This window comes from Aequorivita aurantiaca (genome assembly GCF_030410135.1).
Lineage (GTDB): Bacteria > Bacteroidota > Bacteroidia > Flavobacteriales > Flavobacteriaceae > Aequorivita > Aequorivita aurantiaca.
The window spans coordinates 113,875-344,560 of the sequence record NZ_JAUGQQ010000001.1; the positions used below are offsets into that span (position 1 = coordinate 113,875).

209 protein-coding genes, 2 tRNA genes and 1 pseudogene (2 of these 212 running past the window's edge) are annotated in these 230,686 nt (G+C 40.0%); 123 read left to right on the forward strand and 89 right to left on the reverse strand.

Features of this window, described 5'->3' with window-relative positions:
- From glmS to QRD02_RS00620, 7 genes are all read left to right on the forward strand, one after another.
- On the forward strand, nt 1-1,064 hold the 3' portion of the coding sequence (gene glmS / locus QRD02_RS00590; RefSeq protein WP_290252951.1) for a glutamine--fructose-6-phosphate transaminase (isomerizing). Its footprint begins 784 nt before the window's first position; only the last 1,064 of its 1,848 coding nucleotides appear in the window; the start codon falls outside the window, past its left edge; it ends in the stop codon at nt 1,062-1,064.
- 250 nt (nt 1,065-1,314) lie between these two features.
- Nucleotides 1,315-2,043: a sulfotransferase-like domain-containing protein gene (locus tag QRD02_RS00595; protein WP_290252952.1), complete on the forward strand. Its 729-nt coding sequence runs from the start codon at nt 1,315-1,317 to the stop codon at nt 2,041-2,043.
- Nucleotides 2,044-2,124: 81 nt separating this feature from the next.
- A complete protein-coding gene (locus tag QRD02_RS00600) occupies nt 2,125-3,018 on the forward strand; it encodes an aminotransferase class IV (RefSeq protein WP_290252953.1) in 894 nt (297 codons plus the stop codon).
- A gap of 295 nt (nt 3,019-3,313) precedes the next feature.
- Entirely contained in the window at nt 3,314-4,819 is a 1,506-nt protein-coding gene (gene atpD, locus QRD02_RS00605) for a F0F1 ATP synthase subunit beta (RefSeq protein ID WP_290252954.1), read from the forward strand.
- Nucleotides 4,820-4,895: 76 nt separating this feature from the next.
- Nucleotides 4,896-5,171, forward strand: a complete 276-nt coding sequence (locus QRD02_RS00610) for a FoF1 ATP synthase subunit delta/epsilon (protein WP_290252955.1) — start codon at nt 4,896-4,898, stop codon at nt 5,169-5,171.
- A 138-nt stretch (nt 5,172-5,309) separates the two neighbouring features.
- Nucleotides 5,310-6,164, forward strand: a complete 855-nt coding sequence (locus QRD02_RS00615; RefSeq protein WP_435373013.1) for a cupin-like domain-containing protein — start codon at nt 5,310-5,312, stop codon at nt 6,162-6,164.
- A 103-nt stretch (nt 6,165-6,267) separates the two neighbouring features.
- Nucleotides 6,268-6,783 (forward strand): DUF6646 family protein, encoded by a 516-nt coding sequence (locus QRD02_RS00620; protein WP_290252957.1) that lies wholly within the window; start codon nt 6,268-6,270, stop codon nt 6,781-6,783.
- Nucleotides 6,784-6,860: 77 nt separating this feature from the next.
- Here QRD02_RS00620 and QRD02_RS00625 read toward each other — a convergent pair whose 3' ends face one another.
- The 3 genes from QRD02_RS00625 to QRD02_RS00635 all read right to left on the reverse strand — a co-directional run bounded on the left by QRD02_RS00625 (nt 6,861) and on the right by QRD02_RS00635 (nt 9,750).
- Nucleotides 6,861-7,331 (reverse strand): regulatory protein RecX, encoded by a 471-nt coding sequence (locus QRD02_RS00625; RefSeq protein WP_290252958.1) that lies wholly within the window; start codon nt 7,329-7,331, stop codon nt 6,861-6,863.
- Between the two features lie 202 nt (nt 7,332-7,533).
- Entirely contained in the window at nt 7,534-9,093 is a 1,560-nt protein-coding gene (locus QRD02_RS00630) for an Rne/Rng family ribonuclease (protein WP_290252959.1), read from the reverse strand.
- A gap of 366 nt (nt 9,094-9,459) precedes the next feature.
- Nucleotides 9,460-9,750, reverse strand: coding sequence for an HU family DNA-binding protein (locus tag QRD02_RS00635; protein WP_290252960.1), 291 nt, complete (start codon nt 9,748-9,750; stop codon nt 9,460-9,462).
- A 129-nt stretch (nt 9,751-9,879) separates the two neighbouring features.
- On the opposite strand from QRD02_RS00635, the gene mutY reads away from it, so the two are divergent.
- From mutY to rpmA, 7 genes are all read left to right on the forward strand, one after another.
- Complete coding sequence (gene mutY, locus QRD02_RS00640) at nt 9,880-10,944, forward strand: A/G-specific adenine glycosylase (protein ID WP_290252961.1); 1,065 nt, start codon at nt 9,880-9,882, stop codon at nt 10,942-10,944.
- 106 nt (nt 10,945-11,050) lie between these two features.
- Nucleotides 11,051-11,491 (forward strand): single-stranded DNA-binding protein, encoded by a 441-nt coding sequence (locus QRD02_RS00645; RefSeq protein ID WP_290252962.1) that lies wholly within the window; start codon nt 11,051-11,053, stop codon nt 11,489-11,491.
- A 21-nt stretch (nt 11,492-11,512) separates the two neighbouring features.
- Nucleotides 11,513-12,832: a gliding motility-associated protein GldE gene (locus tag QRD02_RS00650; protein WP_290252963.1), complete on the forward strand. Its 1,320-nt coding sequence runs from the start codon at nt 11,513-11,515 to the stop codon at nt 12,830-12,832.
- Complete coding sequence (gene gldD / locus QRD02_RS00655; protein ID WP_290252964.1) at nt 12,819-13,382, forward strand: gliding motility lipoprotein GldD; 564 nt, start codon at nt 12,819-12,821, stop codon at nt 13,380-13,382. Before QRD02_RS00650 ends, gldD begins: the two co-directional genes overlap by 14 nt.
- Nucleotides 13,383-13,472: 90 nt before the next feature.
- Complete coding sequence (locus QRD02_RS00660; RefSeq protein ID WP_290252965.1) at nt 13,473-13,928, forward strand: DUF4199 domain-containing protein; 456 nt, start codon at nt 13,473-13,475, stop codon at nt 13,926-13,928.
- A 106-nt stretch (nt 13,929-14,034) separates the two neighbouring features.
- Nucleotides 14,035-14,778, forward strand: coding sequence for a 50S ribosomal protein L21 (gene rplU, locus QRD02_RS00665; RefSeq protein WP_290252966.1), 744 nt, complete (start codon nt 14,035-14,037; stop codon nt 14,776-14,778).
- A 31-nt stretch (nt 14,779-14,809) separates the two neighbouring features.
- Nucleotides 14,810-15,073 carry a 50S ribosomal protein L27 gene (gene rpmA, locus QRD02_RS00670; protein ID WP_290252967.1) on the forward strand — a complete coding sequence of 88 codons (264 nt, stop codon included), beginning with the start codon at nt 14,810-14,812 and terminating at the stop codon, nt 15,071-15,073.
- A 51-nt stretch (nt 15,074-15,124) separates the two neighbouring features.
- Here rpmA and QRD02_RS00675 read toward each other — a convergent pair whose 3' ends face one another.
- The 7 genes from QRD02_RS00675 to QRD02_RS00705 form a co-directional block, all read right to left on the reverse strand.
- The gene (locus tag QRD02_RS00675; protein WP_290252968.1) at nt 15,125-15,778 is read right to left on the reverse strand and encodes a transglutaminase domain-containing protein; all 654 of its coding nucleotides are present in this window, start codon (nt 15,776-15,778) and stop codon (nt 15,125-15,127) included.
- A 67-nt stretch (nt 15,779-15,845) separates the two neighbouring features.
- On the reverse strand, nt 15,846-16,826 hold the full coding sequence (locus QRD02_RS00680; RefSeq protein WP_290252969.1) for a DUF1028 domain-containing protein: 981 nt from the start codon (nt 16,824-16,826) through the stop codon (nt 15,846-15,848).
- A gap of 116 nt (nt 16,827-16,942) precedes the next feature.
- Entirely contained in the window at nt 16,943-17,689 is a 747-nt protein-coding gene (locus tag QRD02_RS00685; protein ID WP_290252970.1) for a succinate dehydrogenase/fumarate reductase iron-sulfur subunit, read from the reverse strand.
- A 64-nt stretch (nt 17,690-17,753) separates the two neighbouring features.
- Nucleotides 17,754-18,131 (reverse strand): four helix bundle protein, encoded by a 378-nt coding sequence (locus tag QRD02_RS00690; protein WP_290252971.1) that lies wholly within the window; start codon nt 18,129-18,131, stop codon nt 17,754-17,756.
- A gap of 41 nt (nt 18,132-18,172) precedes the next feature.
- Nucleotides 18,173-20,176 (reverse strand): fumarate reductase/succinate dehydrogenase flavoprotein subunit, encoded by a 2,004-nt coding sequence (locus tag QRD02_RS00695; protein ID WP_290252972.1) that lies wholly within the window; start codon nt 20,174-20,176, stop codon nt 18,173-18,175.
- 11 nt (nt 20,177-20,187) lie between these two features.
- Nucleotides 20,188-20,850, reverse strand: a complete 663-nt coding sequence (locus tag QRD02_RS00700; protein WP_290252973.1) for a succinate dehydrogenase cytochrome b subunit — start codon at nt 20,848-20,850, stop codon at nt 20,188-20,190.
- Nucleotides 20,851-20,958: 108 nt separating this feature from the next.
- The gene (locus QRD02_RS00705; protein ID WP_290252974.1) at nt 20,959-23,799 is read right to left on the reverse strand and encodes a WD40/YVTN/BNR-like repeat-containing protein; all 2,841 of its coding nucleotides are present in this window, start codon (nt 23,797-23,799) and stop codon (nt 20,959-20,961) included.
- Between the two features lie 558 nt (nt 23,800-24,357).
- On the opposite strand from QRD02_RS00705, the gene QRD02_RS00710 reads away from it, so the two are divergent.
- The 3 genes from QRD02_RS00710 to QRD02_RS00720 all read left to right on the forward strand — a co-directional run bounded on the left by QRD02_RS00710 (nt 24,358) and on the right by QRD02_RS00720 (nt 25,693).
- Entirely contained in the window at nt 24,358-24,768 is a 411-nt protein-coding gene (locus tag QRD02_RS00710) for a DUF1801 domain-containing protein (RefSeq protein ID WP_290252975.1), read from the forward strand.
- A 9-nt stretch (nt 24,769-24,777) separates the two neighbouring features.
- Nucleotides 24,778-25,224, forward strand: coding sequence for a cupin domain-containing protein (locus QRD02_RS00715; protein WP_290252976.1), 447 nt, complete (start codon nt 24,778-24,780; stop codon nt 25,222-25,224).
- 79 nt (nt 25,225-25,303) lie between these two features.
- Nucleotides 25,304-25,693: a DUF1398 domain-containing protein gene (locus QRD02_RS00720; protein WP_290252977.1), complete on the forward strand. Its 390-nt coding sequence runs from the start codon at nt 25,304-25,306 to the stop codon at nt 25,691-25,693.
- A 135-nt stretch (nt 25,694-25,828) separates the two neighbouring features.
- Here the strand turns inward: QRD02_RS00720 and QRD02_RS00725 are convergent, their stop codons facing one another.
- Nucleotides 25,829-28,108, reverse strand: coding sequence for a two-component regulator propeller domain-containing protein (locus tag QRD02_RS00725; RefSeq protein ID WP_290252978.1), 2,280 nt, complete (start codon nt 28,106-28,108; stop codon nt 25,829-25,831).
- Between the two features lie 264 nt (nt 28,109-28,372).
- On the opposite strand from QRD02_RS00725, the gene QRD02_RS00730 reads away from it, so the two are divergent.
- The 3 genes from QRD02_RS00730 (at nt 28,373) to QRD02_RS00740 (ending at nt 30,820) form a co-directional block, all read left to right on the forward strand.
- The gene (locus QRD02_RS00730) at nt 28,373-29,665 is read left to right on the forward strand and encodes an aminopeptidase P family protein (protein ID WP_290252979.1); all 1,293 of its coding nucleotides are present in this window, start codon (nt 28,373-28,375) and stop codon (nt 29,663-29,665) included.
- A 75-nt stretch (nt 29,666-29,740) separates the two neighbouring features.
- The gene (locus QRD02_RS00735) at nt 29,741-30,511 is read left to right on the forward strand and encodes an alpha/beta fold hydrolase (protein ID WP_290252980.1); all 771 of its coding nucleotides are present in this window, start codon (nt 29,741-29,743) and stop codon (nt 30,509-30,511) included.
- A 63-nt stretch (nt 30,512-30,574) separates the two neighbouring features.
- On the forward strand, nt 30,575-30,820 hold the full coding sequence (locus QRD02_RS00740) for a DUF1660 family phage protein (protein WP_290252981.1): 246 nt from the start codon (nt 30,575-30,577) through the stop codon (nt 30,818-30,820).
- A gap of 71 nt (nt 30,821-30,891) precedes the next feature.
- Here the strand turns inward: QRD02_RS00740 and thiL are convergent, their stop codons facing one another.
- Complete coding sequence (gene thiL / locus QRD02_RS00745; RefSeq protein WP_290252982.1) at nt 30,892-31,947, reverse strand: thiamine-phosphate kinase; 1,056 nt, start codon at nt 31,945-31,947, stop codon at nt 30,892-30,894.
- A gap of 182 nt (nt 31,948-32,129) precedes the next feature.
- On the opposite strand from thiL, the gene QRD02_RS00750 reads away from it, so the two are divergent.
- From QRD02_RS00750 to QRD02_RS00820, 15 genes are all read left to right on the forward strand, one after another.
- Nucleotides 32,130-33,539: a choice-of-anchor B family protein gene (locus QRD02_RS00750; protein ID WP_290252983.1), complete on the forward strand. Its 1,410-nt coding sequence runs from the start codon at nt 32,130-32,132 to the stop codon at nt 33,537-33,539.
- A 31-nt stretch (nt 33,540-33,570) separates the two neighbouring features.
- Entirely contained in the window at nt 33,571-34,944 is a 1,374-nt protein-coding gene (locus QRD02_RS00755; RefSeq protein WP_290252984.1) for a hypothetical protein, read from the forward strand.
- Nucleotides 34,945-34,966: 22 nt separating this feature from the next.
- Nucleotides 34,967-35,803 carry an MbnP family protein gene (locus tag QRD02_RS00760; RefSeq protein WP_290252985.1) on the forward strand — a complete coding sequence of 279 codons (837 nt, stop codon included), beginning with the start codon at nt 34,967-34,969 and terminating at the stop codon, nt 35,801-35,803.
- Between the two features lie 10 nt (nt 35,804-35,813).
- The gene (locus QRD02_RS00765) at nt 35,814-36,926 is read left to right on the forward strand and encodes a cytochrome-c peroxidase (protein WP_290252986.1); all 1,113 of its coding nucleotides are present in this window, start codon (nt 35,814-35,816) and stop codon (nt 36,924-36,926) included.
- Nucleotides 36,927-37,083: 157 nt separating this feature from the next.
- The gene (locus QRD02_RS00770; RefSeq protein WP_290252987.1) at nt 37,084-37,413 is read left to right on the forward strand and encodes a HesB/IscA family protein; all 330 of its coding nucleotides are present in this window, start codon (nt 37,084-37,086) and stop codon (nt 37,411-37,413) included.
- Nucleotides 37,414-37,425: 12 nt separating this feature from the next.
- Entirely contained in the window at nt 37,426-38,874 is a 1,449-nt protein-coding gene (gene sufB, locus QRD02_RS00775) for a Fe-S cluster assembly protein SufB (RefSeq protein ID WP_290252988.1), read from the forward strand.
- A 45-nt stretch (nt 38,875-38,919) separates the two neighbouring features.
- Nucleotides 38,920-39,327 carry a hypothetical protein gene (locus QRD02_RS00780; protein ID WP_290252989.1) on the forward strand — a complete coding sequence of 136 codons (408 nt, stop codon included), beginning with the start codon at nt 38,920-38,922 and terminating at the stop codon, nt 39,325-39,327.
- A 1-nt stretch (nt 39,328) separates the two neighbouring features.
- Nucleotides 39,329-40,078 (forward strand): Fe-S cluster assembly ATPase SufC, encoded by a 750-nt coding sequence (sufC, locus tag QRD02_RS00785; protein ID WP_290252990.1) that lies wholly within the window; start codon nt 39,329-39,331, stop codon nt 40,076-40,078.
- 79 nt (nt 40,079-40,157) lie between these two features.
- Nucleotides 40,158-41,471 carry a Fe-S cluster assembly protein SufD gene (sufD, locus tag QRD02_RS00790; RefSeq protein ID WP_290252991.1) on the forward strand — a complete coding sequence of 438 codons (1,314 nt, stop codon included), beginning with the start codon at nt 40,158-40,160 and terminating at the stop codon, nt 41,469-41,471.
- Between the two features lie 79 nt (nt 41,472-41,550).
- Nucleotides 41,551-42,768 (forward strand): aminotransferase class V-fold PLP-dependent enzyme, encoded by a 1,218-nt coding sequence (locus QRD02_RS00795; protein WP_290252992.1) that lies wholly within the window; start codon nt 41,551-41,553, stop codon nt 42,766-42,768.
- 57 nt (nt 42,769-42,825) lie between these two features.
- A complete protein-coding gene (locus tag QRD02_RS00800) occupies nt 42,826-43,266 on the forward strand; it encodes an META domain-containing protein (protein ID WP_290252993.1) in 441 nt (146 codons plus the stop codon).
- 10 nt (nt 43,267-43,276) lie between these two features.
- Nucleotides 43,277-43,696 (forward strand): SufE family protein, encoded by a 420-nt coding sequence (locus tag QRD02_RS00805; RefSeq protein WP_290252994.1) that lies wholly within the window; start codon nt 43,277-43,279, stop codon nt 43,694-43,696.
- Nucleotides 43,697-43,708: 12 nt separating this feature from the next.
- Nucleotides 43,709-44,038 carry an SUF system Fe-S cluster assembly protein gene (locus QRD02_RS00810; RefSeq protein ID WP_290252995.1) on the forward strand — a complete coding sequence of 110 codons (330 nt, stop codon included), beginning with the start codon at nt 43,709-43,711 and terminating at the stop codon, nt 44,036-44,038.
- A 103-nt stretch (nt 44,039-44,141) separates the two neighbouring features.
- Nucleotides 44,142-44,648, forward strand: a complete 507-nt coding sequence (locus tag QRD02_RS00815; protein WP_290252996.1) for a DUF2480 family protein — start codon at nt 44,142-44,144, stop codon at nt 44,646-44,648.
- 96 nt (nt 44,649-44,744) lie between these two features.
- The gene (locus QRD02_RS00820) at nt 44,745-45,671 is read left to right on the forward strand and encodes a DUF3078 domain-containing protein (RefSeq protein ID WP_290252997.1); all 927 of its coding nucleotides are present in this window, start codon (nt 44,745-44,747) and stop codon (nt 45,669-45,671) included.
- Between the two features lie 221 nt (nt 45,672-45,892).
- On the opposite strand, the gene hflX is transcribed toward QRD02_RS00820, so the two are convergent.
- Nucleotides 45,893-47,104 (reverse strand): GTPase HflX, encoded by a 1,212-nt coding sequence (gene hflX, locus QRD02_RS00825; RefSeq protein WP_290252998.1) that lies wholly within the window; start codon nt 47,102-47,104, stop codon nt 45,893-45,895.
- 297 nt (nt 47,105-47,401) lie between these two features.
- Here hflX and QRD02_RS00830 point away from each other — a divergent pair, with 297 nt between their 5' ends.
- The 3 genes from QRD02_RS00830 (at nt 47,402) to QRD02_RS00840 (ending at nt 53,067) form a co-directional block, all read left to right on the forward strand.
- Nucleotides 47,402-50,122, forward strand: a complete 2,721-nt coding sequence (locus tag QRD02_RS00830) for a T9SS type B sorting domain-containing protein (RefSeq protein WP_290252999.1) — start codon at nt 47,402-47,404, stop codon at nt 50,120-50,122.
- 111 nt (nt 50,123-50,233) lie between these two features.
- Entirely contained in the window at nt 50,234-51,151 is a 918-nt protein-coding gene (locus tag QRD02_RS00835; protein ID WP_290253000.1) for a PorP/SprF family type IX secretion system membrane protein, read from the forward strand.
- A 23-nt stretch (nt 51,152-51,174) separates the two neighbouring features.
- Nucleotides 51,175-53,067 (forward strand): OmpA family protein, encoded by a 1,893-nt coding sequence (locus QRD02_RS00840; protein ID WP_290253001.1) that lies wholly within the window; start codon nt 51,175-51,177, stop codon nt 53,065-53,067.
- An 80-nt stretch (nt 53,068-53,147) separates the two neighbouring features.
- Here QRD02_RS00840 and QRD02_RS00845 read toward each other — a convergent pair whose 3' ends face one another.
- From QRD02_RS00845 to QRD02_RS00855, 3 genes are all read right to left on the reverse strand, one after another.
- Complete coding sequence (locus QRD02_RS00845; protein WP_290253002.1) at nt 53,148-53,636, reverse strand: GNAT family N-acetyltransferase; 489 nt, start codon at nt 53,634-53,636, stop codon at nt 53,148-53,150.
- Nucleotides 53,637-53,732: 96 nt separating this feature from the next.
- Nucleotides 53,733-55,106 (reverse strand): DUF5689 domain-containing protein, encoded by a 1,374-nt coding sequence (locus QRD02_RS00850; protein ID WP_290253003.1) that lies wholly within the window; start codon nt 55,104-55,106, stop codon nt 53,733-53,735.
- Nucleotides 55,107-55,135: 29 nt separating this feature from the next.
- Nucleotides 55,136-57,934 (reverse strand): TonB-dependent receptor, encoded by a 2,799-nt coding sequence (locus QRD02_RS00855; RefSeq protein WP_290253004.1) that lies wholly within the window; start codon nt 57,932-57,934, stop codon nt 55,136-55,138.
- 130 nt (nt 57,935-58,064) lie between these two features.
- On the opposite strand from QRD02_RS00855, the gene QRD02_RS00860 reads away from it, so the two are divergent.
- Entirely contained in the window at nt 58,065-59,123 is a 1,059-nt protein-coding gene (locus tag QRD02_RS00860; RefSeq protein WP_290253005.1) for an endonuclease/exonuclease/phosphatase family protein, read from the forward strand.
- Nucleotides 59,124-59,194: 71 nt separating this feature from the next.
- Here the strand turns inward: QRD02_RS00860 and QRD02_RS00865 are convergent, their stop codons facing one another.
- The 8 genes from QRD02_RS00865 to uvrC form a co-directional block, all read right to left on the reverse strand.
- A complete protein-coding gene (locus tag QRD02_RS00865) occupies nt 59,195-59,635 on the reverse strand; it encodes a hypothetical protein (RefSeq protein WP_290253006.1) in 441 nt (146 codons plus the stop codon).
- A 92-nt stretch (nt 59,636-59,727) separates the two neighbouring features.
- Nucleotides 59,728-62,361 carry a TonB-dependent receptor gene (locus QRD02_RS00870; RefSeq protein ID WP_290253007.1) on the reverse strand — a complete coding sequence of 878 codons (2,634 nt, stop codon included), beginning with the start codon at nt 62,359-62,361 and terminating at the stop codon, nt 59,728-59,730.
- A 188-nt stretch (nt 62,362-62,549) separates the two neighbouring features.
- Nucleotides 62,550-63,773 (reverse strand): M23 family metallopeptidase, encoded by a 1,224-nt coding sequence (locus QRD02_RS00875; protein WP_290253008.1) that lies wholly within the window; start codon nt 63,771-63,773, stop codon nt 62,550-62,552.
- A gap of 25 nt (nt 63,774-63,798) precedes the next feature.
- The gene (locus tag QRD02_RS00880; RefSeq protein ID WP_290253009.1) at nt 63,799-64,575 is read right to left on the reverse strand and encodes a DUF3108 domain-containing protein; all 777 of its coding nucleotides are present in this window, start codon (nt 64,573-64,575) and stop codon (nt 63,799-63,801) included.
- A gap of 105 nt (nt 64,576-64,680) precedes the next feature.
- Nucleotides 64,681-65,841 carry a 4-hydroxyphenylpyruvate dioxygenase gene (gene hppD / locus QRD02_RS00885; protein WP_290253010.1) on the reverse strand — a complete coding sequence of 387 codons (1,161 nt, stop codon included), beginning with the start codon at nt 65,839-65,841 and terminating at the stop codon, nt 64,681-64,683.
- A gap of 18 nt (nt 65,842-65,859) precedes the next feature.
- Nucleotides 65,860-67,020, reverse strand: a complete 1,161-nt coding sequence (locus QRD02_RS00890; protein ID WP_290253011.1) for a homogentisate 1,2-dioxygenase — start codon at nt 67,018-67,020, stop codon at nt 65,860-65,862.
- A gap of 111 nt (nt 67,021-67,131) precedes the next feature.
- Nucleotides 67,132-69,366, reverse strand: coding sequence for a patatin-like phospholipase family protein (locus QRD02_RS00895; protein WP_290253012.1), 2,235 nt, complete (start codon nt 69,364-69,366; stop codon nt 67,132-67,134).
- Nucleotides 69,367-69,430: 64 nt separating this feature from the next.
- On the reverse strand, nt 69,431-71,227 hold the full coding sequence (uvrC, locus tag QRD02_RS00900; RefSeq protein WP_290253013.1) for an excinuclease ABC subunit UvrC: 1,797 nt from the start codon (nt 71,225-71,227) through the stop codon (nt 69,431-69,433).
- Between the two features lie 165 nt (nt 71,228-71,392).
- On the opposite strand from uvrC, the gene QRD02_RS00905 reads away from it, so the two are divergent.
- From QRD02_RS00905 to QRD02_RS14385, 8 genes are all read left to right on the forward strand, one after another.
- Nucleotides 71,393-73,615 (forward strand): TonB-dependent receptor, encoded by a 2,223-nt coding sequence (locus QRD02_RS00905; RefSeq protein ID WP_290253014.1) that lies wholly within the window; start codon nt 71,393-71,395, stop codon nt 73,613-73,615.
- A 57-nt stretch (nt 73,616-73,672) separates the two neighbouring features.
- Nucleotides 73,673-74,548: an ATP-grasp domain-containing protein gene (locus tag QRD02_RS00910; RefSeq protein ID WP_290253015.1), complete on the forward strand. Its 876-nt coding sequence runs from the start codon at nt 73,673-73,675 to the stop codon at nt 74,546-74,548.
- A gap of 120 nt (nt 74,549-74,668) precedes the next feature.
- Entirely contained in the window at nt 74,669-75,094 is a 426-nt protein-coding gene (locus QRD02_RS00915) for an ATP-dependent zinc protease family protein (protein ID WP_290253016.1), read from the forward strand.
- Nucleotides 75,091-75,963 (forward strand): 30S ribosomal protein S6--L-glutamate ligase, encoded by an 873-nt coding sequence (gene rimK / locus QRD02_RS00920; RefSeq protein ID WP_290253017.1) that lies wholly within the window; start codon nt 75,091-75,093, stop codon nt 75,961-75,963. Before QRD02_RS00915 ends, rimK begins: the two co-directional genes overlap by 4 nt.
- Before the next feature lie 2 nt (nt 75,964-75,965).
- Entirely contained in the window at nt 75,966-76,964 is a 999-nt protein-coding gene (locus tag QRD02_RS00925) for a succinylglutamate desuccinylase/aspartoacylase family protein (RefSeq protein WP_290253018.1), read from the forward strand.
- 49 nt (nt 76,965-77,013) lie between these two features.
- Nucleotides 77,014-77,598 (forward strand): 5-formyltetrahydrofolate cyclo-ligase, encoded by a 585-nt coding sequence (locus tag QRD02_RS00930; protein ID WP_290253019.1) that lies wholly within the window; start codon nt 77,014-77,016, stop codon nt 77,596-77,598.
- 33 nt (nt 77,599-77,631) lie between these two features.
- Nucleotides 77,632-77,916, forward strand: coding sequence for a CD225/dispanin family protein (locus QRD02_RS00935; RefSeq protein ID WP_290253020.1), 285 nt, complete (start codon nt 77,632-77,634; stop codon nt 77,914-77,916).
- The gene (locus tag QRD02_RS14385) at nt 77,894-78,316 is read left to right on the forward strand and encodes a DUF2752 domain-containing protein (protein ID WP_353959560.1); all 423 of its coding nucleotides are present in this window, start codon (nt 77,894-77,896) and stop codon (nt 78,314-78,316) included. Before QRD02_RS00935 ends, QRD02_RS14385 begins: the two co-directional genes overlap by 23 nt.
- Before the next feature lie 3 nt (nt 78,317-78,319).
- Here the strand turns inward: QRD02_RS14385 and QRD02_RS00940 are convergent, their stop codons facing one another.
- The 5 genes from QRD02_RS00940 to QRD02_RS00960 all read right to left on the reverse strand — a co-directional run bounded on the left by QRD02_RS00940 (nt 78,320) and on the right by QRD02_RS00960 (nt 84,243).
- Nucleotides 78,320-78,931 (reverse strand): lipoprotein signal peptidase, encoded by a 612-nt coding sequence (locus QRD02_RS00940; RefSeq protein ID WP_290253021.1) that lies wholly within the window; start codon nt 78,929-78,931, stop codon nt 78,320-78,322.
- A gap of 84 nt (nt 78,932-79,015) precedes the next feature.
- Nucleotides 79,016-79,648: a DUF4097 family beta strand repeat-containing protein gene (locus tag QRD02_RS00945; protein ID WP_290253022.1), complete on the reverse strand. Its 633-nt coding sequence runs from the start codon at nt 79,646-79,648 to the stop codon at nt 79,016-79,018.
- Nucleotides 79,649-79,769: 121 nt separating this feature from the next.
- On the reverse strand, nt 79,770-80,153 hold the full coding sequence (locus QRD02_RS00950) for a TraR/DksA family transcriptional regulator (RefSeq protein WP_202337357.1): 384 nt from the start codon (nt 80,151-80,153) through the stop codon (nt 79,770-79,772).
- A 2-nt stretch (nt 80,154-80,155) separates the two neighbouring features.
- Entirely contained in the window at nt 80,156-83,560 is a 3,405-nt protein-coding gene (gene ileS, locus QRD02_RS00955) for an isoleucine--tRNA ligase (RefSeq protein ID WP_290253023.1), read from the reverse strand.
- Nucleotides 83,561-83,724: 164 nt separating this feature from the next.
- Entirely contained in the window at nt 83,725-84,243 is a 519-nt protein-coding gene (locus tag QRD02_RS00960; protein WP_290253024.1) for a hypothetical protein, read from the reverse strand.
- Between the two features lie 297 nt (nt 84,244-84,540).
- On the opposite strand from QRD02_RS00960, the gene QRD02_RS00965 reads away from it, so the two are divergent.
- From QRD02_RS00965 to QRD02_RS01035, 15 genes are all read left to right on the forward strand, one after another.
- The gene (locus QRD02_RS00965; protein ID WP_290253025.1) at nt 84,541-86,625 is read left to right on the forward strand and encodes a protein-disulfide reductase DsbD family protein; all 2,085 of its coding nucleotides are present in this window, start codon (nt 84,541-84,543) and stop codon (nt 86,623-86,625) included.
- Between the two features lie 34 nt (nt 86,626-86,659).
- Complete coding sequence (locus QRD02_RS00970; protein ID WP_290253026.1) at nt 86,660-87,562, forward strand: DUF6268 family outer membrane beta-barrel protein; 903 nt, start codon at nt 86,660-86,662, stop codon at nt 87,560-87,562.
- 93 nt (nt 87,563-87,655) lie between these two features.
- Nucleotides 87,656-88,009 carry a DNA gyrase inhibitor YacG gene (locus tag QRD02_RS00975; protein WP_290253027.1) on the forward strand — a complete coding sequence of 118 codons (354 nt, stop codon included), beginning with the start codon at nt 87,656-87,658 and terminating at the stop codon, nt 88,007-88,009.
- Between the two features lie 144 nt (nt 88,010-88,153).
- Nucleotides 88,154-88,687 (forward strand): lipid-binding SYLF domain-containing protein, encoded by a 534-nt coding sequence (locus QRD02_RS00980; protein ID WP_290253028.1) that lies wholly within the window; start codon nt 88,154-88,156, stop codon nt 88,685-88,687.
- A 170-nt stretch (nt 88,688-88,857) separates the two neighbouring features.
- Complete coding sequence (locus QRD02_RS00985; protein WP_290253029.1) at nt 88,858-89,946, forward strand: sensor histidine kinase; 1,089 nt, start codon at nt 88,858-88,860, stop codon at nt 89,944-89,946.
- Between the two features lie 5 nt (nt 89,947-89,951).
- A complete protein-coding gene (locus QRD02_RS00990; protein WP_290253477.1) occupies nt 89,952-91,268 on the forward strand; it encodes a sigma-54-dependent transcriptional regulator in 1,317 nt (438 codons plus the stop codon).
- Nucleotides 91,269-91,562: 294 nt separating this feature from the next.
- Complete coding sequence (locus QRD02_RS00995; protein ID WP_290253030.1) at nt 91,563-91,736, forward strand: hypothetical protein; 174 nt, start codon at nt 91,563-91,565, stop codon at nt 91,734-91,736.
- 13 nt (nt 91,737-91,749) lie between these two features.
- Entirely contained in the window at nt 91,750-93,045 is a 1,296-nt protein-coding gene (locus tag QRD02_RS01000) for a Glu/Leu/Phe/Val family dehydrogenase (RefSeq protein WP_290253031.1), read from the forward strand.
- Nucleotides 93,046-93,134: 89 nt separating this feature from the next.
- Nucleotides 93,135-93,551 carry a GreA/GreB family elongation factor gene (locus tag QRD02_RS01005; protein WP_290253032.1) on the forward strand — a complete coding sequence of 139 codons (417 nt, stop codon included), beginning with the start codon at nt 93,135-93,137 and terminating at the stop codon, nt 93,549-93,551.
- A gap of 29 nt (nt 93,552-93,580) precedes the next feature.
- Complete coding sequence (locus tag QRD02_RS01010; protein WP_290253033.1) at nt 93,581-93,961, forward strand: hypothetical protein; 381 nt, start codon at nt 93,581-93,583, stop codon at nt 93,959-93,961.
- Nucleotides 93,962-93,992: 31 nt separating this feature from the next.
- Complete coding sequence (locus tag QRD02_RS01015) at nt 93,993-95,126, forward strand: NAD(P) transhydrogenase subunit alpha (protein ID WP_290253034.1); 1,134 nt, start codon at nt 93,993-93,995, stop codon at nt 95,124-95,126.
- Between the two features lie 3 nt (nt 95,127-95,129).
- Nucleotides 95,130-95,426: an NAD(P) transhydrogenase subunit alpha part 2 gene (locus QRD02_RS01020; RefSeq protein ID WP_290253035.1), complete on the forward strand. Its 297-nt coding sequence runs from the start codon at nt 95,130-95,132 to the stop codon at nt 95,424-95,426.
- Between the two features lie 126 nt (nt 95,427-95,552).
- Nucleotides 95,553-96,941: an NAD(P)(+) transhydrogenase (Re/Si-specific) subunit beta gene (locus QRD02_RS01025; protein WP_290253036.1), complete on the forward strand. Its 1,389-nt coding sequence runs from the start codon at nt 95,553-95,555 to the stop codon at nt 96,939-96,941.
- Nucleotides 96,942-97,209: 268 nt separating this feature from the next.
- Nucleotides 97,210-99,231: a cation:proton antiporter gene (locus QRD02_RS01030; RefSeq protein ID WP_290253037.1), complete on the forward strand. Its 2,022-nt coding sequence runs from the start codon at nt 97,210-97,212 to the stop codon at nt 99,229-99,231.
- A 94-nt stretch (nt 99,232-99,325) separates the two neighbouring features.
- Nucleotides 99,326-100,894 carry a serine hydrolase gene (locus QRD02_RS01035; RefSeq protein WP_290253038.1) on the forward strand — a complete coding sequence of 523 codons (1,569 nt, stop codon included), beginning with the start codon at nt 99,326-99,328 and terminating at the stop codon, nt 100,892-100,894.
- 83 nt (nt 100,895-100,977) lie between these two features.
- On the opposite strand, the gene QRD02_RS01040 is transcribed toward QRD02_RS01035, so the two are convergent.
- A complete protein-coding gene (locus tag QRD02_RS01040; protein ID WP_290253039.1) occupies nt 100,978-101,478 on the reverse strand; it encodes a pyridoxamine 5'-phosphate oxidase family protein in 501 nt (166 codons plus the stop codon).
- A 161-nt stretch (nt 101,479-101,639) separates the two neighbouring features.
- Between QRD02_RS01040 and QRD02_RS01045 the strand changes: the two genes are divergently transcribed.
- Nucleotides 101,640-102,218, forward strand: a complete 579-nt coding sequence (locus QRD02_RS01045; RefSeq protein WP_290253040.1) for a GNAT family N-acetyltransferase — start codon at nt 101,640-101,642, stop codon at nt 102,216-102,218.
- 14 nt (nt 102,219-102,232) lie between these two features.
- Here QRD02_RS01045 and recO read toward each other — a convergent pair whose 3' ends face one another.
- From recO to gdhA, 3 genes are all read right to left on the reverse strand, one after another.
- On the reverse strand, nt 102,233-102,952 hold the full coding sequence (recO, locus tag QRD02_RS01050) for a DNA repair protein RecO (RefSeq protein ID WP_290253041.1): 720 nt from the start codon (nt 102,950-102,952) through the stop codon (nt 102,233-102,235).
- The gene (porZ, locus tag QRD02_RS01055) at nt 102,952-105,249 is read right to left on the reverse strand and encodes a type IX secretion system anionic LPS delivery protein PorZ (protein WP_290253042.1); all 2,298 of its coding nucleotides are present in this window, start codon (nt 105,247-105,249) and stop codon (nt 102,952-102,954) included. The genes recO and porZ overlap by 1 nt, the downstream gene beginning before the upstream one ends.
- Before the next feature lie 182 nt (nt 105,250-105,431).
- Nucleotides 105,432-106,775 (reverse strand): NADP-specific glutamate dehydrogenase, encoded by a 1,344-nt coding sequence (gene gdhA / locus QRD02_RS01060; RefSeq protein WP_290253043.1) that lies wholly within the window; start codon nt 106,773-106,775, stop codon nt 105,432-105,434.
- Nucleotides 106,776-107,033: 258 nt separating this feature from the next.
- Between gdhA and QRD02_RS01065 the strand changes: the two genes are divergently transcribed.
- Nucleotides 107,034-107,834 carry a THC0290_0291 family protein gene (locus QRD02_RS01065; RefSeq protein WP_290253044.1) on the forward strand — a complete coding sequence of 267 codons (801 nt, stop codon included), beginning with the start codon at nt 107,034-107,036 and terminating at the stop codon, nt 107,832-107,834.
- Nucleotides 107,835-107,903: 69 nt separating this feature from the next.
- Here QRD02_RS01065 and QRD02_RS01070 read toward each other — a convergent pair whose 3' ends face one another.
- Nucleotides 107,904-109,046, reverse strand: coding sequence for a cystathionine gamma-synthase (locus QRD02_RS01070; protein WP_290253045.1), 1,143 nt, complete (start codon nt 109,044-109,046; stop codon nt 107,904-107,906).
- A 156-nt stretch (nt 109,047-109,202) separates the two neighbouring features.
- Between QRD02_RS01070 and QRD02_RS01075 the strand changes: the two genes are divergently transcribed.
- Genes QRD02_RS01075 through QRD02_RS01085 form a run of 3 tightly spaced genes read left to right on the forward strand, consistent with a single transcriptional unit; the run spans nt 109,203 to nt 111,235 of the window.
- Complete coding sequence (locus tag QRD02_RS01075) at nt 109,203-109,961, forward strand: DUF3298 and DUF4163 domain-containing protein (protein WP_290253046.1); 759 nt, start codon at nt 109,203-109,205, stop codon at nt 109,959-109,961.
- Between the two features lie 9 nt (nt 109,962-109,970).
- Nucleotides 109,971-110,327, forward strand: coding sequence for an arsenate reductase family protein (locus QRD02_RS01080; protein WP_290253047.1), 357 nt, complete (start codon nt 109,971-109,973; stop codon nt 110,325-110,327).
- Nucleotides 110,327-111,235, forward strand: coding sequence for a DMT family transporter (locus QRD02_RS01085; RefSeq protein WP_290253048.1), 909 nt, complete (start codon nt 110,327-110,329; stop codon nt 111,233-111,235). Before QRD02_RS01080 ends, QRD02_RS01085 begins: the two co-directional genes overlap by 1 nt.
- Here QRD02_RS01085 and QRD02_RS01090 read toward each other — a convergent pair whose 3' ends face one another.
- Complete coding sequence (locus tag QRD02_RS01090; protein ID WP_290253049.1) at nt 111,236-111,709, reverse strand: acyl-CoA thioesterase; 474 nt, start codon at nt 111,707-111,709, stop codon at nt 111,236-111,238.
- Between the two features lie 87 nt (nt 111,710-111,796).
- Between QRD02_RS01090 and QRD02_RS01095 the strand changes: the two genes are divergently transcribed.
- The 5 genes from QRD02_RS01095 to QRD02_RS01115 all read left to right on the forward strand — a co-directional run bounded on the left by QRD02_RS01095 (nt 111,797) and on the right by QRD02_RS01115 (nt 116,102).
- Nucleotides 111,797-112,753: a YheT family hydrolase gene (locus tag QRD02_RS01095; protein ID WP_290253050.1), complete on the forward strand. Its 957-nt coding sequence runs from the start codon at nt 111,797-111,799 to the stop codon at nt 112,751-112,753.
- 80 nt (nt 112,754-112,833) lie between these two features.
- The gene (locus QRD02_RS01100; RefSeq protein ID WP_290253051.1) at nt 112,834-113,691 is read left to right on the forward strand and encodes a YicC/YloC family endoribonuclease; all 858 of its coding nucleotides are present in this window, start codon (nt 112,834-112,836) and stop codon (nt 113,689-113,691) included.
- Nucleotides 113,692-114,267, forward strand: coding sequence for a guanylate kinase (gmk, locus tag QRD02_RS01105; protein ID WP_290253052.1), 576 nt, complete (start codon nt 113,692-113,694; stop codon nt 114,265-114,267).
- 21 nt (nt 114,268-114,288) lie between these two features.
- Nucleotides 114,289-114,885: a nicotinate (nicotinamide) nucleotide adenylyltransferase gene (gene nadD, locus QRD02_RS01110; protein WP_290253478.1), complete on the forward strand. Its 597-nt coding sequence runs from the start codon at nt 114,289-114,291 to the stop codon at nt 114,883-114,885.
- Nucleotides 114,886-115,097: 212 nt separating this feature from the next.
- The gene (locus QRD02_RS01115) at nt 115,098-116,102 is read left to right on the forward strand and encodes an NAD(P)H-dependent glycerol-3-phosphate dehydrogenase (RefSeq protein WP_290253053.1); all 1,005 of its coding nucleotides are present in this window, start codon (nt 115,098-115,100) and stop codon (nt 116,100-116,102) included.
- 36 nt (nt 116,103-116,138) lie between these two features.
- Here the strand turns inward: QRD02_RS01115 and QRD02_RS01120 are convergent, their stop codons facing one another.
- From QRD02_RS01120 to QRD02_RS01145, 6 genes are all read right to left on the reverse strand, one after another.
- Nucleotides 116,139-118,265, reverse strand: coding sequence for a prolyl oligopeptidase family serine peptidase (locus tag QRD02_RS01120; RefSeq protein WP_435373014.1), 2,127 nt, complete (start codon nt 118,263-118,265; stop codon nt 116,139-116,141).
- 149 nt (nt 118,266-118,414) lie between these two features.
- A complete protein-coding gene (locus QRD02_RS01125; RefSeq protein WP_290253055.1) occupies nt 118,415-118,795 on the reverse strand; it encodes a DoxX protein in 381 nt (126 codons plus the stop codon).
- Between the two features lie 112 nt (nt 118,796-118,907).
- Nucleotides 118,908-119,897 (reverse strand): aspartate-semialdehyde dehydrogenase, encoded by a 990-nt coding sequence (locus QRD02_RS01130; RefSeq protein ID WP_290253056.1) that lies wholly within the window; start codon nt 119,895-119,897, stop codon nt 118,908-118,910.
- Nucleotides 119,898-120,017: 120 nt separating this feature from the next.
- A complete protein-coding gene (gene mscL, locus QRD02_RS01135) occupies nt 120,018-120,428 on the reverse strand; it encodes a large conductance mechanosensitive channel protein MscL (RefSeq protein WP_290253057.1) in 411 nt (136 codons plus the stop codon).
- Between the two features lie 75 nt (nt 120,429-120,503).
- The gene (alr, locus tag QRD02_RS01140; protein ID WP_290253058.1) at nt 120,504-121,613 is read right to left on the reverse strand and encodes an alanine racemase; all 1,110 of its coding nucleotides are present in this window, start codon (nt 121,611-121,613) and stop codon (nt 120,504-120,506) included.
- Nucleotides 121,613-122,251: a thymidine kinase gene (locus tag QRD02_RS01145; protein ID WP_290253059.1), complete on the reverse strand. Its 639-nt coding sequence runs from the start codon at nt 122,249-122,251 to the stop codon at nt 121,613-121,615. The genes alr and QRD02_RS01145 overlap by 1 nt, the downstream gene beginning before the upstream one ends.
- A 171-nt stretch (nt 122,252-122,422) precedes the next feature.
- Here QRD02_RS01145 and QRD02_RS01150 point away from each other — a divergent pair, with 171 nt between their 5' ends.
- From QRD02_RS01150 to recJ, 5 genes are all read left to right on the forward strand, one after another.
- Nucleotides 122,423-123,214: a DUF8457 domain-containing protein gene (locus QRD02_RS01150; RefSeq protein ID WP_290253060.1), complete on the forward strand. Its 792-nt coding sequence runs from the start codon at nt 122,423-122,425 to the stop codon at nt 123,212-123,214.
- Between the two features lie 10 nt (nt 123,215-123,224).
- The gene (locus tag QRD02_RS01155) at nt 123,225-123,581 is read left to right on the forward strand and encodes a DoxX family protein (RefSeq protein WP_290253061.1); all 357 of its coding nucleotides are present in this window, start codon (nt 123,225-123,227) and stop codon (nt 123,579-123,581) included.
- Nucleotides 123,582-123,584: 3 nt separating this feature from the next.
- Complete coding sequence (gene rsmI / locus QRD02_RS01160) at nt 123,585-124,256, forward strand: 16S rRNA (cytidine(1402)-2'-O)-methyltransferase (RefSeq protein WP_290253062.1); 672 nt, start codon at nt 123,585-123,587, stop codon at nt 124,254-124,256.
- Between the two features lie 16 nt (nt 124,257-124,272).
- On the forward strand, nt 124,273-125,028 hold the full coding sequence (locus tag QRD02_RS01165; protein WP_290253063.1) for a hypothetical protein: 756 nt from the start codon (nt 124,273-124,275) through the stop codon (nt 125,026-125,028).
- A 176-nt stretch (nt 125,029-125,204) separates the two neighbouring features.
- Nucleotides 125,205-126,896 carry a single-stranded-DNA-specific exonuclease RecJ gene (recJ, locus tag QRD02_RS01170; RefSeq protein WP_290253479.1) on the forward strand — a complete coding sequence of 564 codons (1,692 nt, stop codon included), beginning with the start codon at nt 125,205-125,207 and terminating at the stop codon, nt 126,894-126,896.
- Between the two features lie 49 nt (nt 126,897-126,945).
- Here recJ and QRD02_RS01175 read toward each other — a convergent pair whose 3' ends face one another.
- A complete protein-coding gene (locus QRD02_RS01175) occupies nt 126,946-127,704 on the reverse strand; it encodes a UDP-2,3-diacylglucosamine diphosphatase (RefSeq protein WP_290253064.1) in 759 nt (252 codons plus the stop codon).
- 26 nt (nt 127,705-127,730) lie between these two features.
- Complete coding sequence (locus QRD02_RS01180; protein WP_290253065.1) at nt 127,731-128,180, reverse strand: 6-pyruvoyl trahydropterin synthase family protein; 450 nt, start codon at nt 128,178-128,180, stop codon at nt 127,731-127,733.
- A gap of 146 nt (nt 128,181-128,326) precedes the next feature.
- Here QRD02_RS01180 and QRD02_RS01185 point away from each other — a divergent pair, with 146 nt between their 5' ends.
- Together QRD02_RS01185 and QRD02_RS01190 are read left to right on the forward strand one after the other, a co-directional pair.
- Nucleotides 128,327-128,962, forward strand: a complete 636-nt coding sequence (locus QRD02_RS01185) for a 2OG-Fe(II) oxygenase (RefSeq protein ID WP_290253066.1) — start codon at nt 128,327-128,329, stop codon at nt 128,960-128,962.
- Between the two features lie 285 nt (nt 128,963-129,247).
- Nucleotides 129,248-129,321, forward strand: a tRNA-Ala gene (locus tag QRD02_RS01190).
- A gap of 32 nt (nt 129,322-129,353) precedes the next feature.
- Here QRD02_RS01190 and QRD02_RS01195 read toward each other — a convergent pair.
- The 5 genes from QRD02_RS01195 to QRD02_RS01215 all read right to left on the reverse strand — a co-directional run bounded on the left by QRD02_RS01195 (nt 129,354) and on the right by QRD02_RS01215 (nt 138,861).
- A complete protein-coding gene (locus QRD02_RS01195) occupies nt 129,354-130,193 on the reverse strand; it encodes an alpha/beta hydrolase family protein (protein ID WP_290253067.1) in 840 nt (279 codons plus the stop codon).
- The gene (locus tag QRD02_RS01200; RefSeq protein ID WP_290253068.1) at nt 130,190-132,922 is read right to left on the reverse strand and encodes a PD-(D/E)XK nuclease family protein; all 2,733 of its coding nucleotides are present in this window, start codon (nt 132,920-132,922) and stop codon (nt 130,190-130,192) included. The genes QRD02_RS01195 and QRD02_RS01200 overlap by 4 nt, the downstream gene beginning before the upstream one ends.
- Before the next feature lie 75 nt (nt 132,923-132,997).
- Nucleotides 132,998-134,389 (reverse strand): OmpA family protein, encoded by a 1,392-nt coding sequence (locus tag QRD02_RS01205; protein WP_290253069.1) that lies wholly within the window; start codon nt 134,387-134,389, stop codon nt 132,998-133,000.
- A 125-nt stretch (nt 134,390-134,514) separates the two neighbouring features.
- Complete coding sequence (kbl, locus tag QRD02_RS01210) at nt 134,515-135,711, reverse strand: glycine C-acetyltransferase (protein WP_290253070.1); 1,197 nt, start codon at nt 135,709-135,711, stop codon at nt 134,515-134,517.
- A gap of 27 nt (nt 135,712-135,738) precedes the next feature.
- A complete protein-coding gene (locus QRD02_RS01215; RefSeq protein WP_290253071.1) occupies nt 135,739-138,861 on the reverse strand; it encodes a UvrD-helicase domain-containing protein in 3,123 nt (1,040 codons plus the stop codon).
- Nucleotides 138,862-139,027: 166 nt separating this feature from the next.
- Here QRD02_RS01215 and QRD02_RS01220 point away from each other — a divergent pair, with 166 nt between their 5' ends.
- Nucleotides 139,028-139,636 carry a superoxide dismutase gene (locus QRD02_RS01220; RefSeq protein WP_290253072.1) on the forward strand — a complete coding sequence of 203 codons (609 nt, stop codon included), beginning with the start codon at nt 139,028-139,030 and terminating at the stop codon, nt 139,634-139,636.
- Between the two features lie 761 nt (nt 139,637-140,397).
- On the opposite strand, the gene QRD02_RS01225 is transcribed toward QRD02_RS01220, so the two are convergent.
- The 4 genes from QRD02_RS01225 to purN form a co-directional block, all read right to left on the reverse strand.
- Nucleotides 140,398-142,296, reverse strand: coding sequence for an amidophosphoribosyltransferase (locus QRD02_RS01225; protein ID WP_290253073.1), 1,899 nt, complete (start codon nt 142,294-142,296; stop codon nt 140,398-140,400).
- Between the two features lie 57 nt (nt 142,297-142,353).
- On the reverse strand, nt 142,354-143,277 hold the full coding sequence (locus QRD02_RS01230; RefSeq protein WP_290253074.1) for a PfkB family carbohydrate kinase: 924 nt from the start codon (nt 143,275-143,277) through the stop codon (nt 142,354-142,356).
- 88 nt (nt 143,278-143,365) lie between these two features.
- Nucleotides 143,366-143,998 (reverse strand): ribonuclease H1 domain-containing protein, encoded by a 633-nt coding sequence (locus QRD02_RS01235; RefSeq protein WP_290253480.1) that lies wholly within the window; start codon nt 143,996-143,998, stop codon nt 143,366-143,368.
- The gene (gene purN, locus QRD02_RS01240; RefSeq protein ID WP_290253075.1) at nt 143,991-144,563 is read right to left on the reverse strand and encodes a phosphoribosylglycinamide formyltransferase; all 573 of its coding nucleotides are present in this window, start codon (nt 144,561-144,563) and stop codon (nt 143,991-143,993) included. Before purN ends, QRD02_RS01235 begins: the two co-directional genes overlap by 8 nt.
- A 225-nt stretch (nt 144,564-144,788) precedes the next feature.
- Between purN and QRD02_RS01245 the strand changes: the two genes are divergently transcribed.
- From QRD02_RS01245 to pyk, 5 genes are all read left to right on the forward strand, one after another.
- Nucleotides 144,789-145,022, forward strand: coding sequence for an acyl carrier protein (locus tag QRD02_RS01245; protein WP_014781833.1), 234 nt, complete (start codon nt 144,789-144,791; stop codon nt 145,020-145,022).
- A gap of 10 nt (nt 145,023-145,032) precedes the next feature.
- The gene (fabF, locus tag QRD02_RS01250; RefSeq protein WP_290253076.1) at nt 145,033-146,286 is read left to right on the forward strand and encodes a beta-ketoacyl-ACP synthase II; all 1,254 of its coding nucleotides are present in this window, start codon (nt 145,033-145,035) and stop codon (nt 146,284-146,286) included.
- Nucleotides 146,287-146,294: 8 nt separating this feature from the next.
- Nucleotides 146,295-147,038 carry a ribonuclease III gene (rnc, locus tag QRD02_RS01255; RefSeq protein ID WP_290253077.1) on the forward strand — a complete coding sequence of 248 codons (744 nt, stop codon included), beginning with the start codon at nt 146,295-146,297 and terminating at the stop codon, nt 147,036-147,038.
- Nucleotides 147,039-147,184: 146 nt separating this feature from the next.
- Nucleotides 147,185-147,670, forward strand: a complete 486-nt coding sequence (locus QRD02_RS01260; protein WP_290253078.1) for an IPExxxVDY family protein — start codon at nt 147,185-147,187, stop codon at nt 147,668-147,670.
- Nucleotide 147,671: 1 nt separating this feature from the next.
- Entirely contained in the window at nt 147,672-149,102 is a 1,431-nt protein-coding gene (gene pyk, locus QRD02_RS01265) for a pyruvate kinase (protein ID WP_290253079.1), read from the forward strand.
- A 53-nt stretch (nt 149,103-149,155) separates the two neighbouring features.
- Here the strand turns inward: pyk and QRD02_RS01270 are convergent, their stop codons facing one another.
- Nucleotides 149,156-150,469, reverse strand: a complete 1,314-nt coding sequence (locus QRD02_RS01270; protein ID WP_290253080.1) for a T9SS type A sorting domain-containing protein — start codon at nt 150,467-150,469, stop codon at nt 149,156-149,158.
- A 105-nt stretch (nt 150,470-150,574) separates the two neighbouring features.
- Nucleotides 150,575-151,966: a zinc metalloprotease gene (locus QRD02_RS01275; protein WP_290253081.1), complete on the reverse strand. Its 1,392-nt coding sequence runs from the start codon at nt 151,964-151,966 to the stop codon at nt 150,575-150,577.
- A gap of 155 nt (nt 151,967-152,121) precedes the next feature.
- Between QRD02_RS01275 and QRD02_RS01280 the strand changes: the two genes are divergently transcribed.
- The gene (locus tag QRD02_RS01280; RefSeq protein WP_290253082.1) at nt 152,122-152,346 is read left to right on the forward strand and encodes a helix-turn-helix domain-containing protein; all 225 of its coding nucleotides are present in this window, start codon (nt 152,122-152,124) and stop codon (nt 152,344-152,346) included.
- 4 nt (nt 152,347-152,350) lie between these two features.
- Here the strand turns inward: QRD02_RS01280 and QRD02_RS01285 are convergent, their stop codons facing one another.
- Together QRD02_RS01285 and dinB are read right to left on the reverse strand one after the other, a co-directional pair.
- Nucleotides 152,351-153,112 (reverse strand): hypothetical protein, encoded by a 762-nt coding sequence (locus tag QRD02_RS01285; RefSeq protein WP_290253083.1) that lies wholly within the window; start codon nt 153,110-153,112, stop codon nt 152,351-152,353.
- Nucleotides 153,113-153,194: 82 nt separating this feature from the next.
- On the reverse strand, nt 153,195-154,298 hold the full coding sequence (gene dinB / locus QRD02_RS01290) for a DNA polymerase IV (RefSeq protein WP_290253084.1): 1,104 nt from the start codon (nt 154,296-154,298) through the stop codon (nt 153,195-153,197).
- A 115-nt stretch (nt 154,299-154,413) separates the two neighbouring features.
- Here dinB and QRD02_RS01295 point away from each other — a divergent pair, with 115 nt between their 5' ends.
- Genes QRD02_RS01295 through QRD02_RS01305 form a run of 3 tightly spaced genes read left to right on the forward strand, consistent with a single transcriptional unit; the run spans nt 154,414 to nt 156,035 of the window.
- Complete coding sequence (locus QRD02_RS01295; protein ID WP_290253085.1) at nt 154,414-155,058, forward strand: NAD(P)H-binding protein; 645 nt, start codon at nt 154,414-154,416, stop codon at nt 155,056-155,058.
- Nucleotides 155,059-155,071: 13 nt separating this feature from the next.
- Nucleotides 155,072-155,551 (forward strand): CYTH domain-containing protein, encoded by a 480-nt coding sequence (locus tag QRD02_RS01300; RefSeq protein WP_290253481.1) that lies wholly within the window; start codon nt 155,072-155,074, stop codon nt 155,549-155,551.
- Nucleotides 155,541-156,035: a YciI family protein gene (locus QRD02_RS01305; RefSeq protein ID WP_290253086.1), complete on the forward strand. Its 495-nt coding sequence runs from the start codon at nt 155,541-155,543 to the stop codon at nt 156,033-156,035. The genes QRD02_RS01300 and QRD02_RS01305 overlap by 11 nt, the downstream gene beginning before the upstream one ends.
- An 81-nt stretch (nt 156,036-156,116) precedes the next feature.
- Here the strand turns inward: QRD02_RS01305 and QRD02_RS01310 are convergent, their stop codons facing one another.
- The 4 genes from QRD02_RS01310 to QRD02_RS01325 are packed head-to-tail and all read right to left on the reverse strand — an operon-like array spanning nt 156,117 to nt 162,327.
- On the reverse strand, nt 156,117-157,505 hold the full coding sequence (locus tag QRD02_RS01310; RefSeq protein ID WP_290253087.1) for an efflux transporter outer membrane subunit: 1,389 nt from the start codon (nt 157,503-157,505) through the stop codon (nt 156,117-156,119).
- A 14-nt stretch (nt 157,506-157,519) separates the two neighbouring features.
- The gene (locus QRD02_RS01315) at nt 157,520-160,669 is read right to left on the reverse strand and encodes an efflux RND transporter permease subunit (RefSeq protein ID WP_290253088.1); all 3,150 of its coding nucleotides are present in this window, start codon (nt 160,667-160,669) and stop codon (nt 157,520-157,522) included.
- Between the two features lie 21 nt (nt 160,670-160,690).
- Entirely contained in the window at nt 160,691-161,827 is a 1,137-nt protein-coding gene (locus QRD02_RS01320; protein WP_290253089.1) for an efflux RND transporter periplasmic adaptor subunit, read from the reverse strand.
- Between the two features lie 11 nt (nt 161,828-161,838).
- Nucleotides 161,839-162,327, reverse strand: coding sequence for a GbsR/MarR family transcriptional regulator (locus QRD02_RS01325; protein WP_290253090.1), 489 nt, complete (start codon nt 162,325-162,327; stop codon nt 161,839-161,841).
- Nucleotides 162,328-162,577: 250 nt separating this feature from the next.
- Here QRD02_RS01325 and QRD02_RS01330 point away from each other — a divergent pair, with 250 nt between their 5' ends.
- On the forward strand, nt 162,578-164,098 hold the full coding sequence (locus QRD02_RS01330; protein WP_290253091.1) for a T9SS type A sorting domain-containing protein: 1,521 nt from the start codon (nt 162,578-162,580) through the stop codon (nt 164,096-164,098).
- A 63-nt stretch (nt 164,099-164,161) separates the two neighbouring features.
- Here QRD02_RS01330 and pbpC read toward each other — a convergent pair whose 3' ends face one another.
- The 4 genes from pbpC to QRD02_RS01350 form a co-directional block, all read right to left on the reverse strand.
- Nucleotides 164,162-166,465, reverse strand: a complete 2,304-nt coding sequence (gene pbpC, locus QRD02_RS01335) for a penicillin-binding protein 1C (protein ID WP_290253092.1) — start codon at nt 166,463-166,465, stop codon at nt 164,162-164,164.
- 183 nt (nt 166,466-166,648) lie between these two features.
- Entirely contained in the window at nt 166,649-166,981 is a 333-nt protein-coding gene (locus QRD02_RS01340; RefSeq protein ID WP_290253093.1) for a GIY-YIG nuclease family protein, read from the reverse strand.
- Between the two features lie 123 nt (nt 166,982-167,104).
- Nucleotides 167,105-172,723: an alpha-2-macroglobulin family protein gene (locus QRD02_RS01345; protein ID WP_290253094.1), complete on the reverse strand. Its 5,619-nt coding sequence runs from the start codon at nt 172,721-172,723 to the stop codon at nt 167,105-167,107.
- 63 nt (nt 172,724-172,786) lie between these two features.
- Complete coding sequence (locus tag QRD02_RS01350; RefSeq protein ID WP_290253095.1) at nt 172,787-173,851, reverse strand: isoaspartyl peptidase/L-asparaginase family protein; 1,065 nt, start codon at nt 173,849-173,851, stop codon at nt 172,787-172,789.
- 202 nt (nt 173,852-174,053) lie between these two features.
- Between QRD02_RS01350 and QRD02_RS01355 the strand changes: the two genes are divergently transcribed.
- From QRD02_RS01355 to amaB, 3 genes are all read left to right on the forward strand, one after another.
- Nucleotides 174,054-174,563, forward strand: coding sequence for a CAP domain-containing protein (locus tag QRD02_RS01355; RefSeq protein WP_290253096.1), 510 nt, complete (start codon nt 174,054-174,056; stop codon nt 174,561-174,563).
- Nucleotides 174,564-174,632: 69 nt separating this feature from the next.
- Complete coding sequence (locus QRD02_RS01360) at nt 174,633-175,169, forward strand: 3-hydroxyanthranilate 3,4-dioxygenase (RefSeq protein ID WP_290253097.1); 537 nt, start codon at nt 174,633-174,635, stop codon at nt 175,167-175,169.
- Between the two features lie 203 nt (nt 175,170-175,372).
- A complete protein-coding gene (amaB, locus tag QRD02_RS01365) occupies nt 175,373-176,926 on the forward strand; it encodes an L-piperidine-6-carboxylate dehydrogenase (protein ID WP_290253098.1) in 1,554 nt (517 codons plus the stop codon).
- Between the two features lie 120 nt (nt 176,927-177,046).
- Here the strand turns inward: amaB and QRD02_RS01370 are convergent, their stop codons facing one another.
- The 4 genes from QRD02_RS01370 to QRD02_RS01385 all read right to left on the reverse strand — a co-directional run bounded on the left by QRD02_RS01370 (nt 177,047) and on the right by QRD02_RS01385 (nt 180,848).
- Entirely contained in the window at nt 177,047-178,036 is a 990-nt protein-coding gene (locus tag QRD02_RS01370) for an acyl-ACP desaturase (RefSeq protein WP_290253099.1), read from the reverse strand.
- Between the two features lie 64 nt (nt 178,037-178,100).
- Nucleotides 178,101-178,826, reverse strand: coding sequence for a metallophosphoesterase family protein (locus QRD02_RS01375; RefSeq protein WP_290253100.1), 726 nt, complete (start codon nt 178,824-178,826; stop codon nt 178,101-178,103).
- Nucleotides 178,827-178,829: 3 nt separating this feature from the next.
- Nucleotides 178,830-179,966 (reverse strand): ATP-binding protein, encoded by a 1,137-nt coding sequence (locus QRD02_RS01380; RefSeq protein ID WP_290253101.1) that lies wholly within the window; start codon nt 179,964-179,966, stop codon nt 178,830-178,832.
- A 129-nt stretch (nt 179,967-180,095) separates the two neighbouring features.
- On the reverse strand, nt 180,096-180,848 hold the full coding sequence (locus tag QRD02_RS01385; protein ID WP_290253482.1) for an SDR family NAD(P)-dependent oxidoreductase: 753 nt from the start codon (nt 180,846-180,848) through the stop codon (nt 180,096-180,098).
- Between the two features lie 238 nt (nt 180,849-181,086).
- On the opposite strand from QRD02_RS01385, the gene QRD02_RS01390 reads away from it, so the two are divergent.
- The 11 genes and pseudogenes from QRD02_RS01390 (at nt 181,087) to QRD02_RS01440 (ending at nt 193,667) form a co-directional block, all read left to right on the forward strand.
- Nucleotides 181,087-182,091, forward strand: a complete 1,005-nt coding sequence (locus tag QRD02_RS01390; RefSeq protein WP_290253102.1) for an AAA family ATPase — start codon at nt 181,087-181,089, stop codon at nt 182,089-182,091.
- An 83-nt stretch (nt 182,092-182,174) separates the two neighbouring features.
- Entirely contained in the window at nt 182,175-183,038 is an 864-nt protein-coding gene (locus QRD02_RS01395) for a DUF58 domain-containing protein (protein WP_290253103.1), read from the forward strand.
- 19 nt (nt 183,039-183,057) lie between these two features.
- A complete protein-coding gene (locus QRD02_RS01400) occupies nt 183,058-184,728 on the forward strand; it encodes a DUF4381 domain-containing protein (RefSeq protein ID WP_290253104.1) in 1,671 nt (556 codons plus the stop codon).
- On the forward strand, nt 184,718-185,722 hold the full coding sequence (locus tag QRD02_RS01405; RefSeq protein ID WP_290253105.1) for a vWA domain-containing protein: 1,005 nt from the start codon (nt 184,718-184,720) through the stop codon (nt 185,720-185,722). Before QRD02_RS01400 ends, QRD02_RS01405 begins: the two co-directional genes overlap by 11 nt.
- 18 nt (nt 185,723-185,740) lie before the next feature.
- Nucleotides 185,741-186,175, forward strand: a complete 435-nt coding sequence (locus QRD02_RS01410) for a hypothetical protein (protein ID WP_290253106.1) — start codon at nt 185,741-185,743, stop codon at nt 186,173-186,175.
- A 4-nt stretch (nt 186,176-186,179) separates the two neighbouring features.
- Complete coding sequence (locus QRD02_RS01415) at nt 186,180-187,223, forward strand: vWA domain-containing protein (protein WP_290253107.1); 1,044 nt, start codon at nt 186,180-186,182, stop codon at nt 187,221-187,223.
- A gap of 52 nt (nt 187,224-187,275) precedes the next feature.
- Complete coding sequence (locus QRD02_RS01420) at nt 187,276-188,103, forward strand: tetratricopeptide repeat protein (RefSeq protein ID WP_435373015.1); 828 nt, start codon at nt 187,276-187,278, stop codon at nt 188,101-188,103.
- 3 nt (nt 188,104-188,106) lie between these two features.
- Entirely contained in the window at nt 188,107-189,879 is a 1,773-nt protein-coding gene (locus tag QRD02_RS01425; protein ID WP_290253109.1) for a BatD family protein, read from the forward strand.
- Nucleotides 189,880-189,888: 9 nt separating this feature from the next.
- Nucleotides 189,889-190,641: a tetratricopeptide repeat protein gene (locus QRD02_RS01430; RefSeq protein ID WP_290253110.1), complete on the forward strand. Its 753-nt coding sequence runs from the start codon at nt 189,889-189,891 to the stop codon at nt 190,639-190,641.
- A 494-nt stretch (nt 190,642-191,135) separates the two neighbouring features.
- A pseudogene (can, locus tag QRD02_RS01435) lies at nt 191,136-191,769 on the forward strand (carbonate dehydratase).
- A 47-nt stretch (nt 191,770-191,816) separates the two neighbouring features.
- A complete protein-coding gene (locus QRD02_RS01440; RefSeq protein ID WP_290253111.1) occupies nt 191,817-193,667 on the forward strand; it encodes a SulP family inorganic anion transporter in 1,851 nt (616 codons plus the stop codon).
- A gap of 5 nt (nt 193,668-193,672) precedes the next feature.
- On the opposite strand, the gene QRD02_RS01445 is transcribed toward QRD02_RS01440, so the two are convergent.
- The gene (locus tag QRD02_RS01445; protein WP_290253112.1) at nt 193,673-194,233 is read right to left on the reverse strand and encodes a CvpA family protein; all 561 of its coding nucleotides are present in this window, start codon (nt 194,231-194,233) and stop codon (nt 193,673-193,675) included.
- Between the two features lie 147 nt (nt 194,234-194,380).
- Between QRD02_RS01445 and QRD02_RS01450 the strand changes: the two genes are divergently transcribed.
- The 5 genes from QRD02_RS01450 to QRD02_RS01470 are packed head-to-tail and all read left to right on the forward strand — an operon-like array spanning nt 194,381 to nt 197,342.
- Nucleotides 194,381-194,737, forward strand: a complete 357-nt coding sequence (locus QRD02_RS01450) for a hypothetical protein (RefSeq protein ID WP_290253113.1) — start codon at nt 194,381-194,383, stop codon at nt 194,735-194,737.
- 25 nt (nt 194,738-194,762) lie between these two features.
- On the forward strand, nt 194,763-195,782 hold the full coding sequence (pheS, locus tag QRD02_RS01455; protein ID WP_290253114.1) for a phenylalanine--tRNA ligase subunit alpha: 1,020 nt from the start codon (nt 194,763-194,765) through the stop codon (nt 195,780-195,782).
- A gap of 36 nt (nt 195,783-195,818) precedes the next feature.
- Nucleotides 195,819-195,983 (forward strand): hypothetical protein, encoded by a 165-nt coding sequence (locus tag QRD02_RS01460; RefSeq protein WP_290253115.1) that lies wholly within the window; start codon nt 195,819-195,821, stop codon nt 195,981-195,983.
- A gap of 2 nt (nt 195,984-195,985) precedes the next feature.
- Nucleotides 195,986-196,381: a hypothetical protein gene (locus QRD02_RS01465; protein ID WP_290253116.1), complete on the forward strand. Its 396-nt coding sequence runs from the start codon at nt 195,986-195,988 to the stop codon at nt 196,379-196,381.
- A 4-nt stretch (nt 196,382-196,385) separates the two neighbouring features.
- Nucleotides 196,386-197,342 (forward strand): ABC transporter ATP-binding protein, encoded by a 957-nt coding sequence (locus tag QRD02_RS01470; protein WP_290253117.1) that lies wholly within the window; start codon nt 196,386-196,388, stop codon nt 197,340-197,342.
- Here the strand turns inward: QRD02_RS01470 and QRD02_RS01475 are convergent.
- The gene (locus QRD02_RS01475; RefSeq protein ID WP_290253118.1) at nt 197,339-198,334 is read right to left on the reverse strand and encodes an NADP-dependent oxidoreductase; all 996 of its coding nucleotides are present in this window, start codon (nt 198,332-198,334) and stop codon (nt 197,339-197,341) included. The genes QRD02_RS01470 and QRD02_RS01475 overlap by 4 nt on opposite strands.
- Nucleotides 198,335-198,496: 162 nt before the next feature.
- Here QRD02_RS01475 and QRD02_RS01480 point away from each other — a divergent pair, with 162 nt between their 5' ends.
- Nucleotides 198,497-200,728 carry an FUSC family protein gene (locus tag QRD02_RS01480; protein ID WP_290253119.1) on the forward strand — a complete coding sequence of 744 codons (2,232 nt, stop codon included), beginning with the start codon at nt 198,497-198,499 and terminating at the stop codon, nt 200,726-200,728.
- 41 nt (nt 200,729-200,769) lie between these two features.
- Nucleotides 200,770-201,267: a hypothetical protein gene (locus QRD02_RS01485; protein WP_290253120.1), complete on the forward strand. Its 498-nt coding sequence runs from the start codon at nt 200,770-200,772 to the stop codon at nt 201,265-201,267.
- Here QRD02_RS01485 and QRD02_RS01490 read toward each other — a convergent pair.
- From QRD02_RS01490 to pdxA, 9 genes are all read right to left on the reverse strand, one after another.
- Nucleotides 201,251-201,709 carry a 3-oxoacyl-ACP synthase gene (locus QRD02_RS01490; RefSeq protein ID WP_290253121.1) on the reverse strand — a complete coding sequence of 153 codons (459 nt, stop codon included), beginning with the start codon at nt 201,707-201,709 and terminating at the stop codon, nt 201,251-201,253. The two genes, QRD02_RS01485 and QRD02_RS01490, sit on opposite strands and share 17 nt — an antisense overlap.
- Nucleotides 201,706-202,419 carry a monofunctional biosynthetic peptidoglycan transglycosylase gene (mtgA, locus tag QRD02_RS01495; RefSeq protein ID WP_290253122.1) on the reverse strand — a complete coding sequence of 238 codons (714 nt, stop codon included), beginning with the start codon at nt 202,417-202,419 and terminating at the stop codon, nt 201,706-201,708. The genes QRD02_RS01490 and mtgA overlap by 4 nt, the downstream gene beginning before the upstream one ends.
- 46 nt (nt 202,420-202,465) lie before the next feature.
- Nucleotides 202,466-203,584 (reverse strand): NAD(P)/FAD-dependent oxidoreductase, encoded by a 1,119-nt coding sequence (locus QRD02_RS01500; RefSeq protein ID WP_290253123.1) that lies wholly within the window; start codon nt 203,582-203,584, stop codon nt 202,466-202,468.
- Nucleotides 203,585-203,715: 131 nt separating this feature from the next.
- Nucleotides 203,716-205,068 (reverse strand): acetyl-CoA carboxylase biotin carboxylase subunit, encoded by a 1,353-nt coding sequence (gene accC / locus QRD02_RS01505; protein WP_290253124.1) that lies wholly within the window; start codon nt 205,066-205,068, stop codon nt 203,716-203,718.
- Nucleotides 205,069-205,149: 81 nt separating this feature from the next.
- Nucleotides 205,150-205,635, reverse strand: coding sequence for an acetyl-CoA carboxylase biotin carboxyl carrier protein (gene accB, locus QRD02_RS01510; RefSeq protein WP_290253125.1), 486 nt, complete (start codon nt 205,633-205,635; stop codon nt 205,150-205,152).
- A 33-nt stretch (nt 205,636-205,668) separates the two neighbouring features.
- The gene (locus QRD02_RS01515; protein ID WP_290253126.1) at nt 205,669-206,667 is read right to left on the reverse strand and encodes a beta-ketoacyl-ACP synthase III; all 999 of its coding nucleotides are present in this window, start codon (nt 206,665-206,667) and stop codon (nt 205,669-205,671) included.
- Nucleotides 206,668-206,837: 170 nt separating this feature from the next.
- Entirely contained in the window at nt 206,838-207,035 is a 198-nt protein-coding gene (gene rpmF / locus QRD02_RS01520; protein WP_111815263.1) for a 50S ribosomal protein L32, read from the reverse strand.
- Between the two features lie 9 nt (nt 207,036-207,044).
- Nucleotides 207,045-207,590 carry a YceD family protein gene (locus QRD02_RS01525; RefSeq protein WP_290253127.1) on the reverse strand — a complete coding sequence of 182 codons (546 nt, stop codon included), beginning with the start codon at nt 207,588-207,590 and terminating at the stop codon, nt 207,045-207,047.
- Between the two features lie 81 nt (nt 207,591-207,671).
- A complete protein-coding gene (gene pdxA / locus QRD02_RS01530) occupies nt 207,672-208,733 on the reverse strand; it encodes a 4-hydroxythreonine-4-phosphate dehydrogenase PdxA (protein ID WP_290253128.1) in 1,062 nt (353 codons plus the stop codon).
- A 57-nt stretch (nt 208,734-208,790) separates the two neighbouring features.
- Here pdxA and QRD02_RS01535 point away from each other — a divergent pair, with 57 nt between their 5' ends.
- Nucleotides 208,791-209,378, forward strand: a complete 588-nt coding sequence (locus QRD02_RS01535) for a riboflavin synthase (RefSeq protein WP_290253129.1) — start codon at nt 208,791-208,793, stop codon at nt 209,376-209,378.
- Between the two features lie 439 nt (nt 209,379-209,817).
- Here QRD02_RS01535 and QRD02_RS01540 read toward each other — a convergent pair.
- Both QRD02_RS01540 and mce read right to left on the reverse strand, forming a co-directional pair.
- Nucleotides 209,818-209,891, reverse strand: a tRNA-Ile gene (locus QRD02_RS01540).
- 114 nt (nt 209,892-210,005) lie between these two features.
- Nucleotides 210,006-210,413 (reverse strand): methylmalonyl-CoA epimerase, encoded by a 408-nt coding sequence (mce, locus tag QRD02_RS01545; protein ID WP_290253130.1) that lies wholly within the window; start codon nt 210,411-210,413, stop codon nt 210,006-210,008.
- A gap of 105 nt (nt 210,414-210,518) precedes the next feature.
- Between mce and rbfA the strand changes: the two genes are divergently transcribed.
- The gene (gene rbfA / locus QRD02_RS01550) at nt 210,519-210,914 is read left to right on the forward strand and encodes a 30S ribosome-binding factor RbfA (RefSeq protein WP_290253131.1); all 396 of its coding nucleotides are present in this window, start codon (nt 210,519-210,521) and stop codon (nt 210,912-210,914) included.
- Between the two features lies 1 nt (nt 210,915).
- Entirely contained in the window at nt 210,916-212,121 is a 1,206-nt protein-coding gene (locus tag QRD02_RS01555) for an ABC transporter permease (protein WP_290253132.1), read from the forward strand.
- On the opposite strand, the gene dusB is transcribed toward QRD02_RS01555, so the two are convergent.
- Together dusB and QRD02_RS01565 are read right to left on the reverse strand one after the other, a co-directional pair.
- On the reverse strand, nt 212,118-213,110 hold the full coding sequence (gene dusB / locus QRD02_RS01560; RefSeq protein ID WP_290253133.1) for a tRNA dihydrouridine synthase DusB: 993 nt from the start codon (nt 213,108-213,110) through the stop codon (nt 212,118-212,120). The genes QRD02_RS01555 and dusB overlap by 4 nt on opposite strands.
- An 81-nt stretch (nt 213,111-213,191) precedes the next feature.
- On the reverse strand, nt 213,192-215,606 hold the full coding sequence (locus QRD02_RS01565) for an outer membrane beta-barrel protein (protein ID WP_290253134.1): 2,415 nt from the start codon (nt 215,604-215,606) through the stop codon (nt 213,192-213,194).
- A gap of 219 nt (nt 215,607-215,825) precedes the next feature.
- Here QRD02_RS01565 and lepA point away from each other — a divergent pair, with 219 nt between their 5' ends.
- Nucleotides 215,826-217,622, forward strand: a complete 1,797-nt coding sequence (lepA, locus tag QRD02_RS01570; RefSeq protein ID WP_290253135.1) for a translation elongation factor 4 — start codon at nt 215,826-215,828, stop codon at nt 217,620-217,622.
- A gap of 9 nt (nt 217,623-217,631) precedes the next feature.
- Here the strand turns inward: lepA and QRD02_RS01575 are convergent, their stop codons facing one another.
- The gene (locus QRD02_RS01575) at nt 217,632-217,859 is read right to left on the reverse strand and encodes a hypothetical protein (protein ID WP_290253136.1); all 228 of its coding nucleotides are present in this window, start codon (nt 217,857-217,859) and stop codon (nt 217,632-217,634) included.
- 38 nt (nt 217,860-217,897) lie between these two features.
- Nucleotides 217,898-219,766: a cation:proton antiporter gene (locus QRD02_RS01580; RefSeq protein ID WP_290253137.1), complete on the reverse strand. Its 1,869-nt coding sequence runs from the start codon at nt 219,764-219,766 to the stop codon at nt 217,898-217,900.
- A 136-nt stretch (nt 219,767-219,902) separates the two neighbouring features.
- Between QRD02_RS01580 and QRD02_RS01585 the strand changes: the two genes are divergently transcribed.
- From QRD02_RS01585 to QRD02_RS01615, 7 genes are all read left to right on the forward strand, one after another.
- Nucleotides 219,903-220,763: an MBL fold metallo-hydrolase gene (locus QRD02_RS01585; RefSeq protein ID WP_290253138.1), complete on the forward strand. Its 861-nt coding sequence runs from the start codon at nt 219,903-219,905 to the stop codon at nt 220,761-220,763.
- A gap of 16 nt (nt 220,764-220,779) precedes the next feature.
- Nucleotides 220,780-222,447, forward strand: coding sequence for a S8 family peptidase (locus tag QRD02_RS01590; protein ID WP_290253139.1), 1,668 nt, complete (start codon nt 220,780-220,782; stop codon nt 222,445-222,447).
- Complete coding sequence (locus QRD02_RS01595) at nt 222,447-224,279, forward strand: M1 family metallopeptidase (RefSeq protein WP_290253140.1); 1,833 nt, start codon at nt 222,447-222,449, stop codon at nt 224,277-224,279. The genes QRD02_RS01590 and QRD02_RS01595 overlap by 1 nt, the downstream gene beginning before the upstream one ends.
- A 76-nt stretch (nt 224,280-224,355) precedes the next feature.
- Nucleotides 224,356-224,733, forward strand: coding sequence for a ribonuclease P protein component (gene rnpA, locus QRD02_RS01600; RefSeq protein ID WP_290253141.1), 378 nt, complete (start codon nt 224,356-224,358; stop codon nt 224,731-224,733).
- A gap of 62 nt (nt 224,734-224,795) precedes the next feature.
- Entirely contained in the window at nt 224,796-225,611 is an 816-nt protein-coding gene (locus QRD02_RS01605) for a DUF4349 domain-containing protein (RefSeq protein ID WP_290253142.1), read from the forward strand.
- An 84-nt stretch (nt 225,612-225,695) separates the two neighbouring features.
- On the forward strand, nt 225,696-227,318 hold the full coding sequence (locus QRD02_RS01610; RefSeq protein ID WP_290253143.1) for a S41 family peptidase: 1,623 nt from the start codon (nt 225,696-225,698) through the stop codon (nt 227,316-227,318).
- Nucleotides 227,319-227,399: 81 nt separating this feature from the next.
- Nucleotides 227,400-227,771 (forward strand): hypothetical protein, encoded by a 372-nt coding sequence (locus QRD02_RS01615; RefSeq protein ID WP_290253145.1) that lies wholly within the window; start codon nt 227,400-227,402, stop codon nt 227,769-227,771.
- Here QRD02_RS01615 and QRD02_RS01620 read toward each other — a convergent pair.
- From QRD02_RS01620 to QRD02_RS01635, 4 genes are all read right to left on the reverse strand, one after another.
- A complete protein-coding gene (locus tag QRD02_RS01620) occupies nt 227,761-228,201 on the reverse strand; it encodes a GNAT family N-acetyltransferase (protein WP_290253483.1) in 441 nt (146 codons plus the stop codon). The two genes, QRD02_RS01615 and QRD02_RS01620, sit on opposite strands and share 11 nt — an antisense overlap.
- Before the next feature lie 16 nt (nt 228,202-228,217).
- Nucleotides 228,218-229,147 (reverse strand): cation diffusion facilitator family transporter, encoded by a 930-nt coding sequence (locus tag QRD02_RS01625; protein WP_290253146.1) that lies wholly within the window; start codon nt 229,145-229,147, stop codon nt 228,218-228,220.
- An 8-nt stretch (nt 229,148-229,155) separates the two neighbouring features.
- On the reverse strand, nt 229,156-229,587 hold the full coding sequence (gene rpiB / locus QRD02_RS01630; protein ID WP_290253147.1) for a ribose 5-phosphate isomerase B: 432 nt from the start codon (nt 229,585-229,587) through the stop codon (nt 229,156-229,158).
- Nucleotides 229,588-230,185: 598 nt separating this feature from the next.
- On the reverse strand, nt 230,186-230,425 hold the full coding sequence (locus QRD02_RS01635; protein ID WP_290253148.1) for a DUF2007 domain-containing protein: 240 nt from the start codon (nt 230,423-230,425) through the stop codon (nt 230,186-230,188).
- Between the two features lie 116 nt (nt 230,426-230,541).
- On the opposite strand from QRD02_RS01635, the gene rnr reads away from it, so the two are divergent.
- On the forward strand, nt 230,542-230,686 hold the beginning of the coding sequence (rnr, locus tag QRD02_RS01640; protein ID WP_290253149.1) for a ribonuclease R. The gene runs 2,063 nt beyond the window's last position; the window shows 145 of its 2,208 coding nt (coding positions 1-145); it begins with the start codon at nt 230,542-230,544; its stop codon lies beyond the right edge, outside the window.

The window sequence follows — 230,686 nt, forward strand, 5'->3', positions numbered from 1 at the left end:
TCCATGAACAGCCAGCAGTTATAAAAGACACCTATCGCGGACGTCTTCTCGCAGAAAAAGGCATCGTAAAACTAGGTGGGCTTGAAGATTATATTGAAAAATTTATCAATGCAGATCGCATTATCATTGTGGCCTGCGGCACCTCATGGCACGCCGGTTTGGTGGCTGAATATATTTTCGAGGATTTGGTTCGAATTCCCGTTGAGGTGGAATACGCTTCCGAATTCCGATATCGAAACCCAATAATTTCCGAAAAAGATGTTGTAATCGCTATTTCACAGAGCGGCGAAACTGCAGATACACTTGCGGCAATTAAACTTGCCAAATCTAAGGGTGCCTTTGTTTATGGCGTTTGTAATGTTGTGGGTTCCACAATTTCCCGCGAAACCCATAGCGGCACTTATACCCACGCCGGACCGGAAATTGGCGTAGCTTCCACAAAAGCCTTTACTACGCAAATTACTGTGTTAGCAATGATTGCCCTTCGTTTGGCGAAAGCCAAAGGAACGATAAGCCAAAGAGATTTTATGCTGTATTTGCGCGAATTGGAACTTATTCCAAGCCACGTAGAAGAAGCTCTTAAAACGGAGGAGAAAATAAAAGAAATTGCTTCAGTCTTCAAGGATGTTCGCAATTTTCTTTATTTGGGAAGAGGCTACAATTTCCCTGTAGCCCTGGAAGGGGCGTTGAAATTAAAAGAAATCTCATACATCCACGCAGAAGGTTATCCCGCCGCCGAAATGAAACACGGCCCAATAGCGCTAATTGATGAACAGATGCCCGTAGTGGTAATCGCCATTAAAAGCGACCATTACGATAAAGTAGTAAGCAATATTCAAGAAATTAAGGCACGAAAAGGTAAGATTATAGCCGTAGTTTCCGAAGGCGATACAGCCGTTCGCGAAATGGCAGATTATGTTATGGAAGTTCCGCACACACCGGAGACCCTATCGCCATTGGTAACCACTATTCCGCTACAACTACTTTCATACCACATTGCCGTTATGCTCGGCAGAAATGTGGACCAACCGCGTAATTTGGCAAAATCTGTAACCGTAGAATAAATTCTATCGTATACAGTTTTTCTTGTTTCTTTTGGCAAAATCAGTCAGAAAACAATGTATAATTGTGTGAGCTAAAATAATTCCGAAGAACAGATAGTTGAAATTAGTGTGTCCGCTAAACAATGCCGCAGAACCAATTAACATTCCAGCCCACACCAGGGCATTAATGATGATTATTTTTTTCATAAGCTATAAGTAAATCTTTTAATTCAATTGTTACAAATTCTTTCAAGTAGTTTAAATTTAAACTATGAAAGTAATTAACCTCATTTCCGGCCCGCGAAATCTTTCCACGGCCCTAATGTATTCCTTCGCGCAGCGCAGTGATGTTACAGTTTTGGATGAACCATTTTATGGTTACTATCTTCAAAATGCCTCTTTGGAAAATGAGCATCCTTCCCAAAAGGAAATTCTCAAATCCATGGAATTGAAAGAAGAAAAGATAATCGAGAACATTAATTCTCTTTCGGAAAAAAAACTCATTTTTATAAAAGGAATGGCGCACCATTATTTGACCGAGACACCCGAATTTATTTTGAATTGGGAAAATGTGATTTTAATCCGCCATCCAAAAAAGTTGATCGCTTCCTTTTCAAAAGTTATCCACTCGCCCACATTAAACGATATCGGCATCAAAAAAGCTTCGGAACTTTTTCTTTTTCTGAAAAAAAACGGAAAAACGCCCATTGTCATTGACAGTGACGAACTTTTGAAAAACCCCAAAATTTATCTCAATAAACTTTGTGATTTACTAAACATTCCTTTTTCTGAAAAAATGCTTCAATGGAAAAAAGGTGGAATTCCCGAAGATGGCATTTGGGCAAAACATTGGTATAAAAACGTACATAATTCAGAAGGGTTTGCAGTACAAAAAAGTAGCTCGGCGCCATTGCCAAAACATTTAGAGCCATTACTAAATGAGGCGCTGCCTTATTATGAAACTTTAAAAAATAATATTCTCAAAAATAATTCCGATTGAATAATAGATTTTCTGTCTGTTCACGAACCATCCAAAAACAATAAACTTTTAGCCTTAAGCTTTTAACTTTAAACTCAAAAAATGCTTCAAAAATCCAATCCAAAAAACGACAACATCCAAGTTTTTATAAAAGATAGACTATTCGCGCGCAGCGAAGCAAAAGTTTCGGTTTTCGACAGTTCCGTGCAAGGCGGAGATGCGGTATGGGAAGGGTTGCGGGTGTATCCCGAAGGGGTGGTTTGTTTGGATAAACACTTAACCCGTTTACAGGAATCGGCTAAAACCTTGATGTTCGCAGATATTCCTTCCAAAGAATTCATCAAAAACGCAATAAAACAAACCCTCGATGCCAACGGAATGACGGACGACACGCACATCCGTTTAACATTGACGCGAGGCGAAAAAATAACCAGCGGCATGGACCCGCGGTTAAACCAAAACGGGTCATGCCTAATTGTTTTGTCAGAATGGAAACCATTGGTTTACGATAACAATCAGGGTATAAAAGTGATAAGCACCAGCCAACGCCGTAACTCACCACAATTTTTGGACAGTAAAATACACCACAACAATCTGCTTAATAATATTATCGCAAAAATACAGGCGAATGTCGCAGGAAAAGATGCCGGATTAATGCTGGACGATCGCGGTTTTGTTGCAGAATTGAATGGCAGCAATCTCTTTATGGTGAAAAATGGAAAAGTTTTTACGCCTTTCGGTCACGCATGTTTGCCTGGAATTACACGCAATTCAGTGATTAAAATGTGTCTAAAAAATGATATTGAAATTTCTGAAGAAGACATCACACTTTCACAATTTTATAATGCTGACGGGGTTTTTGCCACAGGCACGATGGGTGAGCTCACGCCAATTGTTGAAATTGACGGGCGCAGTATTTCCAAAAACAATTCACTTCAGATAAAAATAATCGAGCTGTTCAAAACAGAAGTTCGAAACTTATGTGAAAAAATTTGATTTAAATGGAATCTCAAACATAGAGGAAAAAGGCTATATGTTTCAACAAATAAGGTCAATTCAGCTCTACAAGTAAGTCTGAACTTGTCAAAGATCTAGCTGCACTTGGACAAGCTAAAGTGTGACAAATCCCTTTCAAATAGAAATCGGAAAATTATTAAATTCAACAAGGCAAAAAACTCCATTTTTTTAAAGTTTGAGGTTGCAAATTTCATTCAGAAAAAACTATCTTTGCACCGTTCAAAACAGGGGTGGTTTTTTCGCCCTTAGTTAACTATAAAATAAACAGTTACTCATGTCACAAGTTACAGGAAAAGTTGCACAGATTATTGGCCCGGTGGTTGACGTTGCGTTTGATAGCGGCGCTGAACTTCCAAAAATATACGATTCGTTAGAGGTAAACAACAACGGAAACCTTTTGGTTCTTGAAGTTCAATCGCATATTGGCGAAAATATGGTTCGTACCATATCAATGGACTCAACTGACGGTCTTAGCCGCGGTGTAGATGCAGTTGCAACCGGAGCACCAATCCAAATGCCTATTGGGGATGCTGTATACGGCCGACTTTTCAACGTAATTGGTGATGCTATTGACGGAATCGGAAATCTTCCAAAAGAAGGCAACAACGGTCTTCCTATTCACCGGGAGGCTCCAAAATTTGAAGATCTTTCAACATCTACCGAAGTTCTTTTCACAGGTATTAAAGTAATTGATCTTATTGAGCCTTATGCAAAAGGTGGTAAAATTGGTCTTTTCGGTGGTGCTGGTGTTGGAAAAACGGTACTTATACAAGAGTTGATTAATAATATCGCTAAAGGTCACGGTGGACTTTCAGTATTTGCAGGTGTAGGTGAACGTACTCGTGAAGGGAACGATTTGCTTCGCGAAATGCTTGAATCTGGAATTATAAAATACGGTGAAGACTTTATGCACTCTATGGAAAATGGTGGATGGGATCTTTCAAAAGTTGACAAAACTGCAATGAAAGAATCAAAAGCTACTTTCGTTTTCGGACAAATGAATGAGCCACCTGGAGCACGTGCACGTGTTGCGCTTTCAGGTTTGACTATTGCTGAGTATTTCCGTGATGGAGCTGGCGATGGACAAGGAAAGGATGTACTTTTCTTCGTAGATAATATTTTCCGTTTTACGCAAGCGGGTTCTGAGGTTTCTGCACTTCTTGGGCGTATGCCTTCAGCGGTGGGTTACCAACCAACTTTGGCAACAGAGATGGGGGCGATGCAGGAGCGTATTACTTCAACAAAAAGAGGTTCCATTACTTCAGTTCAAGCGGTTTACGTACCTGCGGATGACTTAACGGATCCAGCACCGGCAACAACGTTTGCCCACTTGGATGCTACAACCGTACTTTCACGTAAAATTGCTGAGCTTGGTATTTACCCAGCGGTGGATCCATTGGATTCTACTTCACGTATTCTTTCTGAAGCTATTCTTGGGAAAGAGCATTATGGTTGCGCACAACGAGTAAAAGAGCTTTTACAGCGTTATAAGGAATTACAGGATATTATCGCGATTCTTGGGATGGAAGAACTTTCCGAAGATGATAAATTGGCAGTAGGTCGCGCGCGTCGTGTACAGCGTTTCCTTTCACAGCCTTTCCATGTAGCCGAGCAGTTTACAGGGATTCCGGGAGTTTTGGTTGACATTAAAGAAACTATCAAAGGTTTCAATATGATTATGGATGGCGAATTGGATCACCTTCCAGAAGCGGCCTTCAACCTAAAGGGAACTATCGAGGAAGCAATTGCCGCAGGCGAGAAAATGCTTGCTGAAGCATAAATACGTTCAGAGTTATGAGTTATGAGTTCAGAGTGGCTCATAACTCATAACCCCTAACTCCTAACTATCAAAAAAAATGTACTTAGAAATAGTAACCCCAGAAGCATCCTTAGTTTCCGGTCAAGTGGAAAGCGTAACTGTTCCAGGTGTTGAAGGCGAATTCCAAATGCTGAATAACCACGCGCCTATTGTTTCCGTTTTGCAGGAAGGAAAGGTAAAATTCAAAGGCAACCCTACTATTGCGGAAGCTTTTAAGAATAAATTCACCCAAGAAAATGGAAGTTGGGTTTTGCATATTTCCGGCGGGACCGTTGAGTGCAATAACAATCGGGTAATGGTTTTGGCAGACTAATTGTTGAAAAGAGATATAAAATCAAATCCCAAATTCCACATGGAGTTTGGGATTTTTCCATTTTAAAAGCTTAAAGTTATATTAATAGGATTACAACTTTCGCAGGCAGATTTGTAAATTTGCCCGTTGATGAAAACTATGCAACTACAGCAAATAGATAGGGTAAAAACCATTACCAAAGAAGATTTTCTAGAAAAATATTTCAAACCCCAAAAACCTGTTGTTATTGAAAGGTTTATTGAGGATTGGCCTGCATTTACCAAGTGGAATCTCGATTATATGGCGGATGTGGCTGGCGATAAAATGGTGCCCCTTTACGACAATCGCCCCGTTAGCCATAAGGACGGTTTCAATGAACCGCACGCCAAAATGAAAATGCGGGATTACATCGAGCTACTTAAAAAAGAACCCACTAAATACCGCATTTTTCTTTGGAATATTTTAAAGGAAGTGCCTCAACTGCAAAAGGATTTTTCATACCCTGATTTTGGCCTTAAACTAATGAAAGGCCTGCCAATGCTTTTTTTCGGAGGAAAGGACTCGTACACGTTTATGCACTACGATATTGATTTGGCAAATATCTTCCATTTTCATTTTGAAGGTAAAAAGGAAGTAATTCTTTTTGACCAGAAACAGAACGATTACCTCTACAAAATTCCTCATTCGCTGATTACGCGAGAGGATATTGATTTTCATAATCCAGATTTCGACAAATGGCCAGCCCTTAAAAAAGCAAATGGTTATATTGCAAATTTGGAACACGGGAACGTTTTGTACATGCCAGAGGGCTATTGGCATTATATGCGCTACATCACTCCCGGATTTTCCATGAGCCTCCGCGCCATTGCCCGGAACCCAAAAAATTTGGCGAAAGCCGTTTACAATATTGTGATTATGCGCTATTTTGACCAAATGATGCGAAAGTTGAAAGGCCAAAAATGGATTGATTGGAAAAACGAACAAGCAATCGTCCGCACAAACAAAGTGCTGTAATTCCCCGCGAAGGCGGTAATCTGTCGAACTTTGTTACGCATTAGTTCTTATGACATTCAATTTAATTATCTTTCCCTATTATTTTTTTTAAATTTTAAAAAGAATGAAGACATTCCTAACATTTATAGCCCTCCTTTGTTTTCAGCTAACTTTTGCGCAAGCCTTTTCTGGGCAGGGCGATGTGAAATTCCAGATTGGCGCCAATTTCCAAAACAACGGCACCGGAATTATGGGAAGTCTGGATTTTGGAATTGGCGAAAATATTTCGCTTGGCGTGGCCTCTGCCTATTTATTGGGAATTGACAAAATAACAAACGAAGAGGGCGACGAGGAGCCATTCGCCGCATTCGAGGACCGGTTCGATTTTCGCGCGCGGTTCAATGCCAACCTTGGCAATGTGATAAACGTAGATGAAAACTTTGATGTTTATCCCGGACTTTACGCCAGTTTGAAAAACTTCGGCGGCCATTTGGGGGCGCGGTACTTTTTTACCAGCGGTTTTGGTGTGTTTACAGAAGTGAATATCCCAATTTCAAAATACAATACTGACGTTCTGAGTCCTGCGGAAAAACTTCATAATCAGGTTTCGGTTAATGTTGGGGCTTCTTTTAATATTTAAAAATTTCAAAAATATTTTTGAACAGGTATTTAAATAATCTCGAAATTTTTAAAGGCAAGTTGCAAACTGAAATCGAATTAAATTCCATTCACTTTTTCATAAACCAACTCACTCTCCCATCCCCGATAAAAAAGATAATCGGCAAGTTTCTTCCTCTTTTTCTGAAGATTTTTTTCTGAAGCCAATTGCTGCATTCGCTTTTCAGCCAAAGCTTCAAAAGTTTTAAAATATTCCGAATCGGGTATTTCCTTTAATGCAATTTGAATATTGTATTTAGAGATTTCGCGCTGTTTTAGCTCATTCACTATTCTATTTTTGCCCCATTTTTTCGTTCTAAATTTTCCTCGTGCAAAAGCCTGGGCAAAACGAGTTTCATTTAAAAAATTGTGCCGCAGCAAATGATCAATTATTTGGTCAACTGCCACGGGAATCATCCGCATTTCATACAATTTTTGGTGCACTTCCTTGTGGCAACGCTCTTGGTATGCACAATAGCGTTCCATGCGTTTTTTGGCTTCATCAACTGTGTATATTTTGTAAGTATTCAAAGTGCGGATTTAATTGTTCGGTGAAGATAAAACATTTTATTTCCGCATAAAAGAACCACGAACCACGACCGCTGTGCTAAAAGAATCAAAACTTCAAATTAAAAACCAAGACAAGAGTAAAAAAATTCGTTCCTTTTACGAGGGTCTGGGGGTGGGCCATAAAAAAACCCCTTTCGAAGTAATCCTTCAAAAGGGGTTTAGGTTATTTTATCAATCCACCATCTTTGTCGTGGAAGTGATATTCGAGATATGTATAAGCATCCCGAGGTTGAATTTTGACCCATTTTTTGTGCTCCAAAAACCATTTGGTACGCACGCTTGGGAATCCTTTTGTGAGAAACGCGGCTATAAAAGGATGCGTGTTCAGCGTTATCTTTTTATAGTCCTTTGTGAAAAGGCGTTTCACCTCTTCATTAATCCTATTGATTACGATAATGGGCGCTTCAATTTCGCCATTTTCATCGCCTCCACTTCCATTGGAGTTTGGATCTTCTTCCCTCGTTTTGATGTTCATTTCAGGCCTAACTCGCTGGCGGGTAATCTGGATCAACCCAAATTTACTTGGGGGCAGTATTTTGTGTTTTGCCCTATCGTCCTTCATTTCATCGCGAAGGTGATTGTAGAGCTGTTTCCGATGATTGGCGTTTGCCAAATCAATAAAATCGATTACAATAATTCCGCCCATATCGCGCAACCTTAGTTGCCTTGCCACCTCGGTGGCTGCAATCATGTTCACTTCCAGCGCTGTGCCTTCCTGTGTTTTTTGCTTATTGCTACGGTTACCGCTGTTCACGTCTATCACGTGCATGGCTTCTGTGTGTTCAATTACTAAATAAGCGCCTTTGCTACCTGATACTGTCTTTCCGAAGGAAGTTTTAATCTGCCGTTCAATCCCGAATTTTTCAAAAATCGGAACATTGGAATCATAGAACTTTACGATATTTTCCTTTTTCGGTGCAATTTCCTGCACATAGTCTTTTATTTGCAAATAAAGGGTTTCATCGTCAATATGTATTGCAGAGAAAGAATCATTGAACATATCACGGATGATGGATGCACCCCGGTTTAATTCGCTAAGCACCTTTGATGGGTGATGCGCCCCTTGTAGCTTCTTACACATCGCCGTCCAGCGTTCGGTAAGGTTCTGTAAATCTTTGTCCAGTTCTGCTACTTTTTTGCCCTCGGCTACGGTTCTGATTATTACGCCAAATCCTTTAGGCTTTATGCTCGTTATCAAGCGTTTTAGCCTATCTTTTTCTTCGTTGCTTTCAATTTTTTGCGAAACTGAAACGCGGTCAGAAAATGGTACCAGCACAATATATCTTCCGGCTATTGAAAGCTCGGAACTGATGCGCGGTCCCTTGGTGGATATGGGTTCTTTTACAATTTGAACCAAGATGGATTGATTGGTTTTCAGGGCATCATTTAAGTTGCCGTGTTTATCAATCTCCTTTTCGAATGGAAAATTATTCAACGAATAATCCTTTAACTTACCTGAGGCCACATTTTTCACAAATTTTAATTGCGAAAGTACTTTTGGTCCGAGATCGTGATAGTGTAAAAAACCATCTTTCTCATAACCTACATTTACGAAGGCGGCGTTTAGACCTGGCACTGTTTTACGTATTTTGGCGAGAAAAATGTCGCCTACAGTAAAATTGTTGCCTTCCTCCTCTTTATGGAGCTCTATAAGTTTTCCATCCTTTAAAAGGGCAAAATCAACTTCTTGTGAACCGGACCTAATAAATAATTCGTAGTTCACTTTACATTTATTTTGTGGTCCCGGTTTAAAAACCGGAACTAATTAAACAATATTTTTTGACAGGTTTTGTGAAAAACCCGGTGAAATTGCAACTACACCATAGACCGGTGTCGCAATTTCAATTTCAAAGAACGAAATTTCCTTTGTGTGGAAAAGATGCCAGAAAAGCAACCATTCCGAAACACTTTTAAAACAGAAAAAGTAGTTTAGAAAACTACTTTTTCTTTTTGTGGCGGTTTGCGCGACGTCTCTTTTTTCGCTTATGGGTCGCTACCTTATGTCTTTTTCTTTTTTTACCGCTTGGCATACTGATGATTTTTATTAATGCTCCCTCCTTAAAAGTTGCGGAATGGAACTGGGTTATTATTATTTTATATCCACGTTTGTTTTTACGCCTTCAACAAAAACTTTTGCGGGTTTGAAAGCCGGAATATTGTGGGCAGGTATTTTAATGGTTGTGTTTTTAGAAATGTTTCTACCTGTTTTCTCAGCTCTTGTTTTGATAATAAAGCTTCCAAAACCTCTTAAATAAACGTTGTCACCACTTTCCAAGGAATTCTTCACTTCATCCATAAAGGTTTCAACTGTAGCTTGTACTTCATTCTTTTCCATTCCTAATTTTTCTGAAATCTTCGCTACGATATCTGCTTTCGTCATTACTTTTAAATTTAATTAATTATTCTTTTACTAGATTTTTTTTAGAGACCGCAAATATACGTATTTTAAAATCAATAAATCAAAGCATAATCCTTTAAAATTTAAAGGTATATAGATTAATTTTGCCCAATGCCGAAAAACTCCCCTAGCTTTTCCAACAAACTCATTACGTGGTATTTACAAAACACGCGCGATTTGCCGTGGCGAACAACCAATAATCCATATTATATATGGCTGTCTGAAATAATACTGCAGCAAACACGGGTTTTGCAAGGTTTGCCCTACTATTTAAAATTCGTGGAAACCTATCCCAAGGTGGAAGATTTGGCCAATGCCCATGAGGACGAAATTATGAAACTTTGGCAAGGATTGGGCTACTATTCCCGCGCGCGAAATTTGCACGCTACGGCAAAAATCGTTTCTGAAGAAATGAATGGTGCCTTTCCAAATAATTACAAAGATTTATTAAAGTTGAAAGGCGTGGGCGATTATACCGCAAGTGCCATTGCCAGCATCTGCTTCAATCAACCTGAAGCAGTTGTGGACGGCAATGTGTACCGCACACTTTCACGCGTTTTCGGAATTTCCACTCCTATTAATACACCTGCAGGGCAAAAGGAATTTAAACAAATGGCACAGCTGCTCATTGATAAAACCCAGCCCGGAACTTTCAATCAAGCCATCATGGAATTTGGAGCAAGATATTGCGTACCACAAAACCCCGATTGCCCAAATTGCATTTTTAATGAAAACTGTAAAGCCTTTCAGCACAACAAAGTTTCGGAACTGCCGGTAAAAATTAAGGCCAAACCCATAAAAAAAAGATATTTCAACTATTTGGTGGTGCTATCCGTAAAAGAAAAAACCGTACTGCGGCAACGCACCGGCAAAGGAATTTGGCACAGATTATATGAATTTCCAATGATTGAAACTTCCGAGGATATAAATCTGCCAACCCTGGAAAAACTGCCGAAGTTTCAAAGTTTTTCAGAAGAATTTCAAATTGAAAACATTTCGCTCTACAATGAAAAACCTGTTATCCACAAGCTTTCGCATCAACATTTAATCACCCGCTTTTGGATAGTTGAAAGTCGGGAAAATTCCGAAGTTGCAATTCCCGTTTCCGAAATTGGCAACTATGCGGTGCCCGTACTGATCGAGAATTTTGTTTCAGATTTTTTTGGCAATTACTAATTGCACCTTACCTCCTTCCCCGTAAATGGATTCATATAAAAATTTAAAAAATCATTATATTTAAAATGCAAAATTTACCTTTGCACAAATTGAAAAAGAAACTATTATGAGCGGAACATTGAATAAGGTAATGCTTATTGGGCATACGGGTGATGATGTAAAAATGCATTATTTTGAAGGCGGTAGCAGCTTGGGTCGCTTTCCGATGGCCACCAATGAAACCTATACAAACAAAACCACTGGCGAGCGCGTCACAAATACCGAATGGCACAATATTGTGGTTCGGAACAAAGCTGCCGAAATCTGCGAAAAATACTTAAAAAAGGGCGATATGGTTTATATTGAAGGGCGCCTGAAAACCCGCAAATGGCAGGATGACAAAGGGTTGGATAGATATAGCACCGAAATACATTGTACAGATTTTACCTTTTTGTCCCCCAAAGGCGAAAGTGGTAATTCGGGACAAAATATGTCCAGTCAACAAGCAACGTCTGCACCTCAAAATAGCAACATAAATTCTGGCGAAGAGGACGACTTACCTTTTTAATTGTAAATTAAACCCATCACCTTGGACACGGAGCCCCCTGGTTTACTATTTTTTTCTGTTTTGGATTTTACCCAAATAACAAGTGGTGTTATGCTATTTGTTTTGTTAGCATGCTCTGCACTAATTTCTGGCGCCGAAGTGGCTTTCTTTTCGTTAACCCCAACCGATTTTGAAACAAACCAAGAAAAAGCTATTGCTAAAAAATTGGGTATTGCCCAACGATTACTAGCCAAGCCGAAAAAATTGCTGGCAACCATTTTGGTATCCAACAATTTCATAAACATCGCGATAGTCCTGCTTTTTGATTCCATGAGCGAAACACTTTTTTCCGGAATCCAATCCAATTTCTATGGAATTGATGTGCGCTTTATCGTGGAAGTGGGCGTGGTCACATTCCTGATTTTGCTTTTCGGGGAAATTCTTCCTAAAATCTATGCCAACCGCAACCGCATTTCTTTCGCCGTTTTTATGGCCCAACCGCTAAACATTTTGGACACGCTATTATCCCCCATCAGTTTGCCCATGCGTTCTGCCACCACCTATCTTAACAACCGTTACGGCAAACAGAAGTCCAACATTAGTGTGGACCATCTTTCACAAGCGCTGGAACTTTCTAACAAGGATACAACTCACGAAGAGCAGAAGATTCTTCAAGGCATCGTTACCTTCGGCAACACCGATACCAAACAAGTAATGAAAAACCGAATGGATATTTTTGCCCTGAATGAGGAATTAACTTTTAAGGAAATTTTGCCCGAAATTATTGAGCATGGATATTCGCGAATTCCCGTTTACAAAGACAGTATGGATAACATTACTGGCATTCTGTACGTAAAGGATTTAATTCCGTACACAGACCGTAAAACTCTGGATTGGAAAACCTTGAAACGAGAGGCCTATTTTGTTCCCGAAAACAAAAAGCTGGATGATTTGCTGAACGAATTCAAGGAAATGAAAATGCACCTTGCAATCGTAGTTGACGAATACGGCGGTACGAGTGGGCTTATTTCCTTGGAAGATATTATTGAGGAAATTGTGGGCGAGATCAGTGATGAGTTTGACGATGAGGATTTGATTTTCTCGAAACTGGACGACAATACTTTTATTTTTGAAGGAAAAACACCTTTGAAAGATTTCTATAAAGTAATAAAAGCAGAGGATCCGGAAATTTTTGAGGATGAAAAAGGCGAAGCGGAAACAGTGGCCGGCTTTTTGCTGGAAATCTCAAGAGGTTTTCCGAAGAAAAATGAAGTAATATCTTTTCACAAATATGCGTTTACCATTGAAGCGTTTGAGGGCAAGCGCATCAAACAAATAAAACTTACCATTGAAAATCAATAAATTTTTTCTCCTTATTTTCTCAAGCCTTTTCGTGCTTATTTCTTGCGAAGATGACGTTTTGGTAAAACCTTCGGCTATGCTTCGTCTGGAATATCCATCTCCGGAATATAAAAGCATATCTACGGATTGTCCCTATTCATTCGAAATGAACGAAATCGCAAACTTGATAAAAAAGAAAAATTGCGGAATAAATATAAATTACCCCAATATGAAGGCTACTTTATATTTGACGTATCAAAATGTGAGAAACAACAATCTGGACTCCCTATTGCAGGATGCGCAAAAACTTGCTTACGATCACACTATAAAGGCAAACAGCATTCCGGAACAGCCATACATAAATCCTGACAAAAAAGTATATGGCATGTTTTATATGATTAATGGCAATGCCGCCAGTCAAACCCAATTTTACGTCACGGATAGCATTAACCATTTTGTGAACGGCGCACTCTATTTTGATGCAAAGCCAAACTTCGATTCCATATATCCAGCCGTTGTTTATCTCCGCGAAGACATGCGGAGATTGATGGAAACTATCACTTGGGAATAAACAGGTTAAGGTGCGGGGAAAAAAAGTTAACAATCCCTTTGCAATTGGTTCGGCAAGTTTTTGTAACTTTTGGCTGTAAAACTAACAACTATGTTTAAAGTATATTCTCGCTACGGTATTGGGATTGCAGTAGTTTTGATTGTTTATTTTCTTCTTCTGAAATTAATGGGCCTTCACCAATATCCAGTGTTAAGCGCTGTAAATGGCTTGATATACGGTGCCGGAATGTATCTGGGAATTAAACATTACAACTCCAGAAAAAATAAGCTGAAATATGAAAAAGGGTTTGAGGTCGGCCTTTTTTGCGGTGGTATAGCTACCGTAATTTTTGGCGCTTTCATGGCCCTTTATATGTACCAAATTGATACGGAATTTTCAGCAAATATTCTGGAATCATGGAATTTGGAATACGCCATGGGAACCTTAACCCTGCTAATTTCCATTTTGCTAATGGGTTTTGCCACTACCATTGTTTTGACCCTAACCTTCATGCAACTCCTCAAGAAATCTTGGAACACCCAAGACGGAAACCGAAATACGCTGTAAATTAACTTCAAAAGCCTTTGCGTTTTACATTTTAAAAATTATATTTGCACCCGCTTTTACCGGACGGTGAAAGCATTTTGTTTAACTAATTTATAAACGATTCGCTATGTACGCAATTGTAGAGATAGCAGGGCAGCAAGTAAAAGTTGCGAAAGACCAGAAGGTTTTTGTTCATCGTTTGCCAGTTGAAGAAGGTAAATCAGTGTCTTTTGACAATGTACTTCTTATTGGTGACGGAGACAATATAACCATCGGCGCCCCGGCTATAGACGGCGCTCTAATAGGAGCTAAAGTCGTAAAACACCTAAAAGGTGACAAGGTTATTGTTTTCAAAAAGAAAAGAAGAAAAGGTTTCCGTAAGAAAAACGGTCACCGTCAGTATCTTTCTGAAATCGTAATTGAAAGTATTGTTGCCTCAGGAGGCAAGAAAGAAAAGGAAGAAGCCAAAACAGCTGCTCCAAAAAAAGAAACTAAGCCAGCCGCAAAAGCTGAAACCCCAAAGGCAGAGCCAAAAGCTAAAGCCAAAAAAGAGGTTGAAGTTAGCGAAAACTTAATTTCACGTGCTGAAAACAGAGCTGCGGAAGCAAACATCGATATCAATATCGAAAAAGTACTTCACAGTATTGGAACTGCTCCAAAAGCAGATGCCGATGATCTTAAATTGATCAACGGGATTGGTCCTTCAAATGAGGAAAAACTGAATGAATTGGGTATTTATACCTATGAGCAAATCAGCAAACTTAAAGCTGCAGATCGCGAAGAGCTTTCAAAAATTGCAGGTTTTACCCGTGAAAAGATTGAAGCTGACGAATGGGTAAAGCAAGCTAAGGAATTGTTGAAAAACAAATAAACCGAAATCATTAATTAAAAAATTATAAACCATGGCTCACAAAAAAGGAGTTGGTAGTTCCAAAAACGGTCGCGAATCAGAATCGAAACGTCTTGGCGTTAAGATTTTCGGTGGACAGGCTGCCATTGCAGGAAATATCATCGTAAGACAAAGAGGATATACGCATCACCCAGGTGAGAACGTATACGGTGGTAAAGATCACACTTTGCACGCGCAAGTGGACGGTGTGGTAAAATTTACCAAAAAGAGAGATAACAAGAGCTACGTTTCCATCGTTCCAAACGCTGAGGCATAGTCTAAACTTGTTATATAAAAGCAAAACCTTCACAACAATGTGAAGGTTTTTTTATTTTTTGGCGTGTTGTTGAAATTCTAAAAACGAAGTTGGATTTTTCAAAAGTGTCCATTTTTCATTTTCAGGGTAATGCGAAAGAATAAATTCCGCAGGTTTTACCAAATACCAAAAGCTGTCCGGATTCTTTGCAGTGCCGTGGCTAATGGCCCAAGTAATATCCAGCAAATGCCATTTTCCATTCAGTTTTACGGCATTCCACGTATGTTCCGGCACTATTCGATTCTGTACTTTTCCTGAATATTTTTTTGTGAATCCGTGAATCACTTCCGAAGAAATGCTAACATCCGCGCACAATTTCTTAAAGAGAAAAGCAAAACCACCGCAGAGTGCCATTCTTCGTTCCAAAACTTTTTTAATCACATTTTCTTCGGAAGTATAAAATTGCTTTTGAAGTTTTTTATTACGCATCAATTCGTGGTCGTATGAAATATTTTGGGTAATCCATTTGAAAATTTCCGCAGCCTTTTCAGCATCAGAAGTTGCATTTCTTGTAATTGAAAATGCCAATTTGGAAGTTGAAAAGCGCTCTGTTTTTGTTGAATGATTCTTTTGTGGATAATTGTCATTCCCAATTACAGCCCCTATCTGCGCAACACAATTTATTCCGAAGCCTAAAAAAAGTAATAAAATAAAACACGTTCGCATAAACCTAATTCGATTTATGCCAAAACGTATTTAATAAATTTATATTGAAAGGAAAGGTGTTAAAACTTTATTTGGTGAGCTCCTTTAGGCTCTCTTCCGAAACATTCAACAAACCTACTTTTGGAAGTCGCTTCGTGAGCTCCCGCCAATTTCCATCTGCCTCATAAATTGTTTGCAGCATTTCTGAAGCACCCTCCACTTGGCTTCCATTTGCCAATGTAATTGCCGTCCAATACTGCATTTCCAGATTTTCCGGAAACATTTTCATGGCAGCGTTATACTCATTCATTGCGCTTTCCATTTCATTCCTTTCAACATATAAATCTCCTTGGTTCATATGCTCGTAAGCTCGAAATACTTTTAAAAGCCTATCGATTTCCATTATCGGATTTTCCGAATCATCAACCCGCAAATCCAAAACTTTATCATTCCACGGTTCCGAAGAAGCTTTCGCAGCATAAACCAGCAACGCAGCGGATTGTTTTCCGCGGATATCGCCTCCCGCATTTTCCGCAGCTTGCAGTACTGCAACCATTCTTTCTGCTAATGGCATCCCAGAATTATCGTTCCACGTTTTTTCCATTGCCGGCACAACTTTATCATTTAACATCATATTTGCCTGTACCGAAAAATTATCTCCGTTGGCGTGGCCAGCAAAGTCAATACAACTTTGGCCCGTATGTGTTGCCACCCTGCCCTGTTTATCCAAAATTGCCACTTGACGGAAATCGCGGCCTTCATCGTCACTTAGCAAAATATCCATTGCTTCCTGCGGCGATTTTCCCTGTTTCAGCAAGGCGAGGCCGCGGAGGCCGAATGATTTATTGGTGAATGATTGCGTAGCCACAACGCCAACCCCAGCTTCTCCCCAAGAAACTGCTGTTCCCACACTAAACCAATGGCTCTGTACCGCCACGGCCATTTCGCCTGTTTTGGCATCGCGCGCAACAATGGAATAAGTGTGCGCTAATGGATCATTTGGTTTTTGGGATTGGGACATAATTTGAAAAGTTGTGAATATTCCTATTAAAAAAAGGATTGGCTTCATAAGTAATTGTTTTATCCACTAAAGATAGAATTAATTTTAGCGGAATATAGCAATGTAAATTTTCATAAAACAAAAAACCCTGCAAATGCAGGGTTTTTTAAAATGTAAAATATAATTTATCCTTTAATGCTAGCCTTCAAATATTCGCGATTCATTCGGGCGATGTTTTCAAGTGAAATACCTTTTGGACACTCAATTTCGCAGGCGCCGGTGTTACTACAGTTTCCGAAACCTTCTTTGTCCATTTGAGCTACCATATTTAAAACTCGTTCTGTAGCCTCGATTCTTCCCTGGGGAAGCAAGGCAAATTGGCTAACCTTCGCGGAAGTGAACAACATTGCGCTAGCATTTTTGCACGCTGCCACGCACGCGCCGCATCCAATACATGTTGCGGAATTGAAAGATTCATCGGCATCATGTTTGTTTACGGGAATCGCGTTTGCATCAATCGTATTTCCGGAAGTATTCACCGAAATAAACCCACCCGCTTGCTGAATTCTATCAAAAGAACTTCTGTCAACAACCAAATCCTTTATTACCGGAAATGCCTTCGCACGGAATGGCTCAATAACAATGGTGTCGCCATCGTTGAACATTCGCATATGTAATTGACATGTTGTGATTAGTCTATCGGGGCCGTGAGGTTCACCGTTGATTTGCAGTGAGCAAGTACCGCAAATTCCCTCGCGGCAATCGTGGTCAAAAACTACGGGTTCCTCGCCTTTGTTTATTAAACCTTCGTTCAATACGTCAAGCATTTCCAAGAAAGACATATCTCCCTCTACTCCCTCAAGTGGATAGGTTTTAAATTCTCCCTTTGCTTTGCTATCTTTCTGTCTCCAGATTTTAAGTGTTAACTTCATTATTTAAAAGTTACTTAGTTATTGTGTTACTGAGTTATTCAGTTATTTTTATTCCTGCAAATAATTATTGAATCTTCGCAGTTTGTAAATATTTAATATATCCATTCAAAATTAACAATGTTCTATCATGGATTTTTCTTAATTCATTTAACAGCTCTTCAGAAATATACTTTTCATCAAAAGCTATTATTCCATGATCCAACGTTTCATTCAAAGATCCTCTCGCCATTCTACAGAACTGAATATTTTCTTGAAAATGAAATCTTCCAAATCCTTCTGCAATGTTATTTCCTACAGACCTTGAGGCTCTCCTTATCTGGGATGCCAAAGCAAATTTTTCAATCACTGGCAATTTTGAAATTATTTCATTCGCTACAAAGTTTCTAAGTACTCGGGCTTGTTTCCAGCATTCCAATTCTTCAAAAGACTGAAAACTTCCCATAATCGCTTAAATAATAACCAATAACTCAGTAACCCAATAACTTATTTATAACTCCTCGATTTAACCTCAATATTCTCATACTCCAATTCTTCCTTGTGAAGTATCGAATTTCCGGGATCTCCGGTGTATTCCCATGCAGCTACGTACATAAAGTTTTCATCGTCGCGTAACGCTTCCCCTTCCTCGGTTTGGTATTCCTCACGGAAATGGCCACCGCAACTTTCGTTTCTGTGAAGTGCATCTTTTGCAAACAATTCACCCAATTCAAGGAAATCTGCAACGCGCGTTGCTTTTTCAAGCTCTGCGTTCATTTCGTACATTGTGCCGGGAATTTTTACGTCTTTCCAAAATTCTTCGCGAAGCGCTTTTATTTCTGACATTGCCGATTTTAAATCCTCGGCATTACGCGCCATACCGCATTTGTCCCACATTATATGTCCCAATTTTTTGTGGAAATAATCTACGGAATGCTTCCCGTTATTGTTCACTAATTTCTCCAAAAGTTGGCGGACGTTGTTCTCGGCTTCGTCAAATTCTTTTGAATCCGTTGGAATTTTCCCTGTTTTGATGTCTTTTGAAAGATAATCACCGATAGTGTATGGCAATACGAAATACCCATCTGCCAACCCTTGCATCAATGCCGAAGCCCCCAAACGGTTGGCGCCGTGGTCACTGAAATTGGCTTCTCCCGTAACGTAACACCCCGGAATTGTGGACTCCAAATTATAATCCACCCAAACACCGCCCATAGTGTAATGAACCGCGGGGTAAATCATCATCGGGGTTTCGTATGGATTTTCATCCACAATTTTTTCATACATCTGGAACAGGTTTCCGTATTTGTTTTCGATTACCTGTGTCCCCAATTTTTTTATTTCTTCAGCACTCGGATTGTGATTTCCGTGAATTGCCGCCTGTTCTTTTCCATAGCGCTGTATTGCCGAAGCAAAATCCAAGTACACGGCTTGGCCTGTTTTATTCACTCCAAAACCGGCATCGCATCTTTCCTTTGCGGCACGAGAGGCCACATCACGCGGAACCAGATTTCCGTAGGATGGATACCTTCTTTCCAAATAGTAATCACGCTCGTCCGCCGAAAGGTCGTTCGGTTTTTTCTTTCCATTCCGAATTGCCTCCGCATCTTCCTTTTTCTTCGGAACCCAAATTCTTCCATCGTTTCTTAGCGATTCAGACATCAAAGTCAATTTACTTTGGTGATCGCCGGAAACGGGAATACAGGTTGGGTGAATCTGTGTGTAGCAAGGATTTGCAAAATATGCGCCTCTTTTATGAATTTTCCATGACGCGGTAACGTTGCTTCCCATAGCGTTTGTGGAAAGGAAGAAAACATTTCCATAACCGCCCGAAGCAATAACCACGGCGTGTGCGGAATGTCTTTCCAATTTTCCGGTAACCATATCGCGGGCAATAATTCCTCTTGCTTTTCCGTCAACGATTACCAAATCCAACATTTCGTGGCGGTTGTAAGGGGTTATTTTTCCACGGTTAATCTGTCGATTCATTGCGGAATATGCACCTAAAAGCAATTGTTGCCCCGTTTGTCCCTTTGCATAAAATGTACGCGAAACCAAAACCCCACCAAAAGAACGGTTATCCAAATAACCGCCGTATTCCCGGGCAAAGGGAACGCCCTGCGCCACGCATTGATCTATAATATTTGCGGAAACCTCAGCGAGACGGTACACATTCGCTTCGCGCGAACGATAATCGCCACCTTTTATGGTATCGTAAAATAATCTGTAGTTTGAATCGCCATCGCCTTGGTAGTTTTTCGCGGCGTTGATACCTCCCTGCGCGGCAATGGAGTGCGCGCGGCGTGGAGAATCTTGATAACAAAAAGTTTTTACGTTGTAACCTAACTCGGCAAGGGTTGCGGCGGCACTTCCGCCGGCAAGGCCCGTACCCACCATAATAACATCAATGTTACGTTTGTTGGCCGGGTTAACGAGGTTAATCTCGTTTTTATGTTTTGTCCACTTATCGGCTAAGGGTCCTTTTGGGATTTTGGAATCTAATTTCGACATCGCTTTTTCTTTTAGTGGATTTGATTAAAGTGAAGGTAAATCGCAATAAAAATAAATCCGAGCGGGATGAATATTGCGTAGAATTGGGTAAAGGCCCGCAACCCTCTTGAATATTTGTTGCTCCAGCCCATACTTTGAAATGACGAGGAAAAGCCGTGCCAAAGATGAAGCGCTAACAATACGAAGGATAGGCAATACAAGCCGGTGCGAATTGGGCTCGCAAACTTGTGAACCAATTCTGGATAATATCGAACAGTATCCGTAGGGTTGCTCTCAATGTACTTGTACATTATTTCCGGAAACCAAAAATCGTAAAAGTGAAGGCCCAAAAAGGCTAAAATCACCGCGCCGCTAATAATCATATTTCTGGAAGCCCAAGTTGAATTTCTATTGCCTTTGAACGACTTGTATTTAATCTGCCGCGCATTGTTGTTTTTTATTTCAAGATAAATTCCCATCACAAAATGGAATAATACCCCAAAAATCAAAATAGGTTGAAAAATAAATTGAACAATAGGATTGCCTCCCATAAAGTCGGACCAGGCATTGAACGTATCGGGACCAAAAACCGCAGAGAAATTTATAATAAAATGCTGCGTAAGAAATACAATAAGAAACAAGCCGGAAAGTGCCATAGCAACTTTTCGTGCAATTGTAGAGGATAATATTGCCATTATGGTTTTATTTCAAGAATAGTGATACAAAAATACGTTTCAACCAGCTTGTTGCCAAACATTCTTGGTTGTTTGAAATCTATTTAGAATTGATTTAAATACATCGCATTATTTTACTTCCAATTCAGAAATTGCCGCCTTTCCGTTCGCCGAAACTTTCACTATATATTTTCCTTTTGGAAGGTAAAATTTTCCGTTTTCTGCTTGCTTCACCTTAACATCATTTTTCTCCAAAAGCTTGCTTGATTTTTCTGAAATAGAAAGATCGTACTCAACGGTATTAACTCCTTTTTCAGCATCAACAGTGATTTGGTGCAATTCCTTTCCATCTTCAGAATTAATAGTAATTATAGCTTTTTCAATTTGTGGGACGTAAAACTGGAATGTTGTTTTCGGTTCGTTCACTTCGCCCCATGTGCTCCATTTGCTGCCCCAACGCTGTGAAAAATTCACCGTATCCATTTCTGCGAGCACTACTTCTTTCATCGTATGGGCAGTTAGTTTTTGAAGCAGGGAAATGTCCGCCACGTAAATTGATCTGCCGTGCGTGCCTAAAACCAAATCTTTGGCTTCCGGCTGGATCACCAAATCGTGCACGGCTACATTGGGCAATTCCTTCGAAAAAACTTCCCAACTTTCCCCTTTATTAAAGGAAATATATGCGCCGTTATCAGTTCCCAAATAGAGCAGATATTCATTTACGAGATCTTCCTTTATAACATTTACGGGCGAGGCTGATAAATTGCTGCTAATATCTTTCCAAGTTGCGCCATAATTTTCGCTCACAAATACATAGGGTTTAAAATCATCCCAACGATAACCGTTCAACGTAACGTAAACACGTTCTTTTTTATGGGAAGAAGCAATCACGCGGCTCACCCAAAGATCTTTTGGGAAGCCGTCCGAAATCTTTGTCCAATTTCCACCTGCATTTTTTGAAACATACACCAAACCATCATCGCTTCCGGTATATAACAATCCAAACTGAAAGGGCGACTCACTAATGGCCGACAGTGATCCATAAGCCACATTGCCCGGCTTTCCGCCCTGCGTTAAATCTTCGGAAATGGCTGTCCAATCATTGCCTTGGTTCATACTTCGCATCAATTTATTTCCCCCCAAATACAGAATATCCTGATTGTGCGAACTCAACAAAATTGGCGTTTGCCAGTTGAAACGGTATGGACTTTCGCCCAATTCGTGTTTGGGTTGAATATAGACTTGTTCATCCGTGTTTCTATTTAAACGATAATAATTCCCAAATTGAAAGCCCGTGTAAACAACATTGCTATTTCGGTTGTCAATTTGGACTTGCATGCCGTCGCCGCCAAAAAGATTTTCGTACCCATATTTCCCTTCCTGCAGCCAGCCGGGGCTAGCCACATAATCATGCGGCCCGACCCAAACCCCATTGTCCTGCAAGCCACCGTACACATTGTAATTTTTAGCATTATCTACGTTAATTGCATAGAATTGCCCAACTGCGGGTGCGTTATTTTTTATCCACGTTTTGCCATCGTCGTAACTAATGTTTACGCCGCCGTCGTTGCCATCAATTAAGTGGCCGGGCATTTTGGGATTTATCCAGAGCGCGTGGTGATCTACGTGCACATTATCAGCATCAATGCTTTCAAAGGTTTTTCCGCCATCAGCAGATTTTAAAATGGGCACTCCGTAAATGTAAATTTTATTGGCATCATTCGGATCCACGTGAATTTTTCCGAAGTAATAACCGTAGGAATAATACAAATCATCCAAAAATCCTTCGTGGGTTTTTTTCCATGATTTGCCGCCATCGGTGCTTTTATAAACCTCGGCGCCTATAACGGGCGTATCGAAAAGGGCGCTGTTTGCATCCTCTAAATATTTCGCCAAATCTTCAGGTTTTACGGTGCCAACACGAATTAATTGTTTCACATTTTGAGCGCGATACTTTTCCTGAAATCCATTGGTTTTTAAAAATTCGTTTAACTTTTTATCCTCCAAAGCAAGAAATGTGGCCACATCCATTTTTTTGAAATCGTCTTTGCTCAACCCATCTGACTTCTGTTTATTTGTATCCTTTTTTCTGTGGAATTGGTTGTCAACAATAAGATAAACCGTATTGTCATCAACCACAGCAGTGCCCATTCTGCCCATTCCCTTTCCTATTGGCAAACCACTGTTTTCAGTTGAAATTTTTTCCCAAGTACTGCCGGCGTCGGTGCTTTTGTAAATTCCGCTTCCTTCCCCACTGCCTTCAAAATGCCAAGCTTTTCGGTCCTTGTCCCAAGCGGCGGCGTACATTGTATCGAAATTTTTAGGGTTGCTTGAAATTTCAATAATGCCAGTTTGGTTGTTTATAAACAATGTTTTGCTCCAAGTTTTTCCGCCATCGGTAGTTTTAAAAACGCCCCTTTCATCATTTGTGGAATACAAATGCCCAACCGCGCCAACAATTACTTCGTCCGGATTTGCCGGATTTATAAGAATACTGCTAATGTGATGACTATCGGTAAGCCCTACAATTTGCCAGGTTTTCCCTTGGTCGTCGCTTTTCAGTAAACCAATTCCTGAATACGAAGAACGGGAGGCATTTACTTCTCCCGTACCCACCCAAATAGTTCCGTTTTTCCAGTCTACCGCCACACAACCCACATTTTGCGTTAGGCTGCTGTCCATTACTGGCGTGAAAGATGTGCCATTATTTTTTGTGTGCCAAAGTCCGCCGCTGGCGTAGCCCACATAAAATTCCGTTGGGTTGTTTGGGTTTACGGCAAAATCTACCACGCGACCGCTCATTATGGTTGGACCAATGTTTTTGAAAGCCAAATTTTTTACTGTGGAATTTTGCGTCAACTCAATTTTTTGCTGAAGGCCGGTTTGTACGGCAATAGAAGAAGTGGCGGGTTGTTGAGAAAAGGCCACTGCGGAAACAAGCCAGAGGGCGGAAAGAAAAAGTTTATTCATCTAATAAGTTTTAAAAATTGAAGGTAGGTAAATGAGATGGGGTTTGCAATTTCATTTTGGGATTTGGGATTCGGGATTCAAAATATGGAATTTGGAATTTGAAAATTCCGTATAAGCATATCCAAAAAAGTTATATGGGACGTGATTTGCTAGAATAAAAAATTTATATTTGGCACCTTCCCGTATTGAATTACTGACTGTTACGGTTTTCTATAATGGGAAAATTTTGCTTTAAATATATTTGAATCATTGAATAATTTGTGTGCATTTTCAGTATGGCAGAAAAAAAAATAAAAAAAAGCTTATCATTTTTGTGCGCCTTAATGACAATGCGTTGTACATAAAAATTAAAGTACATTAACCTGAAGCATCTGCAATTATTATTTTAGATTTAACCGTATATCGTTTTGTTTTCGATGTGATTGGTTATTATTTGGCGGCAAAATTAGCCCCAAGCATTCAATAAACCACATTATAAGAATGGCATTATCGGTAAAGTTTTGAATATTTTAGGAAGTGCAATTTGGGAGAAAAACTTCACCTTAAAAATCAAAAATAATGGCAAAAATAAAATTGACAGATCAGGAATTGGTAACAAAACATATTGAGAGATTGCCAAAAGAAATTCAGCCAGCTATCGAGTATCTGCGACAATTAATGTTATCTATTGATAAAAATATTGCTGAACAAATAAAATGGAATGCGCCAGCATTTCACTACATTGGGAAAATGAAATCCTTTGACCCAAAGGAATATAAGCAAGATATTTTGGTAATGAATTTGCGAAAAAACAAAATAATGTGTGTGCTACCTACGGGCGCAACGTTGACAAAGAACACTAACATTTTGGAAGGCGATTATACGGATGGCAGACGACTTATTACTTTCAAGGATTTGGCCGACATAAAGGCGAAAGAAAATGACCTGAAAAAAGTAATCAAAGAATGGTTGAGTTTGGTAGAAAAATAAAATAAAGAAATGAAACACAGGCATAACGAAAACACTACATTGATTCTCAAACAAGGAGAAGGCAGAACATACAACTGTGGAACGATGACCGCCATTTTTAAAGCTGATGAAAGTGAGACAGCAAATAAATACAGTATTTCAGAGTGGTGGCTTGAGCCAAATTCGGGCGGGCCAGGGGCGCATCAACATGAAGAAAATGACGAGGTGTTTTACGGACTTGAAGGCACAACTTCCATACTCGTTGAAGATAAGTGGATAGACGTAGAAAAAGGAGCTTTTTTAAGAATTCCGGCCAAGACCATTCACGATTTCGCTAATAGAACAAATGAAAAATCAGGGTTACTTAATTTTTTTATTCCAGGCGGTTTTGAGAGAAATATGCCTTCAATTGTAATATGGTTTGAAGAAAACAAAGAAGATATACGGAATCATGGAGTAAACAAGGATGGACAGTAATTGAAATGAATATAATCCATAATACCATAAGTTGAAAAAATATTGAGAATTTAAATATTAAATAAAAAATCCTTTACAAATGTTTACTCTAACTCAAATAAAATCCGCCCACAACAAAGTAAAATCAGGCGCCGACTTTCCTGCCTATATCCAAGAACTTAAAAAACTTGGGATTACCTCTTATGAAACCTTTGTTGCCGATGGACACACGGTTTATTATGGCGCCAATGACCATACAGCAATCTCAGCATCCAAATATGAGACGTTACAGATTTCGGAAACTTCGTATAAAGAAAAGTTTATAACCGACCTAAAAGCTCACCAAGCTGCCAAAACCGATTATCCTACTTTCTGTAGCGATGCAGCCAAAGCGGGCGTCGAGAAATGGGCGGTGTACATGGAGGCTATGACTTGTACTTATTTTGATGGGGATGGGGAGGTGATGTTGGTTGAGCAGATTCCGCAATAATCTAGATTTATTGTTTTGTTTTGTTTTGTGGTTTGTGGTTTGTGGTTTGTGGTTTGTGGTTGTTTATTAAAATTAAAAAAGCGGTCCGGGTTTTACGCTGCAACCGCTTTAAATTAGTATAAAGTAGGCGGATTTCTAACCTTTTATAAGCTTTATAGTTCTACTGTAGTTGTTGGAGGATAGTTTACAGAAGTAAATTCCCGGTGCCTGTTGCGATAAATTTAAATTGAAACTGTTTTTGCCAATTGAAATTTCATCTACTTTAAAAGCTTTCACACTTCTTCCCAAAATATCAAATACCTCAACGGAAACTGGGTTTGCAACTTCGGCGTAAAACAGCACGGTAGTGGATTCCTTAAAAGGATTGGGATAGCTCAGGCCATCCATATTTGAATCAAAAACCAAATCGCTTACGCTGAGGGTTCTTTCCAAAGTTCTATCAATGCAATCAAAACCATCAATGCCATTAGGGTTATAAATGCTGAAGCCTTCGCTTTGGGTAAGTGTCCAAATATTTCCGAAGGAATCCACTGCTATATCCTCCACCTGTTTATGGGCGAGCGGGGAACTTCCATCCATAAAGGTAGTAAAGGTGTTGCCCGTGCCATCAAAATAAGAGAAGCCTCCGTAATAGGGAAAATTGAAAGTGTTGTGGGCACTTATATAAATATTATTGGCGGTATCAAAATCTATTGCAGTTACATAATTGGCCGCAATGTTGCTGTTGCTTTCGTTCCAATTGGTCCAGGTGGTGCCGTCAAATCTATATAAACCTGAGGTGGAGCTTCCCAGCCACATATTATCATTGGCATCAAATTTTATACAGTTCACGTGCTCAATCCCCTGTGGTGCCAAATCTATCGCAGTCCAGGTTCCATTGTCATAAACATCCAAACCTTGGTAATGGCCCACATACATTTTTCCATCGGGGCCGCGACCCAAAGCGGTGGCATTGCCCGTTAAGCCATTGCCATTGGCCCATCGCGTCCAGGAATTTGCGGTTTTATCATACATAAACACACTGCCATTATAAATCCTTATAAAAACTTTGTCGGTGGAAGTTGCCACTACTTCTTCCGCAGACTGAAAACTTGGGTGCGAATTTTCTATATGCCAAATGATCCACGAGGCATAATCCTTATAATTGCCATCGGGGATTTGGATTGCGTACCCCGAAGTGCCATCATATGTAAACCAAATATCGCCGTCGGCATCTTCGGTTATTGAAGTTCCAATAGTAGTTTGATATAACGGTTGGGGATTGGGAAATAAACCTCCATTATCTGGACCATAAACCTCCCAATTTGGGCAATCAAAAACCTGGATGCCGCCGTTGCCATTGGCAAACCACCGTCGGCCTTGGCTATCAATAAATATATCATCATTAAAATTAGTAGGCAGTCCGGTATTGTTTTGGGTATAACGAATCCAGCCTGTGCCGTCGTTCTTGGCAACCACACCATAGCCAGAGATCCAATAAGTACCGTTGGCATCTATGTAAGAATCATAAATATTTAAACTCATATATTCCGAAGTCCATGTGCTGCCATCAAATAGCAATACCCGAGAACCATTACCTTCCGCAATAATCACCTGATCGCCGTGAAGCGCCAAGGAGCGCGCTTGTACCCCGGAAATAGGCCAATCACTCTCATTAATCTGCGTCCAAGCGCTACCGTCAAAAATATCTACCGCATTGCCTACCAAAGCCCAAACCCTGTTTTGGTTATCTATGGCCACTTCCCACACATTATCGTCGGAAAGACCGCTATTGGCACTGGTATAATGTTGCCAATTGGTACCGTCAAAAGAAATTAACCCAATATCGAAAGCAATCCATTTCACATCATTGGCATCAACAGCAATATCCCTCAATTCAGCGCCCGCTGGCAGGCCCGAAGTGTTGGATGTGAAATAATTCCAAACAGTTCCGTCAAAATAGCCTACGCCTCCCAAAGATGGATCGCTGTTGGTGTTCACGGTCCAGACACTATTGCCGGCACCTATTGCAACACTTTCAACAACCGGAGTTAAAAAAGGAGTATTGCTCATGTTATAGTGGGTCCATATAAGGCCATCGCCGGAAGTAGTGATGCCCGCCTCGGAGCCCACCCAAATAATACCTGTGCTGTCAAAAGCGATGTCGTAAATCAACCCGTTGGGCAAATATTCTTCCGAATACGTGGACCAATTGGTGTAAATGGTGTCTGTGGCAATGCGCACGAGGCTTCCCTCAGATGAAGATTCATAGCCACCGGTCCAAATGTTGCCAAAGGCATCACCTTGTACGACATAATGAAGGGACCCACCAATGCCGGTATTTTCCCTGCGCAGATACTCCCAATTGGGGTCCTGAGCGAAGATTTGTAAAGTACAGGAGAGTAAAATTAGACTGAGAAGTAGTTTTGTTTTCATAGTAAATCTTTTTAAGAACAACAATCGGTGTATAGAAAACCCTATCTAATTTACCAATTTTTTATTTCACTATAAGTTCGTTATGTGTCTAATTTTGCGCTCAATTAAATTCATTTTATTCGTTACGGATACTTATTCTAATTTGGAAATAAGTAATTTTGGGGAAATTCAGAATAGAATGAAATGAAATTGGCCATCCAGAATTCTTTTGGAAAGTTCTGTGGCGAAATTCCATTTTACAATTAAATCAAATAAATACCACAAATGAAATACGATCAAATAAACAGCAAACTCTTTATAAAAAACCGCAAAAACTTTATGGCACAGATGAAGCCGAAAAGTGTTGCGGTCTTTAACAGCAATGATATCTATCCCATTAGCGCCGATAGCACAATGCCCTTTCAGCAGGCTCGTGATATTTTCTATTTAAGTGGGGCCGATCAAGAAGAGACCATTTTGGTGCTTTTCCCAGATGCGCCAAATAAGGAGCATCGCGAAATGCTCTTTGTACGCGAAACCAATGATCACATTGCCGTGTGGGAAGGCGAAAAGCTAACCAAAGAAAAAGCCACCGAAGTGAGCGGGATAAAATCCATTTTCTGGCTGAAGGAATTCGACAAGATTTTTTTTGAGGTAATGACACAGGCCGAACGCATTTATTTCAACACCAACGAGCATTACCGCCAAAGTGTGGAAACGGAAACCCGTGAGGATCGTTTCATTAAAACCACTAAAGAAAAATTTCCCGCACACAGTTGGGAGCGCAGTAACCCTATTTTGCAACGCTTGCGTTCCGTAAAGGATAAAATTGAAATAGATTTAATTCAAACTGCCTGCGATATTACAGAGAAAGGTTTTAGAAGAATTCTGGATTTCGTAAAACCCGGAGTATGGGAATACGAAATTGAAGCTGAATTTATGCACGAATTCCTAAGAAACCGTTCGCGCGGATTTGCATATACCCCAATTGTAGGTAGCGGCAACAATGCCAACGTACTTCACTATATTGTGAACAACCAACAATGCAAAAAAGGCGATCTTTTGCTTTTGGATGTAGGTGCGGAATATGCAAATTATTCAAGCGATATGACTCGAACCATTCCCGTTAGCGGAAAATTCAGCAAACGCCAGCGCGAAGTGTATAATGCAGTAAAGAAGGTAAAAGATGATGCTACAAAAATGCTGGTTCCCGGAAATTACTGGAAAGAATATCACGAAGAAGTGGGCAATTTAATGACAAAAGCTCTTCTTGATTTAAAACTTTTGGACAAAGCAGATGTAAAAAACCAAGACCCAAATTGGCCAGCATATAAAAAATATTTTATGCACGGCACCAGCCATCACATGGGGTTAGATACGCACGATTACGGAATTCTTTGGGAAAAGATGACCGAAAATATGGTATTCACGGTTGAACCTGGAATCTATATTCCGGCTGAAGGTTTCGGTGTGCGTTTGGAAGACGATGTTGTAATTCAGAAAAAAGGGGAGCCATTTAATTTAATGCGAAATATTCCTATTGAGGCGGAGGAAATCGAGGAAATAATGAATAAATAGAATTAAGAGCCAAGAACCACAACATTTAGAATTAACCTTTCAAGTTTGAGAAATCTGCCAGGTCTTTAACTAGTAATGACATTTCCATATAAAAATTCAGCAATATTTTATGAAACTTTTGGAACGGGTTCGGCGATCGTCCTTTTGCACGGATTTTTGGAAAGTTCCACTATGTGGAAACCTTTGATTCCGCAGTTATCCGAGAAAAATTTTGTAATCACTTTAGATTTTCCGGGTCACGGAAAGAGCGGGATTTTATCCGAAACCCATTCCATGGAATTGATGGCGGAAGTTGTGGAGACAATACTTCAACATTTGCAAATTTCCTCAGCAACTTTTATCGGCCACTCGATGGGCGGTTATGTTACCCTGGCCTACGCCGAATTGTTTTCTGAAAAAGTTGAAAAAATAATTCTGTTAAACTCCACTCCCGCCGCCGATTCAGAAGAGAGAAAGGAAAACCGCAACCGCTCCATTGATATTGTGGGCAAGGTTCCGGAAGCGTATATCAGCATGGCAATCGGGAATCTGTTCTCGGAAAGCAGTCGGGAAAAATTTGTTTTGGAAATAGAGGCATTAAAACAGGAAGCCTTTTTATTTCCCGTGGACGGAATTCTGGCAGCCATAAAAGGTATGCGCGATCGAAGGGATAGAACCGAAGTGTTGAGGAATTTTAAAAAGGAAAAATATATGATCTTGGCGGAAGAAGATCCTATTTTGCCCGTTTCGGAAGCGGTTAAATTGGCGGAGTACTGTGGGTGTATCGTAAAAAGAATTGACGGCGGCCACATGAGTTTGATTGAAAATGTTGGAGCAGTTAAAGATTATCTACTTTTTATCGGTTAATATTTGCACTTTACCCAATTATTTGTTAATATTGGTTAACCAACCCAATTAATTTTAACACAGATGGATAAAGTTATGCCCCAAAACAGACCTCCAATCCTAAGCCTTATTTGCACCGCCTTTGGCCACGACTACATCGTTACCCGAAAAATCACGGACCATATTAGTGAATATAAATGTGCGTGTTGCGGAAAGGAAGTTTCCAACAGCTATTCCGGAAAGTTTGAATTGCTCACCCGTAAGCAACGCGAAATAAACGAGTGTCTATCCTTGTTTTTTATTAAAAAGAACAGACTATCCGTTCACTAAAAAGGATCTATTCTATAAGTTTCTTCCCTTATAATTAAGGGTGAAGCTTATTTTTTTCTTTTTAAAAAAATTTACTCCTCATTCTTCAACGCATTCCAGCCTCGGGCTACCATGGGTATTTTTGTTCCCCCACGGGTAATTAAGTGTATGCCTTCCTTTTCATTTGTAATATGACCAATTACGGTTAAGTGAGGATTGGCTTTGATTTTTGGATAATCGTCCGTACTGATCGTGAAAAGCAGCTCATAATCTTCCCCTCCGCTTAAGGCTATCGTGGTACTGTCCAAATTAAATTCTTCACACGCGGAAATAACCTGCGGATCGAGCGGTATTTTTTCCTCATATAAACTGCAGCCAACCTTTGAATTTTTACAGATATGAATTATTTCCGAAGAAAGTCCGTCGCTAATGTCGATCATCGCAGTAGATTTTACTTCTAGCTCAGCCAATAATCTTGAAATATCCTTTCGCGCTTCCGGTTTTAATTGCCGTTCCACCAAATAGGAATACGGCTCTAAATCTGGCTGTGAATTGGGGTTCACCTTGAATACTTCCTTTTCCCGTTCCAAAACCTGCAGCCCCATATATGCCGCGCCCAAATCGCCGGTCACGACCAATAAATCATTTTCCTTGGCGCCACTTCTGTATACGGCTTCTCCCTTGTTCACTCTTCCAACCGCGGTAACGCTTATCAACAACCCAGTGGTTGAGGAGGTAGTGTCTCCCCCAATCAAATCGACCTTATAGATTTCAGCGGCAGCACGAATTCCCTCATACAGCTCTTCCAAAGCTTCCACGGGAAATCTGTTCGAAACCGCAATGGACACTGTAATTTGCGTAGGCTCGGCGCTCATAGCATAAACATCCGAAAGATTTACGATTATTGACTTATAGCCCAAATGCTTTAGCGGCATATAGCTTAAATCGAAATGGACGCCTTCCAAGAGAAAGTCGGTAGTAATAACAAGTTCCTGATTGGAATCGCAGGAAATTACCGCGGCATCGTCGCCAATGCCTTTGATGGTAGAGTTCTGTTTTATTTTGAAATTTTTGGTGAGGTGGTCAATGAGGCCGAACTCACCCATACTTCCAATACTTGTAGTGGAATCATTTTTGTTTTCGAACATGAATTTATTGCTTGTAGATTGGTTGGCAAATTTACAGCTTCACTTGGACATACCGAAACGTACCTTTTCAAAACTACGCTCATAAATTACAGGGAAGCACACTAATATTTAACCTTTTACGTTTGTTTCTTAAGTTGTAAAATAGTTACATTTGGCATCCTTTTAACATAATTCACTTCGCAATGAAAAGATTTTTACCTCTAGTTACTTTATTTATTAGTTCTTTCGTTTTCGCCCAAACACCCTGTATTAATGGTACGGCAGGGCAATATCCCTGTGAAGGGTTGGACCTTATGTCGCGTATCACATTAAACACCTTTGGCTCTGATAGAGGGAATGACTCTTGGGGCTGGACAGATCCGCAGGATGGCAAAGAATATGCTATTATGGGGTTGGGCAACGGAACCGCATTTGTTGATATTACTGACCCCGTAAACCCAATTTATCTTGGCAAACTACCTACCCATACCGATTCCAGTACGTGGAGAGACATTAAAGTTTATAACAATTATGCCTTTATTGTAAGTGAGGCCAGTGGTCACGGAATGCAAGTTTTCGACCTAACGCGTTTGCGATCTGTTAGCAACGCCCCCGAAACGTTCACCGAAGATGCGCATTACAATGGCTTTGGGCATTGCCATAATTTAGTAATCAATGAAGAAACAGGCTTTGCATATGCCGTAGGCACCAGTACCTTTGGCGGCGGGCCTCACTTTGTGAATATTCAAAATCCGTTAAGCCCTACGGCGGCTGGGGGCTTTGGCTCAGACAACTATTGCCATGACGCCCAAGTTGTAATTTATGATGGACCCGACGCGGACTACGCCGGTCGCGAAATATTTTTCGGTAGCAATGAGGATCGTGTATCCATTGTTGATGTAACCGACAAAAATAACCCCATCGGCATCTCCAACGGATTTTACGGAAGTATAGAATATACCCACCAAGGATGGCTTACCGAAGATAAGCGCTACTTTATAATTGGTGACGAATTGGATGAATCAGCCTTCGGGTTTAACACACGAACCATCATTTTTGACGTAAGCGATCTTGACAATCCAGTGGTTCATTTTGAATACGAAGCCGACCAGGAAGCAATCGACCATAACGGTTATGTGCTTGGGAATGACTTCTATCTTTCCAGCTACCGCGCTGGTCTAAGAATTCTTGACATAAGCGATATTGAAAATGGAAACATGGCGGAAACTAAATATTTTGACACCTATCCTGGAAGCGATTCCGCTAATTTTGACGGTGCCTGGAGTGTTTATCCATTTTTCGCAAGCGGAAACATCGTGATCAGCGATATTAACAGAGGCTTGTTTATAGTTCGCGACGCTCTTTTAGGCTTAAACGAGGCTACTGTTTCAAGTTTTGCTTTGTATCCAAATCCTGCTAAAAATATAGTTACAGTTAGTTCTAAAATAGATCCTTTGGAAAAGATAGAAGTGTTTAATGTTCTTGGCCAAAAGGTGATGGATTTGAATTTTGTCAATACCCTTTCAGAAAATATTGATATTTCCAAACTTCAAACGGGAATGTATGTACTAAAAATCAATGCTTCAACAACCAAACGTTTGTTAGTAGATTAATATAAATAATTTATCCTGTATGCAATTTTTAATGTCCCCAAAAACAAAGGTATTTTCACTCCTACTATCCTTCTCATTCCTTCTTTTTTCCTGTGGAAAAGATGATAGCCCAACACCAGAGGAAGAGGAAGAAGAAATTCTGGGCACTTTGGAAACGGTGAAAACGTATGGTGGAAGCGGGATAGACGAAGCCATTTCAGTTGTGGAAGCGGCGGATGGCAATTATATGGTTTTCGGAACAACCCGAAGTATGGATGGAGACCTCGCCGGAAGAAGCGGCAATGACAGTGACTATTGGTTGCTCAAAGTTTCCAAGACAGGAGAAATAATTTGGAACAAAACCTATGGCGGCACCGATGATGAAAGCGCTTCACGAATTACTGCAACAAATGATGGTGGTTACCTGCTAAGCGGCTACACTACCAGTAACGACGGCGATGTTTCAGGAAATGAAGGATTTCAGGATTATTGGATAGTGAAAATTAATGCTTCCGGAAATATACAATGGGACAAAAATTTCGGCTTTGCCGGGAGTGACCAAGCATACAAAGCATTCCAAACTTCGGATGGCGGCTACTTTATTACCGGATTTTTCGACGTATCCGCCAGCGGTGGTGCCGGAAATGATGCCCACACCCAAACGGGGAACGAATTTCAACGAGGCACGCTCCATGGTGTTGGGGAGTTTTGGGGCATAAAGCTGGATGCAAACGGCTCCAAACAATGGAGGCGCTATTTTGGAGGCAGCAATAACGACAGAAGCTATGATGCCCACGAAACGGCTGACGGAGGGTTTTTAATGACCGGCACCTCAGAGAGTATAGATTTCGATAAAACAGATCCCAAAGGAAGCTATGATTATTGGGTCGTAAGGCTCACTTCTACGGGAGAATTGGTTTGGACCAAATCCTTTGGTGGCGCAGAGATAGATAATTCATACGCCTCAATTATCGCAAACGATGGAAATTACATTATGGTGGGCGACTCGCGAAGCGCGGATCAAGATGTTACCGATCCCCGCGGAAATGCTGATGCCTGGCTGGTAAAATTTGATGACAATGGCAACAAAATATGGCAAAAATCCTTCGGCGGATCGCAGTTTGATACGGCCCACAGCATAGTCCAGCGCAACAATGGCGACTTTATCCTTTCTGGCCACAGCCGTAGTAATGACGGGGATTTACAAAGTAATAACGGCTATAACGATGCGTGGATATTTGTTGTTGATGCAAACGCGAATTTAAAATTTCAGAAAAGTGTTGGTGGCAGCGGCCTGGATTTTGTTTCCGAAGCAATCGAAACCTCCGACAATAAAATTATAGCCGTCGGCAATAGTGAAAGTAATGATCTGGATATTCCCACCAATAGGGGATCAAAGGATTTTTTGTTTATTAAAATAAAATAAAAATTTAACCCCCTTAATTTATATGAAAAAATTAGCTCTATTGTTTGCTATGGCAGTGATCATAATTTCCTGCGGCAATGATGATGATGCGCAACCAGAAGTTCTGGGCTGTACGGATGCAACCTCCATTAATTATAATCCATCGGCCACAATAGATGATGGATCATGCGTTTACAATAAAAACATCACCTTTAATTTCAGCCAAAATTGGGATGGCCAATCCGTGAGCGTGGCAGATTTTAACAATACTTTATATACCAATGAATTCGGAAACAAATTGAATATTTCCAAACTACGGTATTTAATTTCCAGAATTTCTCTTAAAAGAGCTGACGGCACCACCGTTGACTTTGAAGAATATAACCTTATTGATGTTGAAGATTCCACTACGGTATTTTTAGCGCCGGCAATGATGGCAACAACTGGGGACTATACTGGCATTTCTTTCATTTATGGTTTTAATGAAGAAGATAATATAAGTGGTGAATATCCGGATCTGAATGCTGCTAATTGGAATTGGCCCGATATGCTCGGAGGGGGTTATCACTTCCTGCAAATGGAAGGCAGCTATGATGATGTTAATAATATGCCGCAACCCTATGCATACCATAACGGCACTGCCCGCGTGAGCGAAGGTGTTTTTGAACAAACTTACATTACCTTCAATTTCAATCAAAACTTCACCATCACCGAAGATGCAAACATTGAAATTAAAATGAACATCGCAGAATGGTACAAAAATCCCTACACTTGGGATTTAAATGATCTCGATACCGATTTAATGATGAATTACGAAGCGCAAATGCATATGTACGAAAATGGACCCACTGTTTTTAGCATAGGTTCAATTACGCAATAACACCGCTATAATGAAGAAATGGTCAGAGAATATAACAAGAACCTGCATAGTAGGATTGGCAATCGGCTTTATGGCTGCCTGTTCTTCCAATGATTCCGATCCTGTTGAACCAATTGGGGAAAATGAGGAATATATTCCTACCCCAAAAGCTTTGACCATTCCTCCCATTTTTCAACAATTATTGCCGCCACCCTACATTCCGGCGGATAATCCACAAACTGTGGAAGGTGTAGCCTTGGGAAGGAAATTATTTTACGATCCCATCCTCTCCGGTGATGGAACACAGGCTTGTGCCTCTTGCCATCAACCCGCAAATTCCTTTTCAGATTCCAGAAAGCTAAGCATAGGTATTGACGGATTTGAAGGCATCCGCAACTCAATGCCAATTTATAATATGGCTTGGAATACCAATGAAAAATTCTTTTGGGACGGCCGAGCTGTTGGTTTAGAATTACAATCATTAGATCCTGTTACAAATCCCGTAGAAATGCACAATACCTGGGAAAACGCCGTAGCGAGTCTTCAAGGCGATACTGCCTATCCCGAACTTTACCTAAAGGCATTCGGCACCAGCATAATTACGAAGGAATTAACGGCAAAAGCAATTGCTCAGTTTGAACGTACCTTTATCTCCGCCAATTCTCCTTTTGACCGCTACTTGATGGGAGAAAACACCCTCACCCAACAAGAAATTAATGGGTTTGCCATTTTTATGGATGAAGCTCGTGGCGACTGTTTCCACTGCCACGGCAATGAATTTAACCCATTATGGACGGATAACGCCTTTCACAACAACGGTCTGGACGCGATCATTACTGACAAAGGATTGGGCAATGTTTCCGGCGACCCAAATGATGATGGAAAATTTAAATCGCCTTCTCTACGCAATCTAGCCTATACCGCGCCATATATGCACGACGGACGTTTCGCAACTTTAGATGATGTAATAAACCACTATAGTGAAGGTCTTGTATATTCCCGAACCATTGACCCCTTAATGAAGGCAGTATCACGAGGAGGCGTGCAATTAACGGAATCGGACAAGTCAGATTTGAAGGCTTTCCTTCTTTCGCTGTCGGATTCTTCGTTTATTACAAATCCAGATTTACAGGATCCCAATTAATCTGCAACCGTTTTTCTAACTACTTTCCTTTTCTCAAAAACCGGTGCTGTTAATTATTTTCTAAAACCAAAATCCTATTGGTTTAAAGTCCCGCTTTGCTATGGTTAAAAATTCTATTTGATGTATCTTTGCCGTCTAATTTAGAATTAATCTATATATGATTAAAGTAAGTGAAAACGCAAAAACCAAAATAGCGCAACTTATGGCTGAAGAAGGCTATAATATTGCTGTTGATTATGTTCGCGTAGGCGTAAAAAGTGGCGGATGTTCCGGTTTAAGTTATGAACTTAAATTTGATCACAGCCTGGGCGAAAATGATAAACTATTTGAAGAAGAAACCGTAAAAATTGCCGTGGACAAAAAAAGCTTTCTTTATTTGATAGGGACTACCCTCGAATACAGCGGAGGCCTAAACGGAAAGGGATTTGTTTTCAACAATCCCAATGCAAACCGCACCTGTGGCTGCGGGGAATCTTTTTCACTTTAAATATTAATGACGATGAGTAAGTACACAGAGGATGATTTAAAAAAAGAATTGGAAACCAAGGAGTACGAATATGGTTTCTATACAGATATAGAGTCCGAAACCTTTCCGGCCGGATTGAATGAGGACGTTGTTCGCGCTATTTCCAAAAAAAAGGAAGAGCCCGAATGGATGACTGAATGGCGTTTGGAATCTTTTAGATATTGGCTGGAAATGATTGAGCCAGATTGGGCAAATGTGCATTACACAAAACCCAATTTTCAGGACATTTCCTATTATTCCGCTCCCAACAAAAAACCGAAATATGACAGTATTGATGAGGTAGACCCGGAACTATTGGACACCTTCAAAAGACTGGGAATCTCGTTGGACGAACAAAAAAAACTTGCCGGAGTGGCTGTGGATATTGTGATGGACTCAGTTTCGGTAGCCACGACTTTCCAAAAAACTTTAGCCGAAAAGGGAATTATATTCTGCTCCATTTCCGAAGCAATCAAGAAACATCCCGAATTGGTAAAAAAGTATCTGGGCACCGTTGTACCACAACGCGATAACTTTTATGCGGCGCTTAACAGCGCGGTATTCAGTGATGGTTCCTTCTGCTACATTCCAAAAGGCGTTCGATGCCCGATGGAACTTTCCACTTATTTCAGAATAAACCAAGGTGGAACCGGACAGTTTGAAAGAACCTTGGTGATTGCTGACGAGGGAAGCTACGTAAGCTATCTAGAGGGATGCACCGCCCCAAGCCGTGACGAAAACCAATTGCATGCCGCAGTGGTGGAACTGATTGCCTTGGACAATGCAGAAATTAAATACTCTACAGTACAAAACTGGTACCCCGGCGATAAAGAAGGCCGTGGCGGGGTATATAATTTTGTTACAAAAAGGGGCGTCTGCGAAAAGAATGCAAAAATTTCATGGACGCAAGTAGAAACCGGAAGCGCGGTAACTTGGAAATATCCAAGCTGTGTACTGAAAGGCGATAATTCCATAGGCGAATTTTATTCAATTGCGGTAACCAATGATTATCAGCAGGCCGATACGGGCACAAAAATGATCCACATAGGCAAAAACACCCGTAGCACCATTATTTCCAAAGGAATATCTGCGGGAAAATCGCAAAATAGTTATCGAGGTTTGGTGAAAATTATGCCGAATGCAGACAACGCGCGAAACTTTTCACAATGTGATTCCTTATTGATGGGCAACAATTGTGGCGCCCACACTTTTCCATATATTGAAGCGAAAAACAAGACCGCCCAAATAGAACACGAAGCCACCACAAGCAAAATTGGCGAAGACCAGATTTTCTATTGCAACCAAAGGGGCATAGATACCGAGAAGGCAATTGCCCTGATAGTGAACGGTTTTAGCAAGGAAGTTTTAAATAAATTGCCGATGGAATTCGCAGTAGAAGCCCAAAAATTATTGGAAATAAGTCTGGAAGGATCGGTAGGTTAACACTTTGGAACTAACAAATCTCAATTATAATCTTAATAGCATTTTATGAAAAAAATCATTTTGTTGTTTATGCTTTCAGCAGCAATTTTTTCCTGTAAAAATTCAGAGGATAAAAACAAGGAAACCCAAGAAGTAACTTCGGAAATTACAGAAAAATCAAGGGCCTACAAAGGAGAATTCCTGAATGCCGATGGTGCAATGGTGTTTATGGGTCCAAATTTTATATATGCCGTAAAAAGGGATATAATGTCTGAAGGTCTCTCAAAACAGGTTGCCCCCATTAAAAAGAATGAACAGGATATGGTGGGTGTAATAATTAAAGGAACTATAAGCAAAAACACCGAGAAAGAGAGCGAATGGGAAGAGATGATAACCATCACCGAAATAATGAGGGTAGATGATAAGCCATCTGAAGTAGACATAAAATTAAACGAATCAGAAAAGAAGAATTAAAATGTTAAAAATTAAAGATTTATACGCAGGACGCGAAGGAAAAGATATTCTTCAAGGCATTAATCTTGAAGTAAAAGCAGGCGAAGTCCACGCAATAATGGGTCCGAACGGCTCCGGAAAAAGCACCTTGGCATCAGTGGTGGCAGGCAAAGAAGAGTATGAAGTGAGCCGTGGCTATATTACTTTTGAAAATCAAGACATATCTGAACTAGATCCAGAGGAAAGAGCCCACAAAGGCATTTTTCTCTCGTTCCAATATCCGGTAGAAATACCCGGAGTATCAGTGACGAACTTCATTAAAACGGCTATTAATGAAACCCGTAAGGCCCATAAAATGGATGATATGCCCGCCACCGATATGCTCAAAATGATAAAAGAAAAGGCAGATATGCTTGAAATAGACCGCAAATTTCTTTCCCGTTCGCTAAATGAAGGGTTTTCCGGCGGCGAGAAAAAACGAAACGAAATTTTCCAAATGGCAATGTTGGAACCCAAATTGGCCATTTTGGATGAAACCGATTCCGGTCTTGACATTGATGCCCTTAAGGTTGTGGCCAATGGCGTCAATAAATTAAGAAGTGCGGACAATGCCGTGGTTGTTATAACCCACTACCAGCGACTTCTAGATTACATAGTCCCGGATTTTGTCCACGTTTTGATGAACGGAAAAATAGTAAAGTCCGGAGGCAAGGAATTGGCCTATGAACTCGAAGAAAAGGGTTACGACTGGATTAAGGAAGAATTGGTTTAAACAATTCAAAATTCAAAATTTAAATTTCGAGGTAAGCTTGAATTCTGAATTTTGAATTCTGAATTCTGAATTGAAAAAAATGAGTTTTAAAGACAAATTATTATCATCATATATTGCCCTCGAAGATTACTTGGAGTTTGATTCGCCATTGCATGATGTCCGAAACAATGCCATCAAAATTTTTGAGGAAAAAGGATTTCCAACAAAAAAGGAAGAAGCCTGGAAATACACATCGCTGAATTCCTTGTTGAAAACGGATTACAGCATCCTCTCAAACAAGGAACGAAATGTTGAACTTAAAAACGTACGAAAATATTTCCTTCAGGAAATTGACACTTACAAACTGGTTTTTGTAGACGGAGTTTACAACTCATTTCTTTCCGAAACCACCCACGATTCGCTGGATGTTTGCCTAATGTCCGCCGCATTGAACAAAAGCAAGTACAAACAAATTATTGAAACCTATTTCAATAAAGCCGCAAAGAGTGATAGTCTGACCGCCCTAAATACCGCATTTACGAAGGAAGGTGCCTACATCCACATTCCAGCGCACAAGGAGGTGGAAAAGCCAATTGAGATTATCAATTTTTCCACCGGAAATGAGGCCGCGATGTTTCTTCAGCCCCGAAATTTAATTGTTGTGGGCGAAAATGCACACGTACAAATTATTGAGCGCCACCAAAGTTTATCGAGCAATGAGGTTTTAACCAATTCGGTGACAGAGATTTTTGCGGAAAAAAGAGCCTATGTTGATTACTATAAAATCCAAACCGATGAAGCAACCGCTTCGTTGATTGACAACACCTATATTTCGCAGCAACGCGATACTGTTTGTCGGGTACATACCTTTTCCTTTGGTGGAAACTTGGTTCGCAACAACCTCAACTTCTATCAAAATGGGGAAAATTGCGATTCTACTCTAAAAGGAATTACCATTTTGGAAGGAAAACAGCACGTGGACCATAACACGTTGGTGCACCACATTGCGCCAAATTGCGAAAGCCACCAAGATTACAAAGGTCTGTTTGCCGAATCATCCACAGGGGTCTTCAACGGCAAAATTGTTGTTGAGAAAGATGCCCAAAAAACTGATGCCTTTCAACAAAACAATAATATTCTAATTGACGATAAAGCTACAATCAACGCCAAACCACAGTTGGAGATTTTTGCTGACGACGTAAAATGTTCCCACGGTTGTACTATTGGCCAGTTTGATGAAGATGCACTGTTTTATTTGCGAAGCCGCGGAATTGGTTTGAAGGAAGCACGCGCTTTATTGATGTACGCCTTTGCAAACACCGTTTTAGAAAGCGTGAAAATTCCAGAATTGAAAGTGCGCATCAACAAATTAATTGCCAATAAAATTGGGGTTAGTCTGGGTTTTGAGCTTTAAAAAGCTATCAAGAATTCAACAATAATTCGATTATTCGTAGTATAAACTAAACTCGAATTTCAAATCTATATATTTAAAAATGTCCCTCAACATCCAAAAAATACGTAACGATTTCCCAATCCTTTCCCGAAAGGTAAATGGCCATCCGTTGGTGTATTTGGACAATGCCGCAACTTCGCAAAAACCGCAACAGGTTATTGATTGTATTGTGGATTATTACAGCAATTACAACGCAAACATTCACCGTGGTGTACATACTCTTTCGCAAGAAGCCACGGATGCATATGAAGCTGCGCGAAAAAAAATACAAACTCACTTCAACGCGAAGCAGTCCTATGAAATTATTTTTACCGCAGGCACAACCCACGGAATAAATTTGGTAGCGAACGGATTTTCGGGAATTTTAAAAAAAGACGATGAAATTCTGGTTTCGGCAATGGAGCACCACAGTAATATCGTGCCATGGCAAATGCTTTGTGAACGTTCGGGTGCCATTTTAAAAGTGATTCCGATGAACGAGGAAGGCATATTGGTTTTTTCGGAATATGAGAAATTGCTTTCGGAAAAAACGAAATTGGTTTTCGTTAATCATATTTCCAACGCATTGGGCACCATAAACCCTATCGCAGAAATTATAGACAAAGCACACAAAGTAGGAGCGGCCGTACTTATTGACGGCGCACAGGCTTGTTCGCACATTAAACCAGATTTTCAAAAGTTGGATGTAGATTTCTACGTAACCTCTGCCCACAAAATGTGCGGGCCAACGGGCGTGGGCATTCTATATATGAAAGAGGATTGGGGCAACCTGCTTCCACCCTACCAAGGCGGCGGCGAAATGATTGCCGAAGTAACTTTCGAAAAAACAACTTATGCAACCCTACCGCATAAATTTGAGGCCGGCACCCCAAATATTTGTGGCGGCATTGCCTTTGGTGCCGCAATTGATTATTTAAATGCAATTGGTTTTGAAGCAATTGAGGCATACGAAAATGAACTTTTGAAATATGCTACTGAAAAACTATTGGAAATTGAAGGCCTTAAAATTTACGGTACGGGCCCCGATAAAACTTCGGTTGTTTCCTTTAATATTGAAGGAATTCACCCGTATGATATTGGAACAATTGTGGATAAACTCGGCATTGCCGTTCGCACAGGACATCATTGTGCCCAACCCATAATGGATTTTTACAAAATTCCGGGCACGGTACGCGCATCCTTCGCTTTTTACAACACCTTGGAAGAAGTGGATGCTTTGGTGAATGCTGTCAAAAAAGCTAAAATGATGTTAAGCTGAACCCACTCGTTCACCTAAAATTTGAACTTTGAAGAAATTAATTCTAAATAAAACACAATGAAATTACTGGCCACATTATCTATTCTCATTTTCAGTATAATTTTCACAAGTTGTGACGAAACCAAAAAAGTGATTGACGTTGCAGGAAACGTTCAGCTAACCGGCAATTACACAGTTACCGCAATGAATGGTAAAAAATTAGACATTAAAAAAAATCCGACCTTTTCACTATCCGCCATCGATAATTCTTTCAAAGGAACCACAGGATGCAACAGCATTTTCGGCAATTATACCTTGGATTTATATGCCATTAATTTTGAAAAGCTGGCCGTAACCGAAATGTATTGTGAAGAAAAAGAAATTATGAAAACGGAACGAGATTTTTTAGACGCCCTGAACAACACTGGTTCGTATGCTTTGGAGAACAATGTCCTTACCCTTTATTCGAAGAACGACCGAAGCGTGTTGCTGAGCGCAAAAAAGGAGGCGGGTAATTAAAAAACCAAATATGTCAATTGAAGTAATACAAGAAGAGTTGATTGATGAATTCTCCATGTTCGACGACTGGATGCAGCGGTACGAATATATGATAGAGCTCGGCAAATCACTTCCCTTGATTGATCAAAATTTAAAAACCGATGATAAGCTCATAAAAGGCTGCCAGAGCAAGGTGTGGCTACATTCTGAAATGAGGGATGGGAAAATAGTGTATACGGCGGACAGTGACGCTATCATCACCAAAGGTATAGTTGCAATTTTGGTACGAGCATTTTCAAACCAAAAACCACAGGCCATACTCAATGCGAAAACAGATTTTATTGATGAAATTGGCCTGAAGGAACACCTCTCGCCCACCCGCGCAAACGGATTGGTTTCAATGATAAAGCAAATGAAATTATATGCCTTGGCATACCAAACACAACTTTAAAAAACAATAAAAATGGAAGCAGAAACCGAAATAGACATGGCCGAACTTGGCGAAAAAATAATAGAGGTAATAAAAACCATTTATGATCCGGAAATTCCCGTAGATATTTACGAGCTCGGACTTATATATGATGTATTTATTAACGAAGATCGCGAGGTGAAAATATTGATGACCCTAACAACACCGAATTGCCCCGTTGCCGAAAGTTTGCCACTGGAAGTTGAGGAAAAGGTGAAATCAATGAAAATGGTTACGGATGCCGAAGTGGAAATAACCTTCGATCCGCCGTGGAGCCAAGATTTAATGAGCGATGCAGCCAAGCTGGAATTGGGGATGCTTTAAGAGGGAAACCAATTGCTGTGGGTTTCAATCTTAAAGCAAAACTTGAATACTACCTAACTCTCAACACCTAAGTCCTAATTTTAAAAAACAACCCAAAAAACAAGTGTCCGAAGAAATTATAAATCGCGTAGCGAACAGTAAATTGATGACCTTCGATTTGGAGCAGATTTATCCCAAAGGCGAAAGGATTTTCTTTGACATTTCGCAATGGCTGTTGGAAGGCATTGTGCTACGGGAAAAGGATTTTCGTGAAAACGCCGTTGCGCACGATTGGCGTCAGTATGAAGATAAATTTGTTGCGCTCCATTGCAGTACCGATGCCATTGTTCCGGGGTGGGCATATTTACTTTTATCGCTCCATTTAGCACCTTTCGCAAAAAAAGTGACCGTTGGTACTTTGGAAGAATTGGAAAGCGTTCTTTTTGCTGAATTGCTTCAGAATTTGGACCTTTCAGAATTTGAAAATAAACCGGTTATTATAAAAGGTTGTGCCCACAAACCCATTCCGCAGAATGCTTATGTACTTTTGGCGCAAAAACTACAGCCCCTTGCAAAAAGCATAATGTATGGCGAGGCCTGTTCCTCGGTGCCACTGTACAAAAAAAGATGATTGGTAAGACATTATTACAAGCATTGATTTTGGCGAAATCCATCCATTTAATTGAAATACTACCTATTTTTGATAAAAACTAATCCCGTTTAAAAAATGAAAAAACTTCTACTTCTTGCAGTACTTTTCGCTGCACCGATGCTAATTTCAGCCCAGGAAGAAACTCCAAAAGATTCTATCCAAAATGGTTGGACACGAAGCGGAAACATTTCGTTGTTGTTCAACCAAGCTGCCTTTAACCACGAATGGACCGGTGGCGGCACTTCAAACTATTCGGGAAACCTTTCACTTTCTTATGATTTCAACTATCGGCGCGATAAAATTTCATGGGACAACCGATTGATCGGGGAATATGGAATAACAAAAAATAGGGATGATAAATATTCCCGCAAGACCAACGACCGGCTGGAGTTCAATTCAATTTTGGGAAGACAAATAAAAGAAAGCAACTGGTACGCATCCTTATTTTTAAACTTTAAAACCCAATTTGCGCCGGGTTACGAATTCAATGAAGATCTAACTCCGAATGATGAAGGTTATCGTACTGAAACAACTCATTTTCTTTCACCTGCATATATTCAGTTTGGACCGGGTCTTCTGTGGAAAAAGAATGATAATCTGTACGTGAATATCTCACCCGCAACGGCAAAATTTATTCTTGTAGATAAGGAATTTACGGCTGTTGACGAAACCGTTCCCGGAGCTTTGGACGCTTACAACAAAAACAAATATTTTGGGGTTGATGCCAACAAAACCAGCCGTTTTGAGTTTGGTGCTTCCGTTTCGGCCTATGCCAAATTCAATATCATGGCCAACATATCCGCAGAGAATATTTTAAATCTATATTCCAACTATTTAGAGGATCCTCAAAATGTTGATATTGACTATACTTTTAATCTGGTAATGAACGTGAATAAATATATAACCACCAATGTAACCTTTCAGGCTATCTATGATGACAATGCCGTACAGGGATTCCAAATTCGGGAAGCTTTGGGCGTGGGCTTGACATACGGATTCTAAAATAATAATCTAAAAATTTAAAGACCTGTGAGATTTTTTAAATCACAGGTTTTTTTATGGTATATATAATAGTTGCGATTAATTCACGGTGATCCTGAATTTAAGCGCAAGCGCGCCACCGCTCTCGAGTGACTATGTCAATTGTACAGGCCTTTATAATTATGTCTTTGGGAATTGCTTTGGAACGCCACTCAAGTTTTATGCGGAGGGATTAAAATAGATTAGTCCTCGTCAGTATATTCGTCGTACAGGAAATTGTTGTACGGAAATCGGGTAGTATGTATTTCCCGAACTTTGTCGTAAACCAACTTTCGGAATTCATTAAAATTTTCCCTATTCAGCGCAGAAATGAAAATAGCATCGCCGTTAAGTTTAGCCATCCATGTTTGTTTCCATTCCTCTAAGGTGTAATGGGCCTTGGTTTTTTCAGTCATCAAATCATCCTCTTCAATTTCTTCTGGTTGGTAAGCGTCAATTTTATTGAAAACCATAACAGTCGGTTTGTCCGCACTGCCAATTTCCTCTAGGATTTTATCAACAGAATCAATATGGTGTTCAAAGGATGGATGACTAATATCCACTACGTGTAATAATAAATCTGCTTCCCGAACTTCATCCAAAGTGCTTTTAAATGATTCCACCAATTGAGTGGGTAATTTTCGAATAAACCCTACTGTGTCCGTCAATAAAAAGGGAAGATTTCCAATAACTACCTTACGTACGGTAGTATCAAGGGTAGCAAACAATTTATTTTCCGCAAAAACATCACTTTTGCTTATTACATTCATCAATGTAGATTTTCCCACGTTTGTATACCCAACGAGAGCCACCCGAACTAGTGCGCCCCGATTGCCTCGCTGAACCTCCATTTGCCGATCAATTTTTTTCAATTTATCCTTGAGCAGTGCAATTCGGTCGCGTACAATACGTCTATCTGTTTCAATTTCGGTTTCCCCAGGGCCACGCATACCAATACCCCCACGCTGACGTTCCAAGTGGGTCCACATTCCAGCAAGTCGGGGAAGTAAATATTGGTACTGTGCAAGTTCTACCTGAGTTCGGGCGTAACTGGTTTGGGCGCGCTGAGCAAATATATCCAGAATTAAGTTAGTGCGGTCCAACACTTTGCATTCCAATTCACGTTGAATATTTTTCTGTTGCGCGGGCGAAAGTTCATCATCAAAAATTACGACCCCCACGCCATGTTCTTCAACATAATTTTTTACATCTTCGAGTTTTCCGGTGCCAATGAAGGTTTTTGGATTTGGAACATCCATTTTTTGGGTGAAGCGTTTCAGTACCTCTCCGCCAGCGGTGTATGCCAAAAATTCGAGCTCATCAAGGTATTCTTCCGACTTTTCCTCATCTTGGAATTTTGTGACCAACCCAACCAGTATTGTTTTTTCGTATGAAATGTCCGTTTGCTCTATCATATGTATAGTTAAGTCACAAATGTACAAAACACAATGAAAGCTATTTTTGAAGTTTACATGCAATTAACAAACTTTCGACTTTAAAATACCGTGGAAAATATAGGGCACTGCATTATTTATTTATAAGTATGTACCCGCCAACGTTTCAATCTATTATCCCATAACATTCGCTAAAATATGCGATTTCAAAAAAGGTTAATCGTTTTTGATTTTGGAACATATCGCTGAAATTTTATATATTTCGATGTTAATTAAAAGTTAACGCAGCTATTTTAGATAACCATCAACAAAAACTTTATGAATAAAAAATTACCCCTCTATTTACAAAGTTGTCACCATTTTTTAAAACGCAACTTTAAACAGCACGCCTTCACCTTTCTAACTTTTTTGCTTCTTTCATTTTCCGCATTTGCGCAGGGCCCTGGATGTCCAAACGTAAATGCCGGGACCGATGTTGAATTGGATTGTGAACCATGTACAAACCTTACAGCTTCCTTTCTCAATACTGGTGAAACTACCAGCTATGCCGTTTCTTCTATACCTTATGATCCGCCTTTTCCCTTTACGGGAGGAACGCCGGTTTCTGTAAATATAGACGACCGCTGGTCTGATGCCATACAACTGCCTTTTGAATTTTGCTTTTTTGGCGAAACCTATTCACAAATGGTTATAGGCTCAAACGCAGTTGTTTCTTTTGATTTGGCGAACAATATCCCAAATACTTCATGCGAATGGGACTTTAGTGAATCCATTCCAAATCCCAATTTATTTTTCACAACTATTTTTGGGCCATATATGGATGTAGATCCTTCCATTGGTGGTTCGGGACAAATTAATTGGACTGTATTTGGAGAATCACCCTGTAGAACAATGGTGGTTAATTTTCCCGATATTCCATATTTTGATTGTAATAATCTTTCCTTAACCTCCCAAGTGGTTATTTACGAAACTACCAATGTGGTTGAGGTTTACGTTCAAGACAGGCCTAATGGTTGCTCATGGAATGACGGCAATGCCGTGCTGGGTATCCAAAACCAAAACGGAACTTTGGGATACACCGCTCCAGGAAGAAATACTGGAGATTGGAGTGCCTCCAACGAAGCTTGGCGGTTTACTCCCAACGGCGTTTCCAACGTTGCCTTTTCCTGGCTGGATGCCTCCGGAACAGTAATTGGAACCGATCCCACAATTAACGTATGCCCTACAGACCAATCAACAACATATACAGCACAGGCTGTTTATACAAATTGTAATGGCGATGTCGTTACCGAAACCGATGAGGTTACCGTAACGCAAATAGGTTCATTTACAGTGGACTTGGGCGACGACCAAGAACTTTGTGAGACCGAAAGCTATGATATTACTGCCGAAATTATTGATGGAAACCCAGCAGAAGCAACTTTTTTATGGAACACGGGCGAAACTACACAAACCATAACCGTCTCCACTTCGGGAACGTATACTGTTGAAGTTACCATTGGCACCTGTACCATTATTGCTTCGGTGGTTATCAACTTTAACGAACTTCCTTTGATAGATTTGGGAGCAAATGTTGAAACCTGTTTTTATGAACCCTTTGTTTTGGATGCCTCTCCTTCAAATTATAATCCTGCCGACGCAACTTATGAATGGAGTTTGGACGGCATTATTCTGGCCGGAGAAACGTCCCCAACTCTTAACGCGACCCAATACGGAATTTATAGTGTATCGGTTTCCGTAGGTGGATGTTTGGGTACGGATGAAGTAACTATTTCGCAGGAACAGATACAAGTTTCTTTGGGAGATGATATTACTACTTGCTTTGTTGAGCCGGTAATTCTAACGGCTGAAGCAACCGATTACGACCCAAACCTTGCTTCGTATGAATGGAGCTTGGACGGCGTTGTACTTGCAGGGGAGACCAATCAAACCCTTACCGCTACAGAGTTCGGTGTCTATAAAGTAAATGTGAGCGTGGGCAGCTGTATTGCCACGGATGAAGCATCCATCGCTCCAAATGATCTTCAAGTTTCTCTGGGCGATGATTTTACATCCTGCTTCGAGATGACCGAAATCCTTACTGCAGAAGCTATAGATTATGATCCAACAATAGCGACCTACCAATGGAAATTAAACGGAGCGATTATAGCAGATGAAACAAACCCAACTTTGGATATCAGCCAGCCAGGCACCTATGTGGTAGAAGTTACTGTAAATTCCTGCACAACAACGGATAGCATTATTGTGGGGCTGGGTAATATTAACGTTAGCGTGAACGAAGATTTCCAAACCTGTTTTGATTCAGAAGTTATTTTAGAGGCAACTCTTGGCAATCCCAATTCCGAAGCAATATACCAGTGGAGCCTTGATGGAAATATTATTGCTGGGGAAACCAATTCCACATTAATAATTACAGAAATAGGAACTTATTCGGTAACCGCAACTGTGGGCAGCTGTACGGCAACGGATAGCGTAACGGTAAATTATAGAGACGATTTAGAAGTAACCTTGGGCGATGATTTTCTAACCTGCGCAAACGAACCGCAAATCCTTACTGCAACAACAATAGAGGAAGGTGCCACCTATCAATGGTTTTTGAACGGAACCATTTTGAATGGAGAAACCGATAGCACCCTGAATTTTATGATACAACCGGGCACCATGGGAACGCAGACCTACACAGTTGTTATCGCTATTGGCGGGTGTTCCGGTACGGATTCAGTTGACATCAATTTATATGCTGTCGGAAATTGTGTAATTTCCGAAGGACTTTCTCCAAACGGGGACGGCTTTAATGATACTTTGGATCTTTCCTTTCTTCATGACAGAACGGGAATCAATAAACTTCAAATTTTCAATAGACTGGGCACACAGGTTTATGAAGCGAACAATTACACCAACCAATGGAGTGGGCAAACCAGTGATGGAAACGAGCTGCCCACAGGAACCTATTTTTATGTAATTGATCTTGCAGGGAATGATACCGTTTATGGCGCTCAGGCCACGGGTTGGATTTATCTTAACCAGAAAGCAAACTAAACCCATTAAATACTTTTTATCAAAATGAAATATCCAAATTCAGTTTACCGATTTAGCGAAAATGAATTACCCGGACATTCCATTTTCAACTCTATAAAATATCATATACAGATGAAAAAACATATATATAGCTTATTAGTATTGATGGCAGTGCTGTTCTTTCAGGAAACCCACGCGCAACAAGACCCGCAGTACACCCAATACATGTACAATATGAACGTAATTAACCCCGCCTATGCGGGATCTAAGGAGAGTTTGTCATTAACGGCACTCTATAGAAACCAATGGTCTGGGATGGAGGGCAACCCGATAACCTTCACTTTTTCGGCAGATTCACCCATTACTGATAAAATAGGTTTGGGCCTTTCTGCAATCAAGGATGAATTGGGCCCCGTGAGTGAAACCAACGTTTATGCAGATTTCTCATACACCCTTCAATTGGGAGGCACAACAAAACTTGCATTGGGTTTGAAAGCCGGCGCCACCTTTCACGAAGTAGGCCTCGCAAATTTGGACTTGCAAGACCCCAACGACCCATTTTTCTCAGAAAATATAAATAATACCTATCCAAATATTGGTGCGGGTGCATTTCTTTACGGCGAAAAATTCTATGTGGGACTATCGGTTCCAAATATGTTGCAATCAGTTCATTTGGATGAAAACGGAATCAAATACGGCTCGGAAACAAACCACTATTTCGCAACAGCGGGCTACGTTTTCCAAGTTTCCGAAAGCTTTAAACTGAAACCTTCCGCAATGGTGAAATCGGCCTTTGATGCCCCGGTATCTTTTGACGTAAACTTAAATGCATTAATGTATGACAGGTTTGAACTGGGCGCATCGTACAGATTGGATGATTCCTTCAGCGGTTTGGTTGGGTTTCAAATTACCCCGAATATCCGCGTGGGCTATGCTTATGACCACGTAACCTCCGACCTAAAAACGGTAGGGCCAGCGTCACACGAAGTAGTGCTCACGTTTGATGTGTTCTTCAAACCACGCGTTTTACGCTCGCCAAGATTCTTCTAATAACCAACCTAATTTCATTTAAGATGAACAAGATATATACATTCCTTTTACTCATAGCGGTCAGCACCACCATGGTTACCGCACAAAACAGTAAAACCAAAAAGGCCGATCAATATTACGACCGTCTTCAATATACCGATGCCGCCGAGGCATATCAAAAACTGCTCAAAAAAGGTGAAGGCAGCACGTATGTTTTCGAACGTTTGGGAAACAGTTATTACTTTATTAATGACACTAAAAAGGCCGAAACCTATTATAAAAGAGTGGTTAAAAGCAAAAACGTGAATCCGGAAACGGTTTACAATTTTGCCCAATCCTTAAAGGCGAACGGCAAATTTGAAGAATACAATACATATATGAAACAGTTTGCGGAAATGGCGCCAACAGATTCACGAGCCGTAGCATTTATGGAGAACCCAGATTATCTTCCTAAAATTATCGATGAAAATGCGCAGCAATATACTGCCACAAACCTAGATGCCCTAAATTCCAAATATTCAGATTTCGGAGGAACGGTTATGGGCAATGAGTTCTATTTTACTTCCGCCAGAAATACAACCCGTAAAAAATACGGCTGGAACGAAGAACCGTTTTTGGATATATATAAAGCTTCAATAATTGGCGGAGTAGAAAAAAATGAAGTACTGCTGAAGGGTGACGTGAATACTAAATATCACGAAAGTACTGTGGCAATAACCGCAGACGGCAAACGTATGTATTTTGACAGAAATGATTTCTTCAACGGAAAATATAAAAAGAGCGAAGAAGGCATCAACGAACTGAATATATATTACGCAGAAAATGTAAATGGGGAATGGGTTAATATTCAACCAGTGCCTTTCAATGATCATCAATATTCCACCAGCCACCCTGCTTTAAGCCCGGACGGAAACACGCTTTATTTCACAAGCGATCGTCCCGGTGGCATAGGAAAGGCTGACATTTATAAAGTTTCCATTTCAAAAGACGGAACTTTTGGAACGCCGGTAAATTTAGGCGACAAAATAAACACCGAAGGAAAGGAAGGATTTCCATACGTTGATGCCAATGGCACCCTATATTTCTGTAGCGATGCACATTTAGGAATGGGCGGTTTGGACGTTTTTGCGGCGGAAGCCAACGCCGACGGTTTCGGAGCGGTAAAAAACCTCGGGTTGGGCGTAAACAGCAGCGAAGATGATTTTGCATTTTCCTATAATCCGGTGACAATGGAAGGATACGTTTCCTCAAACCGAAAAGGTGGAATGGGCAGTGATGATATTTACAAAATCAGAAAAATTGATATTTGTGATGTCACTATAAACGTGATAGTTGTGGATACAACCAATGACGAACCGATACCCAGTGCAAGATTGGACCTTTTTGATGCGCTTGAAAACAAGTTAAAAAGCCAAACCACAAGTACCAACGGCATAGGCTCAATTACAGCGGCCTGTAACCAAGATCACGTAGTTCAAGCCTTTAAAGAGGGTTATGAAAGCAATGCCGAAACGGTCGATTCTTTTAAGGAAGGTCAAAAAAGTATCCGAATCGCACTTAGACCGATTGATGCTATCGTAGATGGGAATTTGGTAAAATTAAATCCAATTCTTTTCGATTTTGATAAACATAATATCAAGCCGCAAGCAGCATTTGAGCTTGATAAATTGGTGGAATTGATGAAGAAAAACCCAGAGATGGAAATAAAAGTTGAAGGCCATACGGACAATCGAGGCACTGACGCATATAATATGGATCTTTCAGAAAGACGTGCAAAAAGTACCGTGCAATATGTTATTTCAAAAGGAATTGCGAAGGACAGAATTAGCGGGGAAGGTTTCGGCGAAAGCAGACCATCCGTGACTTGTGGTGAAAACTGTTCGGAAGCGCAGCATCAACAAAACAGACGTTCAGACTTTATCGTAGTGAAAAAATAAAGGTTATAACTGGAGAACCAACCAGCGAAAAGGCCCTTGCATTTTTGAGCAATCAAAATTTGTGAGGGTTTTTTTATTCATTATAATTTCATTTTATAATTGGCCGCGGGCAATCCAAAATAATCGCCGTCAGAATCCCAATGAAACCCCTGTTTTTCAAGAATTCGTTGGGAAGCCTGATTTTCGGGATCAATAATCGCGATCAAAGTTGCTATTTCAGAAATTTTCCTCGCACGCAGAATTAGAGTTTTGGCAATTTCTTCGCCAAAACCTTTTCTCCAAAATTCTGGCATTAGCACATAGCCAATTTCGGCTTCGTTTTTTTCGGTCATTACCAGTTTGGAATGTCCCACAAAAGCACCATTCTCTCGAATACTTACTTTATAATGGCCAAGGTTTACATTTTCACGATTCACTTCCATCATTTTATCGAACCGTTCACGGGTTTCACCTTCGGTTAGTGGCCGGCCCGTAATCATTTTCATGACATCGGCGCTGCTCACCAATTTAAAATAATCATTAAAATCTTCCGTGGCATAATGCCGAAAACTTAATCTTTCAGAAAACATATAGAGTGGTAGTTTCAGTTAAAAAATTAAAGGTAAAGTAATAAAAAAACCGCCTCCAAAATGGAAGCGGTCTATCTAAAATTTTAAATTTCCAAATTATTCAACTACTGAAACATTATCAATTTGGTAAGTAGTAGTTGTTCCGTTTGAACCGCCTAAATATTGATAGGCAATATAAACAACCTGCCCGGCATAGGCCGAAAGGTCCACATTTCCGGATGGGGTAAACTCATCGCCATAGCCACTAGTATTTCCGCTGGAGATAGTTGCATTAAGATTTGTCCACGTTGCAGCATTAACATCGCCCGTAAAGTTTGTAGAAATTTTCACGGTCAAGGCGGTTCCGTTGTTAAATCCGTCGTTTGTTTCAAAGGTTAGGGTTGGGGAGGAACCGTTTGGCAAAATTAATCCGGGAGTAACTAGCCAAACCTCATAAGGGTTTTCATTACTATTGAAAGCTGAGGTTTGTGCATATTTATTGTTATCGAACTCACGAACTTCCCAAAGACGGGTGCCGGCGTTTACGTTTACGTTTGTCCAGCCCTCAATATTCACACTCATTCCTGTACCTGCAGATTGGCCTTCAAAATTTTGGGAAAAAGGAAGTTCAACTGCATCGCCTGGACCACCGTTACTACAGCGTTCGCCATTCATATCAACATCAGTTACATCGCGAATGAATAACTGAACGTCACTGTTAAAAATGCTCAAAACCGCAGTCAGTGAGCCATTGCCCTCTGGAAGCGTAAGGTTTTTGAAATCTGCGAATCCACTTGTTCTTAAAATGACGGTTTGACCTTCGCAATTTTCTACACTTCTATTTACACCAAATGTATTGTTTAGATTTCCGTAGTGCTCAATTCCTGCAAGACCTGTTGGAAACTGTACGTTTTCAAATTTTACCAAGGTATTTAATCTAGCTGGGTTATTTGCCTCAGGAATGGAAATAACGGTGGGAACCAAATCAACACTTTCAAGTGAACGCAGAATTCTATCATCAAATTCAAGGGCATCAATTCTACCTACCTCATCGCCATCCTGCACTCCTATGGTTGGTAGCCCGGCGTATTCACCTATAAATAGGCCGCTTACTTTGAAATATATCTTGCGCCCCGGCTCAAACTTTGTGTATAAATCAGTGGAATTAGTAGAGATAGCAACCCCAGCGGTTGGATTCTCGGGTGCATCTTGAATTACCAATGATTTGTAAAAGTTGCCGGTTTCATCACTGGAAACCACGTAGCCTTCTATCCAAAGTTCTCTTTCGGAACCGTCGCCGGCCTCAATTTCCACCGGTTCAAAACCATTATACATTGCTTTAACCGTGGCGATGTCCGTATTCACGTCAACATTTGGTTCTTGGGCGTTTATTTCTGGCACGTTGTAATCATCATCCTGAACGCAGGATGTTACCATTATTCCTAAAAAGAATAGGAAACTTAGAAGCTTAATGTTTTTATATTTTTTCATCTGTATTAAATTTAATGCTTTTTACTTAATTAAAATCGAACGTAAAGGTTTAGATAGTAGGTGGTGCCGTATCCGTACCAATATTTTGGCGCGAACACTGGCGTGTCATTTGCGGCGTCATCGGAAAGTGCTCTGTAGTTACCATTTCTTCCCTGCTCATAACCACCGGTTTTGTATTCTTGATCTAAAATGTTGTTGATGGTTGCGAAGAAACCTACGTAGTAATCTTTGATTTTCCAAGATTTCCCGCCTACCACGTTTACTAACATATAGTCATCAAACTTTTCTTGCTTCAACAATTCTCTCGCGACAGCTGGGTCGTAATCATTAAAGGGCATTCCGTCGCTTGGGTCCGTATAAAAGTTGGCCGTACGGGTTATGGGCGACACGTCTATATAGGCATTATTAAAATAATTGGTTGTTGCGCCCACCCACCAAAAATCTGGATCGCGGTATTCAAAACCAATTTGGTAAGCCTGTTGCGGGCCACCGGCTACTTTATAATCTTTTAAATAGGAAGGGCCGTAATATTCGTAATCGCTTAAAAAATCGTCTGAAGTTAAATATAGTTCTGGATTATTGTCATACGTATTTTGGCCGTATGCCGCAGCTCCCTTCAATTTGATAGTTGGGGTTATTTGTGCTTCAATGCCTAATTCGGCACCCAAATTCTTTTTATTTACTCCGGTAAGAATTTCCTGTACAAAGGCATTGTCGCTCCCATCATTTTGGGTTCCACCCTGAGCATATACCCCATCCAAATAGTAAAAGGAAATTTCCGTAGCATCTTGCATCATGGTGTAATACCCAGTTAAGCGTGCCTTAACAATAGGCGATCGGAAAATGTAGCTTCCGTCCACGCTTATGTTTTTTTCCTCTTGCAATAAATCATTGCTTATACCGAGGGAATTCACGGTAAAGTTATTTTGCCGCGAATTTGAGAACGAATTCCGTAAGGTGGGTGCATCCGTGAAATAAGCCGTATTGACTTCAAAAGCATGTCTTCCAGAAAGTTTATAAGTTGCTCCAGCTTTTCCGCCAAAGGTTGTAAAATCTAGTTTTTCACTCTTTCCGAAAGATTCATTTCCTTCTCCAAAAGAACCATTTCTATACAATCCATTTCTTTGGTAGCTAGTTTGGCCCACTTTTCCGGCAACATATAAATCTACTTTTGAATAGGAAAATTGCGCCTGGGCAAAACCACTGTAGTCGCTCGCATCCAATTCATAGTTATATTTAAAGATGTCGTCCTGGCCCACAACTCGGTTTGGATTGTTTAAATCGCTTTGGGAGGCATCCCCAAAATTAAAACTGTCAACATCCAAATAGCCATTGCCGCCCAACAAATCAATCATATTCGCAAAATTATGGGAGTTTAGGTTTCGGTAATTCAAAGATGCCGTAATTCCTATATTGTCCGTTATTTGTGAGGTCAATATTGTGTTTGCAGAAAGCTGTTTGTCATCATTCCTATCATCATATAAATAATAACGCGAAGTACCGCCATAAAAAATATTGGTTTCGTAAATGTCTAACCAATCAATCTGGCCATCATTTTTGAACTCCTCATAAGCTTGGTAAGCACCGCCATAGTTAGGTCCATTTGGATCGGCCAAAAAGTAGCTTGGCATGTTTTGGTAATAACTTGGGTCTGGATTTGGGGCATTGTCATATCCCAAACGGCTGTTTCCAGTTTTGCCAAACTGATATCCAATATTGGTATTAAGATGGGTTTTTTCAGAAATATCCCAATAATGGTTTAACATTACAACCGGCTCATTGACTTCCTTAATTCGGGAATTTCGTTTCTCGCCATCTTGGTCTCCCCAATAACTGTTGTATCGAATTCCTTTTAAATCATACACTTCCTGTGTATTTGCCGAAGATTTACCTCTGCGGTTGGGGGTGTAAAAGGCGGTAAGGTTTAAACTGTGTTGGTCGTTCAATTTTCTTTCCACCGAAGCAAAGAACGAGTTTGCATCGTAAAGACTTCCGTCCACAAAACCTTCATCACCAAAACGACGCGCCAAAAGAACTGAATAAGCCCAGCCACTTGGCAGCAGTCCACTATTATAGGACCCCATTACGCGGCCACGGTAACTTCTGTTGCTTGTGGCATAGGAAACACGACCGCCTTTTCTGTATTGCGAGGCGCGCATAATAATGTTGGTGGTTCCGGCAAGATGGCCAAAATTATATTCATTGGCAGACATTCCCATAGAAAACATTTGGTTGCGCTGCACATCGTTCAAGCCGCCCCAGTTGGACCATTGAGGCCTTCCGTTATAGAGCTTGTTCATTTCCAAACCATTGATCAGCACTTTTCCGTCTTCAGAATCATATCCTCTGGGACGAAAAAAGGTGGCGCTAAAATCGTAGGAAGCTGCATTCAAAAATACATCCTTCGAGGCTTGAAGCAATCCAGACACATTGAAGGAGGTACCTTCGTCCTCATCAAGTTGTTCGTCCGAAAGGCTGATGATGCCTATTTGCTCTTCTACTTCCAATAAATCAACCGACAAAAGAATTGGTTTTAAATTAACCGGATTGTCATTTTGGATAGTAACTGGAATTTTCAGGCTGGTGTAGCCCAATTTTGAAATTTCCAAAACCTGCTCGCCCTGTGGCAGGGTTTCCTGTGAAAAGGAAAAAACTCCGTTAGCATCGGTAAGGGTTTGGAAAATACTGTTCTGAATCCTTACCTGAACATCTGGAATTGGTTCGCTAGAGTTGGTATCAAGTACCTTACCCATTACTACAGGATTTTGGGCAAATAATGAAGTAGATGCCAACAAAACCGTGTAAATTGTAAAAATGAATTTGTTCATTCTAAATAATAAAGTTTAGTAAATTTTTGTTTTAAAATGCGGGAGCAAAACTACATTTTTTAAATGAAATACCTACTTTTGAAACCTCTTAATGTTAAAGATAACTTAAAATAAAATCATTGTCTTTCTTATGAAAATTCCCATTTATTTTCTCAGTATTTATTTTCTTTTCACTGCAGCAATTCTGGCCCAAAGTGAAAAACAGTATAAAGTAAATACCGTAGCCTTTTACAACGTTGAAAATCTATTTGATTATGAAGACGACCCCCTGATTTTTGATGAGGACCGAACGCCCGAAGGCAAAGATCATTGGACCCAAGAAATCTATGAAGCTAAACTTGCAAATATGGCCAAAGTGATATCTGAAATCGGTGCCGATGTTACGGGAACAGCTCCTGCAATAATGGGTGTTTGTGAGGTTGAAAATCTTCGTGTGCTAGAGGATCTTGTTAACCAAGAGCCATTGGTAAATAAAGAATATGGAATAGTGCATTTTGACAGCCCTGATCGGCGTGGAATTGATGTGGCACTGCTATATCAAAAAAAAATATTTACTCCCACACACTACACCAATTATGAATTAGAAATTTACGATGACCAAGATCGAAGCAAACGTATTTACACCCGCGACCAACTTTTAGTGAGTGGCATGCTGGATGGTGAAAAAATAAGCATCATTGTAAATCACTGGCCTTCCCGAAGCGGTGGGGAAGAACGAAGCCGGCCAAAAAGGATTAAAGCAGCGGAATTGAACAAACATATAATGGATTCATTATTGAGCGAAGATCCATATGCAAAAATTATTACAATGGGCGATTTTAATGACGACCCCATAAGCCCAAGTGTAAAAGATATTCTTAAAACAAAGGGAGAAAGAGACAACATGAAAATGAAGGAATTATACAACCCAATGGAGGATATGTACAAAAAAGGAATGGGCACCCTGGCCTATCGAGATGCCTGGAACCTTTTTGACCAAATAATTCTTTCCTCAGAATTGACAAAGAAAGATTATTCCTCCTATCGTTATTATAAAGCCGGCATTTTTAATAAAAATTATCTTGCCACCCCTCGAGGGCAATATAAGGGATATCCTTTCCGAAGTTTTGTGAACGGGTATACCGGCGGGTATAGCGACCATTTTCCTGTTTATGTTTATTTAATAAAAGAGAAGGATTCCGAAAATTGATAAACTCTAAGCATAAAAAAAATGCGCACAATAACCTGGTGCGCATTTCTTATTTAATATCGGGTTTCGGTCTAAAACCATTGGTTCCAAGGAATTCGGCTTAACATTAAAACCAAGGCGATGGTATAAAAGATCGCCAAAGTTTTAAACTTGCCGTGCGACAATAATTTCTTTTTATGTTTTGAATAACCAATGGTAATAAAAATTACCGTCAAAAGCATCACGAATGGATGTTCAACAGCATAAAGCCTGAATTCTGAATTCTTCATTACTTCACCCATTCCAATATTCCTAATGTTTGAAAGGCCCAAAGGCGAAACAAAATAAAGTATAAGCCCGATGAGCAATTGAATATGGGTTACAATAAGGGCGAATAGCGATATTCTAAAATCCTTCGCGGCATATTCCCTTTTTGAAAAAAAGCCTGCGAGTGCATTGAATGTTGCCAACAACAAAATAAGAAGAACCAAGTAGGCCCAATAGGAATGGATGAATTGAACGGAAGTAACCATAGTAATTATTTTTAAAGAATTCCAAAGATAAGCTTTATTGACAAAAAAAATGCCCCAATAAATCGGGGCATTTTACAAAAACTAGATGTCTACTAGAAATCGTATCGAAGACTTGCATTCCAAGTTCTTCCGTTTCCATAGAAATAGCCAAATGAATCCTTTTGGCTCAAATACATTTCATTCGTTGCGTTGTAGCAATTCGCACGGAATGTAAAATCATTGCCGCCAAAATCAAATTTATAAGTAATTCCCGCATCAAGCACACTGTATGCTGGCAAGCGTTCAGCTTGATAGACTACTCCCGCTTGGGCTGCATCCACAACATCTTCCGCATCCACAAAACCGTAAAGATCTGTATAGATGTTATAGTCCGCATCTACGGACAAGCCGCCAAAAATATTGTACTTAAATCCGAATCCGAAAGAAGTTTGCGGTGCGTTGCCCACCTTTGTACCGGTAAGGTTTACATTGCCTTCTTCCAATAAAGCGTTGGTTTCGTCCTCCCTTGTTTGGAACGGCGTTTCACCATCATATTTCCAGTTACCGATGCTTCCGAAAGCTCTCAACATAAAAACACTTGAGTATCTATATTTTCCTTCAAACTCAAATCCTTTGTGAACTTGTGTAATGTCAGTAAATCTTTGGTAACGGTCCACTTGCTCCACTGGATTTGAAGAAGTTGGATCTGCATCAATTGTTCCTCCAGAAAGGAATCTGTTACCCCAAGTGGTGTAATATCCGTTCAAATCTAAGCTGAAAGCGCCGGCACGGAATCTGTAACCTACTTCAATTCCGAGGATTTCTTCATTGTCTATTTCGTTATCACCCTCAAGGATGTAATTTGAGTTTCTGATATCTGAAAAAATATTATCCAAATAAGGTTGTCTTGAATAATAACCTGCATTTGCAAAAAGAGTGCTGTTCTCTAGGAATGAATATCCCATTCCTCCTTTTATATTATAGCCCATTTTATTGACCTTTTCAGATTTTCCAAGCCCATTCACGCCTTCGATTTCAGAGCCTTCAGCACGGCCATCCCTTTGGTAACTTTGGGTTGAAACTGCTCCCTGTACAAAGGCTGAGAAACTTTCAATTTTGTATTCTGCCTGTCCGAAACCACCTATGTAATTGATGTTTTCTGAATAGTCATAATTAAAGCGTTGCCCTTCATCGGCCGAGCTGAAAAGAGCTGCCCATGGGTTGGCTTCGAATGTTTCGTTGATTACGTAGTCACTATCTCTGGCATCGCCATAACCGCGGTTGTCCGCATAGCCTTGCAATCCTAAAAGATCATTCATTTGGTACCAATGGCTTCCTTTGTAGAAACGCGTATCAACACCAATATTTACAGCAAAATTATCACTCACGGAACTTTCCAAATTTGAAAGGAACCCATACCAGTTGTGGTTGTTTACGGACATTCTTCGAACTAATGACCCTTGGCCAAAGCTTCCAATTCCGTTTTCAGCGCCGGCGATATTATTCTCTTCGATGGTGTCAAAATCTATTTCGCCATGGCTGTCTCGAATTATATTGCTGGAACTTCCTGCAGGTCCTGTTCCGCCGCCACGCCCCCAAGAAGCGTAAAGCACGGAGGATAGGTTTGTTCTGTCGCTAATATTCCAATCCCAGTTAAGGTTGGCAATTGGTTTGTGGTAATAATTTCTTCTTACGGTATAGCGCTCGCCGTTATAAAATCCAGAATTTGCATTATAGCGCTTACCATAAAGATCATAATCTTCCAAAGAATCGGAAAAATTCTGGTCGTGCCATTGTGGGGCTCCGGTCAATAGAAAGTTGAAGGAATGGGTGTCATTTGGTACGTAGCCTATTCCCACGAAATAATTTTGGCCTTGGCCGGCTGTCCCGTCTGAATATTTTCTGTGTGCTTGCCAGTGGTCCAGCATGAAACTGTATGCCCATTTCCCCTTTAGCCCGGAATCATAACTAACAGTTCCTTTGAAATAGCTGTCATTACCTGTCATAAAACGAGCAAAACCGCCTTCCTTTCTTCCAGCTGCGCGCGATACGATATTTACCGTACCACCTACTGATGAAATAGCCAATTTTGAAGAACCTAATCCACGTTGAACCTGTACTGCATTTGCAACATCCGACATTCCGGACCAGTTGGACCAGTAAATTCTTCCGTCTTCCATGCCATTAATGGGTTGCCCGTTCAACAGGAACGCCGTGTTTGTCTGGTCGAAACCGCGCAAAAACATTTCTGAATCACCAAAACCTCCCGCTTGGTTAGAAACATACACACTGGGTGTACTTTTAATAGCTTCCGGAAATTCAACGTTTCCGATGGCCTTAGCCTGAATTTCGGCAGCACTTATGGTTGAAACCGCGATAGGGGTTTGACGGTCCTTTGCTAAATCTATAATTCCCTTCCCTACTATAACAACTTCCTCAAGTGCGTCAGAATCCACCGTAATTTTTACGGTGCCCAAGTTTGCGGTGCCGTTCATTATTCGAAATGGGACTTTCTCAATGGTGTACCCAATGTATGAAATGGTAAGTGTACCTGATGTTGAAGTGGTTTCCAAAGTAAAGTTTCCATCAAAATCAGTAATGGCACCGTTTGTTGTGCCAGTCTCGACCACGTTAGCTCCTGCCAATGGATCGTTATTTTCAGAGTCGATTACCGTTCCCGTAACCGTAGTTTGCGAAAAAGCGGCAAGACCGCCCAGAAAAAAAACAATTAGTAATAGTTTTTTCATGAAATTAAATTTTAGGTTTAAAAATTTCGGCAAAAATACAACCTTAGATAGGTTATACCCAATAAAAACGATTAAGAAATCATTACTAAAAACAATCTCAATTAAAGATAGAATTTATAGCTTAAAGGGTTGAAAAATTGGTGGTTAGTTAATAACAAGTTTATTAACATGGCCGAAGCCGGTTAAAATTAAAAGGAAATGCAATCCAAAATTTCCTTCATTGGAAGCATATTTGCGGAATATTGTTGGTGCAATTCCTTAGGAAGTGGTTGGGAAAATGGCATATCTTCCTTAAAGGGATCTACTTCTTTTCCATTTTTCCAAAATCGATAACAAACGTGGGGACCACTGGTATTTCCTGTCATTCCAATCCACCCGATTATATCGCCTTGACTCACGTGTTGGCCCACTTTTACTTTACGGGCCTTCATATGGAGGTATTGGGTTTCATAAGTTCCGTTGTGTTGGATTTTTACATAATTTCCATTACCTCCGCGATATTCAGATTTGGTAACTACGCCATCGGCCGTTGCAAGAATGGGTGTTCCAACTGGTGCTGCAAAATCCGTCCCCCTGTGTGGCCGTAGTTTGAAACCGTAGTATTTAATGCGCCTGTTTAAGTTGTAACGAGAAGAAATTCGGCTGAATTGTACGGGAGCTTTTAAAAATGCCCGCTTTAAATTATTGGCCTGTTCGTCATAATAACCTGAAATTTTTCCAAGGGAATCGGAAGTAAATTTAAAGGCATAAAGCGGTTTGCCCCGATGTTCAAAATAGGCTGCCTTAATTTCTTTTAAACCACCGGGAATAGTATCATCAATAAACTTTTCAGTATATATTACCTTGAAGCGGTCGCCGGGCTGTAGCTTGAAAAAGTTTATTGTCCAGGCATAAATGTTTGCCAATTGGTCGGTCATGTATGGGCTAAGATTCTGTTCTTCCATGGTGGCAGAAAGCGAACTGGTTATAACGCCCGATGCCTCTCTATCCTCATATCGAACGGGTTTTTGGCTGTTATAGATAGTTAGGGTTTCTCTAAAATCCACTACTGCGAAGTCAACATTATTGGATTCATAAATGAAAACCTGGGTTTTGTTCAGAGAGTCTTTGGAATTAAGAAGAACATAGGGTTTCCCCACACCTATTTTCCGCACATCAAAACTGTCGCGGAATTTTGTGGCAACCTCCATTATCTGTTCTTGCGGAACGCCATTTGCAAACAGAATATCTCCAAATGTATCACCTTTTCGAATAGTGTCGCGGATTACGTTGAAATCATTCAAGATATACCCATATTGTTCAATTATGGGTTCCGCAACCACGGTAGGGGTTTCGGCCAAATCTTCATTTTTGTTTTCACAGGCGGCTGTAAGCAGAATAAGGGGTAAAAGGAATAAAATTAAATTCTTCAATGCTGGGAGTTTTCGGGTATTATTTTTATTGGTTTGCCAAAATTTTAAAAGAATGTTGTAATCCCTTAAATTCGGTTAATGTTGCTTTTAAGGATCCTACGGCCAGATCTGCTTTTACGAGCAGTGGGATTTTATTTTTATCATCACTGATCCAGACTGTTAGGCTTTCTTTTTCCTTAAAAACACGACCGGATTGCACGTAGGGTCTGAAAATTAAAGTGCGAACGCGGCCAAAATTAGTATCTAAAACTTCTTTTCCAAGAAATTTTAACCTGAATTTGTAATTTTCTTTGTCAAAAAACATATTCATTTCCACAACATCACCTTCTTTTATATTTTCTGTGTCCAATTTATTGCGGAGGTAATAAAAGGCCGATATCATATCCTGTGTTTCCTTCGGAAAAGAAAATACAGTTGTTTCGTTATGCTTTTTATCGTTAACGGTTGCCTTATTGGTAGAGTGGTTGAAGTCAATTTGAACATCTTTGGTATAACCGCCTTCGTCTATTTTTCGGATAAAACGATAGGGAATGTCTTTTTCTTTATCGATGTAGGATTGGTAATCATCCTTAACCCTGAAGAACCATTTTGACACACCCACAGTTTCACCGAAACCCCGCACGTGGTATACGTCCTTTCCCTTTATTTTCGCATCGTTCACTTTAAGGGTAGCATAACCCGCAGTAACGAAACCGTAATGTACCCGGAATTTAAAAAATTCGCCATCGCCATAGGCTCTTTCTTGGGCAGAAATGTTAATGATGTTTCCAAAAAGAAATAAAAGCGCAAGTAGCTTTTTCATAAGTTGAGACTATGGGGGTTTTGTGTTTTTAAAATTACAACTACCGTTCCAAAAATATAAAACCCCACCTCTTTATGACGATGGGGTTTAAGTAATGTTACAGGATTACAAAGTCCCTCTTTGCTCCTGCTCGCGCTCTATGGACTCAAACAATGCTTTGAAATTTCCGGCTCCAAAACCCTTGGCACCCATGCGCTGTATTATTTCAAAAAATAATGTAGGTCGATCCTCTACTGGTTTTGTAAATATTTGCAGCAGATAACCTTCCTCGTCGGCATCAATCATAATTGAAAGTTTTTTCAACTCGTTTATATCTTCCTTCATCATTTTCATATGATCGCCCAAACGGCGCGGAATATCATCATAATACGCTTGCGGTGGTGGCGGTAAAAATTCAATTCCCCGTTCCTTCAACTGGCTTACGGTTTTAATAATATCATCCGTTGCAACTGCTAAATGTTGTACTCCTGAATCCTCATAAAAATCCAAATACTCTTCAATTTGGGATTTTTTTATACCCTTTGCTGGTTCGTTTATAGGAAACTTTATGCGCCCGTTGCCGTTGCTCATTACTTTGCTCATAAGCGCGGAATATTCGGTGTGAATTTGCTTATCATCAAAGGAAAGGAAATTCACGAAGCCCATTACGTCCTCATACCATTTTACCCATTTGTCCATTTGGCCCCAGCCTACGTTGCCCACCATGTGGTCAATATATTTTAAGCCTGTGGGGGTAGGATTATAATCACTTTTCCATTCACGGAAACCGGGAAGAAAAGTTCCGTTATAGTTCTTTCTTTCCACAAACATATGCACAGTTTCGCCATAAGTGTAAATTCCGCTCCGCACTACCTCGCCGTGCTCGTCTTTTTCGGTGGTTGGCTCCAAATATGGTTTTGCTCCGCGCTTGGTTGTTTCCTCAAAAGCGCTTACGGCGTCATCCACCCATAAAGCAATTACCTTTACGCCATCCCCGTGTTTTACAATGTGGTCGTTAATTGGGGATTTGCTGTTTAAGGGCGTGGTTAGAACCAATCGGATTTTGTCCTGTTTCAATACATAACTTACCGAATCACGCGAACCGGTTTCCAAACCTTTGTATGCATAGGATTGAAATCCGAATGCGGTTTTGTAAAAATGTGCGGACTGCTTTGCATTGCCCACATAGAATTCTACATAATCTGTTCCCAGCAATGGCAGAAAATCTTCTGCGCCCTCGAATATTTTTTCCAGCCCGTAATCGACTGACTTTACTTCTTTGCTCATAATGTTATATTCAAATTTTTAATGATCCAACCAACTTTGATAATATGTGTCATCAGCGATTTTCATTGCATCTTCAGTTACCTGCAAAGGTTTAAATGTATCCACCATTACTGCAAGCTCATCCGTTTTTGTTTTGCCGATGCTTCTTTCGGCAGCGCCCGGATGCGGCCCGTGCGGAATTCCCGCGGGATGCAAGGAAATGTGCCCGGCAGCTACATCATTTCTGCTCATAAAATCGCCATCCACATAATATAACACCTCATCGCTATCAATATTGCTGTGGTTGTATGGCGCGGGAATGCTGAGCGGATGGTAATCATACAACCTCGGCACAAAGCTGCAAACCACAAAAGCGTCGGTTTCAAAGGTTTGGTGCACGGGCGGCGGTTGATGTATTCTTCCGGTTATGGGCTCAAAATCGTGAATTGAAAAAGCATACGGAAAATTGTAACCGTCATAACCCACCACATCAAAGGGATGGGTGGCATACACCATTTCAAAAATATCATCCCCTTTTTTCACCTTTATCAAAAATTCTCCTTTCTCGTCGTAAGTCTCTAATTCTTCGGGTTTGCGAATGTCGCGTTCACAATAGGGCGAATGTTCCAACAATTGACCGAACCAATTTCTATAGCGCTTCGGGGTATAAATGGGCCGTTTTGATTCCACTATAAAAAGCCGATTATCCTCAGTATCAAATTCCATTTTATAAATTATTCCTCGTGGAATCAACAAATAATCGCCGTATTTAAAATCGAGATTTCCCAAAAAGGTGCGGAGTTTTCCGGTGCCTTTGTGTATGAAAATAAGTTCGTCGGCATTTGTGTTTTTATAGAAATAATCCTTTTGAGATTCCTGCGGAGCAGCCAGGATAATGCTGCAATCGCTGTTGGTGAGCACGGTTTTTCTGCTATCCAAATAATCTTTTTCGGGCTTTACCTCAAACCCTTTGAAGCGGAAGGATTGTATGTTGTTTTGCTTCGAAATCTTTGGCGCAACGTTGTATTGTTTTTTTATTTCCTTTACCTGCGTCGGCCTGTTTTCGTGATAAATATTGCTGTACATTCCGTCAAAACCAATGGTTCCAAAAAGTTGTTCGGAATACAGACTTCCATCCGGTTTCCGAAATTGGGTGTGGCGCTTGGGTGGAATTTTTCCCAGTTTATGATAGAAAGGCATAACTGCTAATTTTTGATTTTGGTGAAACAATATCGATTTGATTTCGATGTTGTTTTCGAATTAATTCCTCAAATATCGGAAAAATATTAGAGGGAAGCGTGTAAGATTTTGCTAAAACCGATAACCCAATGCCACATACCATTCGCTTTGGTCCCGTTCTGGGGAATAGGAATATTTAATCTCCATCGGCCCCAAAACAGTTTCCAAACCATAACCCAATGAATAGCCGGAATAATTAATTCTATCTATCCACTTCCCGGTTTCAAAAAGATCATTGCCCACGTTGGCAATATTGGCGGAAATGTTTATATGGTTTCTTCGGAAAATTTCGTAGTCGAATGTAAGAGATGATTTTAAATAAGTATTCCCCCGAAGCGAAATGGGATCATAGCCCATAAAGGGAATAATATTGTTCATTTCCTTAAAACCATAGCCTCCCAAGGCAAAGTCCAATGATGTGGTTTCTGCACCACCCCATTTAAAACCGCCCTCAGTTGTTATGTTTACGGAAATTGTTTCGAAAAAAGTATGTGCATAGCCCAGTTTTGCCTTAGCCAAAGAGAACGGCTCAAAATTTTTGTTTCGCCCGTTTGCCAAAAGATACCAGTGAAAGTCGCCCGAAAAATAAGCTCCGCTCTTCGGGAAGAAACTATTATCGTAGGTATCATATTTTAGAAATCCGAAGGCGCTGTAATAATTGGTGCTTTCAAAAATTGTTCGCGGAAGGTTATTTTCGTCCGTGCCAATAGTTTCGGAAAGGTACCGCAAGTATTTATGCTCGCCGCCAAGGCCCAACATAAAGGTTCGTCGGAAAAGGGTTTCAAAGTAAAGCTGGTTGGTAAAATCGCTGTAATTAATGGTAAGGCTGTTGATGGGCAAAGTAAATTCAGCATCAATGTCTGCCCCAATGAAACTTAAGGGAACCTCGGTTTCGAAAAAATGGTATTTTGAATTGAACCCTACGCTCCAATAAAAACCTTTATCAATATAATATTCAAAATTATAGCGCAAATTGTCGCCCGCAATAAGGTCCAACGAGGCAATATCATTATTGGTTAAAAGTCGTTTTCGGGTTACATTAACCAATGCCGCAGTTCTAAACAGATCGTCGTAATGTGCCGCAAAGCGTAGCATCATGGACGATGGACTTTCCCGCAATTGCAATAGCAATGTATTTTGGTTGTTTTCGTCCTCAATAAATCTATAATTTATATCCTGAAAATTTCCCGTGGCTGAAAGATTGTTGATGCCCTCACCAAAATCCTTATATGTTATTTTATCGGGGGTTCGGAATTTGAGTTTACCCAACACATAGCTGCGCGTATATTTTTCATTGCCCTCTATTTTTACATCTTTAATAAAAATGGTATCGTTGGCCTTGAAAATGACTTTTTCACGCTCTATCTTTTTTTGCCTCATCGCAATATTCTCAAGTGCTTCACGGTTCAATTCCGCAGCAGCAACGCCCGATGCTACAATGTTTTTGCCATCATCAAAAGAAACTACTGAAAAATCTTTTATGTTCGGGTGAATGTAAACGTCGGTTTTTTTACGCTTTTCAATCATATCCTTAATGGTGCGGTAGTTATTAATCTGTACCAAAACATCAAAAGCCGAACGGAGATTGTCACGGTTTTTTAAACTGTCCTGCACGTCCACCCCAATAATAATGTCCATTCCCTTCGCGCGAACTTCACTTACGGGATAATTATTGACTACGCCTCCATCAATTAGTACTTTTCCGTCAATTACCACCGGACTAAAAAGTGATGGAAGCGCACCACTGGCAGTAACCGCACGGGGAAGATAGCCACGATCCAAGATTACCTCTTGTCCATTTTCAACATTGGTTGCCACACAGAAAAAGGGGATGGGAAGCTCCTCAAAATTAGAAATGTGGCTCACATGGCTCGTTAATTTTGAAAGGAGATTGTACACGTTTTGTCCTTTGGAAAGCCCTGATGGGAACCCAATTTTAAAACCATCAAAAGGAAGTACTAAAGCATATTTGTCAGATTCCTTTTTTTCATAAAAAGTTTTTGCGCTTCGGGGAATGTCATCCTGAATTAGAGTGCTAAAGTTTGTTTGCCTGAAAATACTGTCCAAAGCATTAGCGGAATATCCCGAGGCATATAGTGCCCCAATAATTGCGCCCATGCTTGTGCCCCCAATATAATCTATGCGAACACCCGATTCTTCAATTACCTTTAGTGCGCCAATATGCGCAAGTCCTTTGGCCCCTCCGCCACTTAAAACCAATCCCACCTTTACATCCTCGCCCTGCTTTTCCTGTGAAAAGGAAAAGAATGTATTCAACATGAATAAAATGAGGAGTATTTTCTTCATTTATTAATTTGGGATGTTACTACTTGGGTTTAAATGGATGTTGGTAATTATCAAATCCATTTATTTAATTTTTATTGTTGAAATGCGAAATCAATTTATTTGCCCTGTTGCTTCCAACTATTTTGGAAAGTTCATCATAGCTGGCGTTGGCAATCCGTTTGGTGCTTTTAAAATGCTTTAGCAATTCCAACACCGTTTTTTCGCCTATTCCGGGAATAGTTTCAAGCTCTGTGTCCAGCGCTTGCTTGCTGCGTTTAGTACGGTGAAAGGTAATGCCAAAACGGTGTGCCTCATTACGCAACTGCTGAATTATTTTTAAGGTTTCGCTCTTTTTGTCTAAATATAGCGGAATAGGATCATTGGGATAAAATAATTCTTCCAAGCGTTTTGCTATTCCTATTATAGCAATTTTTCCGCGCAATTCCAATTTATCCAAGCTTTTTAAGGCCGAGGAAAGCTGCCCTTTTCCCCCATCTATGATGATAAGTTGCGGCAATGGTTGCTCTTCTTCCAACAATCTTTTGTAGCGCCTGTAAACAACTTCTTCCATAGATGCAAAATCATCCGGACCTTCCACGGTTTTTATATTGAATTTTCGATAATCTTTTTTACTGGGTTTTCCATTTTTGAAAACCACACAGGCTGCCACTGGATTGGTTCCTTGAATGTTACTGTTGTCAAAACATTCAATGTGCCTTGGTTCCTCCTTTAGCCGAAGATCCTTTTTCATTTGCGCCATTATTCGCTTTTCGTGGCGGTCGGGATCAACAATTTTGGCCTGCTTAAAACGCTCCATTCTATAATATTTTGCGTTTCTTTCGGAAAGTTCGAGAATTGCCTTTTTATCCCCAAGTTTGGGAACGTGTACCTTTATTTCCTCGCCTACCTCAACTTCGAAGGGCACATAAATTTCCCTTGACTGCGAATTGAAACGCTGGCGGATTTCAATTATGGCTAGCTGCAACAGCTCTTCATCGGTTTCGTCAAGTTTCTTTTTTATTTCCAGTGTGTGCGACCGGATTATGGAGCCGTGGGAAAGTTGCAGAAAATTTACATAGCCATAACTTTCGTCCGAGATGATTGAAAAAACATCCACATTATTAATCTTTGGATTTACAACGGTGGATTTTGATTGATAATTCTCCAAAATATCAATTTTCTCCTTTACCCGCTGGGCTTGCTCAAACTTTAAATCCGCCGCCAATGCTTTCATTTGGGTCTTGAACCGATGCAGGGAATCTTTGAAATTTCCCTTTATTATATTCCGAATCGCTTCAATATTGTCGTGATATTCCTTTTCGGAATATAGCCCTTCACACGGTCCGGCGCAGTTTCCCAAATGATATTCCAAACATACTTTATATTTTTGAGCTCTTATTTTTTCTTCCGATAGGTCATAATTGCAAGTGCGCAATGGGTACAGCCCCTTTATGAGCTCCAGCAAGGTGTGCACAGTTTTCATACTGGTGTATGGCCCGTAATATTCGGATCCGTCGCGTATTAACCTGCGGGTCGGGAAAACTCTCGGAAAGCGCTCGTTTTTGATGCAGATCCAGGGATAGCTTTTATCGTCCTTCAGCATCACATTGTAGCGTGGCTGATATTTTTTTATCAAATTATTTTCAAGCAGCAAGGCGTCAGTTTCGGTTTTTACCACAATGTGCCGAATGGTATCGATTTTTCTAACCAATACCTTGGTTTTGCCATTTCCCTGCAATTTGTTGAAGTAGGACGAAACTCTTTTTTTTATATTTTTCGCCTTGCCAACATAGAGTAATTTCCCATCTTTATCGTAGTATTGATAAACGCCGGGTGAATCGGGAAGTGTTGCTATTTGAAGTGATACCGAAGCGTTGGCCATGGACTCAAAGATACTGGATGTTTTGTTTTTTCAACAGCAAAAATACTAAGGAAAGCTTTAATGGGAAGTAATAAAAATTCATGATTAAGAAACATTCCGTATTTATCAGTATGAAATAAAAAAAGATAAAACCAAAATATAGTTCTTACCAACCAATTAATAAAAATGAAGAATATACTGCTGTGTACACTACTGTTTTGCTTTGGAATTGCGCAATCGCAAGCTTTAAAAGGAAAGGTTACAGACCCAAATAACATCCCCCTTGAAGGAGTAGCAATTTTTGATCGGAACTCTGGCAAGCATACCCATACTGATTCCTCGGGAAATTTCCTGCTCGAGGCTGTTACTGAAAATGATGTCATTAGCTTTTCCATATTAGGATTTGCGCCGTTTGATTATGCGGTAACAACGACAAGCTTTTCGCAACCGCTAAACATTGTTTTGGAACAAGCTGCGGTTTCCTTGGAACAGGTTACCATCACGCCCGAAGTGAACACCCTTAGCCAAATTGTTGCCGTAGATTTAAAAACCGCGCCAGTAAATTCCTCGCAAGAAATTCTACGGAAAGTACCGGGACTGATAATTGGCCAACACGCGGGTGGCGGCAAAGCAGAACAAATATTTTTGCGCGGTTTTGACATTGACCATGGCACCGATATTAGCCTCTCGGTGGACGGCTTGCCCGTGAATATGGTTTCGCACGCACATGGGCAGGGCTATAGTGATTTGCACTTTTTGATTCCTGAAACCATTGATGCAATAGCTTTCGGAAAAGGCCCATATAATGTGGCTTATGGCGATTTTGCGACAGCTGGGTTTGTAAATTTCAAAACTTTGGAAAAGTTGGACCAAAGTTCCGTTTCTGTAGAATATGGGCAGTTTGATGCTTTCCGAATGGTGGGACTTTTTAATCTTTTGGAATCCAAAAATAGCAACGCTTATTTGGCAGCTTCACTCAACACGTTCAACGGACCTTTTGAATCTCCACAGAATTTTAACCGTTTCAATATGATGGCTAAATACAATTTGGTTTTGCCCGACAATCAGAAGTTAAATTTAATGGTTTCGCATTTCCAAAGCAAATGGGATGCTTCCGGACAAATACCACAGCGTGCGGTTGATGAAGGATTAATTTCCCGTTTTGGCGCTATTGACGATACGGAGGGTGGAAATACAAGTCGCACGGATTTGTTGGTCAATCATTCAAAAGTTCTTTCAGAAAATACAAAACTGGAAACCAAGGCCTACTATTCCCATTATGATTTTGAGCTATTTTCAAACTTCACATTTTATTTGGAAGATCCTGTGAACGGAGATCAAATTGCACAACGCGAGAACAGGAATATTATGGGTTTTCAGACTGTGTTTTCAGAAAAAATGAAAATAGACAAATTGGATTTCTCATATTCCGCAGGAATTGGTTTCCGGTATGATGACGTTAACAATAACGAGCTATCGCACACTAAAAACCGATACGAAATCCTAAACCGGTTGGCCTTGGGAAATGTGGACCAACTAAACAGCTTCGCATTTTTGAACACAGAATTCGGCCTTGGCGATCTGCAAATAAACCCAGCCGTAAGATTAGATTATTATAAGTTCGATTATGAAAATAAATTAACCCCAACCTATAATAACAAAAGTGAGAACAAACTTTTTGCCAGTCCAAAGTTGAACTTCATTTACAGTCCAAATCGGGCCCTCCAAATGTTTTTGAAAACAGGAATCGGTTTCCATTCCAATGATGCGCGCGTGGTGGTGGCAAATAATGGTGACGAAATTCTGCCCGCTGCTTATGGCGCCGACATTGGAGCAATTTATAAACTGGCCGATAATCTTATTCTGAACACGGCCTTGTGGACCCTTTTCTTAGAACAGGAATTTGTATATGTGGGTGATGCCGCTATTGTTGAGCCCAGTGGCAAAACTCGAAGAATGGGTGTAGATTTTGGACTTCGATATGAACCTTTGGAATGGCTATATTTTTATGGGGATATAAACTATACATACGCCCGAAGCACGGAAGAACCAATTGGTGAAAACTATATTCCACTCGCGCCGGACTTAACCTCAACCGGTGGAATTGCTGTTGAAAATTTTTCAAACTTTTCCGGCGGTTTGAGCTACCGTTATATAAAGGATAGGCCCGCAAATGAGAACAACAGCATTATTGCAGAAGGTTATTTCGTTACTGATTTCAACATAAATTATACCTACCGTAATTTTGTTTTTGGAATTATAATTGAAAATCTTTTTGATACCGAATGGAACGAAACCCAATTTGCCACAGAAAGCAGACTTTTCGATGAGCCCGAGCCTGTTGAAGAAATAAATTTTACTCCCGGAACTCCCTTTTTTCTAAGAGGAAAGGTAACCGTTAATTTTTAACTAATGATTTTATTGGCGAAGTTCTTTTTGGTTAAATTGCACGCACAATAAGCAACTATGAACATTGCCATTTTATCGCGTGGGGAGGCATTATATTCCACCAAAAGTCTTTTAAATGCTGGAAAGGCACGAAATCACAAAATGGAAGTTTTGGATCCATCCTATTGCAATCTTGCCGTAGAAAACGGAAAAGCAGTGCTCTATTTCGAGAACGAATTGGTTAATGATGTTCACGCCATAATTCCTCGAATTGGCGCCTCCAATACTTACTTCGGAACCAATGTTGTCCGCCATTTTGAGGCGATGGGCATATTCACTGTGGTTTCGTCCGCTGGTATAACAAACAGTCGCGACAAATGGACGTGTTTCCAAATTTTGTCACAGCACAAAATTCCGGTGCCAAGAACGCTGTATGCTTCCTATTTCGAATTTGAGGAACAAGTCAAAACCTTTGGCAGCAAACCTATTATAATTAAACTATTGGAAGGGACCCATGGTGAAGGCGTCATACTTTCCGCAAGCCCCCAAAACGCTCTAGCCACCATTGAAACATTGAATGCGGCGGGAGTTAAATTCCTGCTGCAGGAATATATTGAAGAAGCAAATGGCGCCGATGTCCGTGCAATTGTTGTTGATGGCGTGGTGGTTGCAGGTATGAAGCGGAAATGCAAAATAGGCGATTTCAGAAGCAACCTGCACCGCGGAGGCACTTCAGAGATTATTGCCCTTTCCCCGGCCGAAGAAAAAATTGCAATAAAGGCCGCAAAAGCATTGAACCTCGGCTTTTGCGGCGTAGATATACTGCAATCCAAAAACGGTCCATTGGTTTTGGAAATAAACAGCACACCCGGGCTAGAGGGCATTGAAAATACATCGGGCAAAAATGTTTCAAAAAGTGTAATAGGCTATATTGAACTCAATGCCACCAAATAGGCCCGGTTCAATGTTCGCGGAAAATAAATTTATGACCAAGCGATCAAATAGAGGTAGAATTCTCTTCTATTTCTATTTCAGTTTCGATTTCTTAACTTGCAGTTACCAAATCCCAAAACTTTGAAAAGAAACATAGGAAGAATAGATAAGGCGGATTTTCCGTTGCTAAACCTCTTTGACATTGAAGTGAAAGTTGATACGGGCGCCTACACCTCATCCATCCATTGCAAAAATATGAAAGTGGAAGACAACTATTTAAAATGTAATTTTTTAGATGAAGAACATCCCAGCTATCACGAAAAGGAAATCGTTTTTGACGAATATGACGTGAAAGTGGTAAAAAGCAGCAACGGCCAAGCAGAAGCCCGCTATAGAATCAAGACAGAAATTATTCTGTTTGGAAAAACACATTCCATTTATTTAACTTTGAGCGACCGCGAAGAAATGCGTTTTCCCGTACTTTTGGGCAGAAATTTTTTGAGCAAAAAATACATGGTCGATATTAATAAAACCAACCTCTCCTTCAAACTTAAAAGCAAAAAATGAACATCAAAATATTATCGGCAAACGCAAATTTATATTCCACCAAACGGCTCGTTGAAGCGGCAAAAGCCAGAAAACACGACGTAGAGGTTATTAACCATGCCAAGTGCGATATTGTTATCGAAAAAAAGAATCCGGTAATAATATATAAAGGCCATAAATTGGACCATGCTGATGCAATTATTCCGCGCATAGGGGCATCAGTAACATTTTATGGCACGGCGGTAGTCCGCCAATTTGAGATGATGCGAGTTTTCACCACCACCGAATCGCAAGCCTTAGTTCGTTCACGCGACAAGCTCAGAAGTTTACAAATCCTATCGCGCGCAGGTCTGGGATTGCCGAAAACCGTTTTCACCAATTATTCAAAAAACGTAAAGGAAATTGTTGACCAAGCCGGAGGTGCGCCCGTAATTATAAAACTTTTAGAAGGAACACAGGGCATAGGCGTTATTCTCGTAGAAACCCGCAAGGCTGCAGAATCCGTGATTGAGGCGTTCAATAATCTTCAGGCCCGCGTTATTGTACAAGAATTTATAAAGGAAGCCGGAGGGGCGGACATTCGTGCATTTATAGTTGATGGCCAAGTGGTAGGGGCCATGAAACGACAGGGAAAAGAAGGCGAGTTTAGAAGCAACCTTCACCGTGGCGGAACAGCCTCAGTAATAAAACTTTCTGATGAAGAGGAAACGGCCGCACTAAAAGCCGCAAAAGCAATGGGCTTGGGAATCGCAGGTGTTGATATGCTCCAATCTGATAGGGGACCCCTAATTTTGGAAGTGAACTCCTCCCCAGGTTTAGAAGGAATTGAACATGCAACTGGAAAAGATATTGCAAATACCATTATAAGATACATTGAACGCAACGTGTAAAAATGGCTAAAAGAGAGGAACGTGATATTGTAATTTTAAATGAACATGTAGCGCTTGGCGAAAGCAAAACCATTGACTTCAGTATTGCAAAACTCTATACCTCAACCAAAGTTGAAATTCCCATCATCATTGAGCGGTCCAAAATTCCGGGTCCTACGGTTTTGATTACTGCTGCCATACACGGCGATGAAATAAACGGCGTGGAAATAGTGCGCCAGCTTATTGCCCGAAAATTGAACAAACCAAAACGGGGCACGATTATCTGTATTCCCATCCTGAACGTATTCGGCTTTTTGAACGGGGACCGTTCCTTTCCCGACGGACGCGATTTGAATCGTGTTTTTCCGGGAACTAAATCCGGGTCTTTGGCAAGCCGTGTTGCATTTCATTTCACAAAAAAAGTATTGCCCCACGCCGATTATTGTCTCGATTTCCATACCGGCGGGGCCAGTAGGTTCAACGCCGCACAAATTAGAATAAAACCCGATGACCCAAAATTATTGGAACTGGCCAAGGTTTTCAATGCGCCGTTTACGGTTTACTCAAACACCATTGAAAAATCCTATAGAAAAACCTGTCAGAAAATGGGTATACCCGTGCTGCTTTTTGAAGGGGGAAAAAGCCGCGAAAGCAACAAACATATCGTCAAAGAAGGAGTTGACGGGATACTGCGCTTTTTAAAACATTTGGATATGTTAGGCAAAAGGCATGTGGCCCCAGAGCCACCGGCCAAAACGGTTATCATTGAAAAAAGCAAATGGATTCGCGCATTCCGAAGTGGGCTGCTTCACGTAAAAATAGATTGTAATAAACACGTGGAAAAAGGTGAGTTTCTGGCCACCATAACCGACCCCTATGGAAAAATGCGATTTAAGGTTACATCGCCCAATGAGGGATATATAATTAATGTGAACCAATCGCCAATCGTAAATCAGGGAGATGCCATTTTTCACATTTCAACGGTAAAAACCGATACGGAATATGAAGAAATGGAGGATTGAACCGAATAACTTTTTTGCAATTCTTCGTTTCTGATTTATCGAAAAAATAATGGCTGATAAAAAAACACTTCGGAAAAAATATATTCAACTTCGGGGAAATCTTACACCTGATTTTGTTGAAGAAATGAGCCTTCAGATTGCAAATCAAGCGTTGAAACTTCCCATTTGGAATAAAACTTATTATCATATTTTTCTTTCCATCGCATCCAAAAATGAAGTGAATACGGATTATCTGTTGCACATTCTTCAAGGTAAGGAAAAAAGCATCGTGGTTTCCAAAGCCGATTTTAAAACGGGCCAAATGAAGCATTTCTTGTTGCAGGATAATACCATTTTAAAAATTTCAAAATGGGGAATCCCTGAGCCGGTTTCGGGAATTGAGCTTTCCCCAGAAATTCTAGATGTTGTTTTTGTGCCGTTATTGGCCTATGATAAAATAGGTCATAGAATTGGCTACGGAAAAGGTTTTTACGACAGATTTCTAAAAAACTGTAAAAAAAACACTCAATTGATAGGTTTATCTTTTTTTGAACCAGAGCCGGAAATTTTCTTTGAAGCCACGGATGTACCTTTAAATTTCTGCGTAACGCCAAAAAAAATAATAGATTTTCAAAATAACCCTTTATCTTTATAATGTTAATGTATTATCAACCAATAAATAATAACGATGGAAACAACTAACCAACCTATGGGTATACCGCCGGACAATAATTTAGTTTGGGCAATTTTATGTACTGTTTTATGCTGCCTACCATTGGGCATTGTGTCAATAATTAAAGCGACAAAAGTTAAGGAACTTTGGGCCCAGGGAGACACCATTGGCGCGCAAAAAGCTGCCGACGATGCCAAGAAATGGGCTATTTGGGGTGCCGTAGCTGCTGCTTTGGTATGGGTGCTTTACGTGATATTTTTTATGGTTATCGGCTTAGGTGGAGCATTTGCAGGATATTAAAAAATTATTTAAACTTGCCCTCATACTTCTGTTTGGGGGCATTTTTATTTTTTACTTCTCGCATAACCCTTCCACACATTCGCTTTTTATTCCCTGTCCTTTTCATTATATCACCGGGCTTTTTTGCCCAGGATGCGGTTCGCAGCGGGCAATCCACAGTTTGGTGCATGGAGATTTGGTTGGGGCGTTTAAGTTTAACCCATTGCTGGTGCTTACGCTGCCCATATTAATTTACGGCTTGGGAATTACTGCCGCCAATTGGATTTTCGGCACTCGATATCGATTCCTGCTTTTTTACAGCAATCTGTTTATTTTCGGGTATTTCGGAATAGCAGTTATTTATTGGATTTTAAGGAATTTGCAATGTTACCCTTTTAACCTACTTGCGCCTTCGGATTAAAGATTAAGCTTCATCTTCCTTCTTCGGAAAAGCTTTTTTATTGAAAAGAAGCAACAAAATAACCCCGACGCTTATGGAAGAGTCCGCAACATTAAAAACAGGATCGAAAAAAGTGAAAAAATCACCGCCCCAAATAGGAACCCATTCTGGCAAGGTGCCGCCATATAAGGGGAAATATAGCATGTCCACCACCTTTCCATGGAAAAGGGTGCCGTAGCCGCCGCCCTCTGGAAATAATGTGGCCACTTGGTGATGGCTATCGTTGAATATAATGCCATAAAAAACGGAGTCAATAATATTGCCCAAAGCGCCCGCAAAAATAAGAGCTATACAAAATACCAAAATACAGGGCATGTTTTTTCGAACGGAATCCCAAAGCCAATATCCAATTCCTCCAATGGCAACAATTCTAAACAGGGTTAAGAAAAGTTTACCGTATTGCCCCGGAATTTTCGCCCCCCAGGCCATTCCTTCATTTTCAACAAATAGAATACGGAACCAGTCAAAAACCCGTATTTCTTCGCCTAATACAAAGTTTGTTTTTATATAAAATTTTGAAATCTGATCTATCAATAAAATCAGTATAATAATGAAGGCAGCTTTTTTTAGGCTCATAGTTTTTTGTGCTATCACTTTAGCGTTGCGATGAGTAGTTTATACATGGCTAACGCCCAAAGAACGACGGCAAAAATAGGAATATTATTTGGTTTGCAGCAGCCTAATATTTCCATGCATGGATTCCGCCTCCAAAAGAAATTTTTTGTTTTTGAGAAGCTCATTTTCAATATTTCCATATTTTGAAACTGCCTTTCCGGATACATCATCCTCAGCAAAAACCGTAATATTACCGGATACCGTTTTTAAATGAGCATTTCCTGAAAAACCGAACATTTCGCAGTTTCCCATTTCCAAAGCAGCCGAAAATTCCATCATAGTTCCGAGGCTTTCCACAGATGCGAGTGTTGATTTAATGGCCACGGAAATTGTTTCTGAAAGAATTAAATCCATTTCAATAGCCATTACTTTATGTGCGGCCAGTTTGTCATTCTCCATTATAAAATATGGGACAAATCCCGTATGTAACGAAATTTTTTCTTCAGAAAATTTTGCTTCCAAGAGAACGCTTTCGGAATGTTCTCCGGTAATGCGAACGGTAATTTTAATTTTTTCGGTGGCCTCGGTTCTTATTCTAATTTTAAAAATGGCATCCTCCTCAATGGTAAGTTCCCGAATTCCATTGGCAGAATATTCCCTTTCTATAATTTTATGCTGGGACGCTCCTGAAATACTTCCCAACAAAAAAACTATTAGTATGACAATCAACTTTTGCATTCCAAAGTTTGAATAACGTCGGCGGCAAACACCTTTCACCAAACTGTTTATAATTAAAATAGCCCCGGATATCGGGGCTATTCTTAAAAATTTATTTTAACACCTTTACGGCATTAGCGTTTTATTTTTGCATGTTCTTGGCCTCGATGCTTAATGTGGCGTGCGGAACAAGTTTTAAACGTTCCTTATTTATCAATTTTCCCGTAACGCGGCACACGCCGTAGGTTTTGTTCTCAATTCTAACCAAGGCGTTTTTAAGATCGCGAATAAACTTTTCCTGACGGATGGCAAGCTGCGAGTTTGCTTCCTTGCTCATCACTTCACTGCCTTCATCAAATGCTTTGAAGGTGGGCGATGTATCATCAGTCCCGTTGTTACTGTCATTTTTATACGAACTTTGGATAAGTTCCAATTGTTCGGTCGCCTTTTTTATTTTATCGTTCAAAAGTGCTCTAAATTCTTCCAGCTCGGCATCTGAATATCTGGTTCTTTCTGTGTCTGTCATAATTAATGTTTTTTAATGCTTATTTGTGATTCAATATCGTCAAATGCAATTTCGGTTCCGTTGTCCAATTGTGGTTTAAATTGCAAAACCTCTGTTAATGTCTCTTCTTTGATATACTGTAGGTTTTGGGTAACCGCCGCCATAAGTTTTTCGTTTTCTTGAAGATGGACTTCTATTCTGTCCATTACTTCAAATCCGCTGTCCTTTCGAAGGTTTTGAATTCTATTTACGAGTTCTCTGGCTATCCCTTCATTTCGCAACTGCGGTGTTATGGTAACATCCAGCGCTACCGTAACTCCGTTCGCATTCGCAACCAACCATCCTTCAATGTCCTGAGAACTTATGATTACATCAGCGAGCGCCAAAGTAGTATTTTTTTCGTTAATAGGTACAGTAATTTCTCCATCTTTTTCCAAGGTTGAAATTTGCTCTTGGTTAAAGCTGGAAATGGCCGTTGCCACTTCCTTCATGTCCTTTCCGAAACGTGGCCCCAAAGCTTTGAAGTCAGGTTTTATCTGTTTTACCAACATTCCCGAACCTTCGTCAATTAATTCAATTTCCTTTACGTTTACTTCACTTTTTATCAAATCCGAAACGGCGATAATTTCTTCTTTTTCAGAATTATCCAAAACGGGAATCATAATTTTTTGAAGGGGTTGCCGCACTTTTATCTTTTCCTTTTGGCGTAAAGACAATACCAAGGATGAGATGGTTTGCGCCTTTTGCATTTTGTGTTCCAATTTTTTATCAATGAACGAAATATCCGCCTTTGGAAAATCAGTCAAATGCACTGATTCAGCACCGCCATTCTTAACTCCCGAAGACAAATCACGATACAGCCTGTCCATAAAAAATGGTGCTACCGGAGCTCCCAATTTTGCTACAGTTTCAAGGCAAGCGTACAATGTTTGATACGCCGAAATCTTATCGTCATTATAGCTTCCTTTCCAATATCTTCTTCTGCTTAGGCGCACAAACCAATTGCTCAAATTTTCCTGCACAAATTCTGAAATGGCGCGCGTGGCTTTGGTTGGTTCGTATTCTGCATAATATTCGTCAACTTTTTGGATGAGCGTATGCAACTCTGAAAGTATCCAACGGTCAATTTCCGGACGTTTCTCCAGCGGAAGATCTTTTTCAAGATACTCAAAATTATCGAGATTGGCGTAAAGACTGAAGAAACTGTACGTATTGTAAAGCGTTCCAAAAAATTTATTGCGCACTTCGGAAATTCCCTCTTGGTCAAATTTCAAGTTATCCCATGGATTGGCATTGCTAATCATATACCAACGTGTGGCGTCTGGGCCAAAAACATCGAGCGTTTCAAAAGGGTCTACGGCATTGCCGAGACGCTTACTCATTTTCTGGCCGTTTTTATCTAAAACCAATCCGTTTGAGACAACGTTTTTATAGGCAACATCATCAAAGATCATAGTAGCGATGGCGTGAAGTGTGTAAAACCAGCCTCGGGTTTGGTCTACACCCTCTGCGATGAAATCTGCTTTTCGCCAAGTTTTTTCTACTTTTTCCTTATTTTCGAATGGATAATGCCATTGCGCGTAGGGCATGCTTCCGCTGTCAAACCAAACGTCAATCAAATCGGCTTCGCGCTTCATTGGTTTTCCGCTTGGGGAAATGAGGATTATTTCATCAACAATATTTTTGTGAAGATCAACTTTGGCATAATTTTCTTCGGAAAAATCGCCCACTTTGAAATCCTCAAAAATATCTTTCTGCATCAAGCCAGCAGAAACGGATTTTTGCATTTCGGCTTTTAATTCCCCAACGGAACCGATTAAGATTTCTTCCTTGCCATCCTCCGTTCTCCAAATTGGCAACGGAATTCCCCAGTAGCGCGAGCGCGAAAGATTCCAATCATTAGCGTTTGCAAGCCAATTTCCGAATCTTCCTTCGCCGGTTGCTTTGGGTTTCCAGTTTATTTCTTTATTTAGTTCAAACATTCTATCACGGAAATTTGTGACTTTTATAAACCACGAATCCAGCGGATAATATAAAATAGGTTTGTCGGTGCGCCAGCAATTTGGGTAGCTATGCAGATATTTTTCAACCTTGAAGGCTTTATTTTCAGTTTTTAATTTAATCGCGATCTCAACATCAACCGATTTTTCGGGAACTTCGGAATCTTCATAATATTCGTTTTTAACGTATTTTCCGGCAAGTTCCTTCATTTCTGGGCGGAACTTTCCTTGCAAATCAACCAATGGCACTAAGTTGCCGTTCTCATCCTTAACAAGCATTGGCGGCACCTCCGGCACGGCTTCCTTTGCTACTTTTGCATCGTCGGCTCCAAAGGTTGGTGCGGTGTGTACGATGCCCGTTCCGTCCTCGGTGGTGACGAAATCGCCCGCAATTATTCTAAATGCATTTTCAGGATTTTCGTAGGGATGAGCATATTCCAATAATTGTTCGTAGCGAATGCCGACCAAATCGGACCCCTTAAATTCCTTCGCAATAAAATATGGAATGGTTTTGTCGCCCTGTTTGTAGGATTTCAGAATTTCCTCATTGGGTTTTTCTTCATATTTATTTGCGAATTGGCTGGCAACCAAATTTTTCGCCAAAACAACATTTATGGGTTGAAACGTATATTGATTAAAGGTTTTTACCAAAACATAATCAATCTTTGGCCCTATGGTTAAAGCGGTATTGCTGGGCAGAGTCCAAGGTGTAGTGGTCCAGGCGAGGAACCAAATATTATTGGATTCCTCCGCAAGGAAATCTGGCAGTGTTTCCGCCATTCCCTTAAATTGCGCAACTACTGTGGTATCAGTAATATCCTGATAGGTTCCGGGCTGGTTGAGTTCGTGCGAGCTTAAGCCGGTACCTGCCTTTGGTGAATATGGCTGTATTGTATAACCTTTATAAAGAAGGTTCTTGTTATAAATTTCCTTTAGCAGCCACCATACGGTTTCCATATATTTCGGTTCGTAGGTAACATAGGGATCTTCCATATCTACCCAATAGCCGTAGCTTTCGGTAACTTTATTCCAAACATCGGTGTAGCGCATAACGGCTTTTTTACAGGCTTCGTTATAGGCTTCGACGGAAATTTTTTTGCCGATATCTTCCTTTGTAATGCCAAGCTCTTTTTCCACCCCCAATTCTATGGGCAATCCGTGGGTGTCCCAACCCGCTTTTCTGTCAACTTTATAGCCTTTCTGTGTTTTGTAGCGGCAAAAAATATCTTTTATGGCACGCGCCATAACGTGATGAATACCCGGAAGTCCATTAGCGGATGGTGGTCCCTCAAAAAAGACGAAGGGTTCCGCGCCCTCACGGATGGAAATACTTTGCTCGAAGATTTTTTCATCTTTCCAAAAAGTAAGTACTTCTTCCGCCAGTTTAGGGAGGTCCAGCCCTTTATATTCTTTAAATTTTGCGCTCATAGTGTGCTTGTTGCAATGAAGGGTGCAAAAGTAAGGTTTTTTGAAGAATTAGACCATCGTGCCTTGGGAGTAGTTAACTAAAATTGTTGCCTTTATCTAAAAAATAAGTAAATAAAAAAAGCTACCGATTTAGGGTAGCTTTTTTGATATAATAATTAAAATTTCTACTGTTTGGTAAATCTTAATTCCTCTGTGTATACTGAACTATCGCCATTCGGTTCTGTGGTAGTTTCAGATAGATTGATTTGGAAACCCGTTGGGCTAAAATTTGAAACCTGATAAGTCGACCCGTCAATGGTCAATTCATTTCCGGCTGCATTTACAGAAAAGCCGCTAGTTTCATTGTCAATATCAATTATATAAGTTGTAGTATTGCTTTGATTGCCTTGAGTTACGGTTTCAGTAACTCTGTAATTTCCGTCAAGCGAAACGGTATTATTTGAGGCGAAAACTACGTTAACATTAAATGTGTCACCTACGGAAGTGGTTGTTGTGACAACATCAAAACCGCTAACATTGACGGTTTCGACGTCTTGGCTTTCATAAAAAGTTAGTTTATAGGTACCGGTCAGATTATCCTTGTTATACTGGTAAGGCGCCGGACCGTTGTCATCATCATCTTTGTTACACCCTACGGCAGCAACTGCAAGGACAAAAAGTAAAAGCAATTTTGATATTTTCATAATTTTGATTTTTTAAATTTTCGGCGAATATAACGCCATTTTAGAAATTAACGTTCTTCATAGCTTTTTTATTATTATATGGGTTGGTGGTATTGCTCAATACATCGAGTTTTGACAGTCGCTATTTTTTATTTTATATAGATTCTGAAACTTACTTCCGCTCTTTAGAAATGGAAAGCCATTTTTACCGTATTTTTTTTAGTGGTTTTTTCCCAAAACCGCATCATTATTTTGAATAATGCATTTTTTCCCTCAAATTTGGAATCTTTTAAAGATTCCCTGTAATTTTATTTCCAAATGAAAAACATATATCTTCTTCTTTTCCTCGCCACTGCCTGCCTAACTTCCGTTAATTCACAGATTCTCGATCCGGTAAAATGGTCCACTAGCATCAAAAAAATATCGGATACGGAATATGACTTAATATCCAAAGCTACTATTGAGGATAATTGGCATTTGTATTCGCAAGCTGTACCGGAAAATGGGCCTTTGCCAACTGTTTTTACTTTTGAAGAAAATGATGCATATCAATCCGTTGGAAAAATTAAAGAAAGTAAAGGAACCACAGCGATGGACCCGGTGTTCGACATGGTTATCACTTTCTTTTCGAACTCCGCAACCTTTACAAAGCGTATAAAACTCACTGGTAATAAAGGAACAACAATTAAAGGTGAAGTAGAATTTATGGTTTGTGATGACACTCGCTGCCTCCCGCCAAATTATGTGGATTTGGTTTTTAAAATCCCCGCTCCCGAAAACACCTCCGAAACCGTTCCCCTTTCGGATAATAATAGTAATACATCTGTCTCCGAAACTGTCCGTAATATTGACGATGCGATAAATGCAAGTGTGACCGCTGATACCGTTACAACCGCAAAGGCCGTTACGGATACAGTTCAATCCAGCGCAAAAGACTCTCACGAAGCTGTGGCGCAAAATGAAAAACATGAGAAAAAAGGACTTTGGACCATCTTTTTGGTAGCCTTCCTTTTCGGGTTTACCGCACTGTTAACTCCGTGTGTTTTCCCAATGATACCGATGACTGTTAGCTTTTTTACAAAACAGAGCAAAACCAAGGCCGCAGGTATTAAAAATGCGGTCATTTACGGAATTGCTATTATTTTAATATACGTTTTTCTTGGCGCCGTTGTAACCTGGTTTTTCGGAGCAGATGCGCTAAACGCACTATCTACCAATGTGTGGTTCAACGTTATATTCTTTTTGCTGTTGGTCATATTCGCACTTTCATTTTTAGGAGCTTTTGAAATCATGCTTCCCAATTCTTGGGCCAACAAGGTTGATAAGCAGGCGGATCGAGGGGGAATAATCGGTATATTTTTTATGGCGTTGGCACTGGCAATTGTTTCTTTTTCCTGTACCGGACCCATTGTGGGAACACTGTTGGTTGAAGCAGCTTCCAAAGGTGGAATAGCACCTTTCGTGGGAATGTTCGGATTTTCATTGGCTTTGGCCTTGCCTTTTGCGCTATTCGCAGCTTTTCCAGGGTGGATGAATTCTCTGCCAAAGTCAGGTGGTTGGCTGAATACAGTAAAAGTATTCTTAGGCTTTTTGGAGCTCGCGCTAGCGTTCAAATTTCTATCAAATGCCGATTTGGTGCTGCAGCTCCATTGGTTGGAAAGAGAAGTTTTCTTAGCCATTTGGATAGCTATATTTGGAGCTTTGGCTTTTTATCTTTTCGGAAAAATTCAATTGCCGCACGACTCTCCATTGTCACACATTTCCGTGGGCAGATTAAGCTTAGGGCTAATAGTCCTCGCCTTTACCGTTTATATGATTCCGGGGTTGTGGGGTGCACCTTTGAAATTGATTAGTGGTTTTCCCCCAGCCATGAACTACAGTGAATCTCCCTACGGTGTAGGCTTTACAAAGTTAGGCAATGGCGGAGGTGTTTCCGCCGCCGAAGAATTTCCCGAGGGTGCTCATTTAGGGCCGCACGATATAATTTCCTTCCACGATTATGAAACAGGTCTGGCTTACGCAAAAAAAATAGGAAAGCCCGTGCTTGTGGACTTTACCGGTTATGCCTGCGTAAACTGCCGTAAAATGGAAGAGCGCGTTTGGAGCGAACCTAAAATCCTAAAATTGCTTAAAGAGGAAATCGTTCTAATTTCGCTTTACGTTGATGATAAACGTCCACTTCCCGAAGGGGAAGAAGTTACCTCGGAAATAACCGGGAAAAAATTGCGGTACATCGGCCAAAAGTGGAGTGAGTTCCAAATACTTAAATATAAAGCAAATGCGCAACCATTTTATGTTTTGATGGGTCACGACGAACAAAACCTTATTGAGCCGGTGGGTTATACGCCCGATATTGAAGAATATTATGCGTGGCTGCAAAAAGGAGTTGGAGCTTTTGAATAATTTCAGGCGAGGTTTGTGGTTTAAAAAATATCAATTGAAAAAAATCATAATCTTATTTTTATTCCTTCCTTGGATTTCCCATTCGCAGGAATATGTCGATTTATTTCGAATTGGTTATGGCCAAACCTTCAATAACAATTTTGAAGATGTTGACGGTAGCACTCACGTAAAATCATTTGAGGCTGGCGTGACCTTTCCCATAGTTCTGAATGAAAACCATGCTCTAATAACTGGCGCCGATTTTAGCTTAAACAACCTCCAGCTTTTCCCAAACGCTGAATTCACCAGCCTTTATAGCACCAATATAAAATTAGGCCTCGCCTCCACCTGGTCCGAAAAATGGAGCACTACCCTTGTTTTGCTTCCAAAAGTTGCTTCAGATTATAAACATATTTCCGGAGATGATTTTTATTTGGGCGGGTTCGCAATGCTCAAGCTAAGCAAAAATGAAAACCTTAAATATCGCTTCGGAATTTATGCCTCCCAGGAAGCTTATGGTCTTTTTATGACCCCTATTTTAGGTTGGTATTATCTTAGCCCAAACAAACGTTTTGAAATGGATATGAGTTTACCAATAGCAGCGGACATAAGTTATAAATTAGGAGTTACCACAATTGGAATGGACTACTTCGGAATTGGACGAAGCTATAACGTGCACTATGAAAATTCGCCCACCCTTTATGCCGACCTCAGCTCTTTGGAATTTGCTGGATACTTACAATTCAATGCACTTGACGAAAGTGTTTTGCTACGCGCGAAAGTGGGCTATTCAAGCAACAATTATGAAATGTACGCTGGAGGGGATGAAATTGAATTGGGCATTTCCGCATTTACTTTTGGTGACGATCGCATACAATTAAACCCCTCATTGAATGGAGGAATTTTTCTTAAAGCTGAAGTAATCTATCGATTCCACATCGAAAAAAAATCAGAATAACAGCTCAAATAACAAAGCAACAATATTCAAATCTTGAGGAAAATGATTTAATAGGATTTGAATTTTCGTCACAAAAGTTTCTATCTTTAAAATATGGAAAAAACTTGTCCGGAATGTGGTGGTAAAATCTTGGGCCGTGCTGACAAAAAATTTTGCAGTGATTCCTGCCGTAATTCGCGCAACAATTCACTAAACAAAGACAACAAAAATCTTGTTCGAAACATCAATAACCGACTGCGGAAAAACTATCGTATTCTCGAAACGCTCAATACAGAAGAAAAAACAAAAACCACTAAGGATAGGCTGTTAAGAATGGGGTTCAGTTTCGATTATTTCACCGGAATCTATACAACAAAATCGGGCTCCACGTATTTTTACTTATATGATCAAGGCTATCTTCCCTTGGATAATGACTTCTATCTTTTAGTGAAAAAGGCTTTAAAATAGGTCGTTTTCAATATCTTTTAATTTAGCTCTGTATAACAAGGTTTTGAAAATTGGCATTTCCTTATAAATTATCTAACAGACCTTTAACCTGTATCGCATCGCATAAAAGGTATCTTTAAAAACTAAATAAAAAACTCAAACAATATGAAAACGAAAAACTTTTTGATGGGGTTGATGCTGCTTTTTAGCTTTACCCTTTTTGCCCAAAATGCAGACGACAAAAAAATAATCAAGGATGCTGAAAACGCGAAAGCGGCTTTTATAAAAGCCAATCCGAAAATACAGGGATATTTTGATGATGCTAAGGCCTATGCCATATTTCCAAATGTGGGCAAAGGAGCTATAATTGTTGGGGCGGCATCCGGAAATGGTGCTGTTTATGAAAGAGGAGTGCTAGTGGGAATGGCTTCCTTGAAGCAACTGGATGTAGGTGCACAAATTGGAGGAAAAGCCTACAGCGAAGTAATTTTCTTTAAGACCGATAGAGCCGTCCAAGATTTTATGGATGACGACTTCAGTTTTGGATCCAACGTTTCTGCTGTAGCATTGGACCAAGCCCCACCTTCCTTAAATGTTACCTATACTGACGGTGTTGCTGTATTTACCCTTCCAAAAGAAGGCTTAATGGCAGAAGTCTCAGTGGGCGGACAAAAATTTGATTTTGAAGATTTTGAATAATTAGTTCTAATATTTTAGAATTAATAGTAAACCGTTTTAGGTACAATGTACTTAAAACGGTTTTTTTATTCCCGATCCAATTTCACCGTAACCACAACATGAACCGAGATCTAAGCCATCCTCAACCATTATAATTTGATACCTTTGAAAAATGATTGAAGCGTATTTGTATGACTTTAGAAAAAAACCTTAAGGAACGGATAAAAGAACTTACTTGTCTATACGAAGTTTCCTCCATTATTGTTAACAATGATTATAGAGCCTTGGACAAAACCTTATATTCCATAGCGCTAAGTCTTCGGAAATCCTTGCAATACAGCAAATTCGCCACGGTGGAAATAAGCGCCGACCCGTATCATCTCATTTCTTCTACTATTTCAAAAAAAACGGTATTGATTGAAGATGACATCAATGTTTTCAATGAGCCAAAAGGATTCATAAAAATTCATTATCCCGCAGACAAATTCTCGAAAAAAGATTTTTTGCCGGAGGAAAAAAAACTGCTGAAAAATGTTGCCATAAATGTTGGCGATTTATTGGAACGCGCTGCCATTCGGGAAAATGAGGTGGTCATGAAACGCAAAATGGAACACGCCGACCGGTTGAGTATTCTTGGGGAAATTACGGCCGGTATTGCACACGAATTAAACACGCCGCTCGCCAATATTCTTGGCTTTGCCGAGTTGCTGAAAAACAAGGAAACCACCAACACCCAAAACAGCCAAGACCTCGATAAAATAATTAACAGTGCCATTTTCTCTCGAGAAGTGGTTAAAAAATTGATGTTCTTTGCCTGTGAGATGCCTCAGAATTTAGGTCAAACAGACATTGTTCCCGTAATAAATGACGCCTTAAACCTGTTGGACCCCACCTTCAAAAAAAATGAAATAAATTATAAAGCGAATCTTCCCAAAGTTCCAGTTTTAATGAAGGCCGATACTATCCAATTAACACAGGTAATTTTTAATTTGGTGTTGAACGCAATTTATTTTTCACCGAAAAATGGGACGATAAAAATAACACTGGAAGAAACAAAGAAGAAAATAATTTTGAAAATCGCCGATGAAGGACCGGGCATTTCCGCTGAGAATGTGCAAAAAATATTTCAGCCATTTTTCACTACAAAAACAGTGGGCGACGGCTCCGGACTGGGATTGAGCGTGGTTCACGGAATAATTAGAAGCCATCGCGGCACCATAGAATATCAATCGAATAATCCTACGGGAGCCATTTTTATTATTACTTTTCCGAAACAATGAAACCAATGCTACAAAAGGAAAACATATTAATTGTTGATGATGACATAAATATTTTGGAACTCCTCCAGCGCCATTTGCATTCTTTGGATTATCACACCTTCAAAGCAATTTCAGTAAAGGAAGCAGTAGCCATTTTACGCGACACGGAAATCGATTTATTGATAACAGACCTAAAAATGCCCGAAGTGGATGGTTTTCAACTCATCAAATTTGCATCAGAACATTACCCGAAGATGCCAAAATTGGTTGTTACAGGCTATCCTTCCGTTCAGGATGCACTTTCCGCAATAAAATCTGGAGTTGTGGATTATTTGGTAAAACCTTTTACGAAAGAAGAATTAAAGCAGGGCGTTCTAAAATCACTTTCCACACATTCAAAGAAAAAACCAAGCAATGTCACTTCAGAAGGGAAAAAATATAACGAAATAATTGGGGAAAGTGAAGCAATCAATAAAGTTATTCAGATAATTGACCGCGTTAAAGATAACAAAGCTACAATTTTTATTAGCGGCGAAAGCGGCACGGGTAAAGAACTTGTAGCCCGATCCATCCATTACAACGGAAAATATTCACGTGAACCATTTATTGCTGTTAACTGCGGTGGAATTCCTGAAAACCTTTTGGAATCAGAGCTTTTTGGTTATGTGAAGGGTGCCTTTACGGGAGCAAACGATTCCCGCGAAGGTTTGTTTCAAGCAGCTCATGGAGGCACTATTTTTTTGGACGAAATTGGAAACGCCTCTTTGGCCGTCCAATCCAGACTTTTACGGGTCTTGCAGGAAAAGGAAGTGATGAAAGTGGGCGACAGGAAGACCGAAAAAATTGACGTGCGCGTTATCGCCGCCACCAATAGTAATTTAAAGGAAATGATAGCAAAGGAAACTTTTCGTGAGGACCTTTTTTATCGATTGACTGTTGTAGAAATCCACGTACCCCCGCTAAGGGAAAGGAAAGATGACATTCCGATGCTATCGGAAAAATTTCTCTTCAAATATGGCAAAGAGTACAAAGACAGATACATTACTATCGATCCCGAAGCCCAAGAATTGTTGCAGCGCTATGATTGGCCGGGAAATATTCGGGAATTGGAAAATGTAATTCAACGGGCCGTAATAATGTGTGACCGGACTATAGGCGTAAATGATTTGCCCGAAACACTTAAATACCGAATCGATTTTCCCCAAAATGATGAATTGGTATCGCTTAAGGAAATGGAAAAAAAATACATCGAAAAGGTTCTGGCCGCAACGGGCAACAACCAAACCAAGGCTGCAGAAATACTCAATATTGACAGAAAGACGCTTCGGGGAAAGTTAAGTTAGCCCAATCCCTGATTCAAAGTTTGCATTTTCTTAAATAATATAAAAACCGCCATATTATTTCGCCGGTTAAAAGTCGCAATTTGATTGTAATCTATACTTTGTACCAATCTCGAATTCAGCATAAAAGTGGGGCGTTTCTCCCCATTGTAGAAAATTTGCCCCAACCCATCAAATGAGAAAATTTATTACAAAATATTCAATGCTCTATTTTTCAATGACTTAAGTAATTTTATTACTTTATTTATTATAATTGGCACACACCTTGCCAAATGTAACTCGCAAACATGAAATTTAATGAACCATCATCCTACAAATCTTTGTCCCGAATGTGCGCACGCTCCCTATTGTGTGATAACGCACAATCATTCAGCGGTGCTTTCCTGTAGTGAGTTTGACGAACTACGGCATCGTGCCCCTGAACCCATACTTAAAATAACAAAAAGAGAGCCTGAAATGGCTACCATTTAAAACAATTATTAAAATGACAAATACACAAACCTTGGAAAAACCACAAGCTGCAAAAAGAGGAATGTTGGACAACGTGCTGGAGCAATTCAATAGCGCTGCTGACAAAATTGATCTGAACCCAAACGTTCGCAAAATTTTAAGCATCACAAATACTGAAATAATTATTCACTTTCCGGTTCGAATGGACAATGGAAATGTGGAAATTTTTACTGGATACCGTGTGCAGCATAACAACGCACTTGGACCATACAAAGGTGGTCTTCGCTACCATCCAACGGTAGATATTGACGCTGCCCGTGCCTTGGCAATGTGGATGACATGGAAAACATCACTTGCCGGCTTGCCTTACGGAGGGGCAAAAGGAGGGATACAGATCGACCCTTCAAAATATTCAAAAGGTGAATTGGAGCGTATTACCCGTCGGTTCACTTATGCTTTAGGTGAAAATATTGGCCCAGAGCATGATATTCCGGCTCCGGACGTAAACACCAATGACCAAACCATGGCTTGGATTGCAGATACGTACATGAGTACAAAAAGCACTAGCGAGCGTTCCAAAAATCAACACGTTGTTACCGGAAAACCAGTGGGCAGCGGAGGATTGGAAGGTCGTGACCGTGCCACTGGGTATGGCGTGTTCTTGACCATTAAATTTTGGGCAGAAAAGAACAACCAAAGCCTAAACGGAAAAACATTCATCGTGCAAGGTTTCGGCAATGTTGGCTATTGGGCAGCACATTTCCTTGAAAATGAAGGAGCAAAAATGGTTGGGGTCCAAGATGCCTTCGGAAGTCTACAAAACCAAGAAGGAATTGCCGTGGAGGATCTTTTCAACTACGGAAAGGCAAACAGTGGAAGTATTGTAGGTTTCCCCGAGGCCGAAGCCATGAACGGTAAGGAATTTTTCGGCCTGGAGTGCGATATCTGTATTCCAGCAGCTTTGGGCAACCAAATTACCAAAGAAAATGCAAATTCCATAAAGGCAACCCTTATTGCCGAAGGGGCCAATGGCCCAACAGATGTTGAAGGCGAAAAAATATTGCTAGATCGTGGAGTTACCATTATTCCTGACATTATGTGCAACTCCGGTGGCGTTATAGGAAGCTATTTCGAATGGCTTCAAAATCGTAACGGAGAGCTTTGGCAGCTGGACGAAATTTTGGAAAAACTAGAGAAAAAACTTCGTTCAACCTATAAAAAGGTTACGGCCTATTCCGAAGAAAAGGGAATTGACATGCGAACCGCTGCTTTTGCAATTGCAATTGAAAGAATTGAAAAAGCCTATGTTCTTAGAGGTATTTTCCCATAATTAATTTGAATCCACAAAGATGGAACATCGCTCCCAAACTCTTGAAGCGGTACCGATGTTCCATCTTTATTAACAATGAAACGAGAACCATGAAATATGGAAATTTGATATTAGAGAAAAAAGAGTACGTTTTTTTAAAGCGCCTACTCAATGTTACAGGTTATTATAAAGATGAAAACACTAAGGTTTCCCTCAAAAAACTGAGCGCGGAACTTACCAGTGCTATCATTTATGACCACGAGGAAATGCCTGCAGATATAATCCGCTTTAATAGCGTTGTAACGGTGCAATCCGGAACTTGGGAAACAGAATTCCAGTTGGTCATTCCAACGGAGCGCGACATTGCGGCGAACAAAATTTCAATTTTAGCGCCCATGGGTTCCGCCGTTATGGGTTATGCCGAAGGTGATTCCGTAATATGGAATTTCCCCAACGGCACCAAGGAATTAAAAATTACAAGTGTAAAGCAATCGGAAAGACCGATTGACATTGATGTACTATCATAACTTTCGCACTACAAAAACTATTTAAAATCATGAAGATTTACGATCACGATTCGCCAGAGGCAATAACTTTTAAAAACAGTTCCATTGAATTGGACAATTGGATTGAACATCTTAATTATATTGAAAAGGAAATAGAAAATTTATTGAATCTTGGAAAAAAGGAACTTTCCAAAGCATTTGATTCTGAAAATGTATTGCAGAAACTGGCCGAAGAAAAGGAAAGCAATACTGCCACGATCGATGCTTTTTTAAAATATAAGGAAAGTTTGCCAAAAGCCGCAGAGTGTGAAGACGCCGACTGCGATATGTTTTACATAACCGAACACGAAAGATTTCGAAAAAGCTATTCGGCACATTTAAAAAAATACCGAGAGGTGAAAGAGGAATATTTCAATATCCTCAGCAAATAGTAAATATAAGAAATTCGATTTTCAAAAAAATATGAGCGAACAGCCACAGCCCAAGACAATAGGAATCCTTAAAACCCCAAACGATCCGAGGGTTTGTTTGTTACCCAAGGAAGTTAAAAAACTCACCGGGGAGTTAGCGCTCAATATTCTATTCGAGCCGGGGCTGGGCAGTTCGCTAGATATTGACGACGCCCAATATATACAGGCAGGCGCACTGCCAAAGTCCCGGGAAGAAATCTCTAAAAATTCGGATACCATTGTATCCATTAATCATACTTTTAGCGAAGTGGAAATGAAGGGGGGTTGTTGCTTCATTGGTATTTTCAACCCCCTCTTTCATGATTCCAAATTCGCTATATATCAAAAGAACAACGCTACTGTTTATAGTTTGGACCTACTTCCGCGCACTACTTTAGCGCAATCTATGGATGTGCTCTCTTCCATGGCTTCGCTTGCAGGTTATAGAGCCGTTATAAAAGCCGCGGAAATTTACAACGGCGTTTTCCCGATGTTTACAACAGCAGCCGGCACACTTACTCCCGTAAAAATATTGGTTTTGGGAGCTGGAGTGGCAGGTTTGCAGGCCATTGCCACTGCCCGCCGTCTGGGTGCGGTTGTAGAAGCTTTTGATGTTCGAAAATCTGCCGGAGAAGAAGTCCGCAGTCTTGGCGCAACATTTATTGAAGTGGAAGGTTATGCCGAATCTGCCAATGCCGGTGGCTACGCAGTGGAACAAAGCGAAACCTACCAAAAAAAGCAGAAAGAGCTGATCCACAATCATATTCTATCCGCAAACATTGTTATTAGTACCGCAAATATTCCGGGACGTAAAGCACCGCTACTGATTGAAACACGCTCTGTAGAAAGCATGCAACCCGGCAGCGTAATTGTTGATTTGGCCGCTGAACAGGGTGGAAATTGCGAACTTTCAAAAAACAAACAAATTATAAATCACAATGGGGTTACCATTTTGGGAAATTCAACACTTTCTGCTGAAATTCCTGCCGCCGCCTCAAAATTGTTGTCCAACAATTTTTTCTCCTTTTTAAAATACAAACAAAAGGCAGAAGCCCAAGACAATGATCCATTGTTAAGCGCTTCCAAAATAATGGACAATGGCGAATGGACGCACCCACATTTCATCAAACAACTACAACCAGCATAACTTATGGATTTTATAAATCTACACATCCAAGAAATTTATTTTGTCATTTTCTGCGTTTTCATCGGTATTGAAGTAATTGCCAATGTTCCCGCCATTTTACATACCCCGCTTATGAGCGGCGCCAATGCTATTAGCGGCGTTATTTTGGTGGGTGCCATTATTGTGATGCTCCGGGTTCCGGCCGATGATTACCTAAATCTTACTTTGGGAGGAATTGCAGTTTTTTTGGGCACGCTCAATATATCCGGCGGATTTTTCGTAACAGGAAGAATGCTTAAAATGTTCAGTCCGAAAAAATAATTTCCCAGTATATTCTATTCACTCAATTCCTAAAGACGAAAAACATAAGGTTCCTCACATAAAAATACCCTTATGTTTTAGTCTTTTTTAATTTCCTTTTTATCCAAAAACCAACAACTTAAAATAATGCATGCAATCATCGAAATAGGTTATCTAATTGCCACGCTATCCTTTTTGGGAGGACTGAAGTTTATGAGTTCTCCAAAAAATGCAAAAACGGGAAATTTAATAGCGGCAATGGGAATGGTTCTGGCCGTAGTGCTCACATTCATTGCCGCGGTGAGTGCCACAGTTCCATATATAAATTTGATTATTATGCTGCTGGCTATTGCCATAGGGACAGTGATCGGAAAAAGAGTTTCCGATAAAGTGGAAATGACCGGAATGCCACAATTGGTTTCTCTCTTCAACGCAACCGGTGGTGGCTGCGCGATGCTGTTAGGTTTGGTTGAGGCCAACCAAATGGAGCTGGCAACCGTTATTCTCGGAAACCAAATTTTGCTGATTGCCGGATTGGTTACTGGCGCCGTAGCCTTAACCGGAAGTATTATTGCCGAACGAAAATTAGCGGGAAAAGTAAAAGACAGACGTAGCAAAACCGTTATCATTTCCGCACGGTTACTTTTGGGATTGCTGTTTTTATTGCCAGTGCTTTATTTTTTCGGCATCATTCCTATCGGTTTCACTGCATTTATGTACGTTCTATCCTTAATCGCAATGATTTATGGGGTACTCTTTGTTTTGCCCATTGGCGGGGCGGACATGCCGGTGGTAATTTCACTTTTAAACAGTATAACGGGAATTGCTACGGCTTTTGCGGGCTTCGTGTATGGAAACAAAGCCATGATAGCAGGTGGTATTTTTGTGGGCGCTGCGGGAATTTTGCTTACACTTTTAATGTGTAAGGCTATGAACCGTTCCTTGATGAAAGTGCTTGCGGGAACTTTTAAAAAGAGCAAAAATGGACAGGTGGAGGAAGAGCAGGAAATAAAGGAAATCAGCATTTCTGAAACGGCCTTATCGCTATCTTTTGCGCAAAAAGTGGCCATTGTACCGGGTTATGGCCTGGCAGTAGCACAAGCGCAGCATATTTGTGGGCAACTTCAGCAACTTTTGGAAAAACGAAATGTGGAAGTAAACTATATCATCCATCCCGTGGCAGGCCGTATGCCCGGACATATGAATGTTTTGCTTGCCGAAGCAAATGTGGATTATTCCCGACTAAAAGAAATGGAAGAGGGCAACGAAAATATGGCCCAATATGATACCGTTTTGGTAATCGGAGCCAATGATGTGGTTAATCCGGCCGCCGAAAATAATCCTGACAGCCCGGTTTATGGAATGCCGATTATCCGTACCCATGAAAGCAAACAGGTAATTGTAATGAAACGAAGTATGGGAAAAGGATATGCCGGAGTTCAAAATGATCTTTTTGGTTTGGACAATTGCAGCATACTTTTTGGCGATGCAAAATCATCTTTACTGGAAATTGTAAACCAGTTAAAGCTAATTTAAAACTGAAATTACAGTATAGATTTTCTTCGTTTTAATTTATTGATCCCTTTCCTTTGTTCGACTGTCAATGAATTTCAATTTTCTTTTTTCGATATAAAATTCAAAAATATTCTTCCGAAATCAGAAATACCGTTGGGTGGAAAGCGGACAGGTTTTTTTTATTTTTTTACGACCGAAAAAATCCTCGTTTTCTGAAATTTCAGTTATATCTTCGAATTTTTCTATGAAGGAATTATATTAATACAGATTAGAAATTCGACAAAATATTATGGACACTATCCTCCACGAACTTTCAGAACATTTTCAGCTTCCGTTCCACAATCCGGTTCTGATTTTTTCAATAATACTTTTTATCATTCTATTAGCGCCGGTGTTATTAAATAGAATTCGGATACCCGGAATTATTGGGTTGATTGTATCCGGAATTATTATTGGTCCCGAAGGTTTCAACATTTTGGAAAAAAGTCTTTTTGTTGATGTTTTCTCGACTATCGGCCTTTTGTATATTATGTTTATTGCAGGGTTGGAACTCGACTTAAACGAGTTTAAGGCAACCAAAAATAAAAGTATCATTTTTGGTCTTTTAACTTTTTCGATTCCCTTGGGTATCGGTTTTCCAGTATGTTATTACATATTGGATTTCAATTTTAATGCAAGTCTACTCACTGCCAGTATGTTTGCCACACATACCCTTGTTACCTATCCAATTGTCAGCAAGTTGGGAGTTTCAAAAAATATAGCGGTGGCCATAACCGTGGGAGGTACAATACTGACGGATACCGCGGTGCTGATACTGTTGGCCGTAATTTTAGGATCGCATAGTGGCGGGCTTACCCAGGAATTCTGGATCCGTTTGGGCATTTCACTTCTGTTGTTTTCCGCATTTATGTTTTTTATTATTCCAAAAATCGCGAAATGGTTTTTCCGAACACTCGAAAGTGAGAAACATTCGCACTATATTTTTGTACTGTCCGTGGTATTTTTTTCCGCCTTTTTGGCGGAGTTGGCTGGATTGGAATCTATCATTGGTGCGTTCGTTGCAGGTTTGGCACTGAATAAACTCATCCCCCATTCATCGGCATTGATGAATCGAATTGAATTTATCGGCAATTCACTCTTCATCCCCTTTTTTTTAATAAGCGTAGGAATGGTGGTTGATGTAAAGGTTATTTTAAGTGGCCCAATGGCTATAATTATAGCGGGCACCTTAACCATAGTTGCCATCACCGGCAAATGGACGGCGGCTTGGATAACGCAATTGATTTTTGGCTTTTCAAGAGGCCAGCGAAAACTGATTTTTGGTTTAAGTAGCGCTCATGCTGCGGCTACCTTGGCCGTAATTTTGGTTGGTTATAATGCGGGAATTTTGAGTGCCAATATTTTAAATGGCACTGTTGTCTTGATACTTATTACATGCATTGTGGCTTCCTTCGCCACTGAAAGCGCTTCAAAAATTATAATTCGGGATATGGACGAAAATGAGGAAACGCTGACAATTACCGGCAATACCGAACAAATTCTCATCCCGATTGCAAACATGACCAATATTGAAAAAATATTAGAGTTTGCAATTTTAATAAAGGATAAAAAATCCGCAATGCCACTTTCTCTTTTAACCGTAGTTCCAAACACTCTGGAAGCCGAGAAAAATATAATGAAGGCAAAATTGGAACTTGAAAAATTTATAAAAGAAACCACCGCTTCCGAAACCGATGCCACCATTATGGCGACCATAGACTACAACGCTGCCAGCGGCATATCCCGAACCGCGAAGGAAATAATGGCCGATCTCATTTTATTGGGATGGCCACAAAAAACGGGATTTCTGGATAAATTGATTGGAGACAAAATGGAAAGTATCCTCGAAAATACAGAAAAAACATTGTTTATCTGCCAGTTCGAGAATCCGCTCATAAACCATAAAAGATTGTTCGTTATCGTCCCGCCAATTGCAGAGTTTGAAGAAGGCTTCGAAATGTGGCTCAATAAATTGGCCAAACTTGCCATTGAAATTTCAATCCCGATTACCCTCAATTGCACTGATGACACCCACAAAGCCATATTAAGGTTTTTTAAAACCCAAAAACTAAGTTTGAACATTCAATTTAACCGTTTTTATGAATGGGAAGATTTTCTTATTCTTTCCCGTCAATTTTTGGATACAGATTTAATAGTGCTTGTATCTTCCCGAAAAGGATACGTTTCCCATTTTGGACAATTGGATAGAATTCCCGCCAAATTGGAAAAGCATTTTCCAGCAATTAGCAAAATGGTATTTTATCCACGATAGCCACAAGTATGGGAATTAAAAAACCCTTAAACCTCCCAATGGTTGGCTACAATAGCAATGTTTGTATCTTTAAGCGCAAAATATAATAAACATTATGAAAAATTTATTCCTTAAAATTCTCTTGCCCTGTATCATATTTTCATTTTTAATTGCGGACCTAAATGCACAGATTCTAAGTAGCCCCCAAATTGATAGTCTTGTTCAAAAAACAATGACAACATTCAACGTGCCGGGAATGGCGGTGGCGGTTTTGAAGGATGGAAAAATTTATCATAAAAATACTTACGGCGTCCGTTCCCTCAAAACGAATGCGCCCGTAAACGAAAATACTCTTTTTGGCGTGGCCTCCAACACCAAGGCATTTACCACAGCGGCTTTGGCCCAACTTATTGATAAGGGAAAGCTCACGTGGGATACAAAAGTAACGGATATAATTCCAGAATTTAAATTACACGACGCCTACGTTACCAGCGAATTTACCGTACGCGATTTGGTCACCCACCGCAGTGGTTTGGGCCTTGGCGCGGGCGATTTAATGGTTTTTCCCGCCAATAACACAACTACTAAAGAAGAAATGATACACAATCTCAGATATTTAAAACCTGTATCCTCCTTCCGAAGTAAATTTGATTACGACAACTTGCTATACATAGTTGCCGGGGAAATAGTTTCGAGGGTTTCGGGCGTTGATTTTGATACTTACATTTCACAAAACTTTTTTAAACCGCTTGGGATGAACCGCTCTTTTCTATCCATTCCACAAATTAAGGCAGACGAAAACAGAATTGATGGTCACGCCCCGGTGAATGGCAAACTGGAATTAACGGGTGATACCTTCACACAAATTGCAACTCCTGCGGGTGGTATTTATTCATCAATTAATGATATGAGTGTTTGGGTGCAAGCGCAACTGAATCACGGAAAATATGGGGCGCAACTAAAGGACAGCATTTTCAGTGAAAAGATGCATGGCGAAATGTGGTCGCCACAAACATTAATTAAAACCGGCAAAGGACCTTACAACACCCATTTTTCCGCCTATGGATTGGGGTGGTTTTTAAGTGATGTAAAAGGACATTTTCAGGTTACGCACACCGGAGGGCTTAATGGAATTGTCAGTCAAGTTACACTTATTCCAGAAATGCATCTCGGCATTATCGTACTCACAAACCAGCAAAGTGGCTCTGCGTTTACGGCAATTACAAACACCATAAAGGATGGATTTTTTGGCATTTCGGGGGAAGATAGAATTAAGCAATATAGTGAGCGAAGATTGGCAGGTGAAAAAGAAGAAGACAGCATAATTTCAGCCGTGGAAGAAACTATAGCGGCCCAATTAAAAAATAAAACACCGACGCCAAACCTAACAGATTATGTGGGAACGTATAATGACGTGTGGTTTGGAAATGTTATAATTAGCGCACAAAACGGAAAGCTAAATTTTAGGGCCGAAAAATCCAGCGATTTAACCGGAATAATGTCCTATTACAAAGGAACTACCTATGTGGTTCGCTGGAATGACGCCTCTTTAAAAGCCGATGCTTTCGTTAATTTTCGTTTGGATACGGAAGGAAAAGCTGAAGGATTTACAATGATCGGTATTTCCCCATTTATTGATTTCAGTTATAACTTTCAAGACTTGGAGTTCAGGCGCTCCAAATGATTGTTGGCCCAAAAAAAAATTAAATCCGCTGCCATTGGTCATTCAATAGCAGCGGATTTTTGAGTTTATTTGGTTTATTTCTGTTATACTTTTAAATTTCCGTGTTCCCCTAAGTCTGGTTCATTACCCGTTATCGCCCCTTGGGCCATTTTCAGTAAGGAAAGTACTTTTCCGTGTTTGGTATCCCAATAATGGGCCTCGTCAGGTTGAATTTTAATAGCGGTTATATTGGGATCGTCCACACCTTCAAACCAAGCATCATCCCCGCTGCCGTACAATTCCTTAATTCTGTTCCGATCCGTGCTAATGGTTGCACGACCGTACACAGTTAAAAATTCAAAATTGCCTTTATCGGCATAAATTAATTGGGTTTTGTTTTCCCTTTCAATATTTTGGTTGTGCTCACTGTTTTTATTGCTTAAAAACCAAATGTTTCCAGCTTCGTCAACTTCTTTGGTGCTCATGGGTACAACATGGAAGGGTTGATTATTCAAATCTGTGGCCATCATTGTATAATCGATTGATTCTGCCAAATCTTTTATTTTTTTGCGGGCTTCTTCGTTGCTTAGATTTTTTGTGCTCATAGTTTTTATTTTCAATATACTAAACATTCACACGGTGCACTTTTAAGAAAATCATAAAGTTTAAGACGAGCTGAAAATAATTCAACAAATCATATTTCTGATTCTTTTAATTTCTCCTAAGAATACATGTTATGCCCCTTTAAGTTCCTAAATTTGCAATTATGGAATTGGATATAGCAAAAAATATTCGCCCTGCACGCCCAGAGGATTATAATCAGGTGGCTCCACTGATAATACAGGCTATGGAGGATTTGGCCTGCACATTTGCCAATACGAAAAACTCTCAGGAAGCCATTCCGCTGTTCGAGCATTTTTTTCAGAAAAAATCCAATCAATATAGTTTTGAACATACCTTGGTTTTTGAAGAAACGGGCAAGATTTTGGGCTCCATTACATTTTATGATGGCGCCTTGTTATCCACCTATCGCAAACCATTTTTGGAATATATAGTTGAGAAATATAGGGTGGCAGAATTAAAAATTGACGATGAAACGGAGCCAAATGAAATATATATTGATACGGTAAGCGTTTCTCCCCATCACCAAGGCAAAGGAATTGGGAAGCAATTATTGGCTGCGGCAATTAATTGTGCAAAAAAAGATAGGCAAAAAAGAATAGGCCTATTGGTAGATTTCAATAATCCCGATGCAAAAAAACTTTATACTGCCCTTGGATTCCAAAGCAAAGGCCGCAAAAATCTTGGTAACTGCATTTACGAACATTTGCAGCTCGAGCTTTAGTTTTTCGTTTTAAACTAGGAAAAAAGTTGTTCCAAAACAGGAAGCGATTTTGGCTTTTGATAACCCTGCACATGAAAACTATAATAGGTCAGAATAAATTCCAGCAAATTGTGGCGCGCTGCCTTTGACAATTTTATGGAGTGCAACGATTCCAAATTTATTCCAAAGAACTTTTTGAAATTCTCAATCTGTTGGCCTTTCAAACAGTAGTTGCCGGTATCGGCCGACTGAAAATTGCCTTCCACAATATTGAAATAGGGCGCATCAATATTGGAGGCGTCCGGATAAAAACCGAAATGCATACTTAATTGCAACAAAAAGAAAATATGAAAATTGGACACGGCACTAGCTTGGTCCAACCACTGAAAGGAACTTTCCAAATAAGCGAAAAGTTCTGGATTGCTTTCCTCCTCACGAATGCAGTTTTTCAACATTTCAGACAAAAACAGAACGAGCCCTGACTTGATAATATCGGTATGCAGGGTTTGATATGGACGCCCTATTTTTGCCTCTTTAATATATTCCAACGTGCCTTTGTTTTTATGATCGGCAATTAGCTCCAATTGGGTCAGCGGCTGGAAATAGGAAGCCTTAAGTTTTCCATTTTTGGCTTTTAAAATATTGCGAAGCAAATAGGTTTTAATCCCGCTTACCTGGGTATAGCAAGTGACAATAAGATCGGCTTCAGAATATTTTATGGCAGAAAAAACAATGGCTTTGGTTGCAACGATCATTATCGGATAATCATAATTTTCGAAACCTTTGTTTCCGCACTATCATCGGTGGTCACCAACACTAAATAAACCCCGGAACGCACTTTGTATTTTCCAAATGCTGTGGTGTCCCACAAAACACTTCCCCCTTCGGAGGTTTCTTCAAAAACCAGACTTCCGTTAATGTCGGTAATTTTTACGTTTGCTCGGGCTGTAAGTCCATCAATGGTAACGTTGCCGTGGTAACCGGGGCGCACAGGATTTGGAAATGCGTGCAAATTTTCAAGATTATCATTGGGTGCAGTCGCGGTTCCCCTATAAGCCACCAAACCTTGGGTGGTAGCAAAATAAACAACTCCGCTGAAGGGGTCTATTGCGATATCCTGCACGTTGTTTGTTGGCAATGGGGAATTATCTATAGTGAATCGCAACAAGGTTTCCTGTCCATTCGCGGATAAATAGAATACACCGGCCGTGGCCGTTGCGATCCATTTATTGTTTGAGCCGTCCACTTCAATATCAGTGATGGATTGCTCATATAAAAGCTCTTGCGCAACACCGTTTTCTAAAATAATTATAGCCTGCGACTCTGGGGTAACTCCTTGTTCAAAAAAACTACCGGGGCTGTACAGAACGCGAAGGCCATTGAGTGTTCCAATCCAGAGTCTGTTTTGCGCATCGAACGCGAGCGCTCGAACCCCACTGGCGGGTAAATTGCCGGCACCGGCACCTTTTCCCAATTTATTGAAGGAGTCCGTCCGTGGATTGTAGCCAATAAGTCCGTTGCTATAAGAACCGAAAAAAATATTTCCCTCGCGACTAATTACCAATTTGGTTAAGGCCAACTCGCTAATAGGGTTTATGATATTGGATATGTCCACTTTTTGAAACTGGCCGTTTGGTGTTAATTTAATAAGTCCTTCATCTGTTTTACTTTGAAGAAACCAAAGATTGCCCTGATTGTCAAATTCAGAACCATATAACCGAATTCCAGCGTCCACTCCATTGATAATTGCCTTATCCAACCCGCTGTTGGTTTCATCATAAAGAATCGTTGGTGAATCATCCACAATTTTTAATAGTCCCTTTTCAAAAGAACTTATAAACACCTCGCTTTGGTTTGCGGGATTAATAGTTGCTTCTACCAAATCTGTGGGTTCTCCGCCCACCGCTGCGCTTAAATCCTCATATTGAATGTTATTCCAAAGAGTGTCCTTAAGATGGCTAATTCCAAAGCGGGATAGGGGGTATGGATTGAAATCGACATCCACTTCTCCAAAAGTAACCCATAATTCACCAGGGGCAGCATCCAATGCGAAAGGCCGATTTCTGATAGGTCCGTTTGGAAGGATTTGCGTGGGCTGTGAACTGCCGAAAGGAACGATCAAAAGGCCATCTTCCGCGGTTCCGAGATAGAAATTATTTCCGAAACTATTCCCAGAGAAAAGATCGAGCTCATAACCTTGAACATTGGTTATGGAAGATTGCTGCACAAAGCCTTCAGAATAAGCATGGATTGAATTTTTAGTGGTAATTGTCAATATATCGGCAGCAAGTCGGAATTTTTGCACTTGGGAACTGAAGGTTTGAACGATGGTCGTATTCCCTTGGGGCGTAAAGCGCAAAATAGCATTTGCGTTATTGGAAGCATAAAGCTCATTACCCAATTTTTCCATGGCCCTGTAACCTCCGCCCATTATAGTTGTCCAGTTTTGATAATCAATAAGATTGTTATCTGCCACGATTGCCCTGCGTATTCCATTAGTGGTACTTGCAGCAAAAATGTAAGGTTCTTGAACGGTGGTTTGAATTATATTGATTTGGCTTCCGCCATCACCAATAAAATAGGTGTCGCCAAATTCTAAAGCAGAAAGATCGAATACAGAAATTCCGTATTGGGTAGAGATGTAAAGATTGTTATTATATTCCTCGAAATTATTAATGCGTTTTCTGTCCGGTGGAATGGTTTGTTTTTCTAAAATGTCCACAACTTTAAGGATGTTTTCTTCGCCATCCTTTACAATTTCTATTAAGCCATTATCATATCCGATAACCAATAGTTGAAAAATCTCACTGTAATGAACCGTTGTTATGAAATTGCCGGACAATCCATTTATAGTTGATAAGGTTTCTATTTGTTGCGTAGAAAGGTCGTATTTGAAAACGGCATTTTCAGCGCCAACATAAACCTTATTGTTTCCCTGTGAAATATCTTTCACTGAAACAAATGAGAAATGGCCCCTCCACTTATCTTCAAAATTCTGTGCGTTGGCCAGAAAAGGAATTAATAGAAGAAAAGCAAATACCCACTGCTTCATATAAAAACTGTTTTTGTTTATTAACACGCTAAAATACTATTTATTGCCGAAGCTTTTAAAAGGCGAAGTACAAAATGGAAAAGAACGTGGCACAAAAGCAGAATCGGGATTCTGCGGGAAAAATTTTGGTTCCCTCTTTCTTTGTACTACGTTCTCTTGGTAAATTAATTTTTTGGGAAATTTTAAACCACGCCTTGGGCAAGCATAGCATCTGCCACCTTCACAAAGCCGGCAATATTGGCTCCTTTAACATAATCTACATATCCGTCACCATCTTTTCCGTATTGAACGCAGGCGTCATGAATGTCGTTCATAATGCCGTACAGTTTTTCGTCAACTTCTGATGCTGTCCAGCTTAAGCGTAAAGAGTTTTGCGACATTTCCAAACCTGAAGTGGCCACACCGCCGGCATTGGAAGCTTTTCCTGGTGCGAATAATATTTTCGCATTCTGAAATGCTGTAACTGCCTCCGGTGTGCAAGGCATATTAGCACCTTCACCCACGCAGAAACAACCATTTTTTAAAAGCATTTCAGCCTCATCGCCATTAAGTTCGTTCTGGGTTGCACAAGGAAGAGCAATGTCGCATTTCACCTCCCAAGGACGTTTTCCTTCAAAATATTTTGCACCTGTGTATTTTTCGGTATATTCTGAAATACGGCCTCGTTTTTCGTTTTTCAAATCCATCACGAAAGCAAGTTTTTCTTCGTTTATCCCTTCGGCATCATAAATATATCCCGCGGAATCTGAAAAGGTTATAACCTTTCCACCAAATTCCATTGCTTTTTGGGCGGCATATTGTGCCACGTTTCCGGAGCCGGAAACAACCACCGTTTTGCCTTTAAAGTTTTCTCCTTTTGTTTCCAACATATTTTTTACAAAATACACGTTGCCATAACCTGTTGCTTCTGGACGAATAAGCGACCCGCCGTATGAGCGGCCTTTTCCGGTGAAAACTCCAGTAAAATTATTTTGAATTCGCTTATATTGGCCGAACATAAATCCAACCTCGCGACCGCCAACACCAATATCTCCGGCGGGAACGTCAGTGTCCGGGCCAATATGCCTGTATAGTTCTGTGATGAAACTTTGGCAAAAGCGCATTACCTCATTATCACTCTTTCCTTTGGGGTCAAAATTAGATCCGCCCTTTCCGCCACCAAGGGGAAGCGTAGTCAGGCTATTCTTAAAAGTTTGTTCAAACCCTAAAAACTTCAAAATACTAAGGTTTACCGATGGGTGAAAACGCAAGCCGCCCTTATAAGGTCCAATGGCCGAATTGAATTGAATCCGATAGCCTTTGTTTACTTGTGTTTCACCTTTGTCATCCGTCCAAGGTACTCGGAAAATTATGGCGCGTTCAGGTTCCACCATCCGCTCCAACAATTTTTTGTTGGCATACTTTTCATTTTCTTCTATAAAAGGGATTACCGTTTCGGCAACTTCAGATACCGCCTGAAGAAATTCAGGTTCATTGGGATTGTTTTTTTCGACTTCAGAAATGAAATCCAGGATACTTTGCTTCATTGATTTTAGATTAATTTTACTTTTAGCGAATTCCCTAATTTTCAGCTCAATAAATTGTTCCTTTAATGAATATTCCCTAAGGGCTATCGGTAAAATAAACAAGAAATTAAACGTTTATATATGGAAGGCACAAATATAAGCGTTATGACAAAAACAGTGTGTAATTTTTTAACAAATAAGCTAAATAGTATTATTAAATTTCGCTGTTAAACATGTTTTTATATATTTGTTGTGTCTCAATCTAAACCCATTTTTATAATGAATACCAGAATTTTGCTAATGGTATTTTTCTTGTTGGTTTTTGCCAGGCAAGAAGTTTACAGCCAGTTTGGCTTTTCTCATGAAGTGGGTTTAATAACCGGTCCAGTAGTGTTCTATTCTGATTTTGGACAACGAAATAACTTTGAGACAAATGTAAAAAATGTGGGATTCGGAGTTGGCTTAATCCATTACCTCAATTTTTCATATCGAGCGGATTGTAATTGTTACACACGCGACACTTACTTTAATGATCACTTTAAAATCCGTAATGAGATTGACTATCACAAAACAAGTTTCGAGCATTTCGGACAGTGGGTAGAAGCTGACCAAACATCCTTATTCGCTGATCAACTACGCGCTATGAGCGGTTCTACCTCAGTTTTTGAAATTGGCTCACAATTGGAATATTTTCCTTTAAGCATTCGTGACTTTTCTGCTGGAGCATTTAAAATTGCACCTTTTATTAGTTTTGGTGTGCATTGGGTGAGTTACACCGCAGAAGTTGAATCTTCTCTAGGCCCTTTGAATACACCAATCTCCACTCCGGACAAATATTATAATGCATTTCAACAAGGCTCTGCCTCCACTTGGGCTATGGTGGGCAGCGTGGGTGTTCGGTATAAATTAACCCCAATGAGTGATTTAATGCTGGACAGTCGGTGGGAATATTATTTTTCAGATAATTTGGACGGCCTGAACCCAAGCCTTGAAAATAATGGAACAACGCCCGTTCCTGAAAATAAGGCTAATGAATGGATTTATTGGTTGAACATTGGCTACATATATTATATAGAATAAAAAAATTTGAAACCAATAAAAAAGGGTCGGCTTTTGTTGAAGTCGACCCTTTTTTATTGCTGTACTTTTTTAACCTATGGCCTGTTTCAGATCGGCAATCAAATCATCGGCATCTTCAATGCCCACGCTCAACCGAATCAACGAATCCACAACGCCAGTTTTTTCGCGTTCCTCTTTCGGAATGCTTGCATGCGTCATGCTCGCTGGATGCCCGGCAAGACTCTCGACACCGCCAAGGCTTTCCGCCAAGGTGAAGATTTTTAGGTTTTCAACAATTCTGATGGCCTCCTCATAATTGTTTCCTTTGGTTACAAACGAAATCATCCCGCCGAAATCCTTCATTTGTTCTTTCGCAATATTGTGGTTTGGATGGTTTTCAAAACCGGGCCAATACGCCTTTTCAATTTTAGGGTGGTTTGCCAAATATTCAGCAACCGCTTTCCCATTTTCGCAATGGCGTTGCATACGGATGTGTAGTGTTTTCAAGCCTCGCAAAACCAGAAAACTATCCTGGGGCCCACAAACTGCACCGCTCGCATTTTGAATGAAATATAGTTTTTTGGCAAGCTCTTTATCCTTTACTATTAAAGCTCCCATAACCACATCGCTGTGACCGCCCAAATATTTTGTGGCACTGTGCATCACAATATCGGCGCCCATATCAAGGGGTTGTTGCAAATATGGGGTAGCAAAAGTATTATCAACAGCAAGCAAAACGTTGTGCTTTTTCGCGATGGATGCTGCTTTTTTGATATCGATTATATTCATCATTGGGTTGGTTGGCGTTTCCACCCAAATCAATCTCGTTTTTTCGTTTACATACTCCTCAATATTATCAGCATTTTCCATTCCTATAAAGTGGAACTTAATTCCAAATCCCTCAAAAATCTTTGTGAACAAACGGTAGGAGCCGCCGTACAAATCATTGGTTGAAATCACTTCATCGCCAGGTTTCAATAATTTTATTACCGCATCAATCGCCGCAAGTCCACTTCCGAATGCAAGCCCGAATTCCCCATTTTCTATGCTGGCCAAAGCGCGTTCCAAAGCTGCCCGTGTGGGATTTCCGCTTCGCGAATATTCAAAGCCTTTGTGGCCGCCAGGCGTGGATTGTGAATAGGTGGACGTTTGATAAATAGGAGGCATCACCGAGCCATATGCAGGATCTACATTATGCTGGCCTCCGTGAATAGTTTTTGTGTTGAATTTCATAGATATTTGAAATTTTATAGGTTTACCAGCTATTCAAAAACTATACTTTGTGATTTAATATAACTTTCACAATAGCTGATTTTAAAGTTATTACTTTTGAATGTGCAAATGTAATAGTTTCATTTGTGATAGCTAACCTTCTATTCCTTTTAACGTATGAATAACAAAATAACGGTCGTGGCTTTGATTGCGCTCATTACCGTGGGTTGTGAGCGGGAGAAAAAGATTGAAATCTCTTCCGAAAGTTTCACCGAAAATGAACTTCCCATTTGCGAAAACAGTAACTGCCCAGAAATAACCATCAATTATGTGGAGGTATTTGGTGATCCGGAGATTTCCGAAAAAATAAATGGTAAAATAAAGAACTTTATTTTCACTTCCCTGCTTATGGGGGAAGATACCATTCCCACTGCAAAAACAATTCAAGAGGCGGCCACTGGTTTTGTAAAAAATTACAAGGAAGACAAAGCCCAGTTTCCGGATATGGCCGGGGAATATTTTGCCGAAATTTCCGTAACCGAAATTTATAGATCCGAGGAGCATATTTGTTTCGAGATACGCCAATACCTCTACACAGGCGGTGCCCACGGCTACGGAACTACTTCGTTTAAAAATATAGACCCGAAAACTGGTGAGGAAATTCCCTTTCAAAAATTATTTAAGGATAAAAAGGAATTTGCCACTTTTGCGGAAAAGAAGTTTCGCCATGAACAAAAAATCGCCCAGGAACAATCCATAAATGGAACGGGCTTTTGGTTTGAAAATGATAAATTCTATTTGCCCGAAAGCGTTGGTTTTACTCAGGACAGCATTATATTTGTTTACAACCAATACGATATTGCAAGCTACGCGGACGGCCCTATTGAACTAAAAATTGCAGTAGAAGAAGCAAAACCCTTTCTTCGTATTCATTAATTTTACAAGATGCAAAAAGTATATTATTTATCAACTTGCGATACCTGCAAAAGGGTGATGGAGGAAATTGAAATTCCGTCTTCATTTATTAAGCAGGATTTAAAGGTGCAGGGCATTACCGAACAAGAACTTGAGGAACTTTTCAATCTTACCGATAGTTATGAAATGCTTTTCAGCCGAAGGGCGAAGCTTTATCAGGAACGGAATTTAAAGGAAGACAAACTTCTGGAAGAGGATTTCAGGAATTTGCTTCTGGAGCATTATACTTTTCTGAAACGGCCCATAATCGTAAACAACGATAAAATTTTCATAGGCGGCAGCCCAAGCACCGTCGCTGCCGCCAAAAAATCCATTCACTCAAATTAATGGATAATCGTTTGTTGGCAATACTTGCCGCGACGGCCACCGAAACTATTTACGGCATTAATCACACCGTGGCAAAGGGGCTGATGCCGCACGTAATACAGCCGTTTGGATTTATTGTTTTGCGTGTAGGTGGGGCCGCATTGTTATTTTGGATCTTCAGCATTTTTGTAAAATCGGAAAAAATTGACCCAAAGGATTGGCTGCGGATTTTTGGCTGCGCCGTTTTTGGAATGGTGCTCAATATGCTGATGTTTTTTAAGGGCTTGAGCCTTTCAACCCCTATTAACAGTGCCGTTTCAATGACGATTACGCCCGTATTATTGTTGTTGCTCACCGCCATCATTTTGCGTGAGCGCATCACTTGGATTAAAACTTTAGGAATTTTTCTCGGCCTTTCCGGAGCTTTGGCGCTCATCCTTTTTCAGGAAAAAACCCAGAGCAATGCACCAAATATTCCGTTGGGGAATTTACTTTTCGTCATCAATGCAATTAGCTATGCATTTTATTTGATTTTGGTAAAACCTTTGGTCGCAAAATATAACGTTTTCACGCTGCTTAAATTTTTCTTTTTAATAGCCTTTTTTATAAACCTGCCCATTGGTTTTTCAGAAATTACCCAAGTGGAATGGACGCAGCTTAGCTTTTCAGAAATCGGACAAATTATCTTTGTAGTGGTGGCAACAACATTTTTAACTTATCTCTTCAATATTTTTGCGTTGAAACAATTAAGTCCGTCCACCGTGGGAGTTTTTATTTATTTGCAACCCGTGGTAGCTACTATTTTTGCAATTTTGGCCGGCGCAGATACGCTCAATGCAATTCGGGTGGGAGCGGCTTGTTTGATTTTTATGGGCGTTTTTCTTACCACCCGAAAACCCAAAAACCCCAATTTACCCCAAGAAATTTAACTACAAATCCTTCGGACGTTCGTTGTATTTACGAGTGTCTTCTTTTGTAAGGATTTTAAAATCGGCCGTTTTTTCCAAAGCTTCAAAATTATCAAAAAGCTCCTTTGGAAGGCCAACGAGTTTCCGTTCCTTCAAATCGATCCACCCGCCCATCATTTCGCAGCGGGCAAAGTTTTTCCCGTTTTCGTCATAAAAATTATGAAGAAACCGAAAGTACATTCCATCTTCTGAAATTCCCTTCAACTGAAGCGATACCCGCACAGGTTTACCCGGAAATACTTCACGGAAATAATACATATGCTCATAAAAAGCAACCGGTCCCAAATCATATTTGGAAAGCTGTTTTTGGTTCAACCCATTTTCCATCAAAAAACCCATTCGGGTGTGGCTCATATAATCAATATAGGCGCTGTTGCGCAAATGGCGGTTGGCATCAACATCACTCCAGCGTATTTCGAATTGTTTAATATACATCGTCAAATTTTTTCTACAAATTTAAAGTAACTTTGTTATGCAAGCATAGCAAATCTGTTTTGATTGTGTTAAAATTATTATCGGAAAATGCCTCTAATTCAAAGCCATTACAAACCAAAATTTCCCTTTAAAAATGGGCATTTCTCTACTATTTACTCGGCCAAACTTCGTCCTTCTCCAAAATTGGTGCAACAGCGGGAACGGCTCCAATTGCACGATGGAGATTTTATGGACATTGATTGGTCCTTCACCGAAAAGCCTTCGCGAAAAGTTGCAATCCTGCTTCATGGACTTGAAGGAAATGCGCAGCGAACCTATATAAAAGGGCAAGCAAAAACTTTAAATGAAAACGGCTGGGATGCGGCGGCGGTAAATTTTCGCGGCTGTAGTGGCGAGGCAAATCTTTCGTATCAATCCTATAACGCGGGAAAAACCGATGATTTGGAAGCGGTACTCAATTACATTTTAGAAAAATATGATTATTCAGAAATCGGTTTGATTGGTTTCAGTTTGGGTGGAAATTTACTTTTGAAATACTTGGGCGAACGCGAAACGTTTCCCAAAGAAATAAAAAAAGCTGTCGCTATTTCTACCCCGCTAAATTTGAAAGGTTCGTTGGAAGCTTTGAACCAATTTTACAATTGGGTTTACCGAAATTCCTTTTTGATAAATCTTCGGAAAAAATATAAAACCAAAATGAAGGATTTTCCCGAAAAAATGACGCTTTCAGATTATAAAAAAATAAAATCCCTTTTGGAATTCGACAACCTTTATACCGCCCCGGCCCACGGATTTAAAGATGCCTTTGATTATAACGAAAAGAACAGCAGCCTTCAATTTCTTCCGAATATAAAAATTCCCGTATTTATTTTGAACGCCAAAAACGACAGTTTTCTCTCCTCGGAATGTTACCCCACGGAATTGGCCTCTAAAATGAAAACTCTACAGCTCGAAATTCCAAAATACGGCGGCCACGTGGGTTTTCATCAAACCAATAAATTGTTTTACAGCGAAAAACGTGCGCTTCAATTTTTAAATGAATAATTCAGTTATATTCCCTCTCACCTCGCATTCACAACCTACCACCTAATTTTCTTACCTTTGCGCTTCAATAAATCAGGAATATGATCCAATCCATGACGGGCTACGGCAAAGAAGTTGTCCAGCTTCCTTCCAAAACCATTACCATCGAAATAAAATCGCTCAACAGCAAAGGCCTCGACCTCAACACGCGCGTGCCTTCCGCTTATCGTGAAAAAGAACTCGAAATCCGGGATTTACTGGCGAAAAAACTGCAACGCGGAAAGGTGGATTTTTCACTTTATATTGAAGTAACGGGCGAGGAAGTTTCAACCCAACTTAATGAGAATGTTGTAAAACAGTACATAAAGCAATTGGCGAATGTAGTAAATGGCGATCCCGTGGAGCTTTTAAAAATGGCCGTTCGCATGCCGGATGCATTAAAAACCGAGCGCGAGGAAATTGACGAAACAGAATACGAAGCTATTCTAAAAGGAATGGACCAAGCCTTGGAAGCCATCAATAAATATAGAACCGACGAAGGTTTGGTTTTGGAAAATGATTTCTTGGAACGGACTAAAACTATTTCGAAATTGCTGAATGATGTGGTTGCCATAGATCCCGAACGTATGACGGCGTTAAAAGATCGCCTTCGCAAAGCTGTGTCGGAATTAAAGGAAAAAGTGGACGAAAACCGTTTTGAGCAGGAATTGATTTATTATCTCGAAAAATACGATATCACCGAAGAAAAAGTTCGCCTTAAAAATCATTTGGAATATTTTGAGCAATCATTGAATTCACACGATTCCAACGGGAAAAAATTAGGATTTATCACGCAAGAAATTGGGCGGGAAATCAATACAATCGGCAGCAAGGCAAACTATGCGCCGATGCAGCAAGTTGTAGTGCAAATGAAGGATGAGCTCGAAAAAATTAAGGAACAAGCCCTAAATGTTTTATAGATGGAGGGAGGAAGATTGATAGTGTTTTCGGCACCTTCGGGAAGCGGCAAAACTACAATTGTGCAGCATTTGCTGAAACAGGAAGATTTGAATCTTGAATTTTCAGTTTCGTGCACTTCTCGCGAGCCGCGGGGCGACGAACGCCACGGCGAAAATTACTATTTCATTTCGCTGAAAGATTTTAAGCAGCATATAAAAAATGGGGATTTTTTGGAGTGGGAGGAAGTGTATCGCGATAATTTTTACGGCACTTTAAAAAGTGAGGTAGAACGTATTTGGAGCCGCGGGAAGAATGTGATTTTTGATATAGACGTAGTTGGAGGACTTCGCATAAAAAAGAAATTTCCTGAAAAAACCTTGGCGGTTTTCGTAAAACCCCCGAGTATTGACGAGCTTAAAATTCGCCTTAAAAAACGCAAGACCGAAAGTGAGGACCGCATTAATATGCGTATTGCAAAAGCTTCGGTTGAACTTGCAACCGCCCCACAATTTGATATCATTATAGAAAACCACAATTTAGAAATCGCCCTAAAAGAGGCGCACGATTTAGTTGAGGATTTTATAAAAGTAAAGTAAATGTCATAAACTCACCGACCCATCGATACTTCGGCAAAAAAAATAGGACTATACTTCGGCACCTTCAATCCCATTCACGTTGGGCATTTGATAATTGCCAATCACATGGTGGAATTCAGCGATTTGGATGAAGTATGGTTTGTGGTCACGCCCCACAATCCGCTAAAAAAGAAAAAAACTCTATTGGAAGATTACCACCGTTTGGCAATGGTTCGAATTGCTGTGGAAAACTATCCAAAACTAAAGGCTAGCAATGTGGAGTTTGATCTTCCGCAGCCTAATTATACGGTGAATACCTTGGCTCATTTGGAGGAAAAATATCCCGGACAAAATTTTTGTTTGATAATGGGCGAAGACAACTTAATAGGGCTTCCAAAATGGAAAAACTATGAAGTGATTCTCAACAGATATTCAATCTATGTTTATCCCAGAATTTCGGAAGACATACCCCTAAAACCGCTTACAGAGGGGAAGCTTCGTATAACTATTGTTGATGCGCCAATAATTGAACTTTCTTCAACATTCATCCGCAACGGAATTAAAAGAGGAAAAAATATAAAGCCCATGCTTTCAGCGGAGGTTTGGAAATATTTGGATGAGATGAATTTTTATAAATGAAAACCGCCCCACCAAACTAACACTTGGGGAGCGGCCTCAACTAAATAACCAACCAAAATCATTGAAATTTTTTTTAGGATAGGAACAACCCTCTTCAATAATTAATCCAATAACGTCCCAAAGCGGTTAAAGATTGTGTGCTAATTCTTAAATTCCACTGTTAAAACTTTTCCGAAGGAAATGTGTACTTTTGGAGAAATAAAAAAGATTGAATGTCAGAAAAACCAAAGTTTGCGGTATTTGGCGGCGGAAGCTGGGCAACGGCAATTGTGAAAATGCTCTGCGAAAACCTCGATGAAGTTTGCTGGTATATGCGAAGCAAGCAAGCAGTAGATTTTATTAAAAAGCACGGCCACAACCCGAATTATCTCAGCTCGGTGGAGTTTAACCTGAAGCAATTGAAGCTTAGTAACGATATTAATGAAACGGTTTCCTGCGCCGATTATCTGATTTTTGTAATTCCTTCCGCATTTCTTCATCAGGAACTTGAAAAACTGAATGTTACTTTGGAAGACAAAATAGTTTTTTCGGCTATCAAAGGAATCGTTCCCGAAACCAGCCTGATTGTTGGCGACCATTTCAATACTTATTATAAAGTGCCATTCAATAATATTGGCGTTATTTCTGGTCCCTGCCATGCGGAAGAAGTAGCATTGGAGCGGCTTTCCTATTTAACTATTGCGAGTGCTGACGCGGAAAAGGCAAAGCGCCTTGCAGCCGAGTTAAGTAGCGAATATATAAAGTGTAATATCAGCGACGATGTTTTGGGCACCGAATATGCCGCGATGTTGAAAAATATATATGCAGTTGCCGCAGGAATCGCCCACGGTTTGGGATATGGCGACAACTTTCAAAGTGTGTTGATGAGCAATGCCATCCGCGAGATGAAAAAATATGTGAAAAAAGTCCACAAAATGAAGCGCGACATCAATGACTCTGCTTATTTGGGCGATCTTTTGGTTACGGGATATTCCATTTTTAGTCGAAATCGTTTATTCGGAACCATGATTGGCAAAGGGTATACTGTGAAAAGTGCGCAAATGGAACTAAGCCAAATAGCCGAAGGATATTATGCCACAAAAAGTGCCTATAAATTGAATCAGCAAAAAGGTAAGAAAAAAGCCAAAACTCCAATTATTGATGCGGTTTATGAAATTCTCTACGAGAATAAAGATCCAAAAAAGACCTTTAAAAAATTGACCGACAAATTGGATTAAAAAAAATCCCCGCTATACTTAGCGGGGATTTTTTATTTACTGTTTTATGTCTTTATTTATATTTTCCGGCAATTCTTCATAGCCCATATTGTAAAGGGTAAATCCAAAAATATCGGCATACTGTTCAATCGTTTTGCTCACCGGAGTTCCTGCGCCGTGGCCGGCGTCGGTTTCAATTCTAATTAATACAGGATTGTTTCCGGCTTGTTTCGATTGTAGTTCGGCCGCAAATTTAAAACTGTGTGCCGGCACTACTCTGTCGTCGTGATCGCCTGTGGTAATCAATGTTGCGGGATATTCCACGCCTTCCTTCACATTGTGCAATGGCGAATATCCTTTTAAATATTCAAACATTTCCTTGCTATCTTCAGCCGTTCCATAATCATAAGCCCAACCCGCGCCAGCGGTAAAAGTATGATAGCGAAGCATATCCAAAACGCCTACTGCGGGAAGTGCTACCTTCACTAAATCTGGCCTTTGCGTCATCGTAGCGCCCACAAGCAGACCGCCGTTGGAACCTCCACGAATCGCTAAATAATCCCTTGAAGTATAATTTTTTTCAATCAAATATTCGGCAGCGGCAATAAAATCATCAAACACGTTTTGCTTTTGCATTTTGGTTCCCGCATTGTGCCATTTCTTGCCGTATTCGCCACCGCCACGAAGATTAGGCACTGCATAAATTCCTCCCTGTTCCATCCACACTGCATTTGCGATACTGAAACCGGGGGTTAAGCTGATGTTGAAACCACCATAGCCGTAAAGGATTGTTGGATTTTTCCCGTCCATTTTCAACCCTTTTTTATGGGTAATAATCATCGGAATTTTTGTCCCGTCCTTCGAATTATAGAAAACTTGATGGCTTTCGAAATTTTCTGGGTTGAAATCTATTTCCGGTTTAATGAATAGTGTCGATTTTCCGCTGGCAATATCATATTTATAAATGCTTCCCGGAGTAACATAGTTGGTAAAGGAATAATAAAGTTCCCTTTCCTCCTTTTTCGCACTAAAACCGGCTGCGGAACCAACGCCCGGAAGTTCAACTTCGCGGATAAGTTTTCCGTCGTAATCATATTGCAATACTTTTGAAACCGCATCTACCATATAATTGGCAAAAATATTTCCTCCTCCGGTCCCGGGCGAAAGCACGTTTTCGGTTTCGGGAATAAAGTCTTTCCAATTCTCGGGAGTTGGGTTTTCGGCATCAACGGTTACCACCTTTTTATTCGGCGCATCCATATTGGTAACGATATAAAGTTTGGAACCAACATTTTCAAGGACAAAGGAATCGGTATCGGTATTGTCCAAAATAGTGACGAATTTTGAATTCGGCTTGGTCAAATCCTTTATGAGAAGTTTATTCCCCGAAGTAGAAACACTGGGGCTTAAAATTAAATAGCGGTTGTCCTCGGTAACCTTTGCGCCAATGTAGCGGTGCTTTTCTTCCGCAGTTGCACCAAAAATAAGTTGATCCTGACTTTGCGGAGTTCCCATTTTATGGTAAAAAACTTTATGCTGGTCTGTTTTTGCAGAAAGCTCGCTGCCTTTAGGTTTGTCGTAACTTGAGTAATAAAAACCTTCCTCACCTTTCCACGAAAGTCCGCTGAATTTTATATCCTTTAACGTATCTCCCATAATTTCCTTGGTTTCGGTATTCATCACCAAAACCTTGCGCCAATCGCTTCCGCCTTCGGAAATACTGTATGCCAATTTACTACCATCTTTGGAAAAGCTTGTTTCACCCAAGGAAATGGTGCCGTCTTCCTTAAACGTGTTGGGATCCAAAAATACTTCCGCAGTTTCGGGATCGTCGCCGGTTTTATAGCGATACAAAACATATTGGTTTTGCAAGCCATCATTTTTGTAGAAATAAGTATAATCGCCCTCCTTAAATGGGGCACTCACTTTTTCATAATTCCACAAATCGGAAAGGCGTTGTTTCAACTCTTCACGGAAAGGAATTTTTTCCAAATATCCAAAGGTCACTTCGTTTTCAGCCTTTACCCATTCGGCAGTTTCCGCACTACGGTCATCTTCAAGCCAACGGTAGGGATCGTTTACATCAACACCAAAATATGTATCGGTTGTGTCAACTTTTTTTGTCTGCGGATACGTCATGGAAACTACTTCTTTTTTAGATTCTTCTTTACAGCCTGCCAGCATAAGTACTAAAATTGCGGGAACAATTGAAAATTTCATAGGTTTAAATTTTAAGATTGTAAATGTACTATTTTTAAGTCAATGTAAAATATTCAGAAAAGCAAAAGGCCTCCGAATTGGAAGCCTAAAATTTTGTTTGGAAATTATCGATATCAGTGGAAAAGTGGTCGGTAAACTTTCCAATGTTTATAGATAAGTACGGCATTTAAAATTACTATTACCAAGGCAACAAGTAGTCCCGGGGTATCTAAAAATAAATGGAAAAGCAAGATATTCACGGTAATGGGCGCCAATAAAATTAGGGCAAACGAAACCCATTTGTTGAATAGCAATAGAATGCCGATAAGAATTTCAAATATTCCGATTACTTTCAAAATATAACCGGTCTCGCTGAGTGAATCTATAAAAATCGCGGCCTCCCCAGTATAAATATGGGTGGGCATAATGTTGAAGGCAATCAACTTTGTCACTCCAAAAAATATCAAACCCAAGCCTAAAACGATCCTTAGGATTTTAGTAAATGTTGAATTCATAAGCTGAGGTATAGGTTAATTCTTAAAGATAATGAAAAATAAAAAACGCACCTCGGATAAAAGTGCGTTTTTTTAACAATTATTTTAATTAATTGATATGTTCCGGAGCTGATTAAACTAATCCATTATCCATTAAATATTCAGCAATTTGAACTGCATTTGTGGCAGCTCCCTTCCGTAGGTTGTCGCTAACTATCCACATGTTTAAAGTATTCGGCTGCGTTTCATCACGACGGATCCTGCCCACGAAAACATCGTCTTTATCGTGTGCGTACATCGGCATTGGGTAGGTGTTGGTTTGCGGGTTGTCCTGCACCACAATTCCTGGAGTGTCATGTAAAATCCGTCTAACTTCACCCAAATCGAAATCATTTTCAAACTGAACATTTACAGCCTCGCTGTGTCCGCCCGCAGTGGGAATGCGCACAGCGGTTGCGGTTACCGAAAAACTTTTGTCATCCAAAATTTTTTGTGGCTCGCGGGCGAGTTTCATCTCTTCTTTTGTGTACCCATTTTCCTCAAAAACATCGCAGTGCGGCAGTGCATTTTTATGGATCGGGTATGGATAGGCCATTTCACCTTTCACTCCCGCCATTTCATTTTCCATTTGCTGCACCGCTTTTAATCCAGTTCCGGAAACGGATTGGTAAGTAGAAACAACAACCCTTTTCATTTTATATTTTCTGTGAAGCGGCGCCAATGCCATGACCAATTGAATGGTGGAGCAATTTGGGTTCGCAATTATTTTGTCCTCCTTGGTTAATAAATGGGCGTTGATTTCGGGAACGATAAGCTTCTTATCGGCTTCCATTCGCCACGCCGATGAATTATCGATTACGGTAGTTCCAACTTCGGCAAATTTTGGCGCCCACTCCAACGAGGTGTTTCCGCCAGCGGAAAAGATTGCGATGGTTGGTTTTGCGGCAATTGCATCATTTAACCCAATTACTTTATGGTTTTTTCCTTTAAAGGAAATTTCCTTTCCCACAGATTTTTCCGAAGCTACCAAAAGCAATTCATCAATCGGAAAGTTGCGTTCTTTCAGCACTTTCAACATAACTTCGCCAACCATTCCGGTGGCGCCAACCAAAGCTAATTTCATCCTTAAAATATTTCTGCAAATGTAGTTTACAAATTTGTTTTATTGAATAAAAACCAAAAAAGAACCCTCCGAAGCCGGAGGGTTTAAGGTTAGAATATGTAATGCAGCGGTGGCTGTAAATTATTTTTTTCTCAATTCGTCTCGAATTTGAATCAACAAATCCTTTTCCGAGGGGCCGGGATCCGGAGCCGGAGCAGCTTCTTTTTTCTTGCGAACTTTCCCGTACGCTTTTACAATTAAAAACAGAACAAAGCCGACGATTACTAAATTTATGATAGTGTTAATCCATTTTCCGTAAAGTATTGCATTTTCGGGTTTCGTAACATCACCGTCCGGTGCGACCTCGGCTTCGGATAGTACTACTTTTAGGTCGGCAAAATCTATTCCGCCGGTAAATTGGCCCACTATGGGCATCATCACATCATTGGTGAAACTGGAAACGACCCCGCCCACGGCAGCTGCGAGAAGCACAGCAACGGCAAGGTCTATCACGTTGCCGGTCATTATAAAATCCCTGAATTCCTTTAGCATATTGATTGGTTTTTGAAGTTAAGAATCACTAATTTAAGCAAAGCCATCTAATTGCGAGTAGGTTTTGGGAAAAATCTACTTTCGCAGTACGACCCGTTTTACCCTTTGCGAAACGGCAGTTATCAATTCATACGAAATAGAGTTGATTGCGGCCGAAAGTTCATCGGCTGTTGCCGAAGGCCCAAAAACAATGGCCTCATCGCCTTCTTCACAAGCAATATTTGTAACATCAACCATAATCATATCCATACAAACATTGCCCAAAATTGCAGCCTTTTCGCCATTAATTGTTACCCAACCTTTACCTTTTCCATAAGAGCGTGGAATTCCATCAGCATGGCCAATGGGAAGCGTTGCGGAACGTGTAGTATTTTCAGCAATATATCCGCGATTGTAGCCTACACTTTCACCTTTTTCAATTTTGTGGATTTGTGAAATAACGGTTTTTAGAGTGCCGACGGGTTTCAAATGTTTATTTTCCTCTTTATCGTTTCCGAAGCCGTAAAGGCCGATTCCCGTTCGAACCATGTCGAAATGTGCTTCCGGAAAATTAATAATTCCTGAAGTATTGGCACAATGAAGCAACGGTTTGTAGCCAAGTTTCAAAATAAGTTCTTCCGAAATTCTTCTAAAACCTTCAATCTGGGTGAGGGTGAATTGTTTTTCCTTTAAATCCTCGCTTGCGGCAAGATGAGAAAATGCCGATTTTACCTTTACGCTTTCGGTTTTGGAAAGCCTTTCGACAATAAAATCCACATCGTTTTCAACAAAACCCAATCGGTTCAATCCTGTGTTGAATTTTAAGTGGATGGGATAATTTTTTTGCTTTTTTTCTTCCGCGAAAGCAATGAATTCCTCGAGCATTTTGCGGGAATAAATGCTGGGTTCCAAGCATCGATTTACAGTAATCTCGAAATTAAATGGCAACGGGTGCAGCACCAAAATCGGAGTTGCTACGGAAGCATTCCGGAGCGTTTCGCCCTCATTTGCATACGCAACCGCGAAATAATCCACTCCCAAATCAATAAGCTCTCGGGCAATTACAACGGAATCGCTACCGTAGCCAAAAGCCTTAACTACAGCCAAAACTTTAGTTCCAGATTTTATTTTTGAAGTAATGTACCGGTAATTATTGGCAAGCGCATTGAGGTCAATTTCCAATACGGTTTCAGAGGCTTTTGGCATTAGGCTTGTTTTTTTGGGGAGACATCTTCGGCTTCCTTTACTTCCAGTTTTACTACTTTATCGCGAAGTTGTGCCTTGAAAAATGCGGCGCGGCTCAACGGTTCGTATTCTTCCGTTTCGCCGAGCAAAACAAGAGCCTCGCTTTTTGCCTTTCGATAACTATAATTTGCGAGGTTCCCGGTGCGGGTGCAGACTGCGTGCACTTTCGTAACGTATTCCGCTGTTGCCATCAACGCCGGCATGGGGCCAAAAGGATTTCCTTTGTAATCCATATCGAGGCCCGCCACAATTACACGAACGCCACGGTTGGCGAGATCGTTGCAGACCTTTACAATTTCATCATCAAAAAATTGGGCCTCATCAATGCCCACCACATCACAATTGTCGGCCAAAATTGGAATATTCGCAGCTGCGGGAACGGGCGTGGAACGGATTTTATTGCTGTCGTGGCTGGTTACGGAATCTTCGCCATACCGCGTATCGATTGAAGGTGTAAAAATTTCTACCTTCTGTCTTGCAAATTGGGCACGCTTCAACCTTCGGATAAGCTCTTCGGTTTTTCCTGAAAACATGGAACCGCAGATTACTTCAATCCAGCCAAATTGTTCTTTCTGATTTACGGTATTTTCAAGAAACATAGTTTAATTTTACGCGAAACATAAAGCATTTCCAAAGAATGCCAACCTGAAGATTGCGTGCCTCCATTAAATGCAATGGATTTGAACAAGAAACAAAAATAGTTGACGTTTACATAAAGGATGCGTAAATTTATAAAAACAAAATAGAAATTCGGTTTAATTTAAAAAGATATGAAGAAGAAAATCCGCGAGCAACTAACGGCGCTCGCAAAGCAATTAATTGAAGAGGAAAAAACCTTCGACACCGCAAAAATAAAGGGATTGGTGGGCGAAATTTATGAAAGCTTGACAGTTCTTGAATATCTTGAAAAACAATTGGAAGACACTTCCGAAAAACCAATTGAAGAATCCTTGGATTCAAAAAGTTTCCGTGAGGAAAACTGGTTTACCGAGCCGGAGCCCGTGCCGCAACCCGAACATAAGGACGATCTCATTGAGCCTTTGATGGAAAAAATAAAGGACATTGTAGCACAAATGCCCGAGGAAGGCGAGCAAATTGATGAATTGCTGGAGGAAATGATGCCAATTAAAGACACCACTGTAACTTCCGAAGCAGCCGAAAAACCCAGTGTAAAATATATTAAAAATGATTTGGAGGAATTCGCGTCGAATTATCAAAAAATGCCTGAATTTGAAAGGAAATCCGGCGAACTCTTTCCCAAATCAATTGAAGGTATCGAAGCAAGTAAAACAGTTACTGAATCACGGGCAAAATCATTGAATGATATTGCAAACAAAGGATTGAATATTGGGCTGAATGACCGTCTGGCTTTTATAAAACATCTTTTTGAAGGTCATGCCGAAGATTACACAAGAGTTCTTTCACAAATAAATACAATGGAAACTTTTGAGGAAGCGCAAAGTTTCATAAAAGGAAAAGTAAAACCCGATTACAACTATTGGCTCAACAAGGATGAGTATTCGGAAAGATTTATGAATATAATCGAAAAACGATTCAGTTAATTTTCAACGTATGAAAATCCAAAACACCATCTATTGGATAGCTACGGCACTTTTAAGTGCCTTATTTTTGTATTCTGCCACCACTTATTTATTCGATACCGCCGTTATTGAAGGTACATATCAAGATTATCAGTATCCCACTTATTTGGTGATCCCAATGGCAATTGCAAAAATTCTGGCAATTCTTTTCATTTTAGTGCGAAAGCCAAAATGGGTCATGGAATGGGCGTATGCCGGACTATTTTTCGATATGGCGTTGGCTTGCATGGCGCACTACCGCCTTGGTGATCCTGGAATCACACTTCCATTGTTGGGCATCGTTTTTTTACTCGTTTCCTATTTCTTCGGAAAAAAAGTGCGTCCATAAATTATGGGAAAACTCTATTTGGTGCCTACGCCCATTGGCAATTTAAAGGATATGACCTTTCGCGCCGTGGAAGTGTTGAAGGAAGTAGATTTAATTCTCGCCGAAGACACTCGAAACAGCGGAAAACTTTTGAAGCATTTCGAAATCGGCACCCAAATGCATTCCCACCACATGCACAACGAACACAAAACCGTGGAAGGAATTGTAAAACGAATCCAAAATGGTGAAAACATTGCATTGATTAGTGATGCCGGTACGCCGGCAATCAGCGATCCGGGATTTTTATTGACCCGTGCATGCGTGGATGCAGGAATTGAAGTGGATTGTCTTCCCGGCGCCACGGCTTTTGTGCCAGCACTGGTAAACAGTGGTTTCCCGAATGATAAATTTGTTTTTGAAGGATTTCTTCCTGTGAAAAAAGGTAGACAAACCCGACTCGAACTTTTAATGGAAGAAACCCGAACCATTATTTTTTATGAATCCCCGCACAAACTGCTGAAAACACTCGCACAGTTTGTAGAATTCTTTGGTGCGGATAGACAAGTTTCCATTTCGCGGGAATTGACAAAACTACACGAAGAAACCGTTCGTGGCACTGCCGAAGAAGTTTTAAAGCATTTTGAAAACAAGCCGCCGAAGGGGGAGATTGTGGTTGTCGTTGCTGGGAAGAAATAAAAAATCCTTAATTCAAATGAAACAATTTCTATCTTTTATAATAATAGCGTTTTTGTATGCTTGTAAAAAACCTGATTCCAATAATTGCACAATTAATTTTGAGGTTTCAAAAGAAACCGAAAGTTCGGAAAAACCAGAATGTTCCCCCGGCTTATTATATGGAGTTGCACGGCTAGATGGTTTTAAAGTACACCTTCAAAAAACAAACGAAAGCGATTTTGAAAAACGAAAAGCCGAAGACTTTATAAAATTCGAGAAAACAAAGAATAGTGATTCATTGGAAAAAGCAGTTCAAAAAAGATTTCCTGATATTTTCTACAAAAAAAATGAATGCTATTTATTCTTCCCAAAAAACCAAAATGAAGAGGTTATTGTAATGAATTATATTTCACCCGATGTAAAGAATTCTTCTTCATATACGTTTGTTAGCTCATACAAAAACTTCATTTTAATAAATCAGCAATTTTATGAAGGTGAGGGTTATCTAGTTATTAACACAACTAATAGAGAAGTGTATTGGTTTGCAAATGAACCAAGGTTTATAAATGAACACAGATTATATAGTCTTGGGGACAATTATGGCACCACAGATTTACAAGTATATGATTTCGAAGAAGACCGATATATGGCCATAGAAATTAATAATTTACAAGGTTTTCGGCCCAGAGAAAGTTATGCTACTTATGGATCATCCAGTATTTTTATAAAGTTCGACCATTATCCATTAGATGCGAGCTTTTATGAATTCTATATACAGGAAAATTCGCGCTAATATTTTAATATATATTTTTCCGTTGCTCCCTCTTTGCTTCTCAAGGTATTGCTCACTTCTGTAAAACATAATACAAATAGATTTCGTAATTTTACAACTCTCCCCTTACTTTTAATATTCAAAATCATCCCAAATTTTGGAATTTGGAATTTAAAAAATTGGAATTTTTACAGAACATGCGTTGGACCCTAAAACCAAAACCCGATCACGAAAAAGTGCGTTTACTTGCAAGAGCATTAAAGGTTGAACCTTCAATTGCATCACTATTAGTACAACGCGGCGTGGAAAGTTTTGAGGAAGCCGAAAAATTCTTCCGCCCAAATTTGGAAGATTTGCACGATCCATATTTAATGAAGGATATGGACAAAGCAGTTTCCCGAATTGAAAACGCAATCGCTTCCGAAGAAAATATTTTAATATACGGCGATTACGATGTGGATGGAACCACAAGCGTCGCGCTGCTTTCTTCCTATTTGAAAAGCTATTATCCAAATATTTCAACCTATATTCCCGACAGATATGACGAGGGTTACGGCGTTTCATACAAAGGAATCGATTATGCCGAGGACAACGGTTTTTCACTAATAATTGCATTGGATTGCGGCATAAAAGCCATTGAAAAAGTAGCATACGCTTCCGAAAAAAACATTGATTTTATAATTTGCGACCATCACCGTCCGGGAAAGGAAATTCCAAATGCAATTGCCGTTCTCGATCCAAAAAGGGAAGATTGCGAATATCCTTACAAAGAGCTTTGTGGATGCGGTGTTGGGTTTAAATTGATACAAGCGTTGGCTGAAAAAAGAGGACTTCAAATTGAAGATTTATTGCTGTATTTGGATTTGGTAGCAACGGCCATTGCTGCTGATATCGTACCCATAACCGGCGAAAATAGAATTCTAGCCTATTATGGTTTGAAGGTAATAAATAGCAATCCTCGTACAGGATTTCAAGCGATTTTGAAACAAGTAAAAAAGGAAACGCTAACCATTACGGATGTGGTATTTATAATCGCGCCGCGCATCAACGCCGCCGGAAGAATGAAGCACGGCAATCACGCCGTTACTTTGCTCACCGAAACTGATGCTGAAAAAGCGGAAAAGTATGCTTCCGAAATTGAAACATTCAATACCGACCGAAGGGATGCCGACAAACAAATTACGGAAGAAGCCCTTCAGCAAATAATTCAAAATAAGGAGGAAAAACGGATGACCACCGTAGTTTATCAAGAAAACTGGCACAAAGGCGTAATTGGTATCGTGGCTTCCCGCTTGACGGAAACGTATTATCGCCCAACCTTGGTTTTCACAAAAAGTGGCGAAAAGCTTGCCGCTTCCGCTCGTTCCGTGAAAGGTTTTGATGTTTACAATGCGCTGGAAAGTTGTGCCGACCACATTGAGCAATTTGGCGGACATATGTATGCCGCAGGGTTGACCATGTTCGAAAAGGATTTTGAAAACTTTAAAAATGAATTTGAACGCGTGGTTTCGGAAACTATCGATCCGCATTTGCTCACACCCGAGATTAGCATAGATACCGAAATAAATCTGGCCGATATTACCCCCAAGTTCTATCGAATATTAAAACAATTCGCGCCCTTCGGCCCGGGAAATATGACACCAACGTTTATGACGCAAAACCTAATGGACACTGGCTGGGGAAAATGTGTGGGCGAAGACAAAAAGCATCTGCGCGTTGTGGTGAAGCAAGGAAATTCCAACCTTTTTACAGGTCTTGGTTTCGGTTTGGCGGAAAAACAAGATATAGCCTGTGGTGGTAAACCATTTAAAGCTGCCTATTGTATCGATGAAAACGAATGGCAAGGAAATGTGAGTTTGCAGCTTCGTTTGAAAGATATTATGGAGTAATTTCAGTAATCAGTTTTCAGTACGCAGTGGTCAGTAAAGGGTGTTATGCTTATTGTGGAAAATTTTTCAGCTCAAATCTTTCGCCGTCGAAAACACCATATGTGTAATGGTTTATCCAATCTCCCAAATTAAAATAGGTTGAATTTTCGCCCACTTTTATTTCCATTGGCAAATGGCGGTGACCGAAAATGAAATAATCATAATGCTTGCTTTCCAATTTTCTTTTGGAATATTGTGCCAGCCATTCATTCTCCTCACCTAAAAACTGCTTGTCCTCGTCGCCAGAAATCAACTTATTTTTTACGGAAAGATGCTGGGCTATACGAACGCCAATATCCGGGTGCAACCAACGGAAAAGCCATTTTGAAAACGGGTTTGTAAACACTTTCTTCATTCTTTTATAGCCTTTATCGCCCGGACCTTTTCCATCACCGTGACCAATTAAGAAATGTTTGTTGTTGAATACAAACTCCTTTGGGTCGTGATACACGGGAATATTCAGTTCTTTATCAAAATAATCGTGCATCCACAAATCGTGGTTTCCCACAAAAAAATGGATTTGAATGCCGCTGTCACGAAGCTCGGCAAGTTTTCCCAAAACCCGAACAAATCCCTTCGGCACCACGGTTTTGTATTCAAACCAAAAATCGAAAAGGTCTCCGAGAAGAAAAATAACTTCGGCATCGTGCTTAATGCTGTCCAGCCATTTCACAAAAATTCTTTCACGCGGAAGGCTTTCGGCTGGAGTGGGCGCACCAAGATGGTTGTCGCTGGAGAAGTATATTTTTTTGTTTTGCGAAATCTGCATATTCAAAGATAGGGAAGTGATTCGGTTTAATTATCCGCCGCAAACCACTCTGCATAGCTGCTGTCCGTTTCCTGTAAACGTAGGGAATGCAACGAAATGTTCTGTGGAAGACGCGTCTTTATTTTTTCGGAAAAATCAATTACCATCATTTCACTGGTTGGCTGATAATCTACCAAAAGCACGCTGTGGCCGCGGTCACTCAATTCCTTTGCCAGTTCGAAATGCGGCGTATTTTTGTTGAAAACCGTTGCGTGGTCAAACACATCAACCACTTCTTCCTTAACTATTTTTTTAAGATCGCTAAAATCAATCACCATCCCATATTTAACATGATTGGTATCTTCAATAGGCGAACCAATTACGGTTACGAAAAGTTTGTAGCTGTGTCCGTGCACATTTCTGCATTTGCCGTCATAGCCATAAAGTGCGTGGCCGGTTTCAAAAGAAAAGATTTTGGTAATTCGTATTTGTTTCATAGCAAGAATTTCAGCTTCAAAGATACGATTTTCTTCTAGCGCGCTTCCCTGATACTTTTTGTAAAATACAAGTTAACTTTTATAACCACTTGTTACGCGAACCCATTTCCGAAGTATATTTACCCACTTTTTTATAGAACCGAAAAATGACCGAAGAACTTTTTGAACAGTTAGAATTTGTTGAAAATCCATTGTTTGAAACCATAATTGACGATTTGCTGCAGCAGCAATTCAGCATTGTGAACGATTTTTTTTCTTCGGAAGAAGTGGAGGTTTTGCGACATTCACTTATGGCAAAATACGATGCGGACCGTTTCAAAAAATCGGCAATCGGCAACCGTACGAATGAGGAAATTGACAAAAGCATTCGGGGCGATTTTATTCTTTGGATGGACGAAGCAAATGCCAATGAGGCTGAAAGGATTTTCTTCGGAAAAATTAATGAGCTCGTAAATTATTTAAACAAAACCTGCTTTTTGGGAATTCTGCACAAAGAATTTCATTACGCCGTATATCCAACGGGTACGTATTATAAGCGTCATTTAGATACTTTTCAGAATGATGACCGGCGGAAACTTTCCATTGTTTGCTATTTGAACGAAGATAATTGGCTACGCGAAAATGGAGGTGAACTTACCATTTACACTGAAAAAGAAGCATTGAACATTTTGCCCTTACCCGGAAGATTGGTAATCTTCGAAAGCCAGGTTTTGGAGCACGAAGTGAAAGTTGTAAAAGCGTCGGAAAGGTTTAGCATTACAGGCTGGTTGAAAACCCGATAGATTATTATTTATACCTGTAGGTCAAGTAACCGCTAAAGACAAATTTTGTAATCCTCGCCATATATATCAAATGCTTCAAAAAAAGAAAGATTTTTACTTATTCTTTATTTTCTTGTACGCCACAACAACAATTACCAAAATGGCCAAAATGAGAAAAAGCCCAGGGCCGCCAATAAATTCTAACCATTCCATAGTATATATTTCGGGCAAAAGTATCTAATTTTCACTTTGTGATTCAGCAGAGTTATAAAAAAATTTACTATTTTCGCAACCTAAATCAGCTTTGGGGGATTAGCTCAGCTGGCTAGAGCGCTTGCATGGCATGCAAGAGGTCATCGGTTCGACTCCGATATTCTCCACGAAAACCATCCGTTTATTACGGGTGGTTTTTTTATTTTAAAAAGGCTATTGTTCTTTCCACCACCTTTTCTAGATCACTTGGCAAGGCATTTTCCTCCCACGGATGTCGGGCCCCAAAGACATGGTCAGCGCCCTCAATAAGCGACAATTCACTATGCAAATTCCAGGAATTTAATGCCTGTGCTTCCTTTTCAGAAACCGTTTTATCTTCGCTTCCGTGCAAAATAAGCTGTGGAATTTTCAAATTCTGAACAGCCCGTTTGATTGAAAAACGTTCTTCGTTTTCTATAAAATTGGTATAAAACTGAAAGTTATGCGGAAGCATTTGTTTCGTTCTACTGTTTTGAACATACGTAACGCCTGTTTTCTTCCAAGATTCAAATTCCTCAGTCCCTTCCGCAAATCTCGGTTTAAAATCGCTAATGCTCGCCCACGTAACTACTTTATTTATTCGCGCGTCCTCTTCAGCTTTAATTAAAACGATTCCGCCGCCGCGACTGTGGCCAATCAGTGAAATTGTTGAAATCTCCTTTGGGAAATTTTCACTTCCCGTTTTAATTAAGTTTAAAATCCTATCCAAATCGTCTAGCTCCAAACTAAAATTATTTTCCGCAAAAGCATCCAAATCTGGAAAATCAATGGGATTTTCTATCGTACCGCCATTGTGCGAAAAATTAAATTTTACGAAACAAAATCCGGCATTTGCAAAAGTTTCGGCCACCAATTGCCAAGCGCCCCAATCTTTGAAGCCCTTGTACCCGTGACAAAAAATAACCAGTGGCTGCGGCGTTTCTGTCTGCTTGTGAAAAACATCATATAAAATTGGCCGCTTCCTTGAGGCAGTAAGTATTTTATTTTTTTTAATTATCATTGTATAATTTCTTTTTCGATGAAAGGAATGTTTGGATCACAGATTTCCCGAATTAATTTCTTCAGTTCGACAGTGAAATTCTCCAAAGTTTCATTTGTGATTATTTGGGATTTATTACGGTTTCCCGCCTTTTCCTTCACACCGAATTTTAAAAAACCACTGCCTAAATTTTTAAAGGAAATAATTCCCGCCTCTGCATTGAGAAGGGGTGATTTTTCATTCATCATTAATGCATAAGTCAAAACTTGAAATGACTTACTGAATTTATAATCTAAGTTTATATCTTTCCAATTTATTATTTCAACATCGGCCTGACTGACGGATCCCGTTTTGAAATCTATTATTCTCAATTGTCCATTATATTCATCCACCCTATCTACTTTTCCGTGAATTCTGACCGGGAATTCCAACTCTGGGATTGGGAGATCCATTACGAGGGGAGTTTCAATTTGAAGTATCTTAATTATATTTCCCGCGGTTACTTCAGCTATTTCCCTGTCGATAAAATTAGAGATATATCGTTTTGCAACTTCAAAAATTATTAAATTTTTCCCTTTGTTAAAAACTCCTCCCCGAAAGGTTTTTTTGAATTGACGCGTAATTTCATCGTGAATACGTTGCTTCATCGCCGAAAGGTGATGAACAGTGAGCGCAACCCCGCACAAAGGTTGATAAAAAGTTTCCAAGGCATCATGCACGATGGTTCCCAATGTGTTGTAAGCCACAGTTTCTTCCACTTCTTCCAATTCATTAAGTCTTAGAATTTTTTGAAAATAAAAGTCAATCGGGTTGCGAATGTAACTAGTGAGGGAAGAAGGCGAAAAACCTTTGGCGGCAATGTCTTGCAGCCTGTTCATTACGTCTTCAGTTTTTATAATTTGCTTTAATTGCTTCGGTTCTATTTGAACCGTTGGTGATATTATTTTTTTATCAATAGTATGATTAGGATGTTTTTCAACTTCCAATTGTCTGATAAACCTGCTTTTTTCGCCAGCATTCAGACCATCTGGTTGGTTATTATAAAGTAGCGTGATATTTTTGGCGCGATGTAAAAGTCTGTAAAAATGATAGGTGTAAATCGCATCCTTTTCAGAAAAAGTGGGGAGATTGAAATGTTGTTTTAAGTCATAGGTGATAAAGGATGCGTTGGATTTTCCGGAAGGAAATATGCCTTCATTAACCGACGTAATTATGACGTTTTCAAAATCGAGAACACGAGTTTCCAACACCCCCATAATTTGGAGCCCTTCGTAAGCATCACCTTCCATATCCAATGATGTTGTGGCGGCCAATTCGGTAAAAAGTCGTAAAACGCTTCTCACGGATTTGAGGTGCGGATATTTTTGGTTTAAGGCTTCAATCTTTTCAAATACATTTTTTAATTGGAAGAAAACTTCACTTTCAATGGATTGTGATGGATGATTTCTCTGAATTGTATCAATCAATAATAACGTGTTTTTTATTGCGATTGCGCTATCGTCATTCCAATTGTCAAACAACAATAACACAACATGATGGGAATTTATATCAGCAAATTTGAGCAGGTCTTCCAATGAAAGATGGGTGAGGTTTTGGCTGATTATAGTATTTACAATTTCACTTGCATTGGGAACTACTAAAACTCCCAACGGATGATTCAAAATTGATATTATCTCTTTGTAATAATATGTTGTAGTGCTTTGTAGATGGATATTGAAAAGCAATTCGAAAAAATTTACCGCTGGAAAATTTTTTATGGATATACCCATGGTGACATTCAGACTTTTAATGTTTTTGGGCAGTGAATATAAGATTGGCATCAATAAATTTTCATCGCCTAAAACAATAGCTGTTTTTTTAAGTTCGTCTTCAGATATGTTTTCTAGCAATTGACCCACATATTTAGCTTGACTAATGTTTTTTTGTACCTCTATCAGGTTAAAGCTTTTCGGATTTTTATAATTATTAGCAATAACAATTGGCGCATCATTTCTAAAATACTTCCATTCTTTTAGGTATTTCCTAATAAAATATGAGGCACTGTGGTTTTGATCCTCATAAAAGTATGCATCAGTATCCCATAGAACTTGGTTATTTTCATTTTTTAGTAATTCTTGGATAATGGATTGTTCCGCAGTATTTAGTGCGTTAAACCCTATAAAGACATGTTTTTGATTTCGGTTGAAATGAGCATAATTTTCAACATTAGATGCAGCGACTCTATATGCCAATCCCTGATAAGCAAGTTTTTCCTTCAATAGAAGTGATTGTAGGTTTTGAAAAAACTCAGGTAGCCCATTCCAGAATTGTAAATAATTATTTATAAGTTCCGTCTGGGAATCTTGAACACCCCATCTTTCCAATGTTTTTATACTGGTGAGATAACGGAAAAAGGCATTATCATTTATTAAATATCGATCGATCTCGTTGAAATCATTTAAAAGAGTGCCGGCCCAGGAAGAATAGCTTTCAAAATCCTCCTTTTCGTTGAAAGAGGCGGTTTTCAGATATGCGTTGTAACTCTTAAATAGTAGCTCAGTATTATCAATAATTTTCAGATTGGATAAATCTTCAACAAATTCCTCTATACTGAGAATTATGGGAGCGAAGGAAGTTTGGGTCGCATTATTTTTAAGAATGTTTCTTAGGAAACTCCCGGCTCTTTTGCTGGGGAGGATGAGGATATAATCAAAAATATTACTGTTTGATTTACTGATTGTCGAAATAACTTCTTCGAGAAAACTTTTCATATCTGCCTAAAATTAGAAAAAGCCTTCCAAATTGGAAGGCTTTTTCAAACTTATTTATGGAATTTGATCCTGCGACTAATTTCTAGGAATCAAATTGATTTCAGTTCTACGGTTAGTAGTACGTCCTTCTTTAGTAGTGTTTGGAGCAATTGGTTTAGATTCACCAAATCCTCTTGCTACTAAACGGTTAGAAGCAATTCCGTTTTCAATTAAGTAATTTACAACAGAGGCAGCTCTACCTTCTGAAAGTTTTTGGTTGTTCGCCTCACTTCCTACACTGTCAGTGTGTCCATCAATATGGAAACGTGCGTTAGAGTATTCTTTTAGAATAGCCACAACATTATCCAATACTTTCAAAGAAGCTGGTTTAAGAGTTGTTTTACCAGTGTCAAACAAGATTGTTTTAGCATAGTCATTCAACGCTTTCATAACCTCAACAGTCAATTCTGGACATCCGTTGTTTGCTACTGTACCGGCAACATCAGGACACTGATCGTCTTTATCGATAACGCCATCGCCATCTCTATCTGGCCAAGGACAACCATTGTTTTCTTTTGGACCTGCCTCATTTGGACAAGCATCATCTTTATCGGCAATTCCATCACCGTCAGCATCTGGGCAGCCATTTAGTGCAGCCAAGCCAGCAACTGTAGGACACTCATCTTGTGGATCAGGGATACCATCACCGTCAGTATCAGGACAACCATTGAATTCGGCTAAACCTGGAGTGTTTGGACACGCATCGTTTCTATCTTCGATGCCATCACCATCTGTATCAGGACAACCGTTAAATTCAGCTAAACCTGGAGTTTCTGGACATTCGTCATCTTTATCATAGATTCCATCACCGTCTGTATCCTTCCCACCAAATTGGAAAACAATACCAGCAGAATGTTGGAAATGAGTAATTCCATAAGAATCCTCAAATGCATTCTTGAAAGTAGATTGAAGATTAAGGGCTAAGTAATCGTTGAACCAAAATTTAACACCAACAAGTGCGTTTGCAGTTCCGAAGCCGATGTCATCAACCCAAGTATAACCACCACCAATACCGATAGATGGATCAAACCAGCTACCGCCTAAAGCATTTCGGAAGCTGTATTTAACTTCACCATCTACTCCGTAATAACTAAGATCGTCTGCAGGAATATCTCCTAAACGATCGATTCTGTTGATAGAACCTGCGGCAGTAAATACAAAACCACTTCCAATATATCTGCTAAGTGCAATTCTTGAAACGGAAGGAAGAATGTTCCAGTGGTCGTTGGCATTAAAATACTCATCAAAGATATCCCCTCTAGCACCAGCTGGGATACGTACTTGATCCTCGTTCAGTCCAGCTGAATAAACGTCAACAGCGTTCATACCAACCTCCACAGCCCAAGGATTGTTTTCGTCTTGCGCGTTCGCTATTCCAATTCCTAGGAATAGGACAGCAGCAACTAATAATCTGTTAAGATGTTTCATATTCGATTGTTTAATTTTTAAGTGTTAATTAAGAGCAAAAGTAAGTTGTTAAATATTATAAACAAAAGCAAATCTAATAAAATTTTCCTAAAATGGTTGCTCTTGGTACGGAAATAAAGGATTTACTAAACTATAATCTCCAGTTTTTTTCCAACTTTAATGAAAGCATTTATTGCTTTGTCTAAATGCTCTCTGGTGTGTGCTGAAGACAGTTGTACCCTGATTCTAGCTTTTCCTTTTGGTACAACTGGAAAGAAGAAGCCAATTACGTATATGCCCTCTTCCAAAAGCATGTCTGCCATTTGCTGTGAAAGCTGAGCGTCATATAACATAACGGGCACAATTGCTGAATCTCCATCGATTATATCGAATCCTGATTCTTTTATTCCCTTTTTAAAATAGGCCGTGTTTTCAGCTAATTTGTCTCGAAGTGACGTGTCTTTTGATAACATATCAAACACTTTTATAGATGCGCCAACAATTGCAGGCGCCAATGAATTCGAAAATAAATATGGCCGCGAGCGTTGGCGAAGCATATCAATAATCTCCTTTTTCCCGGTTGTATAGCCGCCCATTGCGCCACCCAAAGCTTTTCCTAATGTTCCGGTTATAATGTCTATTCTTCCCATTACATTCTTTTCTTCAAGAGTGCCGCGTCCCGTTTCGCCAATAAAGCCTGTGGCATGGCATTCATCAATCATTACCAAAGCGTCATACTTTTCGGCTAGATCACATATTTTATCCAATGGCGCTACAAGGCCGTCCATTGAAAATACGCCATCGGTAACTATTATTTTAAAGCGTGCTCCTTTATCATTTGCTGCTATAAGCTGCTTTTCCAAGTCCTCCATATTGCTGTTTTCATAACGATATCTTGCGGCCTTGCAAAGACGGACACCATCTATTATAGAGGCGTGGTTGAGTGAGTCGGAAATGATAGCATCTTCCTCACCCAATAACGGTTCAAAAACTCCACCGTTAGCATCAAAACATGCAGCATAAAGTATTGTATCCTCGGTACCGTAAAATTCCGCTATTTTGCTTTCCAGTTGTTTGTGGATGTCCTGGGTGCCACAAATAAATCGAACGGAGGACATTCCAAATCCATGGGAATCCATTGCGTCTTTGGCCGCTTGAATTACATCTTTATGTGAGGATAGCCCCAAATAATTGTTGGCACAAAAATTTATTACCTTTTGGCCAGTGCTGATAGTGATTTCGGCATCCTGTGGCGATGTAATAATTCGTTCTCTTTTGTAAAGGCCATTTTCTTTTATCTCTTGAAGTTCGGCCTGTAAATGATCTTTAATTTTTCCGTACATTTTTCCCTATTTTTTAGAGTATCAAAATTAAACTTTATTTATTAGTATTTCCTCCTGATGGCAATAGATTAGCAATGTTTCTTCGACGTTAAATCCCATTTCGCTCAAGGCATTTGCATATTCTAATAACTGATCGCGATGGAATATGTTTACATTTCCGGTTTTATAATCAACTATCACCGCATTATTTCTTTCATCAATATTTATTCTGTCAGGCCTTAAAACCAAACCGGTTTTTGTAATAATATTTCTTTCGTTATAAATTTTGGCGCTACCATTAAAGAGTTCTTTTAAATCTGGATGATTCAAGATTTGATGAATTGTTTTCTGCAGCTTTTCAAATTCTTTAGGTGATATGATTGAACGTAAGCTGAGTTCGGATAAAACGCGCTCTGCATCTGAACGAACATTTATTTTCGCCATAATTTCATGCAACAAATTACCTGCTGAAATGGCTGCATCTTGGGCTTCAAAACTTCTTTCCGACGAAACAATTTTTACACCATGGGCCATAGGGCTGCTGGCTAAATATTGTGGCTCTATTTGAGGAGCCAATTGTTTTAGCGGCGTTATTTTTGGCAAATCTACGCCGAACTCATAAATCATTTGTTGGGAATTCCACATGCCGCGCTGTTTCAAAAATTCCATAAAAAGATGGTTATAACAAGTAGGTCTGTCCTCTTTCAAATCGGAAGGCATTTCCGCAAAAACATAGAGTTTTTCTACGGCCCGCGTTAAGGTAACGTACAATAAATTTATGTTATCTAGCTCCAACCTGCTTGTATGTTCCCTGTGTAAATAATGACCGACTTCTCCGTAATCCGCAATTTCAGACTTAAAATTGATATACGCTTCATTGAAGTAATATTGCTCATTCTCCAAAGGATACCAGAGCTTGTCGAATTTGGCATCATACAACTGAATGTCCGCGAAAGGAAAAATAACCACCGGAAATTCAAGCCCCTTAGCCTTGTGAATTGTCATAATTTGGACTGCATTTGTACCCTCGCTTGCGGGAATTGAAGTACTTTCTTTTTTAGTTTCCCAATAGTCCAAAAATGCATTTTTTTCCGCTTGCGGTTGTTGTCCAAATTCAAAAACAAGGTCCATAAATCCGAAAAGATAGGCATCGGCGGCTTCCGCTAATTTAAATTTTTCAATACAGTATTCAAATGCTTCATAGATAGAGAGGGCGCGCATTTCTGAAAATTTGAAAAACACGTTGTGTTCTTCAAGATTTTCACTGAACTTCTCTTCAGAAATATTTAGAAACTTGTTGAAAAAGGAATGTTTCTCCTCTGAAATTTTTAAATGGTCATGGAGAAGATCCAGCAGTTGAATTTTGGCTTCCTCATTTCTTGCATACAAACTGACCTGTAACGAGAAAATTAGCATTTGCACCAATTTTGAAGATTTTAAAAGAAGGGTTTCCGAGGAAATTATGGGAACACCATGTTCCATTAAAAAGGCGCTAAGGGCAATACCATCTGCTTTCCGACGGGTTAAAATGCAAATATCACTTTCTGAAAATCCATTATTTTTTGCATTAATGATCGTATTTAAAACCAAGTGGGAATAAGCCACTTCCTTGTCGGACTTTATTTGTTTTTCAATAAACTCAAATTTCACGTAACCATTCATTTGTTGGTTACACTCTTGTTTATTCCCTTCTTCATACAGTTTGCCGTGCCCTTCATTAGCGAAATAGGAAGCGACAAAAGTGAAAAAGGCATTGTTGAAGTTGACAATTTCGGCACAACTTCTAAAATTTGTTCCCAATGAAAGAACTTCCTTTTCGCGCTGAAAAGGATTTACATTTCCATATAAACCCATAAACTGTTCCGGCAACCCGCCTCGCCAGCGATAGATTGATTGTTTGGCATCGCCCACCAACAAGAGGCTAGCAGCGGTTGGTTCTAATTGTTGGGAAACTGCATTGTCAATTAGCGGAATTAGGTTCTCCCATTGCAATTTTGAGGTATCCTGAAATTCGTCAATAAAAAAGTGGCGGTATTTTTCACCCAATCGCTCATATATAAAAGGAGCGGGTTGGTTCTTAATTTCTTTATTTATCAATGAGTTGAATTCCGAAATAGGCAATACATTTTTTTCCTTCTTTATTGTTTCAATTTCCTGATAAACTAAATTAATTACAGAAAGAGGGGTTATATTCTTGAGAATATTTTCAATCAGAAAGAATTGAAAGACTAAGTTTTTACTTTGCGTAAAATTCGCAATAAAATCTGGAGTCAAGCTTTCGATAATATTACCAACATCCACTGAAACTCTTTTTGGATACAGCGGTTTCTCGCCCATTGTTTCCTGCCATTTGGTTGCGAAGTTTATGTTATACTTTCCACAGGATAGATTTTTAAAATGAGTGGGTAAAAAGCCCCCACTAAAATCATCATTCTGCAACCCGCTTTCTTCAATTAGTCGAAGTGTTCGTTGGGCAATTTTTTCAATTTGTTCAGTAAGATATTTTCTTTGATGGAGAAGCTGCTTTTTGAAATCCAAAAAATCCTGCAACGATTTTTGTTTTAGAAAGGAAACTTGTGAAGCATTATTTTCCTCATAAAGTAATCTGGCGGCATTTGCAATATCCCGAGATATGTCCCAAGATTTGTCATCATCGGTTTTTTCCAATGCAAAATCCAGTAGCACTTTTGTAATATCATCTTTTTCACCTGCCTTGCTCAATAATGAATCCACTGCCTGGGCCAACAGTTCGTTAGTTTCAAGAATTACTTCGAAATTGGACGCCAATTTTAAATCGCGGGCAAAGGTGCGTATCAATCTGTGGTTAAATTTATCTATGGTTTCCACACTAAAAGCGCCATAATTGTGCAACAGGTTTTTTAATATTTGGCGGGAACGGATTTGAATTTCCTCAGTAGTCATTGAATTTTCCTGAGAAATTTTCAACATCATTGGCGAAGGTGCCAATATGCTGTTTGGGGCACTGAAAGATACCAAAGTTTCAACAATTCTATGCTTCATTTCGGCCACCGCCTTGTTTGTAAACGTGATGGCCAAAAGATGTTTAAAATAATCGTTGCTTTTTGCCGCCAAAATAAGTTTTAAAAATTCCTTTACAATTGTAAAAGTCTTTCCGCTACCCGCCGCGGCATTATAAATTGTTATGGACAAAATATTGGGATTAAATATCTCTTCGGATTAAAAATACAGTTTTTATGGTTTATAAATCAAATTAATCTATTGGCGAATAGAAATCTTATAAAAGCTATAACATTCTAAAGAATTAAGAATGTTTAAATTTGAGAGAATTTAATAATAACCAATAAAACAAAATATTATGTCTTTCGAACTACCGAAACTACCGTACGCATTTGACGCTTTGGAGCCTCATATAGATGCCAAAACAATGGAAATTCACCACGACAAACATCACCAAGGTTATACCGATAAATTAAATGATGCCATACAAGGTACAGAAATGGAAGGAAAAACCATTGAAAATATTTTGACCAATTTGGATATGGAAAATAAAGCTGTCCGCAATAATGGTGGCGGCTATTACAACCATAACCTTTTTTGGCAAGTTATGTCGCCCAATGGCGGAGGAAAACCTTCGGGAGATTTGGCCAAAGCAATTGAAAGTGCCTTTGGCAGTTTTGATGCTTTCAAGGAAAAATTTTCGGAGGCCGCAAAAACGCAATTCGGTTCAGGTTGGGCTTGGCTTTGCGTTCAAGACGAAGGAAAAGTAGAGATTTGCTCTACGCCTAATCAGGACAATCCCTTGATGCCGAATGTAGGTTGTGAAGGCACTCCAATTTTAGGGTTGGATGTTTGGGAACATGCGTATTACTTAAAATATCAAAACAAACGTCCAGATTATGTTGGCGCGTTTTGGAATGTAATCAATTGGGAAGAAGTATCCGCAAGATACGCTGCGAATAAATAAATTTTTCAAGATTAAAATTTTTAAATCCGCTGCCGAGAAATCGGTGGCGGATTTTATTTTATGGCTACGAAATAAATAAAATAGAAATTAAGTGTGATCCTTTCGTAAAATTTTCTCTTTAATAGTTAAGTGCAAGTTTAATTTGGGCGCTAAAATTGAACTAGGATTAAATAGTCAATTTATACCAATAAAAAAAGGCAAACAAATGTTTGCCTTTTTTTGCCCCAAATCTACCATGAACTTAACCTACTTATGCTAATGGTATGTTCAAATATATGGCAATAAAAGGTTCAAAATTATGCTTTTAGATGAATAACCTATATTTTCGTTAAAAGACCTATTTTGCAATTATTCTCCATATAAGAGATATGTATACATTTAATTTTAACACTTTTAAGCAAAGAGAAAACAGTTTAATACAAGGTTATGAGTACAACCAACACCTTATATAACCTCTCAAAAATTGAATGATTGCAGAAGAAAAAGCCCCGGGTATTGAGAAAGCCAAAACGATCACGAGAGCATTTTAGCATTAGTTTGCTTATCAAGACCCCCCTGTTCAAATCTTTGGCATGAAAAAAGGCAGGCTTTCGCCTACCTTTTTTGCCCCAAATCTTACCATAGACCTAACCTACTTACGCCTTATGGTAAGCTCAAATATAAATTAAGTTTTCTTCACTAATATAGTGTCAATCAACAATTTCGTTTAAGTGAATTGGGTTTCCGATAAACGGCATGGGCCTTGTTAAAATTTGAAGAAATTAATAGGCTCTTTCTGGATTACCCTCGTAAAAATTAATATAAGCACGATTCACAACCCTATTACCGCCTGCAGTAGGATAGTTTCCAGTAAAGTACCAATCACCTAGATTCTTCGGACACGCCTTATGAAGATCATCTACTGACTGAAAAATAAGCTTCACAGCAGCTCTAATATTCTCATTGCTAATTATTTCAGCAATTTTATCAGAAATTTCTTCATCTGTAAAAGGTGCATATAACTTTTTAACGTGATTGATAACATTGACGTCTTCCATAGCAATCTGCTCCCTGCACTTTTGATAGATTTCCTCAACTATGGAAGAAGTTCCTCTATCCTTGTGAAGTTCAAGCGCTGCCTGAAATGCAACTAAATCCTCCAGACGCGCCATGTCAATTCCGTAACAATCAGGATAGCGTATTTGTGGAGCAGAAGATACTACCACGATTTTCTTAGGATTTAACCGGTCCAACATCTTTAAAATACTTTTTCTTAAAGTAGTTCCCCGTACAATGCTGTCATCAATTATAACTAAATTATCCGTTGGTTTTACCACGCCGTAGGTAACATCATAAACGTGTGCCACAAGATCATCCCGACTGCTGTCGTCAGTAATAAACGTTCTGAGCTTTACGTCCTTTATAGCTATTTTCTCCGTTCGTATTTTATGGGCTTGGATTTGCTGAAGTCTTTCTGCAGTCAGGCTATCCCTTTCATTTAAAATGGCTTCATTTTTTTGTTTATTCAGTTCATCTTGGGCCGCTTCGAGCATTCCATAAAAGGACGTTTCCGCGGTATTGGGTATAAAGGAAAAAACAGAATTTTCAGTGTCAAAATTTATGGCCTCCAAAATCTTAGGCATTATAAGTTTACCCAACATTTTTCGCTCTTGATAGATTTCCGCATCGCTTCCACGGGAAAAATAGATACGTTCAAAAGAACAGGATCTACGTTCCAGTGGGGCAAGAATTTCAGAAATTTTCATACTTCCATCCTTCTTTATTATAATTGCATTCCCAGGATCTAACTCCTTAACTTCTTCAAAGGAAACATTAAAGACCGTTTGGATAGCGGGCCGTTCCGAAGCAACTACAATAACTTCTTCATCTTGGTAATAATAAGCTGGCCTAATTCCCGCCGGATCGCGAAGTACAAAAGCATCGCCATGACCCAGGAGTCCGGCCATGGCATACCCGCCATCCCAGTTCGATGCAGATTTTCGAAGAATTTTTGCAACCTTAAGGTTTTCGGCAATATAAGGTGACGCTTCCTGTTTGTTCATTCCCTTTGCCTTGGCTTTTTTATAGAGCTTGCTTACCGCATCATCTAAAAAATGCCCGATTCGTTCCATAACCGTAACTGTATCGGCCTTTTCCTTTGGGTGCATGCCGAGCTTGATTAGGTTATCGAATAGCTCATTGGTGTTGGTCATATTGAAATTACCGGCAATGATAAGGTTCCGGTGCATCCAATTGTTCTGTCGAAGAAAAGGGTGCACATTTTCAACACTGTTTATTCCGAAGGTGCCATAGCGCACGTGGCCGAGGAAAACTTCGCCAATATAGGGGATGTGCTTTTTTTGGGCCGCAACATCATCCTTCAATTCCGGATGGTTTTGAAATTCAAGATTGATGCGTTGGTTAATTTGAGAAAAAATATCCTGAATGGGCTGCGCAGCATTCGAACGAACGCGGCTTATGTAGCGCTCTCCCGGATTAACGTCTAACTTAATACTTGCGAAACCAGCACCGTCCTGACCCCGGTTGTGCTGCTTTTCCATCATTAAATACATCTTATTTACTCCGTAAAAGGCAGTGCCATATTTTTCCTTATAGTATTCCAAAGGTTTCAACAGCCTTACCATTGCTATTCCACATTCATGTTTTAATGCGTCACTCATAATTTTCTGAAACTATATAAATGTTCAAAAAACGCCCTGAAAATTAAGGGCGCGTATTTAGGTTAATTTGATATCAAACTGTGTCAGACTCTTAAATTGCTGGATTCGTTGATGCACCTCTTTGTTTGTAAGATTCAACAATCGCTCCGGCCCAAATTTTTCTACGCAAAATGAAGCTAAGGCAGACCCGTTTATTACCGCATTCTTCATATTACTATAGCTGTAATCGCCTGTTTTCGCCAAATAGCCAGTAAATCCACCGGCAAATGTATCGCCTGCGCCCGTTGGGTCAAAAACTTCGCGCAGCGGCATGGCGGGCGCAAAGAAAACGTCGTCGTCACCAAATAATAGAGCGCCGTGTTCCCCCTTTTTTATCACCACATATTTTGGTCCCATCTCCATTATTTTTTGGGCTGCTTTTACCAATGAGTATTCTCCGGAAAGTTGTCTTGCCTCCTCATCGTTGATTGTAATAACATCTACTTTGGAAATAACTTTCATTAATTCATTCAAAGCGCTGTTCATCCAGAAATTCATAGTATCCAAAACAATAAGTTTGGGGGAATGCATCTGTTCAATCACGCCCAATTGGACGAGCGGATGTAAGTTTCCTAACATAACTACTTCGGCATCGCGATAATTTTCGGGAACTTTTGGGTTGAAATCTGCAAGCACGTTCAAATCTGTTATCAAAGTGTCGCGCGTATTCATATCGTTGTGATATTTTCCGCTCCAAAAAAAGGTTTTTCCGTTTTCAACAATTTCGAGGCCTGAAATATCCATTCCTTTCGATTCGAGCATTATAAGATCTTCCTTCGGAAAATCACCGCCCACAATTGAAACTATTGCGCCATCAACCCTGAATTGTGAGGCAGCCAGGCCAATAAAGGTTGCGGCACCGCCTAAAATTTTATCGGTTTTCCCAAAAGGGGTTTCAATGGCGTCAAAGGCAACGGTGCCAACAATTACGAGTTTGCTCATAAAGGGTTTTTGAAATGAGGTGCAAATTTAATCAAATTAATGGGAATAAATTACTTTTAACAACTCGCAATAATGAAGAAAATTGGGATTATTTCCTGCCAAAATCCGCCGGAATTTCACCCCACGCTTTCGTTTCCCATTTCACTATTTTTGTTTCGTATTTATTGGTTTTTAGCCAATTTTCGGCGCGTGCAACCAAATCGAAAAGTGCTCTATTTTTGGCAGATAACTTTAGTTTTGTATTACATTTTTTCTTTTTTACCCAACCCATCGCAATCCGCGAATCGCTGTAAATAATACGGTCGCTGTTGTTTTTCTTTAAAAAAGCCAAGCCGTGCACAAGCGCCAAAAACTCGCCAATATTATTTGTTCCCTGTTGAAATGGACCTTGGTGAAAAAGTTGTTTGTGCGTTTGTGTATCCACCCCACGATATTCCATTATTCCGGGATTGCCACTCGAGGCCGCATCAACAGCGATTGAATACAGATTTGGTTCGCCCAATTTTTGGAGCTGTACTTTGGACAGTGCTTTTTTTACCGTCTTCCCTTTATAATCTGCATACTCCTTATTATATGCCTTTTTTGCTTCCTCAAAAGTTTCAAAACTTTTGTATTGTGATCCTTTCACGCCATCAATGGAACGTTTGCATTCCTTCCAACTATCAAAAATTCCAGCGGGATTTCCGAACCAAACCACGTAAAATTTCTGCTTTTTAGCCATTGCGAAGTACTTCTTCAATTATTTTCGGAAACCATTCGTATTCCAATTTGTGTACTTTTTCGGCAATTGTTGCCGCGGTTTCATTTTCGGAAAGACTTATTTTTTTCTGTGAAATAATCGCGCCTTCGTCATAATTTTCATTCACATAATGAATTGTAATGCCGGTTTCAATTTCCTTATTTTTATGAATTGCTTCGTGCACAAAATTGCCATACATACCTTTTCCGCCGTATTTAGGGAGCAACGCTGGATGAATATTTATCACCCTATTCGGAAATTCCCTTAAAATAATATCGGGAAATTTCCACAGAAAACCCGCCAAGACAATAAGGTGGGGTTTATAATTCGTCAAAGTTTTCAATACTCCATTTTCCGAGAACAATTCATCTTTCGAAAAATATACAGAATCAATTTCAAGGTTTTTTGCGCGCTCCAAAACCTTGGCTTCCTGTTTGTTTGAAAGCACGAGGACAACCTCGGCAAATGTAGATTTTTTGAAATATTTTATAATATTCTCAGTATTGGTTCCGCTGCCCGATGCGAAAATTGCAATCCGTTTCTTCATTGGGTTCTTTAAAATTTTTCTGGAGTATTTATTAATTCTTAAATAAAAAACAAAAGTAAGGCAATACGGTTTTACTTAGCCCAAAATTGTTTAAATTGGTTTTCCCATTTTTGTGAAGGGGTGAAATTTCAGAACCTGCAAGTTCACATTTTAAACATTAAATGGTGTTTTCAATTAAAATATTTTATTTTTGCCACTTATAATTAAATTTAAAAATCAAGAATTATGTCAGACATTGCATCACGAGTAAAAGCGATTATCGTAGACAAATTAGGTGTAGACGAAAACGAAGTTGTAAACGAAGCAAGCTTCACTAACGACTTGGGAGCAGACTCCTTGGATACGGTAGAGCTTATCATGGAATTTGAAAAAGAATTCGACATCCAGATTCCAGACGACCAAGCTGAAAACATTGCCACTGTTGGCCAAGCAATTTCCTATATAGAAGCCGCAAAATAAGAATTCTTCTATGGAATTAAAGCGAGTTGTAGTTACCGGCCTTGGCGCCCTTACCCCTATTGGCAACAACCTCCAGGAATACTGGGATGCCCTTGTTAGCGGGAAAAGTGGCTGTGCGCCTATAACCTATTTTGACACTGAAAAGTTCAAAACTAAATTCGCTTGCGAACTGAAGAATTTCAACGCAGAAGATCATTTTGACAGGAAGGAAGCCCGAAAACTTGACCGTTTTGCCCAATATGCCCTCGTCTCGTCAGACGAAGCTATAATAGATGCTGGAATCAACCTCGATGAAGTAGATAAATTCCGCGTTGGTGTAATTTGGGGAGCCGGAATAGGCGGTCTGGAAACATTTCAAGATGAAGTAATAAACTTTGCAGAAGGGGATGGAACACCGCGTTTCAACCCCTTCTTTATTCCAAAAATGATTGCGGACATTGCGCCCGGAAACATTTCTATAAAGCACGGATTTATGGGACCAAATTATACTACGGTCTCCGCGTGCGCCTCTTCTGCAAATGCAATGATAGACGCACTAAACTACATACGTTTGGGTCATTGTGACATTATCGTTACCGGCGGAAGTGAAGCGGCCGTTACGAAAGCAGGAATGGGAGGTTTCAACGCAATGCACGCATTATCTACCCGTAACGAAAGTCCCGAAACCGCCTCGCGACCTTTTGACGCCACACGTGATGGTTTTGTTTTGGGTGAAGGTGCGGGCGCCTTGATTCTTGAGGAGTACGAACATGCAAAAAAACGCGGCGCAAAAATTTATGCCGAAGTTGTTGGCGGGGGCATGAGCAGTGACGCTTACCACATGACAGCGCCACACCCCGATGGAATTGGGGTAGAACGCGTTATGTTAAATACTCTGCGAGATGCCAATATGAGTCCGGAAGAAGTTGATGCCATAAATACCCATGGTACCTCAACTCCCCTTGGCGATGTTGCCGAATTAAAAGCGATCGTAAATGTTTTTGGCGACCACGCCAAAGATATCAATATCAACTCTACGAAATCCATGACCGGCCATCTTTTGGGCGCTGCCGGCGCTATTGAAGCTATTGCTTCTATTTTGGCAATGAAATATGGGATTGTTCCTCCTACCATTAACCATACTACGGTAGATGAAAACATAGATCCTTCCTTAAACCTTACCCTTAACAAAGCTCAAAAACGCGACATTAAAGTGGCCATGAGTAATACCTTTGGATTTGGCGGGCACAACGCTTGTGTTCTCTTTAAAAAACTTGATGCCTAACATAATTAATGGCTTCCATTAAAAACATATTTTCTTCCCGTAATGATAAGAGCGGGGAATTTTCCAATTCCCTTAAAAAGATATTAGGCTTCAAACCGAAAGATATTTCCATTTACAAAACCGCCTTTACCCACCGTTCCACCAATGAGAAAAACCTAAGCGGCCAACCCCAAAACTACGAGAGATTGGAATTTTTGGGCGATGCCATGCTTGGCGCCGTTATCGCCGCCCATCTATTTAAAAAAGTTCCCGATGGCAATGAAGGCTATTTAACAAAAATGCGCAGTAAGGTCGTGAGCCGCGAACATTTGAATGAATTGGGTCGTGATCTTCATTTGGTAAAATTTCTAAAAACCACCGTGCCGGCACAGCAATTCAGCGGAAATATCTACGGAAATGTTTTTGAAGCCTTAGTGGGCGCAATTTATTTGGATAGAGGTTTTAAATACTGTGAAAAGTTCATTCAAAAAAGGGTTATAAAACCTTATGTGGACATCAAAAAATTAGAAGGAAAGGTAATTAGTTACAAAAGCCTTTTTATTGAATGGTGCCAAAAAAATAAGAAACAATTCCATTTTGAAGTTTATGAAGATACCGGGAAGGATGAAATGAAGCATTTCGCAATACGTTTAAAACTGGAAGATGAAGTGGTAGCTAAGGCACGCGCAACCTCTAAAAAAAAGGCTGAAGAACGTGCATCAAAAAGAGCATTTTATAAACTTCAGCTTAAGATCGGGTCAGAAACCCCTTAGTGTCAAAGTTGTTTTTTCCGTATTGCGGCCAACATTTTCCACTTCTTTAGTTAAAACCTCCGAAGTTGCCTATTTTTGTACAAACATATTAGCAGCTTTCATAAATTTCTGAGGCCGCCAAAATTAGCAACAATTTCAATACTTAGATGATCCACCACAAATTAGAAATGGCGGAAGATTTCGAAGAGCCATTTACGCTCATCGCAATCCATTGCGGCGAGGAAGAGTACAAACTGGCATACCTCTTGAACCAACACCTCAACACACGTTTTAAGAGGCGAAGGCTCGATATTGATTTTCCCTCACAAGGCATGATGGTCACCTTTCCAATCTATGATTTTGTGGACGAGTTCAATTACAGCCAATATCATCTTGTGGCCAATAAATGTAGGATTGCACAAGCTGCGCTTCAAAGTTCCGGCGGTTTGTTTTCCGAAATAGGATCAGAAAAGGATCATTTCCTCTTGCCAGAGTACAAGAAAGTAGACTATTTTCTAAAAATATATTCGGATTTCGAAACTAGAACATTACAGTCGCTTGTTTCACAAATAAACAAAATTGAACAGATTGTTTCTGCATATTCACTTGAAACGATCAATATAAAATCTAAAAACAATTTAATTTTCGATTAAAATGTCAAAACAAAAAAGAACAAAAATAGTCGCAACCCTTGGCCCAGCAACATCCAGCGAAGAAATATTGAAACATATGATTATGGAAGGTGTGGATGTTTTTAGAGTAAATTTTTCGCACGCAGAATATGCCACGGTTAAAAAAACTATTGAAACAATCCGAAAACTTTCAGAAGAATTGGATATCCACGTTGCCATTATGGGAGACCTGCAAGGTCCAAAACTTCGCGTAGGCGTTATGAAGGAGGAAGTGATTGTGCAACCTGGCGATGAGCTTTCCTTTTTTACAGGTGCCGAATTCGAAGGTACCAAAAGCAAGGTTTTTATGAATTACAACAACTTTCCAAAGGACGTGAATCCTGGCGAACGGGTGCTTTTGGACGACGGTAAGCTTATTTTTGAAGTGCTGGAAACCAACAAGAATGACGAGGTAAAAGTAATGGTAATCCAAGGCGGACCCCTACGTTCCAAAAAAGGGGTAAACCTTCCCAACACAAACATTTCGCTTCCCGCTCTCACCGCAAAAGACAAAGAAGATGCAATATTCGCTATTGATCAAAAAGTAGATTGGATAGCTCTTTCCTTCGTGCGCCACGCTGAGGATTTAAAGGAATTACAGGCATTGATTGAAGCACATTCGGAATATAAAATCCCCATTATCGCAAAAATCGAAAAGCCCGAGGCGGTGGAAAATATTGACAGAATCATCGCCTATTGCGATGGTTTAATGGTTGCCCGGGGCGATTTGGGGGTGGAAGTTCCTGCCGAGGAAGTTCCGCTTATTCAAAAAGAATTGGTGCTTACCGCAAAACGTGCCCGAATTCCGGTAATTATTGCAACCCAAATGATGGAAACAATGATAACATCCCTAACCCCAACCCGCGCCGAGGTAAATGATGTTGCGAATTCCGTTATGGACGGTGCGGATGCGGTGATGCTATCTGGAGAAACTTCCGTGGGGAATTATCCCGTTGCTGTAATTAAAACCATGGCAAAAATCCTTAGAAGCGTTGAAAATTCGGAATTGATACGCGTGCCACAAGCCCCGCCACAAATTAAAACCAACCGCTACGTAACAAAGTCCATTTGCTATCACGCCGCCCATATGGCCAATGAAATTGAGGCGCAAGCCATTTGTACTTTGACTAATAGTGGTTACACTGCATTCCAGATTTCTGCGTGGAGACCTTCAGCTTTTATCCTGGCTTTTACCAGTAACAAACGCATTCTTGCCCGCTTGAATTTGCTTTGGGGCGTAAAAGCGTTTTACTATGACAAATACGTAAGCACAGACGAAACCGTAGACGATGTAAACCGCATTGCTTTTGAAAAAGGCTACGTGCACAAAGGCGATTATTTAATAAACCTTGCGGCAATGCCAATTGTGGATAAGGGAATGGTGAATACCTTGCGTGTGTCGCAAGTAAAATAACCTAACTTTGACAAAGTTTTAAACTTTGTCAAAGCAGTTTTAGACCAAGAAGTTTATTCCTTTATGATTTTTTGTACAAATTCTCCACGATCTGTTTTTAACCTCAAAAAATACATCCCTTTTTCAAGCGTTGAAAAATCCACTTGTTGGATTTTTCCGTTTAATTGAAGCACCTTTTTGCCCAGAATATCAAAAATGGTAGCACTTACAATATTTTCGGTTTTTGAATTTATATAGACTAAACTTTGAGTAGGATTAGGGTAAATTTCAATATTTTGCAGCCCAAAGTTGGGGATAGCCAGCAATTGGTTCTCAAACCAATAAACAGTGTTGTCCCTTTGCGAAGCGGTAATCGGATCCATATCGCCGTCATTGTCCAGATCGGCAGCTGTTACGGTAATGGCAAACTCAAGGTCGTCCTTAATGACATTCGCCTCCCCAAAATTGCCTAAGCCGTCCAAATTTTCATACCAGCGCAGAAAACCGGGGGCAAGCGCCAAAACATCAATATCGTCGTCATTGTCCAGATCGACCGGATATATATAAGTTGTAATCAAAGTATTGTTTATTATTTTTTCCAAACCATAATTTCCCAGTCCGTCAAGATTTTCCCACCAAGCAAAAACCCCAGCGCCCACGGCCGAACCAATAACATCCAGATCGCCATCTCCATCTATATCGGCCAAGAAAACTGACAGTACGGCCATCCCCGAGGACCCTATTTCCCGTGGAGGTCCAAAGGTTCCCTCGCCGTCCAGATTCTCGAACCAGGACATAATGTTATAATTAAGTGTGCCAGCTACAATATCTAGATCGCCATCGCCATCAATATCCCCCACATCAATGCCGGAACCGTTTACATAGCCCGAAATAATTATATTGCCCGTATCAAAGTTACCATTGCCGTCCAGATTTTTATACCACGTTAAAGAGTCATCATCAATAGAACCAACCACAAGATCATTATGACCATCCCCATCAATATCCCTAACAAGAATAGCACGTTCCCCATTTGTATTTGGCGTAGCAATTAAGGTTCCGGTTCCAAAGTCACCTAATCCATCAAGATTTTTGTAACTAACAAGGTTTGGAGGAATTGAATAAGGAGACGTCCCCAAAACATCCAAATCGTTATCTCCATCAATATCCCCTACAGCTATATTCCTTGGTTCATAAATTACTCCAATCTCTAAGCCAATACCAAAGTTTCCGAGTCCATCGGTATTTCTATACCAAACAAAATTTTGAGCGGGATAATTATTTACATTTAGAACATCCATGTTCCCGTCGTTATCAATATCCCCAACGACGATTTGCAAGGGACCACGAGCATTGGAACTAACAATTTTCTCGGTCCACTGCGCCATAAGAGACGTGCTACAAAGAACGAAAAGAAAAGTACAGATTGTTCGCATAAAGTCCTTAAAAAAATGGGCCTATCCTTATTACTGGATAGACCCATTAATGATACATTAATTTTGTTTAAAGATTATCGTCTGCTGTGTAGCTCCTTCTTCATAGTTAAACTCAATCTTATAAAGACCCGCATCGAGTTCATCGATAAGATTGGGGTTATTAATTCCGATCGAATCTTTTGGGGTTATTGTAACATTTGCATTCAAGACACCGTCGTTAAATAGTGTAACACTACCGCCATTTGGTCTCCGATTGTAATTATCATAACATCGGCGGGTGTTTTGGCCATAGGTATCACAAATATCGAGGTCAATATAAATGGCACTGTGATTGGGATGAGTTATAATACTATAGTTTGGTTCATACTTGCTTATTGTCAACAAGGAGTTATTGGTATAAGAGAAGGAAATATCATTATAGTCTGCAGGTTCCGGACAGTCACAGCTGCATTCCACAAAACGATAGTCAAAACCTGGCTGGAACAAGGGTTTATATAAAACTGGGGTTCCCGGGGAACTACTGACAAAATATTCCCCGGCGTATGGCTCGTATAGGGACTCAATAGATGTTAGGGTAGGTGCAAAATTTCCAAGAATATCATCCTCAAGTGCTTCTCGCGCCCGTATTCCCTGACCGATTGTTAATGGGGAATAGCCATCCATACAAATATATGCATCACTAAGAACGTTAATTACATCTTCGTGTGAGGGTATATATTCGTCACCATCATAATCTCTCTGAGTTCCATCATTTTCATATGTACAATTTACGGTTATAAATGGATATGTACCATTTGAAGCCCTGTAACCCGGATTGGCGGCCGTATCAATTACCCTATCGCCATGGGTATCGGCATTGTAGTCAGGATCGTTAATGTCCCTGGTAACCCTTTCCCCGCCTATTCCCCGGGCTGACCGAGTATGTATCAGGTTAAGGTTATGGCCTATTTCATGGGTCATGGTAGATAATGTCAATCCCGCGGCGCTTACGCCGGATGTAGTAACATTATAGCCCGGAGAAATACCCCCGAACGCTCCCCATCCAAAAACATAGACATTAAAGGCGTCTGCTTTTTTATACCCATTAGCCTCCGCCCACGAGGTGAGCCCATTGAACTGTATGATGTTTTCCAGAACAAAATGGCCATCAGGGTCATTGGGCAAAGCAGGACTCTGTATTTTCTCAAAGCCCCTATACTTAAAATAAATATTGAACTGATTGTAGAGAATGTTTGTATTGGCCACGGCGGTAAGCACATTATGGGCCTGGTCGGGGAAATAATCAACCCCGTCGGGATGCTTAATACCCCAAAAATAAATATTGAGGACGATAGGCTCGCATTCCATATCAAAATAAGCACTGTCCGTGGAGTGGCTATATACTCCCGTCGGATCGGGGATTGTGGGTTCGGGCGTTGCACAAACGGGGCTGCCTTGTTGTGCGTTCATAAAAATACATTTGCAATAAATGTACAAAAAAGTAGTAGGTTTTTCATGATTACAAAAGATTTGGGCTAATAATTTAGTTATATGAACATATATTATGATAAATGTAGTGATTTATATATCACTTTCAAAATTATTTTGATGCTCATCTTTAACGGGTGGACAATGAAGCTAACAGATATTTAATTCAATTTGGGGACAACCTAAGAAAACAAAGGATTGCCCAAGTATTGTCCCAAAAGCAACTTGCCTTTGAAACTGGGCTTACAAGAGAATTTATAAATAGAATTGAAAATGGAAAAGTGAACATTTCACTGACCAATATAATGGAAATTGCAAGAGTGTTGAATATTGCCCCAAAGGATTTATTGAATTTTAAATAAGTAATCAATCAGCCACCTCCACCTTCTCAAGTTTCATCCCCTCGGCGGCCTTGGTAATGGTTACGGCATAGCCGAACCCAGTGGTTTTGTAATTATACACAATTTTCTGAAGCTCATTGTTGTTGCGCGCAATCTGTAGCTCGCTTACAAAATCCCCCTTCTTTTTAGCGTTGTTCTGCTGCGTCTCGCTATTGGCTCCCTTCGGGTTTGGAAATGCAAACTCCCTCGGAATATTGAAAAGCTGCTGTGCAGTAAAAAACGCTTCATGCCATTTGTCAGTCGGTAAGATAAGCGTTTCGGTTTTTGTGGGTTTGCTCGCCGTGCCGCCGGTAGCTTCGGAATAGTTTACTTTTGGGAAATCCTTCTTCAATTCCTCAGCATAATTTTTTGCGGAAGCATTTTCCCCGGGAGGAAAAAATTTCGACATAAACCCATTAAAGGCAAAACCTTTTTGATTGTTGAATTCCACCTCATCCATCGCGCCGTCAATCCCGCCTACGTTCATCGTTATTTTTCCTTCGGCAGTTGCTATTTTCACCTTCGTGCCCAAAGGCATTACGGCAAGTTTTGCACTTTGCAGGTTTGGAAATTCCCGCAATGTCAACCCACTTACGGCCGTAACATACATAAAATCGGGGGCCGTTTGCGCAGGAATGGAATCCGTCACAACAGTTGTGGTTTCTTCGCTGGTTTTACTATCGTTTTTACAGGAAAAAAGCAATGGGAATAATGTAAAGGCAAGAATCGAAAAGGCTATGGATTTCATAAACTGGTATTTTAAATCAGTTTAAAGATACGCAGCTTTCATTCATATATAAAATTTTCAGTAAACCGAAGACCGAGGTGGTCTAAAATTCAAGTTTCAACTGAACGTCAATGGAAACTTTTGCCTCGGCCTCCATTTTATGGGTTTCATTATTTAAGTTCGAAATTGAAATCCCCAACAACCGCACAGATTCCTTCATCCTTTCTTGAAACAACAGCTCCTTAACAACAGTTAATATTTGTTTTCCGCCATCAATAAAATCCGATAGCGTTCGGCTGCGGGTTTGCAGGCTGAAATCACTATAGCGTATTTTCAACGTGACCGTTTTGCCGGCAAGTCTGCTTTTTTTCAACCGGTTTTCCACTTCCGCGGCTATTTCTTCCAAACGTTCCATCATAAAGATTTCGGAAGAAATGTTTTCGGAAAAAGTATGCTCTGCCGCCAACGACTTTTGAATGCGCGATGGCTTCACTTTGCTGTGGTGAACGCCGCGTACCGCATTATAATAATGTTTGCCACTCTTCCCGAAATGTTCCTCCAAAAATTCAAGCGAGTGCGTTTTCAAATCCAAACCGGTGAAAATTCCGAGTCGGTACATTTTTTCTTTGGTAACCTTCCCCACACCAAAGAATTTCTTCACGTCTAAACCTTCCAGAAATGTTTCAACTTCCTCGGGCGATATTGTTTTCTGCCCATTGGGCTTGTTGATATCGCTGGCAATTTTCGCCACAAATTTATTCACTGATATCCCCGCGGAAGCATTCAAACCAGTTTGTTCCTTAATCATTTTGCGTATTTCCGACGCGATCATCGATGCGCTGGGATTCCCTTTTTTGTTTTCGGTAACATCTAAATAAGCTTCGTCCAACGACAGCGGCTCCACCAAATCAGTATATTCCAAAAATATAGCACGGATCTGTTTGGAAATTTCACGGTAACGGTCAAAACGCGGACGCACAAAAATAAGCTGCGGACAGTTTCGTTTTGCTGCCACGCCACTCATCGCGCTGCGAACGCCAAATTTTCGGGCCTCATAACTTGCCGCGGCAACCACGCCCCGTTGTTCGCTACCGCCCACGGCCAAAGGCTTGCCGCGCAGTTCCGGGTTGTCCAGCTGCTCTACGGAGGCATAAAATGCATCCATATCTATGTGAATTATTTTTCGAACTGGAAACGGCTCCTGCATTTTGTAAATTTAATATCTTTAAACAAGCCAAACCTATCGGGTTTTGAAAAACCCATTCGGTTTTTTCCCAAAATTCCTGCAAGGTTTTTCAAAATCTTGTAGGTATATTTATAGTATGAAAACAGCAATTATTTTAGGCGCCACGGGGCTTACGGGAAGTATTCTTTTAAAAAAACTTCTGAAAGATCCTACGTTTGAAAGGATTAAACTCTTCTCGCGTAGTTCCTCGGAAATAAATTCCCCAAAAATTGAAGAACATTTAATAGATATGTTTCAATTGGAAAACCATTCCGAAGCCTTCACTGCCGATGTGGTTTTCTGCTGTATCGGTACCACAAAATCCAAAACGCCGGATAAGGATACTTATAAAAAAATAGATTATGGCATTCCCGTAACTGCCGCAAAAATGGCAAAGCAAAACAATATTGAAAACTTTATTGTGATTTCTGCCTTGGGCGCAGATGCGAACAGCAGTATTTTTTACAACAAAACTAAAGGCGAAATGCAGCGTGATGTTTTACAGCAAGACATTCAAAACACTTACATTTTACAACCTTCTTTAATTGTGGGTGATAGGGATGAAAACCGTTTTGGAGAAAATGTAGCCATATTTTTTATGAAGACATTCGGGTTTTTGGTTCCAAAGAAGTACAAAATGATAAAGGCCGAAACCATTGCAGAGGCAATGCTTATTTTAGCGAAAAAGGGCCATTCAGAAAAAATTATCACTTCCGAAAAAATTCATGAAATTGGAAAATAAAAATAAAAATTGGATGCAGGAAATAGAGCGTAAATTTTTGGTCACTTCCGAAGCTTTTAAAAATGAAGCCCATAAACGCACACGAATCGTTCAGGGTTTTTTAAACACCAATCTCGAACGAACCGTCCGGGTACGTATTCAAGGGGACGTGGGGTTTATTACCATAAAAGGCAAACCCAATGATTCTGGACTTTCCCGTTTTGAGTGGGAAAAACAAATCCCGCTTGCCGAGGCCGAGGACCTGCTTCATCTCTGCGAGCCGGGCATCATTGAAAAAACGAGGTATGAGGTTTTCCACGACGACCATACTTTTGAAGTGGATGATTTCACTGGCGAGAATGAAGGTTTAATAATAGCTGAAATAGAGCTGGAAACTGAGAGTGAACCCTTTTCGTACCCCGAATGGCTGGGAATGGAAGTTACGGGCCAAGTGAAATATTACAATTCAAATTTGAGTAAAAATCCATTTAAAAACTGGACAAATGAGAAATAAACTAATTGTTTCACTTGTGTTGTTTTCACTATTAAGTTGTGAAACCAAAATCGAAAAAGAAATTATCACAGAACCCTGCCCCGAGGAAGCGAAAATTCCAATGGCAGAACTGAAAAAGCAATTGACCGAAAAAGGCTTTCAAACTTTTGACTATGTCGATGAAAAATCTGGCGACACCATTTTAATGCAACAATATTTTATCGCTTTTTTGAAAACGGGAACAAATCGTTCGCAATCAAAGGAAGAAACGGACAGCCTTCAAAAGTTGCATTTGGCGCATTTGGGCAGAATGTACGAAGAAGGTTTTGCGGATATTTCGGGCCCGTTCGGCGATGATGGCGAAATTCGCGGTATTACTATTTACAACGTTCCCACCCAAAAAATGGCGGACAGTTTGGCAAATATGGACCCAATGGTAAAATCCGGTAGATTGGAAATTGAAATCCACCCTTGGTGGGCGGCAAAAGGGTTTCCGCTACGATAATAAATTTTCTTCAAAAAAAATCTGCTTCGAAATAAATTCCGAAGCAGATTTACAATCAACAATAAAACCAACATTAAAAACTTATCTCCAACCGCCTCCCAAGGCCTCGTATAAATCTACAATTGCTTGAAGACGGTTGTTTTTTACGGCAACCAAATCTAGGTTAGAAGTAAGGGCAAGGCCCTGTGCAACCAATACCTCCAAATAATTTGCCATACCACTATCTAATAATTCCTGTGAATATCCAGCAGCCAAAACATAAGCTTCATTTTCATTTTCCTTAATTCTGATTTTCTCCGTTGCAGCTTCAATGGAATACATAGCATCTGACACTTCTTTTCCTGCAACTAGCAGGCTGTATTTAAATTCTAGCAAGGCCTGTTCCTGTCTTGCCTGTGAAACTTCAAATTCAGTTCGTATTTTTCTGCCATTGAAAATAGGTTGGGTTAACCCGCCAACAACCGATGCAAACAGCGAGTTCACATTCAAGAGTTTATCGAGTTCCAAACTTTGAAAACCTCCATTTGCAGTAAGTGATAGGGAAGGATAAAAGTTCGCCCGTGCCACATTGGTAAGCTCGAAGGCGTTCATTAAACTAAACTCTGCCGCCATTACATCCGGCCTGTTTCTTAATAATTGCGCGGGCACGCCCGTTTCCAATGGAATTGCAATATTTTGCTCCTCTAACGTACTTCGTCGCATGGATTGTGGCGCCGCCCCGAGTAGAATGGACAATGTATTTTCCACAAAACGGCTTTGTGTTTCTAAATCGACCAAAATAGCTTTTGCAGTAAATAATTGGGCCTCGGTTTGCTTTACTCCAGCTTCGTTCCCTATGCCGGCATCCTTTAGGGCAACAGTAGTTTCCAATCCTTTGGTTCGGGTTTCAATTGTTTCGGTGGTTACCCGAATTTGCTCATCAATGGCCAAAAGTTGGTAATAGGAAGAGGCAATATTTGCCACCAATCTACTTTTAACGGCTTGGTGTGCGGCTACGGTTTGTAAATAGGAAGCATCAGACGCACGCTTTGCACTTCTTATTTTTCCCCAAATATCGGCTTCCCAAGAAAGGCCGCCGGCAATTTCAAATTGATTTGCGGACGAAATATCCCCAAACTGACTGCTTTCGGAAAACTCCTGATGCGTTGCCCGAGCACTGGCGTTCAAAGTGGGAAAGTACCCTGCTCTTCCTTGTTTAACATAGGCTTCGGCTATTGCAATTTGCTGTAATGCAATGCGAATATCCATATTGTTACGTAGACCTTCCTCAATATAATTTTGAAGAATTGTATCCGTAAATATTTCCTTCCAAGAAAGTGTTGCGATGGATAAACTGTCCTTCGGTAAATTCTCGGTTCGGAAATTTTGGGATACCTCCACAGTTTCAGGCCTACCATATTCTTTGGTAACCAAGCAAGATTGTAGGGACAATAAGATTAATGTGAATATAATTCCTTTAGTAATTTTCATAATCGAATATCTTTTTAGTTTTCGTCTTCCGTTTGCTCAACAACGGGTTGCGGTGTTTTACTTACTTTTTCCTGTAACCATTGGAAAAAGATAAACAGAATCGGGATTACGAAAACCCCCAGAATTGTTCCTATCAACAAACCGCCAACGGCTCCTGTACCAATGGAACGGTTACCCGAGGCGCCCACTCCGCTAGAAAGCACCAACGGCATCAACCCAAATATGAAAGCGAACGAAGTCATTAAGATGGGTCGCAATCTCGCTTCTGCGCCATCAATTGCCGCATCTAAAATAGATTCACCCTGCTTTCTTCGTTGCAATGCGAATTCAACAATAAGAATTGCATTCTTCGCGAGAAGTCCAATAAGCATAATGAGCGCAATCTGGAAATAAATGTTGTTCTGCAAGCCCGTAAGCTGCGTGGTAATATATGCGCCGAATACGCCAACGGGTAATGATAACAATACCGAAAATGGCAATAAATAACTTTCATATTGGGCGGCGAGTAGGAAGTACACAAAAACCAACGACAGTATAAAAATCATGGTAGTTTGGTTTCCGGCGTTTTTTTCTTCCAAAGTAAGTCCGGAATACGCAATATCAAAATTACTTGGAAGCGTCTGCTTTACTTCTTCCACGGCATTAATCACGTCGCCCGTACTATAGCCTGGCGCTGTAGCGGCGGTAACTTTGGTTGAATTGAAGAGGTTAAAACGGGTTACGGATTGTGGCCCGTAAACTCTTTTTAGCGAGACAAACTGTGTGATAGGTGTCATTTCGCCACTTGCCGTTCTCACATAAATGCTGTTTAAATCACTTTCCTCGGCCCTATCTTCGGGCAATGCCTGCACATAAACGCGGTATTGTTTTCCGAAGCGCGAAAAATCTGCAGCAAAAATACTCCCAATATAACCTTGAAGGGTATTAAAAATAGATTGCACCGAAACCCCGGCTTCCTTTGCCAAAGGTACGTTCAGCGTCATTTCATATTGCGGGTAACGCGTGTTGAAGGATGATTGTGCGTATTGAATTTCAGGGCGCTCCGTTAATTTTCCTAAAAATTCCTGGTTTACTTTATCCAAATCGGTAAAACTTCCTCCCGAACGATCCAATAAATTGAGCTCGGCACCCGCAGAGTTTCCAAAACCTGGGATACTTGGCGGCGAAAAGAAAATAATCTGCGCCTCCGGAATCTGGGCGGCAATGCCGAAAAGTTGGCCTGTAATTGATTCAACGGAAAGAGATTCATCTTTCCTATCTTCCCAATTGTCAAGGCGAATAAATCCGAGACCGTAGTTGCTTCCGGCGCCGCTTATCAAGCTTCGGCCATCAATAACCGAAACCCCTTGAACGCCGGGAAGATTCTTTATTTTGGAATATAGAATTTGGTTCACTTCGTGGGTTCTGTCAATGGAAGATCCCGCGGGAAGTTCCATATTCATAAATACAATTCCGCGATCTTCATCGGGCACAAATCCCGTTTTTGTTACGGAAGAAGACCAAATAATTCCGCCCACCGCCAAAAGCAAAATGAATACTGTAATCCATTTGTGACGGTATAAATAATGAACGGATTTACCGTATTTGTTCACGGTAGCCTTAAAACCTCTGTTGAAGCCGTTGAAAAATTTCTGAATAAAGCCTGGTTTATTGCTGTTCTGTTTTTCATCGTGACCTTTCAAAAATAAGGCACACAAAGCTGGTGTTAACGTAAGCGCGTTTACTGCGGAAATGATAATTGCCACAATTAAGGTTACCCCGAATTGTTCGTAAAATACGCCCGTTGGACCTTTAATAAAAGTTACGGGAATAAACACGGCAGACATCACCAAAGTAATGGAAACAATGGCGCCGGAAATTTCGTGCATCGCATTGAGCGAAGCTTTTTTGGCACTTTTTTCGCCTTCATCAATCTTTGAATGCACCGCCTCGACGACCACAATGGCATCATCTACCACAATACCAATGGCCAATACCAATGCGAAAAGCGTTAAAAGGTTTATGGAATAGCCGAATAAATTCAGAAAGAAAAACGTTCCGATAATTGAAACGGGGACCGCGATTGCGGGAATTAAAGTGGAACGGAAATCCTGTAAAAAGATAAACACTACGAGGAAAACCAAGAGGAATGCCTCAACTAATGTAGTTACCACTTTTTCAATGGAAGCGTTCAAAAAGTTATTGGTGTCATACGGAATATAATAGGTAATGCCTTCGGGAAGATTTGCCTCCACATTTTCCAATTCAACTTTTATGGCATCAATAATTTCCTGGGCATTGGAGCCCTTGGTTTGGAAAATCCCCATATTTACCGCCGGATAACCATTGGTCACCGAACCTCCGGCGTATGATTGCGCCCCGAGTTCAATTTTTGCAACATCGCTCAGTCTCAAAAATTCGCCATTCCCCAACGCCTTAATTACAATATCGCTGTATTGTTGTTCGGTTTTGTAACGTCCGGAATATTTAATGGTATATGAAAATGCTTCCCCATTATTTTCGCCCAATGCCCCGGCAGCAGCTTCCAAACTTTGTTCTTTTAAAGCGGCAACAACATCGGAAGGCATCAAACTGTAGGCCGCGAGTTTTTGCGGATTTAACCAAATGCGCATGGAATAATCCTTTCCCCCGAAAACACTTACATCACCAACCCCATTCACCCTCTGCAATTCTGGGATCACATTTATTTTTAAATAATTCTGAAGATAGGTATCGTCATAATCTTTGTTCGTACTGTAGAAGGAAAGAAACATCAGCGCAGAAGTCTGCTGCTTTGAAGTGGTTACCCCAGTTTGAATTACCGCTTGTGGTAGCAATGAATTGGCACGTGCCACGCGGTTTTGAACGTTTACTGCTGCAATATCCGGATCTACATCCTGATCGAAAAAAACGTTGATAGAAGCCGAACCGGTATTGGTCGCGGTGGAGGTTAAATAGGTCATTCCCTCAACCCCGTTAATTTGTTCTTCAAGCGGAATTATAACGCTTTCAAGAATTGTCTCCGCGCTCGCTCCGGGATAGGAAGCATTCACTTGAATCGTGGGCGGGGCAATATCGGGATACTGAGTAACCGGAAGGTTCATTAGACCTAGAACCCCCAGTATTATTATAATTATCGAGATAACCGTAGAGAGTACGGGTCTGTTTATAAATGTTTTTAACATGATTGGTTTTTCTTAAAACGGTTATCTGAAAACTTTTTCAATTGGTTTGGCAATGCTGTCAAAAGGCATTTCCTGAGGTACTATTTTTGTATTTCCCCGAAGTTTATTTGCACCCTTTGCTACAATTTTATCACCTTTTTCTAGTCCCGCATCAATCACAAAAAGATTTTCAACATCGGCCACAACATTTATTTTTGTGGAGGTTGCGGTGCTGTCCTGCCCCACTTTGTAAACATAAACACTTCCCTGTTGCTCAAATGTAGCTTCTTGTGGTACCACTATCGCTTCAGTAAAAACTTTTGGAACCTTTATTTTTCCGCTGTTACCATTGGTTAAAATACGCGATGGGTTGTCAAAAACGGCTCGAAAGGAAATTGTTCCCGTATTTGGATTCACCTGTGAATTAATGGTTTCAATAGTGCCTTCCTTTTCATATAAACTGCCATTAGCCAATACCAATTGCACTTTCGGAAATTTTTCGATCTTTTCTTCAATAGTTTCTCCTTCGGCGTTTTGGATGAAATCTAAATACTCCTTTTCATTCATTGAAAAATAGGCATAAACCTGACTAATATCAGCCACAGTTGTCAATGGAATTTGGGATGAAGGGCTCACCAATGCACCTTTCCGAAGATTAATGGAGCCCACATATCCATCCACTGGGCTTTTTATATTCCCATAATCAATGTTTGCGGCAATGCTGTTATAGCCGCTTTTGGCTTGTTCCAATTTTGCTTTGGCGGTTTCCAACTGCACTTTGCTGATGATGTTTTTCTCCACTAAAGGTTTCAACTTATCAACCTCAACTTGGGCGGCATTTACATTAGCACGCGCGGCACCAGCATCTTGGCTCAGGGTTTGGGTTTCCAACCTAAAAAGTGTTTGTCCTTTTTTCACTTTTTGGCCCTCATCCACCAAAACGTCGGTAATGTATCCCGAAATTTTCGCTTGAACCTGGCTGTTTGTTATGCCCTCAATACTCGTGGGATAGGTAGTGTATGCAGTCACGGTTTTGGTGGGGATTGCAACCACCGGTAACATTGGCGCCCGTTGTGCCATTTGTGCCTGTTGTGCATTTTTATCATCACCACAGGAGGAAAACAATAGCAACACTCCTAAAATTATGGGAAGGGAATAGATCAGATTTTTCTTTTTCATTATTGGTTTAATTAATTGTTTGTATGTTTCTCGGTAAGTTTCATTTTAAGTTTTTCAATGGAAGCACTTGCCTGCTCTAAAAACTCCAAATAATCGGTATGGAATTCCAAATCGAAGATTTCATCGGAATCTTTTGAAAGTGATTCATTTATTTCCTTTTTGTATTCCATTATTTCCAAATGCAAATTTTTTTCACTGTTCCAGTTTTTCAACATTACAGTCATTGAATGAATCATTGCATCCGGAATTAAAATGAAGTATTTTTTCCGATCTCCAGTTTTGGTATAATAAGTAATTCTTTGAGCGGCCTGAAGGGTAGTGAGATGTGTTGAAATTGTGCTTTTACTCGCACCAAGTTCACAAACTAAGGTTTCAAAAGTGGTTCCTTGTTTTCCCGTTAAAATAAGTGTTGCGAGAATTCGGGCCGCCAGAGGTGCAATCTGTTCCTTGCACTCTATGTACACCCCCAATTTCTCAATTAAATTTTTTCTTTTAGTCAAAATAACTGAAGTTTAATTTTTTCAGACGGCAAATGTACGATTGGTTCGGAAACTACCGAACCAATTAAATTATAAATTTCTGTTAAATTTTAAAAGGGAGGTTTTTGTGGGGTCTATTCAAAATAATGTTGAATAAGAAAAGTGCTCAAAGTCTTTTGAAATTCGGAAATTATAAAGACTTTTTTGAATTTTTTTACCGCAACCCTTTACTTTACTAGTACTTTCGTGCCTCAATTTTAAAATATTTATAATGAAGAAATTTTTTACCTCAGTATTGCTATTGGCAATAACAACTTTTACCCACGCGCAATCTGGAATTTTAGACACATCATTTGGCAACAACGGAATTGCAACCACACAGGTTTCCCCAACATACAATTTTGCAACGGCTACCAAAGTTCAGCCTGACGGTAAAATTCTTGTTGTGGGCGATTCAGGCGAACCAGCAACCTATAAAGCCACGGTTGTCCGTTTTAATGCCGATGGTTCTTTAGATACTTCTTTCGGAACCGGCGGAAATGCTACTATTACTATCCCAACCGCAAAGTCTTTCGGAATGGATGTTGCGCTTCAAGATGATGGAAAAATAGTTGTTGGCGCGAGAACTTGGGATAACGTTACCGGTGATTTCGTTTTGGCAAGACTTAACGCAGACGGTTCTTTTGATAGCTCTTTCGGCACAAACGGTGTTGTAATTGCAAATTCCGGCGCGAGCGATGTTGCAGCATCCCTTTTAATTGCAGATGATGGCAAAATCTATATGGCCGGAGATTCCGACAATAACTTTTCCATTGCAAAATTCAATACAGACGGCACAATGGATACTAGCTTCGGTACAAATGGATGGTCCATTATAGCATTTTCCTCTTCTAGCTATGCCCAAGATATTGCTTTTCAAAATGACGGTAAAATCGTAATGGGTGGATTCAGCATTATTTCAGGAGGTCGATATCAAATGGCGGCTGCAAGAATAACCGCTGATGGCGCCTTAGATAATAGTTTCGGAACTGATGGAAAGGTTGCTTTTAACTTCGGTATTGACCATGATATTGCAACCGCTTTGGGAATTCAATCTGACGGAAAAATTGTATTGGGAGGACACACATACATTACAAGCAACCCAAGACTTAGTTATGATTTTGCAGTGGCAAGACTAAATACGGACGGAAGTCTTGATACTACTTATGGAAATAATGGAGTGACTACAACGCAAATTGTAGATGAAGCCAATTATGCCAACGGTCTAGTCATACAGGCAGATGACAAAGTAGTTTTAGCAGGCCGTACAGTGAAAGAGTTCGATTATGATTTCGCAATGATTCGTTTTAATACTGACGGCACCTTGGATTCTACCTTTGGAAATGCAGGAAAAGTGAGCACAGATAATGATGGAAAAGAAGACCACGGTTATGCCATCGCACTGCAACCAGATAACAAAATTATTTTAGCGGGTCACTCATATTCCGCAGGAGGTGATGATTCTGAAATCGTCGTGGCAAGATATACCAACGAAACCTTGGGTATTGCGGACAATGAAAACGTAGAATTCCGTTTATACCCAAATCCTGCAAATGAGCAAATTACAATTGAATTAAGCGATGCTTCTTCAAACTACCAAGTTGCTATTTATGATGTTTTGGGCAAAAAAGTATATACTTCCGAAATTCAAAAAGTAGGACAGATTGATGTTTCTGCTTTGGCTTCGGGCACTTATTTGGTAAAACTTAATTCTGATAACAAATCAAGCGTAGTGCGTTTTGTAAAGCAATAATTCATTCGAATTAAAATTCTAAAGAGACTATCTGTTTTTAGGTAGTCTCTTTTTTTTGGTTAATTATTGAAGCGTTTTAATTTCGATTTTTTCCCGAAGCTCATTACCTTCCGCATCCACAGCTGTCAATAAATATTTTCCGGGCTTTGGCGAAACTGCCAACTCGTGAAAGGTTTCAGTCATCCCAATATATTCCGAATCCAAATACCAAAAGACAGTGGTTTCCGGCGAACGGTGCGCAAGTTTGAAAATAACTTCGTTCACATTTTCATCAAAATTCTTCGGAAGCAGAACCGCCTCATTTTTCTTCGGATAAATAAAAGCCATCAACTTTTCCCCGTCCTGCAAACAATCGGGTGCAAAAGGTGGAAGAATTTTATATTCCGGGTGAAGTTGGGCATAATAATATTCCATCACCGGCGGTAATACAAACCAATTTTTCTGAACCATTTCCGAAAGCGGATAACACGACGAATTCACCCGAAAATTTTCCGAAGCATTTAAAAATACCGTTTGATGATATGGGCACGCTTCTGTTCTTGTTCCGTTTTTTGGCATCCATTCGTTCTTAATTTCTTCGCAAAAAAGTCCGGCAAGATGCCCACTTTTAGTGCAAATTTCAACCTCAACCAATTCGTCATACGGAATTTTAAACCAACCGCTTTGCGGCAAAACATTCAAAACATCAAACAAAACTGGCGCAGCAGCTTGAATTCCCGTTAATCCCGGACGGCCTTCGCCATCGGCATTTCCCACCCAAACGCCTATTGCATATTTTGGCGTAACCCCAACTGCCCACGCATCCTTAAATCCGTAGCTCGTCCCGGTTTTCCAAGCAAGCGGCTGGCTGCTTGTGAAAAATTCCCAGTTTTCCTCCCCGCTTGGGCGATTCACTCTTTCCATCGCTTCAAAGGCTTCGTAAATTGCCCCAGCATTCCAAACGGAAGGTTTTTGTTGGATTTTTCCGAAGTCAATTTCATCGTGATTCTTTACATAAACCGGTTCCACAAATTCATTTTTCCGATATTCGCTGGAAGAATTATTGAAGAAATTTAAAGTGGAAGCCATTCCCGCATAGGCTTTTGTAATATCCCACAAACTGCTTTCCGCACCGCCGAGAATTAGGGAAAGTCCGTAATAATCCGCAGGTTTATCAATTTCGTTTAAATTAATTTTGCCCAAAACATTATAAAAACGCTGCAAATCAAAATCACGCAACATCCGGACCGCGGGAATATTCAGCGAACGGGAAAGTGCAACGCTTGCGGGCACTGCGCCGTTGAATTGCTTATCGAAATTTTCTGGCGTGTACCCATTAACCGAAGTTGGAATATCTGCCACCAACGTATTCGGAAGAATTTCGCCAGCATCGAGCATCGAAGTAAAAAGAAACGGTTTTAAAATACTGCCCGTGCTTCGCGGTTTTTCAATAACATCCACAAAATTGTTGTGCTCGGCGGTTGTTGGGGCATTACCAACGTATGCCAATACTTCCCGCGTGTTCACATCCAAAACCAAAACGGCAAGGTTGTGGATTTGGTTTTGGCTCAAAATATAATTGTTCTCCTTAACAATATTGTTCACTTTTTTTTGAAGCGAAAAATCAATCGTGGTTTCAATACGTTTTCCGGGATGCTCCTTTCGTATTTTTTCGGTTAAATGTGGTGCAAATTCAGGCAAAGGCAACGGTTTTCCGGGAAGCATTTCATCCACGGCCAATTGAAATGTAGTTTTATCAAATACTTCATTTTGAAAAAGTTTTAGCAACAATGCATCTCTTTTCTGTTTTAGAATTTCCTCGTTTTTCCCGGGAAAAATAAGCGATGGTGCGTTGGGAAGCACTGCCAATGCCGCGGATTGCCCCCAACTCAGTTCGCTCGCGGGAATTCCAAAATAGCGCCACGAAGCAGTTTCGAGCCCCACCACATTTCCACCGAAAGGTGCGTACGAAGCATATAAATTCAGAATTGATTTCTTTTTGTAACCGGCTTCTAAACGCGTAGCTTGAAAAATTTCAATCACTTTTTCAAAATAAGTGCGCCCTTTATTTTGGCGGGAAAGTCGGATTACTTGTTGCGTAATCGTACTTCCGCCGCGGCGGGAATCGCTGGTAAGATTGTTCCAAAGTGCTTTTGAAATTGAAACCAGATTAAAACCGGGATGCCAATAAAAATGTTCGTCCTCAAAATAAAGAATGCATTTTTCAAACCGTTCCGGCACGGAATCCATTTTCGGAAATCGCCATTGGCCATCGTCCGCAATCCGCGCGCCGAGCATCTGTCCGCTATTGCTTTCAGCAACCGTTGCGGTTGGAACGTTGAATAATGGGGATGGAAGGCAGAATAGCCAAAGCATGAATAAAATCATCAGGATGCTGAGTTTTATTTTATGTTTTTTTAAATAGCTATTTATATAAGAAAATTTCAATTTAAATTCTAAAAATAATAATGAATACGTCTGTCAGTCTGAGCTTGTCGAAGACCGTCAAGGATACGCTTCGACAAACTCAGCGTGACAATTCATTTCAATTTATAATTTTGTCTTTTAGTGTCAGTCTGAGCCTGTCGAAGACTCTCGTGAATCTGGATGTCCATATTCAGTATAATTTTTTGAAAATTTAATCAGATCCTGCCAATTTTCTTGAATCAATGATGTTTTCTTTCTTCGCGACCAACCCTTTATTTGCTTTTCAATTTTTATTGCTTCTGTTGGATTTGTACATTGTATATACCATTTCAATTCAACGGGTCTTCTATTAAAAGTATAGCAATCTCTCTTTTTACCTTCATTATGTTGCTCAAGTCTTCGTTCCAAATCATTAGTCATTCCAGTGTAATAGGAATTATCGGAACATTGCAGAATATATGTAAAGTAAAATTTCATCTTTGAATTTATTTCATCATACAGCGCTTCGACAGGCTCAGCGTGACAACTTAATTCAATTTATATTTAATATTACGAATGTCAGTCTGAGCTTGTCGAAGACCCATACACCTACGCATCAACTTATAACTCCACAGTAACCCACATCCCTTTATTCCTCGCATAATAGCTATTGTCATACATAGCCTCAACCTGCGTTCCGGGCAAATAATACGTCCCCAAATAGGAAGCATTTAACTTTACACTAAACGCTTTAGTTTCACCAGCTTTCAAATCGAAGAAAAAATTCACTCGGTCGTCGCGAATGTCTGTGTATCGCGCATTTCCACTTGCTCCGCCGCCTAATTCAGAAAAATTTGTGTTTACAATTTCCCAACCGCTTGGGAAGATTTTTGCCAAAGCAACATTATTTATCCAATCGCTTGAAGTATTTGTAACAATCACTTTTGCTATGATTTCGGTTCCTTGTCGCAATTTTGTAACGTCTATTGGTTTTCCATCACCTCCCAAATATTCAGATTTAATGGAAAGATTTCGTTTTTCTGCGAGTTCCTTGCCAAGAGGTAACTTTCCTCTTTGCGAAAGCGTAATGTAAACCACATTTCCTTTTTTGTTGGTCACCGAAACGGAATTGCTTCCCATTACAAACGAAAGATCGCGCTGGGAAATAGCCCGATCAGTTTTTACCTCAATCGATTTTCCGCCATTCGTAAACGTAAGTTCCATCGCTTTTCCACCGTTTTTGGCAACCATTTTTGCCATTGCCATCAGCGCATACGAAGTTTCCTGAGTGCTGTACCAATTTCCGGATGACAAATCTTTTGCCACGGAAATCGCTAAATCGCGTTGTTTCGAATCGCCCAATAAAACCAAAGTTTCCATAGCCATCGCCCTATTTCTGAAAGGCGAGCCATAAGTGTAATAATCATACTTCTGCGGAACGAAATTTATGTTCGCCGTTCGTGCAATCTGTTGCGCAACTTCCTTTTTTCCTGCCAAAGCGTACGCGGCTGCCAAACGCCATTTGGCATCATTGCTCAATTCCTTGCTTTCGCGAAGTCGATTCATGGCGGCAAGTTCGGGTTTTCCGGCAAGCGCCATTGTGTAAAGCCGATAAGCCTGCGTTAAACTGGAATTATAAACCTTATAACTATTTCGCCATTGGCGTGCTGCATTTTGTTGGTATAGCAACCAATTGCTCATAAAACTTATGGGCAGCGCATACCCTTTTTGCTTGGCCTCGAGCATAAAATGACCCACATAACTGGTACTCCATTCATCCGCTTCCCGTTCGCCGGGCCAATACGAAAGTCCGCCATTGGGGAGTTGAAATCGGCCCAACCGTTCAATTGCGGCTTTTACGTTTTTCTCAATTTCTTTCTTTTTTTCGAAAGTTATGTCGAAAACATCTGCCAAATAAAGCTGCGGAAATGCAGAGGAAGTAGTCTGCTCAATGCATCCGTAGGGATAATGGATCAAATATTCCATTCGTTTGCCGAAATCCATCGGCGGCAAGGTTGAAAATTCAAGCATCGCGGCATTGCTTCCGGGAACGCCAAAGGTTTCAAAAGTGATGGTTTGCGAAGCACTTCCGTCCAAAGTATAATTCGTGGCTTTTTGCGAAATGGGGTTCGGGTTTTCTACGTCAATTTCTACTTTATAACTCGCTTTTTCGCCGTTGCCGGAAGCAGTTACCTCAATGGTTTGAAATTTCTTCCTTGGTAAAACATCGAATTCAAAATTGACAATCTGTTCCCCCGGACTGCTGAAAGAAACGGTTTTTGAAACCCCGTTTTTCGGTTTCAGTGCATCGCCAGTTTTCACAGTAATCATAGCGGTTTTCACTTTATTCTCCATCGCAAAAACGGTAACGGGAAGCGTAACGGTTTCGCCCGGCGACAATTTCCGCGGAAGCGAAGCCAGCACCATTAATGGCGTGCGGACTGGCGTAGTTTTTTCGACACTTCCATACGCACCTTTTGCATTGTCGCCCGCAATTACCATCGTCCGAACTGAACCTATATAATTTGGCATTATAATATTATGCGTTGCTGTTATTCCGGCTGCCAATTGAAACGGGCCGAGATATTTTACAACCGGTTTAAACCGGTCCGCTTTTCGGTTTTTTGCACCCAACGCCGCATCGCCGCCGCCAATTGCGTAAATATTATCCACACTGCCGGAATACGCGCCAATCACGTAATCGAACATATCAAAGGTTTTTACGCCCAGGGCTTCGCGGCTGTAAAACGCTTCGTGAATATCGGGCGTCGCAAAGCGGGTTAAATCCAATAAACCTTCGTCCACGACGGCAATTGTGTATGTCATCGGTTTGTTGTTTTCTTCGGAAACTTTTATGGTAAATTGTTTCTCTGGTTTTAAAACCTCAGGCATAGTGATTTTAGGGTGAAGCACCGTTGAAGGATCTTCCACCCAAAGCGGAATAACGCCGTAAAGCCGTATTGGCAAATCGTTTTTAGTTTGGCTATGCGGCTGCAGTAGCGAAATATTCACATAAATATTCGGTGCCATTTCCTTTGTGATTTTTATCGCCGCTTTCGTTTCGCCTTTTTTGGTTTCAATCCAATGCGTTGCCAAAACTTCGGTACCATTTTCAACACTAATCAGCGCGTGGCCTTCACTTCCCGATGGAAAAGTTATAAAGGCTTCCTCGCCCACATTATATTTTTCTTTGTCTGCCGAAAAAAGAAGCATCCGCGCACTTTCAGCATCGCCGTCGCTTGGGCGTTGCCACCAATTTCTGTAGAAATATGTTATACGCCCTGTTGCGTGGCCGGATTGTTTATCAATTACGCGAATTAAATAGCGTCCACCTTCCTCTTCGGGAATATTTACTGTGAATTTTCCCTTTCCGCTACCATCGGTTTTTACGGTGAATTCCTTAACTGGACGATGCACGGTTGAATTTTCATAGGTTGAAAGATTGTCCTCCCCGCGATTCCACCACCAACGCCATTCAATTTGGAAAACTTTTACTTCCAGTTCGCGATTTGCTGCAGCTTTGCCTTGGGCATCCACGGAAACAACATCAAAGTTTGTGTTTTCACTTGTAAAATAAGAGCCGTAACGGCCGGCTTCGGGAGATTTCAAACCGACGAAATGTGAGAATGGCGCTAAATCCTTTGAAAAAATATCCATTGAAAAATCGCCACCGCCTTCGTACAGTTTCGTTAAGAAAGTAGCTTTCAACATTCCCGGCGCACTTTTTCCAACTTCTATTTTTTGGTTGAAAGAAGTTGTTCCTTCCGAAGAAAGTTGCGCATCCAGAACCGGAATTTCAACCTCCTCAAATTTTCGGATTGGGTCGATGAAATTGTATTTTGGATATTTCGAAAAAGCGGAATTGCTGGCGCGAAGCGTAGCGGACATATCAATCTTCAAATTACGCGCAGGCGAGCCGTGAAGCCACATTGCGCTTGCAGTTCCCTTTACGGGCTTTGTGGCGTCGAGGATTTCGTCTTCAAAATCCAGCTTTATTTTTAAACGATTCGGTTTAATGGTCGCAACTTTTAAGGTATGCGAAAATTGCGCGCCACCAACCGTTATTGTGGCGTTCCAATTGCCCGTAGGTGCCGCAGCGTCCGTTGCGATTGGGAAATAATAGAAGCCCTTCAGCCCCCTGGCCCCCGAAGGGGGAACTACTGTTTGAGAATTATTCGAATTTAAAACACTTCTTTGAACGAGTTTTCCGCGAGCATCGGTTATTGAAAGCGTAACGGGATGGTTTTTTGGCAGCGGATTTGCGTTGTCGTTCAACACAAAAGTAAGGTGAATGCTATCGCCGGGACGGTATACGCCGCGTTCAGTATAAATGAAACCTTTAAGACCGCGTTGCAGTTCTTTTCCAGAAATGTCGAAATTACTCATGGAAAGGGCATTTCCGTCTTCCAGTTTTACATAGGCATAATTGTTTCCTTTTTGCGCCACTGCGAAAGCGGCATTTTTGGTGCCGTCATAAAGCGTGATTCCATCGCTTTCCGTGGTTACTGTTTCGATTAGTTGCTGCTGATAATTGAAAAGTTTCACCTTTACGCCATCTTCAGGTTTCGCGGAAATTAGGTTTGTTGCGAAAAAATGATACGAACGGTTGTTGCCTTTTTTCACGATCAGGCCCAAATCGGAGCCCAAAATATTTGCTGTAACTACGCGCTCTTCGTTGTAATATGCGGGGTGGCACGGATTATCCTGCTGCTCCCAATTATAGGTGTAATTTCTCCAGCGGTAAATTTCATTGTCCCAATAGCGCTCTTCGCGAATTTCTTCATCCTCGGTGTTATCGTTGGCGTAATAGGGATCTTCTTCGTAATATTCATCTTCATATGCGTCACCTTCTTCTTCATTATCCTCGATAATGGCTGAAGTCGTTTCGCTGCAATCATAAGTAATGTAATCCTTTTTGAAACTGAATTCCAACTGATAAATAGCACCGGGATCTGCCTTAAAATATTCCGAAAGATTGATGGCGTAGGCTTTCCAACTGCCGTTATTGCTGAAATCGTCATTTTTAAGGGTGATGGTTTTTTTGGCAATCCTTCTTCCGACGCGTTTAATATCGTAGGTATTGTTATCATTCAAATTATAACTTTGAAGAAATTGGAGTAGGTTCTTCTCGTAAATTTTAATGATGCGAACATCGACTTTTGAAAGATTTACCGCTTCAAAATAAACCGGCGTTGTTGCAGAATTCGGAAGAATTACGCCTTTGGAAATCATCCGTACTGCAGGTTTTAATTGCTCGAAAGAAACCAATTCTGAAAATTCCTTCTTCAATCCGAAGCCCTCGGTATTTTTTATTCCCGTGAAAACGGTGACTTTTACGTCGCCCACAACGCGATTTGGAGGATACACATTTAGTACATTTCCGTTGACTTCGTAACGCAAATCCTGCGTGTTTTCAATAGTTACCAAGCCTGCAAAATCCTGATTTTCCAGCAAAGGATCTGAAAAGTTGATACTTAACAGCGCCGCGGGCGCCAACGTACTGCTGATATCGACGATTGTAAAATTATTTTGTCCGGGGATTGCAAAGGTGTTTTCACCTTTGTTTTCTGCGCCAATTGGTTTTCCGTCCCATTTAATTAGAATTTCGGAATCTTCCATTTTACGGCTTATACTGTCTATTTTAAAGTTGAAGAACTTCGCCTCATTGCTTTCCTCGGGCCATTTCAGCCTTAATTTTTTACCTCCCTGCGAAGCCGAAACCAATTGTTTGACCTTTTCCAACGAAATAACATCGGACGCTTCAACCGATGCTTCCAGATATTGCCATTGTTTACTGTAGCTTTGAAGGTTTCCCAAATCAACTTTAAAATTTGGGGTAATGGTGTGAAAACTGAAAGTGTAGGTTTTAAAATCCTTTGAAATGTCTTCGTAAAATTTATTCAGTTTTACCGTTACGGTGTATTCCGTGTCAGGTTTTAAATATTCCGAAGGTCGGAAGATTAGGGTTTTGCCGTTTTCAACAATCAATTTTCCTTTTGTAGCAGGTGAAATTTTTAAGTATTCTTCTGCGGAAAGTTCTTGGGTCAACTCAAATTGTTCCAAGGGTTTTGCAAGTCCAATCCGGATATCTGTGGTAACGGATTGATTTCCGTATGTATTATAAGAAATAAATTCCTTGAATTTGAAAAGATTGTCAGTTTCGGAATGTTTGTCTTTGTCTTTGCAGGAAGCAATAAAAATTATTGCCGAAAGAATTAATAGTCGCTGCAGTATTTTCATGAATGAAGATTTTGGCTATTAAATGTAATTGAAAAAACGAATATCTATCAATTCACAGACCGTTTATTCCTCTTTGTAAATTTTAATTACGATCCCACCTTCACTATTCATTGAAGCCCGATACATTCCCGCAGTATTGAATTCCATTGCCACGTTTCCATCCTTATCGATGGCCACGATTCCCCCGTCACCACCCAGAGCCGGTACTTTTTTCTGAATAACTTCGTGGGCGGCTTCCTGCAAAGTCAATTCTTTATATTCCATCAAGGCCGAAATATCATAGGCAACAACCGAACGAATGAAATACTCGCCCCAACCGGTTGAAGAAACCGCGCAAGTTGCATTATTGGCATAAGTTCCTGCACCAATTATCGGGGCATCGCCAATGCGGTTCCAGCGTTTGTTGGTCATTCCGCCGGTCGAGGTTCCGGCGGCAAGATTTCCGTGTTTATCCAAGGCCGCGCAACCCACGGTTCCAAATTTCGAGTTTTTAATGAAGGGATCTTCAAAAGAAACTTTTTTATCGTTTTGAGCTTTTTCCCTTTCCATAACACGCTGCAGGGATTCATACCTATTTTGTGTGTAGAAATAGGAAGTGTCCATCATTTTATAGCCTAAACTTTGGGCGAATTCTTCAGCTCCCGCACCGTAAAGCATAACATGTTCACTTTTCAGCATTACATCCTTTGCTAAATTTATTGGGTTTTTTATATGTTTTACCCCGGCAACTGAACCGGCATTCAAGGTTTTTCCATCCATTATTGAAGCGTCAAGTTCGTTTGAACCTTCGTGGGTAAAAACAGCGCCCTTTCCCGCATTGAAAAGTGGTGAATCCTCCATTACATTAATAGTTTCGGTTACAGCATCTAGGGATGTGCCCCCGTTTTTCAGAATTTCATAACCTTTTGAAATAGCTTCCTTTAATTTTTCCATATAAGCGGCTTCCAAGGAATCGCTCATATTTTCCTTTAAGATTGTACCGGCTCCTCCGTGGATTACGATTCCGAAATTTTCAGTATTTTCTATTAAATTTTTCGTTGCATTTACCTCTTTCGAGTTTTCATTCCTATCATTTTTACACCCCAAAAGGAGAAATCCGATTATTGAATATGTTAAAATTTTTATCATTCGTATCATTTCTATTCTTTTAATAATCTTCGAAATATACAATGTTTACGGCACTTAGGCAAAGTTCGGGTAAATTCAAACTATATGAAAATATCAATTTCAACGATAAAGTGTAACTTTTTTTCGTTTAAAGGCACTTTCATTTAAAAAAATTTATATATTTGAACCAACATCATGCCCCAAATTTGATGTTGCCCCAATTATGCACCTACTAAAAAGTAACCTACTTGCCATGGCGCTGCTATGTCTGGTAATCACCTCTTGCTCAAAAGAGGATTCTGTTGAAGTTGAAGCCGTAAAATATGATATTGATCTGGCCTTAGCTCAAAGAAATGACAGTCAAATGTCCAGTGAAATCCTAAGTCTTGTGAATAGCCACCGTACCTCTTTAGGACTTTCTACCTTAAAAATGGACACCCAATATGCTTCAGCTTTCGCTGTGGACCATACTGAATATATGATTGAAAAGGAGCAAATAAACCACGATAATTTCGGGTACCGCTCAGAAGGAATTAAATATCACGACAATGCTGAAGTTGTTGGGGAAAATGTAGCGTATGGATATGAAACCGCTGAAAAGGTGGTGGAAGCCTGGTTAAAAAGCCCCGGCCATAAGGCAGTTATTGAGGGAAATTATACCCACACTGGTTTTGGTGTGATGAAATGCGAAAAGGGCCGCAGCTATTTCACTCAACTCTTTTATAGAAAGTAACCTCACTTCCTTTTTCTATTAGCCCAAATTGCCGTATTTTTACGATGGTAACATCCTAAAAATACGGCAATGGCTATTAAAAAACCTTTCAATTTAAATAAATGGGTTGAAGAAAACCGCGACCTTCTGAAACCTCCCGTCGGCAATAAAAACCTTTATGTTGAATCTGATGATTATATTGTAATGATTGTCGCTGGTCCCAATGCCAGAAAGGATTACCATTATAATGAAACGGAAGAACTTTTCTATCAATTGGAAGGAAATATTCAAGTTGCAATCCAGGAAAATGGAGAAAAGAAAGTGATGGAACTCGGGCCAGGCGATATGTATTTACATCCCGGAAAAGTGCCACATTCACCTGGCCGGAGCGAAGGTTCAATAGGTTTGGTAATTGAAAGAAAACGTCAAGATCTGGACGGAAAAGATGGCTTGCTTTGGTTCTGCGACAACTGCAACAATAAATTGTATGAAGTTTACTTCCCCTTAAGCGATATTGAAACCGATTTCCTGAAACATTTTAAGCATTTCTATGGAAGCAAAGAGTTGCGAACTTGCGATAGATGCGGAACAATAATGGAAGCCGACCCACGATTCATTCAAGATTAACTGCGTATTTCCTAAACAGATACTGTTTCTTTTTACTTTCTTCAGTCGATTGTGTACCTTTGCCCACTTGCCGCGAAGGCGGTAATCTTAATAAGATTTATCAAAAATTTTTCGTCGAAGTTTATTATAAATGGAAGTCGAAGAAGAAATACTATAACAATGAGATTCCCGCCTTCACGGGAATATTTAAAAATCATAAATATATGCAGGCAACAACAACCAGCTTCGGTATCGAAGAAGCTTTGGAACAATTAGGAATCAAGGAATCAAACCAAGGCACTTCCACCGGAAGCGAATGGTTTTCAAATGGAGAGGAAATTTCTTCGTTTTCTCCCGTTGATGGCCAACTAATCGCCAAGGTGAGTACCACTTCCAAAGAAGATTACGAAAAAGTAATGGCAAGCGCAACTTCGGCTTTCAAAACTTGGAGATTGAAACCGGCTCCGCAACGTGGCGAAATTGTTCGCCAATTCGGGGAAGAATTGCGAAGATTAAAAGAACCCCTTGGAAAATTGGTTTCCTATGAAATGGGAAAAAGCTACCAAGAAGGATTGGGCGAAGTGCAGGAAATGATTGATATCTGCGATTTTGCGGTGGGCCTTTCCCGCCAGCTTCACGGATTGACGATGCACAGCGAACGTCCCGGCCACAGAATGTATGAGCAATATCACCCAATGGGCGTGGTTGGGATTATTTCAGCCTTTAATTTTCCAGTAGCAGTTTGGGCCTGGAACACAGCATTGGCTTGGATTTGCGGCAATGTATGCGTTTGGAAACCATCGGAAAAAACTCCTTTATGCGGAGTTGCCTGTCAGAAAATAGCAGCGAAAGTTTTCGCTGATAACAATTTACCCGAAGGAATTTCTTGCCTTATAAACGGCGATTATAAAGTGGGTGAAATGATGACAAACGATAAGCGCGTGCCTTTGGTTTCAGCAACCGGTTCCATTAGAATGGGAAAAATTGTTGCGCAAGCTGTTGCCGCCCGTTTAGGAAAATCATTACTCGAATTGGGCGGAAATAACGCAATTATTGTTACTCCCGATGCCGATATAAAAATGACCGTAATAGGAGCTGTATTTGGCGCTGTCGGAACTGCCGGCCAGCGTTGTACCTCAACCCGAAGACTGATTATTCACGAAAGTATGTATGACAAAGTGAAAGATGCCGTGGTTGATGCCTATAAGCAATTGAAGATCGGAAATCCTTTGGACGAAAAAAACCACGTTGGTCCACTTATCGATAAAGATGCCGTGAAAATGTATAACCAAGCCCTTGAAAAAGTAGTTGCCGAAGGTGGAAACATTATCGTTGAAGGTGGCGTTTTGGAAGGCGAAGGCTACGAAAGCGGCTGCTACGTAAAACCAGCAATTGCTGAAGCTAAAAACAGTTTCGAAATAGTTCAGCACGAAACCTTTGCGCCGGTTTTATATCTTATAAAGTATACCGGCGATGTTGAAAATGCCATTGAAATTCAAAATGGTGTTGTGCAGGGACTCTCTTCTGCAATTATGACCAATAATCTTCGCGAGGCCGAGCGTTTCCTTTCACATTCGGGAAGTGATTGCGGAATTGCAAACGTGAATATCGGCACGAGCGGCGCCGAAATTGGCGGTGCTTTTGGTGGCGAAAAAGAAACCGGTGGCGGTCGAGAGAGCGGAAGCGATGCCTGGAAAATTTATATGCGCAGACAAACAAACACAATTAATTATACAACTGAACTACCTTTAGCGCAAGGAATTAAATTTGATTTGTAAGCCCCTCCCGACCTCCCCGAAGGGGAGGAGATAGCGTAAGAAAGCCTCACAGATCTCTAAGATTTGTGAGGCTTTTTTTGGTATCATTTTCATAGCAATTCCCCTTGGGGGTTAGGGGGCTTACACCACCCCATTCGGCTCAACCCACTTAAAACGATTGGCATCTTCCGGAATTTTTATGCGTTCTGCAATCCGCATCATTCGCGAGGGTAATTTTAAGAGATAATCGCGCGCCTTTTCGGCTTCATCCGTCAAGCCACTTATTTTTGAAATTTCCCAATGGGCATTTAATTTTTCAAGAATATCGATATAATCAAAAGTGGTGTATACGCCCAATCGCTGCGCCGCATTACTAAAATCATCAAAAGCCGACGCCATTTTTCCGCCGCTTTGTCGAAGATTTTGGGCTGGCATAATGATTTTTTTCTGCATCATATCTTGAAATGCCAACATCATTTCGCTGGCATCATATTCAAAAATTGTTTTGACGAATTCGCGATAGGCCAAATGGTGGCGCATTTCATCGCCGGCAATAATATTGCACATTTTCGCCAGCATTTTGTTGCCTTTTTTCTTTGCTATTTTGCCCACGCGGTTATGCGAAACATTCGTAGCCAATTCCTGAAAACTTGTATAGATAAAATTTCGGTATGGGTCGCGGCCAGTTCCAACTTCAAAACCGTCATTAATTAAGTGTTGCGTAGTTATTTCAACTTCTCTCATATTTACCCTTCCGGATAAATAAAGGTATTTATTCAATGTATCTCCGTGGCGGTTTTCCTCACCAGTCCAATGGCGAATCCATTTGCTCCAGCCGTTTCGACCGTGTTGGTCCACGCCTTCCATATCCATCAACCAACTTTCGTAGGTTGGTAGCGCTTCTTCGGTAACCATATCGCCCACTAAAACAATCCAAAAATCATAGCCCAATTCCTTCGCTTCTTCGCGTAGCTGGATTACTTCGTCCATATAATTTTCCTTTTGAAAATCGGGTAAAAGATCGGTCGGCTGCCAAATTTCCTCCACGGGAATTAGGTATTGGTCAATATAACTATCAATTTTTTTTTCGACAGTCTGCATTACTTCCAACCGGATATTTTTAAGCGCCATGATTATATTTTAAAGCTAACTACAAAGATAATAAGTCAATAGTGTAATTTATTATAAAGAAGTCTTAATTCCTGCCTTTTTCCTCAGGATATAATTTGAAAACTGGTTCGCTTTGCCAGATTTCTTTTGAATCAATGTCCATCATGGAAACTCTTCCTTTGAAAGCCGCTCCCGTATCAACATTCCAAACATTGGCAAATTTGGCGGGTTTCTCAAAGCCAACACGGGTTACGGGCGTGTGGCCGATATAAATTTCCTTAAAAAGTTTTAATCGTTTGGGGTATTTGTCGCTATCGGTGGAAATGGATTGGTCCATTGCGCATACCATTTCCCACAGGGTTCGGTCCCAATAAACAATGTTTGGATAATATTCATTTTGTGGACCACTTTGATTTGTAAAACCTGCGTGAACAAAAAGGCGGTTTTCAGAATCTATGTGAAAATTTACCAAATTCTCAAAAAATTCGATGTGTTTCTCCTTTTCCTCTCCGGAAATTTTAGAATAGCTTTTTATACTGCTTTCGCCGCCTTGGCTTCGCCACGCAGGATTTTCATCATTAAATTTTAAGTAATTATAAAGTAATTCGTCGTGATTTCCGCGGATGAAAATGCAATCATTTCTTTCTGAAAAATCTATTAAATATGAAACAACTTCGGCAGATTCGCTCCAGCCGTCCACATAATCGCCCACAAAAATATACCGTGTATCTTTCGGAAGATTTGTTGTTTCCATTACTTGTTTTAAGGCTCTAAAACCTCCGTGAATATCACCAATTACAACTGTTCGCATAGTTTAATTATAACTTACCTTTCTCAAAATTCGCAATGATTCCTTTAAAAGCTGATATGCCTCCGTATCGTAATCGCGCAATAATTCCTTTGCTTCCTGCAATTTTTCCTTGGCATCGTCAAAATTGTTCAGATAGCAGATTAGATATGTTGAGGGAAGACTGCGCAAATCCTTCTCCTCGGAAGGATTCAACGGAATATTTTTCTTCACTTTTTCCAATATTGAATTGTTGGAATTGTAAATATGAAATAAGGTTTTCTTATTAAATTTCGGACTTTCAAAAATTAATTTTGAATCCATTTGATATGAGCCATTTTCCTTGAAATGAATTGTAACTTCTTCCAAGGGATAATATTTAAATTGTTCGTTCAAACCTAAGTGGACGTATTCTACAATTTTAAAATAATCTTCGGAATAATCTATGCTAATCTCATCCAAAGCCGAATAAAACAGCCGAACCTGCTCATTTATCAATTCAATATCGACACGGGAAAAATAGGTTTTGTCCTTTACCCTTTTTTGTTTTCCCGCCCAACAAACCACAAATTGTTCTTTGAAAACCTTGTAATTGCTATCCAAATCCTTGTGGCGATGGTTTATAAAGTCTATCACTCCATCCAGCGTTAATTCTATGTTATTTTTTGCGGCATTTTCTATGGATTTTACAATTTCTGAATTGATATCCTTTATCTCAATATCAAAATCTTTGGGCATCGAAATACTTCCGTCGCGAAGAAAAATGGAGCCTCCCCAATATTTCCAGATATTTTTTCGAAGCGAAGTTATTTTTCCGTTCGGACGAATAGTAACCAACCCCACCACTTTATCGGAAGGCAAATTCGGGAATGCCACATTTTCATAAATAATGAGCGGGGCATTGGTTAAATATGCATTTACAAGATTCTGGATTTTGCTGTCGTCAAAAAAATCGACTCCGGTAATTTCATTGGTTTCATCCTCCACCCCAATCACGATGAACGAATTGTTTGCCGGATTGCTGTTGCTCAGGGCACAAATATGTTTCAAAAATTTCGCCTTGCCTTCTTTCGTTCCAAGATCAATTTTTCGCTTTTTATCATAAAAACTGCTCTCGTCATTATGGGCGAGTAGGTTTTTGATTAAAAGTCGTTTGTTGATCATTTACAATAATTTTCTAAAAATACTCTCACATAAATTTTTCAAACTCAGTTGTCAAAATCCGAACAATGTGTTTATTCGACAAGCTGTGACATTTGTTACTTTTATTGGTTTAAAAAATTAATTTAAACATCACTTTTTATTTACAATGGTGGAAGAAGCCTGATCCAAACACATAACGGTCAAATCGGCAATATTTACGTGTGGCGGTCGCGTTACCGCAAACAAAATAATTTCAGCGATATCTTCCGGTTGCAAGGGCACATAACCTTGGTACACTTTTTCTGCCCTCTCTCGGTCACCTTTAAAACGTACTTCGCTAAATTCAGTTTGCACCAAGCCCGGGTTTATGGCCCCTACCTTTATTCCCTTTCCATTTAGGTCTATCCGCATGCCTTGGGTTAGGGCATCTACGGCATATTTACTAGCGCAATACACATTTCCCCTTGGGTAAACTTCCTTTCCCGCGGTGCTCCCGATGTTTATGATGTGCCCACTTTTGCGCGCTATCATTTGTGGAAGTATTGCTTTACTGACATAAAGCATTCCCTTCACGTTTATGTCTAGCATGGCGTCCCAATCGTCCACATTTCCTTGGTCGATTGTTTCCATTCCGTGGGCATTTCCCGCATCGTTTATTAAAATATCAATTTCCGAAAACTGCTTCGGAAGGGATTGGATTGCCGAAAAAACTTCCTCTTTGTGGCGAACATCAAATTTTAAGGTATGCACCTCTGTGATTTTTGAGAGTTCTTCCGAAATATTCTTCAAACGGTCTTCCCTTCTTCCGCACAAAATCAATCGCATACCATTCTTGGCAAAAACCCGCGCTGTGGCCATCCCAATTCCGGAAGTTGCTCCGGTTATAAATACTGTTTTATTCATCATCTGTTTTTTATCCCTGATTTTTATAGGCTTAAATACTCATTAAAAATACTATTTCTGAATTATTCTATCGACGGTTGTTTCAGTATTTATTACCTTGACAATTGCCCAGAAATACTAATAAAAGTTTAAGTTTAAAGGATTTTTATTTTAACCAATTGTTAACAGCCTTTTAGTCAATAAATTTTCAATTTGCACCGACTTTTTATAAAGGCATATAATTGAATCTAAATACGGTATGGAAAATACAAATTCGACCTTTGACATTGGGGCATTAAACGAAAAAATTGAAAGAGAAAGTGCCTTTGTGGACATTCTTTCAATGGAAATGAACAAAGTAATCGTAGGCCAAAAACATATGGTGGAACGTTTGCTGATAGGCCTTTTGGGCCAAGGCCACATACTTCTTGAAGGTGTGCCGGGACTGGCAAAGACACTCGCAATAAACACGCTTGCAAAGGCCGTTCACGGAACCTTTAGCCGAATACAATTTACTCCGGATTTGCTCCCTGCAGATGTGGTGGGTACCATGATTTATAATATGAAGGTCAATGACTTCAGCATAAAAAAAGGACCCATATTCGCCAATTTCGTACTTGCAGACGAAATTAACCGTGCGCCCGCCAAAGTACAATCTGCACTACTTGAAGCCATGCAGGAAAAACAGGTTACCATTGGCGAAACTTCCTTTAAGCTCGACAAGCCTTTTTTGGTAATGGCCACCCAAAACCCAATTGAACAAGAAGGTACATACCCTTTGCCCGAAGCACAGGTTGACCGTTTTATGTTGAAAACGGTTATAAAATATCCCCAGATTTCGGAGGAACAATTAATAATCCGTCAAAATTTAAAAGGCGATTATGAGCAAATTAATCCCGTAGCAACTGTGGAGCAAATCTTGCGAGCCCAAGCTGCGGTGCGCGAGGTTTATATGGATGAGAAAATCGAAAAATATATCCTCGACATTATTTTTGCCACACGTACTCCCGAGAACTTTGGCCTTTCAGATTTAAAACCCCTTATCAATTTTGGGGCCTCCCCACGTGGAAGTATAAACTTAGCCATTGCCGCTAAATGTTATGCCTTTATCCGCCGCCGCGGGTATGTGGTTCCCGAAGATGTTCGCGCGGTTGTGCACGATGTGCTTCGCCACAGAATTGGTATTACTTATGAAGCCGAGGCCGAAAATATTACTTCCGAAGACATCATCAACAAGATTGTTAATGTAATTGAAGTACCCTAAAAGTTCAGAGTTACAAGTTCAAAGTTTAAAGTTTTAAATGCTTTGAACCTGAAAATTGAAACCTGACAACTGAAACTACGACAGTGGATACTAAAGAACTTCTTAAAAAAGTACGCAAAATCGAGATCAAGACGCGGCGCCTGAGCGATCACGTTTTTGGTGGCGAGTATCACAGTACTTTTAAAGGCCGCGGAATGACGTTCAGCGAAGTACGCCAATACCAATTTGGCGACGACGTGCGTAACATAGATTGGAACGTTACTGCGCGCTACAACGAGCCTTTTGTAAAAGTTTTTGAAGAAGAACGCGAGCTTACATTGATGCTTGTGGTTGACATTAGTGGTTCCGAATTTTTTGGAACGCAGGATCAATTCAAAAATGAAATCATTACTGAAATAGCCGCAACCCTTGCATTTTCCGCAATGCAGAACAATGACAAAACTGGATTGATTCTTTTTTCAGATGAAATAGAACTTTACATTCCGCCAAAAAAAGGAAAATCGCACGTGCTTAGAATCATTCGCGAATTAATTGAATTCAAACCAAAAAGTAACAAAACCGACATTGCCAACGCCTTAAAATTTCTAAGCAGCGTAATGAAAAAGAAAGCAATCGTTTTTGTGCTTTCAGATTTCATAGCAGACCATTATCGGGACACTCTCAAAATTGCAGCGAAAAAACACGATGTTACGGGAATAAGAATTTACGATAAAGCCGAAGAAACTATTCCAAATCTGGGAATGGTGCAAATGGAAGACCAAGAAACGGGCGAACTTTTATTGGTGAATACCAGCTCAAAAAATGTGCGCAACCAATACTACAGTTATCACCGGGAACGGGTGGATTATTTTACCGAGTCTTTCACAAAAAGTGGCGCGGGTGCCATAAGCACAAGGGTTGATGAAAGTTATGTGAAAAAATTGTTAGGGTATTTTAAGAGACGATAAAAAAGATAGAAGAACTTAGATGTTAGATTTTAGATTTTTATTGAGTAGCATTTCCAACTTTGGACTTTCCCAAAAGTCTATAAGGCAACCTCTTTTTTCCCTATTTTTTTCTCTTTTATCATTCGTCTCGTTTTCACAAGTATCTTCATCCATCGATTCCACAAAAATTAAAATTGGTGAAGAAATCCTTTATACCATTAACGTAAACGCAGATTCTACAGATGTAGTTGTTTTTCCGGAAGAGCAGACTTTTGCACCTTTGGAAATGATTGAATCCTATAAAACTGACACTACTTTTGAAGGCACGAAATATCGACTCATTAAAAAGTATGGATTGACGCAGTTTGATAGCGGTAAATATACCATTCCCCCTCAGCGCATTTTCATAAACAATAAACCATATTTCACCGATTCCATAAATGTTGAAGTGGCTGACGTGCCCGTCGATACCACAAAACAGAAAATGTTCGACATAAAACCGGCAATGGAAGTGAAAAGTCCGCCGTTTGATTGGCTATCCCTTCTCTATTGGTTGGTTCCGATTCTTATAATTATCGGGATTGCATTTTATTTATTTCGAAGAAAAAAACGAAAAGAAGCCGCCGAAAAGCAATTGCCACCCTATGAAGAAGCAATAGTCGCTCTAAAAACTTTGGACAACAGTCAACTTTTAAAAGAAAACAAAAGCAAGGAATATTACAGTAGCCTTACCGAAATAGTAAAAAGATATTTGGATCGGGAAGTGGATGAAGCGGCACTCGAAAGTACCAGCGATGAGCTTATCACGCGGTTGATGATGCACAAAGACGCCGGAAGTTTCGATTTTGATGTGGAAACCATCCGAAAATTGGATGCCATTTTCAAGCGCGCCGATTTGGTGAAATTTGCAAAAATGAACCAAGAAACTGGCCAGGCCGAAGTGGATCGAAAAACGATCGAGGAAATTATTAACGAAACCCATGAAGCGGTGCCCGAACCAACCGAGGAAGAACTTTTGGCAAATCAGGAATACCTTGAAAAACTTCAGAAAAAACGCCAGCGCAGAAAATGGGTTTTAGGAATTTCGGGACTTTTGGCAACCGTTGTTTTGGCAGCTATTATTTACGGTAGCGTAACTGGTTTCGATAATTTAAAAGACAAGGTTTTTGGCAACGACCTACGCGAATTGGCTGAAGGTCGATGGATAAATAGTGAATATGGCAATCCGGCCGTAATTCTTGAAACACCGGAAGTGCTAGTTCGCGCCGAAGCTCCCTCAACAACTGCTGATAATAGTGCCGTAATGGGCAGGGATTTTTTCACATACGGCACTATGAATTCCCCACTTTTCATTATGGTTTCTACCACACAATTTGCACAAAAACAAGATATTGCTTTGGAAACAGCTCTAGAAGCGGTGTTGGACGATCTTGAGCAAAGTGGCGCAAAAAATATGATTGTAAAACGGGACGACTTTGAAACCGATAAAGGCATAAAAGGACTGAAAGCCTACGGCGAATTCAACGTGCAAGTTTCAGATAATAAAGTTTTAAAAGAGACCAGCACCTATGAGTTGTTACTTTTCGCACAGCAAAACGGATTGCAGCAAGTGTTGATCGTGTACCAAGATGACGGCAAATACGCCGAAGAAATATTAAAAAGAATTGAAGCGTCCTTAGAACTTGAAATTTCAGAGAAAGATGGGCAATAATTTCGAATTTGTGAATCCGCAGTTTTTCTGGTTGTTCCTAATACTTCCGGTGCTTGTGCTATGGTATTTATGGAAACGGAATCAACAAACGGCTTCCCTTAAAATTTCAAGTGTCACTGGTTTCAAATCGGGAAAAAACTGGTTGGCTCGATTGAAACCGGTGCTTTTCGCGCTTCGCCTTTTGGCGCTTTCAGCATTAATCGTAGCAATGGCGCGCCCGAGAACGGTTGACGAATCCACAAAAACAAAAACCACAAGCGGAATTGATATCGTAATGGCAATTGACGTTTCTGCAAGTATGCTGGCGCGCGACTTGAAACCGAATCGTTTGGAAGCATTGAAAACAGTAGCGGCAAGATTTATTGACGATCGCCCAAATGATAGAATTGGGTTGGTGGAGTATGCCGGCGAAAGTTATACGCGAACGCCATTAACGAGTGATAAAACGATTGTGCTTTCCTCTTTGAAAAATATAACCTACAACACAACCATTGAGGGCGGAACCGCAATTGGTTCGGGCTTGGCAACGGCCGTAAACCGATTAAAGGAAAGCCGTGCAAAAAGCAAAGTCATTATTTTATTGACGGACGGGGTGAACAACACAGGTTTTATTGATCCAAAAATCGCGAGCGAACTTGCGGTGGAATTCGGTATAAAAGTATACACGATTGGTTTGGGAACAAACGGAATGGCAATGTCGCCCATTGGCATTCGCCCCGACGGCGGATTTCAATACGGAAATGTGCAAGTGGAAATTGACGAGGCCCTGCTCAAGCAAATTGCTGAAAAAACTGCCGGACAATATTTCCGGGCAACATCGAACACGAAATTGGAAGAGATTTACGAAGAAATCAACAAGCTTGAAAAGACGGATATTGAGGAATTTAAATACACCCATTACGATGAAATGTTTCGGCCGTGGGCAATCTTCGCATTGGTTTTGACTGGGTTTGAGTTTTTATTGCGGATGACGGTCTTCCGGGGATTTGTGTAATATTTTCAAAAAATAAATTTGAAAATTTTGGAACAGGAAAATGATTATATAAAACGAGAAATTCAAAAGTTGACAATGGTTTTGAAAAAACTGATTGACAAAACCAATTCTGCGGATATAAATAACTTTCAAGCAATAGTTTCTGAAACCGATGAAAAATTAAAAGAGTTTTTTGACATGTCGTTAACGGAAATTGTGGCCCCAGAAAATTTCGAATTGGTGAAGAGATTGGAAAATATAAATGAGGAACATCTTGAAAATTTAATAAACCTGTTATTTCAAATATTTCAAAAATCGCAAGAATATAAGATTGAGCAAGCTATCGATATGACGAAATTATCAGAAAAATTACTTTTGATGATTGATTTGGCAAACGAAAAAACCAATGATTTTTCTATTGAAAGAATGAATATAAAAAACAAAATAATACAAATTAAGAATAGCACTAAATAAGAAAATGTACCAATTAGAACAACCCATATATTTTTACATCCTTTTCGCCATTCCGGTGATTGTGATGGTATTTTTATTGGTTTTAGTGTGGAAAAAAAGGGTGCAAAAAAGATTTGTCGACAAAGAACTTCTGAAAAAACTGAGCCCAAACCGCTCGCTTTTCAAATCGGTTTTAAAAGTTTTCGTGCTTTGTCTGGCTATTGCGTGTTTAAGTTTTGCGCTCGTAAATCCGAAAATCGGCACAAAACTGGAAACCGTAAAACGCGAAGGCGTGGATATAGTTTTCGCCTTGGACGTTTCCAAAAGTATGTTGGCAGAGGATATTGCCCCCAACCGTTTGGAAAAATCAAAACAGCTCATTACTCAAATAATCAACAATCTTTCGGGTGATAGAATTGGGATTATCGGGTACGCGGGCAGCGCTTTTCCGCAGGTGCCCATCACTTCCGATTTTTCCTCGGCAAAATTATTTCTAAACGGAATGAATACCGATATGGTTTCTTCCCAAGGAACTGCCATTACACAAGCCATTGAAATGGCGCAAACTTTTTATGACGATGAGGACCAGACAAATCGCGTCCTTTTCCTAGTTTCCGACGGGGAGGATCACGAGGGCAATGTTGCATCAATTGCCGAAGAAGCTGCCGAAAAAGGTATCCGGATTTTTACAATTGGCGTCGGTACGGTTGAAGGTGGGCCAATTCCCATTAAAGAAAACGGGGTGCTACAATATTACAAACGCGACCAAAATAACGAACAGGTTATCACCCGTTTAGGTGAAGAAACTCTTAAAGAGATTGCCAAAACGGCCAACGGTGAGTATATTGATGGCTCAAACACAAAAGTGGTTGTGGACCGAGTAAATGCCATTTTGAACGGAATGGACAAAAAGGAATTCGAGGCGAAACAATTCACCGATTTTAAAGACCAATTCCAATGGTTTTTAGCTGGGGCATTGTTTTTGCTGGTTTTGGACGTATTTCTATTGGAACGCCAAACCGCTTGGCTGAAAAAATTGAATTTGTTTAATGAAAAGGAAAAACAATAAAATGATGTTTGGAGATAAAGCTTTTTTTCAGAAAGATGTTGTGCTGCGGATAATGATTATCCTCTGTACGGCCTTCTTTTCAATAAATTCATTCGCACAACCACAGCAATCGAAGGAACAAGAAGCAGATTTTAGAGCGTCCCAAAATTATTTAAGCGAAGCACAACAGGCGCTTCAAAAAGAAGAATTTTCCACGGCCGAAGCAGATTATCGCAAAGCAATTTCGTTAAATCCAAAAGGAGAAATTGCGAAATATAATCTAGGAACCGCTTACTACGGAAAGGAAAAAAATGCCGAAGCGATGCTTCGTTTCAAACAGGCCGCAACCGCCGCAACCTCTAAGGCAGAAAAACATAAAGCTTTCCATAATTTGGGAAATACTTTTATGAATGAAAAGAAATATTCCGAAGCAGTTGAGGCATATAAGAATGCGCTTCGCAACAACCCGAATGATGACGAAACTCGCTATAACTTAGCTTTGGCAAAAGATATGCTGGAAAAAAATCCGCCACCACCGGAGGATAAAGATGACAAAAACAAAGACCAAAACGAGGACGAAAAAGATCAGGACAAAAAAGATCAGCAGGAAAAGGACGATAAGAACAAAGAAGGCGACCAAGGCGACGAAAAAGACGAAAAGGATAAAGGCGACGAAAAACAAGACAAAAAAGAAGGCGATAAAGACAAAGGCAATCCCGAAAAACCAAAAGATGAAGAAGGCGACAAGCCCCAACAGCAACAACCAGTGCCCGGACAACTTTCACCTCAGCAAGTGAAAAGTCTGTTGGAAGCCATGAACAACGAAGAGAAAAAAACGCAGGAAAAAATAAATGCCGAAAAACAGAAAGGCGCAAAAGTGAAAACGGAAAAAGATTGGTAGATTATGAAGAAGATGAGTTTTTTATTCCTTTTAGGGTTTGTACTGTGCACTATAGCTGCCACGGCACAGGTTCAGTTTGACGCGAAGGTGAGCAAAAAAAGACTGGGAATAAACGAGCGTTTGCGGATAGATTTTGAAATGAACCAAGATGGCGACAATTTCAGACCGCCAAATTTTGAGGGGTTTCGCGTTGTGGGCGGCCCCAACCAATCCATCAGCAATTCGTGGATAAATGGTAAGCGAAGTTTTTCAAAAACGTATTCTTACTTTTTGGCACCACAGACCCGCGGGAAAATAACCATTGCCCAAGCCACCATTGAAATTCAAGGAGAAACCTATAAAACCCTACCTGTTGAGGTGGAGGTCACCGCCGCTGTTGAGGTGCCTAAGGATGGCAATAATGCTGATTATGTGGCCAGTGAAAATGTGCATTTGGTTGCAGAAATTTCTAACGCAAATCCATATTTAAATGAAGCGCTTACCGTAACATACAAACTTTATGTTTCACACGACGTAAGCATCACTAGCCAATGGCGGGAAATCGACACTCCGAAATATGCAGATTTCTGGAGCCAAAATATTGACAACCAAAATAATTTCAAGGTGTATGAAGGCAAATACAATGGCCAAAATTACCGCTATGTAATTTTACGGACTACCGTGCTGTATCCTCAAAAAACTGGGGAGTTGGAAATAGAACCGCTAACCCTGGATATTCCGATAGACGTGCAAGGCAACCGCCGCGACATTTTCGGAAGGAGGGTAATGGAGCGCGTAAACAAAACTATTTCCGCGGGCAAGCGTACCATTAATGTGAAACCACTTCCGCTGGAAGGCAGGCCGGATGGTTTTAATGGCGCCGTGGGTGATTTCGCCTTCGAGGTAATTCCCAACAAAACATCATTAAACGCCAATGAATCCCTGCAATTGGATCTAAAAGTTTCGGGAAAGGGAAATTTAAAATTGTTCACCCTTCCGTCGGTAAAACTTCCGAATACCTTAGAGGTTTATGAACCGGAGCACAGTGAAAGCGTAAGCACCACTATCGGCGGGATGTCAGGCTCCGTCACCGATTCCTATACAATAGTGCCGCAATTTAAAGGAACATATCCGGTGAATCCCATTACTTTTTCATTCTTTGATCCAAATACGGAAAAGTATAGAACCCTCACCTCAAAAGAATTTACGATTGAAGTTGAATCCGGACCCATTAGTTCTGCGACCGCAAATAGCAATACGACCGACTCGAAAAAACAAGTTGTTCTTTCAAAGGAAAACTTTAAATATATAAAGTTGGATGCCAATCTTCGTAACATAGCGCAGGAAAATTTCTTTAAATCGGCCCTATTTTGGTCGCTTTTGGGAGGCCCCTTTTTACTGATCCCGCTGTTTATCCTTGCGGGAAAAAAGCGCAAAGAGCGAATGAACGATGTGGAAGGAAACAAGCTGCGGCGCGCCAACAAACTTGCGAAAAAATATCTTTCCGAAGCAAAGCGTAATATTCAAAATCCTGCCCCTTTTTACGAAGCCTTGGAACGGGCGCTTCACAATTATTTAAAAGCGAAGCTGAATATTGAAACTTCGGAAATGGAAAAAGGCCTCATTTCAAAAATGTTGCTCGAACGAGATGTGGAGGCGGTGACCGTGGAAAATTTTATTGGTCTGTTGAAAAGTTGCGAATTCGCCCGATATGCTTCTACTTCAACAGCATCCGTTCAAAATGATTATTCCAAGGCGGTGGAAGTAATTTCAAATATTGACAAACAAATACAGTAAAAATTGAAGATGATGAAAAAGCTGCTGTACCTATTGATTATACTCGTTTCTTTCTCCGGAATCGGACAAAATGAAAATCTCTTTGAACAAGGAAAAGAGCTATATAAAAACGGAAAATACCAACAAGCGGTAAACGCATGGATGAAAATTTTGGACAATGGCCAACATTCTGCCGAACTTTATTTCAATTTGGGAAACGCACAATATAAGTTGAACCATATTGGGCCAAGCATATATTATTATGAAAAGGCGCTACAGCTTTCCCCCAATGACAATGATATAAAAAACAATCTGGCCTTCGCCGAAAACGCAAGGATAGACGCCATTGAACCGCTGCCAAAAACAGTCTTTTCAAAATGGTACAACAGCATTTCGGGAATTTTCACCTTTAATGGTTGGGCCATTTTGGCCGTTGCTTTTTCCATATTTTTCGTTGCATTGTTTTTATTTTATTATTTCGCCTTTTCGGAAAGAAGAAAACGCTTGCTTTTTGTGAGTTCTATGTTTGCGGGTGTTCTATTGATTGCATCACTTACGATGGCTTTTTTTACCTATGGCGACTATTCAAAGAATCAGCTTGCCGTTATTTTCGCCAGTGAAATTGAAGTAAAAACCGAGCCGTCCATGGGCAGCAACGTTGCGTTTACGCTTCACGAGGGCACTAAAGTTCAGATTATGGCACAGGATGGAAATTGGTTCCGAATTGCCTTGGAAGACGGAAAAGATGGTTGGATTCCTGCCACTGATTTAAAACAGCTTTAGATTTAATATTTACTTAACACGGAATAAACCTCAAACTATTATTTTTGGATTTCCTAAAAAAAGTGGGTGAGGCCGATCAGTATATTCTTAATTATTGTGTTTACGAGTTTTCTTGTAACGCCAGCCTTTATTAGTCTTTCAGGTTCCCAACCCGATGTTTCGACTTTTTTTTCAATGAATGAGGAAGAAAACTCTAACAAGCTTCCGCAGGCAACTTTTGCCTTTGTTATTGAAAAATTACCATCCAACTTTGAAAGCCTTCAATTTCTGAAATACCGGAAATCCAATTACCGTCTAGATTCGTTCAACTATTCGAACGTATTCTTGGAAGTAGTGTCGCCACCTCCGCGGACTGCTTAATTATTCCCCTTACACTATCATTATTCTAAATAAGGAAATCTTTTCGTATGAAAAATACGGGAAGAAATACGTCCGTTTTCCTTTCCTTTTAGAAATCAATTTAAACTTCAAAAAAATTTAAACATTCCATTCCGATGAAATTATATGATACGCTTATTGAAAACAATAAAAAATGGGTTAAACAAAAATTAACTGCAGATCCCGACTATTTTAAGAATCTGTCCAAAGGCCAAACTCCGCCAGTTTTGTGGATTGGTTGCGCGGATAGCCGCGTGCCCGCAAATCAAATCATAGGCGCCCAGCCCGGGGAAGTTTTCGTGCAGAGAAACATTGCAAATATGGTAATCCATACCGATATGAATATGCTCAGCGTGCTCGATTACGCAGTGAACGCCCTAAAAGTAAGGCATGTGATTGTTTGCGGCCATTACGGTTGCGGCGGTGTGAAAGCGGCTATGCAAAATAAATCCATCGGGCTGATTGACAATTGGTTGCGGCATATTAAAGATGTTTACAGACTCCATATAGACGAACTTGACGGAATAAGCAATGAAGAGGAACGGTTCAACCGTTTTGTGGAACTGAACGTAATTGAACAGGTTTATGACCTTGCGAAAACTTCAATTGTACAAAAATGCCTGGCACAACAACCAAGAATTGCATTTACACGGCTGGGTTTACGGGCTGGAAACAGGTTTAATAAAGAATTTGGAGGTAAACGTTAGCAATAATGATGAATTGCAAAAAGTATATAAATTGAATTTTTAAGAAAAATTATATCGCTTTCAGATACCACAAAAACACTATTTAACATAATGACAAAGAATATTTTTTCAAATTTTAGGGGCAATCTTTTCGGTGGCATTACCGCAGGAATTGTTGCCCTGCCATTGGCACTCGCCTTTGGAGTTCAATCTGGATTAGGGGCAGATGCAGGGTTATACGGAGCCATTTTTATTGGTTTTTTCGCATCTCTTTTCGGCGGCACCAATACCCAAATATCAGGTCCAACCGCACCAATGACAGCCGTTTCCATGGTTTTGGTTGCTGGTATAATCGCAACTAACAATGGCGATGTGGAGCAAGCGCTGCCATATATTTTACTGGTTTTTTTAATGGCCGGTTTAATGCAGATTTTATTGGGAATTACAGGCGTGGGCAAATACATAAAATACATTCCCTATCCGGTAGTTTCAGGCTTTATGACGGCAATCGGCGTAATCATATTAATAACTCAAATTTTACCCGTTTTAGGCTATTATTCTGAAGAGGATACCACCTTTATTGATACCTTCAAACCAAAGGCCGAGGAAGTTTTGTTGAATAAAATCCTGCAAGACGAAGCGGGCGAAGGTATTTTAGTGCTTCAGGATTTTAAGGAAACAATCAGCCGCTCCGAAAAAATTTCTGAAGAAGAAGTTTTTCAAGAATCCAAAACACTCGCTAAGGCCGCAACCTCAGGAGTTATTGGAGCCATAAAAGCACTACCGAGGGCAATATCGAACATTCAATGGTTGGAGTTTATTTTGGCGTCGCTTACCATCTTCATTATATATGGTTTTAAGAAAATCACAACGAAAATTCCCAGCACTTTGGTAGCATTATTGGTTATTTCGGCGGGCGCCTATTTTCTAAAGTTGGATTATCAGCCTATTGATCAAATTCCGGGAGGTTTCCCCATTCCGAATTTAAACATGTTCAGCCAATTCGAATTTGCGCAAATTTCACCTTATGTCTTTACAGCGTTGACGCTTGCTTTTTTGGGAAGTATAGATTCCCTTTTAACATCCGTTGTGGCCGATAATATGACAAAAACAAAGCACAACCCAAACAGAGAACTGATGGGCCAAGGAATTGGGAATAGTGTAGCGGCAATTTTTGGCGGAATTCCCGGTGCCGGGGCAACAATCAGAACCGTGGTAAATATTAAATCCGGAGGAACCACCAAGCTTTCTGGCATGACAGCGGCAGTTTTGCTGTTGGTAATTTTACTGGCATTAGGCACCATAGCATCACAGATTCCCGCGGCCGTACTTGCGGGAATTTTGATAACTGTGGGTATTGGCGTAATGGATTACAAAGGGTTGAAAGCCATCCCTAAAATGCAAAAAGCCGAAGTTTCCATCATGCTCGTGGTATTGCTGCTCTCTGTATTTTGGAATTTAGTGTACGCCGTCGGGATCGGGTTGATTTTGGCTTCCATTATTTTTATGAAGAAAATCGGCGATTTAACCGCAGGAAAATCCAGTGTTGTGTCGCTTTTGAATGCTGATGAATTCTCGGGAGCGTGGCCCGATGAAACGGATTTTCCCGTAAAATTGAAAGAAGAAATATTCATTAAACGGTTGGAAGGCCCGTTGTTTTTCGGTTATACTTCAGATTTCCAAAAATTGGCTTTGGAAATCCCCGAAATGGCCACCCACGTAATTATACGAATGGGAAAATCACCCTATATTGATCAATCCGGTTTGTATGCTATGGAAGAAGTGCTGATGGAAATTTCCCGAAAAGGAATAAAGCCGATGTTTGAAGACCTTCAACCACAGCCGCGCGCAATGATGGAACGCATTGAAATAATTCCAAATTTAGTGCCGCCGGAATTGATATTTAAAGATTTTAGTGCCGCCCTTGCGTACTCCCGAAAAAACATACAAGACGTGGTATAGAAAAATTATTCGTTTTCAGATTCAAGCTCCGTTTCCGCGGGGCTTTTTTCTTCTAAAATTTCTTCGTCTCCCAAATTATAGTCGCCCACTTCTTTCATTATTGTCGGTAAAATAGCTGGTGCAATCATAGCAACGGGACCATATAATTTTGAATCTTGCCGTTGTTCCGGGGTGAGGATTTCATATTCTTCCGAAGCGTTTACGAACATAAAAACCACACTTATTAAAAAAGCCAATTTCAGCACGTTAAAAACGCCTCCGAATAATTTGTTGAAAATTCCCAGCATCGCAAAATCCGCTACTTTCGTCAACAACCGTCCCAAAATACTGAACAATATCATGATCAATAAAAAAGTGACCACAAAAGCCACAACATTGGTAGTGTCCGCACTCCAGTCAAACCACCGCACAAGATATCTGCCTACATAGTCCGAAAAGAACATGGCGCAGTAAACCCCAACCACAATGCCAATCAATGATGCAAGCGAACGCAGTAAACCTTTGCTAAAGCCAACAAAAAAGGCGATAATCAAAATGAGGCCAATTATTATATCAATTGTATTCATAGTTTCAAAATTTTCATAAATATACCAATTTATAAGTTTGAACTTTTCAGCTAAAAATTCGCTCACTGAATTAGGCTTTAATATTTGGGATTTGATTTTTGGAATTTTAAACTTGTATCTTTGCGGACTAACTTTTTTTTAAAAATAATGGCGCGCGACGAACAATTAAAGGAACGGTGGGAAGCAGTGGTTGAAATGCTGGGCAACCGTTTTGCCGATGGCCAAATTTTGGATTTGGATGCAATTATATATTTGATAGGTGTGCAGGAATTGGGACAACTTCACCGCAAATTTAAAAAGGACGAAAAGTTGAATCTTATGCACATTGCCATCTGCCGGCTTTTGGAACCCTATGGTTATTACGAGTTTGATTATGTGGACGAGCAAGGTTGGCCACATTATAAGGTTTTGGAACAATTGCCCCCGCTAAAAGCCGGTGAGCAAAGTGTTTTGATGAAGGAGGCGATTGTGCAGTATTTTGTGGAAAAGGAAGTGATAATCTAAAACGTGAGTTAGAGAAAGTTTAAAAATGATAGAAACAATAAAAAAACAAATTGCAGAAGTTGAAGCCTTTTCTTCCACAAACAAAGAGGAAATAGAAAATTTCCGCATAAAATATTTAGGTAAAAAAGGATTATTGAACGAGTTTTTTGCTGAATTCAAAAACGTGCCCAACGAGCAAAAGAAAGAATTCGGACAAGTTATAAATACCCTTAAAACTACTGCCCAGGAAAAAGTAGATTCCCTTAAGGAAGCGCTTGAGAACAATGCCGAAGCCAAAGGTATATACGGCGATCTTTCCCGACCCGGGGAGGTCATTCCCTTGGGCTCGCGACACCCAATTTCCATCGTTAAAAATAAAATTATCGATATCTTTTTGCGCATCGGTTTCAACGTTTCCGAAGGGCCGGAAATTGAGGACGATTGGCACAATTTTACGGCACTAAACCTTCCCGAATATCACCCGGCCCGCGATATGCAGGATACGTTTTTCATTCAAACCAATCCAGATGTTTTGTTGCGCACGCACACCTCATCCGTGCAAGTGCGCTATATGGAAAATAACAAACCGCCAATCCGCACCATTTCGCCTGGGCGTGTTTATAGAAATGAAGCTATTTCCGCACGATCCCACTGTTTTTTCCATCAAGTGGAAGGTTTGTACGTTGACAAAAGCGTGAGCTTTGCAGATTTAAAACAGACGCTTCAATACTTCACTACTGAAATGTTCGGCAAATCAAAAATCCGGCTTCGCCCCTCCTATTTTCCTTTCACGGAACCAAGTGCCGAAGTGGATGTTTATTGGGGGCTGGAAACCGAAGCCGATAAACGCATCACCAAAGGAACAGGATGGCTGGAAATTGGAGGCTGCGGCATGGTGGACCCAAACGTTCTCAAAAATTGTGGCATCGATCCGGAAGAATATTCCGGTTTTGCCTTTGGCGTGGGCATAGATCGTATTGCAATGCTGTTGCATCAAATTCCCGATATTAGAATGTTCAGCGAAAACGATGTGCGCTTTTTAGAACAGTTTAAAAGTGTTCTTTAAATTGTATCTTTAAGCAAAAACACTAAAACCTTTGCTATGAAAAAATTTCTTATTATCGCCTTCCTCGTAATCGTGGGCTTGGGCATTGCTTATCTCACATTCGTAATAGCCGCCATAAAAATTGTAGTTGGTGCTGTTTTATTGGGCGTTGCCGCAATCGCACTTTTGGCGGTTTGGATTATGTGGAAAAATAGAGACTAATTATGCGAAAGGATATTGAAATTCCCCAAGCCAAGAACGTGCATATCGTTGCCATAAAGGAATGGGATAAGGATTTTACCGGCCAACAATGGAATATTTATTTGGTAAATGATCGAGACGATGAAATTTCCACAGTTTTGGTAATGTCCCGCGGAAAAAGTGAGGATAGAAAAACATCTGTTTTACGGCACGGTCTGGGAAATTTGAAGCCAAAAACCGCGACAAAGGTGGAATTTATCCCTACCGAAGTTTTAGCTTTTACCAATGAATATCTGCTCACTTTTTTTGCTGAAAATAAACTTTTCGAACGGAAGTTCATCTTTGAACCTAACACTATTTCCGAAGAAAATGTAGTGGAAATTCCAGTCTTGGAAAGTGAAGGAATTATGGCGAAATAAATGGATGATGTTAAGAGTTGAAATTGATTCCTATTCCTATTCCGAAAAAACTATTTTAGAGAACCTTCATTTTAAGCTTCAAGCCGGGGAACACTTAAGTGTTTTAGGCGAAAGCGGCTGTGGGAAATCTACACTTTTGCATCTTATTTATGGCTTGCTTCAATTGGAAAAGGGTGCTATTTTTTACAACGAAAAAAAACTCCTGGGACCCGCAAATTCTTTAATTCCCGGTGAGCCTTTTATGAAGCTTGTTGCACAGGAATTCAACATTATGCCGTTTACCACCGTAGCGGAAAATCTCGGCTCACATCTTTCGCGTTTGGACGAAGCAACGGATGAAAAGAGAATTGACCAACTTTTGGAAGCTGTTGAAATGGAAGATTTCAAAAATGTTTTGGTGAAAAATTTGAGCGGCGGCCAAAAACAACGGGTTGCACTTGCAAAAGCTCTGGCAAACGAACCTAAAATACTTTTGCTTGACGAGCCTTTTAGCAATATTGATGTTTTCCGAAAAAATAAATTACAGCGGAAAATATATAGTTATTTAAAGGAAAAAAATATTGGATGCATCACCGCCACCCACGACAGCAATGAAGCTTTAGCATTTTCTGACCAGATTTTAATGTTGAAAAATGGCCGTGAGGAAATGATGGGAACGCCGGAATATATTTATAAAAACGTAGCAACTGAATATCAGGCAGGATTTTTTGGCGAAGCGAATCTGCTTCCGCAAAGTTTGGAATCGAAGGAAGTTTCTGGGGGGAAAACTATTGTCTTTCCGCACCAATTAAGCATTTCAACAGAAAAAACAAATTTCGAAATAATTATAAAAAATAGCTTTTTCAAAGGAAGCCACTATTTAATTGAAGCCGATTTTAATGGGGAAACCGTATTTTTTACAAATCTTCTTCCCATAAAAAAGGGGGAAGTCCATTGCTTGAAAATTTCGGATAACGCTTAGACCACCACAATCATCTTTCCTTTATTCTTTCCTTCAAACAAATCGATAAATGCTTTTGGGATATTTTCAAAACCCTCGACAGTGGTTTCCAAATAGGTTAGTTTATCTTCTTCCATCCAATCCGCCAATTGTTTCTGCGCTGGCCCAAAATCCTTTACAAAATCACGAACTGTAAAACCTTGCATCAAAATGCTATTTTTTATCAAAGTAGTTTCCACCCTTGGCCCAGTTGGAGTTTCGGATTTGTTATAAAGTGATATCGCGCCACAGTTTACAACCCTTCCATATTTGTTCATATTGGCAAGCGCGGCATCCAGAATTTCACCGCCCACATTATCAAAATACACATCCACACCGTTGGGACATGCTTCAGCGATTGCCATTTTCATATTTTGTGTTGTTTTGTAATTGATAGCCGCATCAAAACCGAATTTATCACGTATTCGGTCTATTTTTTCTTCGCTTCCAGCAATCCCGACGACTCTGCAGCCTATAATTTTTCCAATTTGACCCGCAATGCTGCCCACGGCTCCGGCGGCTCCCGACACTAAAAGCGTTTCACCATTTTCCGGCTTTCCTATTTTCTTCAACCCTAAATAGGCCGTAATTCCGGTTAGTCCCAAAATGCCCAAATAGGCCTTTAACGGTGCTTTTTTCCGATCAACTTTGTTCAACCCATTACCGTTAGAAGTTTGATATTCTTTCCATTGAAGCATGCCGTTTACAAATTCTCCCTTTTCAAAATTTCTATTTTTGGATTCCACCACTTCGGCAATAATACCAGATTCCAAAGGATTTCCCACTTCAAAGGGTGCGATATATGATTCTTCATCACGCATGCGGCCGCGAAGGTATGGGTCCACAGAAACGTATTTCGTTTTCAAAAGGATTTCCCCATCTTTTGGTTGCGGGCTTTCTTCCTCTGTAAATTCAAAATCTTTTAAGGACGGTTTCCCGGATGGGCGATTTTTAAGAAGAATAACACTGTTCATTTTACCGTTTTTTATCAAATTGCATAAATTTAAAATATATAATTTCAAATCCATTGGCACTTATTCAATTTTTATTAAAACAATAACAGTCCATATTTTTGAAAAGATTAACGAACTTCGCCCCTGTACGCAATATCTTTGCGGCTGCTGAATCCATTTCTTTTGAAAGTTTCCGATAAAATATTTGCCACAACGTACAATAACCTTTCCGAATACTTTAATAGTACGGACTTTTCCAAAGCCTTACTTTTAGGATTCGCACTTACGGTTCCTATTATTTTTGGGGTGAAATTGGATGTTTTGCAAATCGGCATCACGATTACCGTTGGCGCCATGCTCGCATCTCCCAGTGATGTTAGCGGCAGCATTCGTCATAAAATTACAGGAATTCTGCTGGCTACACTTTTGGCGATGATCGTGAGTTTGATTGGGGGATATCTGCACTTGTCGCTTTGGTTACTAATTCCCATCCTAGGCATTTTAATTTTTTGCATTTCATATATCGCAATTTATGGCTTTAGGGCCTCACTCATTAGTTTTTCCGGACTTTTGGCATTGGTGCTGAGCTTTTCTAGCGTGTCCGACGAATTGCAACCCTATGAGAGAATGTTGCTCATTGGAATTGGCGGTCTATGGTACGCCTCGCTTTCCCTACTTCGTCATTTTATCTTTCCCAAGGCCCCCACGGAATATTATCTCTCGAAAACCTTAAAACTGACTGCGGATTATTTAACAACTAGAGGCGAATTGGTTGCGGAAAATAAGGACAGAACCGAATTGCTGAAAAAATTGTTGAACACTCAAACCGAGCTCACGTCAACCCACGAAACACTTCGCGATATTTTGATTTCCAGCAGAACCGGTTCGGGGAAATCGGAATATGAAGGTAAACGAATGTTGATTTTTGTACAATTGGTAGATATGCTGGAGCTTGCCATGGCAAATCCCGTAAATTATTCCAAGACCGATGAGCTTTTTGCTGAAGAACCGGGCCAATTGAAAGATTTTCAAAATCTTCTATTCGCCATGAGCGATAGATTAAACGTTATTGCCGCGCATCTCTCTTCTCCCAAAAAACTTTTGAAAACCACAAAAATTGAAGAATATCAACAAAGAATTAAGGCAGATATTGAAGCGTACACAATAAAAAATGCTGGCTCCTTTAATGAAAATTCGGTTATGCTCAATAATCTGTTGAAATATCAAAACGAACAGATAAAGAAAATCGAAAAAATAGAATGGCTTCTAAAAAATCCGGCACAGCGCGAAATTTCACTCCTGAAAAAAGAAGACTCCCGTAGGTTTCTGACCAAGCAGAAATACGATCTTGATGTTTTGGTGGAAAACTTCAACATGCGCTCCCCAATTTTCAAACATTCGCTCCGGCTGGCGGTCATGACCATAATTGGCTACTCTATCGGAATGCTTTTCGCAGTTCAAAATTCATATTGGATTTTGCTCACGCTTATAGTGATTATGCGCCCTACCTTCGGATTGACGAAAACGCGTTCAAAAGAAAGAACAATTGGAACCTTGATTGGCGGGGCATTGGCAGTTGGAATAGTTTTGCTCACCAAAAACACCACTGTTTACGGCGTTTTGGCAATCATTTCGTTAATCATTGCCTTCTCCATGGTACAAAGAAATTACAAAGCCGCCGCAACGTTTATTACGTTAAGTGTGGTTTTCATTTACGCACTCTTAAGACCGGATATATTCAATGTTATTCAATATCGCGTTACGGATACTCTCATTGGTGCTGGTCTTGCAACCCTAGGAAATTTGCTGCTCTGGCCTGCCTGGGAAATTCAAAGTATGCAAAAAACATTGTTGGAAACCGTAAAGGCAAACCGAATATATTTGGAAGAAATAGTGGGCTTTTACAATAAAAAAGGAACTGTGCCCACTGAATATAAGGTGGCTCGCAAAAAGGCATTCTTAGAAATGTCCGACCTAAGTGTGGCCTTCCAACGGATGACGCAGGAACCGAAATCCAAACAAAAACATCTGGATAAATTATATGAAATAGCAATGCTCAACCATACTTTTTTATCGTCTTTGGCTTCTTTGAGTACTTATATTTTGAACAATCCCACTACCCCTGCCTCTGAAAATTTCAATATGGTTTCGGGGAAAATTGTGAAAAATCTGTTGGATGCAGAAACTATTTTAGAAGAGTCCATTTCTTCAGAAAGAGAAAAAAACGATCTCGATACCGAAGATATTTTTGAAGCGACATTTGGAAATAAAATAGTTTTTTCCGAACAAGAAATTCAAAAAGAAGATGATTTTCATTTGAAAATAGAAGAAGCCCATTTGGTGCGCGAGCAGTTGAGGTGGCTATTGGCGATGAGCAGAAAAATGCAAAAGATTGTGCGGGAAATAGAGTTTTAGTGTAAGTTTAAAAATCTATATTTATCCCAACTTCCCGAAGTATGAATAACAACATCCGGCATTTACAGCCTGTTGCAAACATTAAAATCATATTCGCAATTGTGCTGTCCCTTTTTGCAATATATTTATTTTTCGAGGGAACTCTTTTTGGCCTCATTTTGCTTGGAGCGGCGCTTAAACTATCACTCCGGGAAGGTTTTGAATTAAATTTGGAAGAAAAAGAATATAGGAAGGTTTATTCAATCTTTGCATTAAACTTTGGATTCTGGAAAAACCTACCTGATGCGGAATACGTTTCTGTATTTAAGACTATAAAAAATAGTCGAGCTCGTGTAATAACCGCCGAAGCAAATTTAGGTTTTGAAGTTTTTAAAGTAAATCTATTTTACAGCCAAAACAAACATATTGATGTTTATGCAAGTGATGATTTGGAAGATGCGTTTGTGATTGCCCAGCATATTGCAACAGTTTTGGAATTGGATATTTTTGATGCCACAAAACCTGAAAAGCGATGGAAGTATATTACTTCACGTCCATGATTTTATAAACACTTCCATTAAGAATGAACGTTTCGCCCCGTTTCTTTCCCGAAATTAGTAAACCCACGGGCGAATTTAAGGCCACGCAAAGATAATCTGCCCCTGCAATAGATACCGTTCCGATGGAAAGACTTATGAAGTATGTGAATCTATCCGTATAAACCAGACTTCCCAAACGCGCATAATCCGAGGTTGCGTTAACATCAATTTTTTTGAGTAGGGGCAAGATTTTTTCAATTTCCTGAAGTTGTTTCCCTGCATTTTCCCGGTCTATTTGCAGCATCGCCCGACCCGTTTCATGCTTGTCGCCACTGCTGCTCTTGGATTCCTCTAGCAAAGAATCCTCAATGCCTGCAATGGTCTGTTTAATTTTTGAATAGCGATTGTCAACCTGGTTGTGGCAGTGTTTTAATAATTCGGTTTTGATTTGTACTGCGGTCATTTCTTCCTTTTCCCTTTAACTTCCTTTGGCTCCTGTTTTTCTAATACAAATGGACCGTAATAGCGCATTTGTCGAACAATCCATTGCGTGCGCCGGGCAACATACGGTCCCGGCGGATTGGCTCTATAACGCTGCGGACTAGGCAGAATTGCGGCAATGGCGGCGGCATTGTCAGCCCGTAAATTTTTCGCGGATTTTTTAAACCATTGTTGCGAAGCAGCCTCAGCACCAAAAACACCGTTGCCCATTTCAATACTGTTTAGGTATACTTCCAAAATTCGCTCTTTGCTCCAAAGGGCTTCAATGAGCACGGTAAAATAAGCCTCCAATCCTTTTCTAAACCAAGTTCGGCCAGGCCATAAGAATGCATTCTTGGCGGTTTGCTGTGAAATGGTACTTCCGCCACGAATTTTCTTTCCCTTTTCGTTGTTTTTCAGCGCCTTCTCAATTGCCTCACGATCAAAACCATCGTGACTTAAAAAAGTTTGATCCTCGGCACAAATTACCGCTAACTGTAAATAAGGTGAAATTTCTTCAATGGGAACCCAATCATGATGTGTGACATAATTTTCGTCGCCTTCAATTGCGCGAATGGCCATCAACGGCGTGTATGGCACAGGAACGAATTTGTATAGGAGCACCCACAAAACCGAAAGCCCGATAAACCAAAGAAAAAATTTAAAAAAGAATTTGAATATTTTTTTTATCATAAGCCCTCACCAGCCCTCGCCTGAAATAAGGAGGGAACGGGAATTTTTAATTAATTAAATCTGCCAATTGTTTGCCGATCGAACTTCCAATGGCAACGCCCATTCCACCCAATCTGACACCGCAAAATACGTTATTTGAAACAATTTTTACTATGGGTTTTTTGTGTTTTCCCATTCCCATAATGCCGCTCCAGCGCCGATCAATTTCAAAGGGTTGATTGGGTATAATTACTGTTTTCAACAATTCTTCCAACTTGTTTTGCACCAATTGCGTCAACTCCATTTCAGAGGTTTCCTCAGATTTAAAATCGAGATTTCTACCGCCGCCAAAAAGAATTCTATTGTCCACATTTCTAAAGTAATAAAAACCTTTATCCAAATGGAAAGTTCCTTTTATATGAAGTTTTTCAATGGGTTTTGTAATCAAAACCTGCGCTCTTGCAGGCTTTACATCTTCATCCAAAAACTGTTTCGCAAAGCCGTTTGTGGCGATAAAAACTTTTTTTAAGGATATTTCTTCGGAAGAATTTATTTGGAGAGATACGGATTCACCATTATCTGAAATATTAGTTATTTCAGAACAATTCAGAATTAAAATATTTTCTTCGAAAGCTTTTTTGATGAGACCCAGCATCATTTTACCGGTATCAATTTGACCTTCAAAGGCGCTATAAATCAGTTTGGGTTGAATATTTTGAAACTTAAAGTGGTTTTCCCTTTCCGAAAAAACTTCGGTTTTGAAAATAGGTTTCAGTAATTCATTAATAGAATCCATTTTCGATCTACAGTTTTCAAAAAGCTCTGAATCCTCTTTTGTGAAAAGTTCGTATCCGCCATATTCCTGATAATCCAATTGATGGTCACCCAAATTTTGACGCAATAATTTCAATCCTTCAACCCGGCTTTTTACAAGTTGCAAAACTTCTCCCTCGAAATGTATTTTTAAATCTTCCAAAAATTCCGAAATACTTCCGAAGCAAGCAAAACCTGCATTTTTAGTGCTCGCACCACTTGGAAGCATGCCACGCTCAAAAACCACAATTTTACTTTGGGGATATTTCTTCCGAAGTGATAAAGCACAGCTAAGCCCAACGATTCCGCTGCCAATTACAGCGAAATCAATATTGGAAAACCAAGTTTTATATTCCCAATAACTTAAATTCATTTGTGTAAAAATTCAAAACTAAAAGCACCAAATTCCAAAGGTAAGATTTTTGAAATTTGGTGCTTTAAATAAGTTACAATATACAGTCTCAGTATGGAGTAAACCTCTGCAACTGCCACTGTTAACTTTTATTATTCTTCTTCTGGTTCGTTCATTTTAAAAGTATTCATAAATGCCGTAGTGTAATTTCCGGCAACGTAATCCGGCTCATCCATCAACTGTCTGTGAAAAGGTATGGTGGTTTTGATGCCTTCAATAACGAATTCATCCAGCGCTCGCTTCATTTTGTTAATTGCCTCCTCGCGAGTTTGGGCAGTGGTAATCAATTTTGCAATCATTGAGTCATAATTCGGCACAATAGTGTATCCGGCATAAACGTGGGTATCCAACCGCACGCCGTGGCCACCGGGTGCATGCAAAACCGTGATTTTTCCCGGGGAGGGACGGAAATCATTATAAGGGTCTTCGGCATTTATTCGACATTCAATGGCGTGCAATTGGGGAGTATAATTTTTTCCTGAAATGGGAACTCCTGCTGCAACCAAAATCTGCTCGCGTATCAAATCGTAATCAATTACTTGTTCGGTAATGGGATGTTCAACTTGGATACGGGTATTCATTTCCATAAAATAGAAATTTCGGTGTTTATCCACTAAAAATTCTATAGTTCCGGCACCTTCATATTTAATGAATTCAGCAGCCTTTACAGCGGCAAGACCCATATCTGTCCGAAGTTTTTTCGTCATAAACGGGCTTGGGGTTTCTTCGGTAAGTTTTTGGTGTCGGCGCTGTATGGAGCAGTCGCGTTCACTTAAGTGACAAGCTCTTCCGGTACTATCGCCAACAATCTGAATTTCAATATGGCGTGGCTCTTCAATGAGTTTTTCCATATACATACCGTCATTTCCAAAGGCTGCTGCAGCCTCCTGACGAGCGCTGTCCCAGGCCTTTTTTAATTCATCTTTTTTCCAAACGGCGCGCATTCCTTTGCCACCGCCGCCAGCGGTAGCTTTGAGCATAACTGGGTAACCGACATCATCTGCCAACTTTTCGCATTTTTCGTAGGAAGGAATAATGCCGTCGCTACCCGGAACAGTGGGTACTCCCGCAGCCTTCATCGTAGCTTTCGCGGAAGCTTTATCGCCCATTCGGTCAATCATTTCGGGCGATGCGCCTATAAATTTGATTCCGTGTTCCTGACATATTTTTGAGAACTTGGCATTTTCAGAAAGAAATCCATAGCCAGGGTGAATTGCGTCTGCATTGGTGATTTCGGCGGCCGCGATAATATTGGACATTTTAAGGTAGCTTAAATTGCTTGGTGGTGGACCAATGCAAACCGCTTCATCAGCAAAGCGAACGTGTAGGCTCTCAGCATCGGCCGTTGAATATACCGCTACTGTTTTTATACCCATTTCACGGCAGGTGCGGATAATTCGCAGTGCAATTTCCCCCCTATTTGCAATCAATATCTTTTTAAACATACTGTTTTGAAATTATAAATTACAAGTGCCAAAATTCCAATTTTAATTTTGGGATTTGGAATTTGAAATTTGGGATTTATACTACGATGGATCTACTAAGAATAAGGGCTGGTCAAATTCCACCGGAGACGAATCGTCTACTAGGATTTTTACAATTTTCCCAGAAACTTCACTTTCAATTTCGTTGAAAAGCTTCATTGCCTCAATCACACAAAGAACATCGCCGGTTTTGATGTTGCTTCCAACTTCGATAAAAACGGGTTTATCGGGTGCCGGTTTTCTGTAGAAGGTTCCGATAATTGGCGATTTAATAGTTATATATTTCGAATCTGTGGCAGGAGTTTCCTCTACAGCTGTGGACTGCTGGGGAGCAACGGCAGCTTGAGGCTGAGCTTGCATTTGCGGTTGCGCCATTGTTGGAATTTGTTGAATATAGGTTGTTTCCCCTCTGTCGTTTTCAGATCCTGTTTTAATAGTAATCTTTATATCTTCCGTTTCAAGCTTTACTTCACTGGCGCCACTTTTCGCTACAAACTTGATCAAGTTTTGAATATCCTTTAAATCCATATTATAAAATTTAGTCTATTGGGTTTGTTTTAATTATTTTGAATCGTAGGCCCATTTCAAATAGAGGGCACCCCACGTAAATCCTCCGCCAAAGGATGCAAATATTAAATTGTCTCCTTTCTTTAATTGGGTTTCATAATCAGCCAGGCACAGGGGCAATGTTGCAGAGGTGGTGTTTCCGTACTTGTGGATGTTTATCATTACTTTTTCATCGGGAAGTTTCATTTTTGAGGCTGCGGCGTCAATTATCCGTTTGTTTGCTTGATGTGGAACTAGCCAATTTACGTCTTCTCCCGCCAAATTATTCCGTTGCATAACCTTTTCACAAACATCCGCCAGATTTGATACGGCAAATTTGAAAACAGTTTTTCCTTCCTGAAAAACATAATGCTGCTTGTTTTTCACTGTTTCTATGGATGCGGGCAATAGCGAACCACCGGCATCAATTTTTAGAAAAGGCCGGCCTATGCCATCTGTTCGCAGATATTCATCTTGAAGCCCTAAGCCCGCCATATTGGGTTCAAATAGAACTGCTCCCCCGCCATCTCCAAAAATGATGCAGGTGGTTCTATCTGAATAATCAATTATTGACGACATTTTGTCTGCGCCAATTAGAAGTACTTTTTTATATTTTCCAGACTCTATATATCGCGCGGCAGTTGACATTCCAAAAAGAAAGCTAGAGCAGGCAGCAACTAAATCATACGAAAAGGCATTTATTGCGCCAATTTGTGTAGCTACGTAAACACCAGTAGCAGCAACAGGCATATCCGGTGTTGCAGTGGCCATGATTACCATGTCTATCTCCGATGGATCGGTATTGCTTTTTTCAAGAAGGTTTTTTGCTGCTTGTATAGCGAGGTAAGAAGTACCTTTATCACTATCTTTTAATATTCTCCTTTCCTTAATTCCGGTTCTTGAGGTAATCCACTCGTCGTTGGTATCTACCATTGTTTCCAAAACTTTGTTTGAGAGTACATAATCAGGAACGTAGCTCCCTACAGCGGTAATAGCTGCCGTGATAGTGTTCATAAATCGGAATTAAAATTCACAAAAGGATAAAAAATCCTTTAAAAAGAGTGAAAATTACTAAATTTTACTTGAAATTCGGCACTAATTAAGGTGTTTTTGCCTTTTTGCCAAGTTAAAAAACAAAAAAACCCTCACGTAGCTGTGAGAGTTTTTCATTGAAATATTTAAGATTATGCTTCTACCTGCTCCGTAGCATCAATTACAACTTGACCACGGTAGTACATTTTTCCTTCGTGCCAGTGTGCTCTGTGGAAAAGGTGCGACTCGCCCGTTGTTGGGTCTATTGCGATTGTAGGGGCAGTAGCTTTGTAATGCGTTCTTCTCTTATCTCTTCTGGTTTTCGAGATTTTTCTCTTAGGATGTGCCATTGCTATTTATTATTTATCCGTTAATAGTTTTTTTAATGAATCCCAACGGGGATCTATATTTTCGTCCGTTGGCGACTCTTCTTCGTTTTTCGCTTTTGGGCTTAGTTCTTCAAGTTTATCGAGTATATCGCTTTTTAATGTGCCGTCCTCTACTCCAGGATGAATTCGGCGTGAAGGCATTGCCAACACGATGGATTCATAAACATATTGCTGAATGTTAACTTCATAACTTCCGTGGGAAAGAATGAGCAAATCTTCATTTTCATCATTGTATTCCTCACCGAATTTAACCACGAATTTATACGAACCCGCAATTTCTTGATTGTAGGGTTCATTTGTAATATCACAAGCAACGTTCACGGTTCCATCAAACGTTAATGTGAACTCGAGCAACGTGCTCATTTTTTCCAGCAGTACATCGACATTAATGGCAGCGTCATTAAATTCGTCATACTCAAAATGCTCAAAGAACGCTTTATTTAATTCAAAGTTAAACTGGTGTTTTCCTAATTTCAGCCCTACGAAAGGGATAGTAAACTCTTTCAATTCCTTCATTTTCACACCTATTTAAGACCTTAACCTTACGGATAAGGCGGGTGCAAAGATAAAAAATTATTTCAATAGCAATTAATTTTTCTATTTCTTTTTTGAATAGCCTCTTTTGCGGTTTATCTGCAATGGATTTCTGGAAATTTCGTTGTATTCCACTCGTCTTTCAAAGATGGAAATTGCGCTATACACGGCCTCCCGAAAGGATTCGAAGTTGGCGGCATTTTTCCCGGCCAAATCAAAGGCTGTGCCGTGATCGGGTGATGTGCGGATTCGATTCAGGCCGGCAGTAAAATTTACTCCCTTTCCAAATGCAAGAGTTTTAAAGGGAATCAAGCCCTGGTCATGATAAGAAGCAAGTATTGCATCAAAATTTTTGTGATTACCGGATCCAAAAAAGCTGTCAGCCGCATATGGCCCAAATACCATTTTTCCATTACTTCTAATATTGTCAAGGGCAGGACGCAGAATTGTATCATCTTCCTCGCCAATTACGCCTTTGTCGCCGGCATGCGGATTGATGCCTAAAACTGCTATCCGCGGTTTTTCAATTCCGAAATCCTCGATTAGGGTTCTGTAAATAGTATTTATTTTCTTGTCAATACGTTCCCTGTTAATATTTTTTACCACATCCTTCACGGCAACATGATCTGTTAAAAGCCCAACCCTTAAGTTTTCCGAAACAAGAAGCATTAAACTTTCCCCGCCAAGTTCCTGCGCCAAATAATCCGTATGTCCCGGAAATTTGAAATTATCCGATTGAATGTTGGTTTTATTGATAGGCGCAGTTACTAATGCATCGATATTTTTGCTCTTTAGGGCGGCCACGGCAGCTTGCAAGGATTTTAGGGCGTATTTTCCACCAATTTCGTTTTCTTCACCAAATGCTACATCCACCTGTTCTTTCCAAACATTTAATACATTTATTTTTTTTGGCAAAAGATCTTCTATTTTATCAATTCCATGGAAGTTAATATCAATATCGAAATGTTTTTTAAAGAAGGTCATTATTTTTACGGAAGCAAATATAACAGGGGTACAAAACTCCAGCATTCTTGAATCCTCAAATGTTTTCAGAATTATTTCGCTACCAATCCCGTTGATATCGCCTATGGAAATGCCGACTATTCTTTTGTCATCTAAACTCATTATGCTGGGCTTTTATTAATTGTTATTTTTGCATTACAAATGTAATTAATTGCAGCAATGTTTACAGGAATTATTGAAACTGTGGGTGAAATAGCCCAACTTACGCACGAGGGAGAAAATCTTCACATTAAAATAAAAAGTCCCTTGGCGCAAGAATTACAAATTGACCAAAGCGTTTCACACAACGGGGTTTGCTTGACGGTGGTTAAAATTAAGGAAGACTCGTATATGGTAACGGCAATTAAAGAAACCATACAAAAGACCAACTTAAAAACTTTAGAAAAAGGTACTTTCGTGAATTTGGAAAGAGCTATGAGACTTGGGGACAGATTGGACGGCCATATGGTTCAAGGCCACGTGGACGGTACGGCTATTTGCAAAAATATTAAAGATGAAAACGGAAGTTGGCTCTTTACTTTTAAGTATGAAAACGTAGAATTTAGCACCGTTGAAAAAGGTTCTATTACTGTGAATGGAGTTAGTTTAACTGTGGTAAATTCCAAACACCAAGAATTTAGTGTTGCTATCATACCTTACACCTATGAGAATACAAACTTTAAAAAAATTAGAGAAGGGGACGAAGTAAACTTAGAATTTGATATTATCGGGAAATATATAAAAAACCTTATGCTTCCTTATTTATAGTGGTGCGCTTACTTTTATAAATAATATAGATCCCCAAAAAAATACCCGCAATTAGCAATATCCATAAATTTTCGGTTAAAGGCAAATTTGGTCCACGGTTTTGGGTAGGCGGAGGTGGACCTTGGGTTTGAAGAGCAAATATTATAAGGTTATAAATAAGTGATACCATGTTTGTTCATTAACGATTTGGGGCTCGTTTTTATGCGCCTAAAGTAATAATTTTTTTTATCCTAAAATAAAAAATGAGTTGTTGGCTGTTAAATAACTCATTTTAATCGTATAATTTGTGGTTTAAACGGATTTTTTTATTTCTATTTATTTCTAAAGAATAGAACAAAAACTCGTCATGTTACTCTCTGCAGAGGATTAGGAGAAAATTTTTTCCAATTAAGTTTGATTTCAACTTGTTATTTTAAACAAAATGCAAATCGGAAAAAAGTGGTCCCACATGGGCTCGAACCATGGACCCCCTGATTATGAGTCAGGTGCTCTAACCAGCTGAGCTATGGGACCTTTTTTATTTCAAAACTTTAAATCGCCGAAGTCCATTTTTAACAAAACTGGATTCTGGATGATTATTTTAGGCTTGCAAATGTAAAACACTTTACAAATACAGCAAAACAATTTTTAGATATTCTCAATTTCTTGGCAAAGCTCCACCAACACCCCGTGGGAGGATTTGGGATGGAGAAACACTACGAGCTTATTGTCCGCTCCTATCTTGGGCGTTTCATTCAACAAGACAAATCCTTCTTTTTGAAGCCTCTTCATCGCCGCATTAATATCCGTTACCGAAAAAGCAATATGGTGTATACCCTCGCCTCGCTTTTCTATAAATGTTGCAATTGGACTGTCGGGATTTGTCGCTTCCAAAAGTTCTATTTTGCTTTCGCCGCAGCGAAAAAAAGAGGTTTGCACGCCTTCACTTTCCACTTCTTCATTTTTGTAAGGAGCCACTCCAAGTAATGTTTCGTAAATTTTATTTGCCTCGGAAATATTCCGGACTGCGATTCCGATGTGTTCAATTTTTTCCATAAATAGATGTTGATTGACCAAAAATACAAACTAAAATCCATTGAAATTGAACAAGCTTCAGGCTTCATTAACACTCCGTACCGTTAATTGTCATATTTTTGCGGTATGGAAGAAACTAACAGACAAAAGAAAATAGCCGGTGTGCTGCAAAACGACCTTGCAAATGTGTTGCAAAACATGCTTCGCGAAGCCGGACAATTGGGCATTATTATTTCGGTAAGCAAAGTGGGCGTCACTACCGATCTTTCCATCGCGAAAGTTTTTGTAAGCGTATTTCCGGCCGATAAGGCAGAAAATATGGTGAAGGAACTCAACAAATTGAAGCCACAAATAAAGCATCAAATTGCACAGCTCACCAAAAATCAACTGCGCAAAATGCCCGACCTTTCCTTTTATAATGACGATTCTTTGGAATACATCGAAAAAATTGACAAGGCAGTAAAAGGTGATGAAAACCCATTAAAAAATCCAGACTTACTTCCGAAAAGAAAAAAAACATAGGTTGAATTTTTCGCTCTACATCGCCAAGCGATATTTGTTTTCAAAAAGCAGTAACAACGCCATAAACATCATTACTATTATTGCTGCAATTGGCGTAGTGGTTGGCGCAATGTCTTTGTTTATCGTGCTTTCGGGATTTTCGGGGTTGAAGGATTTTAGCCTCCAATTCACAAATGTTTTTGACAGCGATCTAAAAATTTACCCCGAAAGCGGAAAAACAATCAGTCTTTCAGAAGCGCAAAACGAACAATTAAAAAACATTGAAGGCATTGCAACTTTTTCAGAAATAATCGAGGAGCGGGTTTTTCTGCATTACAAAGGAAAAAACCATATTGCGTACATAAAGGGTGTGGATTCACTTTACGGAAAAGTAATAAATTTGGACAGCATTATGTATTATGGCGAGTGGCTTGGCCCGGATAATCGTGAAGTAGTTTTGGGCCTTTCAACCATCGCAAAATTATCCTTGGGAGTGCGAGATTATGGCGCACCGCTCGAAATTTATGTGCCGAAACCCGGAACGGGACAGATTGATGTGCTGAACCCCACCGATGCTTTCAGCAAGGAAAACGTAATAGTTTCCGGTGTTTATCAAGTAAATGAGGATTTGGATGCAAAATACGTTTTCACCGATATTGAATTTGCGCACAAACTGCTTTCAATGGACAGCACAAAAATTTCTTCATTAGAAATAAAATTGCTTGCAAATACTTCCGAAGAAAACGTTCGCCGCGAAATTGAAAAAATCTTTTCCGAAAAAATTCTAATAAAAAACAGAATTCAGCAAAACGATGCGCTTTACAAAATGCTGAATACTGAAAATATTGCAGTGTACTTGATATTTACCTTGGTTTTGATAATTGCGCTTTTCAATGTAGTTGGCTCTATAATTATGATGGTTTTGGACAAGCGCAAAAACATAAAAACGCTTTATAATATGGGCGCTTCCTTAAAGGAAATTCGCCGCATATTTTTCCTTCAGGGTACGTTAATGACGGTTTTAGGCGGTCTATTGGGTATTTTCCTCGGAATTCTTGCCGTATGGGCACAGCTAAAATTTGAATTTATAGCAATAACGAGTACGCTGCCCTATCCCGTAAAACTCCAGCCAATCAATATTTTGATTGTATTTGTTACGATAAGTGTTTTGGGAATTATTGCATCCAAAATTGCTTCGAGCAGAGTTCGGGGGAAACTTTTGGTTTAAGCAAATTCATAATTTCCAAATGTTTCCAAAACCTCATCAAAAGCTTCAAAAACCGAGGCAGAATCATCACTGGTTACCATTTTCATTCGGTAGTCCTTAAAGTTTGGAATTCCCTTAAAATAGTTCGTGTAGTGGCGGCGAGTTTCAAAAACACCAAGGGTTTCGCCCTTCCAGTCTATTGCCATTTGTAAGTGGCGTTTGGCGGCATCAACGCGTTCTGCCATTGATGGCGGCGGCAAGTGCTCTCCGGTTTTAAAATAATGTTTAACTTCCTTAAAAAACCATGGGTAACCAATGCTGGCGCGGCCTATCATCGCACCGTCCAAACCATATTTGTCGCGCATTTCCATTGCTCTTTCGGGCGTGTCCACATCACCATTTCCGAAAATAGGAATGTGCATCCGTGGGTTGTTTTTTACTTCGGCAATGGGTCTCCAATCGGCATCACCCTTGTACATTTGCGCACGTGTTCTTCCGTGGATTGAGAGGGCTTGGCAACCCACATCCTGCAAACGTTCCGCTACTTCCATAATTCTAATGGAATCGTGGTCCCAGCCTAAGCGGGTTTTTACCGTAACGGGAAGTCTGGTATGCTTTACCATTGCTTCAGTAAGCTTCACCATTAAATCTATATCCTTCAAGATTCCCGCGCCTGCACCTTTACAGACTACTTTTTTAACGGGACAGCCAAAATTGATGTCGATAATATCTGGTCCGCTGGCTTCGACAATCTCCACGCTTTTCAGCATCGAGTCTAGCACGGCGCCGAAAATCTGAATGCCCACAGGGCGTTCCTTTTCATAAATATCCAGTTTCATCACGCTCTTGGCGGCATCACGGATAAGTCCTTCGGAAGAAATGAATTCGGTAAAAACAACATCGGCGCCCTGTTCCTTGCAAAGTGCGCGAAACGGCGGGTCGCTAACGTCTTCCATTGGTGCGAGCAGCAATGGAAAATCCGGCAATTGTATGTTTCCTATTTTTGGCAATTCTTTTTTATTTTGGAACTGCAAAAGTAGTAAATATCAATAAAATAAGAATTAATAAACAGTGGGAGATGCTAACAGGTTCTATTTTCCGAGCCTTTCGCCCTCGTCAGTTTCTATTTTTTTGCTGTTATCGCGTAATCGGGCATTTCCGAAGTTATACTTAAAACCTATACGGAAAAGCCTGTTTTCCTGTTTCGCAATAAACCGATTATCCTGATTGTAATATTCGGATGCGGATGCAAGATCATTTAGCGTATTAAAAATATCATCAACCCCAACGGTCAAGCTTGCGCGCTTGTTCCAAAGATTTTTTTTGAAGGAAAGATTCACATAATTCTGGTTTTTGAACGACCGGTTTCCATACACAAAGTTGGAAATGTAAACACTCGTTAAATCTGCAGTTAAGGAGCGATCCTTGGATAGTGTAAAATTATTGGTAAGAAAAATATACTGTCCGAAAGTATCGTTTTTATATTTTTCTTGGGCGCTTAACAACGCGTAAAAATCTGTAGCCAAGTAAAAGGATGATGTATTAACGTGCAACCACCACCAACTGTTCAATGAATTAAAATAAGTGACATCAAACGAATATTGGTAACTTCTTATCATATTGGATTCAATACCAGTTAATGTGCTGTTGGCATTATCCTGCAGAACCAAATTATTCAAACTATTCTCCACATTTTGAAAATAGAGCTCAAAGAAGAGCTTGTTTTTATAGTCATAGGAAAGCGTTATTTTATCTTCAATTGCCGGAACTAAATTTGGATTTCCTTCCAAATAATTTCGTTCTGTAATATAATATTTAAATGGATTTAGACTTTGATAACGTGGCCTTTGCACCTTGCGGCTATAACTAATTCCGATCCCGTTATCATCGTTTATTGAATAATGAAAGGATGCCGATGGAAACAATTGAAAATAGTTTTGGGAATTCACCTCTCCCATTGAACGGGAAATGGCATCAATATCTGTATATTCTCCACGAACGCCGGCGGTCATGCTCCATTTTTCCCATTCCTTTTCAAAGTTTATATATTCGGCGTAGATATTTTCTATATAATTAAAATCGTCCGAAAGGACACTATTGTATAAAACGGCGTTGTTGAAACTATTGTAAAAATCTAGTATGCTTTCGGTATCAATCTTACTGAATTTTACCCCTACATCAAAAGTTCCGCCCCACAATTCTGAGGAAACATCCGCTTGCCCAGTAAAAATATTATTGTGCTGTTTTGAACTGGTGTTGAAGCTGGTATTCCTAATAAAATCAGTATTCGCCAAAAAATAATCCGAGCTTACACTCTGGTGCTGCAAATAGTCATAAAAAATATAATTGCCAGAAATGGCCAACGTGGCGCCCTTATCATTCAATACCCTATTATAATCTAACGCGAGTGTGAGGTTTTTTTTATCAAAATCAACATAACTTAAAGTAGTAATGGTGGAATCCAACTGACGCTGAGGATTCAATATTGAGGAGTGGCCCTGATTTTCATACGCCAATTTTGGAGTAATCGATACATTCGAAGACAGGCTGATGGTGTTCCTATCATTCAAGGAAAAATCCATAACAATTTTTCCATTATGGTTTTGACTTTCAGAGTTGCGGCTGAATTTTGTTTCCCAAATGGACTTGGTTGACACCTCATCAGGCAGAAAATATTTAATATAGTTAACATCCTCTTTGTATTCCTTCCTTTCCCCGAATGAATAACTGGCATAAAGATTTAACCAATTATTTTTATAAAAATGGGAAGTACCTAAGTTGTATTTCGGATAAATTGCTTGTTCATAGGTTGCATCTATCGAGCCTTTATAGCCAATGGAAATTGGTTTTGAAGTAATAATATTTAGAACAATAGCCGCATCGGCATCATATTTTGCCGAAGGATTTGTAATTACTTCCACTGATTTGATGGCTGAGGCATCCGTGTTCTGCAAAAGCGAATACACTTCCGACGAGGAAAGGTACACCCGTTTCCCATTAATGAAGATTTTTGGAGCGGCCAATTTAATTTGGATGCTTTCACCCATAACAATTACTCCGGGAGTCCTCTTTAAAAGATCTATTGTGTTCCCCACCGAAAGTGATGAGTTTTCCACCTCAAAAACCAGTTTTCCGGGGGATTTTCGAATGGTGGGAAGTTTGGTTTGAACAACTGCCTCGTCCAACATTTCTGAACTTTCTTTTAAATGTATGTTGCCCAAATTTTTTGAAGCGGAAATTTCAACCACTTCAATATAATCCTCAAAACCAATATAACTGAAGTTAATTCTGTAGCTGCCGGCCCCCATTCCTTTCAGAATAAAGGAACCGTCCTCATCCGTAGTGGTACCTTTAATTAAAGTTTCTGCATCAGCTTCATAAACTAACACGTTTACGAAGGACAATGGACTATTTAAAGCATCTGTTACTCTTCCCGAAACGGAAAATTCCTGAGCCATCAAAAGATAACCTTGAAGGCAAAGCAAAAACATAAAAAGTCTTCTCATGTTGTTAAGTAGATATCTGGGGCGACACCCGTTACAAAAATTTTTCTGGGGAGAAAACAAATTAACTTCGCTAAAATTCAGCTAAGCAATACAAATATGTTAAAAATTTATTAAATAAAACCAATGAGGTACAACTAAATTTAACTCAATAGATGAAAATAAATAAAATCACTCTTTTAATCTATATTTGCAACTTGTAAGCACGAGAAGGAAATATTTATGAAGCACATTCGCAATTTTTGTATCATCGCCCATATTGACCACGGTAAAAGCACCTTGGCAGATCGTCTATTGGACGCTACTGGAACAGTAACCGATCGCGAAAAACAAGCCCAATTATTGGACAGTATGGATTTGGAACGCGAGCGAGGCATTACCATTAAAAGCCACGCCATCCAAATGGACTATGTATACAATGGTGAGGAATATACGCTAAACCTAATTGACACACCCGGTCACGTAGATTTTTCCTATGAAGTATCCCGATCAATCGCAGCCTGTGAAGGAGCCTTACTTATCGTGGATGCAGCACAAAGTATTCAAGCCCAAACAATATCCAACCTCTACCTGGCCCTTGAGAACGATTTGGAAATTATTCCAATTTTAAATAAAGTGGACCTTCCATCGGCAAATATTGAAGAAGTTACTGACGATATTGTTGATCTATTAGGTTGCAAGCCTGAAGAAGTTATTCCGGCCAGCGCCAAGACCGGACAAGGTATTGATGAAATATTGAGCGCAATAATTGAGCGCATTCCACCGCCCAAAGGCAATCCAGACGAATCCTTACAAGCCTTGATTTTTGATTCCGTTTACAACCCATTCCGAGGTGTGGAAACCTATTTTAGGGTATTGAATGGCGAAATTAAAAAGGGACAGCACATCAAATTTATGGCCACCGGAAAAAGTTATTATGCCGATGAAGTGGGAACGCTCAGGCTGAAACAATTTCCCCGGGAGGTAATTAAAACTGGCGACGTAGGTTATCTTATTACAGGTATAAAAGAAGCTAAGGAAGTAAAAGTGGGCGATACCATAACAGACTCAAAAAATCCAACGGTAAATATGATCGAAGGCTTTGAGGATGTAAAACCTATGGTTTTTGCAGGAATCTATCCTGTGGACACAGAAGATTATGAGGAATTGCGAAGCTCTATGGAAAAGCTTCAACTTAACGATGCCTCCCTCGTTTTTGTGCCGGAAAGTTCCATGGCGCTAGGTTTCGGTTTCCGATGCGGATTTTTGGGAATGCTCCATTTGGAAATAATTCAGGAAAGGCTAGAAAGAGAATTTGATATGACGGTAATTACAACCGTCCCAAACGTATCCTATCACGCCTTTTCAAATAAAGAGCCAGATACGCCCATTTTGGTAAACAACCCCTCCGACCTTCCGGATCCTTCAAAACTTAACCGAGTTGAGGAACCTTATATAAAGGCGACGGTGATCACCAAATCAGACTTCGTGGGTTCGGTAATGTCTCTCTGTATCGAAAAAAGAGGGGAAATAACAAATCAAACCTATTTAACCACCGAAAGAGTTGAACTTACGTTTGATATGCCCTTGGCGGAAATCGTTTTCGACTTTTACGATAGATTAAAAACTGTTTCAAAAGGATATGCATCCTTTGATTATTCACCTATTGGAATGCGAATGTCGCACCTTGTAAAAGTAGATGTTCTTTTAAATGGAAATATAGTTGATGCCCTTTCTGCACTGCTACACCGCGATAATGCGTACGATATTGGCAAGAAAATTTGTGAAAAATTGCGCGAGTTGATTCCAAGACAACAGTTTGATATTCCAATCCAGGCGGCAATCGGCGCAAAGATCATTGCCCGCGAAACCGTGAAGGCGCTTCGGAAGGACGTTACCGCAAAATGCTATGGTGGCGATATTTCACGAAAGCGAAAACTTTTGGAAAAACAGAAAAAAGGGAAGAAACGAATGCGCCAAGTGGGGAATGTCGAAATCCCACAGGAAGCCTTTATGGCGGTGCTGAAACTTAACGATTAATAAGGTCTATTAAATGCCACAACTGGCTCCCGCCTGTTCCAATCCAGAAATGTAATCATCATAAGCAGTTCCCGTATTTTGGCCATTTACTGAAGCATTGCCATCACGTTCTTGGCACACCTGGAAATCGGAAGTTTCGGGAGAAGAGCACATGGTGCAACTGATGCCATCATCTTTTTTGCACGAAAAAATTGTAATGCTACACGATATTACAATAATTAAGGAAGTTTTTTTCATCAAAGAAAGTTTTTTATACAACGCTTCTACAACTTAAATTATTTTTTTGCCTTGGCTTGATTCTCCATTCGCGTTGCATTCACAACATCTTCAAAATCCATTGGTTTTCCTAGATACACCAAACTGCTTCCTTGTTCTACCTCCAGTTCTGTTGGGGCGGTGATGAGATCTAAAAATCCATTGGGGCGCTTCAAAAATAGGGGAATAGCATTTTCATTTTCACCAATAATATTCATTACCCTAAGGAACTGGTTGTGGTTTACAACGGGTATTTCCTGAATGGAGGGGAAATCTTGGGCCACTTCAGTGAAGCGGCCGTAATCGTGGGTATATGAAAATAATTCCTTGACGGAAAGATTTTGGCGCTGCCGCATTTCTTCGGAGGTCATCAGCCTGAAAGTTCCATTCTCGCCAAAGTACCTTCCAAATCTGCTTATAGCCTGCTTATTTATCTCATCGCTCCCGGTCATAGCCAACAGATAGCCTACGTCATTCAATTCAATATTGTCCGTGAGGTCATCCGCATAAATATTTGCTGTAAATGCTTCTAGGCCCAGTTCTTTCGCACGATTTATATTTAGCTGGTTTGAATCTATCAAAACCACGTGGCGGTTATTTTTATGTAAATAAGTGGCAATTAAACGGGAAACCTTTGACGCCCCAACCATAAGAATTCCTTCGGACTTTTTTAGAAATACACCCATCCAATCGGCCATTATTCGGGCGGTTGTGGCATTAATGATTACCGTTACCAATACTACCGCAAAAACTAATGGAGTAATATATTCTGCCCCGACAACCCCTTTGGAAACAAGTTGAGTTCCAAATAGCGATGAAATTCCTGCGGCTACAATTCCGCGTGGACCGACCCAACTAACAAAAAGTTTTTCATTGGATTTTAAGGAAGAGCCAACGGTGCTGGCAAAAACCGACAATGGGCGAAGTACGAAAATAACTATGGTAAGCAAAATCGCGGTTTTCCAATTATACACCAACATCAGATCTTCAACGCTAATATTCGCTGCCAGCAATATAAATAGGATTGAAACTAACAAAACACTGAGCGATTCCTTAAAATAAAGAAGCTCTTTTAAACTTGGAAGATCACTGTTGCCAAGAAACATTCCCATAACAACTACGGCCAGCAGCCCAGATTCATGCGCAAATAGATCGCTAATTACAAAAACGGCCATGACCAGAGAAAGGGACACTACATTCGAAAGGTAATGCGGCACAAGTTTCTTTTTTATGGAAAAATAGAGAGCATATCCCGCCGAAATTCCAAAAGCCAAGCCTACCAAAACAATTTTGCCGAAATCCAATAGTGCTTGTTTTGTATAGCCAGAATCACCTTCAACGCTAATGAATTCATACACAAGCACCGCAACCAACGCCCCAATGGGATCAATCAAAATTCCTTCCCATCGAAGCACTGCGGCAACATCTTTTTGTAAGGGTATATTCCTTAAAATAGGCGTAATTACGGTAGGGCCCGTTACTATTATAAGTGCTGAAAACAAAAATGAAATTCGCCAGTTAAGACCAAAAACATAATGGGCCGCAATGCCTGCGCCTATAAAAGTTATGGTAGCGCCAATACTGATTAATTTTCCAATAACGGGACCGACTTTCGAAATTTCATCCCTTTTTAGGGTTAGTCCACCTTCAAAAAGAATAATTCCCACAGCAAGAGAAACAAAGTAGAAAAGGTTTTCGCCTGGAAAAAGTCCTTTTTCCCCATTCCAGATTGGCTGAAGCCATTGCGTGCCATCCGCAGACATAAAAGTGGAAAGCGGACCGACCAACAATCCAATTAAAATTAAGGGTAAAATGGCGGGAATCTTTAACTTCCATGCTACCCATTGGGCCAAGATTCCGAGAATTATAATTCCGGCAAGTTCTACCATTCAGTTTGGTTTTTGGTAAATAAAAGATTTTTAGGCGGCGCCCTTTAATAATGAATTGTTAAAAATACTATAATAATTTATACTTCGTCTTTACGAATGTAACGCTTTTGTTATTTTGCGACTCATTCTCCAGATTATGCAATTATTTCCCATTGAAGCTGGCAATTTTAAACTTGATGGCGGCGCCATGTTTGGCGTAGTTCCCAAATCTCTTTGGAATAAAACCAATCCAGCAGATCAGCACAATATGATTGATATTGCGGCCCGATGCCTTTTGATTGAAAAGGGCAACAGGTTAACGCTCATCGATACTGGAATGGGCAATAAACAGAGCGAAAAATTTTTCGGGTATTATTACCGATGGGGCGATTACACATTGGAAAGTTCCCTTAAAAAACACGGATTCCATCCCGATGACGTTAGTGATGTTTTTATGACACATCTCCATTTTGACCATTGCGGCGGAAGTGTGCAGTGGAACAAAAACGGGACGGGTTATGAACCCGCATTCAAAAATGCAACCTATTGGAGCAACAAAGACCATTGGCAATGGGCTACCGAACCAAACCGGCGGGAAAAAGCGTCGTTCTTGGAGGAAAATATTTTACCCATGCAGCAAAGCGGTCAGTTAAAATTTGTGGCCCAACCAAATTGTGACTTTGCCGAAGAAAATGAGCTTGATTTTGGAATTCTTTTTGTAGACGGCCATACGGACAAACAAATGATTCCCCATATAAATTACAAGGGAAAGACATTGGTTTTTATGGCAGATTTACTACCAACTGCTGGCCATCTGCCTTTACCGTTCGTAATGGGATATGACACCCGCCCCTTGTTGACCCTCCCCGAAAAAGAAAAATTTCTTAAAAACGCTGCCGACAATAATTTTTATCTATTCCTAGAACATGATGCGCACAACCCAATAATTACGGTCCAAAATACTGATAAAGGCGTTCGGCTGAATGAAACCTTGTCACTCCTAGAATTTTTTAATTAAATACCTTTTCTGATAAATGAAACTTTTCAAAACCACCCTTTTTGCAGTTGCAATATCAACTATACTTGCCAGCTGCGGCAGTGGGGCCGCTATTGTTGCTACCCCAATTCAAAACATTGATTCCAACCCCATAAAAAATGCGCCACTTACAGATGCCCAATTAAAGCATTGGCCATTTATGGATTTGGTAAAAGATACAGTTCCGGGAATGAGCGTAGATAGGGCCTATGCCGAAATAATTAAAAACCGCAAGGGCGAAACAGTGATTGTTGGCGTAATTGATAGTGGAGTGGATATTGACCACGAAGATCTTAAAAATGTTATTTGGACCAACCCCAACGAAATTGCCGGAAACGGAATAGATGACGACAACAATGGGTTTGTTGATGACATCCACGGATGGAATTTTTTGGGTGACATTGTGGGCGAAAACATGGAATACGTGCGCATAATCCGAAAATACAATCCAAAATTTGAAGGTAAAAGTGAGGCCGAAATAAGCGCCGCAGATCGGAAAGAGTTCGCAACCTACCAAAAAGCAGTTGCTGAGTACGAAAAAGAAGTATCGGAAATAAACCAAAACAAATTCCGTTACGAGCAAATCCTTACCCAACTAAAACCCGCCCATGAGGCAATTTCGCAAAAATTAGGGAAAGAGGATTACACAATTGCTGATTTGGAAACCATCAATAATCCAACAGCCCAACAACAGCAACAAATTGGAATGCTAAGCCAAATGCTGAATTTCGGTGATTCTGTGCCCGAAGTATTAAAAGAACTGGAAAGTGGAATAAAATATTTTAACGGAAGACTGGACAATAATTTTAATATGACCCAAGACTTCCGCGGCGTGTTGGGAGACAACCCTGATGATATTGCAGATAATATTTACGGCGATAACAATGTGGCGGGACCAGACCCCACCCGCGAAAACGTAAAACACGGAACTCACGTTGCGGGCATAATCGCAGCTCAGCGTAACAATGGCATTGGCATGGACGGGGTGGCAAATAATGTGAAAATTATGGCAATTCGTGCGGTGCCGGACGGTGATGAATATGACAAAGACATCGCCTTGGCCATTCGGTATGCGGTGGACAATGGAGCCACAGTATTAAACACCAGTTTTGGAAAATATTATTCGCCACAGGCTGATTGGGTGTACGATGCTATTAAATATGCGGCTTCCAAAGATGTTCTAATTGTTAATGCCGCTGGAAATGACGGTTTCGATTTAGATACGGTTAACGTTTATCCGAACGATCAAATTGATAATGGTTCCGAAATGGCAGATTCGTTTCTGACCGTAGGCGCGCTTAACTATACCTATGGAAGCGAAATGATCGCAAACTTTTCGAACTACGGAAAAACGAACGTTGACGTATTCGCTCCAGGAGTAAAAATTTGGGCCACCACCCCCTTAAATACATATGAATTTTTACAGGGAACCTCCATGGCCGCACCAGAAGTAGCCGGGGTTGCAGCAATGATAAGATCCTATTATCCAAAACTTTCCGCTAAACAGGTGAAACAAATTTTAATGGATAGCGGACTTTCAATCAATACGCAAGTTATTTTGGGCGGTGAACCTTCCAATACCGCGTCTTTTTCATCCATTTCAGCTTCGGGCAAAATGGTAAATATGTATAATGCCTTAATTATGGCCGATAAAATTTCCCAATAATGAAATATATTCTGAATCTATTCTTTTTAACTGTATGTATTTCTGCATTTTCACAAAACAGCAACTGTTATTGGCAACAGGAAGTTGATTACAAAATGAACGTGCAAATGGATGTGAAGACTTTTCAATACAAAGGAACACAGGAATTGAAGTACACAAACAATTCCCCTGATACCTTAAATAAGGTTTTTTATCATTTGTATTTTAATGCCTTTCAACCGGGAAGTGAAATGGACGTGCGTTCACGGACTATTTCTGACCCTGATAGTCGTGTTACGGACCGAATTTCCAAATTATCCGCTTCGGAAATTGGATTTATCAAACCGACCTTATTCACACAAGATAGCAACGCAGCAAAATATACCATAAAAGGCACCGTGATGGAAGTAATGCTCAATAAGCCTATTTTGCCTGGTCAAAGTACGGTTTTCAATATGGAATGGGATGCGCAAGTGCCATTACAAATTCGTCGGTCCGGACGAAATAGCTCTGAGGGTGTTGCGTTGACGATGACGCAGTGGTATCCAAAATTAGCTGAATATGACTTTGAGGGATGGCATGCAGATCCATATATTGCCCGGGAATTTCACAGTGTTTGGGGAGATTTTGATGTAACAATAACCATTGATGCCGATTATACGATAGGAGGCACAGGCTACCTTCAAAATCCGGCCGAAGTGGGCCACGGCTATACAGCTCCCGGACAAAAATGGATGAAACCTAAAAACGGAAAATACACTTGGCACTTTCTGGCTCCCGATGTTCACGATTTTGCCTGGGCCGCAGATAATGAATATGTTCATGACACTTATCCCGGACCAAATGGAGTAACGCTTCATTTTTTCTACAAAAACAATCCGGAAATTGCTGAAAACTGGAAAAATCTTCAGCCAAAAACCGCCCAATTGATGGAATTTTTCAATCAACACATTGGCGAATATCCGTACGAACAATATTCGGTAATCCAAGGCGGGGATGGCGGAATGGAATATGCCATGAGCACCATGATTACTGGCGATCGCGAATTTGGAAGTTTGGTGGGCGTAACCGCCCACGAACTTGCACATTCCTGGTTTCAATTTGTGCTTGCAACCAATGAAAGCAAACATGAATGGATGGATGAAGGTTTCACCTCCTATATTTCCGATGAAGCCATGAATTTCGTAATGCAGGAAAAGAAATCCAATCCGCACGCCGGATCTTACAGGAGTTATTACTTTATGGCCACAAGCGGCGCCGAACAGCCCTTAACCACTCATGCAGACAGATACGCCAGTAACCGTTCCTATGGCGTGAACGCTTACAGCAAAGGTTCCGTGTTTTTAACGCAATTAGGATATATTATTGGGCCAGAAAATTTATCGAAAACCTTGAAGCGCTATTATTCCGAATTTAAGTTTAAGCACCCTACACCCAATGATTTTATTCGAGTTGCGGAAAAGGTTTCGGGTTTTGAACTAGATTGGTATTTGACTGATTGGACAGCCACTACCAATACAATAGATTACGGGATAAAATCCGTAGAAAATGCTGCTGAAGGCACCAACGTAACTTTGGAAAGAATTGGTTTAATGCCAATGCCCATCGACCTTTATGTAACCTATGAAGATGGCTCACAGGAATTATTTTACATTCCCTTACGGATGTCATGGGGAGAAAAACCAAATCCCTTTACCGATCTTAAAAGAACTGTGCTGCAAGACTGGCCGTGGGCATTTCCCACTTACACCTTTCAAATAAAGAACGGAAAAAAAGTAAAAAATATGATGATTGATGCCACCCGACGTTTGGCAGATATAAATCAAGAAAACAATATGTGGGAAGCCGAATAATTGCTTCCCATTGAAAGGAAAATCACCTCAAAGGTTTTTGAAACTTTTGAGGTTTTTCTTTTTATATATTTACACTGTGAGCCAAAAATTTCCAAAAAAAGAAAAACTTAAAAGTTCCAAAACAATTGAAAATTTGTTCTTGGAAGGAAATACGCATTCCAAATTTCCGCTGAAAATTTTTTTTCTTCCAGAGGATAATATTCAAACCAATCTGGCAGCTTTCGCCGTTCCGAAACGGAATTTTAAATCTGCAGTGGACAGACACAGAGTGAAACGACAGCTTCGTGAGGCATACCGTTGTAACAAACAACTACTTGAGGAAATTCACGGCAAGAAATTTGTGATGCTTTTTCTCTATTTAGGAAAAGTGAAACCGCAGTATTCAGAACTGGAAAAAGCGATGGTAAAGCTGCTTAAAAAAATAAAGGATGAAATGAGCCACGATAAAGATTGATCATAAAATAAAACTTTCAAAGGCGCATTCCATCTTCAATTAAAAACCAAATAACACTACAGATGAAAACAATTAGCACTTTGCTTTTCTTGTTCGTATTAGCCTGTTCAAACGGCGGTGGCAACGAAAATTATGACAATGAAACCACAATGTCGGCGATGGATGTTGCCGAAGAATCTGCAGTAATTCAGCAACGAATTGAAAATGCATCACCAGAATTAGAAGATCAAAAAATCATCAAAACCGCCCGTTTGGTTTTTGAAACCCCCGATATCGAAAACACCCATCAAAAAATCCTTCAACTCGCTTCGCAACATAAAGGGCTGGTGCAGAGCGACAACAGCGGAAAGGACTATAATCGAATCTATAAGGATTTAACCGTACGCATTCCCACGGAAAATTTTCAGCAATTCATAAACGCAATCTCCGAGGAGGTTAAATATTTTGATCAACGCACTATTTCACGGCAAGATGTTTCCGAAGAATTTGTTGATTTGGAAGCACGGTTAAAAGCAAAGCGCATTTTAGAGGAAAGATATTTGGAATTGCTGAAAAAAGCAAACAAAGTAGAGGAAATGCTACAAATAGAGCGGGAACTTTCCAACATTCGGGAGGAAATTGAAGCAAGACAGGGCCGTTTGCAATACCTGCAAAACCAAGTAGCAATGAGTACTGTGAACATTGAATTTTACAAAACCACGGCTGAAACGGGCATCACCCAATCCTACGGCCAAAAAATGAAAAATGCCTTTCAAGGCGGATGGAATGGGATTTCGATATTTTTCCTGGGCATTTTATACCTTTGGCCTTTATTCCTCGTTGCAATAGTTATCGTTATAATTCTTCGTATATTTTTGAAGAGAAGAAAGAAAAATTGAAACGTTATTCAATTCTTGGGTTATTATTTTGATAAATCCAAAACCCAAATAACTCTATAAAAATTAACTCATTAAGATAAAATAATGAAAAAAAGAATAATAGTTTCCATCGTCGCCATAGGTATATTTTTTACTACGGTCAGTTTCAAAAGTGATTTTTTCGAAATAGCGAAACAGATTGAAATTTTTACCACACTTTTCAAGGAATTGAATATGAATTATGTGGATGAAGTAACGCCCGCAACGCTGATGGATAAAGCCATAAGCGGAATGTTGGAGGATTTGGACCCTTACACGGTTTATTGGAACGAGCAGCAGGTGGAGGATGCAAAAATCAACAATTCCGGAATTTACACTGGAATTGGCGCCACGGCACAAAGCAAAAAGGACAAAATAATTATTATTGAACCGTACAAGGATTATCCAGCCGATAAAGCTGGATTGAAAGCCGGTGATGAAATTATAAAAATCGGGAACGTAACTATAGCTGATTTGGAAGACGATGCCGGCGAATTGTTGAAAGGTGCCCCAGGTTCCACGGTAGAAGTAACCTACAAACGCCAGGGAAAAACGGCCACAACGACTATAAAAAGAGATGCCGTGGATATTAAAGCGGTCCCATATTATAAATTGATAAATAATGATATTGGGTACATCGTGTTGTCGCAATTCAATAGAAAAACCACAATTGAAACCAAAGCCGCATTGGTAGATTTGAAGTCGAAAGGAGCTAAAAAAATTATTTTGGACCTTCGTGGCAATCCCGGAGGATTATTGGATGAGGCAATTAATGTTGTGAATCTTTTTGTAGCAAAAGGTGAAGTAATTACCACCACCAAATCCGTAATTGAAAAGTACAACCAAACCTATAAAACCAAATATGACCCTGTGGATACCGATATTCCGCTAGCAGTTTTGATAAACGGTCGTAGTGCATCTGCCAGCGAAATCGTTTCCGGCGGTTTGCAGGATTTGGACCGAGCCGTTGTAATTGGTGCGCGCAGTTTCGGAAAAGGATTAGTGCAACGTCCGAAAAAATTGACGTACGGAACACAATTAAAAGTTACCATTTCACGCTATTACACGCCCAGCGGCCGTTGCATCCAAGCTTTGGATTATTGGCACCGCGATGAAAATGGCGACCCAATACGTAAAGATTCTAAAGAATACAATGAATTTAAAACCAAAGGCGGAAGAACAGTTTATGATGGCGGCGGCATTTTACCGGATGTGGAACTTGAATCGGCAGTTTTCAGCCCAATTACAACGGCTTTGTTGAAGGACAACGCTATTTTTGACTACGCCACAAAATATTATTACAGCCACCAAATGACTGATTGGAAAAACTTTAAGTTTACAGAGAAGGATTTTCAGGATTTTCTAAAATTTTTAAAGGAAAACAATTTTGAATACGAAACCGAGACAGAAAAGAAATTTGCCGAAGGTCTGCGCACTTCCGAAGATGACGATTTAAATAAAGAAATCGCTACAAGTTATGGGCAATTAATGAAAGCGATTGATGCAGCCAAGGACAAAGCCATTGTTGATAAAAAAGTGGAAATTGAATCACTGTTGACCGATGAAATTTTGAAGCGGTATTTTTATCGTGAAGGGTTATATGATTATCAGATTACCCACAATGCTGAAATTTTGGAAGCGGTTTCGGTGTTAAATGATACCGGCCGATATGATAAGATTTTGAGGTAAAATCTAAACATTAACATTCAAAATCTTCGCTTAACATAATCTTAACCGCCTGTTTATCAATGCCGTTGTATCTTAGCAATTATGATACAATCAGAACGAGAAGAAAACAGAGAGATTCTAAAGGAATCTGTGGCCTATTTAGAGAGCAGGGGTTTTGAACACATTCAGGCCGATGTGGAGGGTTATGAAACCCCAAAATCCTACATCAAAAAAGATAGCGATGTAGTTATTACGCCAGATATAGTGGCGGATCGTGCTGGAATAAAACACTATTTTGAAATTAGTCTAAAATCGACAAAACCTAGATTGTTGAAATCGAAATGGCAGTTTTTGGATACATTGACGCGTATGCGCAATCAACGTTTCAAAATAATTACGCGCAGAGGACATTACAAATTTACTGATGAAATGCTGAAAGACCTTAATTTGGAAAAAAACCTAATTAAGCTCTAATCATTGCTATGTGAGGGATTCCATCCTCCATATACCGGTCACCAATGGTTTTAAAACCATGGCTTTCGTAGAATATCACCAAATATATTTGAGCTGATATCTTAATTTTTTCCGCCTTAAATATTGATTCAATAGCTTCAATTGAAGCTTTGGTTATTTTGTGGCCATAACCAAGTTTTCTATAATTTTCCCGCACCAAAACTCTTCCGATGGATGCTTCGTCAAAGTAATCACCGGCCCTAAAACATCTTGCGTAAGCTACTAAATTCCCATCTTCCCAACCCATTATATGTATGGCACGTTCATCTTTTCCATCAATATCTTGATACACACAATCCTGCTCCATAACAAATATTTCAGCTCTCAATTGGAGCACTTCGTATAACTCTGTCGTGCTCAATTCTTCAAAATTCTTTACTTTAATATTCATCATAACTTATATAAAATCAATCCTGAACTATAATATCCTTTGGATCATCTTTTTGATGTTCGGGTTGTATGGTCACGTGGTTTATTCCAAATTCCTTATACAATATTGCTTCAACTTCCGTGAGCACCGCATCAAATTCTGAAAGTGTGAGATCTTCATAAAAATCAATATGCGCTTCAAGATGTGTTTCTTGCTCATTCAATTGCCAAATATGGATATGATGCATATTTTTTATAGTCGGAATGGTACAAACAACTTGATTAATCACTTCCAAATTTAAGTGATTCGGTGTGAAAAGCATCAACACTTTAAAGGAGCTTTTTAACAAAGCATATCCCATAACCAGTAAATAAAGAGATATCAAAAAGGTGAGCAAACTGTCCACCCAAAACCATCTGAAATACTCCATCATTAACCCTCCGATTAAAACCGCCACAGAAGCCGCCATATCCGTAAACAAATGAAGGTAGGCAGAGCGCATGTTCATATTGCTTTTTGAATCTTTATAAAGCAACAGTACGCTAAAGCCATTAAATAGAATTCCTAAAATAGCCAGCCAAATTACTAAACTGCTTTCGATAGGTTGAGGGTCGAAAAACCGAAGAATGGCTTCATAGATAAGGTATATTGCTACTACAATTAAAGTGGCGGAATTCACAAAGGCCGCTATAATTTCAGCACGCTTGTACCCGAAAGTTTTTGTAACCGATGCATCCTTTTTGGAATATCTATCCGCAATATAACTAACAATCAATGAAAGTACATCACTGAAATTATGTAGTGCATCGGAAAGCAGCGACAAACTTCCCGAAACAACTCCACCGATTGCCTGGGCAACAGTAATTCCGATATTTAAAAAGATTGAAAGCAGGAGCTTCCGTCCCTTTAGATCAGGATGTGAATGCCCATGCAAGTCTCTATCGGAATGTGCGTGGTTATGAGCCATTTTGAGGGTTAATAACAGGCTATTTTAGCTACTCTGTTTTGGTGGCGTCCGCCTTCAAATTCTGTTTGAAGAAATGTTTTAACCAATTCAACGGCTTGTGGTTTGCTGGTGAAACGAGCGGGGATGCTCAAAACATTTGCATCATTATGCTGTCGGGCCAATGCAGTAATTTCTTTTGTCCAACAAAGTGCAGAGCGCACCTTTTGATGTTTGTTGGCAGTCATATTAGCTCCGTTTCCGCTGCCACAGATTATTATTCCCAAATCAACTTTACCGTTTTCAACATCATCTGCAACGGGATGAACAAAATCTGGATAGTCCACACTGCTTTCGTTATCAGTGCCATGGTTAATAACTGTGTGCCCCTCATTCTTTAAAAAGGAAACTATTTCAAGTTTATATTCAGTACCCGCGTGGTCGTTCCCGATGGAGATTTTCATAGTTATATTTTTTTCAAAGATAAAACATCGCCTATTTATTAAAAAAGAAATGGATTAGAATATACGGTATCTTAGTTGCTGATAATCAATTAATAACTATTTCTTGACGAGGCCCTCAATAATTGGTTAACAACTTTGTTGATATTTGCCTGTCGAAAAACGATAATTTAAATTGCACTTTTGAAGATTAATTACAATAGGAGCAGATTTACATTATATCCTAATTTTTTAATCATCTTTTACAGATAAATTGCTAGCACAAAACATATCGTTTCTAACATAATTTTAAGAAAAACTTATGAGTTTTTAATTGTCAAAAATGGTTGTCCACATTTGTTGATTACTTATAAAATGACCCTATTATATAGGAAGTTGAATCACAAATTTATGTTAATAACATATTATTAAAAGGCAATAAATTGATTTCAAAACAAAAGTTGAAAAAGTTATTCTACATATTAACATCCAATAATCATCACCATTTTTTATTTTAAAATTTCAAAAAAAGAAAATGATATATATTTAAATGTTCATAAGTGAAAATTACTGAGGTAATAAAAATGTTTGGTTTAAGAAGATTCTATGGGAACCTTTAATTTCAAACTATTTTTAAGTTGGAAGGTTTATCTAAATTTTTCATAATTTCCTCAGCGACAGTAATGTCCTCGAAGTGCACTTTAAGTTGAATTCCACCTATTGCGTTCGCATACATTGGAAAAACGCTGATCATTGTTTCATTCATAAAAACATAACGAATCTCCTCTTGATCGAACAAAAGTTGAAGTACGGCATATTCCGCAGGATAGGAAAATATGGCAATAGTTTTAAAATTCTTCATTGTTTTCACAATTGTGCCCGGACAGAAACCGCATATACCAAGGTACTAAATCTTTGCTAATGTAAACACGCCATTCTTCGAGAAAGAGTATTTTTACACTTATTACAGAATCAACTATGCCAAGAAACAAACAAAAAAAGAAAAACAATAAAATTGAAAATCTTTCCCAAACCATACTGAATATTCTTCGGAAAGATCATTCGCAAACATTTACCTATAAACAAATTGCCGCCAAATTGCAACTGGACGACCCCAGCAGCA

Coding starts and splice junctions, on each gene's coding strand:
- QRD02_RS00595 (WP_290252952.1), top strand. CDS start 1,315: ATGAAAGTAATTAACCTCATTTCCGGCCCGCGAAATCTTTCCACGGCC.
- QRD02_RS00600 (WP_290252953.1), top strand. CDS start 2,125: ATGCTTCAAAAATCCAATCCAAAAAACGACAACATCCAAGTTTTTATA.
- atpD (WP_290252954.1), top strand. CDS start 3,314: ATGTCACAAGTTACAGGAAAAGTTGCACAGATTATTGGCCCGGTGGTT.
- QRD02_RS00610 (WP_290252955.1), top strand. CDS start 4,896: ATGTACTTAGAAATAGTAACCCCAGAAGCATCCTTAGTTTCCGGTCAA.
- QRD02_RS00615 (WP_435373013.1), top strand. CDS start 5,310: ATGCAACTACAGCAAATAGATAGGGTAAAAACCATTACCAAAGAAGAT.
- QRD02_RS00620 (WP_290252957.1), top strand. CDS start 6,268: ATGAAGACATTCCTAACATTTATAGCCCTCCTTTGTTTTCAGCTAACT.
- QRD02_RS00635 (WP_290252960.1), bottom strand. CDS start 9,750: ATGACGAAAGCAGATATCGTAGCGAAGATTTCAGAAAAATTAGGAATG.
- mutY (WP_290252961.1), top strand. CDS start 9,880: ATGCCGAAAAACTCCCCTAGCTTTTCCAACAAACTCATTACGTGGTAT.
- QRD02_RS00645 (WP_290252962.1), top strand. CDS start 11,051: ATGAGCGGAACATTGAATAAGGTAATGCTTATTGGGCATACGGGTGAT.
- QRD02_RS00660 (WP_290252965.1), top strand. CDS start 13,473: ATGTTTAAAGTATATTCTCGCTACGGTATTGGGATTGCAGTAGTTTTG.
- rplU (WP_290252966.1), top strand. CDS start 14,035: ATGTACGCAATTGTAGAGATAGCAGGGCAGCAAGTAAAAGTTGCGAAA.
- rpmA (WP_290252967.1), top strand. CDS start 14,810: ATGGCTCACAAAAAAGGAGTTGGTAGTTCCAAAAACGGTCGCGAATCA.
- QRD02_RS00675 (WP_290252968.1), bottom strand. CDS start 15,778: ATGCGAACGTGTTTTATTTTATTACTTTTTTTAGGCTTCGGAATAAAT.
- QRD02_RS00680 (WP_290252969.1), bottom strand. CDS start 16,826: ATGAAGCCAATCCTTTTTTTAATAGGAATATTCACAACTTTTCAAATT.
- QRD02_RS00685 (WP_290252970.1), bottom strand. CDS start 17,689: ATGAAGTTAACACTTAAAATCTGGAGACAGAAAGATAGCAAAGCAAAG.
- QRD02_RS00690 (WP_290252971.1), bottom strand. CDS start 18,131: ATGGGAAGTTTTCAGTCTTTTGAAGAATTGGAATGCTGGAAACAAGCC.
- QRD02_RS00695 (WP_290252972.1), bottom strand. CDS start 20,176: ATGTCGAAATTAGATTCCAAAATCCCAAAAGGACCCTTAGCCGATAAG.
- QRD02_RS00700 (WP_290252973.1), bottom strand. CDS start 20,850: ATGGCAATATTATCCTCTACAATTGCACGAAAAGTTGCTATGGCACTT.
- QRD02_RS00705 (WP_290252974.1), bottom strand. CDS start 23,799: ATGAATAAACTTTTTCTTTCCGCCCTCTGGCTTGTTTCCGCAGTGGCC.
- QRD02_RS00710 (WP_290252975.1), top strand. CDS start 24,358: ATGGCAAAAATAAAATTGACAGATCAGGAATTGGTAACAAAACATATT.
- QRD02_RS00715 (WP_290252976.1), top strand. CDS start 24,778: ATGAAACACAGGCATAACGAAAACACTACATTGATTCTCAAACAAGGA.
- QRD02_RS00720 (WP_290252977.1), top strand. CDS start 25,304: ATGTTTACTCTAACTCAAATAAAATCCGCCCACAACAAAGTAAAATCA.
- QRD02_RS00725 (WP_290252978.1), bottom strand. CDS start 28,108: ATGAAAACAAAACTACTTCTCAGTCTAATTTTACTCTCCTGTACTTTA.
- QRD02_RS00730 (WP_290252979.1), top strand. CDS start 28,373: ATGAAATACGATCAAATAAACAGCAAACTCTTTATAAAAAACCGCAAA.
- QRD02_RS00735 (WP_290252980.1), top strand. CDS start 29,741: ATGACATTTCCATATAAAAATTCAGCAATATTTTATGAAACTTTTGGA.
- QRD02_RS00740 (WP_290252981.1), top strand. CDS start 30,575: ATGGATAAAGTTATGCCCCAAAACAGACCTCCAATCCTAAGCCTTATT.
- thiL (WP_290252982.1), bottom strand. CDS start 31,947: ATGTTCGAAAACAAAAATGATTCCACTACAAGTATTGGAAGTATGGGT.
- QRD02_RS00750 (WP_290252983.1), top strand. CDS start 32,130: ATGAAAAGATTTTTACCTCTAGTTACTTTATTTATTAGTTCTTTCGTT.
- QRD02_RS00755 (WP_290252984.1), top strand. CDS start 33,571: ATGTCCCCAAAAACAAAGGTATTTTCACTCCTACTATCCTTCTCATTC.
- QRD02_RS00760 (WP_290252985.1), top strand. CDS start 34,967: ATGAAAAAATTAGCTCTATTGTTTGCTATGGCAGTGATCATAATTTCC.
- QRD02_RS00765 (WP_290252986.1), top strand. CDS start 35,814: ATGAAGAAATGGTCAGAGAATATAACAAGAACCTGCATAGTAGGATTG.
- QRD02_RS00770 (WP_290252987.1), top strand. CDS start 37,084: ATGATTAAAGTAAGTGAAAACGCAAAAACCAAAATAGCGCAACTTATG.
- sufB (WP_290252988.1), top strand. CDS start 37,426: ATGAGTAAGTACACAGAGGATGATTTAAAAAAAGAATTGGAAACCAAG.
- QRD02_RS00780 (WP_290252989.1), top strand. CDS start 38,920: ATGAAAAAAATCATTTTGTTGTTTATGCTTTCAGCAGCAATTTTTTCC.
- sufC (WP_290252990.1), top strand. CDS start 39,329: ATGTTAAAAATTAAAGATTTATACGCAGGACGCGAAGGAAAAGATATT.
- sufD (WP_290252991.1), top strand. CDS start 40,158: ATGAGTTTTAAAGACAAATTATTATCATCATATATTGCCCTCGAAGAT.
- QRD02_RS00795 (WP_290252992.1), top strand. CDS start 41,551: ATGTCCCTCAACATCCAAAAAATACGTAACGATTTCCCAATCCTTTCC.
- QRD02_RS00800 (WP_290252993.1), top strand. CDS start 42,826: ATGAAATTACTGGCCACATTATCTATTCTCATTTTCAGTATAATTTTC.
- QRD02_RS00805 (WP_290252994.1), top strand. CDS start 43,277: ATGTCAATTGAAGTAATACAAGAAGAGTTGATTGATGAATTCTCCATG.
- QRD02_RS00810 (WP_290252995.1), top strand. CDS start 43,709: ATGGAAGCAGAAACCGAAATAGACATGGCCGAACTTGGCGAAAAAATA.
- QRD02_RS00820 (WP_290252997.1), top strand. CDS start 44,745: ATGAAAAAACTTCTACTTCTTGCAGTACTTTTCGCTGCACCGATGCTA.
- hflX (WP_290252998.1), bottom strand. CDS start 47,104: ATGATAGAGCAAACGGACATTTCATACGAAAAAACAATACTGGTTGGG.
- QRD02_RS00830 (WP_290252999.1), top strand. CDS start 47,402: ATGAATAAAAAATTACCCCTCTATTTACAAAGTTGTCACCATTTTTTA.
- QRD02_RS00835 (WP_290253000.1), top strand. CDS start 50,234: ATGAAAAAACATATATATAGCTTATTAGTATTGATGGCAGTGCTGTTC.
- QRD02_RS00840 (WP_290253001.1), top strand. CDS start 51,175: ATGAACAAGATATATACATTCCTTTTACTCATAGCGGTCAGCACCACC.
- QRD02_RS00845 (WP_290253002.1), bottom strand. CDS start 53,636: ATGTTTTCTGAAAGATTAAGTTTTCGGCATTATGCCACGGAAGATTTT.
- QRD02_RS00850 (WP_290253003.1), bottom strand. CDS start 55,106: ATGAAAAAATATAAAAACATTAAGCTTCTAAGTTTCCTATTCTTTTTA.
- QRD02_RS00855 (WP_290253004.1), bottom strand. CDS start 57,934: ATGAACAAATTCATTTTTACAATTTACACGGTTTTGTTGGCATCTACT.
- QRD02_RS00860 (WP_290253005.1), top strand. CDS start 58,065: ATGAAAATTCCCATTTATTTTCTCAGTATTTATTTTCTTTTCACTGCA.
- QRD02_RS00865 (WP_290253006.1), bottom strand. CDS start 59,635: ATGGTTACTTCCGTTCAATTCATCCATTCCTATTGGGCCTACTTGGTT.
- QRD02_RS00870 (WP_290253007.1), bottom strand. CDS start 62,361: ATGAAAAAACTATTACTAATTGTTTTTTTTCTGGGCGGTCTTGCCGCT.
- QRD02_RS00880 (WP_290253009.1), bottom strand. CDS start 64,575: ATGAAAAAGCTACTTGCGCTTTTATTTCTTTTTGGAAACATCATTAAC.
- hppD (WP_290253010.1), bottom strand. CDS start 65,841: ATGAGCAAAGAAGTAAAGTCAGTCGATTACGGGCTGGAAAAAATATTC.
- QRD02_RS00890 (WP_290253011.1), bottom strand. CDS start 67,020: ATGCCTTTCTATCATAAACTGGGAAAAATTCCACCCAAGCGCCACACC.
- QRD02_RS00895 (WP_290253012.1), bottom strand. CDS start 69,366: ATGAAGAAAATACTCCTCATTTTATTCATGTTGAATACATTCTTTTCC.
- uvrC (WP_290253013.1), bottom strand. CDS start 71,227: ATGGCCAACGCTTCGGTATCACTTCAAATAGCAACACTTCCCGATTCA.
- QRD02_RS00905 (WP_290253014.1), top strand. CDS start 71,393: ATGAAGAATATACTGCTGTGTACACTACTGTTTTGCTTTGGAATTGCG.
- QRD02_RS00910 (WP_290253015.1), top strand. CDS start 73,673: ATGAACATTGCCATTTTATCGCGTGGGGAGGCATTATATTCCACCAAA.
- rimK (WP_290253017.1), top strand. CDS start 75,091: ATGAACATCAAAATATTATCGGCAAACGCAAATTTATATTCCACCAAA.
- QRD02_RS00925 (WP_290253018.1), top strand. CDS start 75,966: ATGGCTAAAAGAGAGGAACGTGATATTGTAATTTTAAATGAACATGTA.
- QRD02_RS00930 (WP_290253019.1), top strand. CDS start 77,014: ATGGCTGATAAAAAAACACTTCGGAAAAAATATATTCAACTTCGGGGA.
- QRD02_RS00935 (WP_290253020.1), top strand. CDS start 77,632: ATGGAAACAACTAACCAACCTATGGGTATACCGCCGGACAATAATTTA.
- QRD02_RS00940 (WP_290253021.1), bottom strand. CDS start 78,931: ATGAGCCTAAAAAAAGCTGCCTTCATTATTATACTGATTTTATTGATA.
- QRD02_RS00945 (WP_290253022.1), bottom strand. CDS start 79,648: ATGCAAAAGTTGATTGTCATACTAATAGTTTTTTTGTTGGGAAGTATT.
- QRD02_RS00950 (WP_202337357.1), bottom strand. CDS start 80,153: ATGACAGACACAGAAAGAACCAGATATTCAGATGCCGAGCTGGAAGAA.
- ileS (WP_290253023.1), bottom strand. CDS start 83,560: ATGAGCGCAAAATTTAAAGAATATAAAGGGCTGGACCTCCCTAAACTG.
- QRD02_RS00960 (WP_290253024.1), bottom strand. CDS start 84,243: ATGAAAATATCAAAATTGCTTTTACTTTTTGTCCTTGCAGTTGCTGCC.
- QRD02_RS00965 (WP_290253025.1), top strand. CDS start 84,541: ATGAAAAACATATATCTTCTTCTTTTCCTCGCCACTGCCTGCCTAACT.
- QRD02_RS00975 (WP_290253027.1), top strand. CDS start 87,656: ATGGAAAAAACTTGTCCGGAATGTGGTGGTAAAATCTTGGGCCGTGCT.
- QRD02_RS00980 (WP_290253028.1), top strand. CDS start 88,154: ATGAAAACGAAAAACTTTTTGATGGGGTTGATGCTGCTTTTTAGCTTT.
- QRD02_RS00985 (WP_290253029.1), top strand. CDS start 88,858: ATGACTTTAGAAAAAAACCTTAAGGAACGGATAAAAGAACTTACTTGT.
- QRD02_RS00990 (WP_290253477.1), top strand. CDS start 89,952: ATGCTACAAAAGGAAAACATATTAATTGTTGATGATGACATAAATATT.
- QRD02_RS00995 (WP_290253030.1), top strand. CDS start 91,563: ATGAACCATCATCCTACAAATCTTTGTCCCGAATGTGCGCACGCTCCC.
- QRD02_RS01000 (WP_290253031.1), top strand. CDS start 91,750: ATGACAAATACACAAACCTTGGAAAAACCACAAGCTGCAAAAAGAGGA.
- QRD02_RS01005 (WP_290253032.1), top strand. CDS start 93,135: ATGAAATATGGAAATTTGATATTAGAGAAAAAAGAGTACGTTTTTTTA.
- QRD02_RS01010 (WP_290253033.1), top strand. CDS start 93,581: ATGAAGATTTACGATCACGATTCGCCAGAGGCAATAACTTTTAAAAAC.
- QRD02_RS01015 (WP_290253034.1), top strand. CDS start 93,993: ATGAGCGAACAGCCACAGCCCAAGACAATAGGAATCCTTAAAACCCCA.
- QRD02_RS01020 (WP_290253035.1), top strand. CDS start 95,130: ATGGATTTTATAAATCTACACATCCAAGAAATTTATTTTGTCATTTTC.
- QRD02_RS01025 (WP_290253036.1), top strand. CDS start 95,553: ATGCATGCAATCATCGAAATAGGTTATCTAATTGCCACGCTATCCTTT.
- QRD02_RS01030 (WP_290253037.1), top strand. CDS start 97,210: ATGGACACTATCCTCCACGAACTTTCAGAACATTTTCAGCTTCCGTTC.
- QRD02_RS01035 (WP_290253038.1), top strand. CDS start 99,326: ATGAAAAATTTATTCCTTAAAATTCTCTTGCCCTGTATCATATTTTCA.
- QRD02_RS01040 (WP_290253039.1), bottom strand. CDS start 101,478: ATGAGCACAAAAAATCTAAGCAACGAAGAAGCCCGCAAAAAAATAAAA.
- QRD02_RS01045 (WP_290253040.1), top strand. CDS start 101,640: ATGGAATTGGATATAGCAAAAAATATTCGCCCTGCACGCCCAGAGGAT.
- recO (WP_290253041.1), bottom strand. CDS start 102,952: ATGATCGTTGCAACCAAAGCCATTGTTTTTTCTGCCATAAAATATTCT.
- porZ (WP_290253042.1), bottom strand. CDS start 105,249: ATGAAGCAGTGGGTATTTGCTTTTCTTCTATTAATTCCTTTTCTGGCC.
- gdhA (WP_290253043.1), bottom strand. CDS start 106,775: ATGAAGCAAAGTATCCTGGATTTCATTTCTGAAGTCGAAAAAAACAAT.
- QRD02_RS01065 (WP_290253044.1), top strand. CDS start 107,034: ATGAATACCAGAATTTTGCTAATGGTATTTTTCTTGTTGGTTTTTGCC.
- QRD02_RS01070 (WP_290253045.1), bottom strand. CDS start 109,046: ATGAAATTCAACACAAAAACTATTCACGGAGGCCAGCATAATGTAGAT.
- QRD02_RS01075 (WP_290253046.1), top strand. CDS start 109,203: ATGAATAACAAAATAACGGTCGTGGCTTTGATTGCGCTCATTACCGTG.
- QRD02_RS01080 (WP_290253047.1), top strand. CDS start 109,971: ATGCAAAAAGTATATTATTTATCAACTTGCGATACCTGCAAAAGGGTG.
- QRD02_RS01085 (WP_290253048.1), top strand. CDS start 110,327: ATGGATAATCGTTTGTTGGCAATACTTGCCGCGACGGCCACCGAAACT.
- QRD02_RS01090 (WP_290253049.1), bottom strand. CDS start 111,709: ATGTATATTAAACAATTCGAAATACGCTGGAGTGATGTTGATGCCAAC.
- QRD02_RS01095 (WP_290253050.1), top strand. CDS start 111,797: ATGCCTCTAATTCAAAGCCATTACAAACCAAAATTTCCCTTTAAAAAT.
- QRD02_RS01100 (WP_290253051.1), top strand. CDS start 112,834: ATGATCCAATCCATGACGGGCTACGGCAAAGAAGTTGTCCAGCTTCCT.
- gmk (WP_290253052.1), top strand. CDS start 113,692: ATGGAGGGAGGAAGATTGATAGTGTTTTCGGCACCTTCGGGAAGCGGC.
- QRD02_RS01115 (WP_290253053.1), top strand. CDS start 115,098: ATGTCAGAAAAACCAAAGTTTGCGGTATTTGGCGGCGGAAGCTGGGCA.
- QRD02_RS01120 (WP_435373014.1), bottom strand. CDS start 118,265: ATGCTGGCAGGCTGTAAAGAAGAATCTAAAAAAGAAGTAGTTTCCATG.
- QRD02_RS01125 (WP_290253055.1), bottom strand. CDS start 118,795: ATGAATTCAACATTTACTAAAATCCTAAGGATCGTTTTAGGCTTGGGT.
- QRD02_RS01130 (WP_290253056.1), bottom strand. CDS start 119,897: ATGAAATTAGCTTTGGTTGGCGCCACCGGAATGGTTGGCGAAGTTATG.
- mscL (WP_290253057.1), bottom strand. CDS start 120,428: ATGCTAAAGGAATTCAGGGATTTTATAATGACCGGCAACGTGATAGAC.
- alr (WP_290253058.1), bottom strand. CDS start 121,613: ATGCCAAAAGCCTCTGAAACCGTATTGGAAATTGACCTCAATGCGCTT.
- QRD02_RS01145 (WP_290253059.1), bottom strand. CDS start 122,251: ATGTTTCTTGAAAATACCGTAAATCAGAAAGAACAATTTGGCTGGATT.
- QRD02_RS01150 (WP_290253060.1), top strand. CDS start 122,423: ATGAAGAAGAAAATCCGCGAGCAACTAACGGCGCTCGCAAAGCAATTA.
- QRD02_RS01155 (WP_290253061.1), top strand. CDS start 123,225: ATGAAAATCCAAAACACCATCTATTGGATAGCTACGGCACTTTTAAGT.
- rsmI (WP_290253062.1), top strand. CDS start 123,585: ATGGGAAAACTCTATTTGGTGCCTACGCCCATTGGCAATTTAAAGGAT.
- QRD02_RS01165 (WP_290253063.1), top strand. CDS start 124,273: ATGAAACAATTTCTATCTTTTATAATAATAGCGTTTTTGTATGCTTGT.
- recJ (WP_290253479.1), top strand. CDS start 125,205: ATGCGTTGGACCCTAAAACCAAAACCCGATCACGAAAAAGTGCGTTTA.
- QRD02_RS01175 (WP_290253064.1), bottom strand. CDS start 127,704: ATGCAGATTTCGCAAAACAAAAAAATATACTTCTCCAGCGACAACCAT.
- QRD02_RS01180 (WP_290253065.1), bottom strand. CDS start 128,180: ATGAAACAAATACGAATTACCAAAATCTTTTCTTTTGAAACCGGCCAC.
- QRD02_RS01185 (WP_290253066.1), top strand. CDS start 128,327: ATGACCGAAGAACTTTTTGAACAGTTAGAATTTGTTGAAAATCCATTG.
- QRD02_RS01195 (WP_290253067.1), bottom strand. CDS start 130,193: ATGATAATTAAAAAAAATAAAATACTTACTGCCTCAAGGAAGCGGCCA.
- QRD02_RS01200 (WP_290253068.1), bottom strand. CDS start 132,922: ATGAAAAGTTTTCTCGAAGAAGTTATTTCGACAATCAGTAAATCAAAC.
- QRD02_RS01205 (WP_290253069.1), bottom strand. CDS start 134,389: ATGAAACATCTTAACAGATTATTAGTTGCTGCTGTCCTATTCCTAGGA.
- kbl (WP_290253070.1), bottom strand. CDS start 135,711: ATGTACGGAAAAATTAAAGATCATTTACAGGCCGAACTTCAAGAGATA.
- QRD02_RS01220 (WP_290253072.1), top strand. CDS start 139,028: ATGTCTTTCGAACTACCGAAACTACCGTACGCATTTGACGCTTTGGAG.
- QRD02_RS01225 (WP_290253073.1), bottom strand. CDS start 142,296: ATGAGTGACGCATTAAAACATGAATGTGGAATAGCAATGGTAAGGCTG.
- QRD02_RS01230 (WP_290253074.1), bottom strand. CDS start 143,277: ATGAGCAAACTCGTAATTGTTGGCACCGTTGCCTTTGACGCCATTGAA.
- QRD02_RS01235 (WP_290253480.1), bottom strand. CDS start 143,998: ATGGCTAAAAAGCAGAAATTTTACGTGGTTTGGTTCGGAAATCCCGCT.
- purN (WP_290253075.1), bottom strand. CDS start 144,563: ATGAAGAAACGGATTGCAATTTTCGCATCGGGCAGCGGAACCAATACT.
- QRD02_RS01245 (WP_014781833.1), top strand. CDS start 144,789: ATGTCAGACATTGCATCACGAGTAAAAGCGATTATCGTAGACAAATTA.
- fabF (WP_290253076.1), top strand. CDS start 145,033: ATGGAATTAAAGCGAGTTGTAGTTACCGGCCTTGGCGCCCTTACCCCT.
- rnc (WP_290253077.1), top strand. CDS start 146,295: ATGGCTTCCATTAAAAACATATTTTCTTCCCGTAATGATAAGAGCGGG.
- QRD02_RS01260 (WP_290253078.1), top strand. CDS start 147,185: ATGATCCACCACAAATTAGAAATGGCGGAAGATTTCGAAGAGCCATTT.
- pyk (WP_290253079.1), top strand. CDS start 147,672: ATGTCAAAACAAAAAAGAACAAAAATAGTCGCAACCCTTGGCCCAGCA.
- QRD02_RS01270 (WP_290253080.1), bottom strand. CDS start 150,469: ATGGCGCAGTGGACCGAGAAAATTGTTAGTTCCAATGCTCGTGGTCCC.
- QRD02_RS01275 (WP_290253081.1), bottom strand. CDS start 151,966: ATGAACGCACAACAAGGCAGCCCCGTTTGTGCAACGCCCGAACCCACA.
- QRD02_RS01285 (WP_290253083.1), bottom strand. CDS start 153,112: ATGAAATCCATAGCCTTTTCGATTCTTGCCTTTACATTATTCCCATTG.
- dinB (WP_290253084.1), bottom strand. CDS start 154,298: ATGCAGGAGCCGTTTCCAGTTCGAAAAATAATTCACATAGATATGGAT.
- QRD02_RS01295 (WP_290253085.1), top strand. CDS start 154,414: ATGAAAACAGCAATTATTTTAGGCGCCACGGGGCTTACGGGAAGTATT.
- QRD02_RS01300 (WP_290253481.1), top strand. CDS start 155,072: ATGCAGGAAATAGAGCGTAAATTTTTGGTCACTTCCGAAGCTTTTAAA.
- QRD02_RS01305 (WP_290253086.1), top strand. CDS start 155,541: ATGAGAAATAAACTAATTGTTTCACTTGTGTTGTTTTCACTATTAAGT.
- QRD02_RS01310 (WP_290253087.1), bottom strand. CDS start 157,505: ATGAAAATTACTAAAGGAATTATATTCACATTAATCTTATTGTCCCTA.
- QRD02_RS01315 (WP_290253088.1), bottom strand. CDS start 160,669: ATGTTAAAAACATTTATAAACAGACCCGTACTCTCTACGGTTATCTCG.
- QRD02_RS01320 (WP_290253089.1), bottom strand. CDS start 161,827: ATGAAAAAGAAAAATCTGATCTATTCCCTTCCCATAATTTTAGGAGTG.
- QRD02_RS01330 (WP_290253091.1), top strand. CDS start 162,578: ATGAAGAAATTTTTTACCTCAGTATTGCTATTGGCAATAACAACTTTT.
- pbpC (WP_290253092.1), bottom strand. CDS start 166,465: ATGATTTTATTCATGCTTTGGCTATTCTGCCTTCCATCCCCATTATTC.
- QRD02_RS01340 (WP_290253093.1), bottom strand. CDS start 166,981: ATGAAATTTTACTTTACATATATTCTGCAATGTTCCGATAATTCCTAT.
- QRD02_RS01345 (WP_290253094.1), bottom strand. CDS start 172,723: ATGAAAATACTGCAGCGACTATTAATTCTTTCGGCAATAATTTTTATT.
- QRD02_RS01350 (WP_290253095.1), bottom strand. CDS start 173,851: ATGATAAAAATTTTAACATATTCAATAATCGGATTTCTCCTTTTGGGG.
- QRD02_RS01355 (WP_290253096.1), top strand. CDS start 174,054: ATGCACCTACTAAAAAGTAACCTACTTGCCATGGCGCTGCTATGTCTG.
- QRD02_RS01360 (WP_290253097.1), top strand. CDS start 174,633: ATGGCTATTAAAAAACCTTTCAATTTAAATAAATGGGTTGAAGAAAAC.
- amaB (WP_290253098.1), top strand. CDS start 175,373: ATGCAGGCAACAACAACCAGCTTCGGTATCGAAGAAGCTTTGGAACAA.
- QRD02_RS01370 (WP_290253099.1), bottom strand. CDS start 178,036: ATGGCGCTTAAAAATATCCGGTTGGAAGTAATGCAGACTGTCGAAAAA.
- QRD02_RS01375 (WP_290253100.1), bottom strand. CDS start 178,826: ATGCGAACAGTTGTAATTGGTGATATTCACGGAGGTTTTAGAGCCTTA.
- QRD02_RS01380 (WP_290253101.1), bottom strand. CDS start 179,966: ATGATCAACAAACGACTTTTAATCAAAAACCTACTCGCCCATAATGAC.
- QRD02_RS01385 (WP_290253482.1), bottom strand. CDS start 180,848: ATGAATAAAACAGTATTTATAACCGGAGCAACTTCCGGAATTGGGATG.
- QRD02_RS01390 (WP_290253102.1), top strand. CDS start 181,087: ATGGAAAATACAAATTCGACCTTTGACATTGGGGCATTAAACGAAAAA.
- QRD02_RS01400 (WP_290253104.1), top strand. CDS start 183,058: ATGTTAGATTTTAGATTTTTATTGAGTAGCATTTCCAACTTTGGACTT.
- QRD02_RS01405 (WP_290253105.1), top strand. CDS start 184,718: ATGGGCAATAATTTCGAATTTGTGAATCCGCAGTTTTTCTGGTTGTTC.
- QRD02_RS01415 (WP_290253107.1), top strand. CDS start 186,180: ATGTACCAATTAGAACAACCCATATATTTTTACATCCTTTTCGCCATT.
- QRD02_RS01420 (WP_435373015.1), top strand. CDS start 187,276: ATGATTATCCTCTGTACGGCCTTCTTTTCAATAAATTCATTCGCACAA.
- QRD02_RS01425 (WP_290253109.1), top strand. CDS start 188,107: ATGAAGAAGATGAGTTTTTTATTCCTTTTAGGGTTTGTACTGTGCACT.
- QRD02_RS01430 (WP_290253110.1), top strand. CDS start 189,889: ATGATGAAAAAGCTGCTGTACCTATTGATTATACTCGTTTCTTTCTCC.
- QRD02_RS01440 (WP_290253111.1), top strand. CDS start 191,817: ATGACAAAGAATATTTTTTCAAATTTTAGGGGCAATCTTTTCGGTGGC.
- QRD02_RS01445 (WP_290253112.1), bottom strand. CDS start 194,233: ATGAATACAATTGATATAATAATTGGCCTCATTTTGATTATCGCCTTT.
- QRD02_RS01450 (WP_290253113.1), top strand. CDS start 194,381: ATGGCGCGCGACGAACAATTAAAGGAACGGTGGGAAGCAGTGGTTGAA.
- pheS (WP_290253114.1), top strand. CDS start 194,763: ATGATAGAAACAATAAAAAAACAAATTGCAGAAGTTGAAGCCTTTTCT.
- QRD02_RS01460 (WP_290253115.1), top strand. CDS start 195,819: ATGAAAAAATTTCTTATTATCGCCTTCCTCGTAATCGTGGGCTTGGGC.
- QRD02_RS01465 (WP_290253116.1), top strand. CDS start 195,986: ATGCGAAAGGATATTGAAATTCCCCAAGCCAAGAACGTGCATATCGTT.
- QRD02_RS01470 (WP_290253117.1), top strand. CDS start 196,386: ATGATGTTAAGAGTTGAAATTGATTCCTATTCCTATTCCGAAAAAACT.
- QRD02_RS01475 (WP_290253118.1), bottom strand. CDS start 198,334: ATGAACAGTGTTATTCTTCTTAAAAATCGCCCATCCGGGAAACCGTCC.
- QRD02_RS01485 (WP_290253120.1), top strand. CDS start 200,770: ATGAATAACAACATCCGGCATTTACAGCCTGTTGCAAACATTAAAATC.
- QRD02_RS01490 (WP_290253121.1), bottom strand. CDS start 201,709: ATGACCGCAGTACAAATCAAAACCGAATTATTAAAACACTGCCACAAC.
- mtgA (WP_290253122.1), bottom strand. CDS start 202,419: ATGATAAAAAAAATATTCAAATTCTTTTTTAAATTTTTTCTTTGGTTT.
- QRD02_RS01500 (WP_290253123.1), bottom strand. CDS start 203,584: ATGAATTTAAGTTATTGGGAATATAAAACTTGGTTTTCCAATATTGAT.
- accC (WP_290253124.1), bottom strand. CDS start 205,068: ATGTTTAAAAAGATATTGATTGCAAATAGGGGGGAAATTGCACTGCGA.
- accB (WP_290253125.1), bottom strand. CDS start 205,635: ATGGATTTAAAGGATATTCAAAACTTGATCAAGTTTGTAGCGAAAAGT.
- QRD02_RS01515 (WP_290253126.1), bottom strand. CDS start 206,667: ATGAACACTATCACGGCAGCTATTACCGCTGTAGGGAGCTACGTTCCT.
- rpmF (WP_111815263.1), bottom strand. CDS start 207,035: ATGGCACATCCTAAGAGAAAAATCTCGAAAACCAGAAGAGATAAGAGA.
- QRD02_RS01525 (WP_290253127.1), bottom strand. CDS start 207,590: ATGAAGGAATTGAAAGAGTTTACTATCCCTTTCGTAGGGCTGAAATTA.
- pdxA (WP_290253128.1), bottom strand. CDS start 208,733: ATGAGTTTAGATGACAAAAGAATAGTCGGCATTTCCATAGGCGATATC.
- QRD02_RS01535 (WP_290253129.1), top strand. CDS start 208,791: ATGTTTACAGGAATTATTGAAACTGTGGGTGAAATAGCCCAACTTACG.
- mce (WP_290253130.1), bottom strand. CDS start 210,413: ATGGAAAAAATTGAACACATCGGAATCGCAGTCCGGAATATTTCCGAG.
- rbfA (WP_290253131.1), top strand. CDS start 210,519: ATGGAAGAAACTAACAGACAAAAGAAAATAGCCGGTGTGCTGCAAAAC.
- QRD02_RS01565 (WP_290253134.1), bottom strand. CDS start 215,606: ATGAGAAGACTTTTTATGTTTTTGCTTTGCCTTCAAGGTTATCTTTTG.
- lepA (WP_290253135.1), top strand. CDS start 215,826: ATGAAGCACATTCGCAATTTTTGTATCATCGCCCATATTGACCACGGT.
- QRD02_RS01575 (WP_290253136.1), bottom strand. CDS start 217,859: ATGAAAAAAACTTCCTTAATTATTGTAATATCGTGTAGCATTACAATT.
- QRD02_RS01580 (WP_290253137.1), bottom strand. CDS start 219,766: ATGGTAGAACTTGCCGGAATTATAATTCTCGGAATCTTGGCCCAATGG.
- QRD02_RS01585 (WP_290253138.1), top strand. CDS start 219,903: ATGCAATTATTTCCCATTGAAGCTGGCAATTTTAAACTTGATGGCGGC.
- QRD02_RS01590 (WP_290253139.1), top strand. CDS start 220,780: ATGAAACTTTTCAAAACCACCCTTTTTGCAGTTGCAATATCAACTATA.
- QRD02_RS01595 (WP_290253140.1), top strand. CDS start 222,447: ATGAAATATATTCTGAATCTATTCTTTTTAACTGTATGTATTTCTGCA.
- QRD02_RS01605 (WP_290253142.1), top strand. CDS start 224,796: ATGAAAACAATTAGCACTTTGCTTTTCTTGTTCGTATTAGCCTGTTCA.
- QRD02_RS01610 (WP_290253143.1), top strand. CDS start 225,696: ATGAAAAAAAGAATAATAGTTTCCATCGTCGCCATAGGTATATTTTTT.
- QRD02_RS01615 (WP_290253145.1), top strand. CDS start 227,400: ATGATACAATCAGAACGAGAAGAAAACAGAGAGATTCTAAAGGAATCT.
- QRD02_RS01620 (WP_290253483.1), bottom strand. CDS start 228,201: ATGAATATTAAAGTAAAGAATTTTGAAGAATTGAGCACGACAGAGTTA.
- QRD02_RS01625 (WP_290253146.1), bottom strand. CDS start 229,147: ATGGCTCATAACCACGCACATTCCGATAGAGACTTGCATGGGCATTCA.
- rpiB (WP_290253147.1), bottom strand. CDS start 229,587: ATGAAAATCTCCATCGGGAACGACCACGCGGGTACTGAATATAAACTT.
- QRD02_RS01635 (WP_290253148.1), bottom strand. CDS start 230,425: ATGAAGAATTTTAAAACTATTGCCATATTTTCCTATCCTGCGGAATAT.